The following is a 230,111-nucleotide window of genomic DNA, read 5'->3' as shown; positions in this document are numbered from 1 at the left end:
GGTTGTCATTCATGGGGAATCAGATGCTCTCGACGGTGACGCGGTCATTGGTGAAGACGCAGATGTCCGCGGCAACCTGCATCGCCTTGCGCGCGATCGTCTCGGCGTCGTCCTCGTAGGAATCGAGCGCGCGGGCCGCCGCCAGCGCATAGTTGCCGCCCGAACCGATCGCGGTGATCCCGCCTTCCGGCTCCAGCACATCGCCATTGCCAGTGAGGACCAGCATGGTCTCGGCATCGGCCACGATCATCAGGGCTTCGAGATTGCGCAGATACTTGTCGGTCCGCCAGTCCTTGGCCAGCTCCACCGCCGCGCGCATCAGCTGCCCCCGGTGCTGCTCCAGCTTGCGCTCCAGCCGCTCGAACAGGGTGAAGGCATCGGCCGTGGCCCCGGCGAACCCGCCGATCACCTTGCCCTCACCGATGCGCCGCACCTTGCGGGCATTGGGCTTCATCACCGTGTTGCCCATGGAAACCTGCCCATCACCGGCAATCACGGTGCGGCCGTTCTTCTTGACCCCGATGATGGTGGTCCCGTGCCACTGGATCAGGCCGTGGCTGCCCCTCGTATCGTCCATGCCCCGGGATATGGGGCATCATGGGAAAGGATCAAGCCGTCCCGGAACAACAACGGCACCGGGCCGGGGGAGCGGCCGGCGCCGGAAGCCTTCAGCGGACGCGGGGGACCCACCACGCAAGAGTGGCCGGAATTCGGCTCAGGCCGGAGCGAGAATGGGTGCCTTCGAGAACCGGCGCGCAGCGTACTTCCAGCACGTGAGCACCGGAAGCGCAGAAGGCGCCCGTTCGCAGCCCCGCATGGGCCGAATTGCGGCCGCTCTTATTGCCCGCCGGTGTTGTCGCCGTTGGGCCCTTGCGCGCCAAGACCCGAGCCGACCGTGCCGATATTGCCGAACAGATCCTCGAGGAAGGTGCGGTGCGCGCCGAGCGTCGGCGTCACGTGGCCATCCGGATCGAGAATCACGACCTTCTCCATCCCGGTCTTTTCCAGCCGCGCCACGTTGCCGGCCTGATCGAAATGCACCTTGAGCGCCAGCTCGTTATAGGGGCGCGGACGGGTAAAGGCCGCCTGGTGCGTGTCGATCGCGACATAGTACCACACCGGCTCGCCGAACTGCGAAATGAAGGTCGGGCGGCCCAGCGTGCGTTCCACCGACAGCTTGTTGTCGATCCCCGGCTGGACCGAATCGACCAGCGCCTGGTCCACCAGGTAGCCGCGGTGATCCTTGATCGACGCGCAGCCGGCCAGCGCTGAAACAGCCACAACGCCCACCATAACCTGCCTGAGAACCTGCATTGTCGCTCCGCTTGCCTTAAACGCCCGCGCGGTTGCCAAGGCCCCCGCACAAACTGTATCGCCGGCAAGCCTTAGGGCCCCGCGCGGCATCTCGCAATGCCGCGCTTGGAGCCCGCCCATTTAATCGCCGCTGAATGGCGGCGCCCCGATCATCGCCGCCGCCGGGCGGCCGCCAAGGACAATGCCATGGGTCTCCTCTCCCGCCTCCTCAATCGCCCGGCCGACGACCGCGCGCCCTACCGCCCGCTGTGGCACCGCACGGTCGAACTGGCGCGCGACAAGCGCTGGTATGCTGAAGGCGGGATCGCCGACACCGTCCCCGGCCGGTTCGATGCGATCACCCTCACCCTCGCCGCCGTCCTCCTGCGGATGGAGCGCGAGGAGGCCCTCGTCGCCCCCTCGGTCCGCCTGACCGAACTGTTCGTCGACGACATGGACGGCCAACTGCGCGAATCCGGCGTGGGCGATCTCGTCGTCGGCAAGCACATGGGCAAGCTGATGAGCGTGCTGGGCGGCCGCCTCGGCGCCTTGCGCGAAGCCCTCGCCCTGCCGGATGACACGGCCCTGACCGAAGCCATCACCCGCAACATCACGCTGGGCGAAAACGGCGCCCCCGCCACGATCGCCGCCCTGCTGCGCAGCTTCGCCACCAGCCTCGACGGCAAGACCGCCGAAGACCTCCTCGCCGCCCGGATCGAACTTCCCGAAAGCGTCTGACCATGACGCCCCCCGAATTCTCCCGGCCGATCGACCGCCGCCAACTCTCCCCCGCGCCGCTCTCCCTCAGCGCCACAAGGGAAGAGCGCGCCGCCCTCGCCCACCGCTTCGCGCTCGTCTCGATCGGCCGCCTCGAAGCGATCGTCACCCTCACCGCCGACGGCGACGTGGTGAATGCCGCCGGCAGCCTCGCCGCCGAATGGGTCCAGCCCTGCGCGATCTCCGGCGAGGACCTCCCCCAGAAAGCCAGCGAATCCCTCGCCCTCCGCTTCGTCCCCACCACCGGCGCCCAGGCCCCGGACGAGGAAGTCGAACTGACGGCCGCCGACCTCGACGAGATCGAATATACCGGCCACACCTTCGACCTCGGCGAAGCCATCGCCCAGTCCCTCGCCCTGGCCATAGACCCCTTCGCCGCCGGCCCCGAGGCCGACCGCGCCCGCAAGGAAGCCGGAATTCTGGGCGAAAGCGCGAGCGGGCCGTTCGCGGCGCTGGCCGGATTGAAATTGCCCAAGGAATAAAAGGAAGGTGCGAGGGTTAACACCCTCGCGCTCCCAGACCGTCTTCCGGCGTTAGAGGCGGGGCCATTCCTCGCGTAACATATCGGTTAGGGAGGCGGCGATCGACTAATTTCCGAACGCCAATTGCACCTGCTGCTGGCATGCCGGCACCGATACTTCAAATGGCTTCGCCGTTCGAGATACACAGGAAACCGAAAATAGATTTCCGCCCGATTTCCCGAGGAACTTATACAGGAAAAATATTCCATCAGCCTCAATATGAGTTTCCAATATTTTATTATGATAAAAATCGACTATTTTTGTCGTAACTTTTATGCCAGACGCAGGAACGGGAATATTGTGACTATTGAGCGAGTCCAATGCGCCACGACGAATACCGTTATTGAAATCTCGCAGAAAAATATCGGTTATATCCTCCGGAAAATCAGAGGATTTTCCCGCTAATTCTTTAAGCGCAACCACATCCTCAGTCGATTCTTCGGCACGAACCTCTGCCGAACATATACTGATAAAAATGCTGAAAATCATGAGCAGATGTAAAAGCGTTGCCCGAACGAATCTATGGGTATTCTGAAAAGGCATGAACTGCACGCACCCCTAGTTGTCCGTCGGCAAGCTATCTGGCCCCAGCAATTTGCGCAATGCGCCCCCTACACCAAAAAGCAAAGGCCCCGGCTTTCGCCGAGGCCCTCACCTGATCTCGCGCTAATGCCCAGATCAGAACGGAATATCGTCATCCAGATCGTCGGCGAACCCGCCGCCCGACGAGCCGCCGCCGCCCTGGTTCCAGCCGCCGGCCGCGCCGCCGCCCGAGGCACCGCCTGACCGGCCGCCGCCAAAGCCGCCACCCGCACCGCCGCCCGAGGAACCACCCTCGTTCCAGCCGCCCGAACGGCCACCACCAGCACCGCCGCCGGCACCCGCCGCGCCGTCAAGCATGGTCAGCACGGCGCCCGGGCCTTGCAGCACGACCTCGGTCGAATAGCGATCATTGCCCTGCTGGTCCTGCCACTTGCGCGTGCGCAGCTGGCCCTCGAGATAGACCTTGGAGCCCTTCTTCAGAAACCGCTCGGCCACGCCGGCCAGACCTTCGGAGAAGATCGCCACGGTGTGCCACTCGGTCCGCTCCTGCCGCTCGCCCGAAGTGCGGTCCTTCCAGCTTTCCGACGTGGCAATGCGCAGGTTGCAGACCTTGCCGCCGTTCTGGAACGAACGCACCTCCGGGTCGGCCCCGAGGTTACCGACCAAGATCACCTTGTTGACGCTGCCTGCCATCGAATCGCATCCCTTGAACTGATGGCCGCCGGGTTACCGGATCGCACCCGCCGGGGCCATGCTCCGCTAGCGCCTTTCCCACACCCGCGAAGCGGCCTTCGGAATATAGGGGACTGAGGAAGACAATGCAGGGGCCAACGCCCCTGCACCCCAATCCGTCTCCCGGCGATGGGGCAGTACGGAAGGCCGCCTTACACACGACATCAGCGCCGGAAGACGTTCCGGGGCCTGGGGCCCTCGGCCCCAGAATCATTCCCTGCAAACTTCCTGCCCGAAAAGCCCTAAAGGCCCGCCGCCGTAGCCGCCCAGAAGGTCACCCCAGCCGCCACATAGGCCAGCGCGAAAAGGTAGCCGAGCATGAACAGCGGCCATTTCCAGCCATTGGTCTCGCGCCGGGTCACGGCAATCGTGCTCATGCACTGCGGGGCGAAGACGAACCAAGCAAGGAAGGCCAGCGCCATCGGCAGGGTCCAGCGCCTGGCGAGCTGCGCGCCGAGCGCCCGGTTGCTCTCGTCATCGTCGGCAGCGCCGACCGCATAGGTCGTCGCCAGCGAGGAGACCGCCACCTCGCGCGCGGCCATGGCCGGGATCAGGGCGAGCGACATGTCGCGGTTGAAGCCGATCGGCTCGACCACCACAGCAAGGCCGTTGGCGATATGCCCGGCGATCGAGGCGTCGATCTGGTCGCGGCCATCGGCGGCGCGCGGGAAGTTGAGCAGCAGCCAGAGGACCACGGTGACGGTGAAGATGATCGTGCCCGCGCGGCGCAGGAAGATCCAGGCGCGCTGGAACAGGCCGATGGCAAGGTCCTTGAGGCGCGGCATCTGGTACTTGGGCAGTTCCATGATGAAGCCCGAGGCGGCGCCCTTGGTGATCGAGCGGCGCAGGATCAGCGCCACCACCATCGCGCCCACGATCCCGGCCACGTAGAGCGCGAGCAGGACCAGCCCCTGCAGCCCGATCCCCAGGGCGACCGAGCGATTGGGAATGAAGGCGGCGATGATCACGGCATAGACCGGCAGGCGGGCCGAGCAGGTCATCATCGGCGCGATCAGGATCGTGGTCAGCCGGTCGCGCGGATCGGTGATGCTCCGCGTCGCCATGATCCCGGGAATGGCGCAGGCGAAGCTGGAGAGCAGCGGGATGAAGCTGCGCCCCGAAAGGCCAACCCCGGCCATCATCCGGTCCATCAGGAAGGCGGCGCGGGCCATGTAGCCCGAGGCTTCCATGGCGAGGATGAAGAAGAACAGGATCACGATCTGCGGCAGGAAGACCACGACCGAGCCGACCCCGGCGATGATCCCGTCGGTCAGCAGGTCCCGCGCGAGCGACGGCGCCATGGCGCCCTTCACCCCGTCGTGCAGCCAGCCGACCCCGCCGTCGAGCGCGTCGGCAAAGGGCGTCGCCCCGGCGAAGACCGCCTGGAACACCACGAAGAGCAGGGCGAACAGGATCACCGGGCCGATCCACGGATGGAGCAGCACCCGGTCGAGCTTGGCGTGCATGCGGTGGCGGCGGGTTTCCGAGATGATCGCCGCCTCGGCCACGGCATGGGCGGTCAGGCGGCGTTCGGTCAGATTGGTATGCGGCTGGTGATGATCCGCCGGGTCGATCGCGGCGCGCACCTCGGCCACGGCGATCGCGGCGGCCAGCTCGTCCAGCCCGCGCCGGCGCACGGCCACGGTCGGCACCACCGGCACGCCCAGCGCCTCCTGCAGCGCCTTGGGATCGAGCACCAGCCCGTCGCGCTCGGCCAGGTCGACCATGTTGAGCGCGACCACGGTCGGCCGTCCCAGAGCGATCACTTCCTGGGCAAAGACAAGGTGCTGCTCGAGGTTGCTGGCATCGAGCACGATGACCAGCACTTCCGGCGCCGATTCGCCCGGAAACTGGCCAAGGATGACCTTGGCGGTCACTTCCTCGTCCGGGCTGGTCGGGTGCAGGCCGTATGAACCGGGCAGGTCGGTCAGCTCGACCGGCTCGCCTGAGGGCAGGATCAGCCGCCCGCTCTTGCGCTCCACGGTCACGCCCGGATAGTTCGCGATCTTCTGGCGCGCTCCGGTCAGCGCGTTGAAAAGCGCGCTCTTGCCCGCGTTGGGATTGCCGACCAGCGCGGCACTGCGAAGCCGGGTCATGCCGGCTCGACCGTCATCGCCCGGGCATGGACCCGGCGCAGGGCCACGGTCATCCGGCCCACGGTGATCGCCAGCGGGTCGCTTCCGGCAAAGACGCCGCGGTGCGCGACGGACACTTTCGCCCCGGCATCGAGCCCGAGCGCGCGCAGGCGCTGCGCTTCCTCGTCCACCAGTTGATCCCACGCCACTGCAATGATGCGCGCGTTCTGTCCTAGAGGCAGGAGATCGAGGGTCATGCCACGGCGCTGCCAGATGCCGCAGCTATTTGCAAGCGATTCTCAATAAGCAAGGGCGAGCACATCGCTCCGCCTTGGCCATGCCGGCACGTCCACGCCTTGATCGGCGTCAATCAACGCGCCGGATAGCGCATCCGGCCGAGCAGGCGGGTCATGCTGAAGCCCTCGTCGCGCGGGCGCAGCAACCGGGCCTTGGCCTTCTCGAAGCGCATTACGCCCTCGATCCGGCGGTCGAGAAAGGCGGCAGTCGCCGCCTTGCCCTCGCTCTGGTCGTCAGCAAAGACCAGCAGCGTCGCGGCGTATATCGATCCCAGCGTCGCGCGCTTGGTATAGTGGTTGTAGTCCGCCGAGGTATCCCCCGCGAGCCGCCACATCGCATCGGCACTGTTCCAGCCGGTCCGCGCCGCGCGCCGCGCGTTCTGCGGCATGGCCATGATCGACAGCGCCCGCCGCAGCGCCTCTTCCTTGCCCTTGAGCGCCCCCAGCCGAAACTGGATCAGGCTGCGGATGCGCTCGCGGATCGGGAGATTGCCGATGCGCTGCGCCGGCAGGGCCTTGGCCATGTCCGCGTCGATTGTCTCGATCCACGCCGCGATCATGTCCATCGCCCCGCCGGGAAAGGCGATCCGCGCCACGGCCGGGGCCACGCCCAGCGCCGCGGCGGCATTGTCCACCGCCTCCGTCGACCAGCCGTCGAACACTGCGGCCCCGGCCACGCCGGGAGCCAGGGCGAGGCGCAGTTCGTCGAGCGTCAGGTCAGCCGCGTCCATGGTCAGAACGACGGCCCGTAAGTCGTCGCCTTGCGCGCGGCGGCGGCCTTGGCCGCCGTGTTCAGCTCCTGCGCGATCGCGCTCTCGCTGCCCATCAGCGTGGCATAGTCCTTGGCGCTGCGGCCGGAATTGTCGGCCCGGGTCGCGCTCGCCCCGGCCTTGATCAGGATCCGCACCAGTTCGATGTCGCGCTGGTGGACTGCGGTCATCAGCGGCGTCTCCCCGGTCTCGCCCGGATCGTCGACCCGCGCCCCGCGCTCGATCAGCTGCTGCACGCCTTCCACCCAGCCCAAGCTCACCGCGACCCCGATCGGGCGCACGCCCTTGACGTTGGCCTTGTTCGGATCGGCCCCGCGCAGCAGGAGGAAGCGCAGCCATTCGAGATCGCGCCGCGCGGTGACGATGTGCAGCGCGGTATCGCCGGTGGTCACGTCCTGGGTATTGATGATCGTCGGCGTGCCCGTCGGCCCCAGCGCCTTGTCGACATCGGCGCCCTCGCGCTTGCGGATCGCCTCGAGGAACTGGCGGCCCGGTCCGCCCATGCCTTGCGCAAGCGCCGGGGCGGCACCCCCGATTCCCACGGCCAGCCCGATTCCCGCGACAACCAACGCAGCGGCGATTCCGGCAGACAGCTTGACCTTCCTCACGTGATACTCCCTGATATGCGGCCACCACCGGCCGCATCCGACCCTTGCGGAGCGCGGTTTAGCAGAGCATGAACCGCCGCGCCATGATCAAGCCCGCCACGTTCAAGCCGAAAACATTCCTCGCCGGCCTCGCGCTGGCCGCCGCGCTCCCGCTCGCCGCCTGCAATTCCGCCCCGAAGGAGGAGCCCCCGCTCGCCGGCGCGAAGATCGGCGGGCCCTTCACGCTGGTCGATCACACCGGCAAGACCGTGGAGTGGAAGGATTTCGCCGGCAAGTGGCGGATCGTCTACTTCGGCTACACCTGGTGCCCCGATGCCTGCCCGCTCGACGTGGGCGTGATGATGAACGGCCTCCACAAGTTCGCGCATGACCACCCGCAGCAGGCGGCGCAAATCCGCCCCCTGTTCATCACCATCGATCCCGAGCGCGACACCCCGGCCCGCGTCGGCGAATTCGCCGCCGCCTTCGGCCCTGAACTGACCGGCCTCACCGGCAGCGCGGCGCAGGTCGATCAGGCCGCCAAGGCCTTCGTCGCCTATTACGCGCGCGGCAAGAACATGCCCGGCGGCGGCTACCTGATGGACCACAGCCGCATCGCCTACCTGATGGACCCCGCCGGCCAGCCTGTGGCCATGCTGCCGATCGACAAGGGGCCCGAGGCCGTCGCCGCCGACCTTGCCCGCTGGGTGCGGTGATCCGGCCATGACCCGCCCGTTCTGGGAAGCCCCCCTTCACACGCTGGACCGCCAGGAATGGGAAGCCCTGTGCGATGGCTGCGGCAAATGCTGCCTGCACAAGGTCGAGGATGCCGACAGCGGGCGGATCTGGCCGACCAACGTCGCCTGCAAGCTGCTCGATCTCAAGACCTGCCGCTGCGCGGACTACAAGAACCGCCGCAAGTTCGTGCCCGATTGCCTGCGCCTGACGCCGGAACTCGCCGCCACGCTCGACTGGCTGCCCGAGACCTGCGCCTACCGCCTGCGCGCTCACGGCCAGCCCCTGCCCGACTGGCACTACCTGCTGAGCGGAGACCGCGAGGCGGTCCACGCCGCCGGGGCCTCGGTGCGCGGCAAGGCGATCAGCGAGGTCCTCGCCGGCCCGCTCGAACAGCATATCGACTGGGGCGACGAGGAACCGCTCGAGGTCGAGCGGGTGGAAGACGACGATCTCGACGACGAAGGGGCCGAAAGCGACCATGCTTGACTGGCTGCGCCGCCCGGCCCGCGAGGCCCCCAGCCTCGACCTCGCCGGACGCACCCTGCCGGTCGAGATCCGCCGCCTGCCGCATGCCCGCCGCCTGACCCTGCGCCTCGCGCCCGATGGCAGCGCGGTCCGGGTCACCATGCCGAAATGGGCGCCGACCGCCGAGGCCATGGCCTTCGCCCGCTCGCGCGCCGCCTGGCTCGAAGCCCAGCTCGTCCGCCTTCCCCAGGCCGAGCCGCTCCTGCCCGGCAGCGTGATCCCGTGGCGCGGAGAGCCGCGCGGCCTCGTCCACGATCCCGCCGCCGCCCGCCGGGTCCGCCTCGCGGGCGATGCGCTCCATCTCGGCGGCCCGGCCGAATCGCTCGCCCCCCGCCTCAAGCGCTGGATGCACCACGAGGTGCGCGCCCTGTTCCTCGCCGATCTGGCCGACTATGCCCCCCGCGCCGGGGTCGCCCTGCCCGCGCTCGCCCTCAGCAATGCCCAGCGCCGCTGGGGCTCCTGCTCGGCGGGCGGCGTGGTCCGGCTCAACTGGCGGCTCGGCATGGCGCCCGACGATGTGCGCCGCTCGGTCGTCGCACACGAGGTCGCCCACCTCGTCCACTTCGACCATTCCCCGCGCTTCCACGCCCTGCTCGAAGACATTTTCGAGGGCGAGATCGACGCGGCCAACGCCTGGCTGAAACGCCACGGCCGCTCGCTCTACGCCCCGTTGGGCTGATCCGGGCACCCGATCCGAAACACTCGTCATTGCGAGGGGCGAAGCCCCGCGGCAATCCAGGGTGGCGATCCGCAAGGGCTCTGGCCCAAATGGCCCTGGATTGCCGGGCGCCCCGCGGTCGCTCGCAATGACGACGAGCTTGCTCTAGTCGCAGCGGGGAGGCCAATTTGACCGACCCCACCGAGCCCCTTGGTGAATCGCCCCGCAGCCCCTATCTGATCCCACCATGCTCACCGTCGGCAAATCCGCGTTCTGGCGCAATGTTCACCCCACAGGCGCCATCGGCGATTTCGTCGCCGTCTGGCGCACGGCCGGCAAGCGCCGCTGGCCCTTCGTCGCCCTCGCCCTCGCGATGACCACGGGGGTGTTCTACGTGATCGCCGGCGAATCGTGGCGCGGCCCGCCCAAACGCCCCAGCGTGGTCTACATCAACTCGTGGACGGCGAACCGCTCGGACGCCGAAATCGCCAGGACCAACGCCGAGAACCAGCTCCTGCAGGACGAGCTTCGCGCCGAACAGGCCAAGCGCGACGCGAAGATCAAGGACATCTACCGCACCCTCGGCAAGGTCTCGGGCATGGACGTTGCCAGGATCGAGGCCGATGCCAAGGCCGACGCCGCCCGCGAAAAGGCCGCGCACGACAAGGCGATCGGCCTTACAACGGCACCCGCCGCCAATGCCAGGGAAGCCAATCCGGTTGGCCAACGCTGACGATCACCGCTGGCTCGATGCCGCCGCCCGCCTCGCCGCGCGCGGACTGCCGCTGAGCCGCCCCAATCCCGCCGTCGGCGCCCTGCTGGTCAAGCACGGCAAGGTCGTGGCCCGCGGATTCACCCAACCCGGCGGCCGCCCCCATGCCGAAGCCATGGCCCTCGCCGAGGCCGGAACGGCCGCGCGCGGCGCCGCGCTTTACGTCACCCTCGAACCCTGCGCGCACAAGAGCACGCGCGGCCCGGCCTGCGCCGACCTTGTCGCCGAGGCCGATCTCGCCCGCGTCGTCGTCGGCTGCGCCGATCCTGATCCGCGCACCTCCGGCGCGGGGCTTGCCCATATCCGCGTCTCCGGCACGCCTGCCGAACTCGCTGAAAACGCCGCCTGCGCGACAAGCCTCGCCGGATACCTCGTCCGCACTCAGCTCGGCCGCCCCCACGTCACCCTCAAGCTGGCCCTCACCCTCGACGGCTGCATCGCCATGGCCGATGGCACCTCGCAGTGGATCACCGGCGAGGCCGCCCGCGCCCACACTCACGCCATGCGCGCCCGCGCCGATGCCATCCTCGTCGGCGGCGGCACCCTGCGCGCCGATGCCCCGCGCCTCGACGTGCGCCTGCCCGGCCTCGAACACCGCAGCCCCGAACGCTGGCTGCTCACGCGCGGCGCGGCACCCGAAGGCTGGCGCGCACTGCCCTCGCCCCGGGCGATCTTCGGGCAGGCCGCACAATATCTCTTCATCGAAGGCGGCGCGCAGACCGCCGCGGCCTTCCTCGCCGCCGATCTGGTCGATCGCCTGCTGATCTACCGCGCCCCGATCCTGCTCGGCACGGGGCGCCCGGCGCTGGGCGACATCGGCCTGGTTGCCCTTGCCGATGCCCACGGCCGCTGGCGCCCGGCGGGCCGCCGCGCCCTTGGCAAGGACACGCTCGAAGTCTACGAGCGCACCCGCAGTTCACAGGGGTAAATCGCCATGTTCACCGGCATCGTCACCGCCATTGGCCAGATCCGCGAGGCGACGCAGAAGGGCGACCTCCACGCCGTGATCGGCTGCCCGTGGGACCCGGCCGGGATCGCCATCGGCGCCTCGATCGCCTGTTCGGGCGTCTGCCTCACCGTGGTCGAACGCGGCGGCACGCCGGGCGATGCGTGGTTCGCGGTCGACCTCTCGGGCGAAACTGTCTCGCGCACCGTTCCCGGCCGCTGGGCGCACGGCACGGCGCTCAACCTCGAACCGGCCCTGCGCCTCGGCGACGAGCTTGGCGGCCACATCGTCACCGGCCATGTCGATGCCGTGGGCCGGGTCGCCGCGATCGAACCGATCGGCGATTCGCGCCGCTTCACCATCGCCGCCCCGGCCGACCTCGCGCCCTATATCGCCCCCAAGGGCTCGATCACGGTCGACGGCGTCTCGCTCACCGTCAACGAAGTGGCCGACCAGCCCGACGGCTCCTGCCACTTCACCCTCAACATCATCCCCCACACCGCCGATGTAACCACCATCGGCGCGCTCAAGGCCGGTGACAGCGTCAATCTCGAGATCGACGTGCTGGCGCGCTATCTCAAGCGGATGCAAAGCCTGCGCGGCTGAGGCTGCGCTTTCCTACACCGGCTCACCCTGTCATCCTGCGCGCCGGGCCACGCTCGCACGGCCTTCTTTGACAGCCGGAAAAATGCAGTCAGTTGGACAAGTGTCACCCATGCACTCGTCCATAAGCGCCCAAGGCAAAAGAAAAATCTCTCCGGAGGCAGGGTGACACTGTCACCCTGACAGCGCGGCGCCGCTCCCCTCCCGCAGGCGGGAGGGGCTGGGGGAGGGCATCGCAACGCCGGATCTGCAAGCAAGGTGTTCCAAAATGAAAAGGGGCGCGAAGGTCTCCCCCCGCGCCCCTTTCAAATCGGTCCAGCGAACCGGATCAGGCAGCCGTCACGTCCGCCACGGCGGCCACGAACTTGTCGATATTGCCCATGGTCAGGCCGGCCACGTTGATGCGCCCCGTCCCCGCCATGTAAACGCCGTGCTTCTCGCGCATCGCCAGAACCTGCTCAGGGGTCAGCGGCACGATCGAGAACAGGCCGTTCTGCGAACCGAACGGAATCATGTCGACTGTCCCGGCGGTCCCGGCAGCAGCCAGCCTGCCGCGGACCTGGCGCATGCGGTCACGCATCTCGTCCAGTTCGCCCAGCCACAGCGCCACGAGGGCTTCGTCCTCGAGAACGAGGCGAACGGCGGCGGCGCCGTGATCCGGCGGCATCGACCAGGCGGCGCGGGCCAGGGCATGACCGTTCGACAGCGCGGCCTGCACCTGATCGGCGCTTTCCATCATCACGTAAACCGCGCCGACGCGATCCCGGTAGAGGCCGAAGTTCTTGTCGCACGAATAGGCGATCAGCGCTTCCGGCACTTCGGCAAGGACGCGGCGCAGGCCGTAGGCATCTTCTTCCATGCCGTGGCCGAGGCCCTGATAGGCAAGGTCGATGATCGGCAGCAGGCCCTTGGCCTTGAGCAGGCCGGCAATCTCGTCCCACTGGGCATTGCTGTAGTCGATGCCGAGCGGGTTGTGGCAGCAGCCGTGAAGCAGGATGGCATCGCCCTCGCCCGCCTGTTCGATGGCGAAGCGCAGCGAGTCCATGTCGACCGTGCCGCCCTTGCTCGAATGCTTGAAGCCCTGCAGCTCAAGCCCGAGGTCGGCCACGATCTGGGCGTGGTTGGGCCACGAAGGCGTGCCCATCCACAGCCGCTTGATCCCGGCGCGCTTGGCCAGCGCAAGGGCAAGGCGCACCGCGCCGGTGCCGCCCGGGGTCTGCATCCCGTCGATCCGGCCGCCCAGCGTCGGGTCGTTCTTGCCGAAGACGAAGGGCATCAGCGCGTGGACGAAGCCCATGTCGCCTTCCGGCCCGAGGTAGGCCTTGGAATCCTGCGTCTCGAGCAGCTTCTTCTCGGCCGCCTTGATGCAGGCGAAGACCGGCGTCGCGCCGCTATCGGTGCGATAGACGCCGACGCCGAGGTCGATCTTGTCCGCGCGCGGATCGTTGTTGTGAAGCTTGATCAGCGCCAGGAGCGCGTCAGCGGGCTGCTGCTGGAGGTTCGTAAGCATGGCCGCGCCCTTTAACCCTTGCTGCGCTGCGGGCAAGGGGTTTTGGCGCGGAAATGCTCCTCAGAATGGAAGCCAGGTCTGCTTGTGGGTAAACTTCATGTAGCCGGCATTGACGCCAAGCCGCAGCCCGACGCCCATCCGCACCGGAATCAGCACGATATTGTCGCGCCGCAGGTACGAGACGTTGAAGCCGCCCACGAGATAGGCCTGCCCCTCGCCCGAACCGAAGCGCTTGTAGAGGTCCTCGGAATCGTAAAGGTTGTACACGAGCACGAAGGTGTTGCCGGCATTGGCCCCGGCATCGAATCCGATGGAAGGTCCGGTCCAGTAGACCGGCTTCTGGCCCTCGACCTTGTGGTACAGAGTGCCCGAACCGTACCGCACGCCGACCACCAGCGCCCCGCCGCCCTCGCGGCCGACGATGTAGCCATTGGGCTCGCCCTGCTTGGCCAGGATGCCCTTGATCATGTCGGCCAGGCCCTTGGCACCCTTGCCGAACACGCCCTCGGCCGCGCCGATCAGGTCGTCCTCGTGATAGGTCGCGCCCTGCTTGCCGGCCTGGACCGGATTGGTAGAGGCCTGCCCCGCGGCAACCTCGGCATTGGGCGAGGTCACGGCCGGCTGCGCGGTTGGGTCGCTGGTGGCGACGGGCGCGGCGGTGAGACTCGGCGCGGCGGTGGTGCCGCCCGGCTGGGCCTGCTGCGAAAGCGGCACCAGATCGCCGTCGATCGCCTTGTCCGGATCGACCTGCCGGACCTGCGCGGCGGCGGGAAGCGCACCGGCGCCAAGCGCAAGGCCGGCCAGCGCTGAAAGGAAAATCCGGGCGATCCCGCCCACGTTGCTTTGCATGACCCGTCCCTCGACCATTCCAACACTGTCAGAATCGATCCCTGCCGCGCCTGCAATGAACCGGCGATGAGCCGACTCCGTTTTGCGACCGACGGTTCCCACAAAAAGGAACGAGCCCCCCTTGCCGCCCCGAAAACCCCTCGCTATAGCGCCCCCTCGCCGCTGCGATCCGGAGACGTGGGTGAGTGGCTGAAACCAACGGTTTGCTAAACCGTCGTACTGGTAAATCCGGTACCGAGGGTTCGAATCCCTCCGTCTCCGCCAGCGCTGGGCCGCACCGAGCGAAATCAGCACGGCCCTAGCCCTTTAAGTTCGGAACGTTTCCGGCGCTTCAGTGCGCCGCTGGCGCTGCCGGGGCTTCGCCGCCGCGGCGCCAGACCGGCCAGCCGACCAGCGCAATCACCAGCCCGGCAGCCAGGAACAGCAGGCTGCCATTCTCACCCGCGTGAAGCCCGGCAAAGGCGAGCGGCGGGCCGAACAGGACGCCGACCAGCGTGACCTGGGTGATCAAACCGCTGGTTGCCCCCATTGCGGCGGGCGACGGGGCGACGATAGGCATGAGCGCCCACATGCCGACGAGGACGCCAAGCCCGAACATCAACCCGCAATTCATCCCGATCGCCGCGATCATGTCCGAGGGGGCAAGGATCAGGCCCGCCGCGCACAGCCCGCTCATGGTCAGCGCAGCGCAGCCGAGGATGGCCGGGCGGACCCCGCGATTACACAACGCGCCGAACAGGAAGGCGCCGCCGACATTGCACAGCATGGCAAGGATGTTGAACGAGTGGACCTCGGCCTCCTCCGCCCCGAGCTTGACTGACAGCAGGTGAGGCAGGGTTGCAACAAAGCCGGTCTGCAGGAAGGCGGCCGCCGCGAAGGACAGCCCAAGCACGAAGGGCCAGGGCGTACGGACGACCTGCTTGACCGCTGCCATGCGGTTTGGCTGACGGGCATCGGGCGCAATACCGGGCAAGAGCAACCGGCCGACCGCGACGAGGACGGCCGTGGCCGCGGCATGGCCGATGAAGGCACCGCGCCAGCCGATGTGTGCCCCGGCCGTGGCGCCGTAGATAGACGAAGCGATGAAGCTGGCGGGGATCACCGTCGACCACAGCGCCAGCGCGGCAACCCGCTGCTTGCCTGCGGTCAGGCGCGAGATCATCGTCACCGCGGCCACGGCCATCCCGACATAGCCGAAGCCGCCGACCACGCGCCACGCCAGCAAGGTCTCGATCGAACCGGCCGTTATCACGCCGACATCGCCGAGCAGGACCAGCGCGGCGCCGGCGACCATGATCCGCCGGTCGCCGAACCGGTCGACCAGTCCGCCCATTGGCAGGGAACCAAGGGCCGCGGCCAGCGCGGGCATCGACATGACCCAGCCAACGAGCGACTGAGACTTCGGATGGAACTCTGCGCCGATCCCCCCAAGCGCGGGAACGGCGATGCTGACGACCAGCATTGCGGCGACGCCGATCAGATAGATCAGGAGGATCAGGCCCCAGGGAGCGCGGTCGGTCGTCGGCATCGTGAAATTCTCCCCGCCCCGGAGTTCGCGCCGGGATCCATGTGAAGCGGGTGTGCCTGCGCGCCTGTTAGGCGGCAAGCGGGAGCCGACCTCAATTCAGTGTCGCGAAATCCGAACCAATCGCGCGCTTGCGCGACTGTTGCGGATTTGACACCCTGAAGTCGTACCAAACCTGCGGGCATGCCCCGCGCAGGCACCAGGACGAGAGCGTCCGGTGCGGGGAGAATCATAGTGCTGGAGCGCCTTGCTGCCCGGGTCGGCGGAAGGTCGATGCTGGTCTCGTTGATCGTGGCCATCGCCTTTTTCATGGAAACGCTGGATTCGACGATAATCGTCACCGCCATTCCCAGAATGGCGAACGACTTCGGCATCGACCCGGCACGGATGAGCCTCGGGATCACCGCCTATGTCATGGCGGCGGCGGCCTGCGTCACCGCCTCGGGCTGGCTGGCCGACCGGATTGGCACCCGTACCCTGTTCGCCGGCGCGATCATGCTGTTCGCCCTGGCCTCGCTCGCCTGCGGGCTGGCTCCCAACTTCAACGCATTTGTCGCGGCGCGCGCCGTGCAGGGTGCGGCGGCGGCGATGATGAGCCCGGTGGGCCGCCTCGTGGTCTTGCGCACCTCGGAGAAGAAGGACCTGATGAAGGCGCTCTCGGCGCTGATCTGGCCGGGCCTGGTGGCGCCGGTAATCGGGCCGCCGCTCGGTGGCTGGATCACAGATTTCGCCTCGTGGCACTGGATCTTCTTCGTCAACGTGCCGGTCGCGCTGATCGGCCTGCCGCTGGTGCTGGCCACCGTGCCGAACGAAAGGCAGGAGACCAAGCCGTTCGACCTTGCAGGCTTCCTGCTCACCGCCCTTGCCCTTGTCTGCCTGACCTATGGCTTCGACCTGCTGGCGCTGCGCGACGTGGCCTCACTCCAGCTTGGCCTGGGGCTGATGGTGCTGTCGGTCGGCGTGGGCTGGCTGGCACTGCGCCACATGCGCACGACCGACCGCCCCTTGATCCGGCTCGACGCGCTCAAGGTGAAGTCGTTCTTCGTTGCCAGCGTTACCGGCGGGGTGGTTTCGCGCGCCACGATCAGCGCGACGCCGTTCCTGCTGCCGCTCATGCTGCAGATCGCCCACGGCATGAGCGCGTCGCAAGCAGGCGGCATGCTGATGATCTACATGATGGCCAACCTTGGCATGAAGACCGTCACCAACCGCTTGATCGCGCGGTTCGGCATCCGCACGACGCTGATTGCCAGCAGCTTGCTCGCCGGTGTGACGATCGCCGCCTGCGCTCTGCTTTCGCCATCGTTGCCCCTGGCGATCAATGCCGCAATCCTCGCTGCCGCTGGCGCCATGCGCTCATTGCAGTTCACAGCGGTGACCATGGTCAACTTCGCCGACATCGCCCCGCCGCAGCGCCAACCGGCTTCGGTGGTTTCTTCGCTGACCCAGCAGATCGGATTCGGTGCGGGCGTGGCGATCGGCGCCCTATTGCTGACCCTGAGCCAATGGTCGCGCGAAGCCTCGGCAATCGGCCTGTTCGATTTCCAGATCGCATTGGTCCTGGCCGGCATTGCCAGCGCTGCTGCATCTCTGTCCTATCTAGGCCTCGCCCACGACGTGGGTGACGAAATCAGCGGGCGCAAGCCCCGTGCTGCCTGAAACGAGGCCGCCAAGAGGAGAGCGGGAATGGACCGGCTGACCACCATGGCGACGTTCCTCAGGGTGGTGAAGTGTGCCAACTTCACCACGGCGGCCGAGGAACTGTCGATCTCCCGTACCCTGGTCTCGCGCCATGTCGCCGATCTCGAAGCCCATCTCGGGATCAAGCTGCTCAACCGCACGACCCGGCAGGTCACCGCCACCGACGCGGGCCTGCGCTATGCCGAACTGTGCCAGAAGGTCCTGGGCGAGATCCGCAGCGGCGAGGAGCAGATCGCGGCGATCAAGAACGAAGTTGAGGGCGAGATCTCGATCCTCTGCCCGATCTGGATCGGCTCGTTCGGCATTTCCCCCGCCACGGCCGAGTTCTGCAAACAGAACCCGGGCATCTCGATCCGGCTGCACTTCGAGGAGCCATCGTCCAACCCGCACGAGTTTCTGGCGCACGGCCACGACCTGTGCATTCAGCCCAACGTGCTGCGCGACAGTTCGATCATGGTAAAGAAGATCGGGCGAATCGAGCACCTGCTGGTCGCCTCGCCCGAATATCTCGCCGAACGCGGCATGCCCGAAACGGCCGAGGATCTCGCCCGGCACGATTGCCTGGCCAAGAGCACCGACGCGACCTGGCTGTTCACCAACGGCGAACGGGTCAACCTGCGCCTGCCATCGCGCTTTTCCTCGAACTCGGTCTTTGCCCTGCGCGAAGCTTGTGTCGCGGGCCTCGGCATTGCCATGCTCCCCAAGGGGATCATGCGCCTGCCCCTGGTGGAAGACCGGCTGGTGCCCGTTCTGACCGACAATCCGCCCGCCGCGCGGCCGCTCTATGTCGCTTTCCCGCCCGGCGATGCGCCGCGCCGGATCAAGGCCCTGGTCTCGTTCCTGGCCGACTGGTTCAAGCAGCACAGTCCCGACGAAGCCTGAACTGCGCCATCCGCCAGCGCCGCCGCGCAAGACCAGCCAACTTTCCGACAGCAAAAAGGGCCGGGATTTCCCCCGGCCCTTTTTCCGTGTTTGCCGCTGCGCGTCAGTCGCGGCGATATTCGCTGCGGGCATGCTCGTTGTAGGGCGACGGAGCGACCGTGACCTTCAGCCGCTGGAAACCGAAGTCGCCGGCCGGATCGTGGCCCGGACCGGGGTGTTCGCCCCAGACGAACTCGAGGCTCGTGCCGGGCACGGCATATTCCTTGTCGACCAGTCCGAGCGAAAGGATAGCATTGAGCGGGCCGATCAGGCCGGTCTGGAACGACATGCCGACCAGCTTGCCGTCCTTCTCGATCCGGTAGCGGCCATAGGTGTTCATATATTCGGGCTGGCCGAACACGCGGGCCATGTCGGCCGGATCGAACACGAAGGTAACCTTGCGGCGGCGGTAATCGTCCCTGGCCTTTTCCAGCGCCTCGCGGCCGCAGTAGTCATGATTGAAGGCGATCGACTTGCCGTAGCCCAGCTCGAACGGCGAGACGTAATAGTCCTCGATGTTGTCCGAATAGAAGCTGCCGTGGAGCGGCTTCTGCCCTTCGTAGGAAAAGATCGAGAGCCATTCGCGGTAACCGCGCAGCTCGGGATCGGTGAAAACGCCCGGCGTCGGGGTCGGTATCCAGCCGCTCTCGATCCCGTTGGTGTAATAGGCCTTGCCGCCGACGTGGAGCAGGCCGAATTCCTCACCGGCCTTGAGGATCGCCTCCTTGACGAAGGCCGCGTCCTTCCAGTCACCGATGAACTCGTAGCCGGGCATCCCGGCCATGCCGTGGCGGAAAGCGCGGAAGCTACGGCCGCCCAGCTCGACCGGGGTCGAGTGGAAGAACTTCGTCTTGGGCAGCGGACCGCCGAACAGCTTCTCGGCCAGCGGCATGGCGCTCGGGCCCTGGATCTGGAAGCGGAAGATCAGCGGATCGCCGGCCTTGCGCAACCCGGAGTCCGGATCGACGGTCATCTGGACGTCGTAGCCGCCCTTCTCACCCTGGTAGCGGATCCAAGACTGCGACGCCGGAACGCCCGACAGGTTGTAGCGCTGCTCGGCGTCGCGCATCAGGATGCCGTCGGTGATCAGGTGCCCGCGCTCGGTCACCGGCACGAACTGCTTGGCCTGGCCGATCACGAAGTTCTCGTAATTGTTGGCGCTGTAGTCCTTGAGCAGGCGCAGCGCGTCCGGCCCCTCGATCCACAGGTCCCACATGTGGTGCGACAGGTCGGACAGGGCGACCGCGTCGCGCCAGGCGGCCTGTTCGGCGCGCCATCCGGCATATTCGGGCGCAATGACCGGGACTTCCCAGGCCTTGGCATTGGGCTTCCAGACGACCTTCATCGGCGATCCGGCTTCATCGATGGCCTGCTGCAGGCTGATCGGCTTCATTTCGGCGATCCTCTTCAGTGAAACGGCTTGTCCGGACGGTACGGGCCCGGCGTGGTGAGCCCGGACTAGCAAGACCGGCGGCCCGAGAGATGCCCACGGATCGGCGCAGCATTGTCGCGGATTTCGCGACAACCGAACAAATGACGCAATTGCACCGTTTTGGCCGGCTCCGCCCATCCGCTCACGATAGCCGTAACCAGATTGTTGCGGGATCGGTCGCTACCGAAGGCCCTCCCGCAATGCCAACTGCCGGCAGGTCACCATTGCCGATGAGACTTGCCGATGATCCCCTTAAACCAGCTGTTCGCTGACTACAGCATAGAAGCCACGGCCAAGGATGCCGCCCTGCTCGGTGCGCTGGGCAAGGAGCCCGCGCGCCCGGCCGAGGTCTTCGTGCCGTGGCTGCCCGAGGAAGGCGACGCCGCCCGGATCGCCGCCTGCGTTGCCGTCCGCGCGCAAGGCTTCGAGCCGGTACCCCACATTTCGGCGCGGCGGATCGAAAGCCTTGAAGCCCTCGACCGGCTGCTGGGCGCCCTGCGCGCCGAAGCCGGGGCAACCCGCCTGTTCCTGATCGCGGGCGACCTGTCCCGGCCATCCGGGCCGTTTTCCGACAGCCTTTCGGTCATCGAGACCGGGCTGATCGAGCGCCACGGTTTCACTTCGGTCGGGATCGCGGGCCACCCCGACGACCACCCCGACGTGCCCGACGAGGTGCTGTGGCAGGCCATGGCTGACAAGCTCGCCGCGCTCAAGGCGCGGGGCCTTGCCGCTCAGGTCGTCACCCAATTCTCGTTCGACGCGCAGCGGGTGGTGAGCTGGCTCGCTGAAGTCCGCGCCCGCGGCCACCACGTTCCGGTGCGGATCGGCATCCCCGGCCCGGCCGGCGTACGGGTTCTGCTCCGCTTTGCGACCCGCTGCGGGGTCGCGGCCTCGGCCAGCGCGGTCGCCAAGTATGGCCTCTCGCTCGGCCGCCTGCTCGGCGACGCCGGGCCTGACCGCTTCCTTGTCGATCTGGGCAAGGGGCTTGCCGCAGGCGGGCTCGGCGCAGTCCGGCTCCACGTGTTCCCCTTCGGCGGCTTCGCCAAGTTTGCTGGCTGGCTCGGCGCCGCGCTGCAAGAGCCCGAGCGGGCCTGACAACAATATCCGGGAGAGACCAATGACCAAGACCTACACGCTCGTCGTCAGTTGCCCCGACCGCCCCGGGATCGTGCGCGGCGTCTCCGGCGCGATCTTCGATGCCGGGGGCAACATCCTCGACAGCCGCCAGTTTGACGATCGGGAAACCGGGCGCTTCTTCCAGCGCGTGGTGTTTGAATGCCCAGGCGCGCCCGCCGGGCTGACCGAGGCGATGGAGCGGCTGGCAGGCGAGTTCGCGATGGACTGGAAGCTGATCCCCGGCGAGCGCAAGACCAGGGTGCTGATCCTCGTCAGCAAGTTCGACCACTGCCTCGGCTATCTGCTCTACAAGACCCGGATGGGCGAACTGCCGATGGATATCGTCGGCATCGCATGCAATCACCCGCGCGAGGCGCTGGCCGTGTCGGACATTGGCGGCATCCCGTTCCACCACCTGCCGATCACCAAGGACACCAAGCCTGCGCAGGAAGCGCGGATCAAGGCGCTGGTCGATGAGACCGGGGCGGAACTGGTGATCCTCGCCCGCTACATGCAGATCCTCTCGGACGATCTCGCCTCGTTCCTGTCCGGGCGCTGCATCAACATCCACCACTCCTTCCTGCCCAGCTTCAAGGGCGCCAAGCCCTATCACCAGGCCCACGCGCGCGGGGTGAAGATGATCGGCGCGACGGCCCACTACGTTACGGCCGACCTCGACGAAGGCCCGATCATCCATCAGGCGACCGAGGCCGTCAGCCACGAGGACCGGCCGGACGATCTCGTCCGCAAGGGGCGCGAGATCGAAAGCCGGGTTCTGGGCCGGGCCGTGGGCTGGCACATCACGCACCGCGTCTTCCTCAACGGCGCCAAGACCATCGTCTTTGCGAATTGAGGCAGTCATGGTTCGGATATTGCGGGGCGACACGCTCGCCGGGCAGATGAGCGACGACCTTGCCGCCGAGGTGGCGGCCTTGGTCGCGGCAGGACAGGACGTGCCGGGGCTGGCCGTGGTGCTGGTCGGCGAAGATCCGGCCAGCCGGATCTACGTCGGCCGCAAGCGCAAGGCGGCGGGCATGGCCGGGATTCGCTCGGCCGAATACCGCCTGCCGGCCGAAACCGGGGAAGCGGCCCTGCTCGACCTGATCGCCGCGCTTAACGCCGATCCGGCGATCCACGGCATTCTTGTCCAGCTCCCCCTGCCCCGCCACATCGACGCGGCCCGGGTGCTCGACGCGATCGCGCCGGAGAAGGACGTCGACGGCTTTCACCCGGTCAATGTCGGCCGCCTCTCGACCGGCAGCGGAGCGGGCCTCGTGCCCTGCACGCCGCTTGGGTGCATGATACTGCTCGAACAGGTGATCGACGATTTCCGGGGGCTCAAGGCGGTCGTAATCGGTAAGTCCAACATCGTCGGCAAGCCGGTCGCCCTGCTGCTGCTCGAGCGCGAGTGCACCGTGACGGTCACCCACATACACACCCGCGGCCTGCCCGAAATCGTGCGCAGCGCCGACATCGTGGTGGTCGCCGCCGGTTCACCGGAGCTCGTGAAGGGGGACTGGATCAAGCCCGGCGCCGTGGTGATCGACGTCGGCATCAACCGCGTCGTCGACAAAGACGGCATTTCCCGGATCGTCGGCGACGTCGCCGCGCAGGAATGCGGCCATGCCGGGGTTCTTACCCCGGTGCCCGGCGGGGTCGGGCCGATGACCATCGCCTGCCTGCTGCGCAACACCGTTGATGCGGCCAGGGCGAAGGAAAAGGCGGCGCGAATGCTACTCGTGGGGCAGGCACGCGCCGTGCCCGCCCCCTCCCTGTCCGTCTGATCAGAGCGCGAGCTGCTCGTCGCATTCCTTCGCCTTGATGCGGGCCAGCGCCAGGTTCGACTTCGCCTTGTCGAGCACGAGGTAGAGGAAGATCGACGGGCGCTCGGCCAGCGGGCGGATCACGTGGTACTGCGAGGACAGCGTGATCAGGATGTCGTCGATCGAGTCCTTGAGGCCGAGCGACTTCATGGTCTTGAGCTTGGCGCGGACCACTTCGGTATTGCCGGCGCCGGCAACGTCGAGATCGAGGCCCGTGCCTTCCTTGCCCAGCACCATGCCGGACTCGCTGTCGACGATGGCGGCAGCCTTGGCGCCGTCGATCGACAGCAGGTTGCCGAGGGTGTCCTTGATATTGGCCATCCGGTAGTTCCTTCAACTTGTGCGGTGGGGGGTGTCGCTCGCCGGGCTCCGCCGTCCCGGCAAGGTATTACGCTGCTTCGGAAAGCGGCATTTCGCTCATCGCCGCGGCGGCCAGACGGGCCACCGAGAGGGCCTTGCCGACCGTCTCGGCCGCATCGAAGCTGGCGGCGAGAACCAGCGGCGCGCCGGGCACACGCAGCTGGATCATGTAGCCATTGTCGCCGGCGATGATCAGGTAGCCGCAGGCGCCGATCTGGAGGTCGCGCGCCACGGCATCGCCCAGCGCCTGCATCGAACTCGCATCGCTGCGATGCGGTTGTTGGCGGAAAAGTCGGAGCGCAGCCGCGTCACCTCGAATCCGTCGTCGGTGAGGAACGTGGCATAGGTAAGCGACTTGGAAGTCTCGGCCAGATCGCCGAGCACCTGATCCGCATGGGCAATGATGGCGGGATCCTTGTGCAACTTGACGGTCATGCCACCTGTCCTGTGAGAGCGCCGCTCAGGCTGCGCATTTCAATGTTGGCGATCAGCGAGAGCAGGCAGGTGCGCATGTGCGCCCCGCTGCGCGCATCGACGGTGAAGACCGGGACCAGGCTGCCCGGCAGCGCGGCCTCGATCGTCCGCGCATAGTCGGCCAGGCTCGGCCCGGCGGTCACGTCGGTGCGGGTGATCCCGACCACGACCCCGCCGGTGCGGTGCAGGTCGCCGAATTCCTCGAGGAACTCGGTCAACTGGGCCAGCGGCGCGGCTGCATCGGCGTTGAGCAGGAGCACCAGGCCCATGGCCCGTTCCTTGAGCACGCTCCACATGAAGTCGAAGCGGCGCTGGCCGGGAATGCCGTAGAGCCGGACCTTGTCCTCGTCGCCGATGGTGATCTCGCCATAGTCGAGCGCGACGGTGGTGGTGTCCTTGTCGGCGGTTTCGCGGTCGGTGTTGGCGGCCTCGGTCGAGACGACCTCGATCTCGCTCAGCGAGCGGATCGCGGTCGTCTTGCCCGCGCCCATCGGTCCGGCGAAAAGAATGATGTGTTCGGCCATGGCGATCAGAGTCCGAATTTCTGGCGCAGCCGCGCGAACAGGCCGGCCTTTGCGGCTGGCGGCTCCTGACCGGGCGGCGGGCTGAGGGCGACGGGCGGCGCGGAAACCTGCGGACTGGTCTGAAGCAGGCCCATCAGGCTGTAGGCATTGATCATCCGCTGGGCGCTGTCGAACGGCGCGCCGCAGGCCCCGGCCAGCTCGCGCGGGTTCATGTAGGCGTTGCCGATCATCGCGGTCATCCGCATGTGATCGAGCTGGTAGGCGATCTCGGTGAAATTGGGCCAGCGCTGCAGGCGATAGCGGTCTTCCGGATGCAGCCAGGGCGCGGGCGCGCCGTCGAAGGCATTGTAGCCGACGAACCACAGCAACTTGTCGAGCGGCTGGCCCGGCAGGGCGAAAGACGGCGGCCAGTCCGGCGGCGGGCTGACCGTGCGGATCGTCACCTGGCGCGGAGCGGCGGGCAGTTCCTCGATCGGCGCGGTCGAGCTGAACGCGCGGTAGCGGAAATCGGCCTGGACCAGCGCATTGCTGGCGATCGAGATCTCGGCGATCACCGGAGCCGAGTTCTGCATGATCGAATAGAGCGTCAGCGCCGTTTCCGCCCAGGCCCCGAGGGCCGGATCGCCCCGCGAGACAGGAGCCGCGAACGGCGGGGCAGGATGGCTCAGGAACTGGCTGGTCTGTGATGGGGCCGGTTTGCGCAGGGCGTCGAGCTGAGCGCGCCAAGGCATGCTGCCGTCCTCGGCATAGGGCCCCGGCCCGGCCATCGCGGGGCGCGCCGGCGCTTCAGAAGGCATGGCGGCGAAGCTGGAGCCGGCAAAACTGGTCTCGTGCCGATCGGGCAGGGGCACGGCGCGCTTCACTTGCAGCCCGCTGCGCACCGGCGGGGCCAGTGCGGCCAGCCGGCGCCGCGCCGCCTCCAGCAGGTTCATCAGGCCAATAACGCTGACCGGGCTGCGCAGGCCCAGCTCGCTCGGTCCGGGTAGCTCGTTCTCGCCGATCAGCCGGGCGACCAACTGGTGCTCCTGCCACGAACCCGCCGACGGGCTGCCGACGATCATCAGGTCCGCCCCCTCGGTATCGAGCATCAACCAGCCGGGCGAACATTCCGCGGTCAGGGTTTCAAAGGCCTCGGCGATGGCCGCCCGCTGCCCCGGAGCGAGGTTCACCAGGCTCATCGTGTAGGTTGTGCTACGCATGATCGTCGCCTGCCTGAGCTGGTCCCGCAAGGCACCGCGCAGCCCCGCCTCAACCAAATTTCGTAAACCGGCAGTCCGCAAGATTCCGGCCGGCAGGCTTAACTTGTCGGCTGAATCGTAAGAAATACTTCTACTGAGAAGTTAACCGAATTTAACTTTAGTAATGATTTCAACCACCTTTAACTCAGGCGAAACCATGTTCCGTAATCCGAAATAGAACCTGTTTGGCAAGATGCCGGGCACGGTCCAAGGCCGACCTGCCTCGTGCCGCTTGCCCGCACAAACAGGAACGCCACCCGCACCGAGCGGGTGGCGTGGGGCGACCCGGTGGCAGGCTCGTCAGAACTCCGCGCCGATGGCGAGACCGTAGGTGCGCGGCGCTCCGGAATATCCGTTGTCGCCGCTATTCGAGGCACCGATCTGGCTGCGGTAAAAGGCGTTGGTCAGGTTGCGGCCCCAGGCACGAACATAGAGATGCTCGTCCGGATGATGCCAGGTGAGCGAAGCCGAGACCGTGGTAAACGAAGGCTGGACCACCCGTTCGTCCGGCGTGCCGACATAGCCGCCATTGTAGTAGACGTTGCCGGCCAAAGAAAATTTACCCACAGCCGTCGGTATGTCGAGATTCCCGCCAAGGCTCAGGGTGAACTCCGGCGTATTCTGCAACTTCTTGCCCGAGGCATCGCCGCGCAGCAGGCAGTTGCCGCCGGTTTGGGCCAGCGGTGACCCGAAGGTGCCAAGGCAGGCGGTGTTGGCCACGGTCTGTCCGGTCACGCTGTCGACGTAGGTGTAATTGGCGGGACTGAAGGTCGATGGCACGGGATAGGGGATCGAAATCACCGCATCAGTGAAGCTCTTGTAGCGCGCGTGAATCCAGTTGAAGCCGCCGAAGAACTGGAGATTGTCGGAAACCTTGACCGAAATGTCACCGTCGATGCCATAGATCTTCGCACCCTTGGCATTGTAGATCAGCTGGTTGCCCGAAACGATCTGCATGACCTGCACGGTCGATTGATCATTATAGTAGCCCGAGAGGTTGACCCGCACCTTGCGGTCGAGAAGATCGGACTTGATGCCGACCTCGAAGGCATCGACCAGTTCAGGCCTGAGCGTCGGAAGGGTCCCGTTGACCAGCGACGGGCCAAAGCCGCCGGCGCGGAAGCCGCGGTTGTAGCTGGCATAGGCCAGGAGTTCCGGCGAGAAGCGATGATCGAGCGACACTTTCCACGTGGCGTTCCGATTGCTCAGCCGCGACGGCGTATAAGGAACGATCGTCGACGTGCCGGTGATGCTGCTGTAGTTGACCCCATTGCCCGCAAACGAACGCTTGTCGCTGGTGAAGCGCACGCCTGCGGTCAGGTTGGTGGAAGCCCCGAGCTTGTAGGTTCCCTCGGCAAAGGCTGACCACGAATCGAGATCGACCCGGGTGATGTTGTCGATATAGCCCGACGGGCCGACCACGCTGGCGATGGCGAAGCCTTCGGTGCGCGAATAGGGCAGCTGACCTGCATTGGTGTGCATGTAGAAGCCGCCCAGCAGCCATTTGAACGGACCGGCATCGTCCGAGACGAGGTTCACTTCCTGCGTGAACTGCTTGTCGAGCTGGTTGAAGGTGATGACCAGCTGCCGAACGTTCGTCCCGTCGGGATCGAAGGCGGTCGCCAGTTCGCTGCGGCGATAGGCGGTGATGCTCTTGAGCGACATGGAGACCAGTTCCTGATCGATCGTCAGGCTGGTCCCCCACTGGCGCGCCCGCAGCTTGGGATCGAAATCCGAAATGATGTCGCGCTCGGGATTGCCGCCCGCCGCACGGATCGTGGCGGCGACATCCTGCCCCAGCGTATTGCGGCCGAAGTTGATGAAGGCCGGATCGGCACCGTTGCGACCGTTGAAATCGCCCGAAAGCAGGATCTTGGTGGTCTCGCCCGGCTCGAACAGCAGTTTGCCGCGCATTGCCCAATCGGTGCTGGTCTGAACGTCGCGGCCGGTCGTGATGTTACGGCCAAAGCCCTTATCGCGGTTCTCGTACTGGCCCGACAGGCTGAATGCGACCTTTTCGGACAGGGGTCCGGAAAGGAAAGCGCCGCCGGTCATCGTCTGGTAATTGCCGTAGCCAAGCTCGGCCTTGCCGCGCCAGTCGAAGGTCGGGCCCTTGGTTGAAATCTGCATCAGGCCGCCTGTGGCGTTGCGCCCGAACAGGGTGCCCTGCGGGCCCTTGAGCACAGCCACCTGGTCAACATCGAACAGCGACTGCAGCACGCCGATCGAGGCGCCATAGTAGACCCCGTCGACATAGACCGCGACCGGGTTTTCCACGCCCGGCCCCTGCCCGGTGGCGCCGATGCCGCGGATGCGCGGCAGGCCGAAGCCGCCGACCGCAGTGGTGACGTTGAGTGCGGGAACCGCGGCACGCAGGTCCTCCGTGCCGGTGACCCCGGCCGAAATGACCTTGTCGGCGCTGAGCGCGGTGATCGCGATCGGCACGTTCTGGGAATTTTCTGCGCGCTTCTGGGCCGTGACGATGATCTCGCCGAGGCCGCTGTCCTCAGCCCCCTGCGTCGGCTGGGCCATGGCCGGCGCAGCGATGAACGCGGCGAGCGCAGCCGCCATGGCAAGGCCGCTCGCTCGCGGCAGCAGAATCCCGCTGTTCATTGGTATCTCCCTATCAGATCCCCTCGGCCGGGTGCGTTCCAGCGGCCGGTTCGTTTTATTCTGGAGCCAAGGCTATCGAAGGGAGACCGCAGGAGCGATAGCCCGGGCCGCAAAGGTCTGTCGCGATTTTCGGGACAATGCCGGCGGCCGTTCGGAAACCGCAACAAAGCCTTTCGGCTTCGCAGCTTTGCCTGGCGCCCAGTCGCCCCTAGTCTCGCGGCAACTGCGCCGATGCGCACAAAGGGACCGAGGGCATGTCAATCAAGGCCGATTTCACACAGGGTTTCGTACGCAATCATTGGTATGCCGCCGCCTGGGCGGGTGAAGTCGGCGAACGGCCGCTGGCCCGGCGCATTCTGGACGAGCCCGTCGTCCTGTTCCGCACGCCCGATGGCGGCGCCGCCGCGCTGGAAGACCGCTGCCCGCACCGCCTCGCCCCGCTCTCGCTTGGCGAATGCGCCGACGGGGGACTGCGCTGCGGCTATCATGGCATGGTATTCGGCGCCTCCGGGACCTGCATCGGCATTCCGGGGCAAGACACGATCCCGCCGACCGCCAAGGTCCGCGCCTATCCGGTGACTGAACGCTACGGCCTCGTCTGGGTCTGGACCGGCACAGGCGAACCTGACGCGGCGCGGATGCCGGTCCTGCCGGGCTATGGCGAGCCGGGCTGGGCGGTGATGGATAACGGTTACCAGCGGCATGGCGGCAATTATCGGATCGAGATCGAGAACCTGATGGATCCGGCCCACACCACCTTCCTGCACAAGGAAACCATCGGCAACCGCAACCAGAAGGACGTGCCGGTACAGGTCTCGACCGGGGAACACGGCCTCAGCGCCTTCCGCTGGATCGAGAACGTGCCCGCCAGTCCGCTCGACCGGCTGAGCTTCGACTTCGGCGAGGGCAAGGTCGATCGCCGGGTCGCCTTCAACTTCGAGCTTCCGGCCACCTCGTTCGTCGATATCGCGGTGATCCCCGCCGGCATGGAGCGCAGCGAGGGGAACCTGCTGAACGGCGGCATCCGCACCTTCAGCTACAAGTTCCTCACCCCCGAAACGAGCCGCTCGACCCACTTCTTCTGGCTGCACCTGCGCAACTACCGCCAGGACGACGCCGGCTTCGAGGCAGGCCTGCGCGCCGGGCTCGAAAAGACCTACGGCGAGGACAAGGACATGATCGAGGCGATCCAGCGCGGGCAGGAGGAAACCGGCCTGCGCCAGCGCACCGCGATCGCGATCGACCGCGCGCCAATCATGGCCCTCAGGATGATCGACCGCATGATCGCCGCCGAATCCGGGGCTCCGGCCGTTCCGGCCGAGGCCTGAAACGGCCCCGCCGGGCCGCCCTCAGCGGAAGCGGCGCGGGTCGGACAGCCACTGGTCGAGGTGGTCGTAGACCGTCTTGACCGTGTCGCCGAACTGGCCGGGGGTCTTCTCGCAGGCCTTGCACGGGGTGTACACGTGGGTTGCACCCTCGACGAAAGCGAGCTGCTTGTCCTTCGCGGCAGAGCGTTCGTAGATCGTCTCGGCGGCGAGGTATTCCCAGCTTCCCGTCATGCCCATGACCAGCGTCGGCGCGGCGATGTGCGCGACGTTGCCGGGGGTGAGCGCATAGCTCGATTCCCAGTCGATCCCGTGGACGCCCTCGGCGTCGTAGCCGAAGTCGGGCGAGACGCGCAGGGCGTAGGAATTGAGGAAGCCCTTGACCGTGGTCTTGACCGCGCCGCGCATCGAGGGGGTGAAGGTCTGGGTGTTGGTCGGCACGCGGACCGAGGGGACGACCTCGGTGACGATCGAACCGTCAGGCTTGATCAGCGGCCAGGCCTTCTTCGTGTGGGCCATCAACGAGATGTCCTGTGGGAACAGCTTGTTGTTGAAGCCGAGCAGGGTGGCGCCGGGAACGACGAACAGCTCGTCATCGGCAAAGCGGCCCTTGCCTTGCTGGATGGCCGCGAGGCGGGCCTGGGCGGCGGCGGTGAGGCGGGTGATCCGTTCGGCCACGGCGCCCTGGAAACGCTGGATGAAGGCCGCCGGATAGCGCGAGCCCTTGGGGTCGAAGCCGTTGGCCGGGTTGAACAGGTCGAGCCCGGGATCGACGACCTGCCCGGTGCTTTCGTCGACAACGGCGGGGTCGATGCTGAGCAGGCTCATCGCCGCCACGCCCCAGTTGGAATCGACCGACATGAAGCCGTCCGCCTTGGGCAGGTCGGCCAGTTCCTTGCCGCACTTCCAGACCTTTTCCGCGCCGGAGCAGGCGGCAACTCCGCCCTCGGCGATCATCTGGTAAGCGCTCATCAGCGTGGCGCCGCCGGAATGGCCGAACAGGACCACGGTCTTCACGCCCGGAACCTTGCGCAGATATTCGACGGCCAGCTTCGCCTCGGTCAGCGAGCGGTCTAGAGTGCCTTCCTCGAAGGCGCCGGACTTGGACTGGCTGTTGTTGGCGCAGAGCACCCGGTAGCCGCGCTTCGACAGTTCGGTGCAGGAGGAGTGTTCGAGGTAATCCCCGTTGGAATGCATCGACAGCACAGCGATGGCATTCTTCGGGCTGCGCTTGACCGGCTCGTAAAGCACGGCGGGAACGCCCTGCGCGAGGTGGACGAAGGTGGTCTTGACCGGCGCAGCCGGGGCGGCGGCGGCGGGGGTAGCCAGCGCCGCGAGCGCGGTGCCAAGTGCCAGGGTTACCGTTGCGAACCGCTTCATTTTTCCGCCTTCCCACTGCGACATATCGGGGCCGCAGATAACCCGGCGTGGAGCCGGCGGGCTATCGAATTCGGGCACGGGTCTATCAACTTTTGCGCGCCGCGCACCTTGCCGGTTCCGATGAGACCGTGAACATTATCAATCGCCACCCGCGGCGCGTCGTCGCCTAGACAGCCCGCCACAGTGCGGCGCCGCAGGCGCGAACGGGAGACAGGACGATGGCACGAGCAACCCGAATGAAGGCGATCCTCGGCGTGATGACCGCCGTGGGGCTTGTTCTCCCCGCCTTCAGCCCGGCCCTGGCTGATTCCACTGCGGCTGAAGCCTTCCGCGCCGGCGCCGCCAAGGCCGTGATCACCCCGCCTGCCGCCTCCTTCCCGATCTCGTCGCCGTCCTCCCCGCGCGACAAGCCCTTTGTCGGCATTCACGACGATCTCTTCGCCCGCGCACTGGTGCTGGAGGAAGGCGGGCGCCGGATCGTGCTGGTCAGCCTCGAGGTGACCACGGTGCCGCAGCAGGAGAAGCTGATCGCGGCCGTAGCCTCCGCCGCCGGGGTTCCGGCCAGCCAGGTGCTGGTCTTTGCCACCCACACCCATTCCAACCCGCTGGTCTTCTTCCACGGCAACCAGCCGACCGCGCAGCAGCAGGCCGAAATGGCCCGCACGCTGGACCAGGCCGTGGCCGCGACGCGCGAGGCCGTGGCCGGCCTGCGCCCGGCGAAGATCGCGTTGGCCCGCGGCGCGTCGATCGCCAACGTCAACAACGGCGAGGGCAAGGGCCTGACCACCAAGCACGATGCCGCCGGCGTGGTGGATCACACGCTCGACGTGGTGCGGGTGGACGGAACCGACGGCAAGCCGCTGGCCCTGCTGGTCAACTACCCCACCCATGCCGAAGTCATGTTCCGCAGTGTGACCAAGGATGGCGGGCTGGAAGTGACCGGCGACATTCCGGGCGCGGTTTCGCGCCTGCTCGAAGGATCGGTGGCGCCGGTCGTGCTCTATTCAGCCGGGGCCGAGGGCGACCAGCAGGCGATCTATACCTCGCTGGTCCCGGCCGTGGCGCCGCTCCCCGCCGTCGACGCGGGCGCCTCGGGCTGGGCCCTGCTTGACATGCAGGCCCGCCGCATCGCGCTCGACGCGGTCGACGCCCTTGCCAGGGGGCCGGCGCCGCTGGCCACGGGTTCGCTCTCGCTCGCCAAGGGCGCTGCCACCTGCCCCGGGCAGAAGCTGCGCCGGGACCAGGCCACCGGCAAGGTCACCACGACCGCGACCGATCCGGTCGCGATCCCGGTGGCCCTGCTCAAGGTGGGCGACTTCGCCCTTGCCGGGGTCGGCGCCGACCTTGGCGCGGCGCTCGGCAAGACGATCCGGGCCGCCACTCCCAAGCGCAAGACCGTGCTGGTCTCGATGATCGCGGGCGACGTCGGCTATGTTCTGCCGGATGACAGCTATCCGGCCATGGGTCACGGCGTGATGGGCTCGCCGGTCAAGCCGGGCTGCGCCGGGCCGGCCCTCATCAAGGAACTGGGCCGACTGGCCTTGCAGCGCTGAGCCTTCGCGTCACAGCGCGAAATCGGCCTGGAGCCAGAACTTGGTCCAGCTCGTGCCCGGCACCGTGCCGTCGAAGTCCGAGACCTTGAACAGCAGCGTCGCCCGGCCCAGCGGCAGGGCGAGCGCGGCCTCGATCCCGGTGCCGTAGGACTGGTCGCTCGCCGCCGCGGCGAAGCGGTGCGCGGTGACCGAGGCGATCGCGGTTCCCGCCAGCGGCACGCCGGTCACCCGGTAGGACAGACCGGCCCAGGTGTCGCTCAGCCCGGCCGCGGGGGTGATGATGTACTGGTCGAAGCGCGGCTGGTTGGCGGCGGGGCGCTGGAAGGCGTGAACCCCGTCGCTGCCGAGCCGCTCGCCCCCGGCGGTCACGGACAGCTTGCCGAGCGAGAGGCAGGCCTCGGCAAATAGGTAATCCACTCGGTAATCCGCCGGATTGTCAGCCCAGGACGACTGGCTGGCCCAGATGGCCGCGAGATCGAGTTTCGCATTGCCCGGGAGCTTGAAGGCGGCATTGGCACGCAGGCCCAAGGTCGCCGCATCGGCCAACTGGGCCGCCTGTCCGCCAATCTGCTCCTTCGCGTCATAGTCGAGCAGGTAGGCAAAGGTCTTGAGCCGGACCGGGCCGGCGGTCACCCCGGCGTTGAGGAAAACCAGTCGGCCGTCGTAGGCCATGCGCTCGCCCGCATCGCGGCCGAAGATGGTGCGCTGGCTGGTGGCATAGGCGAGATCGAGGCTGAGCGGACCAAGCTTCGCCTCGGCGCGCAGGGCATCGAAGGTCTGCTCGTTCTGCCGCCAGCCGGCATTGCCGACCAGCCGGGCATCGTCCATCACGATCCGCTGGCGGCCGAGGGTGACAGTCAGCGCGCTGGAGCGGTACTGCAGTTGCAGCCGGTTGAGTTCGAGCGTTTCGGGATCGGCAACCAGGGCATATTGGACACGGCGCTGGCTGCTGAGGACAGCGAAGGGATAGGCGTTGTAGGCACTGCCCAGCGCCAGGGTGCCCTCGCCCTCGACCAGCAACGACAGGCCGAAGGGACTTTCGGCCGTGAGGCCCGGCCGCAGCCGCAGGGTGACGGAATCGGCCGAAAGCCCATCCTGACGGACCAGTTCGGTGCGCAGCCGCCCATCGAGCGAGGGACCAAGGCGCCATTCGCCGGGCGCCGCGGGCACGGGCGCGGCGGGGGCCTGTTCGGCGTGGGCCGGCGCGGCCAGCGCGAGGGCAAGCGCGAGGGCCGCGAGCGCGGGAACCAATCGGGGCGTGATCGTCTTCATGCCTGCCGCTGTCGCACCATGGCTCTGCGCAGAACTTGATGCCGATCAAACGCCGCGGTCGTGATTTGTCACAAAGTGTACGCGAATGCGCGAGGGTTCAGCCGGCGCCAGAAATCGGGGAAGGTCGGGAAACCATCGCGAGCGATCGGAAATGATCCCGCCGCGCCCCTTCAGGCTCGACGCGCGGCCGCAGGGTTGATAGCGGCCGGAAATGAACCCGGTCACGCACCCCCTTCAGATGTCGGATTACCGCCGCTTTGCTTCGGCCAGGCTCCTCGGCGTGCTTGGCAACAACGCACTGGTGATCGTGCTCGGCTGGGCGGTCTATAGCGAGGCGCGCGAAACCATGGGGATCGAAGCCGCCTCGCTGCGGCTCGGTCTGATCGGCGCGGTGCAGTTCCTGCCCTTCTTGTTGCTCAGCCCGATCACCGGGGTAGTGATCGACAGGTTCGACCGGCGCGACGTCGTGCGCCTTTCCCTGATCGCGCAGATCGCCTGCGCCGGGGTGCTGGCCGCAGCTTCGCTCAGCGGGACGATGACCCTCTACCTGCTCTATGCCATGGCAGCCGGAACCGCGGCGGCGCGGGCCTTCTACATGCCGGGAATGGGCGCACTTGGCCCCCTGATCGTGCCGCGCGAACACTTGCCCAAGGCGATCGCGATCAATTCGATCGCGGGGCGGACCGGCGGCATCCTGGGTCCGGTGATCGGCGGTTATGCCTATGCGATCAGCCCGGCCGCGGCCTATCTGGTTACGACCGGCCTGCTCGGCCTGGCCTTGCTGTGCCAGTTGCTGATCCGTGCCCAGGCGCGCGGCCAGAACCGGGCGGTGGGCAATGCCTGGCCGCTGCTCAAGGAAGGGATGGTCTACGTGCGCGGCAACCGGCTGCTGCTCGGCGCGATCAGCCTCGATCTCTTCGCCGTGCTGTTCGGCGGCGCCACGGCCCTGCTTCCGGCTTTTGCCCGCGACGTGCTTCACGTGGGAGCGGAAGGGCTCGGCCACATGCGCTCGGCCACCGCCGTTGGCGCACTGGCGACGGCTGCGTTGATGAGCTGGCGGCCGGTGCGGCGCAATGTCGGGCCCGTGATGCTATGGGCTGTGGCGGCGTTCGGCCTTGCCACGGTAGGTTTCGGCCTGTCGCGTTCGTTCGCGCTGTCGCTGGTCTGCCTCGCGGCCGTGGGCGCGGCCGACATGGTTTCGGTCTACGTCCGCCAGTCGCTCATCCAGCTGGCCACGCCCGACGAGAAGCGCGGCCGGGTCGGCGCGATCTCGACCCTGTTCGTTTCGGCTTCGAACGAATTGGGCGAAGTGGAATCGGGCCTGCTGGGCGCCGTGCTGGGTCCGGTCGGCGCGGTGGTTCTGGGCGGGATCGGCTCGATCATGATTGCGGGAGCCTGGACCCGGCTGTTTCCCCAGCTGGCCGCGGTGAAGACCTATCCCGAGGCCGATGCGGTGGAAGAAAAAGCGCCCGGCCCGGTGACGGCGAACAAGTCCGCCTGACACCGGGCCGGGAGGCTCATCCGAGCCCGAGGTGGAAGTTCGTCAGCCGAGCTTCGCGTGGAAGAATGCCGGCAATTCGGTCCAGTGCCGTTCGGACTGGACCGGGTCATGGACCGGCATGTCGGTCGGCACCCAGCCGTGCTTCGCCGGCCAGGTCTCGACCCGGTGCTCGACCCCGGCATCGCTCAGCGCCTGTTCCAGCCTGGCCTTCTGGGCATCGTCGAAGTTCGCATCCTCGATCGCCCCGGCGACGAAGACGCTGGCGCGGATCATCGGGGCATTGCGGTGCGGGCTCGACGGCGTGTCGTTGGCAAGGCCGCCGCCGTGGAACGAGGCAACCGCGGAAACCACGTCGGGGAAGGAGCCGGCCGCGATCATCGCAAGGCGGCCGCCCATGCAGTAGCCGGTCACGCCAATCGGGCCCTTGCGCACGTCGGCGCGGGCCTGCAGCGCGGCGTAGAAGGCGGGGAAGTCCGACTTGAACGCGGCCGGGGTGACCTTGGCCATGTACTTTTCGCGGTGTGCCTCGCGCAGGTCCTTGTTGGTGAAGACCACCTTGGGATCGATGGGGTCATAGGCCCCCGAGCGATAGAACAGGTCTGGCAACAGGACCACGAAGCCTTCCTTCGCGAGCCGCCCGGCCATGTCGTGAACCGCGGGCCGAATGCCGGGGCCGTCCATCAGCAGGATCACGCCGGGCCACGGGCCCTCGCCGCTTTCGGGCGTGTAGATCCATGCCGGACACCGCCCCTCGGCGGCCGCGATCGTCAGTTGTTCCATTGTCATTCCTTACCAGGCTTCCTGAGTCGCATAGAAGCGGCGCCAGAAATCGACCTTCGCCGGGCTCTCCGCAATGGGGGTCGGTTGCCATTTGTGGCCAAGTTCCATCGTCCGCTGCAACTGCGGATCGAACTTGGGCCAGGCAGGCAGGCCCTTGCCATTGGGGTTCAGGGTCTTGATGAAATTGGCCCAGTAGGAAGAGGCGCGATCGGCAACCTCGCGGTCCTCTGCGGTCCACGGCCGGGTCCTGGGCTGAAGATTGCCGAGGGCATAGGGAATCTCCGCGCCGTGATAGGCGCCGCGGATATGCGCCTCCGGGCCCGGCGGGGCCTTGGTCCAGAAGTAGGTGAAGACCGGCAGGCCGGTGCCCTTGATCCATTCACCCGCCCACAGGAACGTGGTGACGCGGTTGTTGTCACGCGCGGCCTCGCTCGCCATGCGGGCGGCTTCGTCGTCGTTCGTGGCGGGGTAGAGGCGGAGGAACTCGTCCGCCATGGCCCCGAACTTGCCCTTGGCGAAGGCCTGGTATTGCGCGAGGTTCAGCACCACCTGCGGCGCCCCGGCGCGCGGTGTCATATTGGCGGCGCGCAGCGGAGCAATGGCGGTCTCGGGAATGCCGCCGGTCTCATCCGAATTGTTGCCGGTAACGATCACCACCTTGTTCTGCGCGCGGGCGGCAAGGCTCTGCGAATAGTTGCGCGGCAGGACCCAGCCATCGATCACCGGGCGGAACAGCGGCGGTTTGGCCGTGGTCCCGGTCTCGACCGCCATGTCCGGCACGGCGCTGCCCTTGATCAGCTCTTCCCACGGCATGGCGCGCAGGTCGGCCAATGACTTCGCGCCGTGAGCGGCGGCATAGGCCTCGCCCGAGGCCTCGGCATTGGGCAGGGTGCGGTGCGAGACGGAGAGGAAACGCAGGTCCGGGTCGCTCGGCCAGCGCGAGTGGCTTTCCGCGATCCCGGCACGGAACAGGCCCTTGGCCAGCGGCGACATGCTCATGAAGCCGACCGAGCCGGCCCCGGCCGACTGGCCGGCGATGGTCACGCGGGCCGGATCACCCCCGAAGGCGGCGATATTGGCGCGGACCCACTTGAGCACGGCGACATCGTCGAGCAGCCCGTAGTTGCCCGAGGCGTTGTGCCCGGATTCGCGGCTCAACTCCTTCGTGGCGAGGAAGCCGAGGACGCCGGTGCGGTAGTTGAAGGTGACGACGACCACGCCCTTGGCGGCCAGGGTCTCGCCATCGAACTGGGGATCGGCGCCGGTTCCCTCAAGGAACCCGCCGCCATAGATCCAGACCAGCACGGGGCGCTTTTCGCCGCTGCGCGCCGCGGTCCAGACGTTGAGATTGAGGCAGTCCTCGCTCATCGCATAGCCGCGCATCTGCGGGGTCTGCGGCTGGGGACAGACATTGCCCGGCTTGTCCGCCTTGCGCACGCCGCGCCACGGCTGGACCGGGATGGGCGGTTTCCAGCGCAGCGCGCCCACCGGGGCGGCAGCATAGGGGATGCCCTTGAACACGCGAACCGACGGATCGGTGCCGCGATAGCCCTCGACCGCCCCGCTGCCGGTTTTCACCAGCAGCGGAGCGGCGGGGGCCGCCGTCACGGGGCCTGCGATAGAGGAGCAGGCCGCCGCGACAGCGATCAGACCGGCGGCGACATTGAGGTTGAGACGCCGCATGTCAGGTCAGAACTTCACGCGCACGCCAGCGGTGAAATAGCGGCCGATCGGATCGTCGCCCACCGCGAAGCCGCCGAAGCCGCCCGCACCGGTGCCGGTGTTGGTCTGGTTTCCGATCGGCGGATTGACGTTGAACAGGTTCTGGATGTTGATGAAGAACTCGCTCTGCTCGACGAGACGGCCATCTGGGACCTTCCACGACAGGTTGAGCGAGGCCTGGCCATAGGCCGGCATCGTCCCCTGCCCGGCGACGAAATTGTCGGTCGGATTGCCGCTGATCTTCAGCTTGTTGCGCCAGCGGTACATGACGTCGAACTTGAAGCCGTCAGTAACCTGATAGCTCATGATCCCCGTCACGCGCCACGACGGGCTCGCGATCAGACCGGTCGGGCCGAAGGCCACGCCGCCCTGATCCAGAGTCGTCGTGCCGGGCTGGATGTAGCGGATGTGCGGCTGCCAGGCAGCCAGAGCGCGCAGCATCAGCGGACGTCCGCCAAGCTGACCGGCATAGTTCGCCTCGAAGTCGAATCCGTAGGTTTCGACCACCGAGAGGTTGACCGGACGGACCAACCACGACGTGACCGCACCGGACGAATTGCGCACGATCAGGTCGCAATAGAGCTGGATCCCCTGGTCATAGCAGCCCTGCTGGATGGGCTGCTGGAACCCCTGGACCGTGGTGATCGCGTTCTTGATCTTGATCCGGTAGTAGTCGACCGCAAAGCTGAAACCGGGAGCGAAGCTCGGCTTGTAGACCGCGCCGGCCGTCAGCGTATTGCCGATTTCCGCCGTCAGATTGGGGTTCGACTGGTTGACCGAGGGCAGCTGACCGGGTGCCGGCACCGGCGACCCAGCCTTGAGATCGTTGTTGTTGACGATCACCACCGAGGTCGGCGCGAACAGGTCGTTCAGCGTGGGCGCCCGGATGTCGCGCGACAGCGTGCCGCGGAAGCGCAGGTCGTCGGTGACCTTCCAGTCGGCACCGAGCTTCCAGGTCCAATATTCGCCGACCGTGTTGTACTTGGTGTAGCGGACCGCGCCGTTGACGTCGAACGACTGGATCAGCGGCACGTCGCGCAGCAGCGGCACAGTAGCTTCGGCCGCCACTTCCCACACGCTCTGCGAAATCTTCGGGCTCGCCGGGAAGGTCTGGCGATAGAGGATCGTGCCAGCACCGGTCGCGGGATTGAAGGGCGTGCAGTTCAGAACGCCGCCGGTGCTGGTCGGCGGGCAGACCGCATACTGGGTCGGCGTCGCCTCGCTTTGCGAGCGGAAGTCCTGGAAGCGCCATTCGCCCGAGAGCGCGACGTTGACCGGGCCGGCCCAAGTGTCGAACGGCGAGCCGCTGATGTCGGCGGTCACGTCGTGCTGGCGGGTCCAGGCGACATAGTTGGTATCGTCAAGGATGTAGTCGAGCGCGGCGGCGCTCGACGAGGTCGGTCCGAACACGTTGAGCGGCTTGCAGTCGGCATAGGCCGCGGCGGTGGCCGACTGGGTGGCGGCATAGCAGGTCGGGGTCGAGCCGACGAGGACCGAGTCGAGCGAGGCAGCCAGCTTCTGGTTGTTCACGTTGTTACGCAGCAGGGTCTCGAGCTTCGAGGTGCCGCGCGTGTAGGCGACGTTCCAGTCCCATTCCGCGACCTTGCCGGTCAGGCCTCCGGCGAACATGTACTGGGTGGTCACGGGAATACCGTTGAACCGCTCAGCCTGGGCCAGGGTGCGGCTGAAGGTAAAGGTCGATGCCGTCATCTGCGACTGGTAGGCCGGCAGAAGGAAGGCATTGGCCCGATTCATCGTGACAGCCGAAAGCTGGATGTCGTCAGCAAAGAACGAGTTGCGCTTGTAGTTGTAGCTGCCGATTGCCCAGAACTTGACCGCATCGCTCAGTTCGTAGTCGAACCGGGCGAAGGCCTGGTGCGTACGCTGGGCCGACTTCAGCGAGTTGTCGGCGTAGCCGCCCGCGCCGCCGCTCTGGATACCGCTGGTGCCGGTGGCCGTACCATTGGCAAAGGCGCTCAGCGTACCGTCGGTGGCGAAATACTGACCGGCAAGGCCGCAGGCCGTACCGCAGCCGATGATCCGTCCGCCGAAGGGGAAGTTGGCCAGAGTGGTGTTCTCGATCAGCGTCCACGGGTTCGCGGCGGAACCGGCAGCGGCGGTCGAGCCCACCACCGAGGCGACCACGGTCGGACGAGTGAACCAGCTACGATCCGAACGGCGCAGAACGCCGGTATCGTCGCGGAACTCGTAGCTCATTTCGAAGTGGCCGCGATCGCCAATCTTGGTTCCGGCCGCGATGCCGAGATTAACCTGGCGGCCATCGCCGTATTGCGAAATGCCGGCCGATGCCGTGGCCTTCACGCCGTTGAAGTTCTTGTTGGTGATGAAGTTGACGACGCCCGAGACGGCATCGGAACCGTAAACCGCCGAGACGCCGCCGGTGACGGTATCCACGCGCTCGATCAGCATCTGCGGAATGACGTCGGCATCGACGATGTTGGTGAACGACGAAGGCGGAACGCGGCGGCCATCCATCAGCACCAAGGTGCGGGTGGCGCCGACGTTGCGCAGATTGAGCTGGGCCGCGTTGCCGTTGCCGCCGCCGACGCCGCCAGTGGCCGACGGGTTGGTGGTCTGCCCCCGCGAACCGGAGAAGACCGGCAGGACGTTCAGCGATTCGGTGATGCTGGTCGGCCGCACGTCGGTCAGCATGTCCTTGCTCACCACGGTAACCGGGGTGGGGCTGTCATTGCCGTTCTTGGTCGTGCGCGAACCGGTCACGACGATGTCTTCGCTCGGGGCAGCTTCAGCGGCAGCCTGGGCGTGGGCAACCATCGGGCAGGCGAACAGCGACGCACCCGAAAGCAACGAGAAGATATAGTTTTTCTGGGACACTAACGTCCTCCCTGTTTGCGCCGCTCTTTTGGCGGCATTCGTTTGCGACGGGGCGCGTTCTTGATGTCTTGAGACGCCCCTGCGCGCCTAAACCATAGCTCAAGGCGGCACGCTCTATCAAATCGCGATTGCCGGGTATAAATAAGCCGTCTTCGTGGCCGCCGCTGCCGCGGGCCGGATGGACCGACCCTTGCGCCGAACGACCGATTTCCTATCTGCATTGGCCAACTACCAATGAGGCCTGCTAGCAGCCCTTGCGCATAGCGCGCGCGTGTAAATCATGGGCTTGCCGGGCGCGCTGCTTGCGGTCGGCCAACGAAAGGGATTTCAAAATGGAAGGTGCCTATCTGATCGGTGCCCGGCGGGTAACCGGTGGCAAGGCGTTCCGCGGCCTCGACGCCGCGACCGGGGCAGAGCTCGCGGGCGATTTCCCGGTCACCACGGCCGAGGATCTCGAGACGGCATGCCGCCTCGCCGATGCGGCCTTCGATACCTATCGCGAAACCGCGCCGGCCGCGCGCGCCGCCTTCCTTGAGGCCATTGCCGAGGCGCTGGAAGCGCGCCGCGAGGCGATCGTCGAACGCTGCATGGCCGAAAGCGGCCTGCCCGCCGTGCGCCTCAATGGCGAACTGGGCCGCACCACGGGCCAGCTGCGCATGTTCGCGCAGGTCGTGCGCGAGGGCGACTGGGCCGATGTCGTGATCGACAAGGCCCTGCCCCAGCGCGAACCCCTGCCCCGCCCCGACCTGCGCGCCCGCCGCATCGCGGTTGGGCCGGTCGCCGTGTTCGGCGCTTCGAACTTCCCGCTCGCCTTCTCGGTCGCAGGCGGAGACACCGCTTCGGCGCTGGCCGCCGGCTGCCCGGTCGTGGTCAAGGCCCACCAGGCCCACCCCGGCACTTCGCTGCTGGCCGGCGAAGCGATCCAGGAAGCGGTCGCCAAGTGCGGCCTGCCCGAGGGCGTGTTCTCGCTGGTCTATGGCCCGGGCAACGAGATCGGCACCGCGCTGGTCCGCCACCCGGCGATCCGCGCGGTGGGCTTCACCGGCTCGCGCGGCGGCGGCACGGCACTGATGGCCGCGGCCGCGGCTCGGCCCGAGCCGATCCCGGTCTATGCCGAGATGTCGAGCGTCAACCCTGTGATCCTGATGCCGGGCGCGCTGGCCGCCAATGCGGAGGGGCTGGCCAAGGGCTATGTCGCCTCGCTCTCGCTGTTCGCGGGCCAGTTCTGCACCAATCCCGGCATGGTCTTCGCCCTTGCCGGCAGCGACGTCGACGGCTTCGAGGCAGCCGCCGCCGAGGCGATGGGCAATGTTGCCCCGCAGGTAATGCTGACCAGCGGCATCCTGAGCGCTTACGAAGGCGGCAGCGCCAAGCTCGCCGGGGCGGGCAGCGTTACCGAGGTGGCCCAGGGCCAGCCCTCCGGGGAGCGCACCGCCGGGGCACGCCTGTTCGCCACCGACGCGGCCAGCCTGATGGCCGACCCGGCCCTCTCGCACGAAGTGTTCGGGCCGAGCTCGCTGGTCGTGCGCTGTGCCGACATGGCCGAACTGACCGCGGCGATCGCCGACATGGAAGGCCAGCTCACCGCCACTATCCACGCGGTCGAGAGCGACCATGCCAGCCTCGCCCCGCTGATGCCGCTGCTCGAGCGCAAGGCCGGGCGCATCCTGTTCAACGGCTGGCCGACCGGGGTCGAGGTCTGCCGCTCGATGGTCCATGGCGGGCCCTTCCCCGCCACCAGCGATCCGCGCACGACTTCGGTCGGGGCCATGGCGATCGAGCGCTTCCTGCGCCCGGTCTGCTACCAGGCCGTGCCCGATACGCTGCTGCCGGCGCCGCTCAAGGAAGCCAACCCGCTCGGCCTGCCGCGCCGCGCCTTCGATTGATAATAGGCCTCCCGGGGCGCCGGCCAGCGCCGCCGCCCCGGGCAGGTTGAAATGGAAGTGGGCTCAGGCGGCCCGGCGCGACTGCTCCTGCATCGGCAGAAGGCCGGGCATTTCGTTGCACACCGTCTCGCGCAGCAGGTCCAGGAATGCGGCGTGCGCGCGGGTCGGCAGCCAGTCATCACGCATGGTGACGCCGATTTCGGGCGTGGGGCGGATCGGCCCATAGTCCAGCCGGGCAAGCCCCGGCGGTTCCTGCGCGATCTCGTACGAGGTCATCAGCGTCAGCCGGTCGCTGCGTTCGATCAGGTGGCGGATCACCGGCAGGGCCGAGGTCGCGACCGGCGCCCAGGCGGGGCGATGGCCGGCGAAGAGCTGGTCGAAACAGGCGCGGCGGCTCGATCCCGGCCCCCCCACCAGCCACTCGTGATCGGCCAGGTCGTCCAGCGTGATCGCGCTGCGCGAAAGCAGCGGATGACCCTCGCGCGCGACGATCGAATAGGGCGTGGAGGCCAGCGGCGTGCGGGTCAGCCCCGGTTCGACCTTGCCCGGCAACAAGCCGACCACGAGGTCGACATCGCCCACACCCAGTCGCCGGATCAGTTCAAACGCGCCTTCGTTGCGCACCACCACCTGCACTCGCGGCTCCTGCCTCAGGAACCGGTCCAGCACCGATGCCAGCAGGACATTGCCGCCCAGCGGCATGGCCCCCACCGTGATCTGCGCGGCACCATCCCCAAGGGCCTCGTGCAGCTCCTGCACGCCCCATTCGATCTCCTGCAGGCACAGCTTGAGCTGCTGGCCAAGCTGGATCGCCTCGATCGTCGGCAAGGCGCCGGCAGCGGTGCGGTAGAACAGGGACTTGCGCAGATTGCCTTCGAGATCGCGCGCGGCGCGCTGGAGCGTGGCGAGCGACAGGCCCAGCGCATCGGCTGCGGCCTGGAACGAGCCGAGGTCGACGATCGCGATCAGCGCGCGGACCTGCGAGCGGAGCAGGCGATTGGCGACGATCTTGGCACCGGGCATCGCCCCTTCGACGCCGAACTGGAACAGGGCCGACTCGAGCCGCTCGGTGAAACGGGCAACGCGGCGGTAAAGCAGCTCGCCGGCGGGATTGAGATAGGAGCCCGAGGCGCGCCGCTCGACCAGCCGGGCACCGACCAGCGCCTCGAACTTGGCGAGGGCCTGGGTCACTGCCGGCTGTGATAAATTACAGTCCTCCGAGGCCCGCCGGACAGAGTTCAGCCGGCCGATCGATTCGAACAGTTTGAGCTGCTTGAAACTGATCGCCTCAATCTGAATTTGATCGCTTTTCTCGTGCATTGAACCGCTCCCTGAGCGCGGGGCGATAGCACGTTGCTTATACATATTCAAAAGTCGTTTTGTATCAGCTTCGCGACAAGCCGCCGCACGGCAGCGGCTGCCCGACGCGGGAAGGCTTGATTGAAAACCCGTCCGGGGCCTTTGGTTGCGCGTTCGGGCGCGTTGACACATGCATGGGCTTGGCGAAGGCAGGCGCCACGTTTTTCACGGGAGAATTGTCTTGTCGAAGGTACCGCTCAAGATCGCCATCTCGACGGAACATCCGCACACCGCGGCCATCCGTTCGGGCGAAATCGAGATCGAGGGCGTCGAGCCCGAATTCATTGTCACCAAGCCGCAGATCGGCGCGTTCCGCCGCATGGTCCGCGATCTGGAATTCGACGTCTGCGAGATCGCGCCAACCACCTACATCATCGCCCGCGCCTACGGTAAGCCGTTCAAGGCCCTGCCGATCTTCGTCGTGCGCCGCTTCCACCACTCGGGCCTGCTGGTCCGCCCGGATGCCGGGATCACCAGCCCCAAGGACCTCGAAGGCAAGCAGTGCGGCGTGCGCGCCTACTCGGTGACCACCGGGGTGTGGACCCGTCAGGTGCTGATCGACGAATTCGGCGTCGACAACAACAAGATCACCTGGTGGGTGGACGACGAGGAGCACGTGCAGGAACTGCAGCTCCCCGCCAACGTCAAGCACGTGCCGGCCGGTGACAGCCTGGCCGACATGATGGCCCGCGGCGACATCATTGCCGGGTTCGACGGCGCGGCCGGGATCGGCCGTACTGGCGCGCCGACCGGCGGCTGGCAGGAAGTCGAGACCAATTATCCCGACCTCTTCCCCAACGCGGTCGAACTGGAAGCCGAATACTACGCCCGCACCAAGGTCTATCCGATGCACGGCACGATCGTGGTCAAGGACTCGGTGCTGGAGCAGCACCCGTGGATCGCCAAGTCGCTCAACGATGCCTTCACCAAGGCGAAGGACCAGTGGCTCGAGAAGATGCACTCGGGCGAGGACAGCAGCGGCGTGGCCAAGAAGTACAAGGCGCTGACCGAGATCGTCGGGCCGGACCCGCTGCCCTACGGCATCGAGGAAAACCGCGCCACGATCGAAGCCCTCGAAAAGACCGCCTACGACCAGGGCCTCATCCCCAGCCGGATGACCATGGACGAACTGTTCGTCGACCCGCTCAAGGCGCCTTCGTTCGCCTGATCGCCTGACGGCGCCCCAGGGCGCCACCCAGCGGCCCGGAGGGTTGCGGCGCGCCGCGCCCTTCCGGGCTTCTTTCTACGTTTATCAACCGGGGAATTCCCATGATCATCGACTGCCACGGCCATTTCACGACCGTTCCGGCCTCGTTCCGCGACTGGCGCAACCGCCAGGTCGCCGCGGCCAATGACGAAGCCAATGCCCCGTCCGTCAAGGACTGCATCGTAACCGACGACGACATCCGCGAGGGCGTCGGCAACGGCCAGCTCAAGCTGCAGCAGGAGCGCGGCGGCGACCTCACCCTGTTCTCGCCGATCGCAGGCCTGATGAGCCACCACCTCGGCAACGAGCGCACCAGCCTCGAATGGGCGACGATCAGCAACGACCTCGTCCGCCGCGTCTGCGACATCTACCCGGACAACTTCGTGCCGGTCGGCATGCTGCCGCAGAGCCCCTATGCCCCGCCGAAGAACTCGGTCCCCGAACTGAAGCGCATGGTCAACGAACTCGGCTTCGTCGGCGTCAACGTGAACCCGGACCCGACCGGCGGCTACTGGACCGGCAAGCCCTTCACCGACAAGGAATGGTACCCGCTGTTCGAAGCGCTGTGCGAACTGGACGTTCCGGCGATGGTTCACGTGGCGGCCTCGTGCAACCCGAACTTCCATGGCACCGGCGCGCACTACATCAATGCCGACACCTCGGTGTTCATGCAGATCCTGCAGTCCAGCCTGTTCGAGGATTTCCCGACCCTGCGCCTGGTCATCCCGCACGGCGGCGGCGCGGTGCCCTACCACTGGGGCCGTTATCGCGGCATGAGCCTCGAGATGATGAACCGTCCGCTCGAAGGCCTGCTCGACAACGTGTTCTTCGACACCTGCGTGTACCACCACCCGGGCGTCGAACTGCTGACCAAGGTCGTGCCGACCAGCAACGTGCTGTTCGGTTCGGAAATGATCGGCGCCGTGCGCGGCAAGGACCCCTGCACCGGCCACTACTTCGACGACACCAAGCGCTATGTCGACCAGTGCGAAGCGCTGACCGACGAGGACCGCAAGGCGATCTTCGAGGGCAATGCCCGCCGCGTCTATCCGCGCCTCGACGCCCTGCTCAAGTCGCGCGGCCTCTGAGGTAACACGGCATGCTGACCCGGGAGCAGAACGACCTTCTCACCCGGGTCAGCGGCCCTGCCCCGATGGGGCAATTGCTGCGGCGCTACTGGCACCCGGTCGCCGGCGCCGCCGAGCTTGACGACCAGCCGATCAAGCCGGTCCGCCTGTTCGGCGAGGACCTGGTCCTCTACCGCGACCTGTCCGGCAACCACGGGCTGATCGACCGGCATTGCCCGCACCGCCGCGCCGACCTTGCCTATGGCTTCGTCGAGCCGGACGGCCTGCGCTGCTCCTACCACGGCTGGGCGATGAACGCCGCGGGCGCGGTCACCTCGGTGCCCTACGACGACATCGTCCTGCCCGCCCACCGGCTGAAGCAGGCCTGCAGCATTGCGGCCTATCCGGTGCGCGAACTGGCCGGCATGCTCTGGGCCTACATGGGGCCCCTGCCCGCCCCCGAACTGCCGGTGTGGGAGCATTTTGCCCGCGACAACGGCTTCTGCGAAGTCGTCCTCTCCGACATTCCCTGCAACTGGCTGCAGTGCCAGGAAAACTCGATCGACCCGGTGCATTTCGAGTGGCTTCACGAAAACTGGCCGCAGCGCCTGAAGGGTGCGAGCGCGAGCAGCGCGGCCCGGCACACCAAGGTGGAATTCGACGAGTTCGAGTTCGGCCTGACCTATCGCCGCCTGCGCGAAGGGATGAACGAGAGCGATGAGATGTGGACCATCGGCCGGGTCTGCCTCTGGCCCAACGGTTTTTACCTTGGCGACCACATCGAATGGCGGGTGCCGATCGACGACGAGAACACGCTGTCGGTCTCGTGGTTCTACACCCGCGTCCCGCAGGAGAGCGAACCCTACGTGCAGGAGCGGATTCCAGCCTGGCACAGCCCGATCCGCGACGAGGCGGGCCGCTGGATCACCAGCCACGTGATCAACCAGGACATCGTCGGCTGGGTCGGCCAGGGCACGATCGCAGACCGCACGCGCGAGACCCTTTCGGCAAGCGACAAGGGCATCGCGATGCTGCGCCGCCGCCTGCAGCGAGACCTCGCCGCGATCGAACGGGGCGAAGACCCCTCGGGCCTGATCCGCGATCCGGAGCGGGCAGCCCGCGTGCCGCTGCCCAATGCCAATGCCCACTACCTGGCCGCCATCCCGCGAGCGGAATGGCTGGCCCACCCCTTTCTCAGCCGCCGTGCCGCCGGCAATCCATGGGCGGCCGGCCAGCCCGACGCCGTGCGGCTCGCTTATCTCCGGGCCATGGGATTCGCGGGCTGAATGTGTCCGCGCCCAGCGATTCAGTGCCGGGAACTTATACCCCCTGCCACAGTATGAACTACCACCTTGCGGGTCCGGAGGTGCAGATGCACGGGGAATCGACCGGCGCCGGGACAGGCGACCGGCTAGGAGCCTGAGCAATGCCTTCCAACTATGTCGACATCCATCCGCACATCATTTCCGACGACGAGACGCGCTATCCGCCCGCGCCGCTGTTCGGCAAGCGGTCGGACTGGTCGCAGGAACGGCCCAACACGGTCGAGGCGCTGATCGCCGCGATGGACGAAGCCGGCGTGCAGAAGGCCGCCGTGGTCCATTCGTCGACCACTTACGGCTTCGACAACTCCTACGTGGTCGACGGCTGCAACCAGTATGCGGACCGCTTGCTCGCGGTTGGCTCGGTCGACGTTGCAGCACCCGACGCCGTTGCAACGATCCGCGAATGGGTCGGCAAGGGCCTCGGCGGCCTGCGCATCTTCACCGGCGGATCGACCAAGGACTTCGATCCGACTGAACTGGAAAACCCGGCGGCCTACCCGGCTTGGGAACTGCTCGGCGAACTCGGCATTCCGATGTGCATCCAGACCGGCCCGATCGGCCTGCCGCAGGTGACCGCGCTGGCCCGGCGCTTCCCGAACGTGAACATCATCATGGATCACCTCGGCCGCCCGGACGTGCTCGACGGCCCGCCCTATGCCAATGCCGCGAGCCTGTTCGAACTGGCGGCGCTCCCCAACATATACATGAAGCTCACCCCGCGCATCATGGGCGACGTCAAGAAGGGCGCGGCCAGCCCCGAGACCTTCTTCCCCAAGGTGGTCGAGGCCTTCGGCGCGGACCACCTCGCCTGGGGCTCTAACTTTCCGACCTCGCCCGGTACGCTCAGCGAAATTCTCGCCACGGCGAAGGACCGTCTTGCCTGCCTCAGCGAGGAAGACCAAGAGTGGATTTTCGGTGGGACCGCTCTCAAGCTCTATCCGCAGCTTGCGGATTGATCCGCGCCGAGCATTCATGAACTTGGTTTTCTAGGAGAGCACACCTCATGGCATCGTCCCCGCAAACGCCAGCCGGCACCGCCACGGGAGCGGTCGGCGATGCCGAACCGGGCGCCTCCGCCCTTCCCCCGCTCTCGACAACGGCCCTCTGGTTCGTCCTGCTGCTCCTCGCGACTGGTGTGCTGATCAGCTACGTCGATCGCACCAGCATGTCCTCGGCCATCGCCGCGGAAAGCTTCAAGACCCATTTCGGCCTGACCGACCTTGACAAGGGCTGGCTCAACTCGGCCTTCTTCTGGTCCTACGGCCTGGTCCAGATCCCGATGGGTTACGTGGTCGATCGCTACGGCGTGAAGTGGCCCTATGCGATCTGCTTTGCCCTGTGGAGCGTGGCCACAGCGCTGACCGGCATGATGGACGCGTTGGCCGGCCTGATCATGATGCGCTTCATCATCGGCGCGGCCGAGGCGATTGCCATTCCCGCCAGCTTCCGCTGGGTGCGGGACAACTTCGGCGACCGGCACAGCGGAACGGCAGCCGGCATCCTCGCCGCCGGCAACAAGTTCGGCCCGGCAATCGGCGCTCCCGTCGCGATCTGGTTGATCAACATGCATTCCTGGCGGATCATGTTCATCGCCACCGGCATCGTCGGCCTGATCTGGCTGATTCCCTGGCTGGCCCTGACCCGCAACGACTTCCCCAAGATCGAGGCCCGCGCCGCAAAGAAGCGCGCCGCCTCCTCGGTGCCGATGCGCAACATTCTGGTGAGCCCGGTGGTCTGGGGCGCGATGATCTCGAACTTCTGCTACGGCTACTTCACCTTCTTCTGCATGCAGTGGATGCCGGATTACCTGCACAATGAGCGTGGTCTCAGCCTCGAGAGTTCGGGCGTCTACACCTTCTTCAGCTTCGCCGGCATCGCCATCGTCGCAATCATCGCCGGCTGGGCGGCGGACCGCATCATCGCCCGCGGCGGCGACCCGGTGACCACCCGCAAGTGCTTCGTCGTGGCCGGCTTCGTCGGGGCCTGCACCGTCCTGCTCGGCGTCCAGACCGAATCGCTCGAGATGGCGTTGTTCTGGAACGTGTTCTCGCTCTCGTCGCTGGGCCTTGCCACGGCCAATAACCTTGCCCTGTGCCGCATCACCCTGATCCCCAAGCCCGCGGTCGGCCTTGCCACCGGGGTGCAGCAGGTCGCTACCAGCCTCGCCGGCGGCGTCGCCGGCGCGCTGACCGGCTGGCTGCTGCACATCAGCAACAACAACTATGACCTGCCGATGATGATGATCGGTGTCTTCCTTGTCATCGGCGCGCTGAGCACCTGGGTCCTGATGCGGCGCAAGTGGGCGCCCAAGGTTGACGTTATCTGACTTCGCCCCCGCTCCGCGCGCCTGCCTTGCGGCAGCGCGCGGAGGCCGGGATGACTTGTGATCGTGAATGACGGCGAACGGGCAGCCAGCCTGCGCCTTGAGGAGTTTGCTTAAAATGGCAAAGATCGTATTCGGCATGGCCGTGCCGCACAGCGGCATGCTTGGGCAGAAGCCCGAGGACTGGCTGAAGAACGGCGACCGCGACCGCAACAATCCCGAGCTCTGGTACAAGGGCAAGACCTATACCTATCCAGAGCTGGAAGCGCTGCGCGGCGCAGCCTTCGAGCCCTTCCTGACCATCGAGGAGCGGACCGAGCGCGCAGCACGCTGCCGCGCCGCGCTGGACGAAATGGCCGCCGCCTACGAGCGGGCCAAGGTCGATGTCGTGATCGTGCTGGGCAAGGACCAGAAGGAAATCTGGCCTGACCAGTCGCCCTGCATCACCGTCTACACCGGCGAGGAAGTGCACAACGGCCCGCCGCAGCGCCCGGTCTATGCGCCCGACCACCACGTGGTCCACAAGGCCTATCCGGAGCTGGCGACCTACCTGATCAAGAAGTTCCAGGACGAGAGCTTCGACCTCAACGACCTGATGGCCTGGCCGCAGAACGTGTGGATGGAAAAGAACCAGGGCTATGCGCCGGAATATCCGGTCGTCCCCCACGCCTACAGCTTCGTCTATCACCAGATCATGGGCGACGAGGTGCCGCCGCACGTGCCGGTACTGTTCAACCTGTTCTACCCGCCGACCCAGCCCTCGATGAAGCGCTGCATCGAGTTCGGCCGCGTCCTGCGCGAGGCGATCGAGGCCTGGCCGGAAGACGTCCGCGTGGCGGTGATCGCCTCGGGCGGCCTGTCGCACTTCGTCAACGACGAGGAGTTCGACCGTGACGTGATGGGCAAGCTTGCCGCCTATGACTACGAGGGCCTCGCCGCGATCCCCGACACCTATTACCAGTCGGGCACCTCAGAGGTGAAGATCTACTCGATCGTCATGATGGCCCTGCAGCAGACCGGCGCGGAGATGACCTTGGTCGACTACGTGCCCTGCTGGCGCACCGCCGCCGGCACCGGCGAGGGCATGGGCTTCATGTACTGGCAGGCCCCCGAGGCCGCCTGATCCCGAATTTCGCGAACAAGGAATTTCAGAGCAATGAGCACTCGCCTCAACGGCATCATCCGCGCCTTCGAAGAGGGCAAGCCGGCCTTCACCTGCTTTGCCAAGTCGGACAAGCAGACCGCGATCGACCTGTCGGACAGCCCCTATGACGGCCTCGTCGTCGAGATGGAGCACAATCCGTTCGACATGTCGGCGCTGGGCGATTTCCTGCAGTACCTGCTCAACCGCAAGCAGATCCTCAAGCAGGGCAGCCCCGCCCCGGCCGTGACCCCGCTGGTCCGCATCCCGTCCAACGGCGCGGAGATGGATCACTGGCAGGCCAAGCAGGCGCTCGATCGCGGCGTCTACGGGATCATCACCCCGCACGTGAAGACCGTTGAACAGGCCTACAACGCGGTCGCGGCCTGCCGTTATGCCCGCCCGAAGAACGCCCCGCTCTATGAGCCGAAGGGCGTGCGCGGCGACGGCCCGGCCACGGCCGCCCGCTACTGGGGCCTGACCCAGCCGGAATACTACGCCAAGGCCGACGTCTGGCCGCTGGCCCCGGAAGGCGAGCTGCTGGTCGGCCTGATGATCGAGAGCGAGGAAGCGATCGAGAACCTCGACGACATGCTGGCCAACGTGCCGGGCATCGGCTTCTGCCTGATCGGCGAGGGCGACCTCAGCCAGGAACTGGGCTACGCCCGCCAGTACGAGCACCCCGAAGTGCTCGGTGCGATGCGCAAGATCGTCGAGACCTGCAAGAAGCACAACGTGGTCGTCGGCAATCCCCACACCAACGCCAAGAACGTCGAGCGCCTGCTCGGCGAGGGCTATCGTTTCCTGATGAGCGCGCCGCAGCGCTCCTACGGGGTGATCGGCCAGGCGCGCGAGATGGCGGGCTACTGATCATGAACGGCGCGCAAACCCTGGTGAACACCCTGGTGGACCAGGGTGTGGACATCTGCTTCGCCAATCCCGGCACGTCGGAAATGCATTTCCTGGCGGCCCTCGACAATCCCCGGATGCGCTCGGTGCTGTGCCTTTTCGAAGGTGTGGCCACCGGCGCTGCCGACGGGTGGTACCGGATGAAGGACAAGCCGGCTTCGACCTTGCTCCACCTCGGGCCGGGTCTGGCCAATGGCCTCGCCAATATCCACAATGCCAAGCGCGCCTCGTCCGGCATGGTCAACATCGTCGGCGAACACTCGGTTTCGCACCTCAAGTACAACCCGCCGCTGTCGTCGGACATCGAGGGCCTGGCCCGGCCGCTGTGCCACTGGGTCCGCCGCGCCGACAGCGCCGACACCATCGCCTGGGACGCGGCCCAGGCCGTGGAAGTGGCGAGCGAGCATCCCGGCAAGATCGCAACGCTGATCCTGCCCGGCGATGTCTCGTGGCGCGAGGTCAAGTCGCCCGCCACCCCACCGGTCGGCAACCGCCCGCGCAAGGCGGTCGACCCGGCGCGGATCGAGCATGTCGCCAGGATCCTGCGCTCAGGTGAGCCGGCGATGCTTATCCTCGCCAACAAGGCCACCCGGGGCCGGGCGCTGGACCTTGCCGGCAAGATCGCCAAGGCCACCGGCGCGCGGCTCGGTTCGCAGTTCTTCACCGCGCGGATCGAGCGCGGCGCGGGCCGCACCCCGATCGAGCGCATCCCCTATGCCGTGGCCCAGGCGACGGCGTTCCTCGCCCCGATCAGGCACATCATCACGGTCGAAACCGTCGAGCCGGTGGCTTTCTTCTCCTATCCCGACAAGCCGAGCCTGATGAAGCAGGAAGGCACCTCGGTGCACCCGCTGGTCGAGGCGGACGAGGACAGCGAGCTGGCCTTCGAGGCGCTGCTCGATGCCCTCGGCGCCAGCCAGACCACCGGGCTGGTACAGGAGCGGATCGTCACCCCGCCGCCCACCGGCGCGCTCAATCCGATCTCGATCGCCCATGCGCTGGCCGCCGCGATCCCGGAAAACTGCATCGTGGTCGACGAAAGCCTGACCACGGGCCGCGAATCCATGGGCCTGACCATGGGCGCGGCGCCGCACGACCTGATCAACAACATGGGCGGCTCGATCGGTTATTCTACCCCGGTCGCGACCGGCGTGGCCCTGGCCTGCCCCGACCGGCCGGTGCTGTGCATGGTTGGCGATGGCTCGGCCATGTACACGATCCAGTCGCTGTGGACCCAGGCGCGCGAAAATCTCAACGTCACGACGGTGATCTTCGCGAACAACTCCTACGCCATCCTCAAGCTCGAATATGCCAACATGGGCGCCGGTGAGCCCGGCCCCCAGGCCATGAACATGATCGACATCGGCAATCCGAAGATCGACTGGCTGGCCATGGCAAAGTCGATGGGGGTTCGTTCGGTCGCGGTCGAAACCGCCGAAGACTTCACCCGCACCCTTGCCGAATGCCTGGCCGAGCCCGGCCCGAAGCTGATCGAAGTAAGACTCTGAAGGGAGAGTAGAGACCCATGGCGACCGTTGAAAGCGGTGTGCTGACCCTGCGCACCAATCTCGCCGAATACCCCGTGACCAAGGCCATCCGCGATGGCCGCGTCACGTCCGACATCGTCACGCTCGATTGCTGCGGGCCCGATCCGGCGCAGAACGGCTTCAAGGACATGCTCCGCCGGGGCATGTACGATTGCGGCGAGCTGGCGATCGTCACCTATCTTCAGGCCAAGTGCTACAACAAGCCCTACGTGATGCTGCCCGCCCCCGTCTCGGGGCGCTTCCAGCATCACTGCGCCGGCTTCAACCGCGAACTCGGCCACATCGACCCCAAGGACATCGAGGGCAAGAAGGTCGGCGTGCGCACCTATGCGCAGACCACCGGCCTATGGGTGCGCGGCATTCTCCAGCACGAATACGGCGTCGACCTCAACAAGGTGACGTGGATGACCGTGGGCGAAGGCCACCTCGAGGAATATTCCGATCCCGAGAACTGCATTCGCCTGCCCAAGGGCTCGGACATCGGCCAGATGATGCTCGACGGCGAACTGACCGCAACGCTGCAGGGCGTAGACCTACCGAAGGACCCGCGCGTCGAGCGGCTCGTGCCCGATCCGTTCAATGCCGCCAAGGAATGGTTCAAGCGTTCGAGCGTCGTGCCGATCAATCACGTCTTCGTGGTGCACGAGGACATCTCGAAGAACCACCCCGAGGCAGTCCGCGACATCTACCGCATGATCAAGGACAGCCGCGCGCTGACCGAGGGCGGCGTGCCCGACCCGTTCCCGCCGCTGGGCGTCGAGGAAAACCGCAAGGGCCTCGAGCTGGCGATCGAATGGGCCTTCGAACAGAAGATCATTCCCCGCAAGCTGTCGGTCGACGAACTTTTTGATGAGACGACCGGCGCTCTGCAATAGCGCATGGCGCAAACCATGTAGCGCTACCGCATACGTATGAAAAACCAAACGGGCCCGGCAGGAAATTGATCACCTCCCGGGCCCGTTCTGCGTCTAAATCCCTGCAAGCGAAAACAAGCAAACGCGATCATTTTCAATGATCGCGTCAGGGAGAAATACAAATGCGTCACCGCACTGTCCTGCAAACAATTCTGATAAGCACTATCAGCGCCGGCGCCCTCGCGGCCACCCCGGCCCTCGCCCAGGCCGCGACCGAAGGCGAGGCAGAAGCCCCGATCGCGGATATCGTCGTCACCGCGCAGAAGCGCGAGGAGCGGGCCCAGAACGTTCCGATCGCCCTGACCGCGCTCGGTGCAGCCGAACTCAAGGCTGCCGGCGTGACTGACACTGCCGGCCTGCGCGCGGCGGTCCCTGCGCTCAACGTCACCACCGCCACCGGCGGCTACGCCCTGCCCCGTATCCGCGGCATCGGCTCGACCGGCCAGGGCCCGGGGATCGAAAACCCGGTCGCGGTCTATGTCGACGGGGTTTATTACGGCGCCGCCTTCGGCGTTCTCCAGTCGCTCTTCGACGCCCAGCAGGTCACCGTGCTCAAGGGGCCGCAGGGCACCCTGTTCGGCCGCAACGCCACCGGCGGCCTGATCCAGATCGCCACCATGGGCCCCAGCAGCAAGTGGACCGGCAAGGCCGAGGTCGGCTACGGCAACTTCCAGACGATGAACACGGCGGCCTACCTGTCAGGGCCGATCTCCGACACTCTTTCGTTCTCGCTCTCGGGCCAGTTCGAAAACCGTGACAAGGGCTTCGGCAAGAACCTGTTCACCGGCGGAAACATCAACTCCGGCGAAGGCTATGCCCTGCGCGGCAAGCTGAAGTGGCAAGCGGCCGACACCTCGGTCCTGCTCTCGGCCGACGCCAACGGCCGCAACGCTTCCGAGCCGGCCTTCCGCAACTTCACGCTCAACACCCTCGGCCAGAACGTCACCAACCAGATCATCGCCCTCGGCGGCAATCCGGAGCGGGACATCTACGCCGACTTCGACCCCTACCTGCGCACCCGCCAGAAAGGCGGCAGCGTGACGATCGAACAGGGCCTCGGCGGCGTCTCGCTCAAGAGCATCACCGCTTACCGCGACACCAAGATCCGCGCCTACTTCGATCCGGACGGCACGGTCCAGCCGCAGCTGCGGATCGACAACTACCAGTATGACCGCCAGTTCACCCAGGAACTGAACTTGCTGTCGGAAGCCAACGGCCCGCTCAAGTGGGTGGTCGGCGGCTTCTACATGTGGAATTCGGCGGGCACCGAGCCGGGCCGCACCACCGGCACCCGCACCTTCGGCGGCAACGGCTACACCGACAACGTCAACAACGTGCGCCTGAAGTCCTTGTCGGGCTTCGGCGAAGTGACCTGGTCGTTCGATCAGGACACGCACCTGATCGCCGGCATCCGCTACACCAACGACGACCGTTCGCTCACGGCCCAGACCAACAGCTACAACGGCGCCACCAGCACCTTCACCGCCGGCACTCCGGTGAGCGACAGCCACACCTTCAAGAAGACCACCTGGCGCCTCTCGCTCGACCACCGCTTCTCTCCGGAAGTGATGCTCTACGCCAGCTACAACCGCGGCTTCCGCTCGGGCACCTACATCGCCCAGGCCTTCACCGCTGGCTCCGCCCCCCTGCTCAACCCCGAAGAAGTCGATGCCTTCGAGGTCGGCCTCAAGACCGATCTGTTCGGCCGCCGCGTGCGCCTGAACGTGGCCGGCTTCTACTATGACGAGAAGAACATCCAGGTGATGCAGGTCATCTCGGGGGTGCAGAACGTCTACAACGCCCGCGGCGCACACATCTACGGGCTCGATGCCGACCTCAACTGGTCGGTGACGAAGAACCTGCGGCTGTTCGGCGGGCTCAACCTGACCCATGCCCGCTACACCAGCTTCACCGATGCCGTGCTGTCGATCCCCTATCCGGTGGCCTCGACCTTCAACGTCACCAACCTGACCTACGTGAACAGCAAGACCGGGCAGACCGTGGCCAACACCGCCTGCCTCGGCACGTTCGGCTCGCCGCTCACCCAGCTCGGGGGCAACTGCCTCTATTATGGCGATGCGTCGGGCCACAAGCTGCAGAACACGCCGGAACTGACCTTCAGCCTTGGCGGCGCATTCGACGTCCCGACCCAGGCCGGCCTGTTCACCCTGTCGGGCAACGTCTACTACAACGACGGCTTCGTCGGCTCGCCCGACGAGCGCGTGACCCAGTCGAAGTACACGCTGGTCGACGCCTCGCTCACCTGGCATCACCCGAACGAGCACATGTATGCCAAGGTGTGGGGCCGCAACCTGACCGACGCGTTCTACCGCACCCAGATCGGCGCTTCCAACAGCGGCGACAACGGAACCTACGGCGCGCCGCGCACATATGGCGCAACAATCGGTTTCGAGTTCTGAATCTGGACGAGAAGCATCAGCCCGGCCACAAGCCGGGCTGATTGCTTTTTGGGAGAGAAGCTCGATGAGCCTGAACCGCCGCCACTTCCTCGGCAGTGCCGGGGCGGCTTTAGCCTGCCTGCCCGCCCTGACCCGCGCGCAGGATCGGGCGCCGCAGCAGCAACCGCGCATCGTCCTGCTCGGCACGGCCGGCGGCCCGCCGGCTCATCCGGGCCGCTCTCAGCCTGCCACCCTCCTGCAGGTGGCCGGGCGCAACTACCTGATCGACGCAGGCGAGAACTGCGCCCAGCAACTGCTCCGCGCCGGGGTGCCGGCGCACAAGGTCGACCAGTGCTTCCTCTCCCACCTGCACTGGGATCATACCCTCGGGCTGGACTACCTGATGGCCACGGGGTGGATGATGAACCGTACCGCGCCGATGCCGGTCTGGGGCCCGCCCGGCACCCGCGAACTGGTCGCCCGCACGGCGGCCTCCGTGGGGATCGGTGAAGACATCTTTCGCGCCCAGGCCAAGGATCGCCCACCCCTCGCCTCGCTTTATCCGGCCAGGGTCGTCGATACTGTCACTCCTCGCGTCATCTTGCAGGATGGTCCGGTCAAGATCAGCGCGGCCGCCACCTCGCACTTCGCCGCCGTCCACAGCGCGCCCCATTCCTACGGGATCGACAAGGCCCTCGCCTACCGCTTCGACACGCCCGCCGGATCGGTCGTCATCACCGGCGACACCGGTCCATCGGCTACGCTCGAACAGCTCGCGCAAGGATGCGACGTGCTGGTTTCGGAGATCTGCGACCTCGTCTCGATCCGCGCCGGGCTGGTCGAGGCCAGCCGCCCGGGCCAGAACATCGACCTGCTCGTCGAACATATGCGCAGTCAGCACCTCAGCCCCGAGGAGCTGGGCAAGCTCGCCACTCGCGCCGGGGTGAAGAAGCTGGTGCTGACCCATTTCGTCATCGGCCGCGGGTTCGATCCACAGGCCTTCGCGCCCCAGATCGCCCCCTTCTTCAAGGGCGAGGTCATAGTCGGCCGCGACCTGCTGAGCATTCCTCTCGGAGCTGAGAATTCATGACCCGCCTCTCCCGCCGCCACTTCCTCGCCACCACCACGCTTGCCGCTGCGGCTCCCGCCTTCGCCGCCGAAAAACCCCGCTACCGCGATCCCGCCGCGCCCGTGGCCGAGCGGGTGGCCGACCTCCTTTCGCGCATGACGCTGGAGGAAAAGGTCGCCCAGATGCGCGCCATGTGGTTCGGCAAGGCCGCGATCCTCGACGCGGCGGGCAACTTCGCGCCCGATAAGGCGGCGGGCGCCCTCGCCAACGGGATCGGCCAGCTCAGCCGTGGTGGCGACTGGGCAGGCACCTCGCGCTTCACCCAGGACCAGCACCGCCCGGGGACCAATACCCTCGCCTTGCTCAACGCCGTCCAGCGCCACCTCGTCGAACAGACCCGGCTCGGCATCCCCGCCCTCGTCCACGAGGAAGCCGCTCACGGCTTTGCCGGGCCCGAGGCCACCATCTTCCCGATTCCGCCCGGCCTCGGCAGCACGTGGAACCCCGCGCTGGTCGAACAGGCCTTCACCGTCGCCGCGCGCGAGGCTCGTGCGCATGGCGCCGCGGTCGCCCTCGCCCCGGTGCTCGATCTCGCCCGCGATCCGCGCTGGGGCCGGGTCGAGGAATTCTTCGGCGAAGACCCCTTCCTCGTCGGCGCGATGGCGCTGGCGGCAACCCGCGGCCTGCAGGGCCGCGCCCGTCCGATCGGGCCGGAGCGGGTCTTCGCCACGCTCAAGCATTTCGTCCACGGCACACCCGAAGGCGGCCTCAACCTCGCCCCGGCCGACATGTCGCAGCGCACCCTGCGCGGCACTTATCTCGTCCCGTTCCGCCGCGCGATCGCCGAGGGCGACGCGGCCATCGTCATGCCCTCCTACAACGAGGTCGGCGGCGTCCCTGCCCATGCCCACCGGGCCCTGCTGCAACAGGAAGGCCGCCGCGTACTGGGCTTCAAGGGCCCCTATTTCAGCGACTATGCCGCGATTCCGAACCTGGTCGAGCATCACCATGTCGCCGCCGACGATAGCGAGGCGGCGGCCATGGCCCTGCGCGCCGGCGTCGATGCCGACCTGCCCGAGGGCGCGGCCTATGCCCGCCTGCCCGACCTGGTCCGGGCTGGAAAGGTGCCGGAAAGCGCGATCGATCTCGCCGTCGGCCGCATCCTCGCGCTCAAGTTCGAGGCCGGGCTGTTCGAGCGGCCCTATACCGACCCCCGCCGCCTCACAGCGCAGACCAATCGCCCGACCGACGTCGCCCTCGCCCGCGAAGTGGCGCGCCAGGCCGTGATCCTGCTCAAGAACGACGGCGTCCTCCCGCTGGCCCCGCGCGCGGGGCTGAAGATCGCGGTGATCGGGCCCAACGCCGAAGAGGCCCTGCTTGGCGGCTATTCGGGCGAGAACAGCCGCTCGGTCGGCCTCCTCGAAGGCCTGCGCCGCAACGTACCCAAGGACTGGGTGGTAACCCATGCCGAAGGCGTGCGGCTGACCGACCGCGAGGCGAACCGCCCGCCGCGCGTGATCGAACCAGCGAAGCTGACCGACCCGGCCACCAATGGCGCCCGGATCGCCGAGGCCGTGGCCGCCGCCCGCGCGGCCGACGTCGTCATCCTTGCCTTGGGCGACAAGCCGGAGCTGACACGCGAGGCGGTCCGCGCCAATGCGCCGGGCGACCGCATGTCGCTGAAGCTGTTCGGCGATCAGGACCGCCTGGTCGAGGCGATCGCCGCCACCGGCAAGCCGCTGGTCTCGATCCTCCTCAACGGCCGGATTCTTTCCGTCCCGCGCCTGACCGACGTGTCGAACGCGCTGATCGAGGGTTGGTATCTCGGGCAGGAGGCCGGCAATGCGCTGGCTGACGTGCTGCTCGGCGCGACCAACCCCGGCGGCAAGCTGCCGGTTACCGTGCCGCACGCCGCCAGCACGCTGCCGGCCTATGTCGGGCGCGAGCCTTCGGCCCTGATCAACCACTATATCGAGACCGACAACGCCCCGCTGTTCCCGTTCGGATTCGGCCTGTCCTACACCACCTTCACCGTCTCCGCCCCGCGCCTGTCGGCCGCGCGGATCAGGCAGGGCGAGGGCGTCACCGTCTCGGTGGACGTCACCAATACCGGCAGCCAGACCGGCGACGAGGTCGTGCAGATCTACCTCCGCGACGAGGTCAGCTCGGCTCCGCGCCCGCTGCTCGAACTCAAGGGCTTCGAGCGCGTCCGGCTCCAGCCGGGCGAGACCCGCACCGTGGCCATAGGCCTGCCCGCGGAGGCTTTCGCCTTCTGGAACGCCGAGCTGGAATGGGTGGCCGAACCGGGCCGCTTCACCATCCACGCCGGCAATTCCGCGGCCAGCCTCAAGAGCGCGACGCTCGAGCTGGCCTGATCGCCAGCCACTTGCTCACGAAAAAGCCCGGCGCAGACCTCTCTGCGCCGGGCTTTTTCCATCGGCCCTTGCGGGCGCGGCGTTACTTCCGCTTGGCCGCCGTCTGGAACATCTTGTCCGGCACGTAGATCGGCATCGAATCTTCCCACTTGGTGTCGGTGACCATGCGCTTGTTCGAGCCGTCGCGGTCAGCCACATAGATCTGGCCATATTGCTGGAAGGTCATCTCGTAGAGCGCCGCCTCGTCGCGGAAACCATGCTCCGAGCCGCTCCACATGATGCGGTTGTCCCACGACCAGACCGCGTGGCCATCGCTCGAATCGTGGGTGGTGATGCGGCGCAGCGTCTTGCCGTCCGGAGTGATGGTATAGACGTCGAAGTTGTTGTCGGTCCGCTTGCGGGTAAACACGATCTCCTTGCCGTCGGGCGACCAGCCGGGAAGGTTGTCGAGCCCTTCGGTCAGGACGGTTATCTTGCGGGTCTTGGCGTCGAGCAGGCGCAGGCCCTTCTCCTTCTCGCTCCACACCCGGAATACGATCCGGTCCGGATTGTTCGGATCGACACTGGGGAAGCCCGAATGCATCGTGCCGTCGGTCAGCTGCTCGGCGCCGGTGCCATCGCGCTTCACCCGCCAGATCGCAGCGGTTTCATGCGCGCGTTCGATGAACCAGTAGCCAAGCCCGAACACGATCCACTTGCCGTCAGCCGACCAGGCAGGCTGGAAGGCACCGGCCAGGCCCATCTTGACCCGCGCAAGGTCAAGCCCGTGGCCGCCGGACTGGAACACCGTGGTCTTGCCGGTACCGTCCGGCCGCATGATCACGATCGAGGAATCGCCCAGCTGCTTCTCGGTATAGACCAGCCAGCCATCGCGCCCGATCTGCGGGAACACGTCGAGGTGGCGATAGGACCAATCGTTGTCCCACGAATAGAGCGGCTTGTTGAACGGACGGATCGGGAAGAACGAGGTCTTCTCGTAGATCACGCTCTTGCCGTCGGCGGTCCAGTTGGGCGAACGGACCTTGCCCAGCACCGGCTTGCGGCCCGAGGTGTAGTAGAGCCCCTCGTTGGGCCCATACTTCACGAGGTAGCCGATCTCGTCATTGGTGACGAACTGCGGCTGGATCTTCAGCTCGTTACCGGTGGTGTGATAGGTCCACTCCCCGGTCTCCAGTTCGATCGAGACGATCTGCGAAGGGGTCTTGCCGATGTAATTGGGCCGCCGCGCGCCCCAGGTCGCCTCGGTGGTCATCTCGTGGAAGCAGACCCGCTTGCCATCGGGCGAGAACTTGGGCGAGCCGAGGCAATAGCCCGGCTTCTGCGCGATCTTGTGAAAGTCGCGGCCATCCGGCCGGATCATGTAGAGCGCCAGTTCCTGGGTGTGCTCCCAGCCCTGCCCGCCGTCATGGCCGTACCAGCGGGTGTTGCGGTCGGTCGAGAAGACGATCCACTGCCCATCGGGCGACCAGTGCGGGCGGAAGTAGCAATCGGGCAGGCCGATCTCACCGTGCACGCCCGGGGTCCCGGTCAACTGGGTCAGGGCGCGGCTCGCCACGTCCATCACCCAGATGTTGGCGCGATAGCCGTTGCGGGTCGAGACGAAGGCCAGCTTGGTGCCGTCGGGCGAAAGCACGCCGGCATCGTCCATGGCCGAATCCACCACCAGCGGCTCGATCCCCGTCCCGTCGATCCGGGCGCGGAAGATGTCGGACTGCCCGTCGCCATTCCGCTCCGAAGTGAAGACCACCCATTGCCCGTCAGCCGAAGGCGTGCCGTTGTACTCGTAGGCCGCGTCGGCCAGCAGCTTGCGCTCGCCGGTTCCGTCGAGGTTGGCGATGTACAGGTTGGCGATCGAGGGCGCGATGCGGTTCATGAAGAACACGCCCTTCTTGCCGGCGGCCGCCTGGCCCATCGCCGAGCCGGAAACGCCGGCCGCCAGCGTGGCCAGCGACAGGCCCATGAAATTACGACGATCCATTACGCATCCTCCAATCCGAAAAACTCGTCTAGCCCGCACGGGCCATACCGAAACTGAACCGACCCTCTTCGCGGTGCCTTCACCCGGGCCGAATGTCCGCAGACTTTTCGATCCGAAGCAATATCGGGCATCGAAACACTGTCGTTCGTGATAGTTACCCCATCCATTTGCTCACCGGCACGGCCGATTGCTCGAGCGGCTGGGCGATGACATCGATCAGGGCCGGGCCGTCGTGCAGGGCGGCGGCGCGAACCACCGCGTCGAGTTCCGCCGGATCGGCCACGGTCCAGGTCTTGAGGCCATAGGCCGCCGCGATCCGCGCATGGTCCGTGCGGGAGAAGTCCACCCCGAAATACCGCTCGCCATAGCCATCCTTCTGACTGGCCTTGATCCAGCCGAACGAGGCGTTGGAAAAGACCACGAACAGGATCGGCAGGCCGAGGCGGACCACGGTCTCGAACTCGCCCACGGCAAAGCCGAACGAGCCGTCCCCCATGGCCGCCACGACCTTGGCGTTCGGATCGCCGACCTGGGCCCCGATCGAGGCGGGCAGGGCAAAGCCGAGCGCGCCGTGCGCGCGGTTGGTGATGAACCGGCGCCCGGCCACGTCGAAGGGATAGTGGCCGGAGAAATAGGGGCACGGCGTGCCCGGATCGGCCACCACGATGGCGTCGCGCGGCAGGGCCGCGGCCAGCGCCGCCAACACCCGCTCGGGCCGGATCGGCGCCTCGTCCGACCGCGCCAGGACTTCGAACCGCGTCCGCTTGGCCGCCTTGAGCCCGGCCAGCCGCGCCGCCGCGCCGCAGTCGCGCTTCCGGCCCTCCAGCCGCGTCTCGACCGCGCGCAGCAGGGCGCCAAGGCACAGCCGCGCATCGCCCACGATCCCGGCTTCGATCCGGTAATTGGCCGCGACCACCATCGGGTCGATATCGATATGAACGATCGGCACATCGCGCCTCGGCACCGTGCCGTGTTCGGTCGTGGTCGACCCCGCCCGGCAGCCCACGAAGATCACCGTGTCGGCCGCTGCCAGCGCCTCGCGCGTCTCGTCGGTCCCGCCATTGGCGCCGACCACGCCAATCGCCAGCGGGTGATCGTCGGGCAGCACGCCATGCCCGCTGACGGTGGAAGCCACCGGCGCATCGAGCAGTTCGGCCAGCGCACGCAGGTCTGCGCAGGCGCCCGAGATAATCGCCCCGCCGCCGCAGACGAAGGCCGGCTGCCGCGCGGCGAGGATCACCTCGGCCGCCGCTTCGACGAGGTCAGGATCGGGGCCGGGGCGAAACGCGGGAAACGTGCCGTGGCGTGGCTCGGCCCAGATGTCGGCCGCACTCAGCGACTGCTTCTGCAGATCGTAGGGCAGGCCGATATGCGCCGCGCCGGGTCGGCCGGTGGTCATGGCGCGGAAGGCGGTGCGAAACAGGTGCGGTATCTGGCCAACGTGGTCGGCCACGGCGTTCCACTTGGTGAGTGGACGATAGAGCGCGCGCTGGTCCAGTTCGGTCAGGGCATAGCGCCCCCGCGCCGTCACCGGCACGTCCGAGGTGATCGACAGCAGCGCGATCGAGCTCTCGTTGGCCTCGACCACGCCCGGCAGGATATAGGTTGCCCCGCCTCCGCTCGGCCCTTCGCAAACCCCGGGCCGCCCGGTGACGCGGGCATAGGCGTCGGCCATGTAGGCCGCGCTGCGCTCATCGCGCGTCAAGACATGGGTGATGCCATGGTCAAGCCGGGCGAGAGCATCATAGAACGGCAGGCTGGTATCGCCGCACAGGCCGAAGACATGGCGCACCCCATGCGCCTGCAACATGCGGACAGCGGCCTCCGCGCCGGTAATCTCGCTGGTCATCGCCTGTCCTTTCGCCGCCCCGCGATAGCGCGCGGCCGTGCGAACCGACAATTGAAACCGGGCGGCGGTGATCGGATTGCCGTCCCCGCCGCTCCGGCCTCTCAGGCCTCAGCGCACGGTCGAGAAGCGATAGACCAGCGTGTGGACATATTCCTTGCCCGGATCGAGCCGGGCCGAGCCGAACTGCGGCTTGTTCGGCGTGTCGGGGAAGACCTGCGGCTCGAGGCACAGCGCGTCGGACTGGCGATAGACCTTGCCCGACTTGCCGACGATTGTGCCGTCGATGAAATTGCCCGAATAGAACTGCAGCCCCGGCTGGTTGCTCCACACTTCCATCTGGCGGCCCGAGCGCGGATCGGTCAGCCGCGCGTGCAGCACCGGCACGGTCGAGGGCGCCTTCTGGATCACCCAGTTGTGGTCATAGCCGCGCCCCAGCACCATCTGCCGGTCGCTCCCGTCGCGCAGCCGCTCGCCGATCGAGACGGGCTTGCGGAAATCGAACGGCGTGCCGGCCACGGCGCGGATCTCGCCGGTCGGGATCAGGGTATCGTCAACCGGGGTATAGGCCTGTGCCGGGATCGTCAGCAGGTGATTGAGAATCCCGTGGCCCGAACCTTCGCCCGAGAGGTTGAAGTAGGAATGGCCCGTCAAGTTGACCACGGTCGCCTTGTCGGTCGTCGCCCGGTATTCGATCGACAGGGTGCCCTGCTCGTCGAGGCTGTAGGTGACGGTCACCTTGAGCGTGCCGGGATAGCCTTCCTCCCCGTCGGGGCTGACATAGCTCATCGTCACGTGAGCGACCGGCCCCGAACTGACGTCCAGCACCTGCCACAGCTGCTTGTCGAAGCCGCGCATCCCGCCATGCAGCGTGTTGGGCCCATCGTTCTTCGCCAGGGTATAGGCCTGCCCGTCCAGCATGAAGCGTCCCGCGCCGATCCGGTTGGCATAGCGCCCCACGGTCGAGCCGAAATAGTTCGGCTTGGCGAGATACCCGGCTAGGTCGTTGTAGCCCTCGATCACGTCCTCGCTCTTGCCCTTGCGGTCCGGCACCTTGAGCGCCTGCAGGATCGCGCCGTAGCTCAGCACCCGCGCCGAATGGCCGTGACTGTTGCTGAGCGTGATCACTTCCACCTTGCGGCCATCGGGCAGGGTGCCGAAATCGGCGCGCTGGGCGTCAGCGGCCACGGCCGCGCCCCCCGAAGCGGCAAACGCAAAGGCCGTGCAGGCGGCGGCAAAGCGGCTGAACATCAAGTCTCTCCCCTCTGTAATGTGGCATGGCAGCGCGGATCAGCGCACGAAGGTAACGGCCACCGGCTTGGGCGAGGGCAGCGACTTTCCGGTGGGCGACAGCAGCCCGCTGCGCGGATCGACCTTGAACACGACCAGCTTTTCCGGCCCTTGCTGAGCCACGACCAGCCAGCGCCCGGTGGGATCGAAATCGAAGGCCCACGGCGTCGGCCCTTCGGCGGAAAGGCGCTGCAGCAGGGTCAGCTTGCCGGTCCGCGGATCGGCGCGATAGACCAGCATGGCGCCGTCGCTGCGGTTGGCCACGTAAAGGAACCGGCCGCCCGGCCCGAAGCGAATCTCCGCCGCGCTGCGCACCCCGGTAAAGCCGGCCGCGTCGGTCGAAACCTTCTCAATCGGGGTCAGCTTGCCGGTCACCCCGTTCCAGGCGAAGGCGACGATGTCGGCGGTGAGTTCGTTGACCAGATAGACGAACCGCCCGTTGGGGCTGGCCTCGAGATGGCGCGGTCCCGATCCCGCCGCGCCCACGTAATGCGCCGCGGCGCCCGCCGCCGGCTCGGACAGGCGCCCGGTCTTGCGGTCGAAGGGATAGACGAAGACCCGGTCCGCCCCGAGGTCGGAAACCAGCGCGAAGCGCCCGCCCGGAGCAAGGATCACGCCGTGAGCGTGGGGGCTGGCCTGTCGCGGCGTCGGGCCCGAACCGGTGTTCTTGACCAGCGACAGCCGCTCACCCAGCGACCCATCGGCCTTGACGCGGATCGAAGCCACCGAGCCGCCGCCATAATTGGCCGCGAGCAGAGTGCGGGAAACCGGATCGAGCCAGAGATTGGTCGTCCCGCCGCCCCCGGTCTCGGCCTGGCCGATCCGGGTCAGCGCCCCGGTGGCGCGGTCGATGCGATAGGCGATGACCACGCCCGAGCCATTGTCCGCGCCGGTATAGAGGATCGGCAGGGTCGGATGGCGCACCATCCAGAACGGACGGTTGACCTTGTCGACCGTGCCGACCGCGCTGAGCGCGCCGGAGGCCGGATCGAGCCGGACCCCGCGCAGCTCGTCGCCCTGCATGCCGACATAGAACAGCTCGCCCCGCTGCGCCGGCGCCGGAGCGGCGGCGCGGGCCGGCAGGCCCGTAATGGCGGCAAGGCCGATCAGGCTGGCGGCACTGGCAACAAGAGCCCGGCGGGCAAGGCTGGCGGTCAGGCGCATATGTAGTCCACTCCCGTTATCACGTGGCCGCCGGTGCTACCGGTCACAGCCTTCCACCGTCCGACGGTGGGCGCCATCATATTCACCCGCCGCGCGGAGCGTCCATCCTTATGCCGGACGGCGCGCGTACCAGCCGAAGCCGGCGATGATCGCATAACAGATCGCCGGAAGGAACAGGCCGATCGAGAGCGAACCGGTTACGTCGGCGATCATGCCCGTCAGCAGCGGCACCACCGCGCCGCCGAAGATGGCGACGTTGATGATCCCCGAGCCGTCGGCCGCGCGCGGCCCCAGCTTCTCGCAGGCGAGGCTGAAGATGGTCGGGAACATGATCGAGTTCATCAGGCCGATCGCGAGCAGGCTGTAGCCCGAAACCACGCCGGTCGTCTGGGTGGAGATCGCCAGCAGTGCGATCGCCCCGCAGGCGACGGCGGCCAGCACCTTGCCCGGGCTGACCATGCGCAGCACGGCCGAACCGATGAACCGGCCGACCATGGCGCCGCCCCAATAGAGCGGGATCAACTTGCCTGCGGCCTGTTCCTCCAGCCCCATGACGTGGGCCTGCTTGAGGTAGTTGACGATCAGCGAGCCGATCGACACTTCCGCTCCGACATAGAGGAAGATGCAGAGCGCGCCGAAGCCGAAACGGGTCCGCTTGAGCAGGTCGAGCCCGGCAAGGCCGGTGCTTTCCTCGTGCTTCTCGCTCTTCAGCGCGTTGCGGAACATCCAGACCGCGCCCGCCACCACGGCCAGCGCCACGGCGAGGCCAAGATAGCCATTGACGATCGCGCCGGTTTCCTGGGTGCGGTAAGCGTCAAGCTCCGCTCCCGACAGGTCGCTCGCCGAGACCTTGGCCAGGCTGCCGAGGATCAGGATCGAGCCGACATAGGGGAAGATCGTGGTGCCCAGCGAATTGAACGCCTGGGCAAAGGTCAGGCGGCTGTGCGCCGTCTCCGGCTTGCCCAGCATGGAAATCAGCGGGTTGGCCACGACCTGGACGATCACCACGCCGCTCGCCAGCACGAACAGGGCGAGCAGGAAGACGCCGTAGGTCGCGGTGTGGCTGGCCGGGATGAACAGCAGGCAACCGACCAGCATGGTCAGCAGGCCCGCCACGGCGCCGCGCATGTAACCCAGCCGCTTGACCAGCCGCGCGCCCGGAATGCCGATCACCGCATAGGCCGTGAAGAAGCAGAACTGGACCAGCATGGCCTGGGTATAGTTGAGCGTGAACAGCTCCTTGAGCTTGGGAATGATCACGTCGTTCAGCGAGGTGATCCCGCCGAAAATGAAGAACAGCCCCATCACGAACAACTGGAGCTGCGGCGCCTCAACGTTCTCGCCCGCTTGCTGCGCCGCGCCGCCTGACTGGATCGCCATGTAAACCCTCTCTTCCCAAGTACCGTCGCGGCTGAAAGCCGCTGATCCGGGCCGGAACTAGCCCCGGCCGGGCCGGTTCGCCCTATCAAATCAACCGCAGTCCCAAACGGAAACCGCGCGGATGCCGCGCGGACATGGCACAGAACCAGTCCGGCACAAACAGTGCCTACGTATGCAGGCCATGCGATGAAAGCCTAGAAGGCGGTAAAACGGCTCTGAAAAGTCGCCGCAATCTCGGCCAGCACCGAAACGGCCAGCAGGTTGGGATCGCGCAGGCGCGGCACCAGTCCGATCGGCGCGCGGATTCGCCCGATCGCCGCCGCGTCGCAGCCGGCGGCGGCCAGCGCCTCGGCCCGGCGATCATGGGCACGGACCGAACCGAGCGCACCGATATAGAAGGCCGGACCGGCCAGGGCCTCAAGCAGGACCCGCTGCTCCCACTCGTGATCATGGAACATCAGCGCGATCGCCGTGCCCGGATCGGCGCCGAGCGCCACCGGAGACGACAGGCCCGACAGCGCCCGCGCCGGCAGTCCCGCCCGCCGCGCGGCGGCAAGGCTGGGCTCGTCGGGCGAAACCAGTTCGGCCGCCATGTCCGAGGCGGCCCCCAGCCGCGCCAGCAGCAGCGCCTCGTGACCCGAGCCGACCACGACCAGCCGGATCCGGGGATGCAGGGCAAAGGCCCAGCCGCCCACGGGCGCCGCGGCTTCCGGCGCGGCCCAGCCGATCGTGCCGCCGGGCCCGAGCAGGATGGTTCCGGCCGCGCGCTCGTCGCCGGTCAGTGCCTCCAGCACCGCAAGCTGGTCCGGCCCCACCGGCACGACCAGCAATTCTATCCGCCCGCCGCAGGGCAGGACGATGTCGATCCGCCCGCTGCCCCGGCCATAGGCGAGCGATGCGGGCGCCCCCTTGGCAATGGCCCGCCGCGCGGCGGCCACGAGATCGCTTTCGACGCAGCCGTTGGAAACGAAGCCGACCGCCTCCCCATCCGCGGCGACCGCCATGCGCAGGCCCGGCGCACGAACCGATCCGCCCTCGACCGAGGTCACGAAGACCAGTGCCACCCCCCCGCCCACGCGCTGCAGGGCGAAGGCGGCTATGTCGCGCGGGTGGCTGACCATGCTATCGCGGTTATCGCGCGGTTCCATAGACGCGCGCAGTAGCGGGCGAACGACAGGCGGGCAATGCAGGACAAGAGCTTGGAATGGAGCGCGACCGGCCTGGTCCTGCTCGGCGCAGGACGATCCAGCCGCTTCGGCCGCAACAAGCTGGCCGAGCCGCTCGGCGGCCTGCCGCTGCTGCGCCGCGCAGCGCTGGCGGCCGCCGCCTTCCCGCTGGCCCGCCGCGTCGCCGTGCTCGCGCCAGAAGCCCCGTCGCTCGCCGACCTCGGCTTTGACGAGGTGCGCCTGACAGGCCCCGAGGCCCCGCAATCGGCCTCGCTCGCCGCCGGGATCAGGGCCCTCGGCCCGCACGACCTGTCGGCCATCCTCGTCATGCTGGGTGACATGCCGCTGGTTACCCCGGCTCACCTCGAAGCCCTGCGCGCCGCCTTCGACCCTGCGCGCCCGGTGTGCAGCATGGCGAGCGAGGCGCGCTGCCCCCCGGCCCTGTTTCCCGCCGGTTTCGCCGCCGAACTGGCCGGCCAGCAGGGCGATCGCGGCGCCCGCGCCCTGCTCGCCGGAGCGTTGCCGATCGCCGCCGATCCGACCATCCTGCTCGATGTCGACCGGCCGGGAGACCTCGCAGCCGCGCAGGCCCTGCTAAACTCCGGCCCCACCTGAGCTTTTCCACAAGCGCCCCACCAAACCGATGAACCGTTTGCCGCAGGGGGTGAAGCGAGCCCTGCCGGGGTTACAGAATCCGTTCGCGCCTGCAACAAGTCCTGCCCATGACGGGTCGGGTTCTTGGCGCTCTTGGCGCACTGCTGATGATGGTTGCGATGCCTTCCGCCGCACAGGCGCGGCTGCAGTGCGTCGCGTTTGCGCGCAGCAATTCCGAAATCCAGCTGACCGGCAATGCGCGGGACTGGTGGGGCAATGCCGAGGGCGCCTACGCGCGCGGCGAAACCCCGCGCCCTGGCGCCGTGCTCGCCTTCCGCGCCACCCGCGCCATGCCGATGGGCCACGTCGCCGTGGTCTCCAAGGTGGTCGACGAACGCCACGTCCTGCTCAACCACGCCAACTGGTCGCGCCCCGGCATGGTCGAGCGCGGCGTCATGGCGGTCGACGTGTCCGAGGCTGGTGACTGGAGCGAAGTCCGCGTGTGGTATGGCCCGACGAAGTCGCTCGGCATGCGCAACTCGCCGGCCTTCGGCTTCATTTACCCGACCGACCTCGCGGCCGCCGACGCCCCGATCAAGCACAAGGGCTGATCGAGCCCCGACGAGACCGACGAAAGGCCGCCTCCGGGCGGCCTTTTCGTGTCAGACCGCCACGCGCAGATTGCGCACCCGGTCCGTCGCGAGCAGGGCGATGACCTGCTCGTAGTTCAGGGCTCGCCAGTAGAAGTGGCCCTGCACATATTGGCACCCCGCCGCGTCGACCAGTTGCTGCTGGTGCTGGGTCTCGACCCCCTCGGCCACGACCTTCATCCTGAGGGTCCGCCCCAGCGCGACGATCGCCCGCAGGATCGACTGGGCATCGATATCGGTCTCGATCCCCTGCACGAACGAGCGGTCGATCTTGATCCGGTCGAACTGGAAGGTGCGCAGGTAGGCCAGCGAGGAATAGCCCGTGCCGAAATCGTCGAGCGCGATGCGGAAGCCCATGTCCTGCAATTCGTTGAGCAGTTGCATGACCCGCTCCGAACGGTCGAGCAACACGCCCTCGGTGATTTCGAAAGTGAAGCGTGTCGGATCGACCCGTTCCTCGCGGATCAGCGCCTTGAGATTGGGCAGGAAATCGCGCGCCACCAGTTGCAGGGGCGAGAGGTTGACCGAGATCTCGGCCGTGCCGAAGGCCTGGCTGTCGGCAAAGACCTTGCGCAGTACCCAGTCGCCCAGCTGCGGCATCAGGCCGCATTGCTCGGCCACCGGCACGAATATCCCCGGTCCGATCTCGCCGCGATCGCGGTGAGTCCAGCGCACCAGCGCCTCGAAGCTGGAAATCGACCCGTCGCCGACATGGACGATCGGCTGGTAGACCATCGACAGCGCGTTCATCGAGATCGCGCGGCGCAGCTCGATCTCCATGTCCTGGCGCCAGCGGATCGTGGCGTCCATGTCGCGCGTGAAACGGCGATAGCGTGCCCGGCCGCGCTGCTTGGCGCGGAACAGGGCAATGTCGGCATTGCGCAGCAGGGCCTTGGCATCCTGCGCCTGTTCCGGCGCCCACGAAATCCCGCACGAGGCGGTCACCGGAATCGAATGGCCGAACACCTTGAAAGGCTCGGCAAAGATCGCCATCAGCTCGGCCCCGAGCGCATCGGCGCCCTCGCGGCCCGTGTCGGTCCGGCGCATCAGCACGAATTCGTCGCTGGCGAGGCGGCCGAGCAGGTCACCCGGCTGCATCCGCTCGCGCAGCCGCGCCACGGCCTGGACCAGCAGGTCGTCACCCACATGGTGGCCAAGGCTCTCGTTGATCGCCTTGAAGTGATCGAGGTCGAAATAGGCCACCTGCACCTGCTTGCCGAGCAGGTCGTGCGCGCCCGAACCATTGGTGCCGGAACCCTTGCCCCCCGAAACCTCGGTCAGCGTCGCCGCCAGCCGCTGCAACAGGTGCGTCCGGTTGGGCAGGCCGAGCATGGGGTCGTGCAGCGCGTGGTGCTGGGCCTGGGCCTCGCTCGCCGCCAGCTCGCGCGCGACCTTGAAGGCACTGCGCACCAGCAACGAACCCAGCACGAGCACCACCACGAAAAAGCAGAGATAACCCGCCAGGAGCGGCAAGGTCCGCCGCCGGAGCAGGGGGCCGACCTCGTTGGGCTGCCACGACAGGAAGCCCAGCACCTGCCCATCAGGCGCCGACAGGGCGACACTGTTGCGCCTGCCCTGCTGCGGCGCCGACCGGCTGTAGCGCATGTCGCCGAGCATCACCTGTCCGGCGAATTCGCCAAGCATCGCTCCATCGAGGTAACGCAGGGCCACCACGTGATTGGGCGTGCGCCGCAGCAGGCCATAGTCGGTGTCGGGCAGGATCGAGATCACGGTCATCACCGCCGGGCGGCCGCGGTAATCGGTCAGCCCCGCGGTCCAGCGCGGCAGCGGCCGGCCTCTCGCGTCCTGCGGCCAGGCGGTGTCGGCCAGCGTGCGAGCGCCGGCCGCGCCGTGCTGGGGCGCATGGTTCGCGCCCATTTCGGCCAGGGCGCGGCGGGTCTGCGTGGCGAGCGGAGCAAAGGCCGCCGGGCTGGCCGGGCGGCCCTCGTGCCAGGCCCGCATCAGCTCGCCCTGCGGCGTCACGAGGAAAAGCTCATCGGCCGAGACCTTGGTGGTCAGGAACTGGCCGATATACATGTCCGCCCAGGCCGGATTCCAGGCGAAGCCCTGCCCGCCGGCGGCGCGGATGGCGTCATCCCAGGTCAGCTGGATCGATTCGGCGGCCACCAGCGAGCGCATCATCACGTCGAGCTGGTTTTCGACCAGCCGGCGCTCGTTCGCCTGGGTCAGTTCGTCGGCGACATTGGTGGCATGAAGAAAGCCCCCGAACAACGCAGCCGTAAAGGTCAGCAACGCGACGAGCGTCGCGAGCAGGATCCGGCTCATGCCGGCTTCGGCGCGAATCCAGCCGCGGATCAGCGCCGCAAGCCTGCCAGGGTTAGCCATGCCAGCGCCTATGACCGGCAAGAGGCGAAAAACTCGTTAATCCCGGTACTTGGTTTTCGCCGCAAGCGCCGAAGGGGATTCGCGGTCCCGCCGCCGGCTCAAACCTCAGTAATCCTTGCTGACTTTCACGTCGGCACCCTGCCGTCCGATGCTGGAAATCGTCGCGATGATCGAGAGCCAGCGGGTGACTCGGTATTCGAGCTGGGTCGCATTGTAGCCGCGCCCGTCGCTGACCACCTCGGCATAGAGGCGGCGGCCGATATATTTGCCCACGGCCACCGAAGTGCCGCGCCCGGTCGCCGCATCGGCGCCAAGGATGCGCAGTCGGTCGAGCCCGATCGCGGTGCGCAGCTTGTTGATCGGGTCGAGCCCGCCGCCGCCGCGCAGCGCCGCCAGCGCGGCCCCGATCTGGACCGCCTCGGGCGCCGAGATCTGGGTGATCGAAGAACCAAACAGCAGGCGCGACAGCAATTCTTCCTCGGGCAGCGAGGGCACCGAGGTGAAACTGATGGTCGGCTTGGAGGCCGTGCCGGTCACCGTCACCGTCGCGGTCAGGCCGGTCATGTCGGCCGTGGCGGCGATGTCGAGCCGCGGATCGGGCGGGCTGTCGCCGTCGAACGTGATCAGGCCGCGCGTCAGGTCGAAGCGCTTGCCGGCAAAGTCATAGCCGCCGCGCACCAGTTCCGCCCGGCCGACGATGCTCGGGCTGGCGGTGGTGCCCCGGATCTTGAGGTCCGCGCTCCATTCGCTGTCCAGCCCCAGCCCTCGCACGTCGACATGCGAGGGCGCCGAGGCATCGACCAGATAGCGCCAGGGCGCTGCCGGCGCGGTCACCGGGGCAACGTCGGCGCGCGGATTGATCTCGCGTGTTTTCACGTTCGGCAGTTCGGTCGCCGCCGTCGCCCGGCCAAGGTTCCACCGCGCGCTCTCGACCGAGAGCCGTCCGGCGATGGTCCCGCCCATCCCGTCCGAGACGATCCGCAGCGGCCCGGTAACGGTCGCGGCCATGTCGTCGCGCGCGATCAGCGCGGCATTGCGGGCCGCGAGGCGAATGTCGATTCCGGGCCCGCGTCCGTTGCCCATGTTGGAAAGGTCGACCTGCCCGCTGCCGCTCACCTGCCCGCTGCCCGCCCGGCCCGCGAACGAGCTGATCTGCAGCCGCGATCCGGCGAAAGTGCCGCGCGCGGTGATCGCCTGGATGTCGGTCCCGGTCTGGGCGCTCTGCAGGCGCAGCCCGGTCGAGGCGAGCGATCCGCGGATTTCGGGGTCGGCCAGGGTCCCGGTAAAGTCGGCCGCGACGTTGATCGGCCCGGTCAGGTCGAAGGTCTCCAGCGCGGCGAGGCGCCACAGCGCATCGGCCGGACCGGAATAGCGCAGCTGAGCGAAAAGCCGCCCCGCCGCGAGCCGGTCCCACAGCGTGCCCGACGGCGCCAGACCCTCGACCCGTCCCTGCAGGCGGCCGAGCGCGGCGCTGCCGTCGCGCACCGTCGCCCGTGCCTCCAGCACGTTCGGCTCCAGCTTCGCCACCAGCGACAGGTCGACCGGGCGCGAGGTCAGGACCAGCCCCGAGCGCGACAGACCCTTGATCTCGAGCCGCGCGTCAGCGCTCGGGGGGCCGTCCTGCACCGTGCGCCAGGTCACCTCGCCCGAGGCCTTGCCGCCAAGGCCGAGATCGGCGGTCAGCACGTCGACCAGCGCCAGCGGCATGTCGGCCATGCGCAGGTTGAGCGTGGTCATCGGCCCGATCGTGCCCTGGGCCTGAAGCCGCCCCCCGGCATAGTCGAGCTCGGTCGGCGCCAGCTCCCAGCCCTCGCCGGCGCGGGTCAGCACCGCCCGGCGCGGCATGGCGATGGTCTGCCCGGCAAAGTCGCCGCCCGCCAGCACCGCATAGCGGTCCGGCGCGAGGTCGGCGAGCAGGTTGAGGTTGAACCGGCTGCCCCGCCGCCCTGACAGCGAGGCAGTGATCCGCCCGCTCCCGTCGGTCAGCGCGGCATTGGCCGAAAGGCGCCCGATGAACAGGCTGCCTTGCTGCACGCCCTCGGCATAGGCCTTGCCGGTCACGCTGGTATGCCCGTCGACGATCGTGCCCGTGGCATCGATCCGGGCCATGCCGATGGCGATCGGCGTGGTCCCGCCGAAGCTGGCATGATCCGCCACAAGGGCCACCGCGAAGCCTTGCCCGCCGCCGCGCGGGGCCAGGGTGATCGTCCCGTCGAGCCCGCCCCCGGTCAGGGCCAGCTTGCCGTCAGCCCCGCCGCTGCCCAGCACCAGCGTACCGCTCACCGCGGTCTTCCAAACGTCGAGCTTCTCGATCTCGATCCGGGTCGGACCGCCCGGCGGCGAGAACAGGCCTAGCGTCCCCGCGAACGGCCCCAGCGTGGATTGGCCCGAGGTCTCGATCCGGAAGCCCTGCGGGATCGGCGCAAGCGCCACCCGCACATCGCGCAGACCCGCCGCCGGCAGCGGCCGGGCGAAGACCAGCACGGCGTGCGGCCCATCGTCGGCCAGCCGGGCATCGACGGTGAAGGCCCCGAACCGGGTGTGCCGCCCGCTCCCGGCGACGGTGGTCGAACCGTCCGCCGCCAGCCGCCCGTCCAGCATCAGCGACAGCGCGCTGCCATTGACCGTAACCCCGCGCAGCACCATCGGCCGATTGCCTCCGACCGCAACATTGCCGCCGAACTTGATGCCAGTCCCCGCCAGCGTCGTCAGGGTCGGATTGCTCACGCTGGTCATCCGCCCGCGCACCGCAGCCGCCAGATTCCAGGGGCTTTTGCCGAAACCTAAAGTCAACTTCAGGTCGGCATCGGCAAGCCCCAGATTGCTGAGCGCCAGCCCCCGCGCGGCCACCGGCCCGGTCAGCCGGGAGTCGCCCGTCTGCAGCGAACCGTCGAGCGCCAGCGCTGCGCCCACCCCCGGCGCGCCGATCACCAGTTCGTCGGCATGGACGTGGTTGCCCACCACGACGACCGCACCTTTGGCGCTGCCCTTGGTCAGGCGCGGATCGATGATCGAATTGCCGGTAACGATCCGTCCGGTGGTCAGGGCCAGCGGCAGGGTCCAGCGCGTGTCGGCCCGCACGATCCGTCCCTGCTGGACCGGATTGTCGAGCCGCACCTTGCCCGAGACGAACCGCCGCGCGGTGATCCTGTGATCGATGGTCAACCGCCGAAACGGCCCGTCGACCGTCGCCGCCAGCCGCGCATCCTCCAGTCGGAGATCTTTGCCCAGCAGTTCGGGATCGCGCAGCACCGCATCGAGCTTGAGCGCGCGGAAGGCATTGCCGGCCAGATCGATCGCCCCGGCTGCTTTGACCTCGGCGCCCTGGCCCTTTGTGGCCAGCTTGCCGGTGAGCACCGAGCTGGCCAGCCGCCCCTCGCCGTTCACCACCACGGTCGGCCCCGTCGCCCGGGCCGCGACCCCGCTGACGAAACCGGCGGGATGGACCTGCCCCGCAACAGAATAGAGCCCCGCCCGGTTGCCGATCGCAAGGTCGGCGATGGCCCCCTTTGGCTGGGTCACCAGCGCCCGCCCGCGCCAGTCGGCATAGCGGCCCGCACCGTTGACCTTCGCCGCAATACTCTCCTCGGCCCCCATCAGCGTGGCGAGAAACCCGCCCTTGGGCGCGTTGTAGTCGAGCGCGATGTCGAAGCGGTCGGCCTTGGGCTCACTGTCGAGCTTGCCGTAGAGACGGTCCTGCCCGCCCAGCTGGGCGCGGGTCTCGAGCAGGGCCCTGCCCTTGCGGATATCGGCCTTGGCGACGAGGTCGATCCGCCGCTGCTCGCCCATCATGCCCCTGGCTACGGTCAGCCGGTCGAATTCGAACCGGTCCACCCGGATGTCGAAATCAGGCAGGATCGGCGCGTCCGGCTCGCCCGGCTTCAGCCTCGGCCCGCGATAGAGCGTGCCGCGCCGCAGGATCAGCTTGCGCACGTCGAGCCCCGAGGTGAACCAGTGCAGCGGCCGCCAGTCGACCTCGATCACCGGCACCCGCATGAACAGGCCCTGCGGGTCGGAAAAGCGCACGTCGCGCAGCACGGCCTCGCCGAACAGCGAACCCTCGAACCGCCCGACCTGGACCCTCAGGCCCGAGGCCGGCGCATATTTCGCGATCCGGTCGACCACGAAGCGATGCCCGATCGGGCTTTCCAGCGTGAGCAGCCCGATCGCGATGATGCCCGCCACGGCAAGGAAGAACGCGATGATCCAGCGCCGCCAGCCCGACAGCAGCCACGGCCGCCGCCGCACCGTCACGACCCGCTCGCCCACCTCCTCGGGCGGTGCTTCAGGCGGGGAGGGCGGTGCGGCGCTGGCCATCAGAAGGCCTGACCCAGCGCGACGCTGACCGTGATCCGTCCGTCGCCCGAGCGCGGGTTGAGCGGCGTACCAAGATCAAGCCGGAGCGGCCCGAACCCGGTCTTGTAGCGCAGGCCGATCCCGGCCCCGTAGCGCATGTCCTTCAGCGTCGGCGTCACCGCTTCCGACACGGTCCCCGCATCGAGGAACGGTACGACCTGCAGCGCCCCGCCGAACAGGCCGGTGTCGATCCGCGCCTCGGCGCTGAACTCGACCAGGCTGCGCCCGCCCGAGGGATCGCCGGCCGTATCGCGCGGCCCGATCGCCTGATAGCCATAGCCGCGCACCGAGCCGCCGCCGCCGGCATACCAACGCCGCGAGGGCGCGATGTTCTCCAGCGCGGTCCCGGTGATCGTCCCCACCCGGGTCCGCCCCGCCAGCACGACCCCGCCTCCAACCGACTTGTAGGCCGAAAGGTCGAACTGGAGCCGCGCATATTGCACGGTCGGCCCGTCGAGCTGCTTGGAGATCTCGGGCGAGGCCGAGAGCGACGTGCGCCAGCCCTTGGTCGGGTCGAGCAGGTTGTCCGAATGGTCGATCGCCCCGCGCAGCGGCAGGGCGGCGATGAAGTATGTGTTGCGCGGCACGAACTGCCCCTCGACCGAGCTTTCGCGCTCGGCCGAGGCGAGAATCTCCAGCCCGGCGGACCACGACCACGGCTTCTGGAAGAACAGCGTGGTCAGCTTCTCGAAGGTGGTGGTGAAGGCCAGGGTCCGCGCATTGTAGGCATCGCGCGCCACGGTATCGGCATAGACGTCGAAGGTCAGCACCTGATCGCGCCCGTGGAAATTGTTCCACCGCACGGTCGATCCGATCAGCTGTTCCTTGGTCCCGGCAATGCCGCGCAGGCGTAGCATGCCCTCCGGCGGAAACAGGTTGCGATGCTCCCACGAGGCTTCGAGCCGGAACCCGTCGCCGCTCTCATAGCCGACCAGTCCGGCGATCGTGCGCAGCGGCCCCGGGGTCAAGGCAACGTCCAGCGCCACTTCCCCGGCCTGTCCCGGCGCGGGCGGGGCAGCCGTCTCGCGCGGAGTGACGGTCACGGCCGAAACCAGCCCGGTGGCCAGGATCGCGCGCTTGAGGTCTTCCTCCTCGCTGCGCTTGTAAAGGTCCCCGCGTCGGAACCGGGCAATATCCTCGAGATGGTTCGACGAAAGGAACCCCGGGTTCTGGCTGACCACGGCGCCGAAGCGGTATTTCCCGCCCGGCTCGGCCGGGATGGTCAGGTCGCCCTCCTCGCGCTTGTGATCCACCAGCAGGTCCGGCGCGCCAACCTTGGCAAAGGCATAGCCGCCCTCGCCCAGCGCATTGTCGAGCTTGTCGCGGCCGGCCACGATCTTGTCATTGTCGAGCCAGTCGCCGACCTTGATCTCCACCGTATCGCGCAAGGGCTGATAGTCCGGACCGGCAGCGGCAAGGTTGCCGAACTCGACCTTGCCATAGCGGTAGCGAGCTCCCGGCAGCACGTCGAAGCGCACCGAGACTTCGCCCGGCGCCGCCTGCTTGTCCGGCCCGGGATTGCCCAGCGTCTGGGTCACCACGGCATCGTAATAGCCGTAGATCCGCATCAGCCGCTCGAGCAGGTCCTTGTCCGAGCGCGCCCGCGCCGCGACCTTGGCCAGCTCGTCCGGATTGGCCCCTAGCTTTTCCAGCGTCGAAAGCTTGCGGAAACGGTCGAGGAAAGCCTCGCGCTCGGGGAAATTGGCAAGGTTGGCCGGGAAGACCAGCACCAGATTGTCGGAAACCCTGACCTCCTCGCCCCGCTCCGCCCGCTCCGAGGCAAGCGGCGAGGCGGCGGCGGCATCGCCCAGTGCCTGCTGCACGTCGGTCTCGGGCGGAAGGTCCGCCAACGTGTCCGGCGCGGTCACCGCTGCATCATCGGGCCACGGCACGGTGATGCCCGGCTGCTCGGCCAGCGGCGAGGCGGGATCTAGGTCAGGCTCGGGCGTCGCGGCCGCCGAAGCCCCCTGGCCGGCCCAACCCTCGGGATCGGCCACGGCCGCATCGGGGATCAGGTCCTCGAGCTTGGGCTCGGCCTGCTGGGCCCGCGCGGAAACCGGCGCGAGGCACAGTGCCAGCGCGATCAGCGACGCGGCGAAATCAGACGAAAATCGCGTCCCCCTCGGCGCCGTCGATCCGGCCCATGCCGTCCTTCGGGGCGGCGGGCGCAGTGCCTTCGCCCCGGCGGGCGGAGGCAACGGATTGGATGAGGCGGTCCTGATCGGCATCGGAAAGCCGTTCCCAGCCGTTACGGCCCAACTTTTCAAGGGGGCGATAGCGGATTTTGTACTGCATCCGCTCCGATCCCTCGACCCAGTAGCCAAGATAGACGAAAGGCAGGCTGGCCAGGGCAGCACGGCGGATGTGATCGAGGATGATGAAATTGCCAAGCCCGGTCCGCGCCTCATGATCGGGATCGAAGAAGCTGTAGATCATCGACAGTCCATCGCCCTGGCGGTCGGTAAGGCATGCGCCGACCAGGCGACCCGGCGTGATCCCGTCCCCAGGCTCCCTGTATTCAATGACAAAGCTCGTGACGGGCGTATGTTCCACCATGTCGGCAAAATCGCTCTCGTCCATCTGCGCCATGCCGCCGCCGGGGTGACGCGCGCCGAGATACTTGCGCAGCAATTCGAACTGCTCCGAGGTCGCCCAGGGGCGGCATTCGGAAATCTCGAGGTCCTCGTTGCGCTTGAGGTTGCGGCGCTGGGTGCCGTTCGGGCGAAACGCCTCGGCCACCACCCGCACCGAAACGCAGGCCGAACAATCGATGCACGAAGGGCGGTAAGCGACGGTCTGGCTGCGGCGAAAACCGATCCGGCTGAGCGCGTCGTTCAGGGCATCGGCATGGGCGCCCTTGAGCTCGGTGAAGACCTTGCGCTCCATTCGGCCCGCAAGATAGGGACACGGCGCGGGGCTCGTCACGAAGAAACGGGGAAACCGAACCGGAGCCGTCACGCGCGCTTGCTTCCTTGACCCGTCGATTGCTGCAGCGTTCTACCACAGAACGCGCCCTTTCACTGCCGAATATGCATCCTCGGGAACCGCGAAGAAAGGGCCTTAACCATCAATTAGCCTTAATGCCGAGATTTTTGTGCCAGCCCCCCTCCGGGCGGGTTATCTCAGGCTGAAAAGCGCTTCACGCGCGCCCGCCGCAAGACCCTGTCTTCCAGCGAGAAATAGAGTTCAAGACAGTCCTTCCGGCCCCCGCCCCCACCATCAAGGCACGAGGCGGCAAAGGCAATGTCCGTGCCCGAGCGCAGGCGCGGCGGCGGCGGCACGATCAGCGGCTCGATGCAGCGGTCGACCACGCGGGTGTAGTTCTCGTCGAAGGCGATCCAGCCGATCCGCCAGCGCGCATCGTCGGTCGCGCCGTTGTAGAACATCACCGGGCACTCGCCCGGCGGCGCCGAGATCGGCCCGGTCGAGAGGTGCCAGTTGTCCCAACCATCGGCGCGGATGGTGAAGGGATCGTCCACCACCTCCCACGGCCCTTCCGGACTGTCGGACAAGGCGAGGCCGATGCGCGAGGCATTGTCGCGGGCATATTCGTAGAACAGGCGGTAGCGCCCATCCGCCCCGCGCGCCACGGTCGCCTCCTTGATGTTGCCCTCGCCCTCCGGCGCCTTGAGCAGGACCTGCTGCTTGGTCAGGTCGTCCATGTCGCTTCCACGCGCCACCAGCAGCGAACCCTGCTCGCGCCGCGCGTCGACCCCGGTGTAGAACACCAGCAGTTCCCCCGCCTCGGAGACGACGACGGTCGGGTCCTCCACACCCCCGGCGTCGAAATCGGCCGGGCCGGGCACGATCGCCGGCTGCTCCTGCATGGCGAAGGCCAGCCCGTCGGCCGAGCGCCCGGCATAGATCACCCCCGTCGGGTCCTGCGGCCCGAGCGGATTGGGGAGAACCCGCACCAGCAACCTGATCCCGTCCTCGCCGCGCCAGACATAGGGGCTCATCAGGTCGTGCCCGGCGAGCAACCCGTCGGCCCCGGCAATGTCGAGCACCACCACCTCGATTCCCTCGACCGCGAAGTCGACCGTCATCTCACACCCCCTCATGCGCCCAGCGCCACGGTGAGCGACAACGCCCCGTCGATAGTGACGGTACTGCCGGTGATGTAGTCGGCCACCGGAGACAGCAGGAACAGGACGAGGTCCGCCACTTCCTCGGGTCTTCCGGCGCGGCCCCACGGAATCGCCGCCTCCTTGGCCTTCAACTCGGCGGGATCGTCGATGGCCGACTGGTTCATCGGCGTCAGGATCATCCCCGGCGCCACGGCATTGACCGCGATGCGGCGCGGCGCAAGCTCCAGCGCGAGCGTGGCCGTCAGCTGCGCCAGCCCGCCCTTGGCCGCGTCATAGTCGAGCCCACCCGGACGCGGCGCTCGCTCGTGGATCGAGGAGACGTTGACGATCCGCCCGCCGCCCACAGCCCCGATCCCGCGCACGAAACGGCGGCAGGTCAGGAACGGGCCATAAAGGTCGGCGCGCAGCACCCGGTCGAACTGGGCCAGTTCCATCCGCTCGACCGGAGTGCCGGTCATGTTGAGCCCGGCCGAATTGACCAGCAGCCCGGCCGGTCCGAACGCCGCCTCGGCCGCAGCGAACAGGGCCTCGACGTCTGCCTCGCGGCCAACGTCGCATTGCCGCGCCAGCGCCCGCCCGCCAGCCGCCTCGATCTCCGCGACGACTGCTCCGGCAGCGGCCAGATCGGAGAAACAGGTCAGGGTCACCGGGTGCCCGGCCCTGCCGAGGGCAAGGGCACAGGCCCGCCCGATGCCGGATTCCCCGCCGGTGACCACGGCGGCTTGCTGTTGCGTTTCCATCCCCGGTCAAACCCCTGCGGGGCCGGGAGGTTGCATGAAATTTCCGTCACCTCCCGCGCCGGCGCCCTGCACCCGCGCGGGAACGGTGGGTCAGTTCACGTCGACCTGGCTCACATCGTAGCCCTTGGCCCTGAGCGCGGCGACCAGCGCCTCGAGCTGCTCGCGGTCGCGCGCCTCGCACTCGATGTCGGTGATCAGGCCCTTGGCCGGCAGATGGGTAAAGATCCGCTGGTGCCAGATCTCGATGATGTTGATGTTGTGGGCGTTGAACTCTTCCATCACCTTGAACAGGGCGCCGGGGCGGTCCTGCAGGGTGAGCCGCAGCCGTGCGAGGCGGCCCGAGCGGGCAAGATCGCGCAGCAGCACGTTGGCCAGCAGGCGCGTGTCGATGTTGCCGCCCGAAAGCACGATGCCGACCTTGCGCCCGGCAAAGACCTCGCGGTTCGCCAGCACGGCGGCAAGGCCGGCGGCGCCAGCCCCTTCCACCACGGTCTTCTCGATCTGCAGCAGCAGCGCCAGCGCGCTTTCCATCTCGCTTTCGGTGACGAGGAAGAAATCGTCCAGAAGCCCGGCCAGCGAGCGGCTGGTGAAGCGCCCCGGCTCGAACACGGCGATGCCCTCGGCCAGCGTGTCGCCGCCGATCGGATACTGCGTACCCTTGAGCAGGTTGTACATCGAGGGAAACAGTTCCGGCTCGACCCCGTAGAGCTTGATCTCGGGATTGATCCCGCGCGCCGCCGTGCCCATGCCGGTGGCGAGGCCGCCCCCGCCCACCGGGATCACCAGCGCATCGAGCTGCGGCACGTCCTCGAGCATCTCGAGCGCCACGGTGCCCTGCCCGGCGGCCACGGCGGGCTCGTCGAACGGGTGGACGAAGGCCAGCCCCAGCTCCTGCTCCAGTCGCCGGGCATGGGCATAGGCCTCGTCGAAGGTCTCGCCTTCCAGCACCACCTTGCCGCCAACCGACTCGGTCTGCATCACCTTCACCATCGGCGTGGTGCGCGGCATGACGATCGTCACCGGAACGCCCAGCGAGGTGCCGTGATACGACAGGCCCTGCGCATGGTTGCCGGCCGAGGCCGCGATCACCCCGCGCTCGCGCTGCTCCTTGGGCAGCAGCAGCAGGGCATTGAGCGCGCCGCGCTCCTTGTAGGCGGCGGTGAACTGGTGGTTCTCGAACTTGATCCAGATCTCGCACCCGGCGATCGCGCTCAGCGTCTTGCTGAGCAGGGTCTGCGTGCGCACCACCTTGCCCGAAATTCGCTCCGCCGCCGCGCGAACGTCGGCAGGGGTGAGGACCGGTGCGGCCTCGGCGAGGGGGCTAGCGAGCTTTTCCATAACCGCCGCGCCCTAGTGGAAAACGGCGCGCAAGGAAACCGCTATTGCCCCGCGTCGGCAACGGCGGCGGCCACGCGGCGCCGCGCGAGCTTGCCCAGCACCAGCGCCACGACCAGCACGGCCACGGTATCGGCCACCCAGTCACGCGCATCGCTGTCGCGGTGCACGGCCGGAATCGCCTGTACCACCTCGATCAGCGCGCCCAGCACGGACAGGCGGAAAACCACCTTGAGGCGCGACACGGCGGGCCAGCCGAGAAAGGCCAGGACGGCCATCACGGTGAAGGCCAGCATGTGGTTGAACTTGTCGCCCAGCACGTCGGTCGGCAGGACCGGCTGCCGCGGCATCACCGCCAGGGTCGTCGCGCCGGCCATGGCAAGCCAGAACAGGCCGCGGGCCCAGGATTGAAATCGTTCAGCTGTCATGGCGGTCCAATAATCACTCACAGGTTAGAAACAACCGCCCCCCACGCCTTCCCTTGCCGCCATTTGTGGCTAAACAGCAAGGCATGAGTGAACTGCGTAACATAAGTTGCATCGGGCTAGGTATCATGGGCGGCCCGATCGCCCGCCATCTTGGCGCGGCAGGGCACCGGCTCACCGTTTACAACCGCTCGGCCCAGCGGCTGGACAAATGGCTCACCGCCAATCCCGGCCTCGCCGCCCGCGTCGCGCAGACCCCGGCCGAGGCGGCCGAGGGCGCCGACGTGGTGATCACCTGCGTCGGCAACGACGACGATCTTTCCGATGTCGTGCTCGGCCCCTCGGGCGTCTTCACCCGGCTCAAGCGCGGCGGGCTCTACATCGATCACACCACCTCCTCGGCACGGATCGCCCGCCAGATCTCGGTCGAGGCGCGCGACAAGGAAATCCTCTGCGTCGACGCGCCGATGACCGGCAGCCAGATCGGCGCCGAGCAGGGCACCCTCGCCCTGATGTGCGGCGGCCGCCCCGAAGCGATGCGCGTGGCCGAACCGATCTTCGCCGCCTATACCAAGCGCGTCGTCCACATCGGCAAGTCCGGCTACGGCCAGCTTGCCAAGATGGTCAACCAGATCTGCATCGCCGGGGTCGTCTCCGGCCTGTCGGAAGCGGTCCGCTTCGCCCAGGCCAGCCACCTCGACATGGACAAGGTCTATGAGGCGATCTCCGGAGGCGCCGCCCAGTCGTGGCAGATGGACAACCGCTGGCAGTCCATGTCCGAGGGCGAGTTCGATTTCGGCTTCGCGGTGGACTGGATGCGCAAAGACCTTGGCCTCGCCATGGACGAAGGGCGCGGCCTTGGCGTTTCCCTCCCGATCACCGCGCTGGTCAACCAGTTCTTCGCCGAGGTCCAGGCCATCGGCGGCGGCCGGCAGGATACCAGCGCCCTGGTCCGCCGCCTCCCCCTGCCGGGACGCAGACCTGCGGGCAAGAACGCGTGATCCCCGCCCGATCGGCGCGCGCCGCCGCCTTGCTGCTCGCGGCCGCCTGCCCGCCTGTTCTGGTTCTGCCCGCCCCGGTTCTGGCCGATACCCTGATCGACCATGTCGAGGGCCTCTCCTTCACCCGTGACGGCACGGCCGAGCGCTTTACCGGCTTCGTCATCGGCAACGACGGCCACATCGCGCAGGTCCTGCGCGCCGGAGACAAGCGCCCGGCCAGGGTCGATTACCTGCTCGATCTCAAGGGCCGCGTGGTCCTGCCCGGCCTCGTCGATGGCCACGCCAAGGTGTTGGAACTCGGCCTCACCGCGCTCACCCTCGACCTCACCCCGGCAAAGTCGCTGGCCGAGGCCAAGGCCCGCATCGCCGCCTATGCCGCCGCTCACCCCGATCGCGCATGGATCATCGGTCGCGGCTGGGACTCTGCCCGCTGGGGGCAGGAAGCCCTGCCCACCGCCGCCGACCTCGACGCCGTGGTGGCCGACCGCCCCGTCTGGCTGATCAGCGCCGACGGTCACGCCGGCTGGGCCAATTCCGCCGCGCTCAGGGCCGCCGCGATCACCGCGCCGACGAAGGACCCGCAAGGCGGCCGGATCGAACGCGCAGCTCCCGGCGCCAAGCCCACCGGGGCGCTGACGGAAACCGCCCTCGCCCTCGTTGACAAGGCCGTCCCCGCCCCCCGCCCGGAAGACCGCGACCTCGCTTTCGCCACGGCGCAGGACCTCATCCTCGCCAAGGGCATCACCGCAGTCACCGATTTCGGCACGACGATGGAGGACTGGCAGTCCTACCGCCGCGCCGGCGATGCCGGCACCCTGCGCCTGCGTGTGATCGGCTATGCCGAAGGCACCGATGCAATGAGCCTGATCGGCGGCCCCGGCCCGACCCCGTGGCTCTATAACGATCACCTGCGCCTGAGCGGCGTCGCCCTCACGCTCGACGGCGGCCTTTCCACGCGCGGGGCCTGGCTCAAGGCGCCCTATGCCCCCACCGCCACTGCCGCCCCCACCGTCACCGGCCTGCCGCGCCTCAATCCCACCCAGTTGCGCAACCTGATGAGCCGCGCCGGGATCGACCGCTTTCAGGTCGCGGTCGAGGCCAATGGCGATGCGGCGGCTGCCGCCGCGCTCGACGCCGTTTCCGAGCTGTCCGAAACCTACAAGGGCGACCGCCGCTGGCGGATCGAGGGCCTCGAACGGCTCGACCCGGCCGACGCCGCGCGGCTTCCCGCCAAGGGCGTGCTGCCCGGCCTGCGCCCCGGCGATGCCTCGCCCCGCGCCGCCAGCACATGGCCCGCCGCCTCGCTTGTAAAGAACGGCGCCAGCCTCACCTTCGGCACCGGCGCCTCGTCCGGCTCGCCCAGCCCCTTCGCCGCCGTGGCTGCCGCCGCCGCCCACGCCGAGGCCGAACAGGTCACCCGCGAACAGGCCCTCGCCGCCTTCACCGCCGGCAGCGCTTACGCCGCCTTCGCCGAAAGCAAGTTCGGCCGCATCGCCGTGGGCCAACAGGCCGACTTCATCGTGGTGGACCGCGATCCGCTTCTCGCCGGGACTGCCGAACTGGCCGAAACGAAAGTGCTCGAAACCTGGGTCGGCGGCCGCAAGGTCTGGTCAGCGCCGCATCAGTAAGCGCGAAGCTGCCTGACCGGATAGGTGGACATTGCAACCGTTTCGGACCCGAGGGTGACACAAGTGTCACCCTGCGTTCGGATGCCGGCCCTGCCTTTTCAGCTACTTGCGCTTGAATGCATGGGTGACACTTTTCCAATCCAGCGCACTGCCGATCCACCTTGTCAAAGAACGGGCAGAGGATGACAGGCGCGAGTGGAGTAGGAAAATTGTTTCGGCTCAGGGGCGTTTAGCCGAGCGTGCTGGGTTAAAGCCGGCTGTCCGGAAACGCCGACATTGCGCACATTGCGCCGTCAGATAGGATGAGAATATGCAGATGGTCGGCAAATGCGCCTCGCTGGGTAGCCTATTCGCGGCTTGCGTCGGCTGCACATCGCAATCCGCTGACATTTGCCACATGCCAACCAACCGCCATTTTTGGCAGGGCTTAGACGTGTCATGGCGCGGCGAAGTTATTGAAGTTATGACAGAGTATCATGGAGGCGGCATTTACTTCACCGACTACAGATGTGGCGAGATCGTTGAACTCGATCCTGACGTAGTCCAAAATCTCTACTCGCATACCGATGAATTGTCAGCGCACGCAGTAGTGGCGCAGTTCAGGGTGAATGGGCGCTTGACCTACAGGGATGGAGGAGTGGTTCTGCGACCTAGTTCGCTCAATCAAGTGTCTTCATGGGCAACGGACGAGGCATTTCAGGCTTACATGAAGAAACGGCAGGCAACCTTGATCGAAAATGGCTTGGTGACTCTCCCAGCACGGTGATCGTCATACCCGATATTCCGGCCATTTATCCGCCATACCGCGCATTTCCGAAAACGAACGAACACCCCCACCGAAATTCGCCCACGCCAGCCAATCAGCCGCGCCCCGCGCTCAGCCCTGCTGCTCGCTCACCACCGGCAGGTTCGCGGCCTCCTTGGCCGCCTTGCGCTCGGTAAACAGCATGACCAGCAGCGCGCCCTCGAACAGGAACAGCAGCGGGATCGCCAGCATCAGCTGCGAGACGACGTCCGGCGGGGTGATCACGGCCGAAAGCGCGGTGATCGCCACGATCACGTAGCGGCGCCCGCCGGAAAGCTGGGCGCGGGTCACCATGCCCGCGCGGTTGAGCAGGAGCAGCAGGATCGGCAGCAGGAAGCTCACTCCGAAGGCGAGGATGAACTGCATGACAAGGCCGAGGTAGTCCTCGGAATTGGGCAGGGCCTCGATCTGCACCCCGCCGTGGCTGCCCTGGAAACCCAGCATCCAGCGAAAGGCCGTGGGCATGACCACGAAATAGGCGAGCGCGCCCCCTGCCGTGAACAGGATCGGCGTGGCCCAGAGAAAGGGCAGGAAGGCCTTCTTTTCCTTGGCGTAGAGCCCCGGCGCGACGAAAGCCCAGATCTGGTTGGCGATGAACGGGAACGAGAGGAAGAAGGCCGCGAACAGCGCCACCTTCAGTTCGACGAAGAACTGCCCGTAGAGCTTGGTATAGACCAGCTTCTGCTGCCCCGCCATCGCGAGCGGGTGAAGCAGGAACGAGAGGATGTCGCCCGCGAAATAGAGGCAGATGCCGAAGGCCACGGCCAGCGCCATGATCGAGCGCATCAGCCGGGTGCGCAGCTCGATCAGGTGGTCAAGCAGCGGAGCCTGGCTATCGTCGATGTCCTGGATGCGAAAGGCCATGGTCAGGGCGCCGGATCGATCGCGGCCGGGCGCGGGGCCGGCACGGCAGGGCTGTGATCCTGCGCGGTGTCGCCTTCGGCTAGCGGATGGGTGGAAACCGGATCGGGCACGGGCAAAGGATCGGCAGGCGGCAGGGCCGGGGGCTCGCCATAGGAAGCCGCCGTCGCCGCGGCGGCCTCGTCATCCGGGGTGGCGGTGGGATGCTGGGCCATGATCGCGGCGTTCTGCTCGCGCCATTGCTTTTCCATCTCTTCCAGCTCGGCCTCGCGGATCACGTTCTCGATCCCCGCGCGAAACGAATTGGACATGCGCCGCATCTTCGCAACCCAGCGCCCCACGACGCGCAGCGCCTTGGGCAGGTCCTTCGGACCGATCACGACGACCGCGACGACTGCCGTCAGCAGCAGCTCGTCGGCACCGATATCGAACATGACGCTCTATCCGCCTCGCCGGGCGATCAGTGCTGAACGGTGTCGGTGGTCTGCTGCGGCTGGGCGGCCGGTTCGGCCGGAGCAGCGGGCGCGACAGGCGCAGCGGGCGGAATTTGAGCAGCAGGCGGCGGCGGCGCGGCGGGCTTCGTCTCGTCGCCCATGCCTTCCTTGAAGCTCTTGATGCCCTTGCCGAAATCACCCATGATTTCCGAAACGCGGCCACGTCCGAACAGGACCAGCACCACGATCAGCACGATCACCCAGTGCCAGATTGACCCGAAACCCATTGTTCTAACTCCGTCGATTGCCTTCGTGGCGCCTCTCTCGTGGCACCGGCCATAAGCCCCGTTGCCCTGTTAATCTAGGGCGTTTTGCTGCGTATTGCGAGTCTCGCCCGGCTCGTCCACCGGCGCGTCCGGCGGATCCTGCGCGCCCGCCCCTTCCATCGCCGCGGCCAGCGCATCATCGACCGGGTCGAGCAGGCCCGCGGCCCGCAATTCGTCGATCCCCGGCAGGTCCCGGCGCGAGGCAAGGCCGAAATGGGCGAGGAATTCCGGCGTGGTCGCATAGATCACCGGGCGCCCCGGCACCTCGCGCCGCCCGGCTACCCGCACCCAGCCCGCTTCCAGCAGCACGTCGAGCGTGCCCTTGGCGGTCTGCACGCCCCGGATCGATTCGATCTCGGCCCGGCTGACCGGCTCGTGATAGGCGACGATCGCCAAAACTTCGGTCGCCGCGCGCGACAGGCGGCGCACGTCCTCGCGCTCGCGCCGCAACAGGTGGGCAAGGTCGGGCGCGGTCTGGAAATGCCAGCGCTTGCCCCGCTCGACCAGTTCGATCCCGCGCCCGGCATAGTCCGCCGCCAGCCTGCGCAAGGCCTCGCCCACCGCGGCCCCGCCGAGATGGGCCGAAATCTGCTCCGCGCTCATTGGCGCGGTCGCGGCGAACAGCGTCGCCTCGACCGCGCGGACCAGATCGTCTGGAGGGGTCACGCCTTCACCCCGCGCAGCCTGAGCGGCCCGAAGACCTCGTCCTGCGCCAGTTCGGCCTTGCCCAGCCGCGCCAGTTCGAGCGCGGCGACAAAGCTGGAAGCCAGCGCCGAACGCTTGAGCCGGGGATCGGCATGCGGCGGCAGAAAATCGCGCAGTTCCATCCAGTCGAGATTGATGCCCAGCATCGACGAGACCCGCGCCAGCGCAGAATCCAGCGTCATCACCATCCGGTCGCGCACCATGTGTACCACCGGCGCCGTGCGCGCCTTCACCTGGCCATAGGCCTGGATCAGGTCGAACCAGTCGCAGGTCCAGGCATTCCTGCGGTCGACCCGCAGCCCCTCCGGCGCCCCGCGCGGGAACACGTCGCGCCCCAGCCGGTCGCGCCCCATCAGCCGCGCCGCCGCCTCGCGCATCGCGCCCAGTCGCTGCAGCCTGAGTTGCAGGCGCAATGCCAGTTCCTCGGGGCTCGGGTCCTCCTGCTCCTCGCGCGGCAGCAGCAGGGCCGATTTGAGATAGGCCAGCCAGGCCGCCATCACGAGATAGTCCGCCGCCAGTTCCAGCCGCAGCGCCTCGGCCCGCTCGATATAATTGAGGTACTGGTCGACCAGCCCGAGGATCGAGATCTTGCGCAGGTCCACCTTCTGCCGCCGGGCAAGGTCGAGCAGCAGGTCGAGCGGCCCCTCCCACCCGTCAAGCTCGAGGTAAAGCGCATCGTCTCCCGTGGAGCCGCCGCCCGGTCCCTGCCAGTCCTCGTCCCCGCTCAGGGCCTCGCCGGGCGGGAACAGGTCCATCAGGCCGAAGCTCCCGCAAGGCCCAGCAAAGCATCGCGCTTTTCCGCCAGTGCCAGCCGCCGCGGTGGGTCGGCCACCAGCGCGCCGGTCCCGGCCAGCGCCGCCTCCAGCCGCGCCGAAGCCGCCTCGCCCATCACCGGGCAGGCCTTGGCGATCCCAACCATGTCGTCCATCCGCGCCCAGCAGTTGAGCGCGATATCGCACCCCGCCGCAAGGCTGCGCGCCGCCCGCTCCGGCACCGGCCCGGCCAAGGCCTCCATGTCGAGGTCGTCGGTCAGCAGCAGGCCGGAAAAGCCGATCCGCTTACGAATGATCTCGCCGATCACGAAGTCCGATTGCGTCGCCGGATGGTCCGCGTCCCACGCCGTATAGAGAATGTGGCTGGTCATCGCGATCGGCGCCGATGCCAGCGCGCGGAACGGGGCGATGTCGCTCTCCAGTTCCTCGGCGCTCGCCGTCACCGTCGGCAATTCCTTGTGGCTGTCGGCCATGGCCCGGCCGTGCCCCGGCATGTGCTTGACCACGCCCGCGACGCCAGCCTGCGCCAGCCCGTCGAGGATCGCCCGGCCCAGCGCCGCCACCCGCATCGGCTCGGTGCCCAGCGCCCGGTCGCCGATCACGTCGTGCGCGCCCACCTGCCGCACGTCGAGCAGCGGCCAGCAATCGACGCTCACCCCCGCCTCGGCCAGGTCCAGCCCCAGCGCCTCGGCATTGCACCGCGCCGCCTCAATCGCCGAGGCCGGGGCAATGTCGTAGAGCCGGTCGAACACCTCGCCATTGGGATAGGCCGCCCAGACCGGCGGCTTCATCCGCGCCACCCGACCGCCTTCCTGGTCGATCGAGACCAGCAGGTGCTCGCGGCCATGAATGGCGCGCAGATCGTCGGTCAGGGCCCGCACCTGCTCGCGCGAGACCACGTTGCGCCCGAACAGGATATAGCCCGCCGGGTCCGCGTCCCTGAAGAAGGCGCGCTCGTCGTCAGTAAGGACCGGCCCGGAAAGGCCGAAAATCGCCGGAACCATGGGCAAGGGCTTCGCGGAATTGCCCGGCAAAGGCAAGGCGGGGCGCGGGCGGATGTGGGGAAAAGGCGGCGAACGAACCTCAGGCCGGGGCATTCACATTGCACACCGGGCCATTGCCTTCGCGCACCCCGCGTTCCCACCGTACCCCGGCCCGGCTATCACCGCGCGTCAGACGATAGGGGAGAATATCCGGATGAACCGTCCCGCCCGCTGGAAGAGCGCCGCCCTGGTGCCGCTGCTCGCCCTCGCCGCCCCGGCCGCCGCGCAGCCGGCTCCGCCGCCCACCGCCCCCGCCGCGCCGGTCTACGAACTTACCCAGGTCGCCGGCCCGGTCTGGCGCTTCCGCTCCAACGCGCACTACGGCCTCGTCATGGTCACGGCCAAGGGCGCCGTGGTGATCGACCCGCTGAACCCGGCCGCCGCCGCCTGGCTCAAGGCCGAGCTTGCCCGCCGCTTCAAAGGCCTCAAGGTCACCAGCGTGGTCTATTCGCATCATGACTGGGACCACACCGCCGGCGCCGCCGTGTTCGGCCCGGTCCCGGTCTATGCCCGGGCCGAAAGCCTTGCCGCGCTCCAGCCCCCGGCCGAGCCCGAGGCCCGCGCCCGCTTCACGAAGTTCTACGCCAATGTCGCCTGGCCAACCGTGACCTGGACCCAGAAGGTCGAGCGAATCACCCTCGGCGGCCACACGGTCGAACTTCACGCCAATCCCGCGCTCCATGCGAAAGACCTCGTCTATGCCTGGTTCCCGGCCGAGCGGGTCCTCTTCACGGTCGACGTGATCTCCCCCCACACCCTGCCCTATCGCACGCTGGACGACTACGCGCCCGACGACGTCGCCGCCAACCTCGCCCATGCCCTGTCGTTCAAGCCGCGCTATGTCGTCGGCGGCCACGGTGACGTCGCCGGGCCGGACAGCATCAACGCGCTCGGCCAATACTATGCCGACCTGCGCGCCGCCGTCGCCGCCGGCATCGCCAGGGGCGAACCGCTCGATGCGATCAAGCGCGAAGTCACCCTCGACCAGTACAAGGGCTGGCGCGACTACGGCACCTTCCGCGAAATGAACGTCGAAGGCATGTACCGCTACCTGACCAAGCCCGCCCCGGCGAAATAGCGCCGCCCCGAACGCCAAAAACCCGGCGCCCCCTTTCGGGAACGCCGGGCGCACACCCCGGGAAGGGCGTTGGCGGCTCTTGGGCCTTAGCGCAGCAGCGAAAGGACGTTCTGCTGGCTCTGGTTGGCCTGGGCGATCATCGCCGAAGAGGCCTGCGACAGGATCTGCGCCTTGGCCATCTGGGTCGTTTCGGCCGAATAGTCGGTGTCCTCGATCCGCGAACGGGCGTCCGACAGGTTGGCCACGTTGTTGGTCAGGTTGTTCACCGCTGATTCGAGGCGGTTCTGGCCTGCGCCGAGCGAGGCGCGGTTGGCGTTGACGTCGGCGAGCGCCAGGTCGACGTTGTCGATCGTGGTCGAGGCCAGTGCGGAGGTCGTCACGTCCAGCGCGGTGGCCGAGATGTTGGTCCCGTCGATCGCGGTCGAGGTCAGGGTCACGGTATCGCCGTTGTTGGCGCCGGTCTGGATGTCGAAGGTCGCGTCGGTGCCGGCCGTGGTGCTGAACAGGTTGTTGCCGTTGAACTTGGTGTTGGCCAGCACGTCGCCGATCTGCTGGGTCAGGTTGGTCACTTCCGACTGCATCGCGGTGCGGTCGGAGGCCTGGTAAGTGCCCGAGCTGGCCTGGACCGCCAGTTCGCGGACCCGCTGCAGCATGTTGGTCACTTCCGAGCCGGCGCCTTCAGCCGTCTGGGCCAGCGAGATGCCGTCGTTGGCATTGCGGATGCCCTGGCTCATGCCCTTGATCTGCGAGGTCATCGAGGTGGAAATGGCGAGGCCCGCCGCGTCATCCTTGGCGCTGTTGATGCGCTTGCCGGTCGACAGGCGCTCCATCGCGGTGCCGAGGGCCTTGTTGGCGGAGTTGGAGGCATTGGCGGCCTTGATGGCGCTGATGTTCGTGTTGATTACCGACATGGTTTACTCCCGTGGACGATCCGTCAGTCAGGCTGCCTGCCGGCCCATCCGGCGCAGCTGCCAAGCCAAAGACCGGCAAACCGGCGGCAAGTTTAAGCCGGGGCGGCAAACCGACCGGCAAGAAACTGCCGAAACCCCCGGCAAACTACTTAGGGGTAAAAACAAGGACTTAAATTTCCGAAGCGTTTGACGTTCACGCGGCAAAAAGGCCCCATTGGATGGTTAATTCCACTGGGGGTTCAGTCGAAATGTCCGCTCTCGATTTCAGCCAGGAAACGGCAACGGCCCATGCGCCGCTGGTGCAGCGTGCTGCCGGAATCTTCGCCGCGCTGGGCGTGACCGGCGCCGATGGCGCCCCGGTGCGCATCGCCGATTCGGTCGAGGCCAACGCCCGCACCGCGCTCACCCTGCTGCGCGGAGCGCGTCCGCAGCTGATGCGCCGCGGCTCGGCCCTCGCCCTCGCCTATGCCGATGGCGCCAGCGAGGCGAGCCTTGCCGCCCTGCTCGCCGCCGCCACCCCGGCTGGCCTGCCGATCGCGGCCGACACGGAAAGCCTCTCGGTCCTCGCCCTCGCCGAACGGCTCGCCGCCAGCGACATCCCGGTCCTGATCAACGGGCCCACCGGCACCGGCAAGGAAGTTCTCAGCCGCTTCATCCACACCAAGAGCAGCCGGGCGAACAAGCCATTCGTCGCGGTCAACTGCGCGGCCATGCCCGAAACCATGCTCGAAGCCATGCTGTTCGGCCACCGCAAGGGCGCCTTCACCGGTGCGACCGAAGCCAGCGAGGGCTTCTTCCGCGCGGCCGACGGCGGCACGCTGTTGCTCGACGAGATCGCCGAAATGCCGCTCGCCCTCCAGGCCAAGCTGCTGCGCGCCCTGCAGGAAGGCGAAGTCGTGCCGATCGGCGCCACCCAGCCGGTCAAGGTCGATGTCCGCATCATCGCCTGCGCCAACCGTGATCTCCCGCTCGAAGTGCAGGAAGGCCGCTTCCGCGCCGACCTGTTCTACCGCCTCAACGTCTTCCCGCTCTCGCTGCGCCCCTTGCGCGAACGCGCTGACGACATTGCCCCGCTCGCTTTCGCGCTGGTCCTGCGCCACACCGCCCCGGGCGCCGTCCTGCCGTGGATTTCCGACGCGGCGCTGGCCATGCTGAAGAGCCACGGCTGGCCGGGCAACGTGCGCGAACTCGAAAACGTCGTCCGCCGCGCGCTGCTGCTGGCCGGCAACGCCGAAGAGATCCAGCCGCACCACATCCATTTCGACATGCCGGCCCGGCTGGTTCGCAGCGAAAGCGGGCAGGCAGCGATCGGCGGCGCCATGCCAGACCAGTCCTTTGCCGCTCCGGCGGCAGGCGGGCGCACGCTCTCCAACATCGTCCAGATCCACGAGGCCCGCGCGATCATGCAGGTCCTCTCCGAATGCGGCGGCAATCGCCTCGCCGCCGCGCGCAAGCTCGGCATCTCCGAACGCACCCTGCGCTACCGCCTCGCCTCGCTGCGCGACGCCGGGCTTGAAGTGCTCGCGGCAGGCGCCCGGCGATGAGCGGCGTCGGGGGAATCGGCGGAGGCGCGGGGGGGATCCAGCAGATCCTCGCCATGCGCCAGCAGATCATCGATCGCACCAACCTGCTTCAGCAGGTCAAGGACGCCAAGGCGACCGGCGCTGCCGGAGCCGCGACCGAAACGGCCGGCACCCAGCAGGGCGAAGGCTTCGCCGGCGCGCTCAAGTCGGCGCTCGATGGCGTCTCGGCCACCCAGCAGAAGGCCGAGGATCTCTCGGCCGGCTACGAACGCGGCGAGGTGACCGACATCGCCAAGGTCATGCTGGCCCGCCAGGAAGCGGGCGTCGCCTTCGAGGCGACCCTGCAAGTGCGCAACCGGCTGCTGTCCGCCTACCAGGACATCATGCGGATGGGAGTGTGATAGATGGCTGAGCTTGTTCCGGCCGGTAATGCGGCCCCCGCCCCCTCGCTCCTCGCGCCCCTGACCGACCCGGCAGGCGGCCCGGCCCTCACCCGGATCGGCGCTTTCGCCCGCCAGCCGGCCGTGCGCCGGACCCTTCCGGTGTTTGCCGGCGTGGCCGGGCTCGGCATGGCGGCGCTGGCTTGGGCCACCCTCGCCCCCCAGCCGCAGCGCACCCTCTATTCCGAGCTTGACGATGGTGAGCGCGCCAAGGTCGCCGCCAGCCTCGACAAGGCGGGCATCGCCTACCGGATCGACAATGCCACCGGGGCCCTCTCCGTGGGCGAGGACGATCTCTACAAGGCCAAGATGCTGGTCGCCTCGGACGGCGCACTGGCCGCGCCCGACGACAATGCTTCATCCATCCAGAACCTCCCGCTCGGCGCCAGCCGCGCCGTGGAGGGAGACCGCCTGCGCGCCGCGCGCGAACACGATCTCACCCTGTCGATCATGGAGATCGACGGGGTCGAGGCCGTCCGCGTCCATCTCGCCGAGGCGGAAAAGTCGGTCTTCGTGCGCGACAACGTGGCCCCTTCTGCCTCGGTCATGGTCCGCCTCGCGCGCGGGCGGCAATTGTCCGACGGGCAGGTGGCGGCCATCGTCAACCTCGTTGCCGGTTCGATCCCCGGCCTCAGCCCCGATGCGGTCCGCGTGGTCGACCAGCACGGCCGCCTCCTAACCGAGCGCGCCTCGGGTTCCTCCGAACGGCTCGAACTGCAAGGCCGCATGGAGGAAAAGCTGCGCACCCAGCTCGACCAGCTGCTGACCCCGATGGTCGGCGCGGGCAACTTCTCCAGCGAGGTCCAGGTCGATCTCGACATGGATCAGGTCACCTCCGCGCGCGAATCCTATGACAAGCAGGGCGTCCTGCGCACCGAGACCCAGCAGCAGTCGCAGTCCGCCGGCACCTCCTCGATGCCCGCGCAAGGCGTGCCCGGCGTCACCTCCAACACCCCCACCCCGCAGGCCACGGCCAGCCCCGGCCCGCCGCAAGGCGCCCAGGTCGCCGCCGCGCCCTCGAGCCAGAGCAACGGCGAATCAAGCGCCAGCCGCACTTACGAACTCGGCCGCGAGGTTGCCGTCTCCAACGGCGCGCCCGGCAAGATCCGGCGCCTCTCGGTCGCCGTCGCCCTCTCGTCCGAGGCGCTCAAGAAGGCCAAGGCGGCCGACGTCGAGCAGCTCAAGCAGCTCGTCAGCGCCGCCGTCGGCGCCGATCCGGCGCGCGGCGATCAGGTCGCCGTGGTCCTGCGCCAGTTCGAGGCCCCGCCGGTCGAGGCCCTGCCGATCTGGCAGCAGGCCTGGTTCCTCAGCCTTGCCCGCATCGGCGCGGCCCTGCTCGGCGTCCTGCTCGTCCTGCTCCTCGGCGTGCGCCCGCTGATCAAGGCGCTGAAGCGCGAACCGGCCCCCCTCGCCCTCGACGAAGGCGAGGATGAGCCCGCCTACGAGGACCACGGCGAACACCACGCCGCCCTCCCGCATCGCCCCCGCGCCGCGCCGATCGACGCCGCCCTGCTCGGCCAGCAGATCAGCCTCGCCCAGCGCATCGCCGCCCAGCAGCCCGACGATGCCGTCCTCGCCCTGCGCGAGATGCTCGGCCAGTCCAGCCCGGAGCCCGCCGCGTGACCGATCTTGCCAATGCCCCCAACCTCTCCGATTCCGAACGCGCCGCCGTCATGGTCATGCTGCTGGATGAAGAGCAGGCCGCCGGCATCCTCTCGCGTCTCGAACCGGCCGAACTGCGCCTGCTCGGCGAAAAGATGTGCGCGCTCGGCGAAATCGGCCCCGAGGTCATCGCCCAGGCCATCGCCGCCTTCGTCGAAAAGACCGAGCGCCTCGGTCTCAAGGCGCATGACCGCCTCGGCCAGGTCCGCAGCCTGATGACCCGCGCCGTCGGCGGGGTGAAGGCCGACAACCTGATGGCCCGCATCCTCCCCGCCGATCACAAGCCGCCCAGCCCGCTCGAACTCGCCCGCTGGCTCAATCCCGAGGTCCTCGCCCCGATGATCCGCGAGGAGCATCCCCAGGCGATCGCGGTCCTCCTCGTCCAGCTCGATCCCGAAACCGCCGCCGAAGTGCTCCATGCCCTGCCTGCCGACAAGCAGCCCCAGGTCGTCCACCGCATCGCCACCCTCGGCCCCGTCGCGCCCGAGGCGCTGTCCATGCTCGACGAGCTGCTCGGCCGCCGCATCCGCGAATTCCACGGCGCCGCCCCGCTCCAGATGGGCGGCCCCAAGGAAGCCGCCGAGATCATCAACGGCGCGGGCAAGGCGGTCGAAAAGCGGGTCATGCCCGAGATCACCAAGCTCGACAGACAGCTCGCGCGGGAGATCGAGGCCGAGATGTTCAAGTTCGAGCACCTCTTCGCGCTCGATGCCCAGGCCATGGGCGCCCTGCTGCGCGAGGTCGAAAGCGAAACCCTGATCGACGCGCTCAAGGGCACGCCGGAAGAAAACCGCGAATGCTTCTTCCGCGCCATGTCGAGCCGCGCGGCCGACGGGATCAAGGACGAGATCGCCGGGCGCGGCCGCCTCAAGATGGCCGACGTGCTCAGCGCCCAGAAGGCGATCGTCGCCGCCGCCCGCCGCCTCGCCGCCGAAGGCACTATCCAGTTCGGGCAGAGCGAGGACGACTATGTCTAGCCTCCTCGCCCTCACCTCCGGGCGCGGCGGCAATGGCCCCGGCTTCCGCCACGACGCCCGCTTCGCCCTCGTCCCCGCACCGGCCGATCCCGCCCCCGCCCCCACCCAGATCGAAGACCCGGTCGCCATCGCCTGGGCCGAGGGCTATGCTCACGGCAGCACCCAGGGCCGCGCCGAGGCCGAGGCCGCTCACGCCGCCGAAAGCGGCGCCCGCGCCGCACTCGAACTCGCGCTGAGCAAGATGGACGCCGAAATGGCCGAGAGCCTGCGCCAGCGCCTGCTCGACACGGTCATGGCCCTGTGCGAGGCCGCCCTCGTTCCCTATGCCCACGACGCGGACGTGCTCGCGGCCCGCATCGAACGCGCCGTCGCCATGTTCTCCCGCGCCGAGGACGAACGCGTGATCCGCCTCCACCCGGACGATCTCGCCCTGATCTCGGAAAAGCTCGCCGCCGACTGGAAGGTCGTGCCCGATCCCGCGCTCGAACGCGGCGCCCTGCGCGTCGAAACGCAAACCGGCGGCGTGGAAGACGGCCCCGCCGAATGGCGCCGCGCGCTCTCCGAGGCCTTTCACTCATGTTGAGCTGGCATTCATGCTGACCCGCATCGCCCCCCTGCTCGGCGAACTCGCCCTCGCCCAGCCCGATTTCACCCCCCACCGCTACGGCCTCGTCGCCGCCTGCGATGGCGGGCTGATCGAGGTTTCGGGCCTCTCGGTCCCGGTCGGCGCGCTGTGCCGCGTCGCCCACGGCCGGGGCGAACCGCTCGCCGAAGTCATCGGTTTCCGCAATGGCCGCACCCTGATGATGCTGCTTGGCGACACGGTCATGCTCCGCCCCGGCTCGCGCGTCCGCCCCGAAGGGCATCCCGGCATGCTCCCGGTGGGCGAGGCCTTCCTCGGCCGCGCGGTCGATGGCGAGGGCCACCCGATCGACGGCCTCGGCCCCGTCCACTTCCGCGACGAATGGCCCGCCGGCGGCATCCGCACCGGCGCGCTCGATCGCTCGCCCGTGCGCCAGCCATTCGACACCGGCATCCGCGCCCTCAACGGGCTGACCACGTTCGGCGTCGGCCAGCGCATCGGCATCATGGCCGGCTCCGGCGTCGGCAAGTCGGTCCTGCTCGACATGATCGCTCACGGGGCCGAGGCCGAGATCGTCGTGGTCGGCCTGATCGGCGAACGCGCCCGCGAAGTGTCGGACTTTGTCGAGCGCCACATGCAGGGGGCCAAGCGCGCCCGCACCGCCGTCGTCGCCGTCCCCGCCGACCATGCCCCCAACCTGCGCATTCGCGGCGCCATGCTGGCCACTTCGCTGGCCGAGCATTTCCGCGCCCATGGCCGCAAGGTCCTGCTGATCATGGACAGCCTCACCCGCGTCGCTCACGCGGGCCGAGAGATCGCGCTCTTGCTGGGCGAACCCGGCGCCGCGCGCGGCTACCCCCCTTCCGCCCTTGCCACGATCACCAAGCTGATCGAGCGCGCGGGCAATTCGGCGGCCAGCGGCGGCTCGATCACCGGGCTCTACACCGTGCTCGCCGACGGCGACAACCAGGACGACCCGGTGGTCGACACCGCCCGCTCGATCCTCGACGGGCACATCGTCCTCTCGCGCGATCTCGCCCAGCGCGGGCAATATCCGGCGATCGACATTCCCGCCTCGCTCAGCCGGGTGATGAGCGACGTCTCCTCCCCCGCCCACCAGCGCGCCGCCCGCACCTTCCGCGCCCTCGTCGCCTCCTACGAGGCCAACCGCGACCTTGTCCTGATGGGCGCCTACCGCGCCGGGGCCGATCCCCTGCTCGACCGCGCCATCGCCATGCAGGAACCCTTGCGCCAGTTCCTGATGCAGGCCCACGGCGAAGTGATCCCCCTGCCGCAGGCCGTCGATACCCTCGCCGGCCTGATTGGCCCGGCCTGATCGTTCCGCCATGCAGCCGCCCGATCGCAAACGCCTCCTCCGCCTGCAACGGCTGGAAAAGGTCCGCGCCATCGCCCGCCAGCAGGCCGCCGCCGAAGCCGCCGCGGCCGAAGGCACGCTCGCCCAGCTCCTCGCGCTCGCCCAGCGCACCGGCCAGATGGCGAGCGACTATGCCGCCCGGGTCGACGCGGCCGACGGCGCCTCGCTGCGCCTGCTCACCACCTTCCGCGAAGGGCTCGGCGAAGTCTCGCGCGGCACCCATGCCGATGCCGAGCGCGCACGCGGCCTTGCCGATACCAAGCTGCGCGAACTGTCAGAGGCCGAACGCCGCCGCCAGGCCGCCGAAGACCGCGCCTCGGCCGAAGCGAAAGCCCTCGCCGCCGCCGCCCTGCAACCCCCGCTCGGCGCGCGCCGCGCGGGCGGCGGGCGCAAAACTGGCACGGAGCTTGAATAACAGTCTGTGAACGCTCTTTCGGGGACCAGACGATGCTGCAACTTTCCGCCCTCCCGGCCCAGTCCGCCGCCCCTGCCTTTCCCGGCATCGGCGCGGCGCACAAGGCCGACAAGGGCGCGGAAAGCCCCGAAAACGGCGGTTTCGCCCAGCACCTCGAACAGACCGCGCCAACCGCCGGCCAGCCCAAAACCGACCCCGCCGCCGACCCCGTCCTGCCCGCCGCCGCCCAGACCCCGGCAATGTCGGCAATCGGGACAGCAACCGGGGCGGCAACCCCGGCGGCAGAGACCGGCAAGACCTTGCCGCCCCTTGCCGCCGCCATCGCTTTCGCCGCCACCGGCCGCATCCCCGCCCCGGCCGTCGTCACGGGCGCCGCGCCCGCCGAGGCCGCGCCCACCACGGCCAACTCCGCACCTGCCGCACCGCTCCTCGCCTTTGCCGCAGACCTCTCCGCCGAGCCCGAAACCCCCGCTCCGGCCGAGCCGGCCACCGAGGGGGAAGCCGAGGCCGCGCGCCTGAACAACGTCCTGCACCCGCTCCCCGCCCTGCTCGCCAGCCTCAAGCCCGCCAAGACCGCAAAGTCCGAGGACGCATCGCGGCCTGCCGATACGGCCGAAACCAACGCGCCCAGCGATGAGGCCGGCACGGACGAGGCCCAGCCCGCGCTCACCGCAGAGGCCATCGCCCTCGCGCTGATCGCCCCCGCTACCCCCGCCGCGCCGCAGGCTCTTGTCGCCCCGACCGAGCAAGCCGCCCCCGGCCAGCACCAGCGCGCCGTCGCAGTCGCCGCCAAGGCCCCCGGCGAGGTACCGGCCCAGCCGCCCCGCGCCCCGGCGCCGCAGGGCGAGGCGGTCGGCCGCCCGCCGCTGGCTGCCGCCGCCGACCCGGCTCAGGCCGAGCCCGTCCGCGAGCTGGCCGTCAGCAAGCAGTCCAGCCCCGCGCAGGCCCTCGGCCGCAGCGCCCCCTTCACGATCGACACCGCCGCGCCCGCCCCGGCCGCCGCCACGGTCCATGTCCGCCCGGCCCACACCGATGCGCCGGAAAGCCTCCCCGGCAAGTCCGCCGCCGCGGCTGCCCCGACCTCGGACCCACTGGCCCCTGCCGCCGCCGCGCCGCCCGTCGATCCCGCCGCCACCCTTGCCGCCCCCACCGGGGCCGCGCCGGCGGTCAGCCCCTCGCCCAGCGGACATGACTTTGCCGCGCTGGTCGACCGGCTGATCGCCGCGCGCGATGCGGCCCGCCCGGAAGGGGTCTCAATCGCGCTCCAGCACGCCGAATTCGGCCGCGTCTCGCTCCAGTTCCGGCAGGACGAACAGGGCCTCTCGGTCGCCATGTCGGCCGCCGATCCGGCCTTTGCCCAGGCCGTCCAGCAGGCGATCCCGGCGGCCAGCGCCAGCGCCGAAAACAATTCCGCCCGGCAGGACAACCAGTCCGGCCAGCCGGGTCAGCCGGGCACCTTCGTCCGCGCCGACGCGGCCGGGGCCCAGGGCCAGAACCACAACCAGCGCGGCCAGTCGCAGGACCAGGCCGAAACCCGCGCCTTCGCGCGCACCGCCGCCGCCCGTGACCAGACGGGCGGGAGCGAAACCACCAGCGAAGCCCCGGCCCGTGGCCGCGGCCGCTTCGTCTGACAGAAACAGGACTGACGGGGACCAGCGATGAGCGACAAGGAAGCGAAAGCGAAGAAAAAGGGCGGCGGCATGGCGATGAAGATCGCCCTGCCGGTGGTCCTGCTCGGCGCGGGCGGCGGGGGCACCTACGGCCTCGTCGCCGCCGGGGTGATCGGCGGCGGCCACGACAAGGTCAAGGAAGACAACAACCCCAAGCTCGTCCGCAAGGGCGAGGAAGACCCCTATGCCACGAAGAAGGAAGGCGAGGGCGAAGGCGCCGCCGCTCCGGAAGTCGAGGGCGAAGGCGGCAGCGAGTACAAGACCTCCTACTTCACCTTCACCGAGGATTTCACCTCCAACCTCAAGAACTCCGACGCCCTCGTCCAGATGAGCCTCGCCTGCTCGACCCGGCGCGACGGGCGCGTGCTGATCTGGCTCAAGAAGCACGAACTGGCCGTCCGCTCGGCCATGCTTAACACCATTGCCGATACCCCGGCCGAGGACATCGGTTCGGTCACGGGCAAGGAGCGCCTGCAGAAGCGGCTCGTCGCCGCGATCAACCAGGTCCTGACCAGGGAAGAAGGCTTCGGCGGGATCGACGAAGTCTACTTCAAGTCCTTCATCGTCCAGTGAGCGAGCGCCCGTGAAGCCCGAACTCCGCCTCAAGGCCGCCCGCCCTCTCGCCCGGCACTGCCCCGAGCTGCTGCGCGAAGCGCCGGGCCCCGATGCCCTCGTCCCCCTGCTCGACCGCGCGGCCGAGCGCTTCGCCCGCGGCTTCTGCGCCGCCCTCGCCCCGCTGGTCGGCGGCAAGGGCACGGCGATCAAGGCGCCGCCCGCGCGCCGCACCGATCTTGACGACCTCACCATGTTCAGCCCGGCGCTCGCTGCCCATTCGCTGCTCGCCGCCGGTCCCGATGGCCTGCCGCTGATGGTCGCCTTCGATGCCGCCGCCGTGCTGCGCATGGTCGATCGCACCTTCGGCGGCCGGGGCGAGGCGCCCTCGCCGCTCCCGGCCGAATTCCCGGTCTCGGCCGACCTGTTCATTCACCGGCTCGAAGCCCTGCTGATCGAGCACCTTGGCGCCGTGCTGCGTCCGGGCGAACCCGGCTGGCTCGCCCCGGTGCGCCGCAGCCCCAGCCTCGCCGATCTCGATCCGTTTCCCCGGAGCGAACCGATCGCCGCGATCGAGTTCGAGGTCACCGAGCCCTCGGGCGAGACCTGGCTGATCACTTTCGCCATGCCCCTGCCCACGCTGGCCGCCGCGCTCGGCTCGGCCCCGCGCGGCAAGCCCGCGCCGCGCAAAGCCGATCCCCTCGCCGCGCCCTTTGCCGAGATCGACCTCCCGCTGCGCGCCGTGCTGGTGGAAATGCGGATGTCGATGTCGGCCCTCGCCGCGCTCGAACCCGGCATGGTCGTGCCCGTCGCCGTCGCCCGCCAGGTCCCGCTCTGCCACGGCAACAGGACCATCGCCACCGGCACGGTCGGCGCGGCGGATGACCGCGTCGCCCTCCAGATCACCCGCGCTTTCTAAGGAACCTCCGCCCATGACCCTTCCCGCCCGCGGCTTCGATCTCCTCAAGGATGTCGACGTGCGCCTTTCGGTCGAACTCGGCCGCACCGAAATGAAGCTCAAGGACGTCCTCGCGCTGGGCGAGGAAAGCGTGGTGATGCTCGACCGCCTGACCGACGAACTGCTCGATGTCATGGTCAACGGCACCCTGATCGCGCGCGGCGAAATCGTTGCCGAGAATGGCCGCTTCGGCCTGCGCATCGTCGAACTCGCCACCGGCGGCGAGGAGAGCAAGTAATGCTCTGGTACGTGGTCAAGCTGCTCATCGTCCTGCCGCTGATCGGCGCGATGATCTGGGGCAGCCTCAAGCTGCTGCAAAAGATGCAGGCCCGTTATGGCGCCGCCAACCCGCAGGCGAAGTCGGTCCGCATCGTCGAGACCACTATGCTCTCGCCCACACTCAAGCTTGCCGTGATCGAATTTCATGGCCGCGAGATCCTCGTCTCGGCCTCTCGCAACGGCCTGACCCGGCTCGCCGAAGCTCCTGCGCGGGAGCAGCACTCGTGAAGAAGCTTTGCAGCGGCGTTGCAGTGGCGTTGTATTTGAGCCCGGCGGCCGCCTTCGCCCAGAGCGCGATCCCCGGCGCGCTCGACCGCGCCTTCAGCCAAGCCAACGGCGGCCCCGGCGGCGGGCTGACCATGTCGCTCCAGCTCCTCGTCATCATGGGGCTGCTGACGATCCTGCCCAGCCTCGTCCTGATGATGACCAGCTTCACCCGCATTTTGGTCGTCCTTTCGATCCTGCGCCAGGCCCTCGGCCTGCAACAAAGTCCGCCGAATCAGGTGCTTATCGGCCTCTCCCTGTTCCTCTCGCTGTTCGTCATGGCCCCCACGCTGGACAAGGTGAGCGAGACCGCGATTGCCCCCTATTCCGCCGGAACCATCAATGCCGAACAGGCGATCGGCAATGCCGGCGCCCAGTTCCACGCCTTCATGATCCGCCAGACCCGCCAGCACGACCTGTCGCTTTTCGCCGACATGGCCAAGGCCCCGAAATTCGCCCGCGCCGAAGATGTCCCCTTCTCCATCCTCCTCCCCGCCTTCGTCACCAGCGAACTCAAGACCGCCTTCCAGATCGGCTTCATGCTGTTCCTGCCCTTCCTGGTGATCGACCTCGTCGTCTCCTCGGTGCTGATGAGCCTCGGCATGATGATGATGAGCCCCACGATAGTTTCCTTGCCGTTCAAGCTCTTGCTCTTCGTCCTGGTCGATGGCTGGGCCCTGCTGATGGGCAGCCTCGCGGCGAGCTTCGGCTGATGGAAGACACTGCCTCCCTCCTCTCGCTGGCCGACCGGATGCTCTACGTAACCGCGCTGATCGCCGCCCCGGTGCTCCTCGCCAGCCTCGCGGTCGGCCTCGTCGTCGGCATCGTCCAGGCGGCAACCTCGGTCAACGAGCAGACCCTGACCTTCGTCCCCAAGCTCGCCGCGATCGCGCTGGTGCTGGTCGTGCTCGGCGGCTCGATGCTCGGCCTCGTCGGCGATTTCACGCAGGAAATCTTCGCCGAGATCGCGGCGCTCGGGCACCAGTGATGAACCTCACCTTCGGTTTCGGGCCCGTCGAGGCCGAATTCTGGCGCTGGCTCTTCGTCATGACCCGGATCGGCGCGGCGATCATGGCCGCGCCGTTCTTCGGCGCCGCCGCCGTGCCCGCACAGGCCCGCGTGATCGTGACCGGCGCGGTCGCGATCCTCGTCTGCAACTGGACCAGCGTGGCGGCCCCCGCCGCCCTGTTCACCTTGCCCGGCATGCTGGCCGTCGCCGCCGAAGTGGTGATCGGCCTCGCCCTCGGCTTCGTTCTGCAGGTCGCCTTCGCCGCGCCGACGATCGCCGCCGAAGTGATCGGCGCGGGCATGGGCATGTCGATCGCAACCGCCGCCGATCCCAATACGGGCGCCCATTCCCCGGCGCTCGGCCAGTATTTCGGGATCGTCCTGACCCTCGTGTTCCTCGGCCTCGGCGGACACCTCGTCTTCCTCGATCTGGTGATCAGGTCCTACACCACGTTCCCGCCCGGCCATGCCTGGCTGGGGCCCGAGCGGATCGCCCTCATCCTCCAGTTCGCCGGGCAGATGTTCGTGACGGCGCTGGCGATCGCCCTGCCCGTGACGCTCGTCCTGCTGCTGGTCCAGGTCGCGGCCGGCGTGCTGAGCCGCTCGGCCCCGGCGCTCAACCTGTTCTCGCTCGGGCTTCCTGCCGGCGTTGTGGCGGGCATTGCCGCGCTGATCATTTCCGCCCCGCTGACCGGCGACATGATGGCCGATATTTCCGCGATGGCCTTGCGCCAGGCCGAGCAGGTGATCGCGCGGTGAGCGAGAGCGCCGGCGAAAAGACCCTTGCGCCAACCGAGAAGCGCAAACGCGACGCCGCGAAAAACGGCGACGTCCTGCGCTCGCGCGAGCTGGCGACCGCGGCGACCATGCTGGCCGGCGCCGCCTGGCTCAAGTTCGCCGGGCCGTGGCTGCTGGGAATCCTTGCCGGCGAGCTGTCAGCGGGCTTGCAGTTCGACCGCGCCGCGCTCACCGATTTCTCGCCCGGCCGGCTGATGCTCGCCGCGCTCGTCGCCGTCCTGCCGCCGGTCATCGTGCTGGGCGCGGTCGTCGGGCTGGCGGCGCTGGTCTCGCAGCTTGGCTTTGGCGAGGGCCGCTGGCTGGCCAGCAACCTTGCCCCCAAGGCGAGCCGGATCAATCCGCTCTCCGGGCTCAAGCGGATGTTCGGCCTCAATGGCCTGATCGAGCTGGGCAAGAGCCTCGCCAAGGCGGCCCTGCTCGGCGTGATCGCGTGGTCGTGGGCCCGTTCGCACCTGCCCGGCGCGCTGAACCTTGGCCGTGCGCCGCTCCCCGGCCAGCTCGCCGCCGCGTGGGACCTGCTCACTTCGCTGCTCTTCGCCCTCACCTTCGGGCTCGTCATCATCGCCCTGATCGACTTTCCGGTGCAATGGGTCCGCCGTTTCCTGCGCCTGCGGATGAGCCATCAGGAAATGCGCGACGAGCACAAGGAGACCGAGGGCAGCCCGGAAAAGAAGGCGGCAATCCGCCAGCGTCAGCGCCAGCTGGCCATGGGCGGCCTGCAGAAGGCGATGCGCGAGGCGCAGTTCGTGATCACCAACCCCACGCACTTCTCGGTCGCGCTGATCTATGATCCGGAACGCGCATCGGCACCGATCGTGTTGGCCAAGGGACGCGGCGAGAAGGCGCTGGCCATGCGCGAACTGGCGCGCGAACTGGACGTACCACTGCTCGAAATCCCGGCGCTGGCCCGCTCGGTCTATTTCACCACCCGCGAGAATCAGGTGATCCGCGAGGAGCTCTATGCCGCCGTGGCCGGCGTGCTCGGCTTCGTCATGGCGCTGAAGCGCGGCGAGGAGCGCCCCTTCCCGCAGGTTCATGTTCCGCTCGAACTTCGCTTCGACCCCGAGGGGCGCCCCGACCAGAAGGTTGCTGCCTGATGCGCGGAAAAACGCTTAATCGCCGGCCCCGGCTGCCGTCCTGAACGACATGGCCACCACCACCTCCTCCACGACCTCCGCCGGCAGCACGATCCTGTCTTCGCTGAACAGCGGAGGGATCGACTGGTCGACGCTGGCCACCAACCTCTCGGTCGCCCAGTTCGCGACCCAGAACGACCGGCTGACCACCAGGTCCGATACGCTGGACGCCCAGATCAGCACGGCCTCGTCGCTCAAGTCGACCCTGCTGACGCTGACCACCTCGATCGCCACGGCGGTGCGCAGCGGGGATCTCTCACCGCAGCCGAGCATGAGCAACAGCGCGGTGGCGACCCCCACCCTCTCCGGCTCGGCCACGCCGAAAGGGTCCTATTCGATCGAGGTCACCCAGCTTGCCAAGGCCCAGACCCTGGCGAGCCCGACAGTGGCGTCGACCACGACGACGGTCGGCTCGGGCACCCTGACGCTGCGCTTTGGCTCGATGGCCCAGACGAGCACGACCGACGCCAACGGCGTGACCACCACCACGACCGGCTTCACCGAGGATACCGCGCACACCGCCGCCGCGATCACCATCCCGGCCGGAGCGACGCTGTCCGACGTGGCCAGCGCGATCAACGCGGCCAAGGCCGGGGTCACCGCCTATGTGGCCAACACGACGGACGGCCCCCGGCTGGTGATGAAGGGGGCGGAGGGCGCGGCCAACGGCTTCATTCTCGAGGCAAGCGAGAACAGCGCCGATCCCGGCCTCTCCCAGCTCGCCTGGAACCCGTCGACCGGCGCATCGAACCAGCTTCTCCAGACCTCGCAGGACGCGGCGTGGAAGCTCGACGGGCTGCCTATGAGCTCGGCCACCAACACCATCACCGAAGCCATACCCGGCGTGAACCTGAAGCTGACCGCAACCAATGCGGGCAGCCCGGCCACGCTCAGCTTCGCCGACAACACCGCCTCGATCAGCTCGACCATGACCGACCTCGTCGACGCGCTCAACGAGATGGTAAGCCAGGTCAAGACGGCCACCGACCCGATGACCGGCGACCTTGCCCGCGATGGCGGCGCGCTTGCGCTCAAGCGGGCGCTGTCGGCCCTCTCCGGCACGGTGATCATGCCCAATGCCGCGGCGGGCGAGCCGCGAACCCTGTCGGACCTTGGCGTCTCGATCCAGCGTGACGGAACTTTCGCGCTCGACGGGGCAATGCTGGCCAAGGCCCTGGCCGACAATCCGACCGCCGTCGCCGCCATGTTCACCAACGGGCTTTACGGCGTCTACGGCACGGTCGACGGGCTCAACCGACAGATGGCGGCATCGGGCAACGCCTATTCGCTGGCCAATTCGATCACCCGGTTGACCGCCCAGAAAACCCAGGTGACCACCGACCTGTCCGACCTCTCGACCAAGCAGGAAGCCTTGCGCGTCCAGCTCGTCTCGCGCTTCGCCGCGACCCAGACCAACATTTCCGCCTCCACCTCGACCCTGACGTTCCTCAAGAACCAGATCGACGCGTGGAATTCGAGCGACAACTGAGCCCGCCGGAACCAGCGCCATGACCCTGCTCGCCCGCCACACCCCCCAAGATGCTTACCGCAAGGTCGATTTCGACGCGCGGGTCAGCGGCTGCGATCCGATGGAACTGGTCGCCGTGTGCTACGAACAGCTGATCGCCGCGCTCGGTTCGGCCCTGTTCGCATATGAGCGGGGCGACAATCACAACAAGAGCAAGGCCCTGACCCGGGCCCTGTCCGCGCTTACCGCGCTGCAGCTCGGCGTGGCCGGCAGCGAGGGGGTCGCGCTCGCCCTGCGGCAGTTTTACCAGTCTGCGCGGGGCGCCGTGCTCGACGGCGTGCTGACTTTCGATCCGCAGCGGATCAATCAGGTGCGGCAGGACTTTGTCGATATCGCTGCCGCGCTGACCGCCGCCCGCCCCGGCTCGTGATCGCATTTGTGCGCCGTAATCCCGGAAATTGTCGGCCTCGTGATTCTCACTAGGGATTCGCACCGGGCAAGCTTTTCAGCAAAGTTTCGCGCCCGAAACGGATAAAACGATTGCAGTGCAACGTCCGAAGCGGAGGCGTCTCCGTTTCTCCCCTTATGGCACCTGCGCTTAAAGTTTTTGCCATGAGCCGACGCACCAACATCCTCCTCGTCGATGGCGACTTCCGCCGTCGTGCCGCCATCTCCCACTGCCTCGCCGGCAGCGACCTGCATGTCGAGCCTTTCGAGGATACGGCGGAACTGGTCTCGCGCTGGCCGCGCGACGGGATGCTGCTGGTTCATGACAGCGACGATGCGATCAACGGGCTGCTCGAACACATGGGCCGCAGCGGGGACTGGCTGCCGATCATCGCCTTTGCGGAACAGCCCTCGATCCGCCGGATCGTCGAGGCCGTGATGCAGGGCGCGGTGGATTATCTGGTCTGGCCGTTCGAGGAAGCGGACCTGGCCGAGAGCGTGCGGCTGGCGGAAGGACGCGCCCAGTCGGTGGCCGGCTCGAAGCTGCGCGAGGCGGTGGCGCGCAGCCGGGTCGAACGGCTGACCAAGCGCGAACGCGAGGTGCTGACCGGCGTGGCCGGCGGCCTGTCCAACCGCCTGATCGGCGAGAAGCTCAACATCAGCCCGCGTACCGTGGAAATTCACCGCGCCAACATGCTGAACAAGATGGGCGCCAATCACACGTCCGAGGCGATCCGCATCGCGATCGAGGCTTCGCTGGTCAACTGAGGTGCCGGCCGCCGGCCAAACCTGCGGGCAGGTCAGTTAAGGCGCGCGCCGTCCGGAGCCCGCAAGTCGGGCGAAATCGGCACGCCTGCGGTCAATTCCGCCAGGGCGAGGCAGAGCGCACCGAGCATGGCAAGGGACGCCGACTCACCGCCAGCGTTGGTTTCCTCACCCGCGCCGGGCAGGAACACCGAGGCGATGTGCTGCCCCGCGCCGCCGCGCGAGAGGATGTAGCCGGCCTCGGAGCCGTCGAATAGCGACAGGGCAACGGCAATGGCCCCGCCCGCGGCGAGCAGCGGCTCGACCCGCGCCGCGTCGGGGAGGCAAAGGCCCGGATCGAGCCCGAGCGGCGCCCGGCGCAGCAGGTGGAGCAGCTCGCGCAGGCGCTCGACTTCGTCAGCCGCAAACGAACCCCCGCAGGCAAGAGCCAGCTCGCCCGCGCGGTATCGCCACAAGCTCATTTCGTCGTTCGGCATAGGCGGCTTCTTGGGCATGAGCCTCGTTTACGCTCTTTTGCAGCCGGACGTTAATCCGCGGCTGCTGGACACGAGTCAATCGCGGACAAACCCGCGATTCCGACAGGCGTATCAATCCGCTACATCTGCTGAAGCCTGACTGAACGGTGTCCTACGCAGGAAGACGCATGACGCACATGCGTTAAATGGCAGATTTTCAGGTTCTTTTACAACGCAAGGCGCGCTCTGCCCGCACAGTTCAGCGCCGCGGCTGGGCGGCGAACCATGGCACCATCCGGGCGATTGCTTCCTCCACCTCGGCGGTCGAGACGGCAAAGCTGAATCGCATGAAGGACCGGCCGTCCACCGGGTCGAAGTCGATGCCAGGAGCCGTGGCCACGGCGGTCTCGCGCAGCAGTTTCTCGCAGAATGCCAGGCTGTCGTCGGTCAGGTGCCCGATGTCGGCATAGATGTAGAAGGCGCCGTCCGGCGGGGCGATGCGGTCCAGCCCCAGCGCGGGCAAGGCCGCGAGCATCAGCTCCCGGTTGCGGGCATAGGTCGCGAGGTAGGACTGGAGTTGCTCCTCGCAATCGAAGGCAACCAGGCCCGCGCGCTGGGCGATCACCGGCGGGGTCAGGAACAGGTTGCCCATCCGCGCCCGCGCCGCGCCGATCAGCGCCGCGGGCACGACCAGCCAGCCGAGCCGCCAACCCGGCATCGAGAAATACTTGGAGAAGCTGTTGACCACCAGCGCATCCTCCAGATGCTCGAGCATCGAGGCGGCCGGGGCACCGTAGCTGAGGCCGTGGTAAATCTCGTCGGAAATGACCCTGATCCCGCGTTCGCGGCAGACTTCGGCTATCGCCGCCAGCTCGTCCTCCGCGATGATCGTGCCGGTGGGATTGGCCGGACTGGCCAGGATCAGCCCGTCCGGCGCCGGATCAAGCGCGGCAAGGGCGGCGGCGGTCACCTGAAAGCGCTCGTCCGGCCCGCAGGCGAGTTCAACCGGCTCGAGATAATGAGCCCGCAGCGTGTTGCGGTAGGCAACGTAGCCGGGCCGGGCCAGCGCGACCCGCGCGCCCGGGCGGAACAGGCAGGACAGGGCCATCACGAAGGCGGGCGAGGCGCCGCAGGTCAGGATCACCTGCTCCGGGTCGATTGCCAGACCGTGCCGGTCCGCATAGTGCCGGGCGATGCGCTGCTTGAGCGGTACGCTTTCCCAATAGCCCATCGCCTCGCTGTCCAGCACGCGGTGCGCCTCAGCGATGGCGGCATCGGGCGCGCCGGTCGATGGCTGGCCGAACTCCATGTGGATGATCCGGGCGCCCTGCTGCTTGAGGTCATGGGCGATGCGGCTAATGGCGATGGCGTGAAACGGTTCGACCGCGGCGACGGGCAGGTTCGATTTCATGGCGTTGCTGCTAGGATCGTCTCCGCCGCTGCACAAGAGCGGGATACAACAATCGATTGCAATCTCTTGCCTGTAAGGGCATTCAAGCGGCAACGATAAACGGGAGACTGGAAGCATGGCCAAACCCCTGATCGGCGCGATCGAGGCTGGCGGGACCAAGTTCGTCCTCGCCCTGATGGACGAAGCCGGGCGGATTGTAGCGGAGCAACGCATTGCGACCCTGACGGCGGCGGAAACCATGCCCGAGGTCATCCGCTTCTTCAGCGAAGCCCCGTCCGGGCACGGCGAGCTTGCCGCGATCGGCGTCGCCAGCTTCGGCCCGCTCGACATCGACCCCGCCTCGCCCACTTACGGCACGATTACCACCACTCCAAAGCCCGGCTGGTCAGGCGCCAGCTTCATCGACTGGCTCCGCCCGCTCGGCGTGCCGCTCAAGGTCGACACCGACGTCAACGGCGCCGCGCTGGGCGAGGCGCTGAGCGGCGCGGGCAAGGGTTGCCGGACTTTAGCCTATACCACCGTCGGCACCGGGATCGGTACCGGCGTGGTGCGGGACCTGCGCCCGATGGCCGGCTTCAGCCACTACGAATCCGGGCACATCCCGGTGGCGCACGACCGCGCGCGCGATCCGTTCGATGGCCTCTGCCCCTACCACGGCGATTGCCTCGAGGGGCTGGCCGCCGGCCCGGCGATCCGCGCACGCTTCGGAGACAGCCTTGATGCCATGGCTGATCCGGCGCCGGCCGTGGCGCTCATCTCGGGCTATCTGGCTGATCTTGCAACCAATCTCGTCTTGCTTCACGCTCCGGACCGGTTGGTGTTCGGCGGCGGCGTGATGAAGGCGCCGGGCCTGATCCCCGCGCTGCGCCGCGAAACCGCACGGCGGCTGGCAGGCTATGTCGCCCATCTCCATGACGATCCGGAGCTGGAACACTACATCGTCTCGCCCGGCCTGGGCGACGAAGCCGGAATTACGGGAGCGGCAGAACTTGCTCGACAGGCCATTGCGCAGCGTGACGCCGCCGCGTAAGCCCCTGATTCGGAACAGGGGCGCAATGGGGCAGCACCGATAACAACCTGTCCAATGGGGACACTGGGCGAGCGAATGGCAACGGAATCTCGGGACAAGCCGCGCCGGATCCGAAACATCTCGGAGTTGGCAAAGCTCGCGGGGGTGTCGGCGGGCACGGTTTCGCGTGCACTGGCGGGCAAGGACCTGGTCAACCGCGAGACGCGTGAACGAATTCAGGCCCTGGCCCGCGAACACGGCTTCCGCCCCAACCAGATGGCGAGCCGCTTGCGCACCGGGCAGACCGGCGTGATCGGCGTGGTCATTCCGCTTGGCCATGACAAGCGCCAGCATATTTCAGACCCCTTCTTCATGACCTTGCTGGGCTATCTGGCCGACGCGTTGACCGAGCGCGGGTATGACCTGATGCTGAGCCGCGTCATTCCCGAGCACAACGACGAGTGGCTGGAACGACTGGTCGATTCCGGGATGCTGGAAGGAGTGCTGATGATCGGCCAGTCCGACCAGTTCGCAGTGATCGAACAGGTCGCCGCTCACTATCGCCCGCTGGTCGCCTGGGGCGTCCACCAGCCGGGGCAGGTGCACTGCGCGGTAGGGACCGACAATTTCACCGGCGGCAAGCTCGCGGCGCAGCACCTGCTCGCGCAGGGCCGCAAGCGCCTTGCCTTTTTCGGCGACATTCGCGGCATCGAGATCGAGGAGCGCCTCAAGGGCGCCCGTGCCGCCGTGGCCGAGGCAGGAACCGGGGCCAACATCGAGCTGTTTGCCACCCCCCTCGCAACCGACAATATGGCCGAGCGGATCGCCGCCGATCTCGAGGCGATGGACCCGGCCATCACCGGCATCTTCACCGCCTCCGACGTGATCGCCATGGCCACCCTGCGCCAATTGCACGAGCGCGGACAGCAAGTGCCGCGCGACATCGCACTGGTTGGCTTCGACGACTTGCCGCTGGCGACGCAGACCGTTCCGCAGCTCAGCTCCATCCACCAACAGATCGGACGCGGCGCCGAGGAAATGGTTTCGCGTCTGCTGCGCCGGATCGCGGGGGAAGAGACCGACTCGCTGGTGATGGAGCCCCGGCTGATCGTCCGCGAAAGCGCCTGAGCCGGGTACCGGGCCGGACCAATTGCCTCGCCCCCGCCCGGGGCTGTATGACGCGGGCATGAAGACATTTTCCTGCCACTGCGGCGCGGTCCGCATCACGCTTGGCAAGCGGCCCGACTATATCAACGCCTGCAATTGCTCCATCTGCGGCAAGTCGGGCGCGCGGTGGGGTTATTTCCATCCTTCCGAAGTGCACATCACGGGTGCCACGACCGCCTATCACCGCAGCGACAAGGCGGAGCCGGGGACGAACTTTCATTTCTGCCCGGTCTGCGGCTCGACCACTCATTTCAGCCTGACCGAGAGCGCCGTGGCGAAATATGGCAATACCCTGATGGGTGTGAACATGTGGCTGGCCGACGAGAGCGAACTTGCCGGGATCGAACTGCGTTTTCCCGACGGGCGAGCCTGGCCCGGCGAAGGTGAGTTCGGCTATTGGCGGGAAGCGCGGATCATCGGCGACGCTCCCGCCGCCCGGTGATCAGATGACGTCCACCCGGTCGCCGGCGAAGGCCAGCTTGAACACCGGCGCGGCTGTGCCGCCAAAGTGGCTGCGCAGCAGTTCGGGATGGTCGGCAATCCCGCGTCCCGCCAGCCCCCAGTAGTCGACGAACGACCAGACCTCGTCCTCCCCGGTCACCACCCAGGAATAGGACTGGGCCGGCTCGTTCGCCGGATTGGCTGCCACCAGCCCCGAGCCGTTGACCGGCCGCCACGGCCCGCGCAGGCTTTCGCCGACCATGCCGTAGAGCCCGTTGGGCCCCTTCGGCGCGCCGGGGGCGAAGGTGTGGGACTGGGTCGACCAGAACAGGTAATAGCGCCCGTCGCGGAAATGGGCCTGGGCCCGCTCCAGTTCGTTGTTGACGCCGATCGCCTCGACCAATGGGTCGCCTAGTATCCAGCCCTGCTTGGTCAGCGTGGCGAGGCCGATCATGCCGTTGTGCGGATCGTCGCTCCACCCTGCGCTGGCGGTGAACACGATGTGCGCCTTGCCGGTGGCAGGATCGCGGAAGTAGAACGGATCACGAAAGGCCTTGAGGGTGCCGGGGCCGCGTTCGACCGCATCGTTGGCCAGGGCATAGAGCGAACCATCGGCCGCGACGATCTCGGCCGGCTCGCCCCAATCGCCGGTCCCGCCGGGTCCGAGGCGGCCATCCACGGCAAAGAGCCGCTGCTCGAAAGTGAGGGCCTGCTCCCCGCGCCTTCCGGCTGCGGTGAAGTACAGGGTCAGCGACACCCCGTCCTCGTGCAGAACCGCTGAGCCGGCCCATTCGCGCGAACCGGGGTTAAGCCCGTCGGGCAAGGCATTGCCATGGTCGCGCCAGCCGTCGGCGCCGTGCGAAAGCAGGCGGATGCGGGCCTGGCCATGGCGCTGGACCGGGTCGGGAAACTGCGGGGCGCTGAGGAAGAACCAGTAATGCCGCCCGCCGATCGCGGCTGTGCTGCCATCATCGCGGGTGAGCGGCCAGCAGTCCCACAGGTCGAGCCCGGGCACGAGGGGGCGAACATCCTCCGCCCCGATCAGGGGAATATGCCCGCCATCAGCACCGAACCGTTCAGGCCGCCAGGCGCCGGTCGCCAGCGGGCGCACCTGCAAAGGATTGCCGGAATGGGCGTGCGAAAGGGTATCGTCAGGCATCATCTTCCCATCAATCACGAATGGAGCATTCCGGGGCTTGCGAGCGCAGCCGGGGCGCGACCTTCACGCACCCACAGGACCGCAAAGCCTGCGGCAATCAGGCAGGCCCCGCACAGCGAGAGCAGGTTGCGCGGATCGCCGGCCAGGAGTTTCTCGTACATGCCGAAGCCGAAGGTCACGAAGCCGAGGTCGAGCGAGCTCATCAACACCGAGAACCCGAGCATGGGCAGGACGATCATCATGTTGAAGATCCCCATGTAGACCCCGGTCCGCTCGGGCGGGATCGAATTCGAGAGGATCGCATAGGGGTTGCCCATGGTGCTGCCCCAGGCCAGGCCGATGCCCAGCATCGGCACGAACAGGGCGGCCTTGGCAGTGACCAGCGGCAGGGCGAGCATGCCCGCCCCGCCCGCCATCAGGCACAGCGCATGAACCGGCCCCGGCCCGATCCGGCGGACCAGCGGAACCATGGCGAAAGCGGCCACGAAAGCGACGAGATTGTAGAAGGCCGCCATCTGGCCATTGGTCAAAACGGCCTCGTGAAAACCGCCACTCGCCGGATCGGCCGTGCCGTAGACATTGCGCGCGACGACGTAAGTTACATAGGTCCAGTAACCCCAGAAGGCGAACCACTGGAACAGGCTCATCAGGCCGAGTTTGCGCATGGCGATGGGCATCTCGCGGATCGCGGCGCCGATCTCGGTCAGGGCCGCACCGAAGCCCTTGGGCGCGGCAGCGATCCGCGCGCGGTCCGCATCGCCCAGTGGCAGTTCGGGCACCCGCAGCACGGACCAGACGATCGTGCCGAGCGAGAGCGCCGCCCCGGCCCAGAACACCACCCGCACCGTATAGGGAATGCCGTGGGGATCGACCCAGTCGCGGTCCATCCCGGCCATTACCAGCAGCGACGGCGTGAGATAGGCCAGCATCTGGGCAAGGCCGGTGAAGGCGCTCTGCGTCAGGAAACCGAACTGACGCTGGCCCGGATCGAGCCGGTCGGCGACGTAGGCCCGGTATGGCTCCATCGTGATGTTGTTGCCGGCATCGAGCAGCCACAGCAGCGAGGCCGCCATCAGCAGCGACGATGCGAGCGGCATGAACAGCAGGCCCAGCGCACAGAGCAGAGCTCCGGCAAGGAAATAGGGCGTACGCCGCCCCCACTTGCTGCCCGTCCGGTCGGACAGGGCGCCGATCAGCGGCTGGACCAGCAACCCGGTCATCGGCCCGGCCAGTTGCAGCAGCGGGAGGGCACCCTCGCTTGCGCCGAGGTAGGAATAGATCGGCCCCATGTTCCCCTGCTGCAGGCCGAAACTGAACTGGAGACCCAGGAACCCCAGGTTCATCTCGAGAATGCGGGAGAGCGACAGGTGCGGTCGCGGCACGGATACTGGCACTTCCATCGCAATCGCTCTCCCACAGAGCAGGCTTGGGGGCGGATGCTCTACCGGCATTCCGAAAGTGGCAATGGCATATTTGCAAAACGATTGCAACAATCGATTGCATGCTCAGATCTGCGCGGATGTAACCAAACTGTCGCCAAGCCGTCACCACCTCGAAACCTGCGCATGGCACCCCTTTGCCATCATCCCCGCGAAGGGTTTCCCTGCGATGTTCGATACCGCCACCCTGCTCGATCCGCCCGCAGCCACCGGGCGCCCCTCGATCCCCGATTGGCTCGACCTGCCAGATCCGCGCGGCTTCCGCCCCAAGCGCAAGGTCCGCACCGTGTGGATTTCCGACATCCACCTCGGCACGCGCGGCTGCAATGCGGCGCTGCTGGTCGATTTCCTCCGCGCGATCGAGTGCGAGACGCTCTACCTCGTCGGCGACATCGTCGACGGCTGGCGGCTGCGCAAGGGCTGGTACTGGCCCGATGCCCACAACGAGGTGATCCGCCGGATCCTCAAGATGGCGCACCGCGGCACCCGCGTGGTCTTCGTCGCCGGCAATCACGACGAGGTGCTGCGCGACTATGCCGGGCTCACCTTCGGCGGGGTGGAACTGGTGCTGGAAGCGATCCACGAAACGGCCGACGGGCGCCGCCTGCTGGTCCAGCACGGCGATGCCTATGATGGGGTCGTGCTCTATGCCCGCTGGCTCGCCTTCCTGGGCGACAAGGCCTACGGCCTGCTGCTGCGCCTGAACGTCGTGGTCAACCGGGTGCGCCGGATGTTCCGCCTGCCCTACTGGTCGCTGTCGAGCTATCTCAAGAAGCGCGTCAAGAACGCGGTCCAGTACGTTTCCAACTTCGAGGAAGCCGTCGCGCAGGAAGCGCTTTCGCGCGGGGCCGACGGCATCGTCTGCGGCCACATCCACTGCGCCGAGATCCGCCGGATCGGCGCGGTGACCTATTACAACGATGGCGACTGGGTGGAGAGCTGCACCGCGCTGGTCGAGGAAGCCGACGGCCGGATGCACATCCTCGACTGGGCCGAGGAAAACCGGCGCGCTGCCGCAAATCCCGTGCGCGAAGGGGAGTTGGTCGCATGAGCGCCCCGCTGCGCATCGCCATCGCCACCGACGCCTGGTTCCCGCAAGTCAACGGCGTGGTCCGCAGCCTGGCCGCGACCGTGGCCGAACTCGACCGGCGCGGCTACGAAGTGGAACTGATCACCCCGCAGCGCTTCACTACCCTGCCGCTGCCCGGATACAGCCAGATCCGCCTGGCGCTGGCCCCGCGTTTCGCCGCGCGCCGCCTGCTGGACAGCTTCGCGCCCGACATCGTCCACATTGCCACCGAAGGCCCCATCGGCTGGGCGGCGCGAGGCTGGTGCAAGGCGCGCGGGATTGGCTTCACCAGCGCATTTCATACCCGCTTTCCCGATTATCTCGCCCTGCGCACCGGGATAGACGCCGAACGCTTCTGGCCGCTCATGCGCCGCTTCCACCAGCCGAGCCGCGCCGTGCTCGTCTCCACGCCGAGCCTTGCCGCCGAGCTTGAACAGCGCGGCATCGGTCCGGTCGCGCCCTGGGGACGCGGAATTGACGGGTGGACCTTCCGCCCTGTCGGCGATCGCCACCCGGCCCTGGCCGACCTGCCCCGCCCGATCATGCTCAACGTTGGCCGGGTCGCGCCGGAAAAGAACCTCGAGGCGTTTCTCTCGGCCGACCTGCCCGGCACCAAGGTGGTGGTCGGCGACGGCCCGGATCTTGAGCGCCTTCGCGCCCTCTACCCGCAAGCGGTGTTCACCGGGGCGCTTGCCGGCGATGACCTTGCCAATGCCTACCGCGCGGCAGACGTCTTCGTCTTTCCGAGCCGGACCGATACCTTCGGGCTGGTGGTGATCGAGGCGCTCGCCTGCGGGCTGCCGGTGGCGGCCCTGCCGGTCGCCGGTCCGCTCGACGTGCTGGGCGCCGATGGGCGCGGCCAGTTCGACCCGCTCCCGGCGACCTTTTCCGCGCTCGACCGGGACATCGCGGTCGCGGTACGCAAGGCCCTGCGGCTCGACCGCAAGGCGGCGGCGGTCTACGGCGCCCGCTTCACCTGGGAGAAGGCGACCGACCAGTTCATCGCCGCACTGACCGGGGCGCTCGCCGGGCGTCAGGCCAAGGCCTTCGAGCCGGCCTGACGCGAAAAGGGGAGGATGCCGCGGCACCCTCCCCTCGTCCGGCCTTGCAGCCAGCTTCGCTCAGAAGTCGTAGCGCAGCGAGGCAAGCAACGTGCGGCCGTTGATCGAACGGGCCCGGACAATACCGTTCGCCGGGATCGAGCCTTCTTCCGCCTCGGTATAGCCAGCCACGTCGAACAGGTTGTTGGCGCTTAGCGAGAGCGAGACCCGCTCGACCGGGCGCACCGTGACGAATGCGTTGACCACAGTGTAGCCGGGCATCTTGAGCTGGTTGTCGTCCTGGGTGTAGCTCGAAGTCGTACCAACCAGGCTGGCGCCGAGACTGAACATCCCGGCGCTGTAGGACGGGCTGACCCGGTACGTGAACTCGGCCTGCCGGCGCGGGCGGTGCCCCACCTCGGCCGCCGTGTTGGAGGCGAGGATCCTGGCCGAAGTCAGCGTGCCGCTCGCCGCGAGGGTGAAGCCGCCCGAGCGGTAATTGCCCTCGAGTTCGAGGCCATAGGCACGGTAGGTCTTGGCCGTGCTCTTCTGGGTCGTCGCCTCGTAGTTCTGCTCCTCGGTCCTGGCCCAGAAGCCGGTGGCGTAGAGCTGGAGCGAGGGGGTCTGGTACTTCACCCCGGCCTCGGCCTGGCGCACGAAGTCCACCGGCCGCGCGCCGGGCAGCAGGGCCCCGGTCACCGCGCTGGTATTGCCGCCGAACACGTAGCGATCCGCATTGGCGCGGCCGCCCCGGCTGTAGCGCGCGAAGACCGAGAGATCGGCCCCGATGCGGTAGTTGGCACCGACCGAGTAGGACCAGTAGTGATAGTCGTAATTCACCGGCCGCCGCGCGGTCAGCGGCATCAGGGTAGTCTTCGTCTCGGGCACCGAGATCGTGCCGTTGCCGTCGACGTCGTAGCTGGAAACCCCGCCGTCACCGGCGACATAGCCCCCGGCATGGCCGAAGTCGTAGCGCAGCGAGCTGTCGAGGGTCAGCGCGCCGCTGTTCCACGACAGCTGGGCATAAGGCGCATTGGTGTCGAACGTCAGCTTGTAGGTGCGCCGGCAGCAATCACCGAAGAACGAAGCGCCGTAGGCGATCAGGCCATTGTCGGTCTGCAAGGCCCCGGCCGCATTCTTCACGTTGATCAGCGCCGCATTATCGCCCTTCGCCTCCAGCAGGTAGGACGACCAGGTCCAGTCCATGTCGATCTTCTGGCGCGACTTGTAGAAGCCGACCGACAGGTCAAGCTTGCCGCCGCCAAGGTCGGCCGCATGGCTGAGCCGCAGGTCGTTGGTGATGTTGTCCAGCGCATTGAGCTTGGTGTTGAACAGCACGATGCCGAAGGCATTGGCGCTGGGCGAAACGGCCTGCCCGGCGCTCGGCCCATTGGCATAGACAGCCGTGGCCCCGGTGCCGCCGATCGCGGCCGAAAGGTTCTGGACCGTGTCGACCGTAGCGGTGAAGGGCGCGATGAAGCGGCCGGAGATATCGGCGTAACGGAACTTGTTGTTGACCGTCCAGCCCTTGGCAAACTCGTCCTCGAACTCAAAGCCGAGCGCCTTGACCACCGGGTGCATGCCGTCGCGTATATCGTCGGTCACGCGGTTGTTCGCGCCGTCGAGGCCAACCGCGCGAGTGAAATAGACCGACTGGATCGCATCATTCTGCGGGCTGAGGCCCGGCAGCGCGGTCCAGGTCGGGCTGGCATTGCTGCCGGTCACCCGTACCGCGCTCGGCATATAGGCGATGGCGCGATCGTTGAGGTACTTGAAGTTGACCCGGAAGAACCCGCCCGAGAACGTACGGGTGATGTTGCCACGGATCTGGCCGCCCTTGTTGCCGTCATAGCCGGCGCGGCGCGGCCCCTCACCCTGCCGGTAGAACCCGCCGACATGGAACGTCAGGTTTTCGCCCAGCGCGCCGCCATAGTCGCCATCGACCCGGTATTCGCCGTAGTCCACGCCGACCGAGGCCTGAACGGCGCCGCCGGCGCGGTCGCCGGTCTTGCTGATCAGGTTGATGATCCCTCCCGGCGAATTTGAGGCGAAGGTCGAGGCCGAACCGCCGCGCACGGCCTCGACCCGGGCAATATTGCCATCGATACGCATGAAGATGTCGGCATTGCCGAAGGCGATGTCGCCGAATTCCAGCACGGGCAGGCCATCTTCCTGGATCTGCAGGAACTTGGCCCCGCCGGTCGAGATCGGAATGCCGCGCATCTGGATGTTGGCGTTGCCCTCGCCGCCCGAGCTTTCCGAGCGAATTCCCGGCAGCGAGCGGAACAGTTCGGCGGCGGAACGCGGCGCAGCCTCGGCAATCGCCTGGGCGCCGATCGCGCTCACCGAAATCGAACTGTCGAGCCGGTTGGCGGCGCGCGCCACGCCGGTGACGACGATTTCCTCGGCTGGCGCCTCTTCGGTGGCCGGGACCTGATCGACAGTTTGCGCCGAAGCTGGCGCCGCCAAGGCCATCCAGCCAAGCGCGAAGGCAGAACCACACGTGTTCAGAGCAGTTTTGTTCATGGCATCCTCCCGATGCTGTTCCCAAGTGCAGGCCTGTTTCGGCCTTGGCTAGGGTCATAACCCTTATTAAATCGATTGCAACACATTTCTGCAATCGATTGTTATTGTGCAAAAGCTTCCCCCCTCTCACCGCCCGTCGCGGCCGCCTGCTTTCTGCCGCCCACTGGACAAGCACCGGGCATCCGGCCAGTGAAACGTCAGGACGGGACATATGGCGAAACAGGGCAACCGCGTAATCAGGCAGGCCGCCGATGCAGCTTTCGGCAATCCGCTGCAGAACCTGCTGCGGACGCTGGTCTATATGGCGTTCGTCTATCTCGCGGCGGTGGCCGGTTTCATGGCTGCGGGATGGTCGCTGGGCGATGCGGCCTATATGGTTACGCTCACCATCTTTTCGGTCGGCTATGGCGAAGTTCATCCGATCGACACGCCTTACCTGCGCGCGCTTGCCATTGCCACGATCGTACTGGGCTGTACCGGGATGATCGTGCTGACCGGTGCGCTGGTGCAGGTCTTTGCCCATTACCAGCTGCGCAGCCTGCTAGGGATCGACCGCATGCAGACCCAGATCGAACGCCTGAGCGACCATGCCATCATCTGCGGGTTCGGCCGCATCGGCGTCCAGCTTGCCAAGGAGCTGGCGGCGGCGCGCGCCCAGTTCATCGTGGTGGAGCGCAGCGCGGCGCGCATTGCCGAGGCCGAGGCGCTCGGCTTCCTCACCCTTGCCGCCGATGCGACGGACGAGGCCTCTCTCAAGCAGGCCGGGATCGAACGGGCGCGGGTGCTGGCGACCGTTCTGCCGGACGATGCGACCAACGTGTTCATCACCCTCTCGGCCCGCAACCTCAATCCGCGGCTGGAGATCATCGCGCGCGGCGAATTGCCGACGACCGAGAGCAAGCTGATCCACGCCGGGGCCGACAAGGTGGTCCTGCCGACCCACATCGGGGCAGAGCGGATCGCCGAGATGATCATCTATCCGACCACGGCGCGCTTCCTCGGGGAAAGCGCCCAGCTCAGGGACCTCAAGCGCGGCCTGCACGAATTCGGGCTGGAAGTCGAAGCGGTGGACGTTCCGGCGAGTTCGGCCCTGGCGGGAGAGACCGTGGCCGACGCCGAACGGCGCGGCGGGGGTGCGTTCTTCATCGTCCAGATCGACCGCGCGGGCGGCCAGAGTGCCGGGGGCCAGAGCTTCATCCATCCCGGCGAGGACGTCCGGATCGAGGGCGGCGACACGGTCGTCCTGGTGATCCGGGGCAGCCGGGTCGCGGCCGGCGCGGTGTTCAATGCGCCGCGCCAGCCGGGTCCGGTGGGCCGGGGACTATCGCCCCGGTTCTAGAGGCTACTGGCAGCGGGTCGAGCCGGAATCCGCCGCGGCACCGACGGCGGCGCCGCCGATCGCGCCGATCACCGTGCCGAGGGTCTTGGAATCGCCCGGCGCGATGATGTTGCCGATGATGCCGCCCGCGATGCCGCCGACAATCAGGCCGGTGGTGCCGTCGGAACGGCGGCAGTAGTAGCGGCCGTCACGCCCGCGATAGATGCGGTCGTCGCTCGACAGGGTCCGTTCACGATAACGGCGGTCGCGGGTGTAGTAATTGTCGGCATAGTAGCCGTTGTAGCGCGGATCGGGGTTGTTGTAGTCGTAACGACCGTAGCGGTCGTAATAACCACGGTTGTAATAGCCGTAGCTGTTGTCGGAGCCGTACTGGTCTGTGGTGGCGCAGCCTCCCACGAATGCTGCAGCTGCGAGGGGGAGTAGCATCAGCCGGGACATCGTTTTTCCTCTCTTTTCGCGTGTGCGGCCCTCCCTCCGCTGGACAGGGAAAGAATGATCCTTGGGCCCCGCGGTTCCGGCCCCGAGGCCGCACCGCGCGAAGGCGGCCGCGAATGAAGGCGATTCGGCTCTGGAATAGAGCGATCTTCGCCTGCGCCACCCCTGCCGGGGCAAAGCGCGCCCGGTCCAATCGTTAACATTGCGACAGATAGAGACGGCCGGCACCCATCCTCGCGCAGCTTTATTACGCCAATCCGCCATTTCGTGAAACATGGCAGAGACAGTACGCATTTTGGCGCAGGCAGTTGCGAAGGATGCAATTGCTGCACTGCACAAGGCAATTGCTCGCCAGCGCAACAATCGTAAAGTGGGGGCACAACATACGAGATGCCCGAGGCAAGATCCTCTCAAACCGAAGGAAATTGCCATGATCAACAACCTCTTCCGCAAGGCCCTCCTGCTCGTTCCGGCTGCTGCCCTTGCTCTCCCCGCTGTCGCCCAGGCTGATGAGGCCAAGACCTTTGTCCGCGACGGCGTGAAGTACACCTACACCAAGACCGAGGAAAAGGGCGCCACCGTCCTCTCGGGCACCGCCGACAACCGCGCGTTCCGCCTCGTCGTCAAGGACGGCGTGGTGACCGGGAACTTCGGCTACCAGCCGGTGACCTTCACCACGGCCGAAGCCAAGGGCTCCTCGCTGGCCATGCGCTGAGCGGCGTGAGGACCGGGGCTGAACAAGGCCCCGGACCGATCGGGATAAAGGGCGGGAAGGTGACACCACTGTCACCTTCCCGCCCTTCCCGTTTGTGGCCAAGTGCCTGAAATCATTTGGCGTGCCCAGAGAGTGCATGGGTGACACTTTTCCAACGGAATCGCCTTTCCCGCCCGTCCGCGGGGGCGCGGGCGGACCAGCCGATCAGTCATCCCGCAGCGGACCGCAGGTGCGGATGACGATATCGTCGACATGGCGCGCCTCGAGGGCAGCGGCATCGCGCTCGTCCGCTTCGCGCCGGCTTTCGGCATCATGGGGCGTGCCATCCTCCTGCAGCCAATGCACCGGGCCATGCTCGACCATGGCCAACATCCGCTCCCACCGTTCGGACCAGTATTCGGCCGCCGCCGTATAGCGGCCCAGCTTCTGCGCGCCGAACATGTTGCGGCGGGCAAGCAGGAAGGCGGTCAGCCGCTCGTCATATTTCCGGTATGCGCCGACCTGTTCGCCCTTGTGGAACACCGGCACCTCGACCCCATGCAGCGCGCGTTCGAGCGCGGCCTGGGCCAAGGCATCGTAAGTGTGCTGGAAGGCGGCTTCCCAGGCGATGTCGAACGGTTCGCCCTTGAGCCGCGCGCGGAGGCGATAGGCCGACTGGCGCGACATGCCGACGGACCTTGCCGCGCTATGGACGCAGTGCGTGCCGGCAAGCGCGCGGAGGAAATCGGCCATGCGGGACGCGCACCATTTGTTGGTGTCGGCGTGGCGCGGGGTTGAGGGGATGGGTTTGGGGAGGGTGTATTTTGGTTTGATCATTTCCGCAAAATAACCAAAATGGCGCCCTGTAGGAAAGCGCGGACGGGACCGCATGACCGCGCGCCAGCACCGAAACCGTGTCAATTATATATTGCGTTTCCAAAGCATAGATTCCAGTTACTGCGTAAATTATTGACCACCGCGGATTTTGCCATGAGAAACTCCACCTGCGCCAAATACCTGTGGTCAATCCTGCTTGCTTCGGGCGCAGCGGCCGGGCTGGCGGCAGAGCCTGCTTCGGCCGCCGAGTGCCGCGTCGACAATTTCGGCACGCTGGCCGTGGACATGCAAGGCCTCCGACCGACGACGGTGATCAAGGTCAACGGGCAGGACGCGCGCTTCATCCTCGACACCGGGGCGTTCTTCAACACCATGTCGCGCGCCAATGCCGATGCCCTTGGGCTCAAGCTGGACGCGGCCCCGCCGGGAATGCGCGGCGTGGGGATCGGCGGCAGTTTCGCGCTGGAAGTCGCAAGGATCAAGGAATTCGGCATCCTTGGCGGGACGCTGCACAATGTTGAGTTCATCGTCGGTGGATCGGATGCCGGGACCGGCCTGATCGGCTCCAACCTGCTCAATGCCGTCGATCTCGATGCGGACCTCGCCCACGGCAAGATGCGGCTGCTCAGGCCGCAGGGGTGCGGGAAGGTGGCCATGGCCTATTGGACCAAGGACGGCAATTTCCAGGTTGCCGACATCAGGCCGAGCGATGGGCGCCTCAGCCGCAGCACGGTGGTCGACGTGACGATCAACGGCAAGTCGGTCAGGGCCGTGCTCGATACCGGTGCACCGACGACCGTCCTCACCCGTCCGGCCGCCGAACGCGCGGGGATCAAGCTGGATGGGCCCCAGGCCAAGCCGGGCGGGATGACCAGTGGCTTCGGAACGAAGGCCTATCAGAGCTGGATCGTGCCGGTCGACACCTTCACGATCGGCACGGAAACGATCCAGCACACCCAGATGCAGGTGATGGACGGGACGATCGGTGGCAGTGACGGCCCGGACATGCTCCTCGGGGCGGACTTCTTCCTCGCCCATCACATCTTCATCGCCAACAGCCAGCACAAGATCTACTTCACCTACAATGGCGGGCGGATCTTTGCGCTGGGCAAGCCGCCGAAGCAATCGGCGCTGGACCAGATCGCGACTGCTGGCGAAGATGGCCCGAAGACGGCAGAGGACTTTGCCCTGCGCGGCCAGGCCCTGCTGGCGCGGGGGGAGCCGGCGGCGGCGCTGGCCGACCTTGACAGGGCCATCACCATGGGCCCGGACAGGGCCGGCTGGCACCTCGCCCGGGCCCGGGTGCATCGGGAACTCAAGCAGGACGATGCGGCCCTTGGCGACCTCGACAAGGCGATCGCCTCAGACCCCGCTGACATCGACGCCCGCCTGATGCGCGCGGGGTTGCGGCTGGCCCACACGGACCGCAAGGGAAGCGACGAAGACATTGCCGCGGCGCGGGACCGGGTACCCGCCGGGTCCGACAAGAGCCGGGCGGTCGCCTCTTTCCTGATCGAGCTGGAGCAGCCGGCCGCGGCCCTGCCGCTGCTCGACCGCTGGGTCGACTTACACCGCAACGATGCCGATCTGGGATCGGGCCTCAACGCCCGGTGCTGGGCGCGGACCCTGGCGAACCAGCTTCTCGACGAAGCGCTGGCCGACTGCCGCACGGCGATCAAGCGCGACGGCGCGAAGGCGTCCTATCTCGACAGCATGGGGCTGACCCTGCTCAGGCTGAAGCAATATCCTGCGGCGATTTCAGCCTATGAAAAGGTGTTGGCTGAAGTGCCAGGCCTGGCATGGTCGCGCTATGGGTTGGGCCTCGCCCGAGAGCGCAGCGGTCAAGCCGAGGCGGGACGAAGCGACTTGAAGGCTGCCATGGACAGCAATCCCGAGATCGCCGGGCTGTTCCAGCGCTACGGGATCTGAAGCGGGCGGCTTGGTGCCTCGCGCAGGATAGCGGGACCCCGGCTCAAGGCCGGGGTGACGGGGGTTGCCACTTTGGGAGGTGGGGTTTTGGCCCCTGGACCATCCGGCGGGGCCGGATGGTCCCCCTCCCCGTTTGTACTGCGCAAAAACGGGGAGGATCAGTCGTGCTCTCGCCCGCCCGCACCGATGTAGAGCTCACGCCCGCCTTCGTTATAAACCCGGCTCATTTCGGCCATGCCAGCCTCGGCTTCCTCGGCGGCGAGGAAGGTTTCAGGGGCCTGGTTCTGCTTGGCGGCGAATTCGCGCACTTCCTGCGTGATCTTCATCGAGCAGAACTTGGGGCCGCACATGGAACAGAAGTGTGCGGTCTTGGCGCCTTCGGCGGGCAGGGTCTGGTCGTGGTACTGTTCGGCCGTTTCGGGATCGAGCGACAGGTTGAACTGGTCGCGCCAGCGGAAATCGAAGCGGGCGCGAGACAGGGCATCGTCGCGCACCTTCGCTGCGGGGTGGCCCTTGGCGAGATCGGCGGCGTGAGCGGCGAGCTTGTAGGTGACCACGCCGACCTTGACGTCGTCGCGGTCAGGCAGGCCGAGGTGTTCCTTGGGCGTGACGTAGCAGAGCATGGCCGTGCCGAACCAGCCGATCATGGCGGCGCCGATGCCGCTGGTGATGTGATCGTAGCCGGGGGCGATGTCGGTCACGAGGGGCCCGAGGGTGTAGAACGGGGCTTCGCCGCAGGCGGCGAGCTGCTTGTCCATGTTCTCCTTGATCTTGTGCATCGGCACGTGGCCGGGGCCTTCGATCATCACCTGGACGTCCTGCGCCCAGGCGCGCTTGGTGAGCTCGCCCAGGGTGTAGAGTTCGGCGAACTGGGCTTCGTCGTTGGCGTCGGCAATGGAGCCGGGGCGCAGGCCGTCACCCAGCGAGTAGGCGACGTCGTAGGCCTTCATGATCTCGGTGATCTCGTCGAAGCGTTCGTAGAGGAACGATTCCTTGTGATGGGCGAGGCACCACTTGGCCATGATCGAGCCGCCGCGGCTGACGATGCCGGTGACGCGCTTGGCGGTGAGCGGGATGTAGGGCAGGCGGACGCCGGCGTGGATGGTGAAATAGTCCACCCCCTGCTCGGCCTGTTCGATCAGGGTATCGCGGAACACTTCCCAGGTGAGGTCTTCGGCGATGCCGCCGACCTTTTCGAGGGCCTGGTAGATCGGCACGGTGCCAATCGGCACGGGCGAGTTGCGCAGGATCCATTCGCGGGTGTCGTGAATGTTGCGGCCCGTGGAAAGGTCCATCACCGTGTCGGCGCCCCAGCGGATCGACCAGACCATCTTGTCGACTTCGCTGGCGACGTCGGAGGCGACGGCGGAGTTGCCGATGTTGGCGTTGATCTTGACCAGGAAGTTGCGGCCGATCGCCATCGGCTCGGATTCGGGGTGGTTGATGTTGGAGGGGATGATGGCGCGGCCGCGCGCCACTTCATCGCGCACGAATTCGGCGGTGACGTGATCGGGGATTTCCGCCCCCCAGTCCTGCCCATCGCGGATCAGCTGTTCCTTGAGCGCGGCGCGGCCCAGGTTCTCGCGGATGGCGACATATTCCATCTCGGGCGTGATGATGCCCTGCCGGGCGTAGTGCATCTGCGAGACGTTCTGGCCCGTCTTGGCGCGCAGGGGGCGGGTGACGACCTTGGGGAACGGGGGGACGCCGCCGGAGCGATCGGGGCCGAGCTGGCCGTTGTCTTCCGGCTTGATGGCGCGGCCGTCATAGTCCTCCACGTCGCCGCGGGCGAGGATCCAGTCGCGGCGCAGGGTGGGCAGGCCGGCCTTGATGTCGATGCTCGCCTGGGGGTCGGAATAGGGGCCCGAGGTGTCATAGACGCGGACGGGGGGCTCGCCCGAGCCGGGCTCGAGGTGAATCTCGCGCATGGCGACGGCGACGCCGGGGAGACGCGGGCTGGGGACGTGGATCTTGGCAGAGCCACGGATCGGGCCGGTGGTGACGCCGATCTCGAGCTTGGAATTGATGTCGGCCATGGGCGCTCCTCTATCGGCGAAAGGGGGCGATGGCGGCGACCAGTGCCCTTCCCTCCGCCCGTGCTAACGGGTTCAGGTTCGACGGGTCGGGCGGTGCCATCCGCCCCTCTCAGCGCAGGCGCGCTCCCCGGGGATGGCGCGGGTTTAGGCGTGTCATCCCCGGCTGGCAAGCGGGCTTGCGGCGGGGCGAGATGACCAAAGCTTAATCGTGCGGAATAGGCGGGATAATGCGGAGGGGCGCAGGGTCGGGACCGGATGGGAGCAGGCGGAGTGAAATGCCATGACCATGAACCTTTCCCGCTCGCTGCTGGCGCTGATGGGCGCAGGCGCGGTGGCCGTCCTTGCGACGCCGGCCCTGGCCGACGAGGCCGTGCCGTTCTGCTCGGCCAAGGTGACCGACAACTGCATGCAGCGCCCGGCCGGGCACACGGCGGCGCACAAGAAGGCGATGCGGCACCACAAGGTGGCCAAGGCCGCGGCCAAGCACAAGGTGACCAAGCGCAAGGCCTGATGGCAAGGCGCTTGCCTTGGCCGCGCGCGGGCTTCAGGACGGCGGATCATGTGGTCCGCCGTCCCGCCCTGTTACCGCGCGCCCGAGATTGCCGCGCAGATTGCGCTGATCGCGGAGAGTCATGCGCGATTGCTGGGACGGCCGCTGGTCGGTCCCGGCGGCGATGTCGTGCGGGCGCTGTGGGAGGCCCCGATAGTGATCGTGGCGCACGGGACCGAGGCGGACCCGTTGTTCTTCTTCGGCAATGCGGCGGCGCTGGCGCGGTTTGCCTGTCCGGTGGAGCGGTTCGTGGGCTTGCCAAGCCGGTTTTCGGCCGAGGCGCCGCTGCGCGAGGAGCGGCAGGCGCTGCTGGAGCGGGTGAGCCGGGACGGGTTCATCGCTGATTATGCCGGGGTGCGGATCGCGGCGACGGGCGCGCGGTTCCGGATCGAGCAGGCCACGGTGTGGAACCTTGTCGACGCGGAGGGCACGGTGCGCGGGCAGGCGGCGGCCTTTGACCGCTGGACGGAGCTTTAGGCCCCGGCCTGCCAGTGGCGGATCGCCTCGACCGGCGAGACCAGCATCAGCACGTTGAGCGTCAGGTTGTCGCGGATCATGACGAGGGTGAACAGCTCGAAGCCAATCGCCAGCGCGATCGAGGCGCGGACCGGCAGGCGCGCGGCGAGGATGAAGCCGAGCGCCATGAAGCCGATGTCGGCCAGCGAATTGACCACGCTGTCGCCCGCGTAGCCCCACGAGATCGTGACCGCGCGGTAGCGGTTGATGATCACCGGCGAGTTTTCCAGCAATTCCCAGAAGCCCTCGAAGGCGACGGCAATCGGCAGCGCCCGGGCGGAAGGATTGCCGCCGAGCAGCTTCCAGCGCCGCCACAAAAGGTGCGCCGCGGCGTAGAACAGCAGGCCGTGGATGACGTGGCTGAACGAATACCAGTCGGCAATGTGCTGGCTGTTCTGGCTGGAGTGGACCACGCCCCACCACGGCTTGACCGTGCCGCAGCGGCAGATCGGCGCGCGGCCCATCAACAGTTCGGCCGCGCCGACCGCGAGTGCGATCAGGACGGCGAGCAGCCAGCCATTGCTGCCCGGAAGCAGGCTGCGGCGCGATCGATTCCGTGTGGCCCCCATGCTCCGCCCGGTACGCCATTGCCGGGCGACAAGTCCAGCGCATGCCTTGCGCTCGGCCCAAGGCGGTTTAAGGTGGCGGGCAATGCAACAGCGGGACGCAGACATTGCCGTGCTGGGGGGCGGTCTCAGCGGGGGCCTCATCGCGCTCGCGTTGGCGAAGCTGCGCCCGCAGGTCCGCGTCGTCCTGATCGAACAGGGTGCGGCGCTGGGCGGCAACCATGTCTGGTCGTTCTTCGCCTCGGACCTTTCGCCGGAAGGGGCGGCGCTGGTCGAGCCGATGGTGGCAGCGCGCTGGCCGGGCTATTCGGTGCGCTTTGCCGGGCATGAGCGGGAACTGGCCAGTGCATACCGCTCGATTACCAGCGCGCGGCTCGGCGCCGTGCTGCGCGAGGCCCTGCCCCCCGGCGCGATCCTGACCGGGGCTGCGGTGGCCGAAGCGGGCCCGGATTTCGTGCGGTTGGCCGATGGGCGCAAGCTGGCCGTGGGCGGGGTGATTGACGCGCGCGGCGCGGCGAGCCTGCCGCATCTCGTGGGCGGATGGCAGAAGTTCCTCGGGCAGATGGTGCGCACCGCGAGCCCGCACGGGCTGGCGCGGCCGATGGTGATGGATGCCAGCGTGGCCCAGATCGACGGGTTCCGCTTCGTCTATTCGCTGCCCTTCGCCGCCGACCGCGTGTTCATCGAGGATACCTATTACGCCGATGGACCGGCGCTCGACCTGCCCGCCCTGCGCGGGCGGATCGCGGCCTATGCCGAGGCGCAGGGCTGGGCGATCGCCGAAATCGAGAGCGAGGAGACCGGGGTCCTGCCGGTGGTCGCGGGCGGCGACTGGCGGGCTTTTCGCGCCGCGAGCGACCACGGCGTGGCTCTTGCGGGCGTGCGCGCCGCCCTGTTCCACCCCCTCACCTCCTATTCACTGCCGTTTGCCGTGCGCTTTGCCCTCGAAGTGGCGGCGACGGCGGACCTCGGCGGCGCGGGGCTGCTGGCCCTGTCGCGCGCCTCGGCCGAGCGGCACTGGCGCGAGGGACGCTTTTACCGGATGCTCTCGGCCATGTTGTTCGGCGCGGCCGCGCCCGATGAGCGCCACAGGGTGCTGGAGCGATTCTACCGGCTGGCCCCCGGCCTGATCGAACGGTTCTATGCGGGCAGGAGCACAATGACGGACAAGGCCCGCATCCTCACCGGCAGGCCGCCCGTGCCCCTCGGCGCGGCCCTGAGCGCGCTGACCGGGCAGGCCCCGCTGGCACGGCTGGAGCTGGCGGCATGAGCGGGGCACGGCGCGCCTGCGTGATCGGATCGGGCTTTGGCGGACTGGCGCTGGCGATCCGCCTGCAATCGGCGGGGATCGCGACCACCGTGATCGAGGCGCGCGACAAGCCGGGCGGGCGCGCCTATTTCTGGGAGCGGGACGGCTTTACCTTCGATGCCGGGCCGACTGTGATCACCGATCCGGCCTGTCTCGAGGAACTGTGGGCCCTGTCGGGGCGGCACATTTCCGAAGACGTCGAACTGATGCCGGTCATGCCGTTCTACCGGCTCAACTGGCCCGACGGGACCAATTTCGACTATTCCAACGACGACGGTGCCCTGCGCGCCGAGATCGGCCGCGTGGCCCCAGGAGACTGGGAGGGCTACCTTGCCTTCCTGCGCTATGCCGCCGGGGTCTACCAGGAAGGCTACGTCAAGCTGGGCTCGGTGCCGTTCCTCGACTTCGCGCAGATGGTCAAGGCGGCGCCCGCGCTGATCAAGCACCAAGCCTGGCGTTCGGTCTATTCGATCGTTTCCAGCTATGTGAAGAGCGAGAAGCTGCGCGAGGCGCTCTCGTTTCACACCCTGCTGGTGGGCGGCAACCCGATGACCACCAGCTCGATCTATGCCCTGATCCACAAGCTGGAGAAGGACGGCGGGGTCTGGTGGGCCAAGGGCGGGACCAACCGGCTGATCGCGGGCATGGTGCGCCTGTTCGAGCGGCTGGGCGGGACCATCCGCCTGCACGATCCGGTCACCGCGATCCACACCTTCGGCGACAGGGTGAGCGAGGTGGAATGCCAGAGCGGCTGGCGCGAGCGGTTCGAGGCCGTGGCCAGCAATGCCGACATCGTCCACACCTACCGCGACCTGCTGAAGGACACCCCGGCGGCGGCGGCGCACGGGCGCAAGCTGGCGGGCAAGCGCTTTTCGCCGAGCCTGTTCGTGGTCCATTTCGGGATCGAGGGGACATGGCCGGGAATTCCGCACCACATGATCCTGTTCGGCCCGCGCTACAAAGGGCTGCTCGACGACATCTACGGCCACGGCGTTCTGCCCCACGACTTCTCGATCTATCTCCACCACCCGAGCGTGACCGACCCGAGCGTGGCGCCGCCGGGCAAGAGCACGTTCTATGCGCTGATCCCGGTGGCGCACACCGGCAAGCTGACGATCGACTGGGAACAGGTCGGGCCGCTGCTGGAGAAGCGCATCCTCGACGAGGTGGGCCGGCGGCTGATCCCCGACATCCACGACCGGATCGTGACCAAGTTCCACTATGCCCCGCGCGATTTCACGCTCGACCTCAACGCCTATATGGGCAGCGCCTTCAGCCTTGAGCCGATCCTGACCCAGAGCGCGTGGTTTCGCGGGCACAACCGCGATGACCGGCTGCGCAACTTGTACCTCGTCGGCGCGGGCACGCATCCGGGCGCGGGCATCCCCGGCGTGGTGGGCAGCGCCAAGGCCACGGCCGGACTTATGCTGGAGGACCTGTCATGAAGCGGATTGCGGTCTATTGCGGATCGGCCACGCCCGAAGACCCGCGCTACATGGAACTGGCCGAGACCGTGGGGCGCACGCTCGCCGAGCGCGGGATCGGCGTGGTCTATGGCGGCGGGCGCAGGGGGCTGATGGGCGCGGTCGCCGCCGCCGCGCTGGAAGCGGGCGGCGAGGTGATCGGAGTGATCCCCGAGGCGCTGGCCGGGGCGGAGATCGCCAACCCGGACTGCTCGGTGCTGCAGGTGGTGCCCAACATGCACGCCCGCAAGCAGGCCTTCACCGACCTTTCCGACGGGTTCCTGACCCTGCCCGGCGGGGTGGGAACGATGGACGAGCTGTGGGAGGCGGTGAGCTGGTCTCAGCTGGGCTATCATGACAAGCCGGTGGGCCTGCTCAACGCCTATGGCTTCTTCGACCACCTGCTGGCCTTCAACCGCCACATGGTCGAGACCGGGTTCATCCGGCAATTGCACACCGGGATCATCATCGCCGAGCGCGAGCTGGACCTGCTGCTGACGCGGATGACGGCCTATGAGCCGCACGTGCCGATCTTTCGCATGAAGGCGACGGACCTCTAGTCCTTTTCAGCCATGCCATTCGACCGCCCTGCCCTTGTTGCCCAGGCCCGGGAGACGATCGCGCGCGGATCGAAGAGCTTCGCCGCGGCCTCGACCCTGTTCGGGCGGGAAACGCGCGAGCGGGTCTGGCTGCTCTATGCCTGGTGCCGGGCCTGCGATGACCTCGCCGATGCGCAGGACATGGGCGGCGCGCTGGGCGATCAGGCCGGGGCAGCGGAGCGGCTGGCCCGCATCCGCTCGCTGACCGCCATGGCGCTGGCCGGGGAGCCGAGCGGGGAGCCCAGTTTCGATGCCTTTGCCGTGGTGGCGGCCGAGTGCGGGATCACCGCGGAAATGGCCGAGGACGTGATCGCGGGCTTTGCGCTCGACGCGGCGGAGTGGACGCCGCGTAGTGAGGCCGACCTGCTCCAGTACTGCTTTCACGTGGCGGGCGCCGTGGGGGTGATGATGGCCGTGGTCATGGGCGTGGCAGCGAATGACGAGGACACGCTCGACCGGGCCTGCGACCTCGGCCTCGCGTTCCAGCTCGGCAATATCGCGCGCGACGTGGCCGAGGACGACCGGGCCGGGCGCTGCTACCTGCCGGCCGAGTGGCTGGCCGAGGCCGACATTCCCCCCGGCGAGCAGATGAAGCCGCCCTATCGCGAGGCACTGATGGGCGCGGCCGGGCGGCTGTGCCGGCTCGCGGAAGACTATGAGGCTTCGGCCCGGGTCGGCGCGGCGCGGCTGGGCTTTCGCGAGCGCTGGGCAGTGCTCGCCGCCGCCGGGATCTATGGCGCGATCGCGCGCAAGGTGGCGGCGCGTGGGGGCCATGCCTGGGACCGGCGGGTTTCGACCGGGAAATGGGAAAAGCTCGGCCACCTTGCGCGGGGGTGGTGGCAAGCCCTGCCCTGGCCGGAGCCGAAGGGCCCGAGGCCGCAGTGGCACCGGCGCGCGCTGGCGGCGCGGGCCCGTCAGGCTTCCGGGCGCGGGGTGCCGGCGGGATAGAGGCGGCGGAACAGGCGGCCCCGCTCGCTCCACAGGACCAGCGACAGGGCAATGACGCCGGCGAGGACCATGGCGGTGGACAGCGGCCGGGCCGTGCCGTCATAGGCCTGCCCGATCATCGCGGCGATGCCGCCCGCCAACACGTTGCGGATGAACATCTGGACCGAGCTGGCCGCTCCCGCCATCCGGGCGAAAGGCTGGAGCGCGATCGAGCTGAAATTGGCACCCGTAAAGCCGCCGCAGATCATCGTCAGCGTCATCAGCGGTACGAACTGCCACAGGGTCTCGTGCGGGCCGTGAGCGAGGATCCACTGTCCCACGGCAAAAACGATGTAGGCCAGCAGCGCCGTGTGGCCGACCCGGCGCGCACCGAACCGTTCCACGATCCGGGAATTGGTGAAGTTGGCCCCAGCGATGCACATCGCCATGCCGCCGAAGAAGATCGGGAAAGCCCGGCCCACCCCAAAATGCTCGCCCAGCAATTGCTGGCACGACTGCACGTAGCCCCACATCACTGCCATGGTCGCCGCGCCGGCAAGGACATAGCCGATCGAGGCGCGGGTGGTGGTGGCGGCGCGCAGGTTGTGCGTGATCGAGGAAACCGAGATCGGCTGGCGGTATTCGGGATGAAGCGTTTCAGGCAAGCGCAGGGCAAGCCAGGCGAACATCCCCGCGCCCAGCAGCGCCATCAGCCCAAAGATCCAGCGCCAGCCCGCGAAGAGCAGGATGAGCTGGCCGAGCGAGGGCGCCAGCATCGGCACGACGAGGAAGATCACCGCGATCAGCGATTGCAGGCTGGCCATGCGGTCCCCGTCGAACCGGTCGCGGATCACGGCGGGCGGGACCACCGCGAGGCCGGCGCAGAGAACGCCCTGGAGGAAGCGCAAGCCGGCCAAGACAGTGAAATCGTTGACCAGCGCGCAGGCCGCACAGATCACGACATAGGCAGCGATGCAGACGAGCAAGACCTTCTTGCGGCCATAGCGATCGGCAAGCATGCCGGGAATCAGCGAACCGAAGCCAACCCCGAACAGGTAGAGACCGACGATCAGCTGGCGCCGGTTGGGATCGGTGACGGCAAGATCGCGGGCAATGTCGGCCAGTCCCGGCAGCATGGAATCGACCGCAAGCGCCTGAAGCGCCTGGGTCAGCGCGAGCATGAAGACCAGCTCGCGCTGCCCGATCGGGAGCGGAAGGCGGTCTTTCCGGACGGATGCGACGGGAGTGGAGGCCATGGCCCCCAATGCCTTGTTGCGCCTGCGAAGACCAGCCCCGATGCTGCAACCTTTGCTTGGGGCCGAGCCAATCAGACTTTGCTATGGGCTACCTAGGATGGACGACAACGAGCCAGATGACGAGGCCCAGGGCCTGCGCAAGGTGATCCACGTCGACATGGATGCCTTCTTCGCCAGCGTCGAGCAGCGCGACGAGCCGGAGCTGCGCGGGCTGCCGGTGGCTGTGGGCGGATCGTCCGCGCGCGGGGTCGTGGCGGCGGCGAGCTACGAGGCGCGGCGGTTCGGGGTGCGTTCGGCCATGGCCTCGGCGCGGGCGATCCGGCTCTGCCCCGACCTGGTGTTCCGCAAGCCGCGCTTCGAGGTCTACCGCGAGGTTTCGCGCCAGATCCGGACGATCTTTCTCGACTATACCCCGCACGTCGAACCGCTCAGCCTCGACGAGGCCTATCTCGACGTGACCGACGATCTCAAGGGCATCGGGTCGGCCACCCGCATCGCCGAGCTGATCCGGGCGCGGATCAAGGCGGAGACCGGACTGACCGCGAGCGCGGGGGTGTCCTACAACAAGTTTCTCGCCAAGCTCGCCAGCGACCAGAACAAGCCCGACGGGCTCTGCGTGATCCGGCCCGGCGATGGAGCCCGGTTCGTGGCCGGCCTGCCGGTGGGGCGGTTCCACGGGGTCGGCCCGCGCGGGGCGGAGAAGATGGCGCGGCTCGGGATCGCAACCGGGGCGGACCTGAGGGAAAAGGACCTCGCCTTCCTGCGCGCCGCGTTCGGATCTTTTGGAGACTATCTCTACCGCGCGGCGCGGGGAATCGACCTCAGGCCGGTACGGGCCAACCGGCCGCGGAAATCGATCGGCGGTGAGCGGACGTTCCACCACGACATTTCCTCCGGCCCGGCCCTGCGCGAGACGCTGGACGGGATCGTGGAGATCGTGTGGGAACGGATCGCCGGAGCCGAGGCCAAAGGCCGGACGGTGACGCTCAAGCTGCGCCTGTCGGACTTCACCACCCTCACCCGCGCTCGCTCGCTGCCGCGCGCGGTGGCGGGCAAGGCCGAATTCGCCGCGCTCGGCCACGGCCTGCTGGACGAGGCCCTGCCCCTGCCCCAGCCGGTGCGGCTGATGGGGCTGACCCTGTCTTCGCTGGAAGGGCGCGAGAGAGCGGAGGTCAGGCCGCCGGACGGGCAGCTTTCGCTGCTGTGATCCAGCCGGGCAGTTCCCGCTTCACCCGGGGCGCGGTCTCTTCGGGCAGGTCCTCCGCCGCGAAGAAGCGCGCTTCGAGGACCTCGCGCCGGTCGGGGTGGGGTTCATCCGAACTGGTGCCCGCGACCAGCCAGGATTCGTGGGACGACAGGGCATCGCCGACCTGACCGACGAGGCAGGCCTCATCGAGCCGCAGGCCGACTTCCTCGAACATTTCGCGCACCGCGCCGATCACCGGATCTTCCCCCCGGCCAAGGCCGCCGCCCGGCAGCATCCATTGCCCCGAGCCATAGGAATGGCGGATCAGCAGGACCCGGCTATGCGGATCGAGCACCAGGACGCGGCAGCCCCGCACCCGGCTGCCGGCGAGCTTCCACCAACGCAGGCGGACCCAGTGCGCCAGACGCAGCGCCGCGATGTGCAGCGGCGCCGGAATCAGGCCAATGGTTATCCGGTTCAGGCGAAGCACGTGACCGGCTGGCTGCGCGCCGCCAGCAGACGCGCCACCGGCAGGTCGTGCGCGCCGAGCGAGGCCGCCTCGAACAGCGCGCGCTTGGAACCGCCCCGGATGACGAACAGCAGACCATCGGCATCGGTCAGGGCCGGGATGGTCAGCGAGAGCCGGTCGAACGGCGCCTCGGGCGGGAGCGGATCAGGGGTCAGCCGGATCACCGCGCGGCCCGCGTCAGCGCGCGGATCGGTGTTCGGGAAAAGCGAGGCAATGTGCCCGTCCTCACCCATGCCGAGCCAGACGAGGGCGAAACGGGGCGGCAGGGCCCCTTCCTCGAGCGCCACGATCCGCGCGCCGAGCGGTTCGAGCAGGGCGCGAATCCGGCCGACATTGCTGAAGGGGCTCGCTTCCTCGACGATCCGGTCATCCCCCGGCCAGACCGCCACGCGCGACCAGTCGATCGGGTGGCCCTGGAGCGCGGCGAGGATCGGGAACGGGGTCGAGCCGCCGGGCAGCGAGATCGCGATCCCCTCCGGCCCGGCCTTGTCGAGCGCGACGAGCAGGCGGTCTGCCAGCCAGTCGGCAATGGCGGCGTCGTTCGCGCCGTCGATGATTTCAATGGACATGGCAGCGGCATAGCACCGCCCCGGCCCGGCCGGAACGGTGCTGCATTGCTATGCGCGCCAAGGAGATCAGGCCACGGTCTGCTTGAGGAACCAGATGCGGCGTTCGCACTGGTCGGTCCAGTCGTCGCTCTGGCCTTCGGTGGCATTGTCGCCCGCTTCGCCGGCGGCGGCCTTGGCGGCACGCAGGGCGGCGAGGTAGGTTTCGTTGTCTCCGATCAGTTCCTTGACCATGGCCGCGGCATCGAGCCCGGTGCTGTCCTGATCGGCGACCTGCGACTTGCGGACAATCGCGCCGAGCGAGGTCAGGGTATCGGCCCCGTTCTTGCGGACACGCTCGGCGATCAGGTCGGTCAGGGCGAAGATCTCGGCGGCCTGCTCGTCGAACAGCAGGTGCAGGTCGCGGAAATTCGGGCCCTTGACGTGCCAGTGGAAATTCTTGGTCTTGATGTAGAGCGCGAAGGTGTCGGCCAGCAGAGTGTTGAGGCTTTCGACCAGTGCCTTCTTCGAATTGTCGCCCATTGCCTGAACCCTTTTCCTGTTCGGTTGCCCTTGAACCCGGCCCTTATACGCCCGGAAGAGAAATCGGGTTCCCCGGCAATTCCGCGCTTGCTGATCGCTTCACCCGATAAGTTGAGCAAGGCCGAGCCAGAGCCCGATCAGGACCAGCACGGTGCCGGCGAGGCGGCGCACGAGCCGGACCGGGCGGGCGGCGACGAGGTCGGGGCGCAGCCAGCCGGCACTGACCATGGCCATCGAGGCCATGCCGCCGCCGAGCGCGGCGGTGAGCGGCATGGCGGTGGCTACGGCGATGGCGAGGATCAGGAAACGGGCGCCGTCGGTGATCTGCTGGGCGGCGAGGACGACGAAGGCGGCGAAGAGCGAGCCGGTCGGCTCCTCCGGCTGGCGCGGCGCGCGCAGGACGAGGATCTCGAGCCCGGCGAGGACGAGGGCCATGGCGGCGAACAGGATGCGGGCGGCGGGGACCATGTCGGCGACCAGCCGCGTGGCGGCCCAGCCGGCGAAGGCCGTGGTGGCAGCGGCGGCGGCCAGCGCGGTGAGGAGCAGCAGCGGGCGCTGGCCCTGAACGCGGGTGACGCCGGCGACGAGCGACTGGTCGCGCGCACCGATTCCGCAGACGAGGACGGCGAGGAAGGCGAAGAGGAAGGCGCTCACGCGGCGGGTGTTAGCAGGGCCGGCGGGCGGGTGGAATCCGTTGTCGCCGCGCCTGACACATGGCCTTGCCTCGCCGACAGCGATGCCAGCCTGCGCTGGCATGACGAGATTGCGGGGTGGCTCAGAGCCTCGGCAGGGTGACCCCGCGCTGGCCCATGTATTTGCCGGCGCGGTCGGCATAGCTGGTCTCGCAAGGTTCGTTGCCAGCCAGGAACAGGAACTGGCAGGCGCCTTCGTTGGCGTAGATCTTGGCCGGGAGCGGGGTGGTGTTGGAGAATTCCAGCGTGACGTGGCCTTCCCAGCCCGGTTCGAGCGGGGTGACGTTCACGATGATGCCGCAGCGGGCATAGGTGCTCTTGCCGAGGCAGATCACCAGCACGTCGCGGGGCACGCGGAAATATTCGACCGTGCGGGCCAGCGCGAAGGAATTGGGCGGGATGACGCAGACGTCGGTCGTGCGGTCGACGAAGGAGTTGGCGGCGAAGTCCTTGGGATCGACCACGGCGCTGTCGACATTGGTGAAGATCTTGAACTCGGGCGCAACGCGGGCGTCGTAGCCATAGGACGAAAGGCCGTAGGAAATGCAGCCTTCGCGCCGCTGGCTCTCCACGAACGGTTCGATCATCCCTTCATTGAGGGCCTTTTCGCGGATCCACTTGTCTGAAAGAATCGCCATGGCGGGTTCATTCCCGATGGCTGTGGCCGGGGCAAGAGCACGCGGCAAGTTATACCCCCGGTATCGGCCCGTTCCCCCGGCCCGGTGCCGCAAGCCTTGGCCGGATGGCCAAGGCGTACCCATCAAACAGAGTGATATCCCCGGTACCATTCGACGAAGGCGGGGACGCCCTGCTCGATGGTGGTTGTGGGGGCATAGCCGAGGTCCGAGGCGATGGCTTCGATGTCGGCCTCGGTGCGGTGGACGTCTCCGGCCTGCATGGGCAGGAGGTCGAGGTCGGCCTTGCGCCCGGTGGCCTGCTCGATCAGGCCGATCACCTTCATCAGGTGTTCGCTGCGGTGATTGCCGATGTTGTAGAGGCGGTGCGGCTTGGTGCTGCCGCCCGCTTTCGCCGCGCCGTCGTCGGCCGGGGGATTGTCGAGGCTGCGGATCACGCCGTCGACGATGTCGTCGATGTAAGTGAAGTCGCGGTACATGTCGCCGTGGTTGAACACGGGCAGGCGCTCGCCGGCGAGGATCTTTCGGGTGAAGATCCACAGCATCATGTCGGGGCGGCCCCAGGGGCCATAGACGGTGAAGAACCTGAGGCCCGTGAGCGGGAGCCGGTAGAGGTGGGCGTAGGTCTCGCTCATCAGTTCGTCGGCGCGCTTGGTGGCGGCGTAGAGCGAGACGGGGTGATCGGTGCGGTCCTCCACCGCGAAAGGCAGCTTGGTGTTGCCGCCATAGACCGAGGAGGAGCTGGCATAGACCATATGGCCGACCTTCCGGTGGCGGGCGATCTCCAGCAGGTTGACGTGGCCGGCAAGGTTCGACTGGACGTAGGCGTGGGGGTTTTCGAGGGAGTAGCGCACACCCGCCTGGGCGCCGAGGTGGGCGATGGCGTCGAACTCGTGCCCGGCGAGCGCGGCGGTGAGCGCGGGATAGTCGGCAAAGTCCTGCTCGATGAAAGTGAAGCGCTCGCCCGCCTCCGCCGTCAGCAGGGCAAGGCGGTCGCGCTTCAGCGAGACCTGATAGTAGTCGTTGCAGTTGTCGATGCCGACCACGCTGTCACCGCGGGCGGCCAAGGCGCGGATCAGGCTGAAACCGATGAAGCCGGCGGCGCCGGTGACGAGGACTTTCATGCCGCTCCCTTAGCTTGCGGGGTTTGCGAGGGGGTTAAATTCCGGCGTACCACGCATAGTCCGACCGGTCCTCCCAGAAGCCGCCCTTGCCGCCGTAGAGCCCGGCGAGGCTGGCGCGGGCCTCGATCCGCATGACGTATTTGGCCTGCTTGTAGCCCAGCTGACGCTCGACCCGGAGGCGCAGGGGGGCGCCGTGGCCTGTCGGCAGGGGGCCGCCGTTCATGGTGTGGGCGAGGATCGTCTGCGGATGGAAGGCGTCGATCAGGTCGATCGATTCGTAATAGGGGGTGGGGCCGAAGCGGTCGGCGCAGTGGAACACGAGATAGCGCGCGGCGGGGAGCAGGCTGGCCATGCGCAGGACCGTGCCAAGCTGCGGCCCGGTCCAGCCGCCAATCGCGCTCCAGCCCTCGACGCAGTCGTGCCGGGTGATCTGGCTGCGCTGCGGCAGGGCTTTCAGCGCCTCCAGCGTGAGATCGAGCGGGCGCATGACGAGGCCGTCGACCCGCAGGGACCAGCGGGCGAAGTTTTCGGCGGCGTGGCGGTCCCACTCGGCGTTGCCGGCAGCGGTGGCATTGCCGTTGGAGCGGAAGTTGGGCGAGCGCTGGTTCTCAGCGAATTCGGGGGCGAGCGCGCCGCCGGTAAGCAGGCGCTGGCTGGCGCGGTGGGCATCTTCGGCGCTGATCAGCAGGCCACGCAAGGCGGGGTTGCCATTCAGCTTGTCGCAGCCGGCGAGAAGCAGCGAGCCGCCCGCGGCGATCAGACCCCGGCGGGAGATCGGCTCAGCCATGATCGCGATCCTTGGGCAGGCGATACCAGCCGGTGATCATCCCGCGCACCTCGTTCAGCGGCCCGGCAAGCAGGACCATGGCGATATGGACCACGAAGAAGAGGACGAGGCCGAGCGCGGCGAGGAAATGGAGCGAGCGCGCCGTCTGCCGGCCGCCGAACAGGTCGAGCAGGGCCGGGATCGCCGCGTTCATTCCCGGCGACATGGTGAGGCCGGTGAGGATGATCAGCGGGAGCAGGACGAACAGGACCGAGCCATAGGCCAGCTTCTGGAGGACGTTGTAGCGCAGGGCCGCCGCACCGGTGGGGAAGCGCAGGCGGGCATGTTGCTTGATGTCGCCCCAGATATGGGCCGGGGACCATTCGCCGCGGGTGATGTGGAGATCGCGGCGGATGTGGCCGTTAAGCAAGGACCAGAGGAGATAGGCCGCGAAGCCGAGCGCGAGGACCCAGGCGAAAGCGAGGTGCCAGAGCCGGGCATCGGCGAGGCTGTAGTTGGACGGCAAGGTCAGCCAGTAGGGAAAGGCGTGGAACTGCACGGCGCCGCCCGCGTCCCGGTAGCTGCCGAGCAGGCCGGTGGTGACGAAGACGGCATCGCCGATGCGCAGGATGCCTTCGTCGCCGCGATGAGTGACCTGCAGCCAGGAGTGATCGAAATTGGCGCCGTAGATCCCCCAGTAGAGCCGGGGATGGGCGTTGAAGATCATCAGCCCGCTTTTCAGCATGACGAAGAGGGTAATGACGTTGAGCCAGTGCCACAGCCGGGTGGACAGGCGGTGGCGGCGAACGAGGGCGCCGGGAGCCGGCTGCTGCGACGCGGGCTGTTGATCGGCCACGATATTCTCCCCGTTCGCGCAGGAGACTAGGCCGGTGTGCAAGTGCACGCAAGCGCGGCGCGGGGGTTACGCCACCCCCGCGCCGAATGGGGCATCAGCCCGGGAACGGGCCCGACCAGGCAAATTCGGCCACCGGCTTGCGCCCCGTGGGCACTTCGCGTTCGCGCAGGCCTTCGGGCAGGACCTCGGCCGGAGCCTGGCGGCCGATGGCGATCGCCGCCTCGATCCGGAAGCCTTCGGGCAGGTTGAGCACTTCGGCGGCGCGCTCGAAATCGACCCCGGTCATGCCGTGGGTGTGATAGCCCAGCGCGGTGGCCTGCAGGGCAAGGTTGGCCCAGGCGGCCCCGGTGTCGAACGAGTGGCTGTGGTTCGGATTGGCGCCCTTGTCGCTGCGCATCGCCTGGTCGGAGACCGCGAAGACCAGCACCGAGGCATCCTTGGCCCACGACTGGTTGAACGGCACCAGTGCCGACAGAAACGCTTCGAACTGCGCGCCGTCGGCGCGGTGGGCATAGGGGAACCGCCAAGGCTGGTAGTTGAAGGCCGAGGCGGCGAGCCCGGCGGCCTCGAAGATGACGTCGAGATCGGCCTGGGGCACGGCGCTGCCGTCAAAGGCGCGGGGCGACCAGCGATCGAAGATCACCGGCAGGACGCGGGTGTTGGCGATACGTTCGGACATGGGGGTACTCCTTGGGGGCTTTGGAGAGGGTTGGGGGGAGAGGGTTAGGGAAACAGGGGTTCAGGCGGCGTCGACCAGGACCAGTTCGGCGTCCTCGAGCGCGGTGACCTCGATCACCGGAAGGCCGGTGATGGCGACGCCGTCGCGGGCATTGGCCTCAACCTCCCCGACCTTGATCCGGCCGCTGGCGGGGACGAGATAGGCATGGCGTTCGGGCGTGGTTTCATAACGCACGGTGTCTCCGGCCTTGACCAGCGCCCCGAGGACGCGGGCATCAGCGTTGATCTGCAGCGCGTCATCCCCGGCAATGCCGGAAGCAAGGACGGTGAAAGCACCAGAACGATCATCCTTCGGAAACGGCCGGGTGCCCCAGCTGGGCGCATGGCCGCGCCGGTCGGGCATGATCCAGATCTGGAACAGGCGGGTTTCCTCGTCCTCCATGTTGTATTCGGCGTGCTGGATCCCGGTGCCGGCCGACATGACCTGGACATCGCCCGCCTCGGTCCGCCCGGAATTGCCGAGATTGTCGCGGTGCGAGATCGCGCCCTGGCGGATGTAGGTGATGATCTCCATGTCGCGGTGCGGATGCGGCGGGAAGCCGGACTTCGGCGCGATCACGTCATCATTCCAGACGCGCAGGGCGCCCCAGTGAGTCCGCTCCTGCTCGTAGTAGTCGGCGAAGGAGAAGTGGTGGTGCGCATCGAGCCAGCCGTGGTTGGCGGCACCGAGGGTGGAAAAGGGGCGCAGTTCGATCATCGTCTTTCTCCCCAGGCAGTCCGGCCCGGAACTCTCGTTCGTGGCCGCTGCGTGGCTAGTGGTTGAACGGGGAGATAGGGCTTGGCAGGCAATCGAAAAAGACGGATAAATTCGTCTCAAATGTTCAGGATATTAGAATGGCTGACGTTGCCCGCCCTACCCTCGACCAACTCGCGATCCTCCTTGCCGTGGCCGAACAAGGCTCGTTCAACGGCGCGGCGCGGCAGATGGGGCGCGCGGTCTCGGCTATCAGCTACGGCATTGCCGGGCTCGAGGCGCAGCTCGGCGTGCGCCTGTTCGACCGCGAAGGATCGCGCCGCCCGGTGCTGACCGAGGCGGGCAAGGCCGTGCTGACACACGCCCGCGCGATCGGCGACGGGGTGGACGACCTGATCGCCGGGGTGCGCGCCTACAACGAGGGGCTGGAGACCTGCCTTGGCCTGGCCATCGACGTGATGGTGCCGCAGCGGCAACTTTCGGGCCTGCTGCGCGATTTCGAACTGGCCTTTCCGACCGTGGACCTGACCCTGCATGTCGAAGGCCTCGGCGCGGTTGCCGGGCTGGTGCTGGACGGGCGGGCGCAACTGGCCGTGGCGGGGCCGGCGACTGCGGGTCAGCCGCTGCTCGAACTGCAGGCGCTGGGCGATCTGGAACTGGTCCCGGTGGCCGCGCCGGCCCATCCGCTGGCGCGGATGGAGCGGATCGAGCCCGGCATTGCCCGGCGCTACCGCCAGCTGGTGCTGACCGACCGCTCGAGCCTGACCGAGGGGCAGGACTTCGGCGTGTTCGCGGCGCGCACCTGGCGGCTGGGCGATCTCGGCGCGAAACATGCGCTGCTGCTGGAGGGGATCGGCTGGGGCAACATGCCGCGCCACATGGTGGAGGCCGACCTTGCCGCCGGGCGGCTGGTGATCTTGCCGGTTCCGGAAGGGCGCAGCACGGCCTATCCGATCTGGGCCGCCTGGCAGCGCGGCAGCCACCTTGGCCCGGCCGCACGCTGGATCCGCGATGAGCTTGGCGCCCGCTTTCACGCCCAATGCGGGCCAGGGGCGTAGATAAAGACCCGCCACTCCTCCCCGCGCGGGCGTTCAAATCGCGCGGGGAGGAGGGCTGGCGCGGCGGAGCGGCACGCGCCACCCCGCCGCCCTGCGCTCAGAGCTTGAGGCGGAAACCGACGGTGAAGTAACGGCCGAGCGTGTCATCCCCTTCGGGCAGGAACGGCTGGCTGGACGGCTGCGTCACCTGGCCCGAGTAATAGCTCGTCGGGAAGGCATTGAAGACGTTGCGCACGTTGAGGAACAGCTCGCCGTTGCCGAGGCGGTTGTCCTCGAACTTGTACGACAGGTTGAGCGTGGTGGTGCCGAGCGCGGGCAGCTTCGACTGCACCAGCTGGATCGCCGGATCGTAGTAGGCATTCAGCCCCGAGCGCCAGCGTTGCAGCCAGGTGAAGCTGATGTTGTCGGTCACGTCGAGCGAGGCGATGCCGGTGAGGCGCCACTTCGGCGAGGCCGAGAAGCGGTTGGTGCCGACGTTGAAGGCCCCGGCCATGGTCAGGACGCCGACCGGGCCCTGATCATAATCAAGCTGCGGCTGATAGGCCGCGAGCAGGCGCAGGTTGAGCGGGCGCTCGCCCAGCTTCGTATTGTAGTTCGCCTCGAAATCGATGCCCCAGGTTCGCTGGTTGGCGATGTTGAAGAACTGGCTCTCGGTGTTGAGGATCGGGTTGGTCGCCGGGTTGGTGTCGATCCAGTCCTTGCGGTTGACCACGATCGAGCAGATCGCCGGGGCGCCCTTGAGATCGGCGCAGTTGGCCAGCACGTTCTGGTTGAAGCCCTGGACGAGGAAGACCACGTCCTTGACCTTGATCCGGTAGTAATCGACCGACAGCGTCAGGCCCGGAATGAAGCCGGGGGTGAGCACGACGCCCGCAGTCAGTGTGTCGGCCAGTTCGGGCGTGAGGTTGGGGTTGGGCCGCTCGATGTTGCAGTTGTTGTTGTTGGTCGCCCCGGTCAGCTTGTCGACCGTGGTGGTCGCGCAGTTCTGCTTCACCGAGGAGAACATCTCGAACAGGTTGGGCGCGCGGATATCGCGCGAGCGGGTGGCGCGGATGCGGATGTCGTCGTTGATGTGCCAGTCGGCGCCCAGCTTCCAGGTCGTGACCTTGCCGCTGGTGCTGTAGTCGGTCAGGCGGACCGCGCCGGTGACCGAGAGGTCCTGGAACATCGGCTGGTCCCTGAGCAGCGGGACCTGCACTTCGAAAGCTCCTTCCTTGACCGTCTGCTTCGCGCCGGAGATCGCGCCGAACGAGTTGTTGAACCACTTGACCGTGGTCCCGGCGGTGCAGTTGTAGAGGATGCCGGCGCAATCGGGCGCCAGGTCGAGCGGATCGGCGTTGCTGGTCACGTCCCAGCGGATCTGGCGCCATTCGCCCGAGAGCGCCATCTTGACCGGGCCGGCCCAGGTCTCGAACGGCTGGCCGGTAACCGAGCCGCTGATCGTCTCCAGCCGGGTGACATGGCGGTTGAAGGTCGTTTCATAAAGCCAGGCCAAGGCCTGCGGGCTGGAATTCTGGATCCCGCCGAAGACATTGAGCGGGACGCAGCCGGCAAGGTTGGGATTGGCGGCATGGCCGGTATAGGCAACCGTGGCGCGGCAGGCGATCTGGCCGCTGGGCGTGCCGGTGGTAACCTGGCCGACATCGACCGCGTCGAGCGCGGCGGCGAACTTGTCGCGCCGGAAGTTGAAGAAGTCTTCCGAGTTGATGACCGACCTCGACTTGCCGCCGGTCAGGGTCCAGTTCAGCTTCTCGCCGATCTTCCCCTCGAACCCGGTGTGCGCCATCCAGGTCTCGGTCGTGTTCTGCGAGGTGGGCGCGTTGAGCAGCAGGATGCCCATGTTGAAGAAGCGGCCCGGGTTGCTGCGGAACAGGGTTCCGGCCGTGCCCTGCACGTTCCACAGGTAGGGATTGGCATAGGAGAAGCGCAGGGACGCGTTGCCGTTGAAGGCCGGGCTGCGGAACTGGTTGGAATTGACGAGGCGGCTGTAGGCCAGCTGGGCGAAGAAATGGATGTCCTCGGTCAGGTCGAAGTCGAAGCGGCCGAACGCCTGGTCGGCGCTGGAGGCATGCTTGATCGACGAGCTGGCGTAGTAGGCGCCGTCGCCCCCGCTCTGGACGTTGCCGGTGGCAATCGTGCCGGTCGGGTTGGACGTGGCATTATAGACGGTCAGGGCCGAGCTGAACGGGGCGAGCGAGCCGCCGACGATCGGCAGCAGGCCGTTGTTGAACGCAGCCAGCGTGGTCGGCGAGGTGAACTGCAGCCCGTTGAGCGCGGCAGAATCGGCCGAGGTGCCGACGCTGACGATACGGCCACCGAACGTCATGTTCGACTGGCGCATGTCGGGGATGTTGAAATAGGGATTGGCCGACGTGCCGGTCCCCGCGCCGCCGGTGTTGGCGGCATAGATCGCCCGGTCCAGCGAATCCCGGCGATCGACCACGCCGTGGTCCTTGAGGTGCTGGTACGAGAATTCGATATGGCCGCGATCGTCGGCAAAGCGGGTGCCGGCGGCAATGCCCACGTCCCAGGTCCGCGCGTCGCCATAGGTCGAGATGCCGTTGTTGGCCTGGAGCTTGACCCCGTTGAAATCGCGGTCGGTGACGAAGTTGATCACCCCGCTGACGCCGTCGGAGCCATAGACCGCCGAGACGCCGCCGGTCACCATGTCGACCCGCTTGAGCAGCAGCTGCGGCACGACCGCGGCATCGACCTGGGCCTGGTTGGAGTTGATCGTGGGCACCACGCGCTGGCCGTCCATCAGGATCAGGGTGCGCAGGTCGCCCATGTTGCGCAGCGAGAGATAGGCCGCCGCGCCGTTGCGCTGCCCCCCGCCCGGGCGGCTGCTGGTGCCCTGCGAGCCCATCATCGCCGGCATCAGCGCCAGCGCGTCGACCGCCGTGGTCGGCTGCAGCTTGAGGAACTGGTCGGCCGGCAGGACGGTCAGCGGGGTCGGACTGTTGGCATTGGTGCTGACGCGCGATCCAGTGACGACGATGTCCGCCGCGTCGACCGCCTCGGTCACTTCCTCGGCCGCCTGTGCGGCGGTCTGGGCCATGGCCGCGCCGGGCACGACAAGGCCAGTGGTCGCCAGCAAGGCGACCAGTGCAATCTGCTTCATGGAAAAAGCCCCTCTCCCTGAATTATGGGGCCGATTGTGCAGAAAGGGTCACAAGATTGTCAACAATGAAATTGTTACAATTTACGACAGCGTGAGCGTTTGTTTCAACGCGATAACACATATCGATTCAAAATTACCGATTGCGGCTTGAAACCAATCGCAAGATTACGTCGCAGCGAAATCGTCCGCGGCCAGACTACTGAAGGTCCACCCGAAGCTCGGCGAGGAAGCGGCGGCTGTGGGTATAGACGAAGGCGCCGTTGGCGGTGACATACCAGTTGTAGTCATTGAACAGGTTGGTGACCTGCGCCCGCAGCAGGGCCTTGGCCGGCCCCAGCGCGAAGCGGTAGCGCAGGCCGATGTCGAACACCTCCCGCGCCGGCACCATCAGCCGGTTGCTGGCATTGCCGATCCGCTTGGACAGGCTCTCTACCGCGATGTCGAATGACAGCGGGCTCTTGCCGCCATCCAGCCGCCAGTCGGCGCTGGCCACGCTGCGCCGTTTCCCGGAGGCGACCGGGCGCGGGCCGATCACGCCGCTGGCGACCAGCTCCCCGGTGATCTTCGCGTCGATCAGCACCGTGCCGAGCACCACGCTCAATCCGGGCAGGACCGAACCGGCGAGCGACATTTCCACGCCGCGGTTGGCCGACTGGCCCAGCTCACGGTAGATCGCCGCGCCGTCGAGATTGTAATAGGGCTTAGTGATCGAGAAGATCCCGGCGACGAGGCTGAGATCCCTGGTCACCGCGTAGCGCAGGCCAAGGTCGGTCTGGGCCGTGCGGATCGCCGGGGGCGCCGTGCCGCGGTTGGCGGCATTGGCCGGGGCGGCGGGCACTTCCTCGAAGCCGCGGACATGGCCGCCATAGACGGCGAGCTTGTCGGTCAGGTTGAGCGCGGCGGTGACACTGCCGGTCACCGGCCGGTCGCGCACGGTTACCGGCAGCGGGCTGGCAGCGAAGTGGATGGTCTTGCCGTAGCTCGAGCGGGACAGCGCGAGGTCGGCGGCAAAGCGCTGTCCCCGCGCGACCGACCAGCCGAGGCCGACCGTGGTCTGGTCGGACCTGTCGCTGTCATCCGGGCCGAAGGTGAAGGCGGGCGCCGGGCGCGGGTCGGGCGCGAACAGCGTGCTTGCGCCGAGCGAGACGCGCTGGGCGGCGCCGAAGCGGCGATCGGTCCGCTTGCCGCGCAGGCTGACGGTGAGGCGGTGGGCAAGACCGGCGGCGGCGAAAGTCCGCGCGAGGCGCAGTTCGCCCGACCAGGCCCGGTCGCGATTGGCGACGTCGGCGACGATCACCCGGTCCGCCGTGGTTCCGTCGGGCCGGGCGGCGAAGATGTCGATATAGGTCGCCGGGGTCTGCCGGTCGGTGCGGAACAGGCCAGCATCGACCCGCCAGTCGCCCAGCGGCAGGCGGGCGAGCGCACCGTAGGTCTGCAGCTTGACGTCGCGCCGGGTCCACGGCTGGCTGATGGTCAGGCGGCGGGGATAGCGGGGCGGCAGGAAATCGCCGGCAGGAAAGACCGAGGGCGCGGTCTCGTCGTTGAACATCCGGCTGTAGCCGTAGAAGGCGGCGACGCGGGCCCCGCTCCATGGCCGCCACGCCAGGCCCGCGGCGAAGATATCGGTCTTGTAGTCCCCGCCCTCGTGCCGGTTCTGGCGCTTGATCGTGGTCCCGGCATAGGCGCCGAGGCGTTCATCCAGCCTCAGCTGCCCGTCGAAATTGACCGCGAAGGAGCCGAACTGGCCGCGCTCGGCACTGACCATGGCCTGGGTGCGGCGCCCGTCGACGGTCAGGTCATAGTCGACGATCCCGGTCGGCGCGGGGAAGGCATAGCCCTGTGCCGTGATCCCGACCCGGACCTTGCTGCCCGAGGCCAGCCGGATCGGCAGTTCGGCTACCGGGGCGAAATAGATCCCCTCGATCCGGGCATTGCCGGCATCGACCGGGGAGAAGCCGCGCACATCCGCATTGGTGTAGAGCCCGACCCGCTCGTTGCCGACCGCGAGCCCGAAGGCATCGCGGGCGCTGGCCACGGCATTGTCGTTCACCCCCTGCGCCATGGCGGCGCCGGGCACGGCAAGGACAGCCCACGATAGAAGTCTGCGCATAGCCCCAACGCCCCTTCCGGTTGCGCAAGGTCTATCAGCGGCGTGTGCATCGCGGCAATCGCCGGATTTGTCGCCAATCGTATCGGCTTACTCGTCAGCGAGGCTGTAGGCCGCCCCGGGGCGGTGAGTCTCGTCGGACAGGATGGCGCGGCCAACCGGCGGCAGGGCGCGGGCCGGACAGAGCGGACGGTGGCACAACCGGCAGGTCACCCCGATCGGCGTGCCCCCGCCCGGCCCCGGATCGGGATGGGCGCGGGCATAGACGAGGCGGGGCGCATCGGCCGCCGCGCAGACCAGCGCAATGGCCCGGACCAACTGCGGCGCGCCGAACGAGCCGCCCCCGGCCCCGACCGTGCGGGCGATGGAAAAGTAGCGCGCGCCGTCGGGCAGTTCGATCCATTGGGGCACGACCTGCCCCGGCACGGTGAAGACCGAGTGGAGCGACCACAGCGGACAACCGCCGCCGTGGCGGGCGAAGGGGAAGCCGCCGCCGTCGAGCCGCTTGGAGACGTTGCCCGCCTGGTCAACCCGGATGAAGAAGAACGGCACGCGCTCGTGCCCCGGCTTGTGCAGGGTGGTGAGGCGGTGGGCGGTCTGCTCGAAACTGGTGCCGAAGTGGCGGGCCAGCGCCTCGACATCGTAGGCGCGCGCTTCCACCGCCCTTGCAAAGGCGGTGTAGGGCATGAGCACGGCCGCTGCGGCATAGTTGGCGAGGGTCCGGCGGATCAGCTTGCGGCCGCTTTCGCTGGCTTCGCCCACTTCCTTGACCATGGCGTCGAGATCGCGGCGCATGGCGAGGTAAACGAGTTGCAGGGCGAGCTGGAACCGGCGCGAGGGCTGGTCGAGCGTGTCGTTGATCAGCACTTCCTCGCGGTGCCGGTCGTAGCGCCGCAGCGAGCCCATCAGAACGTCTGGCGGAAGATAGCGCACCCGCAACTGATGGCGGGCGCGAAACCACTGCTCCAGCCCGCCATCCGATGCCACGGCCTCGGCCAGCCGCTCGGCCGCGTCATCGAGCGCGGGGAAGGAATTGCGCCGCGCGCCGATGAAACGGCGGGCCTCGGCCACCGGATCGTCGCCCTCGGCGGCGGCCCCGGCCCCTTCGGCGGCGCGGTCGGCCAGGGCGGTCTGGTCGCGTTGGTAGGCGGCGTGGAGGCGCAGCATGGCCTCGGCCACGGCGGGGAAATTGCTGGCCACGTCGCCCGCCTCGAGCGGGGGCAGCTCGATATCGGCGAACATCGGATCGCGCAGCATGGCCTGGAGGCGGGCGGCGAGCTGGGGCCCCTCGTCGGCGGCAAGCTGGGCCATGTCGAGCTTGTAGGTGCGGGCGAGGCGCAGCAGCAGGTCGGCCGTAAGGGGGCGCTGGTTGCGTTCGAGCAGGGCGATATAGCTCGGCGAAATCTCGAGGTCGGTCGCCATCTGGGCCTGGGTCAAGCCAAGATCGCGGCGCAGGCGGCGCAGGCGGGGGCCGAGATAGGACGAGGCGCCGGGAGGGGCCATGGTACGCTCCTGCACAACTTTACATATAACTATTGTAAAGTTTTACAGCTGCACTGCAAGAGGCCTCTTAAAGCCCCGATTCGCGCGGTAATCCGGTGCCAGCTCCCAAGCACACGGAACCTCTACCATGACTTACCGGAACGAACTTGAAACCCTTGCCACCCTGATCGATGCCCGCGGCGCGCCGTGGGACGGGATCGATGCCGAAGGTGCGGCGCGGATGCGGCTGCAGAACCGCTTCCGCACCGGGCTCGACATCGCGCGCTACACCGCGAAGATCATGCGCGCCGACATGGCCGCCTATGACGCGGACCCGGCGCAATACACCCAGTCGCTCGGCTGCTGGCACGGGTTCATCGGCCAGCAGAAGATGATCGCGATCCGCAAGCACTTCGGCACGGTGAAGCGCAAGTACCTCTACCTCTCGGGGTGGATGATCGCGGCGCTGCGCAGCGACTTCGGGCCCCTGCCCGACCAGTCGATGCACGAGAAGACCTCCGTCCCCGCGCTGATCGACGAACTCTACACCTTCCTCAAGCAGGCCGACGCGCGCGAGCTGGGCATGATCTTCCGCGAGCTCGATGCGGCCCGCGAGGCCGGTGACGCCACCCGCGCCGCCGACCTGCAGCACCGGATCGACACTTACGAGAGCCATGTCGTGCCGATCATCGCCGATATCGATGCCGGTTTCGGCAATGCCGAGGCGACTTACCTGCTGGCCAAGAAGATGATCGAGGCCGGGGCCTGTGCGATCCAGATCGAGAACCAGGTCTCGGACGAGAAGCAGTGCGGCCACCAGGACGGCAAGGTCACCGTCCCGCACGAGGACTTCCTCGCGAAGATCCGCGCGGTCCGTTACGCCTTCCTCGAACTGGGGGTCGACGACGGGGTGATCGTGGCGCGGACCGACTCGCTCGGCGCTGGGCTGACCAAGCAGATCGCCTTCAGCCGCGAGCCGGGGGACCTTGGCGACCAGTACAACGCCTTCCTCGATTGCGAGGAGATCAGCGATATCGCCACGGTCAATGGCGATGTCCTGATCAACCGGGCGGGCAAGCTGATGCGGCCCAAGCGCCTGCCGTCGAACCTGTTCCAGTTCCGCGCCGGAACCGGGGAAGACCGCTGCGTGCTCGACTGCATCACCGCGCTGCAGAACGGTGCCGACATGCTGTGGATCGAGACCGAGAAGCCGCATATCGAGCAGATCGCCGGGATGGTTGACCGGATCCGCGAGGTCGTTCCGAACGCCAAGCTGGTCTACAACAACTCGCCCTCGTTCAACTGGACGCTGAACTTCCGCCAGCAGGTCCACGATGCCTGGAAGGCCGAAGGCCGCGATGTTTCCGCCTATGATCGGGGCGCGCTGATGAGCGTGATCTACGACACGACGGAGCTGGCCGCCGAAGCCGACGAGCGCATCCGCACCTTCCAGCGGGACGCGGCCAGGCGGGCGGGGATCTTCCACCACCTGATCACCTTGCCGACCTATCATACGGCCGCGCTCTCGACCGACAACCTTGCCCGCGAATACTTCGGCGAGGCCGGGATGCTCGGTTACGTCGCCGGGGTCCAGCGCAAGGAGATCCGCGAAGGGATCGCCTGTGTGAGGCACCAGAACATGTCGGGCTCCGACATCGGCGACGATCACAAGGAACTGTTCGCCGGCGAGGCCGCGCTCAAGGCCGGCGGCGTCCACAACACGATGAACCAGTTCGCCTGAATTGAAACCAACCAGGATCAAGGAGAAAGACCATGCCTGAACCCGCACTCGCCCGCCCGATCTTCTCCAGCGAGGATTTCAAGCTGCTGAAGCGCGCCGTCCATGCCTACCTGGTCGAACACGGCGACGAGCCGGACTCGTCCAAGTATTCGCACCTCTACCACCGCCTCGGCCGGGCCGGCCGTTGAACTGAACTTCCTGGGAGAGGAAGGGTACCCGCCGGGAGCGCCTCCCCGGCGGGTACTTCAGATACGAAGGACCACGCCATGACCAAGATGCTCGAGCGCGCCGGACTGTCGATCGACGAGGCGCTGTGCCATTTCGTGGAAGAGCGGGCCCTGCCCAGCACCGGGATCGAGGCGCAGGCCTTCTGGGCCGGGGCGGCGGGCGTGTTCGCCCGTTTCTCCCCGGAAAACCGCCAACTCCTCGCCCGGCGCAACGACCTCCAGGCCCGGATCGACCTGTGGCACATGGCCCGCACCGGCCATGCCCACGATCCTGCCGCCTACAGCGCCTTCCTCAGCCAGATCGGCTACCTCGTTCCCGAGCCGGCGCCCTTCACGGTCGACACCCAGAACGTCGATCCCGAGATCGCGACCATGGCCGGGCCGCAGCTCGTCGTTCCCGTGCTCAACGCGCGCTTCGCGCTCAACGCGGCCAATGCGCGCTGGGGCAGCCTCTACGACGCGCTCTACGGAACCGACGCCCTGCCCGGCCAGCCGAAGCCTGGCGCCTTCGATCCCGAGCGCGGCGCCCAGGTCATCTGCCGGGCGCGCCGGTTCCTCAACGAGACGATTCCCGGCTGGCAGAACGCGGTCGACGGCGCGCCGCACCCGGCGCTGGTCGGGCGCAGGGAGGGCGGCCTGCTGTTTCGCCACAACGGCCTGCACGTCGAACTGGTGATCGACGGCGAGCATCCGATCGGTTGCCACGATCCGCTCAGGCTGGCCGACGTCATCGTCGAGGCGGCGCTGACCACGATCGTCGACTTCGAGGATTCGATCGCCGCGGTCGACGGGGCGGACAAGGTGGAGGCCTATGCCAACTGGCTCGGCCTGATGCAGGGCACGCTGACCGCGCGGTTTGACAAGAACGGCCACGAGACGACCCGCGAAATGGCGCCCGACCGGGCCTGGACCGCGCCCGACGGCACGGTCTTCACCCTGCCCGGCCGCAGCCTGATGTTCGTCCGCAACGTGGGCCACCTGATGACCACGCCGGCCCTGCGCCTGGCCGATGGCAGCGAGGCGCCGGAGGGCATTCTCGACGCGATCGTCACCAGCGTGATCGGGATGCACGACCTCACCGGCAAGGGCATGCTGTCCAACAGCCGCACAGGCTCGATCTACATCGTCAAGCCGAAGATGCACGGGCCCGAGGAAGCGGCCTTCGCCGACCGGCTGTTCGACGCGGTCGAGGACATGCTGGGCCTTGCCCGCCACACGATCAAGATCGGGGTGATGGACGAGGAGCGGAGGACTTCGGTCAACCTTGCCGCCTGCATCCACGCCGTGCGCCACCGCATCGTCTTCATCAACACCGGTTTCCTCGACCGGACCGGCGACGAGATCCACACCGCGATGCGGGCCGGGCCGATGGTCCGCAAGGGCACGATGAAGGAAGCGACCTGGATCAAGGCCTATGAAGCGCGCAACGTGGCGATCGGCCTCGCCTGCGGGCTTTCGGGAAGGGCGCAGATCGGCAAGGGGATGTGGGCCATGCCCGACCGCATGGCCGACATGCTGGCCCAGAAGAGCGCCCATCCGCTCGCCGGGGCCTCGACCGCATGGGTGCCGAGCCCGACCGCGGCGACGCTCCACGCACTGCATTACCATGCGATCGACGTCTTTGCCCGCCAGCGCGAACTGGCCGAGACCCCGGTGCCCGCGCTCGACGCGCTGCTGACCCTGCCGCTGGCGGCCAACGCCGACTGGACGGCCGAGGAAATCCGCGCCGAGCTGGACAACAATGCGCAAGGGGTCCTTGGCTATGTCGTGCGCTGGATCGACCAGGGCGTCGGCTGCTCCAAGGTGCCCGACATCCACGACGTTGGCCTGATGGAAGACCGCGCCACCCTGCGCATCTCGAGCCAGCACATGACCAACTGGCTGCTTCACGGGGTCTGCTCGGCGGCTGACGTGGAAGCGGCGCTGCTGCGCATGGCGGCGCGGGTCGATGCCCAGAACGCGGGCGATCCGCTCTACCGGCCGATGGCCCGTGCCCCGCAGGCGAGCGCCGCGTTCCAGGCGGCCCATGCCCTCGTGTTCGAGGGGCTAACCCAGCCGAGCGGCTATACCGAGCCGCTGCTCCATGCCTGGCGGGCCCGGGTCAAGCAGCAGGTGAACGAGCTGGAACTGGTTCCCGCCTAGGACGAAATCCGTCGGCGGCCCTGGACCAGCCGCACGGCATCCCGCTTGCATCCTGCGCCGAAGCTGGCACAGAGCAGGCCGCTCACTGGCAAGACGCCGGGATGCGAGTGGGATGCTTCCGGGGGATTTTGCGCATGGCGCCAGCCGATTTCCAGCTTGTTGCCGTGGCCTGCCTCGGGATTGCCCTTGCCATATTCCTGATCGCCAAGGTCGGCCTTCACCCCTTTGTCGGCCTGCTCTGCGGCGCGGCGGTGACGGGGCTGACCGCCGGGATGGACCCGGCCGCGGTGATCGCCGACATCGAGAAGGGCTTTTCCGACATCCTGCGCGGGACCGGAATGGTCGTGGCGCTCGGGCTCGGGCTTGGCGCGGTGCTGCAGGTTTCGGGCGGGGCCCAGGCGCTGGCGGCCCGGGCGCTGGGGCTCACCGGCGAGCGCAATGCCGCCTGGGGGGCGCTGGTCGCCGCCTTCGTGATCGGCCTGCCGCTGTTTTTCGAGACCGGGACCGTGCTGCTCCTGCCGATCATCGCCGCCGGGCTCGCGGCGCAGGGCGGCAGTGCCGAACTGCGGCTCAAGGTCATGCTCTCGGCGCTGGCCGGGCTCTCGGTGCTTCACGCGCTGCTGCCGCCGCACCCAGGGCCGCTGATCGCCGTGCGCGAACTGAAGGCCGACCTGTTGCCGGCCATGACCATGGGCCTGATCGCCGCCATTCCGACCGCGCTGGCGGCCGGCCCCTTGCTGGCGCGCTGGACCACGCGCGGGGTGGCGGTCGATCCGGGCGCCCTGCCGGTGGCCCCGGCCCTGCTCGCCCGCCCGGCCAGCCCGCTGGCGGCGCTGGCCGTCCTGCTGCTGCCGGTATTGCTGATCGGCGCCGGATCGGTGCTCAAGCTCGACAACGAGCATCTCTCACCCGCCGCGCTGTCATGGGTCGGGCTGCTGTCCGACCCGCCGATGGCGCTGCTGCTGGGCGTGCTGGTGGCCCTGCCGGTGCTGCTGGGCCGGCAGATCATGGCGCCGGGGGTGCAGGAATCGATCTGGCGCGAGGCGATGGTGCCGGTCGGCGGGATCATCCTCGCCATCGGCGCGGGCGGCGCGCTCAAGCAGATCCTCGTCACCATCGGCCTGCCCGCGCTGTTCGGACGGCTGGCGAGCCTCGACATCGTCTCGCCGCTGGTGGTGGCCTGGCTGGTCTCGGCCGCGATCCGGCTGGCGACGGGGTCGGCCACAGTCGCCACGATCACCGCCTCGGGGATCATGGCCGAGGTTGCCGCGCGCTCGGGCGCGGACCCGGCGCTGATGGTGCTGGCGATCGGCGCGGGCTCGGTGATCTTTTCCCACGTCAACGATCCGGGCTTCTGGCTCGTGCGCGGCTACCTCGGCACCTCGACCCGTGACACCTTCCGCACCTGGTCGATGCTGGAAACGGCGATCGCGGTGATGGGCCTGATCATGGTCCTGCTGATCTCGCTGTTCCGCTGAGACCGGGCCCCCTTACGCCGTAGTGCGTATATCGCGGGGCCCCCGCAACCCATAGCCCATGCCGGCAGGTTGCCGTTTGAAACTCGACACATAGGGGCGGGCAGCCGGCATTGGGGGTAATGCCGCGCGCTTTGGCGCGCGTCCGAAAGGCCAGGAAAACTCCGTCGCCACAACCGGCGGAACATGAGGAAAGGTCTTTCGATGAAGCGTCTCGCGCTGCTCCGGCTCGGTATCTCCGCCCCCGCATTGCTGGCGGTTTCCGCCGTGGCTCCGTCCCTCGCCCACGCGCAGGCCGCGCCGATCCCGGCCGCCGAGGATGCGGAAGGGGATAGCCCGCCCGAGATCACCGTGACCGGCCGCCGCGTCTCGGCAGCCTCGGAAACGATCGGCGAGGACAAGGTGACCACCGTGGTGGCCGTGACCCGCGAGGCCCTGCTGTCGGCGCCATCGGGCGTCTCCGGCCTCAAGATGCTGGAACAGCTGCCCGGCTTCAACGTGCAGACCGATGGCGCGCTCGGGCTCTACGAATTCGGCAACTCGGTCCAGACCCGCGCCTTCAACCTCGACCAGATCGGCTTCCTGATCGACGGCATCCCGACCGGCCGCTCCGACGCCTTCGGCGGCAGCCCGGTGTTCCGCTATGTCGACAACGAGAACCTTGCCGGGGTCGAGGCCTCGGTCGGCGCGGGCGACGTCTCGCTGCCGTCCTATTCCTCGCTCGGCCCGGTGATCTCCTACAATTCGATCGCGCCGCAGGACGAATTCGGCGTCTTCGCCTCGCAGACCTTCGGCGACGACAGCCTGAAGCGCACCTTCATCCGCGTTTCGACCGGCAAGATCGGGCCGTTCGCGGGCTATGTCAGCCGCACCAAGCTCAACAGCAACCTGTGGCGCGGGACCGGCACGATCGACCGCGAGCACTGGGAAGCGCAGGTCAAGGCCGACCTCGGCGGGGATTCGTGGCTACGGTTGAAGTTCGTTTCCAACGACTTCTTCGACTATGACAGCCCGACGCTGACCCGCGCGCAGTACTATTCCACCACACCCGATCTCGGCGGCAATACCGGGCGCTATCGCGGCTATATCGACACCCCGTCGCCGACCACGGCGGGCTTCACCCCGACCACGACCGGGGTGCCTTATTCCAACGTCAATTACACCTACACCTCGCCGCTGGCGATCAACGTGCGCAACGACAAGCTCTACGGCGGCACAGTCCACCTCGCCATGGCGCCGGGGGTCTATTTCGAATCCACGCTCTACTGGGAAAACAAGCAGGGCTACGGCGTCAGCCCCGACAGCTATGATAACAGCCTCAGCCGCTATACCCCGGAAGCGGCGGTCGGTCTGGCCGTGGTCGCCCCCAAGGGCACGCAATATGGCCGCTCCGGCGTGGGCGGCGATCGCTACGGCATCACCAACAAGCTGCACTGGGACATGGGCGCCCACACGATCGAGGCGGGCATCTGGTACGAGCTGGACGAATACAACCGTACCCAGCTGCGCGTGAACACGGTCGATGGTTCGCCCGCCAGCGCCCCGGTGCTGGGCCAGGTGGTCTATTACCGCCGCAACTACCAGTCGGAGCGCAATATCGTCCAGCTCTTCGCCAAGGACACGATCAAGCTGATGGACGATCGGCTGCAGGTCCAGCTCGGGGTCAAGGGCCTCGACATGGATTACCAGCAGCGCGGCTACCGCGATTTCGCCGACTACTACCGGATCGTGAACGGCGTCGCCGTGGCCGGCTATGGCCCGCAATACAACCGCGCCCATTACAAGGACTTCTTCCTCCCGCAGGTCGGCGCGCTCTACAAGCTGGACAGCCGGACGCAGATGTTCGCCTCCTATTCGGAAAACGTGGCCCTGCCCAAGGGAATGGACGACATCTACTCGGTCACCCTCGCCAGCGGGCCGGGCGTGGTTCCGGCACCGGCGCCGGAGCGTTCGCAGAACTTCGAGGTGGGCATCCGCACCAACCAGCCGCAATTCTATGCCTCACTCTCGGGCTTTTACACCAAGTTCCAGAACCGCATCCAGTCGATCACGACCTTCCTGGCGGGTTCCTCGGGGGCAACCGAGACCTTCTACACCAATGTCGGGCGGGTGAAGGCCTACGGCGCGGAACTGACCGCGACGTACAAGCCGGCCTTCCTGCATGGGCTGGCCTATTTCAACCTCAACGCGACCTACAATCACGCCACGTTCCAGGACAACATCGTCGGCTCGGCCACGGTGCTGACCGCAGGCAAGTATCTGCCTGACAGTGCCAAATGGGTCGTCAATGGCGGGGTGACGGTCGAGCCGGCCTCGTGGCTGGTGGCCAACTTCTCGGGCAAGCACACCGGCACGCGCTGGTCGACCATGGCCAATACGCCGGGCTCGGCGGTCGCGCCGTTCACCGTGTTCAGCGCCTATGTCGACATCGGTGACGGTTGGACGGTCGGGCCGCTCAAGACGGTCAAGGCGCGGTTCAACCTCGACAACGTGTTCGATACGAATACGCTCGCCTTCATTTCTCCGGCGGTTTCGGGCGACGGCTCGTTCCGGCCGCAGAGCCCGCGCACGTTCCAGTTCACCCTCTCGGCGGAATATTGATGAAGCTCACGATCAACCGGGCGCTGGCGGCCGTGCTGGCGCTCTCGCTTACCGGACCGGCTCTCGCGGCCGGTCCGGGGGCGACGCCCATGGGAATCAAGGTCAGCGCCAGGGCCATGGCGATCCACCAGCGGGCGCTGACGCTTGACACCCACCTCGACACGCCCGCCTCGCTCGCCATCCCCGGCTGGTCGATCGAGGAGGGGCACGACGTCCACACCGACTATACGCAGGTCGACCTGCCGCGCATGATCAAGGGCGGGCTCGATGGCGGATACTGGGCGATCTACACCGCGCAGGGGCCGCTCGACACGGCCGGGCTGCACAAGGCACGCGACTTTGCCTTGATGCGGGGCATGGCGATCCGCGAAATGGTGCTGAAGGACCCGGCCCATTTCGCCTTCGCCTATAATGCCGCCGATGCCGCGCCGATCGCCAGGAGCGGCAAGCGGGTGGTCTTCATGTCGATGGAGAACGCCTATCCGCTGGGCGAGGATACCAGCCTGCTCTCCACCTTCTACGGGATGGGCGTGCGGCTGGTGGGCTTCGCCCATTTCCAGAACAACCAGTTTGCCGACAGTTCGACCGATCCCAAGGGCGAGAAGTGGGGCGGGCTCAGCCCGCTCGGCATTCAGCTGCTGGCGGAAATGAACCGGTTGGGGATCATCCCCGATGGCTCGCACTCGTCCGACAAGGTGCTGGACGACCTGCTGCGCCTGTCGAAAGCGCCGGCCATCCTCTCGCACTCCGGCTGCAAGGCGGTGTTCGACCATCCGCGCAACATCGATGACGATCACCTGCGCGCGCTGGCGGCGAAGGGCGGGGTCATCCAGATCAATTCCTACGGTGCATACCTGAAGAACAGCAAGGTCAGCCCCGAGCGGGCCGCTGCGCTCAAGGCGCTGTTCGCCAACCGCGGCGAGGCGCGGATGAGCAAGGAGGCGCGCGCCGAATTCCTTGCCAAGCGGGCCGAGATCGACCGGCTCTACCCGGATAGCGACCGCGCCACCTTCGAGGACTTCCGCGCGCAGTTGCTGCACGCGCTCAAGGTGGTTGGCCCCGATCATGTGGGCATCGGCATGGACTGGGACGGCGGCGGCGGCGTGGCCGGTCTGGAAGACGCCTCGCAGCTGCCCGAGATCACCGAGATCCTGGTCGAAGCCGGCTACAGCGAGGCCGACATCGACAAGATCTGGTCGGGCAACGTGCTGCGCGTGATGGCCGCGGTCGAGGCCGAGGCGAAGCGCGAGCAGGCTGGCGGTTAACCCGCGAAGGCGAAGAAGCTTTCCCGCATGCGCTGGTGATCGGGAGTGAGCCCGGTGAAGATCGCGAAGGCATCGACCGCCTGGTGGACGGCCATGCCGCCGCCGTCGAGGGTACGGCAGCCCTTGCGGCGGGCCTCGGCGAGGAAGGCGGTTTCCAGCGGGAAATAGACGATGTCTGCCACCCAGTGGCGCGGCTCGATCGCTTCGGCGGCGATGGGCAGGCCGGGCAGCTTGGACATGCCGACCGGGCTGGCGTTGAGCAGGCCATCGACCTCGCGCGCGGCGGTGACGGGGTCGGTCGTGGCGCTCACGCGGGCCTCACCATAGCGGGCAGCCAAGGGTGCGCGCAGGGCCTCGACCCGCTCGGGATCGGGATCGAACAGCACCAGTTCGTCGGCCCCTAGCACGCCGAGCAGGGCATGCGAGGTGGCCGAGCCCGCCCCGCCGCAGCCGAGCTGGAGCACGCGGCCGGGCGCCGCGCCGCCGAAGCCAAGGCGGAAGCCGGCGGCGAAGCCGGTGACGTCGGTGTTGTGGCCGATCCGGCGGCCATCGACAAAAGCCACGGTGTTGACCGCGCCGATGGCGGCAGCGCCCTCGGACAGCTCATCGAGCAGGGGAAGCACCGCCTGCTTGAAGGGATAGGTGACGTTGAGCCCGGCGAAGCCAAGCCGCTGGGTGGCGGCAACGACTTCGGCAAGGTCTTCGTCCGGCCAGCCGCGATCGGTGAAGTCGAACAGCGAATAGACCATGCGCAAGCCGTGCGCCTCGGCCTCCTGCTCCTGCAGCCAGGGGGTGCGGGATTCGAGGATGCCGCGGCCGAGCAGACCGGCGAGGATTCGTCCGGCGCGGATGGCGGAGGTTTGAGGCTGGCTGGTCACTGGGCAGGTTCCATCAGGTCGGGTTGGATCAGGGCGGGGCGCCGCGATGGTGGGACGATATTCACTCGATCGTGACCCGCTCGACCGGGCCGAGCAGGAACAAGTAAGCAAGAGCGCCGACGATCCCGAGCGCACCCACATAGGCGAGCGCGCCGTAGAACGAACCGGTCGCGCCGACCACGAAGCCGACCACCAGCGGGGTGATGATCCCGGCCAGGTTGGCGAAGAAATTGAACAGGCCGCCGGTGAGGCCCATCATCTCCTTCGGGGCCACGTCAGAGACCAGCGCCCAGCCGAGCCCGGCAAGGCCCTGCCCGAAGAAAGCGACCGACATGATGGCGATGACCGCGGCATTGCTGTCGAGGAAATTGGCCAGCCCCATGGTCGAGCAGAGCAGGAGCCCGGCGATGATCGGCGCCTTGCGGCCAATGCTGGGCGAGCCGGTGGCGCGGATCAGCCAGTCTGAAGCGACGCCGCCGAGCATGACCCCGACCGAGGCCCCGAGATAGGGCAGCGAGACCATGTAGCCGGATTTGATGAAGCTCATCCCCCGCTCCTCGGCGAGGTAGGAGGGGAACCAGGTGAGGAAGAAAACCAGGGTCGAATTGCTGCAGAACTGGCCGATCGAGGCGCCGGCGATCTGCCGGGTGGTGACCAGCCGCCAGACCCGCCCCCACGAAAAACCAAGAGCCTGTGTAGCCGAGGCGACGCCGCCGCCGGCCGCGATCAGGTCGCGCTCGGCCTGGTTGGCGCGGCCGCTCTCGTGCGGCTCGCGGTACATCGTGTGGAAGATGAGGGCGAAGACCACGCCGATCGCCCCGACGATCCAGAACAGCGAGCGCCAGCCGTAATGCCCCATGATCCAGGCCAGCACCGGGATCAGCAGGCCGAGCCCGATATATTCGCCGACGGTATAGACGCCGGTGGCCCGCGCCCGCTCCTGCTGCGGAAACCAGGTGCTCATCACCCGGCTGTTGGCGGGGAAGCACGGCGCCTCGGCAATGCCGAGCGCGAGGCGGGCCGAAACCAGCCCGGCGATATTGGTCATGAAGCCGTGGATCGCGGTCGCGGTCGACCACAGGCCGAGCGAGAGCGCATAGGTCAGCCGGGTGCCGAGCTTGTCGATCACGAAGCCGCCGGGGATCTGCGCCAGGGCATAGGTCCAGGAAAAGGCCGAGAAGATGAGGCCCATCACTTCGGGCGAGATGTGCAGTTCGGCCACCAGTTCGGGCTTGGCCACGCCCATCACCGAACGGTCGAGATAGTTGATCAGGGTTGCCGTGCTGATCAGGGCGAGGACGCCAAGGCGGGCCCGGGTCGGTTTCATGCGCTGCGCTCCTTCAGCCAGATCAGGTGACGCACCGCCAGTGGATAGCCATGGACGCCGAGGCCCGAGACGATCCCGATCACGACCTGGGTCATGATCGACTTGGAGCGCCATTCGGCCTCGCGGCGGTGAATGTTGGAAATGTGAACCTCGATTACCGGGCAATCGACCAGCTTGAGCGCGTCGAGCACGGGATAGGCGGCATAGGAAAAGGCGGCCGGATTGATCACGATCCCGGCGCAGCCCTTGCGGTGCTGCTGGATCCACTCGACCATCTCATGCTCGTTGTTGGTCTGGCGCAGGTCGAGCGCATAGCCCTTCGCGCCGGCTTCCGCGCGGCACATCGCCTCCACTTCGGCGAGCGTCTCATGGCCGTAGATCTGCGGCTCGCGCTCGCCCAGCAGGTTCAGGTTGGGCCCGTTGAGGACCAGGATCGTCTCAGTCATCGCTCCCCCGCAGAGCCCGTGTTTTTTCGGCTTGTAACCGAAGTCAGGGCACAAGGGAACAGTTATGTACTAACTGGTTCATGAAATTTTTGAGGAGGGCGGCACGTGCCGCTGGTTCAGTCGCGCGTCACCCAGGCCAGGATGCAGGCGATGATCTGTTCGCGCCGCTTGGCCCGCACCGCCGGCTCGGCGAAGTCGACCCCGAAATTGTGGAGGAAGGTGTGGCGGTTGGAGACGTTGTAAAAGCTGAGCGCGCTGATCATCGAATGGAGGTCGACCGGATCGATCCCGGCGCGGAACACGCCCGCTTCCGCCCCCTTCTTCAGGATCGCGCCGAGCGATTCAATCACCGACCGGTTGCGCGGCTTCATGCTGGCGATATGCGCGATGTGTTCGCCGTGATGGACGTTCTCGTTCATGACGAGACGCACGAAATCGGGGTGCTCGAAGTGATAATCGAAATTGTGCCCGATGATCGCACGCAGCGCCTCGACCGGGGGCAGGTTCTCGAAATGGGCGTCCTGCTCCTGCGCGCGGATGCGATGGTAGGCCCGCTCCAGCACGGCGCGGTAGAGTTCGTCCTTGCCGCCGAAGTAGTAGTAGATCATCCGCTTCGACGAGGCGGTCTTCTCCGCGATCTCATCGATCCGCGCGCCGGCCAGGCCCTTGTCGGCATATTCGTGGGTTGCGACCTCGAGAATGTTCTCGCGGGTCTCGGCCGCCTCGCGGCTGCGCTTGCTGGGCTTCGTCTCGGTATCGGCCAAGGCCTTCATTCCTTTCGCGCAGCCTGAAGCGCTGCCATTCGTGGACCATCTAGTGGGGACAGACGCATTTCCGCAATCCCCGGCCCGTTGCCCCCCGACCCGTTGTCAAGCCGCCCGCCCTCGCCTAGCCAGAGCGGCGCAACATTCGGCGGGAAATCATGAGCAAACCGGTCTTCGTCCTCAACGGCCCCAACCTCAACCTGCTCGGCAAGCGCGAGCCGCACATCTACGGTCACGAGACGCTGGCCGACGTCGAACAGACCTGCCGGGCGCTGGCCGCGCCGCTTGGGCTGGAGCTGGCCTTCTTCCAGTCCAACGCCGAGCATCAGCTGATCGACTGGGTCCATCAGGCGCGCGATGACGCGGCGGCCATCGTGATCAATCCCGGTGCCTTCACGCATACCTCGATCGCCTTGCTCGACGCGCTCAACGCTTTCGAGGGGCCGGTGGTCGAGGTGCACATTTCCAACGTCCACAAGCGCGAGGCCTTCCGCCATCACTCCTACGTCTCGGGCCGGGCCGACGCGGTGATCGTCGGCGCGGGGGTGCAGGGCTACGAGCTGGCCCTGACCCATCTGGCGCGCAAGCTTAAGGCGGCCTGAGCCGGCCATCTCAGGGCAAAAAAACGTCAAGGCACGGGCTCGGTGCGGTAGCGCGACTGTGCGGCGAGGCGGATCGGCGCATTCGGCGCGCCGTAGCCCTCGTAGCTATCGCGCTGGACGAATTCGAAGAAGAAGCTCTTGTTGAAGGCGCGGCTGTAGAACTGCAGGTAGCGCCCGGTGGCATCCTCGTCGATCAGCAGGTCGAGCGCGCGCATCTGCTCGCCCTCCTCGGCAGACAGGGCGAAGCGGGCCGCGGCATCATCGTGGTAATTCGCCGGGATCGGCAGGCATTCCAGCCCGCTCGCCCGCACCTGCTTGCCGAGCGAGACAAGATCGGCCGTGCGGAAGGCGATGTGCTGGAAGCCCGCGCCGAAGGTCTGGTTTAGGAAGCGCGAACTGAGCGCATTGCGCGCGTCGGTGGAATTCATGGTCAGGCGGAAGGTGCCCGAGGGGTTCTGGATCGCCTGGCTGACGACGAGCCCGTTGGGATCGACTACGTCCTGCGCAGTTTGCAGGCGCACGTCGAACAGGGCGCGCCAGTAAAGCTGCCACGACAGGAACTCGTCGGTGTGGACCACGACCGCGAGGTGATCGATCGCCTCGATCGGGCCGGGCCTGGCCAGCGCGGCGGCATCCAGTTCAAACTCGCTCTCCCAGACCCCGGCGGCCACGCCCTCGTCGAGCACGTAGACAAGGCTGCCGCCGACCCCGCGGATCGCGGGCATCGAGGGAATGTCGCTGACGTGGGTCTTGCCGCCGAGCGCCTTGGCCCGGGTGATGGCCGCCGCGCTGTCCTTGACCGTGAGCCCGATCGCGCAGAGCGCGCTGCCGTGGGTCAGGCGGTAGGAACGGGCGAAGCCCTCCTCCTCGAAATTGAGTACGAGGTTGGCCGCGCCGCTGCGCCACAGTTCGACGTCCTTGGCGCGGTGGCGGCCGGCGAGAGCGAAGCCCATCTCCGCCGCCATCGTCTCCATCGCCGCGCGGTCTTCCGGGGCGACGGCGAATTCGACGAATTCTAGCCCGACGATCTCGGCCTTGCCGGGCATCGCGGTCTGGCGGGCAAGGTTGCGGCAGGCGGCATCGCGCACGGCATTGAGCGAACGAACCCCATCCTTCGCCACCAGCGCGGCCGAGGTCGAGCGGAAGCGGTCGTTGAAAATCTCGAGGCTGAGCGGGCCGTCATAGCCGATCCGCAACAGTTCGGTGACATAGCCCTCGACGTCGAACCCGCCCTGCCCCGGCAGGTTGCGGAAGTGGCGGCTCCAGTAAAGCCGGTCCATGTCGAGCACGGGGGCATCGGCGAGCTGGACGTAGACGATCTTGGCCGGGTCGATCTCACGGATCGATTCGACCGGCACCTGCCGCGAGAGCGAGTGGAACGAATCGAGCAGGATGCCGAAATTGGGATGATCGACCGCCTTCACGATCTCCCATGCCTCGCGGTGATCCCAGACATGGGTGGCCCAGGCCAGCGCCTCGTAGCCGATCAGCAGGCCGCGCCGACCGGCCCGCTCGCCCGCTTCGCGCAGGTCCGCGATCATCCGCCCCCGGTCTCCCGAAGACAGCGACGAACAGTTCGAGCAGAGCAGCAACCGGTCGCAGCCCAGCTCGGCCATGACATCGAACTTCTGCTCGAGCCGGGCAAAGGCCCGCTCGCGCAAGGGCGCGGGCATGCCTTCGAGATCGCGGAACGGCTGGTAAAGCGACACGGTCAGGCCAAGATCGCCGATCAGCTTTCGCGTCTCGCGCGCCGAGAGCGGCGAGGCGACGAAGTCGAGGTCGAAGATCTCGATCTCGTCGAACCCGGCGGCGGCGGCGGCGCGGATCTTGTCTTCCAGCGTGCCGCTCAGCGAAACCGATGCAATCGCGTTCTTCACGTCAGGCCTCCTGACCCAGATGGGCGGGTATCGTCATGCGAGGTTTAGCCCAAGCAGGGCCATGGTCACCAGCAGGGTGAAGAAGGAGATGACCGTGGTGACCAGCAGCGCCGCGCTGCAGGTTGCCTCGTCGCCGGTGCGCTGGGCAAGCACCGGGAACGAGGAGAGCATAGGCACGGCCGCCAGCAGGACGGCCGCCGACCGGAACACCGGATCGCCGATCGGCACGACCATCAGGGCGAGGACGACCAGCAAGGGATGGAGCGCCAGCTTGCCCAGCGCGATCGCCCCGATCGCTGCGCGCCGTCCGTGCAGGCTGACCCCGGCAAGGCTCGCCCCGATGGTGAACAGGGCCAGCGGCGCCGAGGCGCCGGCCACGACCCCGAGCGTGCGCGAGGCGAATTCGGGCAGGTGAACGCCCGAGAGCGAGATGCCCGCCCCGATCACGATCCCGACCAGCATCGGCGAGCGCACGAGGTTTTTGGCGACCGACAACACGACCCGGCCCGGATGATGTTCCCCGCTTTGCCCCACCTCGATCAGGATCAGCACGACCGGCCACATCAGGAGGTTTTCGATGATCGTGTTGAGCGCGAAAGGCCCGGCCCCGGCGGCCCCGAAGACCATGGTCGCCACCGGCAGGCCGATGAAGGCGGAATTCGAGCAGCTCATCCCCATCGCCCGCACCGCCGCGGTCGGCAGGTCGGTTCTGGCGGCGGTGCGAAACCACGCCAGGCCCAGCCCGAAGCTCACGAGCGAAGCCAGCGTATAGACCAGCAGGTAATCCGGCCGCAGGACCCGTGACATGTCCGCCCGCGCCAGAACGCTGACCAGCAGGGCAGGCAAGGCGACCAGCAGCACGAAGCGGCCGAAGCCGCGCACCTGCTCGGGGCTGAACACCCGCGCCCTGCCGAGTGCGAAGCCGAGGGCGATGAGCAGGAAGATCGGGGCGACGACACCCGCCATGGCCAGCAGCGCGTGCAGGTTTGCCAGCCCAGAAGATCCGTTCATTGTCCGCCCCGCTCCCTTGCTCCCTGGCGCCGAGCCTAGCGACCGATGAAGGTGCCGTCAGCAAGCGTTTGATGCGGGCCGGCCGCTCCATCAGTCACGCGGACCCGCCGGCCGGGGCTGGGCTGCGGCGGCCCCGGAATGGGCGGCGAGCCAGGCCTGTCCGGCCAGGTTGAAGGGCTTCGTCGCAATGGTATCGCCCAGGGCCAGCATCGTATCGTTGCGCGGGCTCCAGGCCTGCCACGGCATGGCGGCCGTAGCGGGCGATCCCGTCTCTGCCATGGCGATCAGCGCACCCATCATCCGCGCCGAAAGCGCCCGGTCCCACGCCGTCCAGGCGCGGGTCGGGCGCAGCATGTTGTAGGCATCGAAAGTGCCGAGCCAGTAGGGCATGTCGGCCGTGTGATAAGCGCCGACCGTGGCCGGGTCCTGATCGGCGAGGGTCAGCCCGGCGACATAGGGATGGCGGCGCGCGAACCGGTCGATCCACAGCGCCGCGCCCTGCCCCGCCAGAGCCGCAGCGCAGCCCCGCGCCGAGGCGGCGAAGCCGCCGTCCTGCGCCGCCGCGCGGGCCATGGGGCGCACGTCCGCATCGGTCCTGGCCGGGTAGAGCCGAAGGAAAGCAGCAGCATCGGCGCCGAACAGCTTTTCCGCAGCGGCGCGATATTGGGCGAGATCGGCCGCGCCGGTCAGCGCGCCATAGCCGAAAGCAAGATCATCGTCGTTGAAGCTGGCGATCATCGGCACGTGCGCGAACTGGCCGCTGGCGATCGCATCCGCCGACTGGAGCGGCAGGACCCGCCCGTCGACGATCGGGCCGGCGATGCGCACGCCCGAGACGGCAAGCCCGAGCTGGCTTTCCGACTGGGCGGCGAGAATCCGGTCAGCCGGGACATTGCGCATGGCGGCGAGGCTGGCCGCGCCCAGCCGCTGCTGCAGGGCAAGCCCGGTCCGCTCCGCCTCGGCGAGGCCGGGCTTGGGCGCCGCGAAATTGCACCCGCTCGACATCACTGCCGCGCGGAACAAGCCGCGCGCCGCCGGGCTCTGCACCTGCGCCGCGACCGAGCTGGCCCCGGCCGACTGGCCGATAATCAGCACCTTGCCCGGATCGCCGCCGAAGGCCGCAACATTGTCGTGCACCCATTGCAGCGCGAGGGTCTGGTCCATCAGCCCGTAATTGCCCGAGGCGCCGCCTTGCTCGCGGGTCAGTTCGGGATGGGCGAGGAAGCCGAAGGCGCCGACCCGGTAATTGAAATTGACGTAGATCGCCCCGGCCTTGGCCACGTCCTCGCCACCATAATTGGCCATGCCGGAGGAGCCGATGGTGAAGCCGCCGCCATAGAGGAAGACGATCACCGGACGCTTCTCGCCCGCCTTGGCCGCAGCTGGCGCCCAGAGGTTGAGCGTCAGGCAGTCCTCGCCACTGGCTTCCTCGCCGAAGTAGTGGTTGATGTCGTGCGGGCGCAGGACCTGGATGCATTCCGGGCCCTTGCGATCGGCGTTGAACAGGCCGGACCATTTTGCCGGTCGCGGCGGAGCCCAGCGCAGCGGGCCGACCGGCGGCTCGGCATAGGGCACGCCGAGATAGGCCTTGATCCCGCTGTCGAGCCGAGTCCCCGCGATCCTTCCGCTCGCCGTAGCCACCGGATCGCCCGAAATCGGCTGCATCGACTTGTCGGCAGCACCGACCGGCAGGGCAAAGGCAGGCATGAGCGCGAATGCCAGAATGACGGCACGGGTGCGGGGCATGACCTCTCTCCTCTGGCGGTTCGCGCAAGGCCCGCTCGCGGGCCGCCGAACGCTCGTTGCCCCGCCAGTCTATCCAACGCGCGCCCAAAGGCAAGGGCATGTACCATTCAGTTCATCACAAATGCCTTACAGATTGGACCATTGCCATAAATGGCAAGCTCGGCTGAACCAGATAGTCCAGTCAGTCGCGGGTTACGCGGCCAGGTGGCGATGCGACGTGGGCAGGGCGACCCCCCGGTGCCCTGCCCACGCCTCGCCCGTACCCCCTACGGACTAAGGTTCAGGCGTCGAGCTTCTCGGCGCCTGCCACCGAATAGGTGATCGGCGCCTTGCGCGTGGCCAGGAATTGTTCGAGTGTTTCGCCGCGAAAAGCGGCATAGACTTCCGGATTGGACACGCCGATCACCGCTGCCATCTTCTCCAGCACGAAGAACGAAACCCCGCGCTGGATCATCTCGATCCACTTGCGCCCGGCGATCAGATCGCGCTCCTCGGCAGTGAGGGCGAATTCATCGGCGAGACCGTTGAAATCGGCAACGAAGCGCCTGCGGTGCGCCGGTTCGATCAGGCGGTGCAGGAAATCGTTGATGCGGAAGTTGGCCTGGCTGCGCGTCGGGGTGAAGGGATAGGTCCCTTGCACCGCCTCAGCCCCGGCCAGTTCGTGCCCGACATGCTCGAGATGGGCCGCGATCGCAGCCTCGCCTGCAGAGTTGCCCAGATCGTCGAAGACCAGCGTGGCGATATTGGTGACCGAGGGGGCATAGGTGGTGCGGTGGACGAGGCCCACCTTGTCCGACAGGGCGCCGCGCATGATCAGCCACATGATCACCTCGGCCCCTTCCATCCCGCCGAGCGCGACATATTCGGCAAGGCGGGTCTCCACCAGTTTCTGCGGATTGCTCTCGAGCAGGTCTAGGAATTCCTCGTCCCAGGCCTCGTTGAGAAAGCCCGCGCGCTCGCCGTGAACCTGGTGAGAAAGGCCGCCGGTGGCCATGACCGCGACGTTCAGATCCTCGGGAAAGCTCTCGATCGCCTTGCGCAGGCTCTGGCCCAGCTTCCAGCAGCGCCGGGCATTGGGGATCGGCAGTTGCAGCACGCCGACCTGCAACGGCACGATCGCGCCGTCCCAGGCATTGCCCACCTCGTCCTCCAGCATCGACAGCGGCGAGAGGCAGCCATGGTCGAGCGGCTTGCCCTGGAACAGCGAGAGGTCGAACTCGTCGGCCACGAGTGACATGGCAATGTGCTGCGCGAGGGCAACGTGGCCCTTCACCGGCGCGAACCGGCGCGGGCCGCCGCCTTCGTCTGCCGCGACATAGTTGTCGGCGATGCCCAGCACGAACGGCGAATAGTGATCGAAGAAGAACGAGGTGATGTGATCATTGTAGATCGCGAAGATCACGTCGACCTTTTTGGCGCGCACCCAGTCACGCACCTGAGCGAAGCCTTCGAAGATCGGGGCCCACAGCGGATCATTGTGCTTGCCGGTGTCCTTGGCAAAGCCGATGGTGGGCGAATGCGAGGCACCGATGCCTCCAACGATGCGTGCCATGTGCTGTCTCTCCGCTACGCGATGGGTGGATTGTCCGGAGCAGGCATGGCAGCAGAGGAGCCGGACGAAATTGATCGCGGTCAAGCGCGGGCTTAGAGCCACCAAAAATTGCCAACAGGATTGCGAACAATCGGCGACGCTGTATAGTGCGCGCAAACCGGAGCGGGCCACACCGCCCATGTGAGGGGAGAGAGACCTCGATGCGCAAGTATCACCGCTATGCCGCCGTCTTCGCGATCGTCATCGGCCTGTTCATCGCGATCACCGGGCTGATGGTGCAGTCAATGGACCTGTGGTCCGAAGTCACTCACGCCCCTGCCACTGATCCCACCATGCAGGGCCGCCGCGCCGGGCTCTACGGACCGCCGAACTTCGTGGTGCTCGACCTGCCCGACTACACTGCCAAGCCCCTGCCCCAAGGCTTCGACTGGTCAGGCGCTCTGGCCACGGCTTTCCGTGCCGGGCGCCCAGCCGCGGCCGGAAAGCCGCTCGGCTTCGTCGAATTCCGCATGGCGGGGGACCGCCCGCTCGCCCGGGTCGCAGCGGCTGGCACGTTGTATTCCTTCGACGCGGTCAGCGGGGCAGAGGCCGCCCCCGCCGCCGAGATCAAGCTCAAGCCGATCAGTTCCCCCTCGGTGCGCAACACGATCAAGGACATCCACCGGATGCGCTGGTTCGGCTCGTGGGTGATCCTGCTCGACATTGCCTCGGGCCTGCTGATGTGCGGAATGATCTTCACCGGGATCGCGTTCTACATCCAGCTGTGGAAGGCCCGTGCGCGGCTCAAGCGCCGCGCCGCCTTCTGGTTTGCCGGCGATTGGTGGCGCACGCTCCATCGCGGCACCGCGATTGTCTCGGCCCTGTTCCTTTCGGTCATCGCGGTGACCGGCACGATCCTCGCCACCAGTTCGATCGGCGTGGTGATCAATACCGCGCTTGCCGGCGGTCGCACCGCAATCACCCGGGACCTGTCCAGCCCGCTGACCGAGGGCGACAGCGCGAAGATGCTGGAGACCACCCTGCACGCCTACCGTGCCGAATACGGTGCAGTTCCGGCCAAGGTGGTGCGCCTGCGCTATTTCGCGGGCATGCCGCAGGGCGTGGTCGTGACCGGCGAGAACACGCCCGACCAGCTGGTCTATAATGCGGCCACCGGCAGGCGCGTCAGCCTGACCGAGCCGAACTATCCTGCGCCGGGCCAGACCTTCGGCTGGCAGGTGGACGAGACCGCCAAGAAGATTCACCGCGGCGATGCTTTCGGCATTTCGGGTATGTGGATCAGCCTGCTGTGCGGGTTTGCGCTGCTCTACCTCACCGTCTCGGGCGCGATCATGTACTTCGATCTGTGGAACCGCCGGCGCCAGCGCGGCAAGCGCGAGCTGTTCTGGTCCTGAACCATTCATCCAATCGTTCTGTCTCAACTGGATTCCCGTCATGCCCATTTCGTCGCTTACCGTAACCGATGGCGTTGCCGTTCTTTTGCTCGATAATCCGCCGGTCAATGCGCTGTCGCAGGCGGTGCGGGCGGCCATTCTGGGCGCGGTGCGCGAGGTGGCGGGGATGGATGAGGCGCGCGCGCTGGTGATCGCCTGCGCGGGCAAGACCTTCATCGCCGGGGCCGACATCAAGGAATTCGGCGCGGCGCCGACCGAGCCGTTCCTGCCGGAAGTGATCGAGGCGCTGCAGGACAGCGTGAAGCCGGTCGTGGCCGCGCTGCATGGCACGGCGCTGGGCGGCGGGCTGGAAGTGGCGCTGGCCTGCCATTACCGGGTGGCACTGCCCTCGGCGAAGCTGGGGCTGCCCGAGGTCAAGCTCGGCCTTATGCCGGGCTCGCGCGGGACGCAGCTGCTGCCGCGCATCGTTGGCGTGGACAAGGCGCTGGAGATGATCGCTTTCGGCAATCCGGTCGGGGCGAAGGACGCCCTCGCGCTCGGGCTGGTCGATGCGCTGGCCGGGGATGACCTGCTGGCGGACACGGTGGCCTTTGCCGCGTCGGCGGCAGGCAAGCCGGTGACGGCAACGCGCGAGCGGGCAATTCCAGCGTTCGCGCCCGAGGCCTTCGACCAGTTCATGGCCAAGAACGCGCGCAAGCTGCGCGGGCTGGATGCGCCGCCGGCAATCGTCGCGGCGGTCAAGGCGGCGACCGAACTGCCTTACCCGCAAGCGGCGGCGAAGGAGCGCGAGTTGTTCCTGGCCTTGCGCGAAGGGCCGCAGAGCGCGGCGCTGCGCCATGTCTTCGCGGCAGAGCGCGGCACCGCCAAGCTGCCCGAACTGGACGGGATCTCGCCGCGCCCGGTGAACGCGGTCGGCGTTGTCGGCGCGGGGACGATGGGCACCGGGATCGCGATCAACTTCCTGCTGCGCGGGATCGGGGTGACGCTGGTCGAGCAGGCGGCGGAGAACCTCGAGCGCGGGGTGCAGACGATCCGCAAGAACATCGCCGGCAATGTGGCCTCGGGGCGGACCACGCAGGAAGCGGGCGACCGGGCGCTGGCCCTGCTGACCCCGACGCTGGACTATGCCGACCTTGGCGCGGCGGACCTGCTGATCGAGGCGGCCTTCGAGACGATGGAAGTGAAGACCGCAGTGTTCAAGCGGTTCGGCGAAGTGGCCAAGGCGGGGGCGATACTCGCCACCAACACCTCCTACCTCGATGTCGACGCGATTGCCGCGGCCGGGGGCCGTCCGGCCGATACGGTCGGGCTGCACTTCTTCTCGCCGGCTAACATCATGAAATTGCTGGAGATCGTGAGGGGCAGCGAGACCGCGCCCGACGTTCTGGCGACCGCGCTCGATCTCGCCAAGCGGATCGGCAAGGTGCCGGTGGTCTCGGGCAATGCCTATGGCTTCATCGGCAACCGCATGCTCGCCGTGCGCCGCCGCGAGGCCGAGGCAATGATTGCCGAGGGCGCCTCGCCCTACGATATCGACCGGGTAATCGAGGGTTTCGGCCTGCCGATGGGGCCGTTCAAGATCGGCGATCTGGCCGGGCTCGACCTTGGCTGGTCGGCCGAGACCTCGACCGGATCGACCATCCGCGAGCGGCTGAACGAGGCCGGGCGGCGCGGGCAGAAGACCGGCAAGGGCTTCTACGACTACGACGAGAACCGCCGCCCCAGCCCCTCGGACGAGGCGCTGGCGATCATCGCGGGCTATGCCAAGGACAAGGGCCTGCCGCAGAAGTCCTTCACCGATCAGGAGATTTTCGCCCGCGCGGTGTGGTCGATGGTCGACGAAGGCGCGCAGATCCTGGCCGAGGGAATTGCCCGTTCGGCCGCCGACATCGACGTGGTCTGGCTCAATGGCTACGGCTGGCCGGCCTATACCGGCGGGCCGATGTTCCATGCCGCACAGGCCGGCTACAACCGGGTTGCAAGCGAACTGCAAGGCGTGGGCATCGAACCCTCCAAGGCGCTGCTCGAACTGGCAGCACAGCAGGCCGGGTAAACCGGGCTCGCGGTAGTGATCGGGCCGGGTGAGACCGGCCCGGGCTTGCCGGTCAGGGCAGCTTGACCGGCAGGACGTGAACCGCCTTGATCACCAGTTCGACCTGGTCACCTTCCTTGAGATCGAGGTCCTCGACCGACTCAGTGGTGATCACCGAGGCCATGGTGCTGACCTGGGTGATGTCGACCTTGACCAGCGACATGACGTCGCCCTTCTTGACCGACTTGACCGTGCCGATGATCTGGTTACGCGCGCCGGCTTTCATGGCCTCATCCTCCTGACAGTCGCGATACGAAAAGAGGGCCGCATCGCGGCCCTCTCTTGTTGCGCTTCAGGGGGAAGGACGCAAGGGCCGCTGGCGGCCCCTGCGACCGGTCAGACGCGCTCGATCGCCATGGCGATGCCCTGGCCGACGCCGATGCACATGGTGCACAGCGCCTTCTTTCCGCCCGAGCGGATCAGTTCCTCGGTGGCAGTGAGGACGAGGCGGGCGCCGGACATGCCGAGCGGGTGGCCGAGCGCGATGGCGCCGCCGTTGGGGTTCACGTGGGCGGCATCGTCGGGCAGGCCGAGCTGGCGCAGAACGGCAAGGCCCTGGCTGGCGAAGGCCTCGTTGAGTTCGACCACGTCGAAGTCCCCGATCGTGAGGCCGAGGCGCTCCATCAGCTTTTCGCTGGCAGGGGCCGGACCGATGCCCATGATCCGCGGCGGGACACCGGCCGTGGCGGCGCCGAGGATGCGCGCGCGCGGGATGAGCCCGTAGCGTTCGACCATGGCTGCGCTCGCGACGATCAGGGCGGCGGCGCCGTCGTTGACGCCCGAGGCATTGCCGGCGGTGACCGAGCCGTCAGGACGGACCACAGGCTTGAGCTTGGCCAGGGCCTCGACCGAGGTTTCGCGCGGGTGCTCGTCGCGGCTGACGATCAGCGGATCGCCCTTCTTCTGCGGAACCGAGACCGGGACGATCTCGGCTTCGAAGCGGCCGGCTGCCTGCGCTGCGGCGGCGCGGCGCTGGCTTTCGGCGGCAAACTTGTCCTGGTCCTCGCGGCTGACATTGAAGTCCACCGCAACGTTCTCGGCCGTCTCGGGCATCGAATCGACGCCGAACTGGGCCTTCATCAGCTTGTTGACGAAGCGCCAGCCGATCGTGGTGTCCTGCACCGAATTGGCGCGGGAGAAGGCGCTCTCGGCCTTGGGCATGACGAAGGGGGCGCGGCTCATGCTTTCCACGCCGCCGGCGACGATCAGCGAGGCTTCGCCCGACTTGATCGCGCGGCCGGCAATGCCCAGCGCATCCATGCCCGAGCCGCACAGGCGGTTGACCGTGGTGCCGGGCACGCTCTCGCCCAGCCCGCCAAGCAGGGCGGCCATGCGCGCGACATTGCGGTTGTCCTCGCCCGCCTGGTTGGCGCAGCCCATGATCACTTCGTCGAGCGTGGGCCAGTCCAGCTGCGGATTGCGCGCCTTGAGCGCGGCCAGCACGTGAGCGGCGAGATCGTCGGGGCGGACCGAGGAGAGCGAACCGGCATAGCGCCCGATGGGGGTGCGCACCGCGTCGCAGATGAAGGCTTCGCTGACAGTCATGGCACAGGTCTCCGGCCGGTCAGACGCCGGCTTGGCTCAGTGTGAAGCGTGTCGGCTGGCGGAAGAGGCAGGAGTCGAACCTGCCGGAGACGCCTGGCGCCTCCCTCCGGGTTTGAAGTCCGGGCACCCCACCGGGGGTATTTCTCTTCCGCGCGCCGGGTTAGCGGCTTTCCCGAAATTCGCGAAACGCAAATTTCGGGAAGACGACATCAGGCTTCGATGCCCGCCGTGTCGACCAGTTCGGCATCGCCGAGACCGTCGAGGTAACGCTCGGCATCAAGCGCGGCCTGGCAGCCGCTGCCCGCCGAGGTGACGGCCTGGCGGTAGATCTGGTCCTGCACGTCACCGGCCGCGAAGACGCCGGTGATCGAAGTCTGGGTGGCCTGGCCGTGGCGGCCGCCCTTGGTGACGAGATAGCCGTTGTCCATCTCGAGCTGGCCGGTGAACAGGTCGGTGTTGGGCTTGTGGCCGATGGCGATGAACACGCCCTGGACCACGACCGTGCTCTCGCTGCCGTCCTTGATGTTCTTGACCCGGACCGAGTCCAGCTTGCGCCCGTCGCCGAGCACTTCCTCGAGCGTGGAATCGCGCAGGATCGTGATCTTGCCCTCGGCCTCGCGGGCGAAGAGCTTGTCCTGCAGGATCTTCTCGGCGCGGAAGGTGCCGCGGCGGTGGATCAGGGTGACGTGGTTGCAGATGTTGGCGAGGTAGAGCGCCTCTTCCACGGCGGTGTTGCCGCCGCCGACGACCACGACGTCCTTTTCGCGGTAGAAGAACCCGTCACAGGTGGCGCAGGCCGAGACGCCGCCACCCATGTACTTCTCTTCCGAAGGCAGGCCGAGATACATCGCCGAGGCGCCGGTGCAGATGATCAGCGCGTCGCAGGTGTAGGCGCCCATGTCGCCTTCGAGCACGAAGGGGCGCTGCTGCAGCTTGGCGGTGTGGATGTGATCCATGATGATCTCGGTGCCGAAACGCTCGGCATGGCGCTGGAAGCGCTCCATCAGCTCCGGACCCTGCACCCCGTCGGCGTCCGCCGGCCAGTTGTCGACCTCGGTCGTCGTGGTCAGCTGCCCGCCCATGGCGAGGCCGGTGATCAGGGTCGGCTTGAGGTTGGCGCGCGCGGCATAGACCGCCGCCGTATAGCCGGCCGGACCGGAACCGAGGATCAACAGGGGAAAGTGACGGGTGTCCATGCGAGATCTCCACTGGGCCGGGGCGAGATGGGTCTCAGGCCCGGCCCGAACAAGTAAGCAAATGCTGTGCGGTCAGTAGATGACCTTGGCTTCTTCCAGCCGGGCGATCTCAGCGTCGTCCAGCTTGAGGATGTCCTTGAGCACATAAGCGGTGTCCGCGCCGATGAAGGGCGCCGTGCCGCGGATCGCGACTTCGGTTTCCGACATGCGGTAAGGCGAGGTGATGGTCTTGCGCGTGCCGAGCACGGCGTGATCGACTTCCTGCACCTGGCCGCGCGCGAGGACGTGCGGATCGTTGAACAGCTCCGAGGCCTTGAACGAGGGCGTTGCCGCCACCCCTTCGCCCTGCAGCAGGTGCATGGTCGCGACATGGTCCTTGTCGGCGGTCCATTCCCCGATCAGCTGGTCGAGCCGGGCCTCGTTGGCCTTGCGCGCCGACATGGTGGCGAAATCCGCTTCGGACGCCCAGGCGGGGTTGCCCATGGCGCGGACGAGGCCGGCCCATTCGTCCTCGCTACCGACCGCGATCGACAGCCAGGCATCCTGCCCGGCGCAGCGATAGACGTTGTGCGGGGCCATGACCTTGTCGGTATTGCCGTGGCGCCGGGGCGAGCGCTGGTTCATCGCATAGTCCATCATCTGGTCGCCGATCATCGAGTTGATGACCTCGCTCGACGAGGAGTCGATGTACTGGCCCTTGCCGGTTTCCTGGCGGAACTTGAGCGCGACCAGGGCCGCGAAGACCGCGGCCGTTCCGGCCCGGGCGTCGCCGCCCGAATTGGTCATCGTGTTCGGCTTCTTCTCGGCATAGCCGGTGAGATTGGACGTGCCGCCGACGCTGGTGAAGCAGGGATTGTAGGCGGCATAGCGGCGCAGCGGGCCGGTGCCGCCGAAGCCCGAGAGCGACAGCATGATGATGTCGGGCTTGACCTTGCGCAGCTCGTCATAATCGAGCCCGAGCTTGGCCATGACGCCGGGGCGCATGTTTTCCAGCACGAGATCCGCCGTGGCAACGAGCTGCTTGGCCAGCGCCTTGCCTTCCTCGGTGGTCAGGTTGAGCGTGACGCTCTTCTTGCCGAGGTTGATCTCGAAGAAGTTGGAATTGGCCTCGAGGTTGGCGACGGCGCCCTTGCCGTGCTGGGCGCGCTGTTCATCGGGGCGCGAGCGGGTCTCGACCTTGATCACTTCGGCGCCGAGCGAGGCGAGCTGCATGGTGCACCACGGACCGGCCAGAACGTGGCCGAAATCGATGACGCGGATTCCCTGGAGTGCGGATTGCATGTGTCGGTCCCCCCTCAGTTCGCGCTGGCGTGCAGTTCGCCGAGGACTTCGGCGGTGTGCTGGCCAAGCAGCGGAGCCGGGCGCTTGGGCGCCAGTTCCACGCCCGAGGGGCGGGTCGGCTGGGCGATATATTCGAGCGCGCCGGCAACCGGGTGCTCGATCGTGACGAAGTGGCCGCGCTGGCGGAACTGTTCGAGCTTGAACACGCCCTCGGCGGTGAGGATCGGCGCGGCGGCCGAGCCTTCGCGCTGGATCGAGTGGAACAGGTCGTCCTGGCTGACGGTGCGCGACCAGTCGTTCAGGCGCTTGCGCAGCTCGGCATAATTGTCCGAACGGCCCTTCTGGGTGTCGAACGGCGGCTGGGCGCCCCATTCGGGCTGGCCCATGGCGCGCCACAGGCCTTCCCACTGCTGCTGCGAGGAGAGGATGACCACGGCGAATTCACCGTCCTTGCACTCGACCAGGCTTTCCAGCAGGCGGCCCTTGCCGGTGCGGTTGGGATCGACGCCATCGTCGATGAAGCGGCGCAGCTGCGAACGCTCCAGCGTCATCATCGCGTGATGGATCGACACGTCGACGTGCTGGCCGGTGCCGCCAGCATCACGCCAGAACAGCGCGGCGAGGGTGGCCGTGGCGCCGGCCATGCCGCCGTCGAACAGGCCGAGGTAGCCCGGGCCCTGGCAGGGCGGGACATCGAGGTTGATCGCCCACATCGGCAGCAGGTAGCCCTGCCCGCTCGCGTGGTAGAGGTTGAGGTGATAGGCCTTGAAGTCCTTGTAGGGCCCGACCTGGCCGAACGGGGTGATCGAGGTGACCACCAGGTTCGGATTGACCGCGTGCAGGTCTTCGTAGCCGAGGCCGAGCTTGGCCAGCTCGCCCGGCATCCGGTCCTCGATCAGGACGTCGGCGGTCTTGATCAGTTCGAGGAAGGTGGCGCGGCCCTCGGCGGTCTCGATGTCGAGCTCCACCGAGCGCTTGTTGGTGTTGAGATAGAGGAAGGTGCCCGAAGCCTCAGGATTGGGCTCATCGTCCTTGAACGGGCCGATGTAGCGCGCATCGTCGCCCCGGCCCGGCTTCTCGATCTTGATCACGTCCGCGCCGAAATCGGCGAGGAGCTTGCCGCAATAGGGCCCGGCGACAAAGTCGGCGAGCTCGATCACCCTGGCTTTCAGTGCGTCCATCAGCCCCGTTACCTTCTTTCTTGTCTTACTTCTGCGCGCGCGCCGCCCGGGCCCGCTCACGCTCTTCAAAGAATTCCCGCACCGATTCCTGGTGGTCGGCCGACGAGTAGCAATAGGCCTGGGCCTGGCTCGCCAGCGCGTTGAGCTGGTCGAAGGTCAGCTCGAAGGTGCGGTTGAGGATCGCCTTGCCCATCGCCTGGGCACCCGCCGGATGCGGCGCGAAAGTGGCAAGCAGGGCCACGGCCTCGGCAATAAGCCGGTCCTTCGGCAGGACCCGGTCGACCAGGCCGATGGCGAGAGCCTCGTCCGCCTCGACCACGCGGCCGGAGAACAGCAGTTCCTTGGCCTTGGTCACGCCGATGCGGCGCGGCAAGTGGAACATGCCGCCGCCGTCGGACACCAGCCCGCGGCGCACGAAGTTCGCGGCGACCTGCGTACCCTCGGCGAGGAACACGAAGTCGCAGGTCAGCGCGAAGTCGAGCCCGAGACCCATGGCCGGACCGTTGATCGCGGCCACGGTCGGCTTGTCGAGGTTGAACAGCTTGTGCAGCGTCTCGTGGAATTCGCGCTGGCGGCGCCATCCCAGTTCGCCCGCGCGGGCGCCCTGTTCGAGCCGCTGCTGCATGCCCTTGATGTCGCCGCCCGAGCAGAACACCTCGCCCGCGCCGGTGAGGACGACGCCGCGGATCGTGCTGGTCTCGGCGGCGATGAAGTTCACCGCCTCGGCCAGTTCGAGCCGCATCACGTCGTCGATCGCGTTGCGCACCTTGGGCCGGTTGAGCTTGAGGATCGCGGCCGATCCCTCAAGCGTCAGTTCCAGCGTTTCGTAAGTCGGAAGCTCCAGTGCCATCGCGCTCAGTCCGCCTTGGAGACCAGCTTGACGAGGACGTCGGCCTGGGTGTGGATGTGGCCTTCCTGGTTCTCGGCATAGACGAACAGCTCCACGAGGCGCTGGCCGTTGTCGTCGATGAACTTGCGCTTCACGTGGCCCTTCACCCAGGTGCTGTCCCCGAAGAAGTTGAAGCGGCGATCCTGGCTGTCCATCGAGACGACCATGCCGTCATCGCCCATCCAGTCGGTGACCGGGTGAACCAACATCATCTCGTTGTGGATGCCGCCGGCATTGGCGAGCGGCGAGCCGAACATCTGCGCGGCGCGGTCGGAATAGTGCCAGTCGCGGCGGAAGCGGTGTTCGCCGGTCAGCTCGTCGATCGGGTGCGTCTGCAGGTGGCCGCGCATGGCCGCCCACTTGATCGCGAAAGCATAGACGTAGCACGAGACCACGGTGCGGGCCGAAGCGTCGCACACGTCGTAGATGCCCTTGGCGATGGTCGGCAGGGGCTCGCCCTCGACCACGTCTTCCCAGTAGCGGATCTGCTTGCCGCGGCGCTTCACGCCGGCGAGCTGTGCGTCGAAATCGTCGTGGATTTCCTTGAGCTCGGCCTCGGAATACTTGGTGTAGTCCTTGCCCGCGTACTTCGAGCCGACCTTCGACTCCTTGCCGCCGCCGCTCTTGTCCTTCTGCTTGCGCTTGGACGGCGGGGTGGCGAGGTAGATGTTGCGGCCGGTGGCGATCGCCTTGATCTCGTCGCGCTGGTTCACGAAATAGCGCGGCACGCTTTCGATGAACATGCGGTAGGGCTTGCCCTCCACCTTCTTCTCAACGAACCCGCCGTACTTGTCGTAGCAGTGGAATTCCTCGCCGGGGCGGATCGCGCCGAAATACTCGTGCTTGTTGCCGGCCGCGAGACGGGCAACGCCGGGGACGCGCAGGCGCCCTCCGAACGAGGAACCGAACGAGATGCAGCTTTCGTAAAGCGGCGGGGCGATGATCCCGCCCCAGCGCGTGTTCTGCGCATAGGTGCGGTTGCGCCAAATCGGGTTCGGGTCGCCGATCGCGTCGGCGAAGTGGCGGATCAGGTCTTCGGTCACCAGCGCGTTGAAGATGCCGCGCTCGTACTCGTTGTCCATGATGTCATGGATCGGGACGGGGAGCTTGAGCTCACCCTTGCCCTCGTTGAACTCGGCGATCTTGCGATCGAGCTTCTCGTTCCATTCCTGGTCCGAGAGGTGATCCCAGTCGTTATCTGCGGTTTCCAACGGCGCGCCGGACATGGCGATGCAATCCCCTCTGGCTTGTGTGATTTCGTGCTGCGGTCTATTTTGACCCTACAAACTTGTCAACAATTTTGCACATCAGTATCGAACAATCCGTCACGCCGCAATCATGCGGCCGCGGGCCATCAGGGAGCGGCAACAGATGAGCGCAACCGCGCGATTTTCCACAGCGGAGATGCTTTATGTCGGCACGCACCGCAAGGCGCACCATGCCGACCCGGAGACGATCGCGCACGGAATCTATCGCTTCGCCCGGACCGGCCAGGGGCTTGAACCACGCGGCTGCACCCCCACGGCCCAGCCCGGATGGATTTGCGAGTCGCGGGATGGACGCACGCTCTATGCGGTGAACGAGGTGCGCGAACTGGACGGTCATCCCGGCGGCGCGGTCAGCGCCTTTGCCCGCGGCGAGGACGGCGACCTGACCTTGCTGAACAGCGCGGCATTGCCGCCGATGCCGTGCCACTGCGAGGTGGACGAAAGCGGCGCCCTCCTGCTGGTCGCCACGTTCGGGGGAGGCTCGGTCCACCTGTTCGAACTGGCGCCGGACGGGTCGATCGGGGCCGAACGCGATTGCCACGTCCACGCCGGGTCGAGCGCCCATCCCAAGCGCCAGACCTCGCCTCACGCCCATGCCGTGGCCATTGCGCCGGGAGGGCGCTTCGTGCTGGTGCCCGATCTCGGCACCGATCGGCTGGAGGTCTATCGGCTCGACACGGCGGCCGCGCGGCTGGTGCCCGAACCGGCACTGAGCCTGCAATTGCCGCCGCTGTCGGGCCCGCGCCACGTCGCCTTCGGAAAGGGCACGGCTTACCTGATCAACGAGATGGCGGCCCGGATCGACGCCTTCGCATGGGACGGCGAGACCGGCCTGCTCACGCCGCTGGGCAGCACCGCCCTGCTGCCGGACGACTTTGCCGGGCTGCGCTCGGGCGGGGCGATCGCGCTGCATCCCACCCTGCCCTTCCTCTATGCCACGACCCGCAGCCACGGTTCGAGCGGGCTGCCGAGCGAGCCCGGCCTCGACCAGCTGTGCTGGTGCCGGATCGATCCGGTGAGCGGCGCGCTCACCCTCGCAGGCTGCGTGCCGTCGGGCGGCGGCATCCCGCGCGCCTTCGCTTTCGATCCGGAAAACGGCGATCTTGTCGTTGGCCACCAGTGCAGCGGAACCCTCGTGCGGTTTCGCATCGACCCGGCGACCGGGACCCCCGGTCAGCTCGGCGACGGGCTGGCCACGCCGGTTCCGGTCTGCCTCCATTTCAGCGCCGCGAAGATTGTCTAACAATTTAATTGGCAAGACCCCTGACATTATTGTAGCGATTGCAGTCGCGGCGGCGCATCGGCCTCGCCGCGAAGGGATTGTGGATGAACGTTGCGCAGAGTGCTGCCCTGTCCGGCAGTGAAACAGCGGAACCGGGGGTGAGTGGAACCGAGGTGAACAAGAAGCAGAAACCTCTTTCGCGCACGGCCGTGGTCGATGCGATCCGCCAGCGCATCCTGCGCGGCGATCTCGTGCCCGGACAGCGGCTGGTCGAGGCCGAACTGTGCGAACTGCTCAATGCCAGCCGGGGCACGGTTCGCACCGCGCTGATGGACCTTGATCACGAGGGCCTAGTCGAACGTATCGCCAATCGCGGCGCCCGGGTGCGGGTGGTCGGGTTGGAAGAAGCGCTCCAGATCGTCGAGGTGCGCATGGCGGTGGAGGTACTGTGCGTGAGCCGCGCGGCGCAGAAGATCACCGACAAGCAGATCACCGAACTGCGCAAGCTCGGCGCCCAGCTCGAGGAAAAGGCCTCGCAGTCTGACGTCGACCGCTTTGCCGAACTGACTCACAAGGTGTTCGAGACCTACGTCAAGATCGCCGACCAGCCGGTTGCCGAGGAAGTGCTGGCCCGCCTGCGCGCGCGCAACACCCGCCACCGTTTCCGCCTGACCTACCGCGCCGGGCGCGCCCAGGTCTCGCTGCCCTACTGGCTCGACCTGATCGAGGCGATCTGCAACCGCGATCCGGTGGCCGCGCGCGCCGCGCTGCGCCGCCAGGCCCAGAACATCGAAGCTTCGATGAAGGCGCTGGCGCACGAGGATTCGCCCTTCGCGATCATCTATCCCAATACCTGAGGCCCCCCCGGCAGCGGGCCCACGAAAAAGGGCGCCGACCGCAAGGTCGGCGCCCTTTTCTTATCACCCCGGCGCAGTGCCGGAGGAACGGTCAGGCCTCGTTGACCTTCGGCGACCATTCCGGGCGCATCATCAGCCAGGTGGTGGCCGCGCCCAGCACCAGGAAGACGAAGATCATTGCCATCGGCAGGGTATAGCCGCCGCTGATCTGGAGCAGCCAGCCCGACAGCGCCGCGGCGGTACCGCCCGACAGGCTGGTCGCCACCTGCTGGAACCCGGTGACACGGCCGACGGCCGGCTTGGGGATCAGCGCGAGGCGGCACAGGGCCTGGAGGTTGGCCGTGGCGAAGCCGAGGATCGACAGCGAGATGATGTTCCAGAACACCGCGACCGAGGCCTTGTCGGTCAGCGCGCTGAACAGGACGGTACAGGCGCCGAGGAAGCCGCCGATGATGAAGGCCTTGCGCACCTTGATCGGATCGCGGCCCTTGGCGATCATCTGGTCGGCCAGCCAGCCGGCGAAGACCGCGACGAGAGCGACGCCGGCGAAGCTGAGGCCGGTGAACACGCCCGATTCCTCGAGGCTGAGCCCGCGCGTCTCGACCAGGTAGGACGGCATCCAGGTGGCGCAGTAGAAGCCGAAATAGCCGTAGCTGAAGTTGATCACCAGGCTGCCCCAGACCACCGGGCTGCGCAGGATGTTGCTCCAGGTGACCGTGTTGGCGACGCGCTTGGTCTCTTCCATCGCCTCGCGGTTGGGCAGGTCGTTGGGTACGACGGTGAGCCAGGGAATGAGCCAGACCACGCCGATCAGGCCGGTCACCACGAACATCGCCTGCCAGCCGTAATGCATGACCAGCCAGGCCGCGATCGGCGCGCCGATGGCATTGCCCAGCTTGTTGCCGCCGGTGAAGATGCCGATCGCCGTGCCGGCGCGGCTATCGTCGAAATTATCGCGGATCCAGCGGTAGGAGGCCGGGATCACCACGGCCTCGGCCGCGCCGATCAGCACACGCAGGCCGAGCAGCATGGCAAAGCTGGAGGCCATGCCGGTGAGCGCAGTGGTGGCGCACCAGACGGTGAAGAACACCGCGTAGAGCCACTTGACCCCGTAGCGATCGACCATCCAGCCCATGAACAGCTGGACCACGCCATAGGACCAGAAGAAGGCCGAACCGAGCGTGCCACGATCGATCGGGCTCATCTTGAAGAAGTCGGTGAACGGCTTGTCGGCGATGGCCGCCGAGATGTTGGTGCGGTCGATGAAGGAAATCAGCACCGCGAGGGTGAGGAGGCCCAGCACCGCCCAGCGCCGTCCGTTGGACAGGGCCGGTCTTGCGGGCGCCTTGGGCGCGATTGCGGCGGTCAAAGTCGAATCTTGCGTCATTGGCTCCCTCCCGGGGCTGGACGGGAACCTATCCCGCCGCCCTGGCATTGCGGCGTGGCGACATGCCCCCGCGACGTCACTTCAAACTCAAGGGACGGAGACGCGCCCCGGAACCGGCTGAAAGGTTCCGGGGCGCGCACCATCACTTTTTCGGCAGTTCCGCCCAGGCTTCGGGCAGTTCCACCTTCTTCGACACCGGGAAACCGATGTAGCCGTTCTGCGAGCAGACCATGACATGGTCACGGTCCGGGTCGCCGCTGACGACGATCATGTAGTCTTCCGGGCCACCGGTCAGCTGGATGCGACGATCGACGTCGAACGACGTACCAATCTGCTCGGGCCAGTTGCCGTCGTTCACACCCTTGTAGAACCGGTTCAGGATCATACCCGACAGGTTGCCGACACGAAGCTTCGCGTTCTCGTAGAAGAACTTCTTCACCGCAGCCTTGTCGTAACCCGCATCCGCCATGAGCCTGGCCGTTGCCGGCGTGAGCACGATGGTCGGCCGCGTACGCATCCCGCGGAAGAAGAACTGCACGAAGATCTGGTTATCCTCGATCCGCGCGCAGATATTCCGCAGGATTTCGTCCGCAGTGGGCCCGCCGACCTCGATGGCTTGGGTCATCTCGGTACACGACGAAATCGTGACCGTGTTGGTACCCGGAGCAAAGCCGAAGTCTGTGTTCATCGGCTGCCAGCCAAGCTCGGCGCAGGCGTCCTCGTTCTCGGCCAGGACGATCCGGAAGTTGCCGCCGAAGCAGCCCTTGTCCGTACGGTGCGGGATGAAGCCCGCAACGTTCCTCAGCATCATGCGCCAGAAGCGCCCGATCGAGGTATTCGCCTGGAAACCGGGCCGGAGGGCGGCCTGGGTATAATTGAACTTCAACTCCTTCACGATCGGGCCGTTCACGACGATCAGCGTTTCCGTGCCCGGCGTGTGCCCAAGGTGTTCGACGCCGAATTCCGGATCGACCATGCCTTCGACGATTGCGATCAGCACCGGCATGTATTCGGGACGACAGCCCGACATGACGCCGTTGACGGCAATGCTCCAGATGGTCGCCTCGCGATTGTCGGGCAACAGGTTGCCGACGACCTCTTCGGGCTTGCGATCGGTATATTGCAGGAACTTCTCGACGCGCTCGAGCGTGGGCGGCACGATGGGCAGGCCATCGGTCCACTCCTCGTTCAGGAAATGCTCCTGAACTTCGTCGAAGTCGCCTTCGAACACCACGTCGCGCAGGTTCGGTTCCTTGCTGACAACCGGTTCCTCCGGCTGAATGGTCAGCCCTTGGATGACTTGCTCGAGCATCGGCCCCGCGCAGGTCTGCCGCAGCTTCTCGTCTTCGACGAGATTCACGTGCCCAGGGTGGATCGTCCACGGAAGGTTCGGCATTTCCAGCCCCTTCGCGGTGAACTTGCCCTGGGTGACGAATCCGCTGCAAAGCATCGTCACGGTGGGGATACCCAACTTTTCAACAACTACACTGGCACGCGTCACGGCGGCCGTGCAGGATCCTCAGCAACCGACGCCGCAGATTACCGCGTCGACGCCGAACTTCTTGAATTTCTCCGGAAGCTCGGACAGCGCCTGGTGCTCGTTCGCACCGTGGATTTCGCCGAATTCGCGCCAGGAGATCATCTTCATCGTGGGGTAGCGCTTCTTCAGCTCCTCTTCCCACACGTCGAACATGATGTCGCCCTTGAAGACCCAGTCCCAGAGCTGCGCGACGGTCTTGCCCTCGAGCGTGTCGAGACGCTTGGCGAGCTTCGCCCCCGTCCTCGCCCAGCGCCCGCGAGGCCATACGACCTGCATCTTCTCGTGTTCAGCCATAATGCTTTCCTCTGTCAGTCCGGCAGCCGCGCCGAGGCCCGGCGGCCGGGTGTGTCCGCGCCGGCGGAAACCGGCAGGAAGGCCCGGAGGCCCTCCCCGGCAACGCACACACGCTACCGTCCGCAGTCATACCGCATTGCTCGGGGCTTGGCGCCCCGGCTTAACACAATTGCAACGCCCCATGACAGTTACGGGAATGCGATCGGGCAGCCCCGCAGCGGCTCGCGAGGAACCGTTCCGAGACTGCCCGACCTTCATCACGCGATCAGAACTTCACGCGGGCGCCGACCGTGAAGTAACGACCCATCACGTCGTCGCCTTCCGGCAGGCCCTGGCTGATGCCGGTCTGCGTTCCCGAGTAGTAGACGGTCGGGAAGGTGTTGAAGAGGTTCGACACGTTCGCGTAGAACTCGAACTCGCCGCCCGAGTCCAGCTTCGGCCGCCAGGACAGGTTGAGGTTGGTATAGCCAACCGGCGGCAGGTTCTGGTTGACGAAGACGAAGCTGGTCTGGGCGTTGGCCTTCATCCCGCTGCGCCACCGCTCCAGCACCGAGACGGTGAAGTTGTCGGTGACATCATAGGAAGCCAGGCCCGTGACCTTCCACTTCGGCGAGGCGCCGACCCGGTTGGAACCGGTGTTGAAGTAGCCAGCCGCCTCGATCACGCCCGCCGGGCCCTGGTCGAAGGTCAGCTTGGGCTGATAGGCGACCATCGCCCGCAGGTTGAGGGCATGCCCACCGACCTGGGTGTTGTAGCCGATTTCACCGTCGATACCCCAGGTCTCGAAGCTCGCGATGTTGAGGTAGGTCGAGTAGGTGCCGGTGACCGCGTGGGTCGTGGCATCACGCGTCACGAAGGTCGAGCAGAGCGACGGCGCATTGGCGCCGGCACAGAGCGAGAGCACCTGGGTCGAGAAGCCCTGGAGCAGGTTGATCGCATCCTTCACCTTGATCCGGTAATAGTCGACCGAAACGGTCAGGCCGGGGATGAAGTGCGGCTTGTACACCGTACCGATGGTCAGCGTGTCGGCCTTTTCCGGGGTCAGGTTGGGGTTGGCCGCCTGAGTGTTGACCACGAAAGTGTTGTTGGCAGTGCACGGGGTTCCGCCGGTGGTGACGATCGCGCCGCCCGAGCAGAGCAGCGGATCGTTGTTGATCGCGATGCCCGGGTTCTTCTGGAGCGGCGAATAGAGCTCGAACACGTTGGGCGCGCGAATGTCGCGCGACCGGGTGGCACGCAGGCGCAGGTCGTCGGTGACCTGCCAGTCGAGGCCGGCCTTCCAGGTGGTCGCATCACCGCTGGTGTCATAGTGGGTGAAGCGGAGCGCGCCGGTGAGGCTCAGGCGCTGGAAGAACGGCTTGTCGGCCAGCAGCGGAACCTCGACTTCGGCAGCGCCTTCGGTGACCTTCTGGGCAACCTGACCGAGGCTGCCCATCGTGTTGAAGAACCACTGCAGGGTGCGGCCCTGCGTACAGTTCAGGCCGCCGGTGATACCGGTGCCGATACCCGAGCAGTCCGCCAGGTCGTTCGGCGTGGCGTCGCTGTCCACCTTCCAGGTGAGGCGGCGGAATTCGCCCGACAGGGCGACGTTGACCGGGCCAGCCCAGGTTTCGAACGGCGAACCGGAAATGCCGCCGGTCACCTGGAGCTGGCGCGTGGTGTTCCAGCTGTTGGTCTGGCGGAAGATGTAGTTCATCGCCTGGTCGCTGGCCTGACCTTCACCGAACAGGTTCAGCGGGACGCAGCCCGCGTAGTTGGAGTTGGTCAGCGCGGCGCGGCAGATGATCTGGCTGGGATTGCTGGGGTTGCGCACGGCGTCGAGCGCGGCGAACAGACGGCCGTTGTCGATGTTGATCTGGTTGACCGCGCGGATCTTCGACTGCGAGTAGCTGAGGCCGAGGTCCCACTTGTATTCGCCCAGCTTGCCCTCGAGCCCGGTGTTGCCGATGTAGGACTCGGTGAACTGGTCGGCGCGCGGCTCCTTGAGCAGGAAGCGCCCGAAGGTCGCAATGTTGCTCGGGTTCGCGCGCAGGGCCTGGACGGCCGTGATCTGCGCACCGCTCAGCCCGGCGCCGGTGAGCCCCGCGGTCGACAGGGCGTTATCGAGGAACGGATTGGCCAGGCTGACCCGAAGGCTCGTGAGGTTCGGGCTCTGGAAATCGACGTAGGTGTGCAGGTTCGTATAGGCGAACTGCGCATAGGCGTGGATGTCGTCGGTCAGGTCATAGTCGAGCCGGCCGAAGGCCTGGTTCAGCTTGCTCGCCGCCTTGAGCGAGGTGAACTGATTGTAGACACCGCTGCCGCCGCTTTCGATGTTGCTCGGTACGGCCGGGCTGCTGGTCCCGGTCCCGGTCTTGGTATTGGCCGTGGTGCCCTGGATCAGGGAGCCGCCGGCGACCGGGATGAGCCCGTGAACGAACGGCGTCAGCGTACCCGACGAGGTGAACATCAGGTCGGCCAGGTTGCCGTTGTTGACGATGTTCGTGAACAGACCACCGTAGGTCATGTTCGATTGGCGCTGAGTGTTGAAATTGAAATAGGGCGACGCGGCCGAGCCGTTGCCGCCGGCGCCGGTCAGCGCGTCGTAGAACGGACGACCCGAATTGGCGCGGGAAATGATCCCGTCATCCTCGCGGTGCTGGTAGCTGAACTCGAAATGGCCGCGGCCATCGGCGAACTTGCTGCCCGCCACGATGCCCACGTCCCAGATCGGGTCGTCGCCATACTGCGAGATGCCGCGCGAGCCCTGAAGCTTGATGCCGTTGAAATCGCGGTCGGTGACGTAGTTGATCACGCCGCTGATCGCGTCCGAACCATAGACGGCCGAGACGCCGCCGGTCACCACGTCGACGCGCTTGAGCAGGAGCTGCGGGACGATCGAGGAATCGGTGTCAGCCTCGTTCTGGTTGATGGTCGGCACGAGGCGCAGGCCGTCGTAGAGCACCAGGGTACGCAGGTTGCCCATGTTGCGCAGCGTAAGATAGGCGCCGGCGCCATTGCGCTGGGCGCCGCCCGGGCGCGCGCTGGTGCCGCCGAACACGCCCTGCACCGCAGGAAGCAGGTTCACCGCGTCGGTAATGGTGCCGGGCTGCAGCTTCAGGAACTGGTCGGCCGGAAGCACTGTGACCGGCGTCGGGGCATTGGCCCCGGTGGTCACGCGCGAGCCGGTGACGACGATGTCGTCAGTCTTGGGGGCCGCTTCTTCGGCTGCTTCCTGGGGCTGGGCTGCACCGGACTGGGCCAGGGCCACGCTGGAAGAAAACGCGCTCGCGCCAGCGAGCAGGATCATGAATGAACGCCGCATCAGTATACCTCCATCCCATTACTTTTGGACCCTCGAGGTCCTTCGACTCATGGGGTGAACAAAGTTGTAAACAATATTATTGCTCTCACAACCCGATTCGGCCCGATCGGGCCAAGGGTTGGAATAAGTTCGATTTGCTATGGCAAATGCGCAACACGGCGCTCGGCCATACGATACCGGGCCCCACCGCTAGGGCACGCGGATCACTCCGACGCCGTTCTCGATCACGATGCGCGTGCCGAACGGCTGCGACCATTGCTGCAGCGAGGAGAGGATACGCTGCGCAACAGCAGGCGATGCCGCCTGCGGAATCCCGAGCTGCGAGATCGGCCGGTCACGCCCGCCGAGATCGACCGGGTAAAGCCGGACTTCGGCCAGCTTGCCGTTTTCGTAGCGCACCGAGGCGAGCACCGATTCCAGACTGGCGGGATTTTCCAGCTCGGCGCGCTTGCGGTAATTGGCCATGGCATCGTAGCCATCGCCGAATTGCAGGCCGAACTGGAAGATGAAGTTCGACAGGCCGTAGAAGATCGGGCGGCCCTTGTAGATCTCGATCCCGGCCAGCGCGTGGACGCCGTGGCTGACGAACATGTCCGCCCCGTTGTCGATTGCTTCGCGGGCCAGCTTGACGAGGTAGTCCGGCGGCTCGTGCGAGAGCTCTTCCTTCATCCCCGGGACCGTGCCGAAGGCGCAGGCGCCGCAGAAGGCCGGGCTCTGGTGCGAATGGATCGTGGCGATCAGGAAGTCCGACTGGACCTTGCCGCTGCGGATCGCCTCGAGATTGCCGCGCTCGTCGGCCGGGTTCATCGCGTAGCGCAGGGTGCCGGGCCTGTCGCCCGCCTCGTACCATTCGTCGAAGTAACGGAAGCGGGCACCGGCGGTTTCGGTCGGCGCGACATGGGCCGGCGCACGCTGGCCATAGGTCCGCGCGGCAATGGCCTTCATCGCCTCGAGATCGGCCGGGCTGACGACGTGGTAAGTGGTGAGGTAGAGCGGGTTGACCCCTGGGGCGCCGCCGATGTCGCCATTGCGCAAGGTCGCCGCGGTGCGGACATAGGCCGGGCCGAAATTGCCGACATCCTCGACCGCGAACATCGAGACGAGGCCGACCCGGCCCTTGGGGGTTTCGAGGAACCGCGCGCCGCGGGCTTCCTGCAGGTCGCGGCCCGAACCGGCGTGAGCAATGCCGAGCCGGTCGAGCGCGAGATCGGTCGAGACCATGCCCTCGACCCCGCCGTCGAGCGCGTGGTTGTTGGCGCGGCTGACGAGCGTGATGCCGAGCGACTTGAGACTGTCGCCCATTTCCAGCGGGGCCAGAGTGCCGCCGACGCCGCCCTCGTGCTTGCGGAAATCGACCAGGCTCGATTCCATGTTGGCGAAGCCGACATCGGCATGGCGGATGACGTCGGCCGTGCGCGCGAATTCGGGCGCGGCGCGGTTGATCGGCTGCGGGGCGATCAGGTCACCCACTGCGGCGACAGTGAAGCTGCCGCGCACCTTGGTGGCAAGCTCGCCCTCGACCGTGCGGGCCGGCGGCTCCGCGCTCTGCCCGCCCGCTGCCTGCCCGCCCACAGCCTGCGCAGACAGGACCGCCGGACTGGCGGCGCCGAACAGGAGCAGGATTGCGAGCAACGAGCGGCGCACGACTGGACTTAGCGGATCGTGATCAGGTCGCTGCGCGTCACCACGACGTTGCGGGTGACCGAAGCGGTGGAGTTCTTGAGATGCCAGGCGGTATAGAGCTCGGCGAAGCGGTCCTTCGAGCTCATCCCGTCGACCGGGACCACGGCCTTGATCCCGCGGATCGCGGCACTGCTCGCGGTGTAGAGCACGGTTCCATCAGCCGAAGTGCCGGTAACGACGACGGTGGTGATCCCGCCGTCCTTGAGCAGCTTTTCGAGATCGGACGAGTAGAACTTGTCAGCCGGGCCGCGCACGAGCCCGTCTTCGGGGCGGCGCGCCAGTTCGGGCACCGGGTCGGTCGGCCCGTTCAGCGAGGTGTAGCCGGCGCTGTAGATGACCTTCATCCCCTTGGCGCGGGCCTGGTCGAGCAGCGATCTGACGCGCGGGATGGTCGGCACGCAGCTGGGCCGGGCAGTGGCGTTGCAGCTGGTCGGGTACATGTCGAGAATCAGCAGGGCCGAGGTCTTGGCATCGACCGTGGCCGGGACCAGTTCGGGCGCGGCCGGGATCTTGATGTCCGACCAGACGTCGGTGACCGCGGCGGGAATGGACGGTGCGGGGCCCGCCCCTTGCGCGCAGGCCGACGTGCTCGCGGCGGCGGCCACAAGACCCAGAGCGAAAAGAGGATTATGCACCTTCATGGCTCTCTCCTGATTGCCCGGCGCACTGCGCCAGCCGCGCTCTCTGGCGCGGTGTCGGGCATTTCCTAGTCGATGGGGCAGGCTATGTGCAAGGAAATTGTTCTCATGATTGTCGACAATAAATCGACCATCTTCCGCTGCCCGCCGCCCTGCGCTAGACCGCGTTCATGCTGATCGCCACCGCAGGCCATATCGACCATGGCAAGACCTCGCTCGTCCGCGCCCTGTCCGGGCTCGAGACCGACCGGCTGCCCGAGGAAAAGGCCCGCGGCATCTCGATCGACCTCGGCTTCGCGCACTGGCGGCCGGCCGGCAGCCCGCCGATCGCCTTCGTCGACGTGCCCGGCCACGAGAAATTTGTGCGCAACATGCTGGCCGGGGTCGGCGGGGTGGACTTCGCGCTGGTGGTCGTGGCGGCCGACGACGGCATCATGCCGCAGACGATCGAGCACCTGCGCATCCTCGACCTGCTCGGGATAGCCCGGGCGATCGTGGCCCTGACCAAGATCGACCGGGTTGAGCCGGACCGCGTTGCCGAGGTTGCAGCCGAGGTCGAGGCCCTGCTCGCGGGCACCACCATGGCAGGGGCACCGGTCTTCCCGGTTGCCTCGCCCAGCGGCGCGGGGATTCCCGAACTGGCCGCCGCATTGATTGCCGCGGCGGCCGAGCAAGCGCCGCTCCGCGCGGGGCTGTTCCGGCTCGGCATCGACAAGTTCTTCACCGTGACCGGGGCGGGCACGGTTGCCACGGGCACGGTCCTGTCCGGCACCGTCACGACCGGCGACCAGCTGATGCTCTCGCCGCGCGGGCGGCAGGTGAGGGTGCGCGGCCTGCAGAGCGCGGGCGAGGCAGCCACGAGCGTCGGCGCCGGACAGCGCTGCGCGCTCAATCTTTCCGGCGTCGAGGTTGACGACCTGCACCGCGGCGACTGGCTGGTCGCCCCGGCCCTGCACGCCCCGACGACCCGGATTGAGGCGCTGGTCCGCCTCGCGCCCGAGCGCGAGGCGCCGCTACGGCACGCGACGCCGGTTCACCTTCACATCGGCACGGCCGCCATTCCCGGCCGCGTGCTGCTGCGGCGCCAGTCACCGATCCAGCCGGGAGGCGAGGCGGCCGCGCGGATCGTGCTCGACCACCCGACCCTGTGCGTGACCGGCGAACGGTTCGTGCTGCGCGACCAGTCCGGCCGCGAACTGATCGGCGGCGGGCGCGTGCTCGACCCCTATGCCCCGGCCCGGCGCCCGCGCGGGCAGGACCGCGAGGGCGTGCTCGCGGCGCTTGCCACCTTCGATCCGGTCACCGCGCTCGAAAGGCTGCTCGCCCTGCCCGGCCTCGAGATCGACCGGACATGGTTCGAGCGTTGCTTCGCGCTGGAGCCGGATCAGGCCGAGACGCTTTATGCCCTGTGCGAGGCGGAGGCGGTGGGGCGCGATCACGCAACCCTGATCGGCACTGCCCGGCTCGCCGCGCTGGGCGAGGCGGTGACGGCCCTGCTCGGCGCCTGGCACGGCGAACACCCTGAATCGGGCGGGATGACCCTGCGCGAAATCCGCCTCCGCCTGACCCCGCCGGTCTCGGCCGACCTTGCCGCCGCGCTGATCCGCCGCCTGACCGCTGCCGGCCAGGTCGCCCAGTCCGGCCCGCTGATCCGCCTGCCCCATCATGTGCCGCGCTTCAGCGCCGCCGAGACCGCCTTGTGGCAGGAACTGGTGGACGTGTTCGGCGAGCGCCGCCCGCAGCAGATCTCGATCCCCGACCTTGCCCGCGAACTGCGCAGCACCGAAGGGGCCGTGCGCACGCTGCTCTATCGCCGCCGCCTCAACGGCGACGTCTGGTCGATCGCCGACGGGCGCTTCATGCTGCGCGAACATGTCGCCGCGCTGGCCGCATCGGCGGCGCGGCTCGCGGCCGACCATCCCGAGGGGTTCAGCGCCGCGCAGTTCCGCGACGCCACGGGGATCGGGCGCAACCTCGTGATCCGGGTGCTGGAATTCTTCGACCGGATCGGGATCACCGGCCGCCGCGGCGACGTGCGGGTGATGCGGCCGGACTACGAAACGATCGTCGGCGAGGCCCAGCCGGTGGTGCCCGAAAAGTAGCAGCCTGCGGGGGTCCGGCCCGAAGGCCGGACCCCCGCCGCTTTTCGGATCAGGCGTCGAGGCCGCTGACCAGGGTCGAGTGCTCGCCCTTGGCGCCGCGCATCCAGTAGCCGGCGATGCGGGTGGACTGGAGCGGGTGCTCCTTCTCGCGCAGCACGACTTCGCGCAGCTGCGCCATCAGGTGGGATTCGCCCGCACACCAGACGAAGCCTTCGCCGGCGGGGAAAGGCAGGGCGCGCAGGTCGGCGATCAGTTCGTCCTCGCTCGCGGCCCAGTGCTGCTCGACCTTGGCATCAGAGGTCAGTTCGCGGCGATCTTCCTCCAGCGGGGCAAGGACGAAGACATAGGCCCGGCAGCCCGCCGGGAGTTGCTCGAGGCGGCGGGCGATCGCCGGGACGGCGGTGAGATCGCCGACGAGGACGTGCCAGTCATAGTCCACCGGGATGACGATCGAGCTTTTCGGTCCGCCGACCACGCACTTTGCGCCGGGCTCCGCGGTCTTGACCCATTCGCAGGCCGCGCCGCCTTCATGGAAGGCCAGTTCGAGGGTGAGCTGGTTAAGCTCCGGGTTCCAGCGGCGCGGGGTGAGATCGCGCTTTTCCGGTTCCTCGCCGCCATTGTCGAAGATGAACTTCACGTGGTCGTCGAAACCGAGCGAGGTGAAGCCGGCAAGATCCTCACCGCCGAGGGTAATGCTGAGCAGCGAGGCACCGACCGGTTCGACGCCGACCACGTGAACCTCACGGCGCTTCACTTCGTGGCGCACCCGTTCGGCGCGGCGCTTGGGGGAATCGGTCATAAGCAGTCGTCCTTGCAGCCAGTTGTCCTCGGCGCCGACGGCGCCAGCATCAATCCTCCTCGCCCGCCGGGCGGCGGGAGCGGGTAATTTCGGTCGTATCGTCAAGTTGCGCAAAGGGCCAGAGCGAGAGCGCCGCGAAGAGCCCGACCGCGAGAAAAGTCAGGCCGAAATCGCCGGCCTCGAACCCGGTTCCATCTCCGCCGCGCCAATGGTCGACGAAAGTGAGCATGGCCGCACTCAGGACCACGCCGAGCGCGGCGGAGAGCTGCTGGACCATGACCAGCATGGCCGCGGCGTGGCTTGAGCGTTCGCGCGGGATGCCGACAAAGCCGACCGCGTTGAGCGAGACCATGCAGATCGAGCTGACCAGCCCCGCGGCCACGACCAAGGCATAGATCGCCCACAGGCTCATCGAGGCTGACATCAGGCCGAAGCTGGCGAAGAAGATTGCCGCGGCGGTGCCCGATCCCACCAGCAGGGTGCGGAAGCGCATCGCCTTGAGAGCCTGACGCATGAACGGGCGGGTGACCAGCGAGCCGACCGCCTGGCCGGTGGCGATGAAACCGGAGAGCACGGCCGAGAGGCCGAAGCCGATCTGGAACAGCAGCGGCAACAGGAACGGCACGCCCGAGGCCGAGCAGCGCATCGGCAGGGCGCCGACCACGTTGGCGCGGAAGGTACGGTAGCGCAGGATGCGAAGGTCGATCGCCGGGTGTTCCTGGCGCAGGCTGTAGAACGCGTAGGCGACCAGCACCGCCGTGCCGCCGAGGGTGAGCGCCAACGAGGTGGCGAGGCTCGCCATGCCCTTGCCCATGGTCTCCAGCCCGCCAAGCATCGCGCCGAGGCCGAGCGCGAGCATGAGCAGCCCGGCAAGGTCGAACGGCGGAACCTTGTCCTCGCGCGGGACCTTGGGCACGTAGATGAGGGCCAGGGCCAGGATCAGCGCGCCGAGCGGGATGTTGACGAGGAAGATCCACCGCCACGAGGCGACCGTGACGATCGAGCCGCCGACCATCGGCCCCAGCACCCGCCCCAGCGTGGGCGGAATGGTGAACCAGGCCATGGCCGCGACGAATTCGGACGGCGGGACCGAGCGCAGCAGGATGATCCGCCCGACCGGGACCATCATCGCCGCGCCGAAACCCTGCAACACCCGGCACAGCACGAGGAAACCTGCCGACTGGGCGAGGCCGCACAGGATCGAGGCGAGCGAGAACACCGCGATCGCCATGCAGAACACCCGGCGCGGACCGAACCGGTCGGCCAGCCAGGCGCTGAGCGGGAGGAAGGCGGCGAGCGCAATGGCATAGGCCGCGATCACCGCGTTGAGCTGCAGCGGCGGAACCTTGAGCGAGGCGGCGATGCCCGGCAGGGCCACGTTGAGCGCGGAGAGATCGATGTTCTGGAGGAACAGGGGGCAGGCGACGATCAGCGGGACCAGCCTGTCCCGCAAGGTCATCCGACGCGCGGCGTTCACGCCCTCTTCCATCTCGCGCGCTCTCCCCGGCGATTCGCTGGTCGCCATACAAAATTGTGAACAGTTTGCACCGGAAAAACGTCAAGCAAGAAAAGTGGATAGCGCTCGCCCCGCGCCCTCCGCTATCGCGGGGCCAGACCAGTCATAACCGGATGTTCGCGATGACCGACTTCAAGCCCGTGCTCTATCTCAAGGCCGCCTGCCCGCACTGCTTCCGCACCCGCCTGTTCCTGCTCGACAGCGGGCAGCTCGACCGCTTCGAGACCCGCGAGTTCGTGCCGGGCGAGGCTTCGGAAGCGGCGGTCCGCGCGGAACTGGCGCCGCACTTCGCCAAGCCGACCTATCCCACGGTGCAATATGCCCCGGGCCAGTTCCAGAACGAATCGGCCGACATCATCGCCCGTTATTCGGAAGGGCTCGATCCCGACCGCCCGCTCCCGGTGTTCCGGGCCTGGCTGGACGGCATCCAGCCCAAGCTGGCCAAGGCCCGCTCCGAGAACAAGCTGCTGCGCGCCGCGCTGGACAAGGCCGGGGCGAACCTTCCCGAAGGCGTCGACGCCTGAACGGCAAGAACGGGTGATCCGGGGCGAGGAGCCCCGGCCCCATCTCAGCGTCCTTCGGCGGCGAAGGTCATCAGCGCCCCGTAGTCATAGCGCTCGCCGAAGCTGCCCGCGACCTTGACCGGGCCGGTGACCGGCGCGGCGGGGACCACGGTGAGACCCTTCGCGGCCGGGGTGACGCTGGCGGCGGGCTGGCCGTTCACCATGACCGAGCCCGGCTTGACGTCGGCCAGGTAGCGCGCGTCGAACCCGGCCGGGAAAATGAGCGCGAGGGTGCCGCCCGGGCCGCGCTTGACGCTGGCCTGGACCGCGCCGACCAGCGGCAGGGTGATGCGCGAAGGATGGGCCGCATCGCGCAGCACCTCGACCACCGGCGCCGGATCGAGCACCGGGGTCGGCGGGGTTTCGCCGCGCCGCGCCGGGGCGACGTTGGCGAAGACCACGCGCACGCGGTGCCCGGCCTTGAACACCCACGAGATCGGCGCGAGATCGAAGATCAGCTCGGCCGGCTGCCCCTTGACCAGCGGCTTGACGTCGGCGGCATTGCTGCGGTGCCACGGCAGGCCGCCCATGTCCCACGGCGCCTTGTTCAGTGCGCGGTGCGAAGCCCGCAAACGGCCATCGTCGGTTCCGGGGAAGCGGGTAACCTTGCCATCGGGCGCGACGTCTTCCAGCCAGGCGAGCACGTCGAGATCGGGCGCCGCGGTGCGGACCCACAGGTTGATGAGCGGGTGGCCGGTGAGCGTGGTGTCGGCCGTCATCGGCGCCGAGGTATAGGTCAGGCCGCGCTGGTCGCGGGTCTGCTCGGTCACGCCGTAGTCCACGGTGTAGCGGTCCAGTGCCCCGCGCTCACCGGGGGTCCCGGCCAGCGAACCCTTGTTGACCCCGGCGCCGGTTTCGCCCGGCGCGCCGAAGTAGAACGGGGTCGGCCTCGCGCCCGGCACCGGCCACTGCCACGCGAAGGCCCATGCGCGCTTCGGATCGGTGTTGTAGGTGTAGTAATAGACCGGCGGCTCGGTCGTCACGCCGTTGTCGACGCCCTTGAGCCAGTGATCGAACCAGCGCAGTTCCTCCACCGTGATGTTCATGGCATTGCCCGGAACCGGGCGGTATTCGCTGGTCCACTGGCAATGGCTGGCCGGCCCGTAGATCGACTTGAGCGGCGCGGTGACGTTGCGCATCTTTACCGCGATGCCCTGCTTGACCCGCAGGTCCTCACCGTAGTTGCCGGCCTGATAGGCCGGGATCGCGGCCGCGTTGATCTGGGCGAAGTGGTGGAAGGTGCTGACTTCCTCGTGGACCTTGTAGTCCTTCCAGCCATAGCGGGCAGCAAGTTCCGGCGAGGCGCTGTCGCGGAACGGAATGTAGCCGTAGTCGATGTTGCGGCGGTGGCCTTCCTTGGCGGCGGCGAGGAGCTTGCCGCCGGGATCGTCGTCCACCGGGCTGGCCGTCGCGTCATTCGCCGGGATCTCGCCCGGCCATGCGGCAAGCGCCGGCGGCGGGGACTTGATCGCGGTGATGCCGCCCCAGTCATAATATTCGCTCGGCGCGCTCATCGGGAAGATCGCCTTGAGGTGCGGCGGATTGGTCGCGGCCGCCTGCCACTGCGAGTGGCCGGTGGCCGAGCAGCCCCACATCCCGATCTTGCCGTCCGACCAGGGCTGCGCGGCGAGCCACTCGGTCAGGTCGTAAGCGTCCCAGAAAGCGTCCTTGGTCCATTCGGTGCGGTTGTGATGGACCGCCGTGCCGAACGAGGCATAGTTGCCGCGCATGTCGGCAATGGCCACGACATAGCCGTATTTGACGAGGCCGAGCGCCGCGCCCGGATAGTCGCGCGGGGTGAAGCGGCCTTCGAACCCGCGCCGGTCGTAAGGCGTGTTCATCCAGACCACGGGGAGCTTCGTGTCGACCACCCTGCCCTGGTTCATCGGGCGGATGACGTCGATCGCGAGCTTCGTGCCGTCGCGGACGGCGACATATTCCGAGGTCAGCGCATAGCCGTCGTACAGGACCGGGGAATAGCCTTCGTAGCGGCCGGGCCGGGAAACGCGCACGCCGGCCTTGGCGGCAGCCGGGGCGGCGGCCGGATCACTGCCGCGGCCCTGCTCCTGCGCCAGGGCCGCGGGCCCCGCCACCGCCGCCACGCTTCCGAACAGTGCCAGCGCCCGACCGATCCGCATTCGCCTTACTCCTTGGTTTGGGCTCGTCGCCCGGATTGCAGCCCCGAACAGAATTCCGGAATGAAAGCGGGCGGCGGCTCACTACAGCCGCCGCCCGCCCTCTCGATCAGACCCGGTCAGAACTTCGCGCGCACACCCGCGGTGAAGTAGCGGCCGACCACGTCGTCGCCGTTCGCCGGGAAAAAGCCGAACAGGCCAAGCCCCGGGTTGGCGTTGCCGCCGGCGTAAGTCACCTTGGGCTGCTGGTTGAACAGGTTCTGGACGTTGGCGTAGAACTGGAAATCACCGCCGCCGTGCTTGACGTCGAAGGTCAACGTGACGTTGCTGTAAGTCACCGGCGCCACGCGGTTGCCGCCGACGAACTCCTTCTCGGTCGTCCCGGCCGGCACCGCGAAAGCCTTCATCGCCCCGCGGCCGCGCTGCATCCAGGTCAGGTTGATCTGGTCCGTGATGTCGAAGCTCGCGATCGCGGTGTACTTGAAGCCGGGCGAAGCCGGGGTCAGCGTGCCGGCGGTCGCAACATTGCCGAAATCGACCACCCCGAACTGGCCCTGATCGTAGGTCAGCTTCGGTTGCCACGACAGCAGCGCCCGCAGGTTCAGCCCATGATCCGCGATCTCGGTCTTGTAATTGGCCTCCACGTCGACGCCGCGCGTGCTGAAAGAGGCGATGTTGAGGAACTTCTGGTAGACCGCCGTCGGATTGTTGGCGGTGGTCTTGTCGGTCCAGGCGTTCGGACGCACGATCACGTCCTGGCAGGCCCCCGCGCCGAGGCTCGCGGCGCAGGCGGTCTGGATCGCGGCCGTATTGCCCTGGATCAGCACGATCGCGTTGCTGATCTTGATCGAATAGAAGTCGACCGAAACGCTCAGGCCCGGAACATAGGACGGGGTATAGACGATCCCCGCCGTCCAGCTGTTGCTGCGCTCGGGCGTGAGGTTCGGGTTGGACACCGTGCCCACGCCGAAGTTCTGCAGCGAGGCGCCGGTCAGGCCATCGGTGAAGTTCGACGGCGCGACGCTGGTCGGCGAATAGAGTTCGAACACGTTGGGCGCGCGGATGTCGCGGCTGTGCGTGCCGCGCAGCAGCAGGTCCGCCACCGGACGCCAGGTCGCCCCCACCTTCCAGGTCGTGACGTCGCCCGTGGTCGAATAGTGGGTCTGGCGGATCGCGCCGTTAACGTTCAGCTCTTTCGCAAAGGCCATGTCCTTGGCCAGCGGCACGTCGACTTCGAGCGCGCCCTCGGTCACCTTCTGCGAAACCCCGGCCAGCGACGGGGTCGTGGTCTGCAGCCACTTCACCGTGTTGACCGTGCAGTTGTTGAACTGGATGCCGTTGCAGTCCGCCCGGTCGGAGGGCACGGCATCGGCCGCGACCGACCAGCCGATCCGGCGGTATTCACCCGACAGCGCGACCTTCACCGGACCGGCCCAGGTGTCGAACGGCGAACCGGTGAGGCTGCCTTCGATCTCGGTCAGATCGGTGGTGTTGATATTGGTCGTGGTGGTCATGAAATAGGCCAGCGCCTGCGGCGTGATCGAAGTCGGGCCGAACAGGTTGACCGGGACGCAGTTCGCATAGTTCGCGTTGGTGAGCGCGGCGTTGCAGACGATCTGGCTGGGGTTGCTGGGATTGCGCACGGCGTTGGCCGCGGCGAAGAACTTGCCCTGGTCGACGTTGGCAAGGTTCTGCGCCCGCAGCTTCGAGCGGGACTGCGAGAACTGCACGTTCCACTTCCAGTCCTTGCCGAAGCCGCCGTCGAGCCCGGTCATGGCCATCCACGTGTCGGTCTTCTGGGCGGCAGTGCCCGGAATGTCGATCAGGCGGCGGAACTGGAAGGAACCCGTGGGGCTGGAGATGCGCTGGGCCTGGATCGTGGCCTGATAGGGCTGCTGGACGCTGTCGAGATAGGGGTTGTTCCAGCCGATGTTGACCGTTTCCAGCGGCGAGCGGAACGAGTTCTTGGTCTTGTTCCAGGTGCCCGCGCCCTGCGCGTAGAAGTGAATGCTGTCGGTCAACTCATAGTCGAACCGGCCGAAGGCCTGGATGAATTCGAGCGCAGACTTGATCGAGGCGAGGCGATACCACGAACCGTCACCGCCATAGGCGACGTTCGACGTGCCGCTGGCCGTGCCGGAATTGAACGCGCTCAACTGGCCGTCCTGCGCGAACTGGAGATTGGCCAGCAAACCGTTGGTGATCAGGCCGCCGAAGGTGGAGTTGCTGAAGCGCTGGTTCGCCACGTTGAAATAGGGCGAAGCGGCCGTCCCCGCCCCGGCACCGCCGAGCGACTGGGCGAAGAACGGGCGATCGAGCTGGGTCAGGAGGCCCGGATCCTGCCGATACTGGAGGCTGGCCTCGAAATGCCCGCGATCGTTGCCAAAGCGCGTGCCGAAAGCGGCGCCGACATCGACGATATGATCGTCGCCATAGGTCGAGACGCCGCTCGAGGCCTGGAACTTGACCCCGGTGAACTGGGTGTCGGTCACGAAATTGACCACGCCCGAGACGGCGTCGGAACCATAGACCGCCGACACGCCGCCCGTCACCACGTCGACGCGCTTGATCAGCAGCTGCGGGACGACCCAGGAATCGACGTTGGCATTCTGGGCATTGATCGTGGGAACCACGCGGTGGCCGTCGAACAGGACCAGCGTGCGCAGGTCGCCCAGGTTGCGCAGGTTGAGATAGGCCGCCGCGCCGTTGCGCTGACCGCCGCCGGGATTGCTGGCGGTGGTTTGCGATCCCTGCAGCGCCGGGGCGAGGTTGATCGCATCGACAACGGTGCTGGGCGCGACCTTGAGCAGTTGCTCGGTCGAGACGACCGTCATCGGGGTCGGGCTGTTGTTGCCGTTGGTGATGACGCGCGAACCGGTGACGACGATGTCTTCCGAAGTGACCGCGGGCTTGTCTGCGGCATCATCGGCTGCCTGCGGCGCCGTCTGGGCCTGGGCCTGAACCGAAGCCAGCGCGCTCGCGCCGAGCATCAACGCGCAAAAGATTACCTTTCGCATCTCCATATCCCCCATGATTAGCCGTTATTCGGCGGTTTTTTATCGCGGCATCACGGCCGCATTCATTTTGTAAACAATATGTTGCCCAATTTTTCAGGCAATTCAAGCTGGCTGCGAAAATTTAGTAGTTATTGAAAATGCAAAATAATTTTGGCGCGATACGGAAGGCCGCTTCCGCATCGCGCCCGTGCTTTCGACTCAGAGCCCGAGGTTTTCGCCAACCAGGATGACGTGGATCTTGCCCTCTTCGACCGGCTGGTTGCCGTCGATGATCGCGGTGTAGCGCAGCACTCCCCAGCCCAGGCCTTCGTCCTTGGCGTGCTTGAGGCGGTGGCGCAGCGCGTTGATCGGGCCGGCCCAGTCACGGATGCGGCGCAGGGCGTCTTCCACGTCGTGGCAGATCTTGTTGCAGCCGGTGACGATGATCACCTTCTTCGGGCCGAAGCACATGGCCGCGACGCGGTTGCCCGAACCGTCGGTCGAGACGATCGTGCCTTCCATCGTGATGGCATTGGTGCTGGTCAGGTAGACGTCCGAAAGGAGGACCTGGCGCTGCATCGCGCGGCGTTCCTCGCGCGGCGGATTGTAGCCGGTCTTGGCGTCGGTGCGGACGGGATTGGTGAACTCGTTGAGGCCGCGCTCGGTCAGGGCCTCGAACACGCCGAGCTGGTTGAGCGTGACCGAATCGCCGCGGCCGACCTTAACCCCCGCCGGGATCAGGTCGAAGATCTGCTGGAGCGCCTCTTCCTTGGTGTCGGCATAGGAGCCGTGCATGTACTTCTTCTTGAGATTCTCGATGATGATCTCGGCGCGCTCGCGGTAGTAATGCTTGATCTCGGTGCTGAGATCGATGTCGCCCATGGCCATAATGGAGGCTCCTGTCCTGCAGGCCGCCGCGACTGAAGCGCGGTCGGCAGTTGAATCGCCGGGCCCGGCAAGCGGCCCTTGAAGACCGAGCTAGCATCATTGCGAATTGTGCAAAAACGGAGTTTACTGAGACTGAGCATAATATAGACTTATGCTCATGTTTGCCGAACTGCGCACCCTCATCGCCGTCTCCCGCTGGGGCACCTTCTCCCGCGCGGGCGAGCGGGTCGGGCTGACTCAGGCTGCGGTCAGCGGCCAGATGAAGCGGCTGGAGGAACAGCTCGGCTTCTCCCTGTTCGAGCGGACTGGCCGCTCCGCTCGGCTCAACGTGGCCGGATTGCGCACGGTCGAGCGGGCGCGCGCGATCCTTGCCTCGCTCGAGGCGCTGGGCGACCCGGAAGAATGCAGCGCGGCCGGGCTCGGCACCTTGCGGATCGGCGCGATCTCTTCGCTGCAGGCGCCGCTGCTGGCGCGGGCGCTGGGGCCGCTCAGCCGCGCCTATCCGGGCCTTGCCCTGCAGGTCGTGCCGGGCCTCGGGCTCAACCTGCTCGATCAGGTGGACAGCGGCGAACTGGACCTTGCGGTGATGATCCGCCCGCCATTCGACCTGCCCGCCGAACTGGCCTGGGACCTGCTCGCGCGGGATCGCTACAGCCTGATCGCCCCCGCCGCGCTGGCGAGCGAGGACTGGCGCGGTGTGCTCACGGCGCAACCGTTCCTGCGTTACGATCGCCTCTCGTTCGGCGGGCGGCAGGTCGACCGGTTCATCCGCTCGCTGCCCTTCCCCGTCACCCTCTCGATCGAGGTGCCGGTGCAATCGATGGTGACCATGGTGGAAAGCGGGCTGGGCGTGGCGCTGGTGCCGCTGGCCGAGGAGCGCCAGCCATTGCCGCCCGGGGTCGTGGCCCTGCCCCTGCCCGGCGTGGACCTTGCCCGCGAGACCGGCGTGGTGCGCCCGCGCGGGCACCGCTTGTCAGCGGTGATCGACAATCTCGTCGAAATCCTGCGCGAAGTGAGCGCAGCCCCGTGATGCCGGCGGCGCGAGCGATGGCGCCCGCGCCGCACAGCAGGCATCAGGCAATGGCGGCGAGCACCTTCTCGGCGTCGACATCGGCGTCGCTCAGCTTGCCGCCGAAGCCCGAGCGCACGGCGCCCACGGCATAGAGGCCGGGCAGGCTGGTCTGGCCGTTGTCGGCGGTGACGATCGCGCCGCCGGCGTCGCGTTCCAGTTCGGCCGGGGCCAGTTCGGTGGCGGGCTCGATTCCGACGAAGGCGAATACCGCCGCGCAGGGCAGTTCCTTCTCGCTGCCGTCAGCGCCCTTGAGCTTGACCGCCGAGACCACCTTGTCGCCGACGATTTCGGTGACTTCGTAGCCCGAGAGGACGGTGATCGCCGGGTTGGCGTTCACCCGCTCGACGAATTCGGCGCGCGCCTTGGGCGCATCGCCGCGCATGACCACGGTGACCGCGGCGACATAGTGCGTGAGCGCGTTGGCTTCCTGGAAGGCGGCATCGCCGCTGCCGATCACGACCGCGTCCTTGCCGCCGTAGATCGGGCCGTCGCAGTCGGCACAGGAAGAGACGCCGCGCCCCTCGAACTCGGCCTCGCCCGGCACGCCGAGCTTGCGCAGGCTGCCACCGGTGGCGAGGATCACGTTCTTGGCCTTCATCGGCCCGCTGCCGGTCTCGATCACCCAGCCGTCGGCCGTCTGCTCGAGCGAGGTGGCCGCGTCGCAGACCATCTCGATGCCGCTGTCCATGTTGGTCATGGCCATGTCGCCGGTCAGTTCCGGGCCGCAGGCCGGATTGCCGTCCGGGCCGGGTTCGAGATCGTTGATGCTCATGACCAGACCGCCCGGCATCATCTGCTCGATCGTGTTGACCTTGAGGCCGCGCGCACCGGCGAGGGCGGCTGCCTTGAGCCCGGCATAGCCCTGGCCCACAATCACGACGTCGAAGCTGTCCATCTCTGCTGCCTTTCCCATTTTCCCGGGCCGCGCCGTCCACCGGACCGCGACCGTTCATTCACGCACACTGCCCAAAACCGGGCGGATCGTCCACCAAAACTGTCCGACAATCCGAAACCGCGAGTTAGGCCTCTGAACCGGACCGCGCCGCGGCGCAACCAGAATGGCGTGAACGGATGTTCCAATCGCGTTATGCCGGGCGCAGTTCCCGCGCCCACACAACGGGTCAGGGAAAAGTGACGAGGTCGCTGCGCGTGACGGTGGCCATGCGGCTGATCGCCGCCGGCGCGTTGACGAGGTGCCAGGCGGTGTAAACCTCGGCAAATGGCTCGACCGAGGAATAGCAGTCGACCGGGACGACCGCGTTGAACCCGCGCAGCGCGCCGCTTACGGCGGTGTGCAACACGGCCCCCTCGGCCGAGGTGCCGCAAACCAGCAGGGTCTTCACCTTGCGTTCGGCAAGGATGCGTTCGAGTTCGCCGCCGATGAACTTGTCCACCGGCGCGCGCACCAGCGGCTCACCCTTCTGCCAGGCGATCTCTGCCGGCGGCTCGGGCGGGGTGGTCGATCCGGCGGCGCCGGCGCTATAGATCACCGGCATCCCGTGCGCGCGCGCTTGGCCCAACAAGCGCTTCACCGAGGGGACGGAGGTGACGCAGGTCGGCCGCTTGGCGCAGTTGACCGCGTTCATGTCGAGGATCAGCAGTGCCGTCTCGCCCGGCACGATCCGGACCGGCTTGAGCGGCGGCGGCGCGGGCATCGCGACCTGCTGCCAGCGATCATAGATCGAGGGCGGCGGCGCGGCATGGGCACCGGCGCCCGCCGCGAAGGCGGCGAGGCCGGCGGCAGCGGCGAGCAGGATCTGCTTACCCGGGATCGTCATCAATGGTCCTCCGCAAGAAAAAGGGGCCGGGCGCGTGAACGCACCGGCCCCGGATGTGTCATAGGCGGCTTGCCGAACGCCGCGAAGTCAGAACTTGCCGCGAACGCCGAAGCGGAAGTAACGGCCGGTCGGATCGTCGCCAAGGACGAAGCCGCCGCCCAGACCCGGACTGGTCTGGTTGACGAACGAGGCCGATGGATCGGCGCCATGGTCGAACAGGTCGGTCACGTTGAGATAGACCGAAACCCGGCCGTCCAGCACCTGCTTCGGCGTCCATGTCAGCGTCATGCTGTGGTAGGTCGCCGACAGGGCGTCGGCCGAGGGCAGGCCGCTCAGCGTCGGGTCAGGGCTCTGGTGCATCACGCCGCGCACGCGGGTTTCCCAATCGACCGTCAGGCCGGCCAGCGGCTCGGCATGGGCCGAGAAGGTGGCGCGGAACTTGGGGCCGACGACGAAGTCGGCGGGAACGCCGATCGCCCCGGCATAGTCCTGGGTCACCAGGCCCGGCTGGATCAGGTAGACGTGCGGCTGGTAGCTGGCGAGAGCGCGCAGCGCGAAGGGGCGGCCGAACAGGGTCGAGGTGAAGTTGGCCTCCACGTCGATCCCTTGCGTTTTCATCAGGGCGATGTTGCGCGTGGTCGCCTTCCACTTGGTCACGGTATTGGCGCCCGAAGTGTCGGTGAACGAACCCGGACGTTCCTGCAGCAGGCAGTATTCCGGCGCGGTGCCGTTGTAGCAGGCCTGCTGGAGCGCGGCATCCGAACCGGTCAGGGTCTTGATGAAATCGCGGATCTTGATGTCGAAATAGTCGATCGCGACGCTGAACTTGCTGCTCGGACGGATCACCGCGCCGAGGGTGAGGGTATTGGCGACTTCCGGCTTGAGGTTCGGGTTGCCCTGCGATTCCACCGCGATCAGCGCGCCGTTGACGAGGGTCGAGCGGCCGGTCAGGCGATCCTGGTTGCCGTTCGAGAAGGTCGTGCTCAGCGTCTGGTACATTTCATAGAGGTTCGGCGCGCGGAAATCGCGCGAGCGGGTGGCGCGGAAGCTGAGCGCGCGGCTGACGTTCCAGTCGAGCCCGACCTTCCAGGTGTTGGCCTCGAAGCGGTTGGTCAGCTTGCCCTTGGTGATGTCCGGATTGCCGTGGGCGACATATTTGGCATAGCGATCAGCCAGCGACAGGTTGACCGATTCCGCCAGCGACCAGTCCTTGATCAGCGGGACGTTGAATTCCACCGCGCCTTCGATGACGCTCATGTCCACCGGCGGGCGCGGCGCCACGCCGCCGTTGTAGCTGGGCGTGCGGTCGCCGGGGTTCAGGACCGTACCGGGCTTGCAGTTGCCACCGTAAGTGTCGGTGGTCAGGGTCAGGCCGGTGCAATCGAGCGGCAGATAATCGACCGTCGGGTTGGTCGAGGTCAGTTCCAGCCCCTGGCGGTGCCATTCGGCGTTCAGCGCCATGCCGACCGGGCCGGCCCAGGTCTCGAACGGCTCGCCCGAGATGGTGAAGTCGGCATCGTGCGAGGGCAGCTTGGTCACGAACTTGCCCTGGCGGCGGACATAGTCGACCATCTGCTGCGTTTCGGAAGACGGACCGAACAGGTTGATCGGCACGCAGCCCGGGTAAAGCCCGGGGTTGGTGATGCTGACCTTGCAGACGATGTTGTTGTTGGCGACGCCGGTCTTGTAGACCCCCTCGTCGACCGCATCGAGCGCGGCGAAGAACTTGCCGTTGTCGAACGTGTAGTTCGAATAGGTGTCGAGCCGGACATTGTGGAAGGTGTAGGAGGTCGACCAGTCAAAGGCCCCGATCTTCCCGTCGAGCCCGGCATTCACGTAGATGTCGTGCGTGTGGAAATCGACGTTGCTGGACGGGACGAGGCCCTGCGCGTACTTCTTCGACATGGTGAAGGTCTTGACGCCGGCCGCCGCGAACTGGTCGCGGATGGTCTGCGACAGGAACGGATTGGTCGCGCTGATGACCAGGCCGTTGCTGTTGACGTTGCCGAAATTGTTGAAGGCGTGGTCGTAGGTATAGGCGCCCGTCAGGTGGAACCTGAGGCTGTCGCTCAGCTCATAGTCGAACCTGCCATAGGCCTGGATCTGTGAAGTGCGCGGACGCAGCGAGGGAACGGTGTCCCAGATCCCGTCGCCGCCGAGGCGCACCGACGAGCTGGACGCGATCGCCGCGCCGTTGACGAAGGGCGTGAGGACGCCGTTGGTGTTGAAGGTGGTATTGAGGTTGGGCGTACTGGTCCCGCCGGTTACGGCAGTGATCTTGCCGCCCCAGCTCAGGCCCGAGCTGACCACGTCGGGGGTCAGGTAGTAGGGCACGGTGGTGCCGTTGCCCTGCACGGTCCAGTGGCGGGCGAGTGAGGCGCGCTGCGGATAGATCAGGCCGTCGTTGTGGAAAGTCTCGACGCTGCCCATGATGTGGCCGCGGCCGTCGAACAGGTCGGCGCCCGCGCCGATGCCGAGCCGGTAGGTACCGGCGTCGTCGCGCTGCGAGATGCCGCGCTGGGCCTCGAACTTCACGCCCTTGAACTTGCGGTTGGTGATGAAGTTGACCACACCGCCGATCGCGTCGGAGCCATAGACCGCCGAGGCGCCGCCGGTGACCACGTCGACCCGCTCGAGCAGCATCTGCGGGATGATGTTGGCATCGACCAGGCCGTCGATCTGGGTCGGCGGAACGCGGTGGCCGTCATAAAGAATGAGGGTGCGGACCGGGCCGAGGCCGCGCAGGTTGAGCGCATTGATCGAGCTGCTGGTGGCGCGGTTGCCGCTGGGCGCGGACTGGGTGCCGCCGCGCGAGCCGGCGAAGGCCGGGGCCGAGAGCAGGGCTTCGAACACGCTGGTCGGGTGAGCGGCCTGCAGCGATTCCATGGTCAGCACGGTCACGGGCGTCGGGCTGTCGTCGCCGTTCTTGATCACGCGCGAGCCGGTGACGACGATCGTTTCGGCATCGCCATCGGTCACCGCGTCGGCAGCGGGCCCGGTCTGCGCCTGCGCGGAAACGGCAGTCGCCACAAGGCTCACGCCTGCGAACAGGCGCGCGAATGCAACTTTAGTCAATGAAACCCCCTTTTCAGTGCATCCCTGGTGTTGCGCGGCCGAGTCGGCGGATCGCAACTTTTGTTGACGATATTGTAGAGCGGCCATCAGGCCGGGTCGTTAGTCAAAGTGCTATCGCTCACATTTTCACGATGCACCACGCAAGCGCAGCATAGCTATGATTTATCGATATATTTTTAAAACAAACGGCAATATTTCGATAAGAAATGTTACACGGTAAAATTGTTCGCAATCCCGTCACCAAACTTGCTTCGACGGCGGCTCCGTGCCATTTCCGCGCGTCGGGGCGGGTTCGAAGAGAGGTGAGCAAGCAAATGTTGGAGCGGATCGAATTCGGCCGCAACGGCCTTGAGGCCAGCGTGGCGGGCCTGGGCTGCGGCGGATACAGCCGGCTCGGCGCGGGCAATGGCCTGCCGCCCGAGAACGCGGTGATGATCGTGCGCAAGGCGATCGAGCTTGGCGTCAACTTCATCGACACCTCGCCCTCCTACGAGAACGAGGCCCAGGTGGGCGAGGCGATCGCCCCGGTCCGCGAACAGATCATCCTCTCGACCAAGTTCTCGACCCTCAACAAGCCCGGCGCGGCGATCGACGGGGCCGGCCTGCGCCGCTCGCTCGAAGCCTCGCTGCAGCGGCTCGGCACCGACTATGTCGACGTGCTCAGCATCCAGTCGGTCACGCTCGCCACTTACGATCACGTCTGCAACGAGATGCTGCCCGTGCTGCAGGACATGAAGCGCGACGGGCTGGTCCGCAATTTCGGCCTGACCGAGTGGTTCTACGACGACACCACGCACCAGATGTCGGAGCGGGCACTGGCCGACGGCCACTGGGACTACCTGCTGCTCGGCTTCAACCTGCTCAACCAGAGCGCGCGCCGCAAGGTGCTGCCGCTGGCCGCCGAAACGAAGGTCGGCGTCGCCGTGATGTTCGCCGTGCGCCGCGCACTGTCGGACAAGGAAGCCCTGCGCAAGCTGGTTGCCGCCCTCGTCGCGCGCGGCGACCTCTCGGGCGAGGGGATCGACCTCGATGATCCCCTCGGCTTCCTGATGGCGGACGGGGACTGCGCCTCGGTGGTCGAGGCGGCCTATCGCTATGCCCGCCACGAATCGATGGGCGGGGTGATCCTCACCGGCACCGGTAATGCCCATCACCTCGCGGAAAACGTCAAGGCGATCGGCAAGGGACCGCTGCCGCGGGCCCACGTCGAGCGGCTCGAGACGATCTTCGGCGCGCTCGACAACCTGACCGGGCAGGAAATCGTCGACGATGCGGGCGTGATCCACAAGAAGCACGTTCCGGGCAAGCCCAAGGGCCACTGATCTGGGCGGACGGAAGCCCGTTCAGGCCGGGTTTGGACTGGATCGCTAGGATCGGCGCCAGATTCCCGGCAGGCATGGGAAGGAAAAGCAAGCTTAAGCCCCCGCGACAGGGGCCCTGGCGAGAGGATAAGACCGTTGCGCAAGTCCCTGCCCCTGACTGCCCTGGCCGCCTGTGCGGCCGTCGTCTGCGCCGCAGCCCCGCCCTCGCCGCGGGGGAGCGCCCCGCGCGAGACCATGGTCTATATCGGCACCCAGGGCGCGGGCATCCTCTCCGCCCGGCTTGACGACGACAGCGGCAAGCTCTCGCCCCCTGCCGCCGCCGCACAGGTCACCCGCCCGACCTGGCTGGCGCTCGACCCTGCCCGCAAGCTGCTGTTCACGGTCAGCGAAGTCGGCAACTACGATGGCCAAAACGGCGAGGTCCTGAGCTATGCGGTCGACCCGCAAAGCGGCGCCCTGCGCCCGCTCTCGCGCGCCGCGTCGGGCGGCGGCGGCCCGACGCACCTGAGCTGGGCGTCCCGGGCCGGAGCGGTGTTCGTCGCCAATTTCGGCAGCGGCGACGTAGCCGCCCTGCCCGTCTCGGCCGATGGCCGGCTCGCCCAGCCCAGTTCGGTCCAACGCGAGACCGGCTCGGGCCCCAACCCCAAGCAGAAGAGCGCCCACGCCCACGCCGCCACGCTCGACCCGAGCGGGCGCTACGTGCTGGTCTGCGACATGGGGGCGGACAAGATCTTCGTCTATCGCTACGACCGCAAGTCCGGCGCGCTTTCGCCGGCCCCGACGCCGTTCCTGTTCACCGGGCCGGGCACCGGCCCGCGCAATGCGCTGTTCTCTAACGACGGACGGTTCTATTACGCGATCACCGAACATGCCGCGGACGTCCGCGTGCTGCGCTGGGATGCGCGTGCCGGACGGCTCACCCCGGTGCAGACGGCCCCGCTCGACCCGCCGGGTTTCACCGATCACAGCGCCTCGGTGATCGCGTTGTCCGAGGATGGACGCTTCCTCTATGCCGGCAACCGCACCCGTTCGGTGCTCACCGTCTTCGCGATCGACCGCGCGACGGGCAAGCTCGCCCCGGTCCAGGAAGTCTCGACCGGCGGCCTGCGTCCGCGCGGCTTCGCCCTCGCCCCCGGCGGGCGCTGGCTGCTCGCTGGCAACCAGGATTCCCAGACCGTCGCCGTCTTTGCGGTCGACCGGGCCACTGGCCGCCTGACCCAGCGCGGGGCGCCGGTGCCGGTCGGGACCGAGAAGCCGGTGTCCTTCGCCTTCCTGCCGCTCACCCCGCCGAAGCAGCCGCTACGGTGACTCGGCTGGTGTGCACGTTCTCATGGACCGTCCGGAGCGCAATGCCCGGGCAAAGTTTCCGCGCGAACGGATTGACGCATCCGATTTTCCCGGCCCGCCGTATCGCACTCCGGAACTCAGCGCATAACCATTCTAAAAACAGTACTTTACTGCACATTCGCACCCCATTGAAACCAGCCGCCGGGCGACTGATTTCGCGCCTTGGGCGATATTATTCGTGTCGCACTGACGATACGCCGTTGACCGGTCACATTGTTAACAATAGGCCGGTGTCGACGAGGGAGAGTCTATGATCCGCTGGCAGATGGTTTTCTGGATGTTCATCGTTGCGGCGGTGTCATACCTCGACCGCAACAACATCTCGATCGCGGCAAGCGCCATCCAGAAGGATTTCGGCCTGTCGGACCAGCAGCTCGGCGGGGTCTTCAGCGCCTTCGTCATGGGCTATGCCTTCACCCAGCCTTTCGCCGGCCGCATTGCCGACCGCTTCGGTCCGTGGCGGGTGGTCGCCATCGGCATCGTCTGGTGGAGCGTGTTCACCTCGGCCACCGCCCTGGTGCCGACCGGGCTGACCTGGTCGCTCGGCCTCCTGCTGGCGATGCGTTTCGTGCTCGGCGTGGGCGAGGCGGTGATCTTCCCGGCCAGCAACCGGCTCGTCGCCAACTGGCTGCCGGGGCGCGAGCGGGGCCTGGCCAACGGGATCATCTTCTCCGGCGTCGGCATCGGCGCGGGCATCGCTCCGCCGCTGATCACCTGGATCATGGTCACGCGCGGCTGGCACGCCGCCTTCTATGCCAGCGCGGTGATCGGGCTGTTCGTGCTGGTGGGCTGGATCCTCAAGGTCCGCGACCTGCCTTCGCAGCACAAGGCCGTCTCGGCCGAGGAACTGGCCCTGATCGAGAGCGGGGCCACGGCCGCCGCCTCGGCGATCCCGGCGCGCTGGCGCGACATCGTGCGCAATCGCGCGGTCGCCCTGCTCGCGCTCAGCTATTTCACCTATGGCTACACCGCCTACATCTTCTTCACCTGGTTCTTCAAATACCTCTCCTCGGTGCGCGGGCTCGACCTCAAGTCGAGCGCGGTCTACGGGATGCTGCCGTTCATCGCCATGGCGCTGGCCTCGCCGCTCGGCGGCTGGATCGCCGACCGACTGGAGCCGGGCCACGGCGCCCGCAAGGCGCGCTGCTACACCGCCGCCGCCGCGCTGTTCCTCGCCGCCCTGTTCGTGGCCCTTGCCACCCAAGTCGAGGATGCCCGCCTCGCCTCGCTGTTCCTCGCCGGGGGCGCGGGCGCGCTCTACCTTTCGCAGAGCGCCTACTGGACGCTCTCGGCCAATCTCGGCGGCGCCTCGGCCGGCTCGGTCTCGGGCTTCATGAACATGGCCAACCAGATCGGCGGCATTGCCACGGCCTCGCTCACCCCGTTCATCGCCAAGGACTTCGGGTGGAGCGCCTCGTTCCTGTTCGCCGCCGCGATCTGCCTCGTCGGCGCCGTGCTGTGGCTGCTGATCGATCCCGACGACCGTGTCGCCACGGCCTGACCCCCATTCGCACAGACAAGGACGCCCGATGACCAACCGCCCCCTCCTCACCTCGCTCACCGCCGGTGCCGCACTGGCCCTTGCCGCAGCCACGCCCGCCCAGGCGCAAAGCGCGGCCAAGCCCGCCGCCGAGCCGACCGTGGCCGCGCCGGTGGCTGCCGCCGATCCGCTGGTCACCGCCTTCGCCCTGCTCGAGACCGGCTCGATCGCCGATGCGATCGAGCAGCTCTACGGCATCAAGACCTACATGAGCCACCAGATGCGCCCCGTGCAGCAGGAGAAGATGGCCGGGCGCGCGGTGACCGTGTTCTTCAAGAAGGAAGAGAACAAGGACGGCTCGGCCGCGATCGGCGGGATGATCAACGTGCTCGACACGGCGCCGGCAGGTTCGGTCTTCGTGCTCGGAATGGAAGACGGGCTGGACTACGGCGCGATCGGCGGGATGATGACCACGACGATGAAGTCGCGCGGCCTTGCCGGCGCGATCTCGGGCGGCGGCCTGCGCGACCTCGGCCAGATCCGCAAGCTCGGCTTCCCGGTCTGGGGCGCCTCGATCGTGCCCTCGACCACGGTCGGCCACTATCGCTTCGCGGGCTCGAACATCCCGGTTTCGGTCGGCGGCGTGACGGTAAACGCGGGTGACATCATCGTGGCCGATGCCGACGGGATCGTGGTGGTCCCGGCCGACAAGGCGGCGGCGATCCTGCCCAAGGCGCAGGAGAACGACTTTGTCGAACACGCCACCCTGCCCTATATCGAGAAGTACAAGTCGCTGAAGAAGGCGGTCGACACCTTCGGACGGATCTGAGCGCGGGGCGGGTAGCCCCGCCCGGCCAGTCGCCGCAGGAAGTCTCCGAAAAAAAAAGCAATCCAGCTATCCGGCCAGGAGAGAGCCAGATGAAGTTCGATCTCACCGTCAATGGACGCAAGCGCACCGTCGAGGCTCCGGCCGAGATGCCCTTGCTGTGGGTACTGCGCGACGAGCTGGGCCTGGTCGGGACCAAATTCGGCTGCGGCATCGGCATGTGCGGGGCCTGTACGGTCCACCTGGGCGGCAAGGCGGTGCGCTCGTGCCAGACCCCGGTGAGCGAGGTCGGCAAGGGCGCGGTGGTGACGATCGAGCAGGTCGGCGCCAGCGCGGTCGGCGCGAAACTGCAGAAGGCCTGGACCGAGCTGGACGTGCCGCAGTGCGGCTATTGCCAGGCCGGCCAACTGATGAGCGCAAGTGCCCTGCTGGCCCAAAAGCCCAAGCCCGCGCGCGAGGAAATCGCCGAGGCGATGAACGGCAACATCTGCCGCTGCGGCACTTACGACCGGATCTTCCGGGCGATCGAACTGGCCGCCGGAACGGGAGGCAAGGCCAATGGCTGACGCAATTCTCGCCCCCAGCCGCCGGGGCTTCCTCACCGCCGCCCTGCTTGCCGGCGGCGGCCTCGCCGTCGAATTCAGCCTGCCGCTCGGCCGGGCCCAGGCCGCCACGGTGGGCACCAGCGCGGTTGGCGCCTTCGTCTCGATCGCGCCCAATGGCGCGGTGACGATCGTCAACAAGAACCCCGAGATCGGCCAGGGCATCAAGACCGCCTTCGCGATGATGATCGCCGAGGAGTTGGACTGCGACTGGGCGCAGGTCACGGCGGTCCAGCAGGCCGACGCCAACCCCGCCATCTATGGGCCGCAGGGCACCGGCGCGAGCCAGTCCACGCCCAACAACTGGCTGCCGCTGCGCCGCGCGGGCGCCGCCGCCCGCGACATGCTGGTGCGCGCCGCCGCCGCCCGCTGGGGGGTCGATCCCTCTTCCGTGACCACCGCGAAAGGCCGCCTCAGCCATGCCGCCAGCGGCCGTTCGCTGGGCTATGGCGAGGTCGCGAGCGCAGCGGCCGCGCTCACCCCGCCCGACCTCAAGACGGTCAAGCTCAAGACCCCGGCCCAGTTCAGCATCATCGGCAAGCCGACCAAGGGGGTCGACACCCCGCGCGTGGTCAAGGGCGAGCCGATGTACGGCATCGACACCCGCCTGCCGGGGATGCTTTACGCGGTCTATGAGGTTGCCCCGGCCAATGGCGGCAAGCTCGTCTCGGCCGACCTCGCCGACGCCAAGGCCGCGCCCGGGGTCAAGCACGTGGTCCAGCTCAAGGGGGTCGGCCCGATCGACGCGCTGGTCGACGGCGTGGCGATCCTCGCCACCAACTGGTGGCTGGCCAATCAGGCGCGCAGCAAGCTCAAGCTCGAATGGGACCTGTCGGCCCAGAAGGGCCATAGCTGGGATGCCTACGTCGCCAAGGCCAAGACCCTCCTTGCCGAAAAGCCGCAGCTAGACCTGATCCGCAGCGGTGATGTCGAGGGCAAGCTGGCGAGCGCAGCCAAGCGCGTCGCGGCGGTCTACGAGATCCCGTTCCTCGCCCATGCCACGCTCGAGCCGCAGAACTGCACCGCGCTTTACAAGGACGGCGCGCTCGAGGTCTGGGCGCCGAGCCAGATCCCGGCCGGCGGCAAGGCGCAGATTTCGAAATTTCTCGAGATCCCGGAAGACAAGATCACCTTCCACGTCACCAAGATCGGCGGCGGGTTCGGGCGGCGGCTGCGCAACGACTATACGGTCCAGGCTGCGGCCATCGCCAAGGCCGTGCCGGGGGTTCCGGTCAAGCTGCTGTGGAGCCGCGAGGACGATATCCGGCGCGACTTCTATCGCCCCTCGGGCTGGCACGGCTTTGAAGCCGGGATCGACGCCAACGGCAAGATGATCGCCTTCAAGGATCACTTCGTGACCTTCGGCAAGGACGGCAAGTCGGCCATGTTCGCCAACATGCATGCCGACCATTTCCCTTACGGGATCATGCCCGATGCCGCCGTGGTCCAGTCCACGCTGGAGATCGGGGTTCCGATCGGCGCCCTGCGCGCGCCGGTTTCCAACGGACTGTGCTACGCGTTCCAGGGCTTCCTCGACGAAGTGGCGATCGCCGCGGGCACCGATCTGCCCCGGCTGCTCCTCGACGTCTTTGCCGAAGACAAGCTGGTCGGCGAACCCGACCAGCCGGAAAAGGCTCAGACCGCGTTCAGCACCAAGCGCGCCCGCGCGGTCATCGCCAAGGCCGCCGCCATGTCGAACTTCACCAGCAAGCCGATCGCGCCGGGCCGGGCCATGGGCTTCGGGTTTTACTTCTGCCACAACGGCCACTTCGCCGAAGTGGTCGATGCCAGCGTCAAGGATGGCCAGGTCTCCGTCCACAAGGTCTGGGTCGCGGGCGACGTCGGCCGGCAGATCGTCAACCCGATGGGAGCCGAGGCGCAGGTGCGCGGCTCGGTGCTCGACGGGCTGTCGCAGGCGCTCGAAGGACAGAAGATCACCTTCGTCGACGGGCAGATCGAGCAGAGCAACTTCCACGACTTCCGGCTCGGCCGCAATGACCGCAACCCGGCGGTCGAGGTGGCCTTCGTCGCGTCGGATTCGCACCCGACCGGGCTGGGCGAACCGGCCCTGCCCCCGGTCATCCCCGCGCTCGCCAACGCCATCGCGGCAGCGACCGGCAAGCGCGTGCGGACCATGCCGATCGACCTTTCCGCGCTGGCCTGACGACAGGCGGCGCGGCTTCTGGCGGCGGGTGCCTGCGCCCGCCGGCGCGGCGTCCTGCGCGCCGCCGCCGCACACAACGAAACCACAGGAGGGAATGCCATGAAATTTGCAGGTTCCGCCATCCTCGCCGCGACAGCAGCGACCATGGCCCTGTCCGCCCCGGCCCATGCCGAGGCCTACAAGACCACGTTCGTCTGGCTCGCACCGGGCCAGCCCGGCGTGTTCTATGAGCCGGTGAGCCCGGGCGAGAAGGCCCGGATCGCCGTCTTCGCGATGCATCCGGACGGCGATTACCTGCGCCCTGGCCCGACCAATACCTGCGAACGCCTGGCCGAGCGCGGCTACCGCGCATTGTGCTCCAACGCGACCAGTTCCAAGGCCGGTTCGGTGGGCGACATGAACCAGGACAAGGTCAGCCTCAACGTCAAGGCCGGCGTCACCTGGCTGCGCGCTCAGGCGCAAGTGCAAAAGATCGTGCTGTTCGGCCATTCCGGTGGCGGAGCGATGATGTCGTCCTACCAGAACATCGCCGAGAACGGGCTCAAGGCCTGCCAGGGGCCGGAAAAGCAGATCAAGTGCTCCAGCGCCCTGGCGGACATGCCGCCCGCCGACGGCGTCATGCTGATCGACGCGTCGATGGGCATGCCGGGCTCGAACCTGATCTCGATCGACCCCGCCGTGATCGATGACGAGGACGGCCGCAAGATCGACCCCGCTCTCGACATGTACAACCCGGCGAACGGCTTCAACCCGAAGGGCTCGAAGTACAGCCCGGAATTCACCGCCAAGTTCTTCGCAGGCCAGCGCGACCGCATGCTCCGCCTCGTCGCCAAGGCCAAGGCCCAGATCGCCGACATCGAAGCCGGCAAGGGCCACTTCACCGACGACCAGCCGTTCGTGGTTGCCGGCGCCATCCCGCGCGAAAACAAACTGAACGCACAGGACGTGCGCCTGCTCTCGCACACCAAGGAAGCCTGGCCCCTGCTCCATTCGGGCGGCCGGATCACCACCGAGGTTGTCCACACCGTGCGGGTGCCGCGCAGCACCGCATCGCCCACGCCGCTCGCCGCCAACGCCCTGGTGACCACGGCGCGCAATTTCCTGCGGACTTTCTCGATCACCCCGCTGCAGAACTACGGCTATGACGAGACCGGATTCTACGGGATCGATTTCGCTTCCAGCTACGGCACGACCTACAATGCGGTCACCGGCATCACCAAGCCGCTGCTGCAGATGGGCTTCACCGGCTCCTACGAATATTCCTTCGCCGAAGGGGCCCGCGCCCGGGCGATCAGCAAGGACAAGACGCTGGTCTACCTCGAAGGCGCTGTCCACGGCTTCGTGCCGTGCAAGGAATGCGCCGTGGCCCAGGGGCTGCCCGAGAACGCCTACGGCGATACGGTCAAGACCCTCTACGACTACATCGACACCTGGCTGGCCAAGCCGGGCCGCTTCTGACCGGGCGGCGGGCAGGCCGCCCGCCTCTTGCCAATTCGCGCCGCCGCCGGACCATCGGCGGCGGCGCTCTTCATTTCAGGTCAGGCGTCGACCTCGACCATGTTGACCCACAATTGCTGCGCGCCTTCGGGCAGGGTCACGTCGTACTTGCGCACGAAGTCCAGCTTGCCGTCGGGGGCGATGCGGAACAGGCTGAGCCCGGCCGAAACCTTGCGCAGGCCATCGGGGTCGCGCACCACCATGTCGACCATGGTCGCGGCCACGAGCAGCCGGCCCGAAGGGTCGATCGCGAAGGTGCGAACGTGAAAGCCCTTGGGATCGGCCTGCTGGACGAGCGTCGGCTCGCCTGTCGTCTGGTCGATCGCGAAGACCGAGATGGTGTTGTCGCCGCCAACCCAGACGTCCTGCCCGTTCACCTTGCGGGTGCCGCTGGCGCGGTTCGATACGTAAACCACGTGGCCCTTCGGGTGGACATGGATCGCCCCGGCCACCTGGGCCACGCCGCGCTCGGCCTGCTCGGTGGTCTTGCGAATGAAATCGGGCACCGGGGCGAAGCTGCCGTCCACGATGCGGTGCATGTGCAGTTCGTTCTGCCGTTCGATCGACAGATAGACCCACGGCTTGACCGGATGGAAATCGAGATGGCGCGGGCCATAGCCATAGCCGCCCTTCCCGCCGACCGCGATCGAGGTGAGGTTGCTCAGGCGGCCACTGTCATAGTGGAACAGCTTGAGCGCGCCGGGATCTTCCGGCCGCCCGCCCCCGGCATTGTTGCCCCGCGTCACCAGCACGACCGAACGGTTGCCGGGCACGGCGCGCACCTGGTGCGGGAAAATCCCGTAGTCGAGGCCCTGCGGCTGGGGCAAGCGGGCCGCGATCGCGCCATTGGGGCGCAGCGGGTGGACGGTGATCTCCGGCTCGACGTTGTAGGCCACCAGCACATGGCTGCCGGTCCGGTCGATCGTCATGTGGATCGGGCGCTGGCGCAGCACTTCGCCCTGGCCGAGCGGCACCAGCTTGCCCCGCGGCCCGAAGCGCAGCGCGCAGAGCCGGTGGACCTGTCCGGTGATGGTACGGCTGCCGCCGACCGCGTCGCTGGTGACCGCATAGAGCGCGCGCTTGGCCGGCAGCGGCCAGGCATACTGGATCGAGGAGGGCAGGGTGATGGTCTCGCCGAAGGTCAGCGTGGCGGCCTCGACGTCGACCTCGTAGCGGGTCATCACGCTGTCTATGCTGCTGTAGAGCGCCAGGACCTTGCGCCCCGCCCGGCGCGGTGCCGCGCCCAGCGTCGGCGCGATCAGACCGCCCGCGCCAATGGTCATGGCGATGTTGAATGTCCTGCGATCCACGGGCAATTTCTCCTTGCAGGCCGATCGCCTCAGGGCGATGGCCGATAACAATTGATTGGACAAGATTGCGATCAATCCGGTTAGTCTGTAAACCCGGTTGACCGATGAAATTTTCGCCATGGCAAGTGCCCTGGCATCGCAACAAGGACCGCAGCATGACCGAACCGAAATATCAGGTCGTCTGGCCGCTCGCGCGATCCGCCGTCACGCAGGTGGAGGCCAAGCCGCGCATCGCCGACCTTTCGGGGATCACGGTCGGGCACCTGTCCCACGGCGGCTTTCGCGATCACGAGATTCGCCCGATCGTCGAGGAAGTTCTGGCCGAGCGCTATCCCGGCATCAGGTTCGTCGGCCCGGCCGAATTCGGCAACATCCACGGTCCGCGCGGCGGGCATGAGGAACTGGCCGCCCTGCCCGGCAATATGAAGAAGTACGGCATAGACGCGGTCATAACCGGCATAGGCAGCTGAGGCAGCTGCAGCCCCGCGGTCGCGAGGGCCAGCATTATCGCCGAAAAGGAAGGAATCCCCACCGCGACCATCGTCGCGACGGCATTCCTGGGGCAAGCGCGGGCCACGGCCCGGGCGCAAGGCATGGCCGATCTTGGCATTGCCGAATTCCCCGGCATCATCATGAACCAGTCCGACGAGGAACTGCGCCGCAACACCATCGAGGTGCTGGTGCCGAACATCGTCCACCAGCTCACCCGCACGGTCGAGACGACCGCGGCCGTGGTCGAGCCCGAACCGCGCAGCATCGTGTTCGAAGGCACGATCGACGAGGTGAACGAGCATTTCCTCGACAAGCTGTGGACTGACGGCCTGCCGATCATCCCGCCCACGGTTGATCGGGTCGAACGCATGCTGCGCTTCACGGACCGCGATCCGGGCGAGGTGCTGGGCGTGATGCAGCCGGAGAACCGCGAGGCGACCGTGTGGAGCGTCGCGGTCAACGGGGTCATGTCGGGCTGCCGGCCGGAATACCTGCCGATCCTGATCGCCATCGTCGAAGCCATGGCCGAGCCGAACTTCTACGTGCGCGATGCCGGGGCAACGCCGGGCTGGGAGCCGCTGGTCATCGTCAACGGCCCGATGGTCAAGGAACTGAACTTCAATTCCGAGACCGCCGTGCTGCGCGTCGGCCGGCAGGCCAATACCAGCATCGGCCGTTTCGTGCGGATGTACCTGCGCAACGTGGTCGGCCTCAGGATCACGCCGGGCGAGACCGACAAGGGCTCGATCGCGCTCGGCACCAATGTGGTGCTCGCCGAGAACGAGGCGGCGGTGACCGACATCGGCTGGACCTCCTTTGCCGAGGACCTGGGCTTTTCGCGTGAGGACAACGTCGTCACCGTGCAGAGCGCGCTGAGCCCGACCATCCCGATCTACACGGCGGGTGACACGGCGAAGGAGCACCTCGACACCCTGGTCGAGATCTTCGGCGGCACCTGTGCGTGGTGGGCCCATACCGGGATGCGCAAGGGCAAGAATTTCCCGGTGCTGATCGTCAGCCCCGGGGTGGCCCGGATCATGGCGCGCGACGGGCTGTCGAAGCAGGACGTGCAGCAATACATCTTCGATCACAGCAAGGTCGCGGTCCACTCGCTCTACCGCCACGGCTGGGAGCTCGGCTATACCGAGTACGACCTGAAGAAGCTGCACGAAGAGGGCATGATCTCCGCCGCCTACGTCGAATCCGACGATCCGCAGCGGCTGGTCCCGACCTTCATCACGCCCGAGGGGATCGGCATCGTGCTGGCGGGTGATCCGGGGCGCAACCAGTCCAAGGGCTTCGTCCAGAACCACAGCCACGCCCCGCCGACGGCGAAAAAGGTTCACCTGCTTCCCGGCTGGAAGGATCTGGCGGCCGGCAACTGACCGGACCGCCAGACCTTTCGGGTCGCAGCGCGCGGCTCGCCCGGCCAAGACCGGGCGGGCCGCGCCACCCCGCACGCAAACGGCCCGAACGCAAAGGGCCCGAACGCAAAGGGCCCGAACTCAGAGGCCCCTGAGGATTTCCTGCAGCCGCGCCAGGGAGGCATGTCGCGCCTCGATATTGGCCGGATTGTCGTCTCGCGGCTCCTCGCCGAGGCGGACGAACATGTGATCCGAACCCGGATAGATCACTTCCTGATAGGGCTTGCCCAGCTGCTTCATCGCAGTGCGGGTCCGCTCCAGCGAGCGGGTCACGCGGTCGTCATGCTCGGCATAGAAACCGTATAGCGGGGCCGAAAGCCCGGCCAGCTTCTCGGGCATCGGCGCGGCGTCGTAGAAGATGGCGACGGCGGCGAGATCCTTGCGCTGGACGGCGAAATGCATGATTCGACCCGCGCCCCAGGCGAAGCCGACCCCGGCCAGCTTGCCATTGAAGCGCGGCAGGGCCTTGGCATAGTCGGCCCAGAAATTGAGCTGGGCGGTCATACCCGGTTCGTCGGTGCGCGGCAGCTGCGAATGGATGCGAAAGACGCTGCGCAGATCGGGGAAGGATTCGCGCCCGCCCCCGTTCGGTCCGCGCCCGGCGAGCAGGTCGGGCACCACCACAATATAGCCCATGGCCGCGATCTCGTCGGCCATCGAGCGGGCCCAGGAGTTTAGGCCCTGATCTTCCGGCATCATCAGGATCACCGGCGCCTTCTCCGCCTTCTGCGGATAGACGATGAAGGCGCGCTGGGTGACGCCCAGCCCCGGCAGGGCCAGTTCGGCGTGTTCGCGCTGGCTGTAGCGCAGCTTGGGCTGGCGCCAGTCGTCAGTCCCCAGCTTGACCTCGAAAGCAACGATCCCGTCGAGCACCTTGTCCATCGGATCGGCGGCGGGCGCGGGGGGCGCGGGCTGGGTCTGGGCCAATGCCGGCTGGGTCAGCATGCCGGCCATGGCCGAGAGGAAACCGAGACGAAATCCGGCCGTCCGGATAACCTGTTGAATGCGCATGAACCATCCCATCCCGTTGCCGGGGCAGACACTGCGGCCACCCCCGAATGATACCGGGCACTCTGTATCGCGCGCGGCACCATGTTCGCAATATTGTTCTCCAGCAATGCCATCAAAGCCCGCGCGACTGGAAATGTATCACCTCTGCGACACGGCGGCGCTTGCCTGCAAAACCGAAGGGGAATAGCAGCTTTGCCAACAGTAACGCAGGATCAGGCAGGGAGTGGATCTGATGGCGAAGGCCCGCGGCATGGCATTTCGGACGGCACTGTGGGTGGGGGCGGCGGCCCTTGTCCCGGCGGCCATCATGGCCGATCCCATGGTACCGATCTCAGGCGATCCGGTCGTCACCTCCGGCGGCAGCGTCGCCGGCAGCCTGCTGCCCTCCGGCGTGCGGGCCTATCTCGGAATCCCCTATGCCCAGCCCCCGGTGAACGACCTGCGGTGGCAGCCGCCCAAGCCGATCAAGTGGAACGGCGTCTGGAACGCCGATCGCCACACGCCCGAATGCATCCAGGTCCTGCGCCGGCACGACATCAACCACTACTTCGGCGAGGAAGCGAGCGGCGAGGATTGCCTCTACCTCAACCTCTGGGCCCCGCCCTCGGCGAAGCCCGGTGCCAAGCTGCCGGTGGTGGTGTTCATCTTCGGCGGCGGCGGCACGATCGGCTCGGCCGGGATGGCGCATTACGACGGCGAGGCCATGGCCAAGGCCGGGGCCGTCTTCGTCAACATGAATTACCGCGTCGGTCTGCTCGGTCAGATGCCGCACCCCGAACTCACCCGCGAACAGGGCGGGCACTCGGGCTCTTATTCCTACCTTGACCAGAACGCCGCCCTGCGCTGGGTGCATGACAATATCGCCGCCTTCGGGGGCGATCCCGACAAGGTGGTGATCGCCGGCCAGTCGTTCGGCGCCAGTGCGGTGGCCGAACAGGTGATGAGCCCGCTGTCGAAGGGCCTGTTCCGCGGCGCCTTCATGTCGAGCGGCTGCAACTACACCCGCGAATACACCCCGCTGGCCGCGGCCGAGAAGACCGGGCTCGAGCTGCAGAAGCGGCTTGGCGCGGCAAATCTCGCAGAGATGCGCAATGCCCCGGCCGACCGCATCCTCGCCCTGCAGGCCGAAACCCAGAATATGACCGTGAACGCCGGCCTGCAGACCCCTCGCGTGATCGACGGGCTGATGATCACCTCGACCAAGGCCGCCACCCTTGCCAATCGCACCGGCAGCGCCGTGCCGATCGTGATCGGCTTCAACGATGACGACAACGATGCGCTGCCCGAGCGCTATCCGCTGACCGCGGCGCGCACCGTCGCCGAATACCAGGACATCGCCCGCAAGATGTACGGCGCCGACGCCGATGCCTTCCTCAAGCTCTATCCGGTCAAGACCGACGCCGATGTCTGGGCGATGGCGCGCCGCGCCGCGACCGAAAGCCCGGGCGGCTTCATGGCCAATGCGCGCGACTGCGGCCAGTTGCAGGCGAAGTTCCTCGGCCAGCCGACCTATGTGAACTATTTCGCACAGCGCCACGCCTACATCCCCGGCGCCGTGATCGCCGACCAGAATACCCAGACGGTCGGCGCCTATCACAATGCCGACATTCCCTACTGGTTCGGCACCATCGAATCCTTCAACCGGGTTCGCCCCACCCGCGCCTGGACCGACCAGGACCGCGCGCTTTCCGCGACCATGATGCAGTCGCTGATCGCCTTTGCCGAGACCGGCAATCCCAACACCGCCGCGGTCAAGTGGCCTGCCTGGACCGCCGCCAGCCCGCAATATGTGGTCTTGGCCAACAAGGGCATCACCACCGCGAAGATGGATCTCAAGCGGATGGACTGGCTGGCGGCACACCCAGCCGCGCCCGTCACCCTGCCCAAGACCGGCGACCTGCGCGCTCACGACTGAACCAGACACCATCCGATACAAGGAGCCTGACCGGATGAATTCCCGCAAAACCCTGCGCCCCCGCCTCGCGGCGGCGGCCGCGTCGCTGGCTCTGCTCGGCGCGCCGGTTCTGGCCCAGTCGGCCGGCCCGGCCGAGCGGCCCGCCCCGGTCCCCGGGCAGAGCAATTTCCAGCGCCAGCAAGCCGCCCAGGCCTATGCCACGGCCAAGCTGGCCAAGACCCCGCGCCGCCACGAATGGGTCGCGATCCGCATGGGTGACCGCACCCTGCGCGCCTATGTCACCTGGCCGCAGACCAAGGCGAAAGTGCCGGTGGTGATCGTCGGTCACGAGGTGTTCGGGCTGACCGATTCCACCCGCAACACGGCCGACGAGATCGCCGCAATGGGCTACATCACCATCGCGCCCGACATGCTTTCGGGCCTCGCCCCGAACGGCGGCGGCACCAGCGCCCTGCCGGCCGGGATCGATCCGGGCACGATGGATACCCTGCTGCCCAGCGAATATGCCAATGCCCAGTTCGATGCCTGGGCGGACTATGCGCAGAAGCTGCCGCAGTCGAACGGCAAGCTGGCCATCGTCGGACTGTCGTGGAGCGGGGGCGCCGCCTTCCGCTATGCCGCGATGAAGCACCACCCGAGCCTCAAGGTGGTCAACGTGTTCTACGATATCGGCCCGCCGACCTCGGGCCAGTTCCTCGCCAAGTTCGATCCGAAGTTCCCGGTCCTGCCGGTCACCGGGGTTGACGTCCCCGTCTATCACTTCATCCCCACGCTCGACACGCGGGTGCTGAACAGCGCCCCGGCGACCAAGGCCGCGATGGACGCGGCCGGCAAGAAGTACGAGCAGATCTTCCTCGAGGGGGCCGAGCACGCCTTCTTCCGGGTGGGCGAAGACCCGAAGAACACCAACCAGGCCAACCGCGCGGCGATCGCCGAAGCGATGAAGCGGCTCAAGGTGATCCTCGGCGCGATGTAGGATCGAGCGCCCCGGGACGATCGCTCCCCGGGGCGCACACACGAGGCAAAAAAGGCCGCGCCCCGATCGGGACGCGGCCGTTTTGCTGCGCACAATAAGAATGGGCCTCCCGCAAGGGAGGCCCATTCCGGCAAGGATCGTAACGAGCGCGGTCCGGGCTGCCCCGGACCGCGCCGCCCCCATCAGAACTTCAGGCGGACGCCCGCGGTGAAGTAGCGACCGATCGGATCGTCGCCCGGCGCAACGTTGTTGTTGCCCGGCAGGCCCGAGTTGATGCTGGCCCACGGCGCCGGCTGGACGTTGAACACGTTCTGGACGTTCCCGAAGAACTCCATCGGGCCAGTCCGGAACGACACGTTGAAGCCCGTGTAGAGGCGCGCCGGCACGTTGGCAGGCGCATTCTGGATCACGTAGGCGGTCGCCGGGGTCTTCGGCCCGGCGGTGATCGCCGGAACCCAGGTCATCGGGCCACGGTAGCGTTCCGAAATGCCGATCCGCACCCCATCGGCAACTTCCATGTTGGCGATGAGAGTTGCACGGAACTTGGCGCCGGCGCCGACGTTGCCGGCAGTGCCGAAGGCCAGGCCCGAACCCGCGTTGTTGTACTGCACCCCGGTGATGCCGTCGACGTAGACGTTCTTCGGCTGGTAGGTGGAGAGCAGGCGCAGGTTGAAGGGACGGCTCGCGATCGTGGTGGCGTAGTTCAGTTCGATGTCGACACCGCGAGTATACTGGCGGGCGACGTTCACCGGGCTGACGTAGAACGTGGTCGCCTGGTTGGTCACGCCGTTCACGATTGGCGTACAGCAGTCGTACTTGCGCACGATCAGTGCGCAACTCGGCGAAGTGCCGCCGCTGGCGATACAGTCGTTCTGCGTGTTCGTGTCAGTGCCATTGAGCGTCACGATGGCATCGCGGATCGAGATGTCGAAGTAGTCGACGGCAAGGCTCAGGCCCGGCGCCCACGACGGCTTGTAGACAAGGCCCGCGGTGAAGGTGTTCGCCTTCTCCGGACGCAGGTTGGCATTGCCCTGGGTGAGCTGCCCGGCCGGGGTATTCGGCGCCTGCAGGGTCGCGCCGATCAGGGCGTCGGTCCCGTTGTACGAACCGATCACCTGAGGCTGATACAGTTCATGCAGCGTGGGCGCGCGGATGTCGCGGCTGCGGGTGACGCGCAGGGTCAGGTCCGCGGTTACGTCCCAGTCCAGCCCGACCTTCCAGCTCCAGACGGTGCCCGAAGTGGAATAGTTGGTGATGCGCGCCGCACCGTTGACCTGCAGCGAGCGGAAGAACGGCACGTCCTTGAGCAGCGGAACCTGGGCCTCGACCGCGCCTTCCTTGACCGAGACCGAAATCGGTGCCCGCGAAAGGGACTCCGCCTGGAAGTAATCGAGGCTCGTCGCATTGCAGGCATACGCACCGGTCAGCAGACGCAGGCCCGTGCAATCCAGCGGGTTCGCCAGGGTCGCCGGGCTGGAACTGCTGATCACCTGGTAGGTCTGCTTGCGGGCCTGGCCGGAAATGGCCACCTGGACCGGGCCAGCCCAGGTGGAGAACGGCGAGCCCGCGATAAAGGCTTCGACGTCATCCATCTTGATCTTGGTGGTCACTTCCAGCGGGTCGAACATCCAGTCGGCCTCGGCCGCGTTCAGGGTCGGCCCGAACAGCGTCGATCCCGGGACGCAGCCGGAATAGAAGCTCTTGAGCGCGGCCGAAAGCAGGGCCTGGCCCGCCGCCGTGTTGACGTAGCACTTGATCACGCCATTCTCGACCACGGCATCGGCCGAGGCCGCAACCTTGCGACCGTTGATCGCGCTGTAGGCCACCGTGCGCTGGGTGTTTTCGCTATGGAGGTAGGAGGCTTCCCACCGCCATCCGCCGATGTCGCCGTTGAATCCGGCGTCGACCGACCAGTTGGTGCCGAAGGTCTTCGTGAACTGGCGATAATCGTTCATGCTCGGACCGCCAAAGAGCTTGCCGAACTGGAACGTCGTGTCGCCGGCCGCGGTCATCGCTGCCGCCTGGGTCGGGAACTGGGCCTGGAAATAGGGATTCGAGACGAAGACGGGAACAAAGTTGCCCGAATTGGGGATGTAGGTCGGGTTGGGAATGCCGTAACCCGCGTTGGTCGTCTTGGTATAGGCGCCGCGGACATAGAACTTGATGTTGTCCGAGAGCTCATAGTCGAACCGGCCGAAGGCCTGGTGCATCCTGAGAGCCGCACGCAGCGACGTGTCGAACCACCCGCCCGAGCCATTGGGAACCACGTTCGCATTGATTGGGGTACCGCCGGTCATCGGCGTGAGCGTGCCGACCGTGGGGATGTAGTAGTTGTTGTAAGGATTGGCCGGCTGACCGGCGACGCTCTGGATCGTGCCGCCGAACGAGTTCTGCGAACGGGCCGCGAGGGTGGTGAAGGCATAGGTCGCGGTCGGCACGCCGTTGATCGTGGTCGTGCCGCCAACCTGGCCGAACTGGTAGCGCGCGGCGCCCCACGGACGGGACGAGCGGTTGGAGATGCCGTCGTCGTTGCTGTATTCATAGCTGAGTTCGACGTGGCCGCGATCACCCACGTTGGCGCCCCATGCCGCGCCAAGGCGCTGCTGCCCGCCATCGCCGTAGGTCGAGATGCCGGCCTGGGCGTTGAGCTTGAGGCCCACGAACTTGGTGTCGGTGATGAAGTTGACCACGCCGGTCACGGCGTCGGCGCCGTAGACTGCGGAAGCGCCGCCCGTCACCACGTCGGTGCGCTTGAGCAGCAGCTGCGGGATCATGTCGATATCGACCGTACCGTTGGCCGAGTTCGGCGCGACGCGGTGACCATCGAACAGGATCAGGTTGCGGGTCTGGCCGAAGTTACGCAGGTTGAGGACGTTGCCGGTCGGGTTCGGGTTGCCGCCGTTGGCGCTGCCGCCGCCCTGGCCGTTGTTCTGGTTCTGCGAGTTCGAAAACTGGGGAAGGTCATTGAGCTGGTCGGCCACGTTGGCCGGACGGACGTCGTTCATCTGGTCCATGGTGACGACGGTGACCGGGGTCGGACTGTCGTTACCGTTCACAACCACGCGCGAACCGGTAACGATGATCTCTTCCGTCTTGTCGGTTTCAGCGGCGGACTGCGCAAATGCTGAAGTGGAAACCGCAATTAGGCTGGCACATGCCAGCAAAGATGCCTGACGCAAATGGAGCATATTCTCCCTCCCTGTTTTTGTTAACGGTCTCATCCTGTCGCAAGCTGTAATCAGGCACAATCGGGCGGGTGCAAAACTTATGCGCAAGTGGCAAAGATGCATCACCCGATATCGCGGTGCAGCACGAAAAACGCGCCAACTTCCGCCAGAGAAGTCAGCGCGTAAGTACTTAGGTTAGTACTGCCGCATTGCGGCGCAGCGGGATTTTTCAGTTTCTTTTGCGAACTATTCTGCCGGCAGATGCATCACCTTGCGCTCGTAGAACCGCCAACGACCGTTTTCACGGCGCAATTCATCGACTTTGCCGGAAACCTTGACGATGTGATTCGTATCGCCATTGGTCTCGACCACCATCTGGTACGAGGTCGCCTCGGCACCCTCGGCGGTGGGGCGGATGACGATGTTGTTGGCCCAGTGCGTCCACTTGCGCACCTTGGGCTTGTCGTTCCAGCGACTGCGGGCGAATTCCTCAAGCTGGTCGCGGCCGACGATCAGCTTGTTGCCCGAGCCGACGAAGCGGCCATCCGCAGTGTAAAGCGCTGCCCAGGCGGCGGCATCGCCGTTATCCTCGTAATGGGTATATTCCGCGATCAGTTCCTGGATCTCGACCCGGTCGGAAGTGGTAAGTTCGGTGAGCCTAGCTTCGGGCATGTGCTATTGCCTTGAAATGGTGTGAAAAGGAAAATGCTCAATCGTGGTGGCTTGCGGCCTTTTGCTTGCGCAGGACCTGCCAGATTTCGTCTTCGAGCTGTCGGTGTTCGGGGCTGTGCTTGATGTCGAGCGAGCGGGGGCGGCCGAAGGGGATCTGCCATTCCTGGACGATCCGCGCGGGCCGGGCGCTGAAGGCGATGACCCGGTCGGCGAGGAACACGGCCTCGTCGATCT

195 protein-coding genes, 2 tRNA genes and 2 pseudogenes (1 of these 199 running past the window's edge) are annotated in these 230,111 nt (G+C 67.4%); 96 read left to right on the top strand and 103 right to left on the bottom strand.

All coding sequences use genetic code 11. The features are described from left to right. The 3 genes from hslU to H7F51_RS10900 form a co-directional block, all read right to left on the bottom strand. A protein-coding gene (gene hslU, locus H7F51_RS10910; RefSeq protein WP_185664339.1) for an ATP-dependent protease ATPase subunit HslU crosses the window boundary here: on the bottom strand, positions 1-13 show its 5' portion. 1,289 nt of this gene lie to the left of the window's left edge; only the first 13 of its 1,302 coding nucleotides appear in the window; its start codon is at positions 11-13; the stop codon falls past the left edge of the window. A gap of 6 nt (positions 14-19) precedes the next feature. Then, positions 20-577 carry an ATP-dependent protease subunit HslV gene (gene hslV, locus H7F51_RS10905; RefSeq protein WP_281384446.1) on the bottom strand — a complete coding sequence of 186 codons (558 nt, stop codon included), beginning with the start codon at positions 575-577 and terminating at the stop codon, positions 20-22. 260 nt (positions 578-837) lie between these two features. Further along, positions 838-1,314 (bottom strand): outer membrane protein assembly factor BamE, encoded by a 477-nt coding sequence (locus H7F51_RS10900; RefSeq protein WP_185664338.1) that lies wholly within the window; start codon positions 1,312-1,314, stop codon positions 838-840. 186 nt (positions 1,315-1,500) lie between these two features. Here H7F51_RS10900 and H7F51_RS10895 point away from each other — a divergent pair, with 186 nt between their 5' ends. After that, positions 1,501-2,031 carry a ubiquinol-cytochrome C chaperone family protein gene (locus H7F51_RS10895; protein ID WP_185664337.1) on the top strand — a complete coding sequence of 177 codons (531 nt, stop codon included), beginning with the start codon at positions 1,501-1,503 and terminating at the stop codon, positions 2,029-2,031. 2 nt (positions 2,032-2,033) lie between these two features. Then, complete coding sequence (locus tag H7F51_RS10890; RefSeq protein ID WP_185664336.1) at positions 2,034-2,552, top strand: YceD family protein; 519 nt, start codon at positions 2,034-2,036, stop codon at positions 2,550-2,552. A 105-nt stretch (positions 2,553-2,657) separates the two neighbouring features. Here H7F51_RS10890 and H7F51_RS10885 read toward each other — a convergent pair whose 3' ends face one another. The 6 genes from H7F51_RS10885 to H7F51_RS10860 form a co-directional block, all read right to left on the bottom strand. After that, positions 2,658-3,080, bottom strand: a complete 423-nt coding sequence (locus H7F51_RS10885; RefSeq protein WP_185664335.1) for a hypothetical protein — start codon at positions 3,078-3,080, stop codon at positions 2,658-2,660. Between the two features lie 189 nt (positions 3,081-3,269). Continuing rightward, entirely contained in the window at positions 3,270-3,827 is a 558-nt protein-coding gene (gene ssb / locus H7F51_RS10880; RefSeq protein ID WP_185664334.1) for a single-stranded DNA-binding protein, read from the bottom strand. A 281-nt stretch (positions 3,828-4,108) separates the two neighbouring features. Then, positions 4,109-5,962 (bottom strand): ferrous iron transporter B, encoded by a 1,854-nt coding sequence (gene feoB, locus H7F51_RS10875; RefSeq protein WP_185664333.1) that lies wholly within the window; start codon positions 5,960-5,962, stop codon positions 4,109-4,111. Then, positions 5,959-6,198, bottom strand: coding sequence for a FeoA family protein (locus H7F51_RS10870; protein WP_185664332.1), 240 nt, complete (start codon positions 6,196-6,198; stop codon positions 5,959-5,961). The genes feoB and H7F51_RS10870 overlap by 4 nt, the downstream gene beginning before the upstream one ends. A gap of 113 nt (positions 6,199-6,311) precedes the next feature. Then, complete coding sequence (locus tag H7F51_RS10865) at positions 6,312-6,968, bottom strand: COQ9 family protein (protein ID WP_185664331.1); 657 nt, start codon at positions 6,966-6,968, stop codon at positions 6,312-6,314. A gap of 2 nt (positions 6,969-6,970) precedes the next feature. Beyond that, on the bottom strand, positions 6,971-7,615 hold the full coding sequence (locus H7F51_RS10860) for an ankyrin repeat domain-containing protein (protein ID WP_185664330.1): 645 nt from the start codon (positions 7,613-7,615) through the stop codon (positions 6,971-6,973). An 83-nt stretch (positions 7,616-7,698) separates the two neighbouring features. Here H7F51_RS10860 and H7F51_RS10855 point away from each other — a divergent pair, with 83 nt between their 5' ends. The 6 genes from H7F51_RS10855 to H7F51_RS10830 all read left to right on the top strand — a co-directional run bounded on the left by H7F51_RS10855 (position 7,699) and on the right by H7F51_RS10830 (position 11,839). After that, positions 7,699-8,310, top strand: a complete 612-nt coding sequence (locus tag H7F51_RS10855; RefSeq protein WP_246448185.1) for an SCO family protein — start codon at positions 7,699-7,701, stop codon at positions 8,308-8,310. 7 nt (positions 8,311-8,317) lie between these two features. Beyond that, positions 8,318-8,818, top strand: a complete 501-nt coding sequence (locus H7F51_RS10850) for a YcgN family cysteine cluster protein (protein WP_185664328.1) — start codon at positions 8,318-8,320, stop codon at positions 8,816-8,818. Continuing rightward, entirely contained in the window at positions 8,811-9,536 is a 726-nt protein-coding gene (locus tag H7F51_RS10845; protein ID WP_185664327.1) for a M48 family metallopeptidase, read from the top strand. Before H7F51_RS10850 ends, H7F51_RS10845 begins: the two co-directional genes overlap by 8 nt. A 226-nt stretch (positions 9,537-9,762) precedes the next feature. Further along, the gene (locus H7F51_RS10840; protein ID WP_185664326.1) at positions 9,763-10,248 is read left to right on the top strand and encodes a hypothetical protein; all 486 of its coding nucleotides are present in this window, start codon (positions 9,763-9,765) and stop codon (positions 10,246-10,248) included. Beyond that, on the top strand, positions 10,214-11,215 hold the full coding sequence (ribD, locus tag H7F51_RS10835; protein ID WP_185664325.1) for a bifunctional diaminohydroxyphosphoribosylaminopyrimidine deaminase/5-amino-6-(5-phosphoribosylamino)uracil reductase RibD: 1,002 nt from the start codon (positions 10,214-10,216) through the stop codon (positions 11,213-11,215). The genes H7F51_RS10840 and ribD overlap by 35 nt, the downstream gene beginning before the upstream one ends. Positions 11,216-11,221: 6 nt before the next feature. Then, positions 11,222-11,839 carry a riboflavin synthase gene (locus H7F51_RS10830; protein WP_185664324.1) on the top strand — a complete coding sequence of 206 codons (618 nt, stop codon included), beginning with the start codon at positions 11,222-11,224 and terminating at the stop codon, positions 11,837-11,839. A 325-nt stretch (positions 11,840-12,164) separates the two neighbouring features. Here the strand turns inward: H7F51_RS10830 and H7F51_RS10825 are convergent, their stop codons facing one another. Together H7F51_RS10825 and H7F51_RS10820 are read right to left on the bottom strand one after the other, a co-directional pair. After that, positions 12,165-13,346, bottom strand: a complete 1,182-nt coding sequence (locus H7F51_RS10825) for an amino acid aminotransferase (RefSeq protein ID WP_185664323.1) — start codon at positions 13,344-13,346, stop codon at positions 12,165-12,167. A 60-nt stretch (positions 13,347-13,406) separates the two neighbouring features. Next, on the bottom strand, positions 13,407-14,195 hold the full coding sequence (locus H7F51_RS10820) for a DUF1134 domain-containing protein (protein WP_246448183.1): 789 nt from the start codon (positions 14,193-14,195) through the stop codon (positions 13,407-13,409). Between the two features lie 171 nt (positions 14,196-14,366). Here H7F51_RS10820 and H7F51_RS10815 point away from each other — a divergent pair. Continuing rightward, a tRNA-Ser gene (locus H7F51_RS10815) sits at positions 14,367-14,459 on the top strand. A 67-nt stretch (positions 14,460-14,526) separates the two neighbouring features. On the opposite strand, the gene H7F51_RS10810 is transcribed toward H7F51_RS10815, so the two are convergent. Further along, positions 14,527-15,723 (bottom strand): MFS transporter, encoded by a 1,197-nt coding sequence (locus H7F51_RS10810; RefSeq protein WP_185664321.1) that lies wholly within the window; start codon positions 15,721-15,723, stop codon positions 14,527-14,529. A 231-nt stretch (positions 15,724-15,954) separates the two neighbouring features. Here H7F51_RS10810 and H7F51_RS10805 point away from each other — a divergent pair, with 231 nt between their 5' ends. Next, positions 15,955-17,379, top strand: a complete 1,425-nt coding sequence (locus tag H7F51_RS10805) for an MFS transporter (protein ID WP_185664320.1) — start codon at positions 15,955-15,957, stop codon at positions 17,377-17,379. Positions 17,380-17,406: 27 nt separating this feature from the next. Beyond that, the gene (locus H7F51_RS10800; protein ID WP_185664319.1) at positions 17,407-18,303 is read left to right on the top strand and encodes a LysR family transcriptional regulator; all 897 of its coding nucleotides are present in this window, start codon (positions 17,407-17,409) and stop codon (positions 18,301-18,303) included. 103 nt (positions 18,304-18,406) lie between these two features. Here H7F51_RS10800 and H7F51_RS10795 read toward each other — a convergent pair whose 3' ends face one another. After that, a complete protein-coding gene (locus H7F51_RS10795) occupies positions 18,407-19,735 on the bottom strand; it encodes an aminomethyl transferase family protein (RefSeq protein WP_185664318.1) in 1,329 nt (442 codons plus the stop codon). A 282-nt stretch (positions 19,736-20,017) separates the two neighbouring features. Here H7F51_RS10795 and H7F51_RS10790 point away from each other — a divergent pair, with 282 nt between their 5' ends. The 3 genes from H7F51_RS10790 to H7F51_RS10780 are packed head-to-tail and all read left to right on the top strand — an operon-like array spanning position 20,018 to position 22,674. After that, complete coding sequence (locus tag H7F51_RS10790; RefSeq protein WP_185664317.1) at positions 20,018-20,869, top strand: methylenetetrahydrofolate reductase; 852 nt, start codon at positions 20,018-20,020, stop codon at positions 20,867-20,869. A gap of 22 nt (positions 20,870-20,891) precedes the next feature. Continuing rightward, positions 20,892-21,743: a formyltetrahydrofolate deformylase gene (gene purU, locus H7F51_RS10785; RefSeq protein ID WP_185664316.1), complete on the top strand. Its 852-nt coding sequence runs from the start codon at positions 20,892-20,894 to the stop codon at positions 21,741-21,743. 7 nt (positions 21,744-21,750) lie between these two features. Further along, positions 21,751-22,674, top strand: coding sequence for a bifunctional 5,10-methylenetetrahydrofolate dehydrogenase/5,10-methenyltetrahydrofolate cyclohydrolase (locus H7F51_RS10780; RefSeq protein WP_185664315.1), 924 nt, complete (start codon positions 21,751-21,753; stop codon positions 22,672-22,674). Here H7F51_RS10780 and H7F51_RS10775 read toward each other — a convergent pair whose 3' ends face one another. The 6 genes from H7F51_RS10775 to H7F51_RS10750 form a co-directional block, all read right to left on the bottom strand. After that, positions 22,675-23,034: a hypothetical protein gene (locus H7F51_RS10775; protein WP_185664314.1), complete on the bottom strand. Its 360-nt coding sequence runs from the start codon at positions 23,032-23,034 to the stop codon at positions 22,675-22,677. Between the two features lie 67 nt (positions 23,035-23,101). Then, positions 23,102-23,305, bottom strand: coding sequence for a hypothetical protein (locus H7F51_RS10770; protein ID WP_185664313.1), 204 nt, complete (start codon positions 23,303-23,305; stop codon positions 23,102-23,104). Further along, entirely contained in the window at positions 23,266-23,508 is a 243-nt protein-coding gene (locus H7F51_RS10765; protein ID WP_185664312.1) for a hypothetical protein, read from the bottom strand. Before H7F51_RS10765 ends, H7F51_RS10770 begins: the two co-directional genes overlap by 40 nt. Then, positions 23,505-24,071 (bottom strand): GTP-binding protein, encoded by a 567-nt coding sequence (locus H7F51_RS10760; RefSeq protein ID WP_185664311.1) that lies wholly within the window; start codon positions 24,069-24,071, stop codon positions 23,505-23,507. Before H7F51_RS10760 ends, H7F51_RS10765 begins: the two co-directional genes overlap by 4 nt. Positions 24,072-24,076: 5 nt before the next feature. Further along, on the bottom strand, positions 24,077-25,270 hold the full coding sequence (locus H7F51_RS10755; protein ID WP_185664310.1) for a hypothetical protein: 1,194 nt from the start codon (positions 25,268-25,270) through the stop codon (positions 24,077-24,079). 339 nt (positions 25,271-25,609) lie between these two features. Then, complete coding sequence (locus H7F51_RS10750; RefSeq protein WP_185664309.1) at positions 25,610-27,922, bottom strand: TonB-dependent receptor; 2,313 nt, start codon at positions 27,920-27,922, stop codon at positions 25,610-25,612. Between the two features lie 254 nt (positions 27,923-28,176). Between H7F51_RS10750 and H7F51_RS10745 the strand changes: the two genes are divergently transcribed. Then, positions 28,177-29,250, top strand: a complete 1,074-nt coding sequence (locus H7F51_RS10745) for an aromatic ring-hydroxylating dioxygenase subunit alpha (RefSeq protein ID WP_185664308.1) — start codon at positions 28,177-28,179, stop codon at positions 29,248-29,250. Positions 29,251-29,271: 21 nt separating this feature from the next. Here the strand turns inward: H7F51_RS10745 and H7F51_RS10740 are convergent, their stop codons facing one another. Further along, complete coding sequence (locus tag H7F51_RS10740; RefSeq protein ID WP_221774098.1) at positions 29,272-30,627, bottom strand: alpha/beta hydrolase family protein; 1,356 nt, start codon at positions 30,625-30,627, stop codon at positions 29,272-29,274. A 218-nt stretch (positions 30,628-30,845) separates the two neighbouring features. Between H7F51_RS10740 and H7F51_RS10735 the strand changes: the two genes are divergently transcribed. Continuing rightward, complete coding sequence (locus H7F51_RS10735) at positions 30,846-32,180, top strand: neutral/alkaline non-lysosomal ceramidase N-terminal domain-containing protein (protein WP_185664307.1); 1,335 nt, start codon at positions 30,846-30,848, stop codon at positions 32,178-32,180. A gap of 9 nt (positions 32,181-32,189) precedes the next feature. Here the strand turns inward: H7F51_RS10735 and H7F51_RS10730 are convergent, their stop codons facing one another. Beyond that, positions 32,190-33,452, bottom strand: coding sequence for an alginate export family protein (locus H7F51_RS10730; RefSeq protein WP_185664306.1), 1,263 nt, complete (start codon positions 33,450-33,452; stop codon positions 32,190-32,192). Between the two features lie 211 nt (positions 33,453-33,663). Between H7F51_RS10730 and H7F51_RS10725 the strand changes: the two genes are divergently transcribed. Continuing rightward, complete coding sequence (locus tag H7F51_RS10725; RefSeq protein WP_185664305.1) at positions 33,664-34,953, top strand: MFS transporter; 1,290 nt, start codon at positions 33,664-33,666, stop codon at positions 34,951-34,953. A 42-nt stretch (positions 34,954-34,995) separates the two neighbouring features. Here the strand turns inward: H7F51_RS10725 and H7F51_RS10720 are convergent, their stop codons facing one another. The 3 genes from H7F51_RS10720 to H7F51_RS10710 are packed head-to-tail and all read right to left on the bottom strand — an operon-like array spanning position 34,996 to position 40,311. Then, positions 34,996-35,733, bottom strand: coding sequence for a dienelactone hydrolase family protein (locus tag H7F51_RS10720; protein WP_246448173.1), 738 nt, complete (start codon positions 35,731-35,733; stop codon positions 34,996-34,998). Between the two features lie 9 nt (positions 35,734-35,742). Then, complete coding sequence (locus H7F51_RS10715; protein ID WP_185664303.1) at positions 35,743-37,416, bottom strand: carboxylesterase/lipase family protein; 1,674 nt, start codon at positions 37,414-37,416, stop codon at positions 35,743-35,745. A 6-nt stretch (positions 37,417-37,422) separates the two neighbouring features. Further along, positions 37,423-40,311, bottom strand: coding sequence for a TonB-dependent receptor domain-containing protein (locus tag H7F51_RS10710; protein WP_185664302.1), 2,889 nt, complete (start codon positions 40,309-40,311; stop codon positions 37,423-37,425). Positions 40,312-40,643: 332 nt separating this feature from the next. On the opposite strand from H7F51_RS10710, the gene H7F51_RS10705 reads away from it, so the two are divergent. Further along, positions 40,644-42,197 carry an aldehyde dehydrogenase (NADP(+)) gene (locus H7F51_RS10705; RefSeq protein ID WP_185664301.1) on the top strand — a complete coding sequence of 518 codons (1,554 nt, stop codon included), beginning with the start codon at positions 40,644-40,646 and terminating at the stop codon, positions 42,195-42,197. A 63-nt stretch (positions 42,198-42,260) separates the two neighbouring features. Here H7F51_RS10705 and H7F51_RS10700 read toward each other — a convergent pair whose 3' ends face one another. Beyond that, a complete protein-coding gene (locus H7F51_RS10700) occupies positions 42,261-43,517 on the bottom strand; it encodes a LysR family transcriptional regulator (protein WP_185664300.1) in 1,257 nt (418 codons plus the stop codon). Between the two features lie 220 nt (positions 43,518-43,737). Between H7F51_RS10700 and H7F51_RS10695 the strand changes: the two genes are divergently transcribed. From H7F51_RS10695 to H7F51_RS10640, 12 genes are all read left to right on the top strand, one after another. After that, the gene (locus H7F51_RS10695) at positions 43,738-44,724 is read left to right on the top strand and encodes an ABC transporter substrate-binding protein (protein WP_246448170.1); all 987 of its coding nucleotides are present in this window, start codon (positions 43,738-43,740) and stop codon (positions 44,722-44,724) included. A 101-nt stretch (positions 44,725-44,825) separates the two neighbouring features. Continuing rightward, positions 44,826-45,851: an amidohydrolase family protein gene (locus H7F51_RS10690; protein WP_185664298.1), complete on the top strand. Its 1,026-nt coding sequence runs from the start codon at positions 44,826-44,828 to the stop codon at positions 45,849-45,851. 11 nt (positions 45,852-45,862) lie between these two features. Beyond that, a complete protein-coding gene (locus H7F51_RS10685) occupies positions 45,863-47,116 on the top strand; it encodes an aromatic ring-hydroxylating oxygenase subunit alpha (RefSeq protein ID WP_185664297.1) in 1,254 nt (417 codons plus the stop codon). A gap of 140 nt (positions 47,117-47,256) precedes the next feature. Beyond that, a complete protein-coding gene (locus H7F51_RS10680; protein ID WP_185664296.1) occupies positions 47,257-48,111 on the top strand; it encodes an amidohydrolase family protein in 855 nt (284 codons plus the stop codon). Positions 48,112-48,158: 47 nt separating this feature from the next. Beyond that, positions 48,159-49,481: an MFS transporter gene (locus H7F51_RS10675; protein WP_185664295.1), complete on the top strand. Its 1,323-nt coding sequence runs from the start codon at positions 48,159-48,161 to the stop codon at positions 49,479-49,481. A 115-nt stretch (positions 49,482-49,596) separates the two neighbouring features. Beyond that, positions 49,597-50,601 carry a DODA-type extradiol aromatic ring-opening family dioxygenase gene (locus H7F51_RS10670; RefSeq protein WP_185664294.1) on the top strand — a complete coding sequence of 335 codons (1,005 nt, stop codon included), beginning with the start codon at positions 49,597-49,599 and terminating at the stop codon, positions 50,599-50,601. A gap of 33 nt (positions 50,602-50,634) precedes the next feature. Next, positions 50,635-51,489: an HpcH/HpaI aldolase family protein gene (locus tag H7F51_RS10665; RefSeq protein WP_185664293.1), complete on the top strand. Its 855-nt coding sequence runs from the start codon at positions 50,635-50,637 to the stop codon at positions 51,487-51,489. Between the two features lie 2 nt (positions 51,490-51,491). After that, the gene (locus tag H7F51_RS10660) at positions 51,492-53,036 is read left to right on the top strand and encodes an acetolactate synthase large subunit (RefSeq protein ID WP_185664292.1); all 1,545 of its coding nucleotides are present in this window, start codon (positions 51,492-51,494) and stop codon (positions 53,034-53,036) included. A 17-nt stretch (positions 53,037-53,053) separates the two neighbouring features. After that, positions 53,054-53,950 (top strand): phosphate ABC transporter substrate-binding protein, encoded by an 897-nt coding sequence (locus H7F51_RS10655; protein ID WP_185664291.1) that lies wholly within the window; start codon positions 53,054-53,056, stop codon positions 53,948-53,950. 161 nt (positions 53,951-54,111) lie between these two features. After that, positions 54,112-56,409, top strand: coding sequence for a TonB-dependent receptor (locus tag H7F51_RS10650; protein ID WP_185664290.1), 2,298 nt, complete (start codon positions 54,112-54,114; stop codon positions 56,407-56,409). 64 nt (positions 56,410-56,473) lie between these two features. Further along, on the top strand, positions 56,474-57,478 hold the full coding sequence (locus tag H7F51_RS10645) for an MBL fold metallo-hydrolase (protein WP_185664289.1): 1,005 nt from the start codon (positions 56,474-56,476) through the stop codon (positions 57,476-57,478). Further along, positions 57,475-59,832 (top strand): glycoside hydrolase family 3 N-terminal domain-containing protein, encoded by a 2,358-nt coding sequence (locus H7F51_RS10640; protein ID WP_185664288.1) that lies wholly within the window; start codon positions 57,475-57,477, stop codon positions 59,830-59,832. The genes H7F51_RS10645 and H7F51_RS10640 overlap by 4 nt, the downstream gene beginning before the upstream one ends. 82 nt (positions 59,833-59,914) lie before the next feature. On the opposite strand, the gene H7F51_RS10635 is transcribed toward H7F51_RS10640, so the two are convergent. From H7F51_RS10635 to H7F51_RS10610, 6 genes are all read right to left on the bottom strand, one after another. Then, the gene (locus H7F51_RS10635; protein WP_185664287.1) at positions 59,915-61,810 is read right to left on the bottom strand and encodes a TolB-like translocation protein; all 1,896 of its coding nucleotides are present in this window, start codon (positions 61,808-61,810) and stop codon (positions 59,915-59,917) included. A 154-nt stretch (positions 61,811-61,964) separates the two neighbouring features. Next, the gene (locus H7F51_RS10630) at positions 61,965-63,659 is read right to left on the bottom strand and encodes a thiamine pyrophosphate-binding protein (RefSeq protein ID WP_185664286.1); all 1,695 of its coding nucleotides are present in this window, start codon (positions 63,657-63,659) and stop codon (positions 61,965-61,967) included. A 108-nt stretch (positions 63,660-63,767) separates the two neighbouring features. Then, positions 63,768-64,907 carry an aldose epimerase family protein gene (locus H7F51_RS10625; protein ID WP_185664285.1) on the bottom strand — a complete coding sequence of 380 codons (1,140 nt, stop codon included), beginning with the start codon at positions 64,905-64,907 and terminating at the stop codon, positions 63,768-63,770. A gap of 39 nt (positions 64,908-64,946) precedes the next feature. After that, complete coding sequence (locus H7F51_RS10620) at positions 64,947-66,110, bottom strand: lactonase family protein (protein WP_185664284.1); 1,164 nt, start codon at positions 66,108-66,110, stop codon at positions 64,947-64,949. Positions 66,111-66,218: 108 nt separating this feature from the next. After that, complete coding sequence (locus tag H7F51_RS10615) at positions 66,219-67,490, bottom strand: sugar MFS transporter (protein ID WP_185664283.1); 1,272 nt, start codon at positions 67,488-67,490, stop codon at positions 66,219-66,221. Between the two features lie 194 nt (positions 67,491-67,684). Beyond that, the gene (locus tag H7F51_RS10610; RefSeq protein WP_185664282.1) at positions 67,685-68,638 is read right to left on the bottom strand and encodes an XdhC family protein; all 954 of its coding nucleotides are present in this window, start codon (positions 68,636-68,638) and stop codon (positions 67,685-67,687) included. Between the two features lie 36 nt (positions 68,639-68,674). Here H7F51_RS10610 and H7F51_RS10605 point away from each other — a divergent pair, with 36 nt between their 5' ends. Together H7F51_RS10605 and H7F51_RS10600 are read left to right on the top strand one after the other, a co-directional pair. Next, on the top strand, positions 68,675-69,271 hold the full coding sequence (locus H7F51_RS10605; protein ID WP_185664281.1) for a nucleotidyltransferase family protein: 597 nt from the start codon (positions 68,675-68,677) through the stop codon (positions 69,269-69,271). Between the two features lie 107 nt (positions 69,272-69,378). Further along, positions 69,379-69,861, top strand: a complete 483-nt coding sequence (locus H7F51_RS10600; protein ID WP_185664280.1) for a CHAP domain-containing protein — start codon at positions 69,379-69,381, stop codon at positions 69,859-69,861. A gap of 51 nt (positions 69,862-69,912) precedes the next feature. On the opposite strand, the gene H7F51_RS10595 is transcribed toward H7F51_RS10600, so the two are convergent. The 8 genes from H7F51_RS10595 to H7F51_RS10565 form a co-directional block, all read right to left on the bottom strand. Continuing rightward, the gene (locus tag H7F51_RS10595; protein ID WP_185664279.1) at positions 69,913-72,246 is read right to left on the bottom strand and encodes a putative bifunctional diguanylate cyclase/phosphodiesterase; all 2,334 of its coding nucleotides are present in this window, start codon (positions 72,244-72,246) and stop codon (positions 69,913-69,915) included. Positions 72,247-72,351: 105 nt separating this feature from the next. Then, positions 72,352-76,563, bottom strand: a complete 4,212-nt coding sequence (locus H7F51_RS10590) for a translocation/assembly module TamB domain-containing protein (RefSeq protein WP_185664278.1) — start codon at positions 76,561-76,563, stop codon at positions 72,352-72,354. After that, positions 76,563-78,599 (bottom strand): autotransporter assembly complex protein TamA, encoded by a 2,037-nt coding sequence (locus H7F51_RS10585; RefSeq protein WP_343061272.1) that lies wholly within the window; start codon positions 78,597-78,599, stop codon positions 76,563-76,565. Before H7F51_RS10585 ends, H7F51_RS10590 begins: the two co-directional genes overlap by 1 nt. Before the next feature lie 103 nt (positions 78,600-78,702). Continuing rightward, positions 78,703-79,560 (bottom strand): arginyltransferase, encoded by an 858-nt coding sequence (locus tag H7F51_RS18675; RefSeq protein ID WP_343061268.1) that lies wholly within the window; start codon positions 79,558-79,560, stop codon positions 78,703-78,705. A gap of 164 nt (positions 79,561-79,724) precedes the next feature. Next, positions 79,725-80,648 (bottom strand): glycoside hydrolase family protein, encoded by a 924-nt coding sequence (locus tag H7F51_RS10580; protein ID WP_185664276.1) that lies wholly within the window; start codon positions 80,646-80,648, stop codon positions 79,725-79,727. Between the two features lie 11 nt (positions 80,649-80,659). Continuing rightward, entirely contained in the window at positions 80,660-81,430 is a 771-nt protein-coding gene (locus H7F51_RS10575) for an SDR family NAD(P)-dependent oxidoreductase (RefSeq protein WP_185664275.1), read from the bottom strand. 90 nt (positions 81,431-81,520) lie between these two features. Beyond that, positions 81,521-82,768 carry a threonine ammonia-lyase gene (locus tag H7F51_RS10570; RefSeq protein WP_185664274.1) on the bottom strand — a complete coding sequence of 416 codons (1,248 nt, stop codon included), beginning with the start codon at positions 82,766-82,768 and terminating at the stop codon, positions 81,521-81,523. A 41-nt stretch (positions 82,769-82,809) separates the two neighbouring features. Further along, a complete protein-coding gene (locus H7F51_RS10565; protein ID WP_185664273.1) occupies positions 82,810-83,193 on the bottom strand; it encodes a VanZ family protein in 384 nt (127 codons plus the stop codon). 83 nt (positions 83,194-83,276) lie between these two features. On the opposite strand from H7F51_RS10565, the gene H7F51_RS10560 reads away from it, so the two are divergent. From H7F51_RS10560 to H7F51_RS10550, 3 genes are all read left to right on the top strand, one after another. Next, positions 83,277-84,191, top strand: a complete 915-nt coding sequence (locus H7F51_RS10560; protein WP_185664272.1) for an NAD(P)-dependent oxidoreductase — start codon at positions 83,277-83,279, stop codon at positions 84,189-84,191. After that, the gene (locus H7F51_RS10555; protein WP_185664271.1) at positions 84,188-85,819 is read left to right on the top strand and encodes an amidohydrolase family protein; all 1,632 of its coding nucleotides are present in this window, start codon (positions 84,188-84,190) and stop codon (positions 85,817-85,819) included. The genes H7F51_RS10560 and H7F51_RS10555 overlap by 4 nt, the downstream gene beginning before the upstream one ends. A gap of 310 nt (positions 85,820-86,129) precedes the next feature. Continuing rightward, a complete protein-coding gene (locus H7F51_RS10550) occupies positions 86,130-86,585 on the top strand; it encodes a hypothetical protein (RefSeq protein WP_185664270.1) in 456 nt (151 codons plus the stop codon). 111 nt (positions 86,586-86,696) lie between these two features. On the opposite strand, the gene tatC is transcribed toward H7F51_RS10550, so the two are convergent. From tatC to nagZ, 6 genes are all read right to left on the bottom strand, one after another. Then, entirely contained in the window at positions 86,697-87,488 is a 792-nt protein-coding gene (gene tatC, locus H7F51_RS10545; RefSeq protein WP_185664269.1) for a twin-arginine translocase subunit TatC, read from the bottom strand. A gap of 2 nt (positions 87,489-87,490) precedes the next feature. Then, a complete protein-coding gene (tatB, locus tag H7F51_RS10540; RefSeq protein ID WP_185664268.1) occupies positions 87,491-87,919 on the bottom strand; it encodes a Sec-independent protein translocase protein TatB in 429 nt (142 codons plus the stop codon). A 26-nt stretch (positions 87,920-87,945) separates the two neighbouring features. Beyond that, entirely contained in the window at positions 87,946-88,206 is a 261-nt protein-coding gene (locus H7F51_RS10535) for a twin-arginine translocase TatA/TatE family subunit (protein ID WP_185664267.1), read from the bottom strand. 69 nt (positions 88,207-88,275) lie between these two features. Beyond that, a complete protein-coding gene (gene scpB / locus H7F51_RS10530) occupies positions 88,276-88,911 on the bottom strand; it encodes an SMC-Scp complex subunit ScpB (protein WP_185664266.1) in 636 nt (211 codons plus the stop codon). Then, the gene (locus H7F51_RS10525; RefSeq protein ID WP_185664265.1) at positions 88,908-89,705 is read right to left on the bottom strand and encodes a segregation and condensation protein A; all 798 of its coding nucleotides are present in this window, start codon (positions 89,703-89,705) and stop codon (positions 88,908-88,910) included. Before H7F51_RS10525 ends, scpB begins: the two co-directional genes overlap by 4 nt. Continuing rightward, entirely contained in the window at positions 89,705-90,727 is a 1,023-nt protein-coding gene (gene nagZ / locus H7F51_RS10520; protein WP_185664264.1) for a beta-N-acetylhexosaminidase, read from the bottom strand. The genes H7F51_RS10525 and nagZ overlap by 1 nt, the downstream gene beginning before the upstream one ends. Positions 90,728-90,920: 193 nt before the next feature. Between nagZ and H7F51_RS10515 the strand changes: the two genes are divergently transcribed. Then, positions 90,921-91,844, top strand: coding sequence for an MBL fold metallo-hydrolase (locus H7F51_RS10515; protein WP_185664263.1), 924 nt, complete (start codon positions 90,921-90,923; stop codon positions 91,842-91,844). Positions 91,845-91,930: 86 nt separating this feature from the next. On the opposite strand, the gene H7F51_RS10510 is transcribed toward H7F51_RS10515, so the two are convergent. Next, positions 91,931-92,755: a flagellin N-terminal helical domain-containing protein gene (locus H7F51_RS10510; protein ID WP_185664262.1), complete on the bottom strand. Its 825-nt coding sequence runs from the start codon at positions 92,753-92,755 to the stop codon at positions 91,931-91,933. A gap of 248 nt (positions 92,756-93,003) precedes the next feature. On the opposite strand from H7F51_RS10510, the gene H7F51_RS10505 reads away from it, so the two are divergent. The 19 genes from H7F51_RS10505 (at position 93,004) to H7F51_RS10415 (ending at position 109,078) form a co-directional block, all read left to right on the top strand. Next, positions 93,004-94,299: a sigma-54 interaction domain-containing protein gene (locus H7F51_RS10505; RefSeq protein ID WP_185664261.1), complete on the top strand. Its 1,296-nt coding sequence runs from the start codon at positions 93,004-93,006 to the stop codon at positions 94,297-94,299. Further along, the gene (gene fliE, locus H7F51_RS10500; RefSeq protein WP_185664260.1) at positions 94,296-94,679 is read left to right on the top strand and encodes a flagellar hook-basal body complex protein FliE; all 384 of its coding nucleotides are present in this window, start codon (positions 94,296-94,298) and stop codon (positions 94,677-94,679) included. Before H7F51_RS10505 ends, fliE begins: the two co-directional genes overlap by 4 nt. 3 nt (positions 94,680-94,682) lie before the next feature. Further along, a complete protein-coding gene (gene fliF, locus H7F51_RS10495) occupies positions 94,683-96,341 on the top strand; it encodes a flagellar basal-body MS-ring/collar protein FliF (RefSeq protein ID WP_185664259.1) in 1,659 nt (552 codons plus the stop codon). Further along, positions 96,338-97,357, top strand: coding sequence for a FliG C-terminal domain-containing protein (locus tag H7F51_RS10490; protein ID WP_185664258.1), 1,020 nt, complete (start codon positions 96,338-96,340; stop codon positions 97,355-97,357). The genes fliF and H7F51_RS10490 overlap by 4 nt, the downstream gene beginning before the upstream one ends. Further along, positions 97,350-97,940, top strand: a complete 591-nt coding sequence (locus tag H7F51_RS10485) for a FliH/SctL family protein (RefSeq protein WP_185664257.1) — start codon at positions 97,350-97,352, stop codon at positions 97,938-97,940. The genes H7F51_RS10490 and H7F51_RS10485 overlap by 8 nt, the downstream gene beginning before the upstream one ends. A gap of 10 nt (positions 97,941-97,950) precedes the next feature. Beyond that, positions 97,951-99,276, top strand: a complete 1,326-nt coding sequence (locus H7F51_RS10480) for a FliI/YscN family ATPase (protein WP_185664256.1) — start codon at positions 97,951-97,953, stop codon at positions 99,274-99,276. A 10-nt stretch (positions 99,277-99,286) separates the two neighbouring features. After that, complete coding sequence (locus H7F51_RS10475; RefSeq protein WP_185664255.1) at positions 99,287-99,730, top strand: hypothetical protein; 444 nt, start codon at positions 99,287-99,289, stop codon at positions 99,728-99,730. A 32-nt stretch (positions 99,731-99,762) separates the two neighbouring features. Continuing rightward, positions 99,763-101,361, top strand: coding sequence for a flagellar hook-length control protein FliK (locus H7F51_RS10470; protein ID WP_185664254.1), 1,599 nt, complete (start codon positions 99,763-99,765; stop codon positions 101,359-101,361). A gap of 27 nt (positions 101,362-101,388) precedes the next feature. Then, positions 101,389-101,973, top strand: coding sequence for a flagellar basal body-associated FliL family protein (locus H7F51_RS10465; protein WP_185664253.1), 585 nt, complete (start codon positions 101,389-101,391; stop codon positions 101,971-101,973). A gap of 10 nt (positions 101,974-101,983) precedes the next feature. After that, entirely contained in the window at positions 101,984-102,871 is an 888-nt protein-coding gene (locus H7F51_RS18905) for a FliM/FliN family flagellar motor switch protein (protein WP_185664252.1), read from the top strand. A gap of 13 nt (positions 102,872-102,884) precedes the next feature. Beyond that, positions 102,885-103,148, top strand: coding sequence for a flagellar motor switch protein FliN (gene fliN / locus H7F51_RS10455; RefSeq protein WP_185664251.1), 264 nt, complete (start codon positions 102,885-102,887; stop codon positions 103,146-103,148). Further along, complete coding sequence (locus tag H7F51_RS10450) at positions 103,148-103,417, top strand: flagellar biosynthetic protein FliO (protein WP_185664250.1); 270 nt, start codon at positions 103,148-103,150, stop codon at positions 103,415-103,417. Before fliN ends, H7F51_RS10450 begins: the two co-directional genes overlap by 1 nt. A gap of 23 nt (positions 103,418-103,440) precedes the next feature. Next, a complete protein-coding gene (fliP, locus tag H7F51_RS10445; RefSeq protein ID WP_343061271.1) occupies positions 103,441-104,166 on the top strand; it encodes a flagellar type III secretion system pore protein FliP in 726 nt (241 codons plus the stop codon). Next, on the top strand, positions 104,166-104,441 hold the full coding sequence (locus tag H7F51_RS10440) for a flagellar biosynthetic protein FliQ (protein ID WP_185664248.1): 276 nt from the start codon (positions 104,166-104,168) through the stop codon (positions 104,439-104,441). The genes fliP and H7F51_RS10440 overlap by 1 nt, the downstream gene beginning before the upstream one ends. Then, the gene (gene fliR, locus H7F51_RS10435) at positions 104,441-105,220 is read left to right on the top strand and encodes a flagellar biosynthetic protein FliR (protein WP_185664247.1); all 780 of its coding nucleotides are present in this window, start codon (positions 104,441-104,443) and stop codon (positions 105,218-105,220) included. Before H7F51_RS10440 ends, fliR begins: the two co-directional genes overlap by 1 nt. Beyond that, positions 105,217-106,356 (top strand): EscU/YscU/HrcU family type III secretion system export apparatus switch protein, encoded by a 1,140-nt coding sequence (locus tag H7F51_RS10430; RefSeq protein WP_185664246.1) that lies wholly within the window; start codon positions 105,217-105,219, stop codon positions 106,354-106,356. Before fliR ends, H7F51_RS10430 begins: the two co-directional genes overlap by 4 nt. 49 nt (positions 106,357-106,405) lie before the next feature. Next, complete coding sequence (gene fliD, locus H7F51_RS10425) at positions 106,406-107,884, top strand: flagellar filament capping protein FliD (RefSeq protein ID WP_185664245.1); 1,479 nt, start codon at positions 106,406-106,408, stop codon at positions 107,882-107,884. A 19-nt stretch (positions 107,885-107,903) separates the two neighbouring features. Beyond that, positions 107,904-108,293 carry a flagellar export chaperone FliS gene (locus H7F51_RS10420; RefSeq protein WP_185664244.1) on the top strand — a complete coding sequence of 130 codons (390 nt, stop codon included), beginning with the start codon at positions 107,904-107,906 and terminating at the stop codon, positions 108,291-108,293. Between the two features lie 182 nt (positions 108,294-108,475). Beyond that, entirely contained in the window at positions 108,476-109,078 is a 603-nt protein-coding gene (locus tag H7F51_RS10415) for a response regulator transcription factor (protein ID WP_185664243.1), read from the top strand. 32 nt (positions 109,079-109,110) lie between these two features. Here H7F51_RS10415 and H7F51_RS10410 read toward each other — a convergent pair whose 3' ends face one another. Next, positions 109,111-109,551, bottom strand: a complete 441-nt coding sequence (locus H7F51_RS10410) for a hypothetical protein (RefSeq protein ID WP_185664242.1) — start codon at positions 109,549-109,551, stop codon at positions 109,111-109,113. A gap of 238 nt (positions 109,552-109,789) precedes the next feature. Then, on the bottom strand, positions 109,790-110,941 hold the full coding sequence (locus H7F51_RS10405; RefSeq protein WP_185664241.1) for an aminotransferase class I/II-fold pyridoxal phosphate-dependent enzyme: 1,152 nt from the start codon (positions 110,939-110,941) through the stop codon (positions 109,790-109,792). Positions 110,942-111,056: 115 nt separating this feature from the next. Here H7F51_RS10405 and H7F51_RS10400 point away from each other — a divergent pair, with 115 nt between their 5' ends. From H7F51_RS10400 to H7F51_RS10390, 3 genes are all read left to right on the top strand, one after another. Next, positions 111,057-111,971 carry an ROK family protein gene (locus H7F51_RS10400; protein WP_185664240.1) on the top strand — a complete coding sequence of 305 codons (915 nt, stop codon included), beginning with the start codon at positions 111,057-111,059 and terminating at the stop codon, positions 111,969-111,971. A gap of 75 nt (positions 111,972-112,046) precedes the next feature. After that, on the top strand, positions 112,047-113,078 hold the full coding sequence (locus tag H7F51_RS10395) for a LacI family DNA-binding transcriptional regulator (RefSeq protein ID WP_185664239.1): 1,032 nt from the start codon (positions 112,047-112,049) through the stop codon (positions 113,076-113,078). Between the two features lie 58 nt (positions 113,079-113,136). Further along, entirely contained in the window at positions 113,137-113,559 is a 423-nt protein-coding gene (locus H7F51_RS10390; RefSeq protein ID WP_185664238.1) for a GFA family protein, read from the top strand. On the opposite strand, the gene H7F51_RS10385 is transcribed toward H7F51_RS10390, so the two are convergent. After that, positions 113,560-114,717 carry a glycoside hydrolase family 68 protein gene (locus tag H7F51_RS10385; RefSeq protein ID WP_185664237.1) on the bottom strand — a complete coding sequence of 386 codons (1,158 nt, stop codon included), beginning with the start codon at positions 114,715-114,717 and terminating at the stop codon, positions 113,560-113,562. 14 nt (positions 114,718-114,731) lie between these two features. Next, positions 114,732-116,117 (bottom strand): MFS transporter, encoded by a 1,386-nt coding sequence (locus H7F51_RS10380; RefSeq protein ID WP_425491020.1) that lies wholly within the window; start codon positions 116,115-116,117, stop codon positions 114,732-114,734. 208 nt (positions 116,118-116,325) lie between these two features. Here H7F51_RS10380 and H7F51_RS10375 point away from each other — a divergent pair, with 208 nt between their 5' ends. Then, the gene (locus H7F51_RS10375; protein ID WP_185664236.1) at positions 116,326-117,207 is read left to right on the top strand and encodes a UDP-2,3-diacylglucosamine diphosphatase; all 882 of its coding nucleotides are present in this window, start codon (positions 116,326-116,328) and stop codon (positions 117,205-117,207) included. An 8-nt stretch (positions 117,208-117,215) separates the two neighbouring features. Next, positions 117,216-118,286: a glycosyltransferase family 4 protein gene (locus H7F51_RS10370; protein WP_185664382.1), complete on the top strand. Its 1,071-nt coding sequence runs from the start codon at positions 117,216-117,218 to the stop codon at positions 118,284-118,286. Positions 118,287-118,346: 60 nt separating this feature from the next. Here the strand turns inward: H7F51_RS10370 and H7F51_RS10365 are convergent, their stop codons facing one another. After that, positions 118,347-120,791 carry a TonB-dependent receptor gene (locus H7F51_RS10365; RefSeq protein ID WP_185664235.1) on the bottom strand — a complete coding sequence of 815 codons (2,445 nt, stop codon included), beginning with the start codon at positions 120,789-120,791 and terminating at the stop codon, positions 118,347-118,349. A gap of 211 nt (positions 120,792-121,002) precedes the next feature. Here H7F51_RS10365 and H7F51_RS10360 point away from each other — a divergent pair, with 211 nt between their 5' ends. Then, a complete protein-coding gene (locus tag H7F51_RS10360) occupies positions 121,003-122,130 on the top strand; it encodes a potassium channel family protein (protein ID WP_185664234.1) in 1,128 nt (375 codons plus the stop codon). Between the two features lie 3 nt (positions 122,131-122,133). On the opposite strand, the gene H7F51_RS10355 is transcribed toward H7F51_RS10360, so the two are convergent. Further along, positions 122,134-122,568: a glycine zipper 2TM domain-containing protein gene (locus tag H7F51_RS10355; RefSeq protein ID WP_185664233.1), complete on the bottom strand. Its 435-nt coding sequence runs from the start codon at positions 122,566-122,568 to the stop codon at positions 122,134-122,136. 427 nt (positions 122,569-122,995) lie between these two features. Between H7F51_RS10355 and H7F51_RS10350 the strand changes: the two genes are divergently transcribed. Further along, the gene (locus tag H7F51_RS10350; RefSeq protein ID WP_185664232.1) at positions 122,996-123,280 is read left to right on the top strand and encodes a hypothetical protein; all 285 of its coding nucleotides are present in this window, start codon (positions 122,996-122,998) and stop codon (positions 123,278-123,280) included. Between the two features lie 204 nt (positions 123,281-123,484). On the opposite strand, the gene H7F51_RS10345 is transcribed toward H7F51_RS10350, so the two are convergent. Then, a complete protein-coding gene (locus tag H7F51_RS10345) occupies positions 123,485-124,012 on the bottom strand; it encodes a hypothetical protein (RefSeq protein ID WP_185664231.1) in 528 nt (175 codons plus the stop codon). Positions 124,013-124,249: 237 nt separating this feature from the next. Between H7F51_RS10345 and H7F51_RS10340 the strand changes: the two genes are divergently transcribed. Next, positions 124,250-126,025 carry an aspartyl protease family protein gene (locus H7F51_RS10340; protein WP_185664230.1) on the top strand — a complete coding sequence of 592 codons (1,776 nt, stop codon included), beginning with the start codon at positions 124,250-124,252 and terminating at the stop codon, positions 126,023-126,025. 158 nt (positions 126,026-126,183) lie between these two features. Here H7F51_RS10340 and thiC read toward each other — a convergent pair whose 3' ends face one another. Next, positions 126,184-128,061 (bottom strand): phosphomethylpyrimidine synthase ThiC, encoded by a 1,878-nt coding sequence (gene thiC, locus H7F51_RS10335; protein ID WP_185664229.1) that lies wholly within the window; start codon positions 128,059-128,061, stop codon positions 126,184-126,186. Between the two features lie 280 nt (positions 128,062-128,341). Between thiC and H7F51_RS10330 the strand changes: the two genes are divergently transcribed. Continuing rightward, complete coding sequence (locus H7F51_RS10330) at positions 128,342-128,572, top strand: hypothetical protein (protein ID WP_185664228.1); 231 nt, start codon at positions 128,342-128,344, stop codon at positions 128,570-128,572. Positions 128,573-128,620: 48 nt separating this feature from the next. Beyond that, complete coding sequence (locus tag H7F51_RS10325) at positions 128,621-129,088, top strand: MEKHLA domain-containing protein (RefSeq protein WP_185664227.1); 468 nt, start codon at positions 128,621-128,623, stop codon at positions 129,086-129,088. On the opposite strand, the gene H7F51_RS10320 is transcribed toward H7F51_RS10325, so the two are convergent. Next, the gene (locus H7F51_RS10320; protein ID WP_185664226.1) at positions 129,085-129,696 is read right to left on the bottom strand and encodes a DUF2585 domain-containing protein; all 612 of its coding nucleotides are present in this window, start codon (positions 129,694-129,696) and stop codon (positions 129,085-129,087) included. The genes H7F51_RS10325 and H7F51_RS10320 overlap by 4 nt on opposite strands. Before the next feature lie 82 nt (positions 129,697-129,778). Between H7F51_RS10320 and crtY the strand changes: the two genes are divergently transcribed. From crtY to H7F51_RS10300, 4 genes are read left to right on the top strand one after another with little or no spacing between them, the layout of a single operon-like run. Next, positions 129,779-130,963: a lycopene beta-cyclase CrtY gene (crtY, locus tag H7F51_RS10315; protein WP_185664225.1), complete on the top strand. Its 1,185-nt coding sequence runs from the start codon at positions 129,779-129,781 to the stop codon at positions 130,961-130,963. Further along, positions 130,960-132,447 (top strand): phytoene desaturase, encoded by a 1,488-nt coding sequence (locus H7F51_RS10310; RefSeq protein ID WP_185664224.1) that lies wholly within the window; start codon positions 130,960-130,962, stop codon positions 132,445-132,447. Before crtY ends, H7F51_RS10310 begins: the two co-directional genes overlap by 4 nt. After that, positions 132,444-133,025 (top strand): LOG family protein, encoded by a 582-nt coding sequence (locus H7F51_RS10305; protein ID WP_185664223.1) that lies wholly within the window; start codon positions 132,444-132,446, stop codon positions 133,023-133,025. Before H7F51_RS10310 ends, H7F51_RS10305 begins: the two co-directional genes overlap by 4 nt. Before the next feature lie 12 nt (positions 133,026-133,037). Beyond that, the gene (locus H7F51_RS10300; RefSeq protein WP_185664222.1) at positions 133,038-134,012 is read left to right on the top strand and encodes a phytoene/squalene synthase family protein; all 975 of its coding nucleotides are present in this window, start codon (positions 133,038-133,040) and stop codon (positions 134,010-134,012) included. Here the strand turns inward: H7F51_RS10300 and H7F51_RS10295 are convergent. Continuing rightward, a complete protein-coding gene (locus H7F51_RS10295) occupies positions 133,979-135,247 on the bottom strand; it encodes a multidrug effflux MFS transporter (protein ID WP_185664221.1) in 1,269 nt (422 codons plus the stop codon). The genes H7F51_RS10300 and H7F51_RS10295 overlap by 34 nt on opposite strands. Before the next feature lie 97 nt (positions 135,248-135,344). Between H7F51_RS10295 and dinB the strand changes: the two genes are divergently transcribed. Then, the gene (gene dinB, locus H7F51_RS10290; protein WP_185664220.1) at positions 135,345-136,454 is read left to right on the top strand and encodes a DNA polymerase IV; all 1,110 of its coding nucleotides are present in this window, start codon (positions 135,345-135,347) and stop codon (positions 136,452-136,454) included. On the opposite strand, the gene H7F51_RS10285 is transcribed toward dinB, so the two are convergent. From H7F51_RS10285 to H7F51_RS10240, 10 genes are all read right to left on the bottom strand, one after another. Then, positions 136,420-136,923, bottom strand: a complete 504-nt coding sequence (locus H7F51_RS10285) for an NUDIX domain-containing protein (protein WP_343061265.1) — start codon at positions 136,921-136,923, stop codon at positions 136,420-136,422. The two genes, dinB and H7F51_RS10285, sit on opposite strands and share 35 nt — an antisense overlap. After that, positions 136,911-137,531, bottom strand: a complete 621-nt coding sequence (locus H7F51_RS10280) for a 6-phosphogluconolactonase (protein WP_185664219.1) — start codon at positions 137,529-137,531, stop codon at positions 136,911-136,913. Before H7F51_RS10280 ends, H7F51_RS10285 begins: the two co-directional genes overlap by 13 nt. Positions 137,532-137,597: 66 nt before the next feature. Continuing rightward, positions 137,598-138,050 carry a Dps family protein gene (locus tag H7F51_RS10275; RefSeq protein WP_185664218.1) on the bottom strand — a complete coding sequence of 151 codons (453 nt, stop codon included), beginning with the start codon at positions 138,048-138,050 and terminating at the stop codon, positions 137,598-137,600. 99 nt (positions 138,051-138,149) lie between these two features. After that, positions 138,150-138,704, bottom strand: coding sequence for a hypothetical protein (locus tag H7F51_RS18825; protein ID WP_185664217.1), 555 nt, complete (start codon positions 138,702-138,704; stop codon positions 138,150-138,152). Between the two features lie 121 nt (positions 138,705-138,825). Continuing rightward, the gene (gene dcd / locus H7F51_RS10265; RefSeq protein WP_185664215.1) at positions 138,826-139,380 is read right to left on the bottom strand and encodes a dCTP deaminase; all 555 of its coding nucleotides are present in this window, start codon (positions 139,378-139,380) and stop codon (positions 138,826-138,828) included. Positions 139,381-139,502: 122 nt separating this feature from the next. Next, the gene (locus H7F51_RS10260) at positions 139,503-140,501 is read right to left on the bottom strand and encodes an NAD-dependent epimerase/dehydratase family protein (RefSeq protein ID WP_185664213.1); all 999 of its coding nucleotides are present in this window, start codon (positions 140,499-140,501) and stop codon (positions 139,503-139,505) included. Positions 140,502-140,535: 34 nt separating this feature from the next. After that, positions 140,536-141,288 carry a molybdopterin-dependent oxidoreductase gene (locus H7F51_RS10255; RefSeq protein ID WP_185664210.1) on the bottom strand — a complete coding sequence of 251 codons (753 nt, stop codon included), beginning with the start codon at positions 141,286-141,288 and terminating at the stop codon, positions 140,536-140,538. Next, positions 141,281-142,126: a cytochrome b/b6 domain-containing protein gene (locus H7F51_RS10250; protein WP_185664380.1), complete on the bottom strand. Its 846-nt coding sequence runs from the start codon at positions 142,124-142,126 to the stop codon at positions 141,281-141,283. The genes H7F51_RS10255 and H7F51_RS10250 overlap by 8 nt, the downstream gene beginning before the upstream one ends. Before the next feature lie 91 nt (positions 142,127-142,217). Continuing rightward, complete coding sequence (locus tag H7F51_RS10245; RefSeq protein ID WP_185664208.1) at positions 142,218-142,802, bottom strand: nitroreductase family protein; 585 nt, start codon at positions 142,800-142,802, stop codon at positions 142,218-142,220. Between the two features lie 60 nt (positions 142,803-142,862). Next, positions 142,863-143,558: a pirin family protein gene (locus tag H7F51_RS10240; RefSeq protein WP_185664206.1), complete on the bottom strand. Its 696-nt coding sequence runs from the start codon at positions 143,556-143,558 to the stop codon at positions 142,863-142,865. 137 nt (positions 143,559-143,695) lie between these two features. Between H7F51_RS10240 and H7F51_RS10235 the strand changes: the two genes are divergently transcribed. Beyond that, the gene (locus H7F51_RS10235; protein WP_185664204.1) at positions 143,696-144,613 is read left to right on the top strand and encodes a LysR family transcriptional regulator; all 918 of its coding nucleotides are present in this window, start codon (positions 143,696-143,698) and stop codon (positions 144,611-144,613) included. Positions 144,614-144,710: 97 nt separating this feature from the next. Here the strand turns inward: H7F51_RS10235 and H7F51_RS10230 are convergent, their stop codons facing one another. The 3 genes from H7F51_RS10230 to H7F51_RS10220 all read right to left on the bottom strand — a co-directional run bounded on the left by H7F51_RS10230 (position 144,711) and on the right by H7F51_RS10220 (position 151,344). Further along, positions 144,711-147,734 (bottom strand): TonB-dependent receptor domain-containing protein, encoded by a 3,024-nt coding sequence (locus tag H7F51_RS10230; RefSeq protein ID WP_185664202.1) that lies wholly within the window; start codon positions 147,732-147,734, stop codon positions 144,711-144,713. A 196-nt stretch (positions 147,735-147,930) separates the two neighbouring features. After that, positions 147,931-149,844: a porin family protein gene (locus H7F51_RS10225; RefSeq protein ID WP_185664200.1), complete on the bottom strand. Its 1,914-nt coding sequence runs from the start codon at positions 149,842-149,844 to the stop codon at positions 147,931-147,933. An 87-nt stretch (positions 149,845-149,931) separates the two neighbouring features. After that, the gene (locus H7F51_RS10220) at positions 149,932-151,344 is read right to left on the bottom strand and encodes a helix-turn-helix domain-containing protein (protein WP_185664198.1); all 1,413 of its coding nucleotides are present in this window, start codon (positions 151,342-151,344) and stop codon (positions 149,932-149,934) included. A 127-nt stretch (positions 151,345-151,471) separates the two neighbouring features. On the opposite strand from H7F51_RS10220, the gene H7F51_RS10215 reads away from it, so the two are divergent. The 6 genes from H7F51_RS10215 to H7F51_RS10190 all read left to right on the top strand — a co-directional run bounded on the left by H7F51_RS10215 (position 151,472) and on the right by H7F51_RS10190 (position 160,774). Beyond that, a complete protein-coding gene (locus tag H7F51_RS10215) occupies positions 151,472-153,064 on the top strand; it encodes an isocitrate lyase (protein ID WP_185664195.1) in 1,593 nt (530 codons plus the stop codon). A gap of 32 nt (positions 153,065-153,096) precedes the next feature. Further along, a complete protein-coding gene (locus H7F51_RS10210; protein ID WP_185664193.1) occupies positions 153,097-153,252 on the top strand; it encodes a hypothetical protein in 156 nt (51 codons plus the stop codon). Positions 153,253-153,330: 78 nt separating this feature from the next. After that, a complete protein-coding gene (locus H7F51_RS10205) occupies positions 153,331-155,433 on the top strand; it encodes a malate synthase G (protein WP_185664191.1) in 2,103 nt (700 codons plus the stop codon). A 134-nt stretch (positions 155,434-155,567) separates the two neighbouring features. Next, positions 155,568-156,911: a GntP family permease gene (locus tag H7F51_RS10200; protein ID WP_185664188.1), complete on the top strand. Its 1,344-nt coding sequence runs from the start codon at positions 155,568-155,570 to the stop codon at positions 156,909-156,911. 183 nt (positions 156,912-157,094) lie between these two features. Then, a complete protein-coding gene (locus H7F51_RS10195) occupies positions 157,095-159,509 on the top strand; it encodes a TonB-dependent receptor (protein ID WP_185664186.1) in 2,415 nt (804 codons plus the stop codon). Between the two features lie 89 nt (positions 159,510-159,598). Continuing rightward, entirely contained in the window at positions 159,599-160,774 is a 1,176-nt protein-coding gene (locus H7F51_RS10190; RefSeq protein ID WP_185664379.1) for a dipeptidase, read from the top strand. On the opposite strand, the gene H7F51_RS10185 is transcribed toward H7F51_RS10190, so the two are convergent. The 4 genes from H7F51_RS10185 to H7F51_RS10170 form a co-directional block, all read right to left on the bottom strand. Continuing rightward, positions 160,771-161,652, bottom strand: a complete 882-nt coding sequence (locus H7F51_RS10185) for a shikimate dehydrogenase (protein ID WP_343061264.1) — start codon at positions 161,650-161,652, stop codon at positions 160,771-160,773. The two genes, H7F51_RS10190 and H7F51_RS10185, sit on opposite strands and share 4 nt — an antisense overlap. Positions 161,653-161,713: 61 nt before the next feature. Further along, on the bottom strand, positions 161,714-162,979 hold the full coding sequence (locus tag H7F51_RS10180; RefSeq protein WP_221774097.1) for an MFS transporter: 1,266 nt from the start codon (positions 162,977-162,979) through the stop codon (positions 161,714-161,716). After that, positions 162,976-163,425, bottom strand: coding sequence for a type II 3-dehydroquinate dehydratase (locus H7F51_RS10175; protein ID WP_185664181.1), 450 nt, complete (start codon positions 163,423-163,425; stop codon positions 162,976-162,978). The genes H7F51_RS10180 and H7F51_RS10175 overlap by 4 nt, the downstream gene beginning before the upstream one ends. Positions 163,426-163,541: 116 nt before the next feature. Next, entirely contained in the window at positions 163,542-164,189 is a 648-nt protein-coding gene (locus H7F51_RS10170) for a TetR/AcrR family transcriptional regulator (protein ID WP_246448167.1), read from the bottom strand. Positions 164,190-164,347: 158 nt separating this feature from the next. Here H7F51_RS10170 and aroQ point away from each other — a divergent pair, with 158 nt between their 5' ends. Further along, positions 164,348-164,791 carry a type II 3-dehydroquinate dehydratase gene (gene aroQ / locus H7F51_RS10165; RefSeq protein ID WP_185664177.1) on the top strand — a complete coding sequence of 148 codons (444 nt, stop codon included), beginning with the start codon at positions 164,348-164,350 and terminating at the stop codon, positions 164,789-164,791. A 26-nt stretch (positions 164,792-164,817) separates the two neighbouring features. Here aroQ and H7F51_RS10160 read toward each other — a convergent pair whose 3' ends face one another. From H7F51_RS10160 to H7F51_RS10145, 4 genes are all read right to left on the bottom strand, one after another. Next, the gene (locus tag H7F51_RS10160) at positions 164,818-166,668 is read right to left on the bottom strand and encodes a TIM barrel protein (RefSeq protein ID WP_185664175.1); all 1,851 of its coding nucleotides are present in this window, start codon (positions 166,666-166,668) and stop codon (positions 164,818-164,820) included. A gap of 33 nt (positions 166,669-166,701) precedes the next feature. Continuing rightward, a complete protein-coding gene (locus H7F51_RS10155; RefSeq protein ID WP_185664174.1) occupies positions 166,702-167,679 on the bottom strand; it encodes an AEC family transporter in 978 nt (325 codons plus the stop codon). A 90-nt stretch (positions 167,680-167,769) separates the two neighbouring features. Beyond that, positions 167,770-169,425: a carboxylesterase/lipase family protein gene (locus H7F51_RS10150; protein ID WP_185664172.1), complete on the bottom strand. Its 1,656-nt coding sequence runs from the start codon at positions 169,423-169,425 to the stop codon at positions 167,770-167,772. Between the two features lie 280 nt (positions 169,426-169,705). Continuing rightward, positions 169,706-170,977 (bottom strand): gallate dioxygenase, encoded by a 1,272-nt coding sequence (locus tag H7F51_RS10145; RefSeq protein ID WP_185664170.1) that lies wholly within the window; start codon positions 170,975-170,977, stop codon positions 169,706-169,708. Positions 170,978-171,123: 146 nt separating this feature from the next. Here H7F51_RS10145 and H7F51_RS18900 point away from each other — a divergent pair, with 146 nt between their 5' ends. Both H7F51_RS18900 and H7F51_RS10135 read left to right on the top strand, forming a co-directional pair. After that, on the top strand, positions 171,124-172,371 hold the full coding sequence (locus H7F51_RS18900) for a PepSY domain-containing protein (RefSeq protein WP_343061263.1): 1,248 nt from the start codon (positions 171,124-171,126) through the stop codon (positions 172,369-172,371). 40 nt (positions 172,372-172,411) lie between these two features. Next, positions 172,412-174,424, top strand: a complete 2,013-nt coding sequence (locus H7F51_RS10135; protein ID WP_185664166.1) for a 3-hydroxyacyl-CoA dehydrogenase NAD-binding domain-containing protein — start codon at positions 172,412-172,414, stop codon at positions 174,422-174,424. A gap of 52 nt (positions 174,425-174,476) precedes the next feature. Here the strand turns inward: H7F51_RS10135 and H7F51_RS10130 are convergent, their stop codons facing one another. From H7F51_RS10130 to H7F51_RS10095, 8 genes are all read right to left on the bottom strand, one after another. After that, the gene (locus H7F51_RS10130) at positions 174,477-174,689 is read right to left on the bottom strand and encodes a TOBE domain-containing protein (protein ID WP_185664164.1); all 213 of its coding nucleotides are present in this window, start codon (positions 174,687-174,689) and stop codon (positions 174,477-174,479) included. 110 nt (positions 174,690-174,799) lie between these two features. After that, on the bottom strand, positions 174,800-176,008 hold the full coding sequence (pcaF, locus tag H7F51_RS10125) for a 3-oxoadipyl-CoA thiolase (protein WP_185664163.1): 1,209 nt from the start codon (positions 176,006-176,008) through the stop codon (positions 174,800-174,802). 56 nt (positions 176,009-176,064) lie between these two features. Further along, a tRNA-Sec gene (locus tag H7F51_RS10120) sits at positions 176,065-176,158 on the bottom strand. A gap of 59 nt (positions 176,159-176,217) precedes the next feature. Further along, positions 176,218-177,204 carry a thioredoxin-disulfide reductase gene (gene trxB, locus H7F51_RS10115; RefSeq protein WP_185664162.1) on the bottom strand — a complete coding sequence of 329 codons (987 nt, stop codon included), beginning with the start codon at positions 177,202-177,204 and terminating at the stop codon, positions 176,218-176,220. Between the two features lie 72 nt (positions 177,205-177,276). Next, positions 177,277-178,485, bottom strand: a complete 1,209-nt coding sequence (locus H7F51_RS10110; RefSeq protein ID WP_185664161.1) for a CaiB/BaiF CoA transferase family protein — start codon at positions 178,483-178,485, stop codon at positions 177,277-177,279. A gap of 14 nt (positions 178,486-178,499) precedes the next feature. Next, positions 178,500-179,666: a CaiB/BaiF CoA transferase family protein gene (locus H7F51_RS10105; RefSeq protein WP_185664159.1), complete on the bottom strand. Its 1,167-nt coding sequence runs from the start codon at positions 179,664-179,666 to the stop codon at positions 178,500-178,502. A gap of 25 nt (positions 179,667-179,691) precedes the next feature. Next, positions 179,692-180,516, bottom strand: coding sequence for an enoyl-CoA hydratase/isomerase family protein (locus tag H7F51_RS10100; RefSeq protein ID WP_185664158.1), 825 nt, complete (start codon positions 180,514-180,516; stop codon positions 179,692-179,694). Between the two features lie 5 nt (positions 180,517-180,521). Beyond that, positions 180,522-181,781, bottom strand: a complete 1,260-nt coding sequence (locus H7F51_RS10095) for an FAS1-like dehydratase domain-containing protein (RefSeq protein WP_185664156.1) — start codon at positions 181,779-181,781, stop codon at positions 180,522-180,524. A 145-nt stretch (positions 181,782-181,926) separates the two neighbouring features. Here H7F51_RS10095 and H7F51_RS10090 point away from each other — a divergent pair, with 145 nt between their 5' ends. Further along, on the top strand, positions 181,927-183,066 hold the full coding sequence (locus tag H7F51_RS10090) for a lactonase family protein (RefSeq protein ID WP_185664155.1): 1,140 nt from the start codon (positions 181,927-181,929) through the stop codon (positions 183,064-183,066). Between the two features lie 83 nt (positions 183,067-183,149). Further along, complete coding sequence (locus tag H7F51_RS10085; RefSeq protein ID WP_185664153.1) at positions 183,150-183,902, top strand: GntR family transcriptional regulator; 753 nt, start codon at positions 183,150-183,152, stop codon at positions 183,900-183,902. A gap of 91 nt (positions 183,903-183,993) precedes the next feature. Here H7F51_RS10085 and H7F51_RS10080 read toward each other — a convergent pair whose 3' ends face one another. From H7F51_RS10080 to H7F51_RS10055, 5 genes are all read right to left on the bottom strand, one after another. After that, positions 183,994-185,289, bottom strand: coding sequence for an MFS transporter (locus tag H7F51_RS10080; RefSeq protein ID WP_185664151.1), 1,296 nt, complete (start codon positions 185,287-185,289; stop codon positions 183,994-183,996). A 142-nt stretch (positions 185,290-185,431) separates the two neighbouring features. After that, positions 185,432-187,105, bottom strand: coding sequence for a UGSC family (seleno)protein (locus H7F51_RS10075; RefSeq protein WP_425491022.1), 1,674 nt, complete (start codon positions 187,103-187,105; stop codon positions 185,432-185,434). A gap of 283 nt (positions 187,106-187,388) precedes the next feature. Further along, entirely contained in the window at positions 187,389-190,427 is a 3,039-nt protein-coding gene (locus tag H7F51_RS10065) for a TonB-dependent receptor plug domain-containing protein (RefSeq protein WP_185664146.1), read from the bottom strand. Between the two features lie 189 nt (positions 190,428-190,616). Continuing rightward, positions 190,617-192,071, bottom strand: coding sequence for a CapA family protein (locus H7F51_RS10060; RefSeq protein WP_185664144.1), 1,455 nt, complete (start codon positions 192,069-192,071; stop codon positions 190,617-190,619). Positions 192,072-192,079: 8 nt separating this feature from the next. Continuing rightward, complete coding sequence (locus H7F51_RS10055; RefSeq protein WP_185664143.1) at positions 192,080-192,751, bottom strand: cysteine hydrolase family protein; 672 nt, start codon at positions 192,749-192,751, stop codon at positions 192,080-192,082. 167 nt (positions 192,752-192,918) lie between these two features. Between H7F51_RS10055 and selB the strand changes: the two genes are divergently transcribed. Then, positions 192,919-194,850 (top strand): selenocysteine-specific translation elongation factor, encoded by a 1,932-nt coding sequence (gene selB / locus H7F51_RS10050; RefSeq protein ID WP_185664141.1) that lies wholly within the window; start codon positions 192,919-192,921, stop codon positions 194,848-194,850. Between the two features lie 49 nt (positions 194,851-194,899). On the opposite strand, the gene H7F51_RS10045 is transcribed toward selB, so the two are convergent. Then, positions 194,900-195,649, bottom strand: coding sequence for a siderophore-interacting protein (locus H7F51_RS10045; protein WP_185664140.1), 750 nt, complete (start codon positions 195,647-195,649; stop codon positions 194,900-194,902). Positions 195,650-195,698: 49 nt separating this feature from the next. Next, positions 195,699-197,126 (bottom strand): MFS transporter, encoded by a 1,428-nt coding sequence (locus H7F51_RS10040; RefSeq protein ID WP_185664138.1) that lies wholly within the window; start codon positions 197,124-197,126, stop codon positions 195,699-195,701. Between the two features lie 161 nt (positions 197,127-197,287). Between H7F51_RS10040 and H7F51_RS10035 the strand changes: the two genes are divergently transcribed. After that, positions 197,288-197,689 carry a glutathione S-transferase domain-containing protein gene (locus H7F51_RS10035; protein WP_185664137.1) on the top strand — a complete coding sequence of 134 codons (402 nt, stop codon included), beginning with the start codon at positions 197,288-197,290 and terminating at the stop codon, positions 197,687-197,689. A gap of 44 nt (positions 197,690-197,733) precedes the next feature. On the opposite strand, the gene H7F51_RS10030 is transcribed toward H7F51_RS10035, so the two are convergent. The 3 genes from H7F51_RS10030 to H7F51_RS10020 form a co-directional block, all read right to left on the bottom strand. After that, complete coding sequence (locus H7F51_RS10030) at positions 197,734-199,866, bottom strand: CocE/NonD family hydrolase (protein WP_185664135.1); 2,133 nt, start codon at positions 199,864-199,866, stop codon at positions 197,734-197,736. 116 nt (positions 199,867-199,982) lie between these two features. Then, positions 199,983-202,880, bottom strand: coding sequence for a TonB-dependent receptor plug domain-containing protein (locus tag H7F51_RS10025; RefSeq protein ID WP_185664133.1), 2,898 nt, complete (start codon positions 202,878-202,880; stop codon positions 199,983-199,985). 198 nt (positions 202,881-203,078) lie between these two features. Further along, entirely contained in the window at positions 203,079-203,747 is a 669-nt protein-coding gene (locus H7F51_RS10020) for a lactate utilization protein (protein ID WP_185664132.1), read from the bottom strand. Positions 203,748-203,904: 157 nt separating this feature from the next. Here H7F51_RS10020 and H7F51_RS10015 point away from each other — a divergent pair, with 157 nt between their 5' ends. Then, entirely contained in the window at positions 203,905-204,777 is an 873-nt protein-coding gene (locus H7F51_RS10015; protein ID WP_185664131.1) for a LysR family transcriptional regulator, read from the top strand. A gap of 43 nt (positions 204,778-204,820) precedes the next feature. Here the strand turns inward: H7F51_RS10015 and H7F51_RS10010 are convergent, their stop codons facing one another. The 3 genes from H7F51_RS10010 to H7F51_RS10000 form a co-directional block, all read right to left on the bottom strand. Continuing rightward, entirely contained in the window at positions 204,821-205,714 is an 894-nt protein-coding gene (locus tag H7F51_RS10010) for an NAD(P)/FAD-dependent oxidoreductase (RefSeq protein WP_185664130.1), read from the bottom strand. Between the two features lie 226 nt (positions 205,715-205,940). Beyond that, the gene (locus H7F51_RS10005) at positions 205,941-206,597 is read right to left on the bottom strand and encodes a cysteine hydrolase family protein (RefSeq protein WP_185664129.1); all 657 of its coding nucleotides are present in this window, start codon (positions 206,595-206,597) and stop codon (positions 205,941-205,943) included. 87 nt (positions 206,598-206,684) lie between these two features. After that, positions 206,685-209,672 carry a TonB-dependent receptor plug domain-containing protein gene (locus H7F51_RS10000; RefSeq protein ID WP_185664128.1) on the bottom strand — a complete coding sequence of 996 codons (2,988 nt, stop codon included), beginning with the start codon at positions 209,670-209,672 and terminating at the stop codon, positions 206,685-206,687. Positions 209,673-209,974: 302 nt separating this feature from the next. Here H7F51_RS10000 and H7F51_RS09995 point away from each other — a divergent pair, with 302 nt between their 5' ends. The 7 genes from H7F51_RS09995 to H7F51_RS09965 all read left to right on the top strand — a co-directional run bounded on the left by H7F51_RS09995 (position 209,975) and on the right by H7F51_RS09965 (position 218,871). Beyond that, positions 209,975-210,994 carry an aldo/keto reductase gene (locus tag H7F51_RS09995; RefSeq protein WP_221774096.1) on the top strand — a complete coding sequence of 340 codons (1,020 nt, stop codon included), beginning with the start codon at positions 209,975-209,977 and terminating at the stop codon, positions 210,992-210,994. 135 nt (positions 210,995-211,129) lie between these two features. Next, a complete protein-coding gene (locus H7F51_RS09990; protein WP_185664126.1) occupies positions 211,130-212,302 on the top strand; it encodes a lactonase family protein in 1,173 nt (390 codons plus the stop codon). A 289-nt stretch (positions 212,303-212,591) separates the two neighbouring features. Next, positions 212,592-213,842 carry an MFS transporter gene (locus H7F51_RS09985; RefSeq protein WP_185664125.1) on the top strand — a complete coding sequence of 417 codons (1,251 nt, stop codon included), beginning with the start codon at positions 212,592-212,594 and terminating at the stop codon, positions 213,840-213,842. A gap of 28 nt (positions 213,843-213,870) precedes the next feature. Continuing rightward, complete coding sequence (locus tag H7F51_RS09980; RefSeq protein WP_185664124.1) at positions 213,871-214,650, top strand: RraA family protein; 780 nt, start codon at positions 213,871-213,873, stop codon at positions 214,648-214,650. 89 nt (positions 214,651-214,739) lie between these two features. Then, positions 214,740-215,213, top strand: a complete 474-nt coding sequence (locus H7F51_RS09975; protein ID WP_185664123.1) for a (2Fe-2S)-binding protein — start codon at positions 214,740-214,742, stop codon at positions 215,211-215,213. Next, on the top strand, positions 215,206-217,413 hold the full coding sequence (locus H7F51_RS09970) for a xanthine dehydrogenase family protein molybdopterin-binding subunit (protein ID WP_185664122.1): 2,208 nt from the start codon (positions 215,206-215,208) through the stop codon (positions 217,411-217,413). Before H7F51_RS09975 ends, H7F51_RS09970 begins: the two co-directional genes overlap by 8 nt. A 99-nt stretch (positions 217,414-217,512) precedes the next feature. Next, positions 217,513-218,871 (top strand): alpha/beta hydrolase family protein, encoded by a 1,359-nt coding sequence (locus tag H7F51_RS09965; RefSeq protein ID WP_185664121.1) that lies wholly within the window; start codon positions 217,513-217,515, stop codon positions 218,869-218,871. An 80-nt stretch (positions 218,872-218,951) separates the two neighbouring features. Here H7F51_RS09965 and H7F51_RS09960 read toward each other — a convergent pair whose 3' ends face one another. Beyond that, positions 218,952-220,220 carry a beta-propeller fold lactonase family protein gene (locus H7F51_RS09960; RefSeq protein WP_185664120.1) on the bottom strand — a complete coding sequence of 423 codons (1,269 nt, stop codon included), beginning with the start codon at positions 220,218-220,220 and terminating at the stop codon, positions 218,952-218,954. Between the two features lie 155 nt (positions 220,221-220,375). Here H7F51_RS09960 and H7F51_RS09955 point away from each other — a divergent pair, with 155 nt between their 5' ends. Continuing rightward, positions 220,376-220,690 (top strand): hypothetical protein, encoded by a 315-nt coding sequence (locus tag H7F51_RS09955; RefSeq protein ID WP_185664119.1) that lies wholly within the window; start codon positions 220,376-220,378, stop codon positions 220,688-220,690. Positions 220,691-220,702: 12 nt separating this feature from the next. Then, a pseudogene (locus tag H7F51_RS09950) lies at positions 220,703-222,097 on the top strand (UGSC family (seleno)protein); the annotation flags it as partial. 120 nt (positions 222,098-222,217) lie between these two features. Here the strand turns inward: H7F51_RS09950 and H7F51_RS09945 are convergent. After that, the gene (locus H7F51_RS09945) at positions 222,218-223,147 is read right to left on the bottom strand and encodes a dienelactone hydrolase family protein (protein ID WP_185664117.1); all 930 of its coding nucleotides are present in this window, start codon (positions 223,145-223,147) and stop codon (positions 222,218-222,220) included. 232 nt (positions 223,148-223,379) lie between these two features. Between H7F51_RS09945 and H7F51_RS09940 the strand changes: the two genes are divergently transcribed. Further along, the gene (locus tag H7F51_RS09940; RefSeq protein WP_185664116.1) at positions 223,380-225,062 is read left to right on the top strand and encodes a carboxylesterase/lipase family protein; all 1,683 of its coding nucleotides are present in this window, start codon (positions 223,380-223,382) and stop codon (positions 225,060-225,062) included. 34 nt (positions 225,063-225,096) lie between these two features. Further along, on the top strand, positions 225,097-226,038 hold the full coding sequence (locus H7F51_RS09935) for a dienelactone hydrolase family protein (protein ID WP_185664115.1): 942 nt from the start codon (positions 225,097-225,099) through the stop codon (positions 226,036-226,038). Between the two features lie 182 nt (positions 226,039-226,220). On the opposite strand, the gene H7F51_RS09930 is transcribed toward H7F51_RS09935, so the two are convergent. The 3 genes and pseudogenes from H7F51_RS09930 to H7F51_RS09920 form a co-directional block, all read right to left on the bottom strand. Further along, a complete protein-coding gene (locus tag H7F51_RS09930; protein WP_185664114.1) occupies positions 226,221-229,226 on the bottom strand; it encodes a TonB-dependent receptor plug domain-containing protein in 3,006 nt (1,001 codons plus the stop codon). Positions 229,227-229,451: 225 nt separating this feature from the next. Further along, positions 229,452-229,877, bottom strand: a complete 426-nt coding sequence (locus tag H7F51_RS09925; protein WP_185664113.1) for a nuclear transport factor 2 family protein — start codon at positions 229,875-229,877, stop codon at positions 229,452-229,454. 37 nt (positions 229,878-229,914) lie between these two features. Continuing rightward, positions 229,915-230,111 (bottom strand): annotated as a pseudogene (locus tag H7F51_RS09920) (hypothetical protein); the annotation flags it as partial.

The organism is Novosphingobium flavum, from assembly GCF_014230315.1.
Taxonomy (GTDB): domain Bacteria; phylum Pseudomonadota; class Alphaproteobacteria; order Sphingomonadales; family Sphingomonadaceae; genus Novosphingobium; species Novosphingobium flavum.
This window is presented reverse-complemented; position numbering and strand designations above follow the sequence as displayed.

Excerpts from the sequence above, each read along its gene's own strand:
- hslV (WP_281384446.1), bottom strand. The coding sequence starts at position 577 with ATGGACGATACGAGGGGCAGCCACGGCCTGATCCAGTGGCACGGGACC.
- H7F51_RS10900 (WP_185664338.1), bottom strand. The coding sequence starts at position 1,314 with ATGCAGGTTCTCAGGCAGGTTATGGTGGGCGTTGTGGCTGTTTCAGCG.
- H7F51_RS10895 (WP_185664337.1), top strand. The coding sequence starts at position 1,501 with ATGGGTCTCCTCTCCCGCCTCCTCAATCGCCCGGCCGACGACCGCGCG.
- H7F51_RS10890 (WP_185664336.1), top strand. The coding sequence starts at position 2,034 with ATGACGCCCCCCGAATTCTCCCGGCCGATCGACCGCCGCCAACTCTCC.
- H7F51_RS10885 (WP_185664335.1), bottom strand. The coding sequence starts at position 3,080 with ATGATTTTCAGCATTTTTATCAGTATATGTTCGGCAGAGGTTCGTGCC.
- ssb (WP_185664334.1), bottom strand. The coding sequence starts at position 3,827 with ATGGCAGGCAGCGTCAACAAGGTGATCTTGGTCGGTAACCTCGGGGCC.
- feoB (WP_185664333.1), bottom strand. The coding sequence starts at position 5,962 with ATGACCCGGCTTCGCAGTGCCGCGCTGGTCGGCAATCCCAACGCGGGC.
- H7F51_RS10870 (WP_185664332.1), bottom strand. The coding sequence starts at position 6,198 with ATGACCCTCGATCTCCTGCCTCTAGGACAGAACGCGCGCATCATTGCA.
- H7F51_RS10865 (WP_185664331.1), bottom strand. The coding sequence starts at position 6,968 with ATGGACGCGGCTGACCTGACGCTCGACGAACTGCGCCTCGCCCTGGCT.
- H7F51_RS10855 (WP_246448185.1), top strand. The coding sequence starts at position 7,699 with ATGATCAAGCCCGCCACGTTCAAGCCGAAAACATTCCTCGCCGGCCTC.
- H7F51_RS10850 (WP_185664328.1), top strand. The coding sequence starts at position 8,318 with ATGACCCGCCCGTTCTGGGAAGCCCCCCTTCACACGCTGGACCGCCAG.
- H7F51_RS10845 (WP_185664327.1), top strand. The coding sequence starts at position 8,811 with ATGCTTGACTGGCTGCGCCGCCCGGCCCGCGAGGCCCCCAGCCTCGAC.
- H7F51_RS10840 (WP_185664326.1), top strand. The coding sequence starts at position 9,763 with ATGCTCACCGTCGGCAAATCCGCGTTCTGGCGCAATGTTCACCCCACA.
- ribD (WP_185664325.1), top strand. The coding sequence starts at position 10,214 with ATGCCAGGGAAGCCAATCCGGTTGGCCAACGCTGACGATCACCGCTGG.
- H7F51_RS10830 (WP_185664324.1), top strand. The coding sequence starts at position 11,222 with ATGTTCACCGGCATCGTCACCGCCATTGGCCAGATCCGCGAGGCGACG.
- H7F51_RS10825 (WP_185664323.1), bottom strand. The coding sequence starts at position 13,346 with ATGCTTACGAACCTCCAGCAGCAGCCCGCTGACGCGCTCCTGGCGCTG.
- H7F51_RS10820 (WP_246448183.1), bottom strand. The coding sequence starts at position 14,195 with ATGCAAAGCAACGTGGGCGGGATCGCCCGGATTTTCCTTTCAGCGCTG.
- H7F51_RS10810 (WP_185664321.1), bottom strand. The coding sequence starts at position 15,723 with ATGCCGACGACCGACCGCGCTCCCTGGGGCCTGATCCTCCTGATCTAT.
- H7F51_RS10800 (WP_185664319.1), top strand. The coding sequence starts at position 17,407 with ATGGACCGGCTGACCACCATGGCGACGTTCCTCAGGGTGGTGAAGTGT.
- H7F51_RS10795 (WP_185664318.1), bottom strand. The coding sequence starts at position 19,735 with ATGAAGCCGATCAGCCTGCAGCAGGCCATCGATGAAGCCGGATCGCCG.
- H7F51_RS10790 (WP_185664317.1), top strand. The coding sequence starts at position 20,018 with ATGATCCCCTTAAACCAGCTGTTCGCTGACTACAGCATAGAAGCCACG.
- purU (WP_185664316.1), top strand. The coding sequence starts at position 20,892 with ATGACCAAGACCTACACGCTCGTCGTCAGTTGCCCCGACCGCCCCGGG.
- H7F51_RS10780 (WP_185664315.1), top strand. The coding sequence starts at position 21,751 with ATGGTTCGGATATTGCGGGGCGACACGCTCGCCGGGCAGATGAGCGAC.
- H7F51_RS10775 (WP_185664314.1), bottom strand. The coding sequence starts at position 23,034 with ATGGCCAATATCAAGGACACCCTCGGCAACCTGCTGTCGATCGACGGC.
- H7F51_RS10765 (WP_185664312.1), bottom strand. The coding sequence starts at position 23,508 with ATGACCGTCAAGTTGCACAAGGATCCCGCCATCATTGCCCATGCGGAT.
- H7F51_RS10760 (WP_185664311.1), bottom strand. The coding sequence starts at position 24,071 with ATGGCCGAACACATCATTCTTTTCGCCGGACCGATGGGCGCGGGCAAG.
- H7F51_RS10755 (WP_185664310.1), bottom strand. The coding sequence starts at position 25,270 with ATGCGTAGCACAACCTACACGATGAGCCTGGTGAACCTCGCTCCGGGG.
- H7F51_RS10750 (WP_185664309.1), bottom strand. The coding sequence starts at position 27,922 with ATGAACAGCGGGATTCTGCTGCCGCGAGCGAGCGGCCTTGCCATGGCG.
- H7F51_RS10745 (WP_185664308.1), top strand. The coding sequence starts at position 28,177 with ATGTCAATCAAGGCCGATTTCACACAGGGTTTCGTACGCAATCATTGG.
- H7F51_RS10740 (WP_221774098.1), bottom strand. The coding sequence starts at position 30,627 with ATGAAGCGGTTCGCAACGGTAACCCTGGCACTTGGCACCGCGCTCGCG.
- H7F51_RS10735 (WP_185664307.1), top strand. The coding sequence starts at position 30,846 with ATGGCACGAGCAACCCGAATGAAGGCGATCCTCGGCGTGATGACCGCC.
- H7F51_RS10730 (WP_185664306.1), bottom strand. The coding sequence starts at position 33,452 with ATGAAGACGATCACGCCCCGATTGGTTCCCGCGCTCGCGGCCCTCGCG.
- H7F51_RS10725 (WP_185664305.1), top strand. The coding sequence starts at position 33,664 with ATGAACCCGGTCACGCACCCCCTTCAGATGTCGGATTACCGCCGCTTT.
- H7F51_RS10720 (WP_246448173.1), bottom strand. The coding sequence starts at position 35,733 with ATGGAACAACTGACGATCGCGGCCGCCGAGGGGCGGTGTCCGGCATGG.
- H7F51_RS10715 (WP_185664303.1), bottom strand. The coding sequence starts at position 37,416 with ATGCGGCGTCTCAACCTCAATGTCGCCGCCGGTCTGATCGCTGTCGCG.
- H7F51_RS10705 (WP_185664301.1), top strand. The coding sequence starts at position 40,644 with ATGGAAGGTGCCTATCTGATCGGTGCCCGGCGGGTAACCGGTGGCAAG.
- H7F51_RS10700 (WP_185664300.1), bottom strand. The coding sequence starts at position 43,517 with ATGCACGAGAAAAGCGATCAAATTCAGATTGAGGCGATCAGTTTCAAG.
- H7F51_RS10690 (WP_185664298.1), top strand. The coding sequence starts at position 44,826 with ATGATCATCGACTGCCACGGCCATTTCACGACCGTTCCGGCCTCGTTC.
- H7F51_RS10685 (WP_185664297.1), top strand. The coding sequence starts at position 45,863 with ATGCTGACCCGGGAGCAGAACGACCTTCTCACCCGGGTCAGCGGCCCT.
- H7F51_RS10680 (WP_185664296.1), top strand. The coding sequence starts at position 47,257 with ATGCCTTCCAACTATGTCGACATCCATCCGCACATCATTTCCGACGAC.
- H7F51_RS10675 (WP_185664295.1), top strand. The coding sequence starts at position 48,159 with ATGGCATCGTCCCCGCAAACGCCAGCCGGCACCGCCACGGGAGCGGTC.
- H7F51_RS10670 (WP_185664294.1), top strand. The coding sequence starts at position 49,597 with ATGGCAAAGATCGTATTCGGCATGGCCGTGCCGCACAGCGGCATGCTT.
- H7F51_RS10665 (WP_185664293.1), top strand. The coding sequence starts at position 50,635 with ATGAGCACTCGCCTCAACGGCATCATCCGCGCCTTCGAAGAGGGCAAG.
- H7F51_RS10660 (WP_185664292.1), top strand. The coding sequence starts at position 51,492 with ATGAACGGCGCGCAAACCCTGGTGAACACCCTGGTGGACCAGGGTGTG.
- H7F51_RS10655 (WP_185664291.1), top strand. The coding sequence starts at position 53,054 with ATGGCGACCGTTGAAAGCGGTGTGCTGACCCTGCGCACCAATCTCGCC.
- H7F51_RS10650 (WP_185664290.1), top strand. The coding sequence starts at position 54,112 with ATGCGTCACCGCACTGTCCTGCAAACAATTCTGATAAGCACTATCAGC.
- H7F51_RS10645 (WP_185664289.1), top strand. The coding sequence starts at position 56,474 with ATGAGCCTGAACCGCCGCCACTTCCTCGGCAGTGCCGGGGCGGCTTTA.
- H7F51_RS10640 (WP_185664288.1), top strand. The coding sequence starts at position 57,475 with ATGACCCGCCTCTCCCGCCGCCACTTCCTCGCCACCACCACGCTTGCC.
- H7F51_RS10635 (WP_185664287.1), bottom strand. The coding sequence starts at position 61,810 with ATGGATCGTCGTAATTTCATGGGCCTGTCGCTGGCCACGCTGGCGGCC.
- H7F51_RS10630 (WP_185664286.1), bottom strand. The coding sequence starts at position 63,659 with ATGACCAGCGAGATTACCGGCGCGGAGGCCGCTGTCCGCATGTTGCAG.
- H7F51_RS10625 (WP_185664285.1), bottom strand. The coding sequence starts at position 64,907 with ATGTTCAGCCGCTTTGCCGCCGCCTGCACGGCCTTTGCGTTTGCCGCT.
- H7F51_RS10620 (WP_185664284.1), bottom strand. The coding sequence starts at position 66,110 with ATGCGCCTGACCGCCAGCCTTGCCCGCCGGGCTCTTGTTGCCAGTGCC.
- H7F51_RS10615 (WP_185664283.1), bottom strand. The coding sequence starts at position 67,490 with ATGGCGATCCAGTCAGGCGGCGCGGCGCAGCAAGCGGGCGAGAACGTT.
- H7F51_RS10610 (WP_185664282.1), bottom strand. The coding sequence starts at position 68,638 with ATGGAACCGCGCGATAACCGCGATAGCATGGTCAGCCACCCGCGCGAC.
- H7F51_RS10605 (WP_185664281.1), top strand. The coding sequence starts at position 68,675 with ATGCAGGACAAGAGCTTGGAATGGAGCGCGACCGGCCTGGTCCTGCTC.
- H7F51_RS10600 (WP_185664280.1), top strand. The coding sequence starts at position 69,379 with ATGACGGGTCGGGTTCTTGGCGCTCTTGGCGCACTGCTGATGATGGTT.
- H7F51_RS10595 (WP_185664279.1), bottom strand. The coding sequence starts at position 72,246 with ATGGCTAACCCTGGCAGGCTTGCGGCGCTGATCCGCGGCTGGATTCGC.
- H7F51_RS10590 (WP_185664278.1), bottom strand. The coding sequence starts at position 76,563 with ATGGCCAGCGCCGCACCGCCCTCCCCGCCTGAAGCACCGCCCGAGGAG.
- H7F51_RS10580 (WP_185664276.1), bottom strand. The coding sequence starts at position 80,648 with ATGACGGTCGACTTCGCGGTCGAGGGAATCGAGGTGGTGGTGCTCGAC.
- H7F51_RS10575 (WP_185664275.1), bottom strand. The coding sequence starts at position 81,430 with ATGGAAACGCAACAGCAAGCCGCCGTGGTCACCGGCGGGGAATCCGGC.
- H7F51_RS10570 (WP_185664274.1), bottom strand. The coding sequence starts at position 82,768 with ATGGAAAAGCTCGCTAGCCCCCTCGCCGAGGCCGCACCGGTCCTCACC.
- H7F51_RS10565 (WP_185664273.1), bottom strand. The coding sequence starts at position 83,193 with ATGACAGCTGAACGATTTCAATCCTGGGCCCGCGGCCTGTTCTGGCTT.
- H7F51_RS10560 (WP_185664272.1), top strand. The coding sequence starts at position 83,277 with ATGAGTGAACTGCGTAACATAAGTTGCATCGGGCTAGGTATCATGGGC.
- H7F51_RS10550 (WP_185664270.1), top strand. The coding sequence starts at position 86,130 with ATGCAGATGGTCGGCAAATGCGCCTCGCTGGGTAGCCTATTCGCGGCT.
- tatC (WP_185664269.1), bottom strand. The coding sequence starts at position 87,488 with ATGGCCTTTCGCATCCAGGACATCGACGATAGCCAGGCTCCGCTGCTT.
- tatB (WP_185664268.1), bottom strand. The coding sequence starts at position 87,919 with ATGTTCGATATCGGTGCCGACGAGCTGCTGCTGACGGCAGTCGTCGCG.
- H7F51_RS10535 (WP_185664267.1), bottom strand. The coding sequence starts at position 88,206 with ATGGGTTTCGGGTCAATCTGGCACTGGGTGATCGTGCTGATCGTGGTG.
- H7F51_RS10525 (WP_185664265.1), bottom strand. The coding sequence starts at position 89,705 with ATGGACCTGTTCCCGCCCGGCGAGGCCCTGAGCGGGGACGAGGACTGG.
- nagZ (WP_185664264.1), bottom strand. The coding sequence starts at position 90,727 with ATGGTTCCGGCGATTTTCGGCCTTTCCGGGCCGGTCCTTACTGACGAC.
- H7F51_RS10515 (WP_185664263.1), top strand. The coding sequence starts at position 90,921 with ATGAACCGTCCCGCCCGCTGGAAGAGCGCCGCCCTGGTGCCGCTGCTC.
- H7F51_RS10510 (WP_185664262.1), bottom strand. The coding sequence starts at position 92,755 with ATGTCGGTAATCAACACGAACATCAGCGCCATCAAGGCCGCCAATGCC.
- H7F51_RS10505 (WP_185664261.1), top strand. The coding sequence starts at position 93,004 with ATGTCCGCTCTCGATTTCAGCCAGGAAACGGCAACGGCCCATGCGCCG.
- fliE (WP_185664260.1), top strand. The coding sequence starts at position 94,296 with ATGAGCGGCGTCGGGGGAATCGGCGGAGGCGCGGGGGGGATCCAGCAG.
- fliF (WP_185664259.1), top strand. The coding sequence starts at position 94,683 with ATGGCTGAGCTTGTTCCGGCCGGTAATGCGGCCCCCGCCCCCTCGCTC.
- H7F51_RS10485 (WP_185664257.1), top strand. The coding sequence starts at position 97,350 with ATGTCTAGCCTCCTCGCCCTCACCTCCGGGCGCGGCGGCAATGGCCCC.
- H7F51_RS10480 (WP_185664256.1), top strand. The coding sequence starts at position 97,951 with ATGCTGACCCGCATCGCCCCCCTGCTCGGCGAACTCGCCCTCGCCCAG.
- H7F51_RS10475 (WP_185664255.1), top strand. The coding sequence starts at position 99,287 with ATGCAGCCGCCCGATCGCAAACGCCTCCTCCGCCTGCAACGGCTGGAA.
- H7F51_RS10470 (WP_185664254.1), top strand. The coding sequence starts at position 99,763 with ATGCTGCAACTTTCCGCCCTCCCGGCCCAGTCCGCCGCCCCTGCCTTT.
- H7F51_RS10465 (WP_185664253.1), top strand. The coding sequence starts at position 101,389 with ATGAGCGACAAGGAAGCGAAAGCGAAGAAAAAGGGCGGCGGCATGGCG.
- fliN (WP_185664251.1), top strand. The coding sequence starts at position 102,885 with ATGACCCTTCCCGCCCGCGGCTTCGATCTCCTCAAGGATGTCGACGTG.
- H7F51_RS10450 (WP_185664250.1), top strand. The coding sequence starts at position 103,148 with ATGCTCTGGTACGTGGTCAAGCTGCTCATCGTCCTGCCGCTGATCGGC.
- H7F51_RS10440 (WP_185664248.1), top strand. The coding sequence starts at position 104,166 with ATGGAAGACACTGCCTCCCTCCTCTCGCTGGCCGACCGGATGCTCTAC.
- fliR (WP_185664247.1), top strand. The coding sequence starts at position 104,441 with ATGAACCTCACCTTCGGTTTCGGGCCCGTCGAGGCCGAATTCTGGCGC.
- fliD (WP_185664245.1), top strand. The coding sequence starts at position 106,406 with ATGGCCACCACCACCTCCTCCACGACCTCCGCCGGCAGCACGATCCTG.
- H7F51_RS10420 (WP_185664244.1), top strand. The coding sequence starts at position 107,904 with ATGACCCTGCTCGCCCGCCACACCCCCCAAGATGCTTACCGCAAGGTC.
- H7F51_RS10415 (WP_185664243.1), top strand. The coding sequence starts at position 108,476 with ATGAGCCGACGCACCAACATCCTCCTCGTCGATGGCGACTTCCGCCGT.
- H7F51_RS10410 (WP_185664242.1), bottom strand. The coding sequence starts at position 109,551 with ATGCCGAACGACGAAATGAGCTTGTGGCGATACCGCGCGGGCGAGCTG.
- H7F51_RS10405 (WP_185664241.1), bottom strand. The coding sequence starts at position 110,941 with ATGAAATCGAACCTGCCCGTCGCCGCGGTCGAACCGTTTCACGCCATC.
- H7F51_RS10400 (WP_185664240.1), top strand. The coding sequence starts at position 111,057 with ATGGCCAAACCCCTGATCGGCGCGATCGAGGCTGGCGGGACCAAGTTC.
- H7F51_RS10395 (WP_185664239.1), top strand. The coding sequence starts at position 112,047 with ATGGCAACGGAATCTCGGGACAAGCCGCGCCGGATCCGAAACATCTCG.
- H7F51_RS10390 (WP_185664238.1), top strand. The coding sequence starts at position 113,137 with ATGAAGACATTTTCCTGCCACTGCGGCGCGGTCCGCATCACGCTTGGC.
- H7F51_RS10385 (WP_185664237.1), bottom strand. The coding sequence starts at position 114,717 with ATGCCTGACGATACCCTTTCGCACGCCCATTCCGGCAATCCTTTGCAG.
- H7F51_RS10380 (WP_425491020.1), bottom strand. The coding sequence starts at position 116,117 with ATGGAAGTGCCAGTATCCGTGCCGCGACCGCACCTGTCGCTCTCCCGC.
- H7F51_RS10375 (WP_185664236.1), top strand. The coding sequence starts at position 116,326 with ATGTTCGATACCGCCACCCTGCTCGATCCGCCCGCAGCCACCGGGCGC.
- H7F51_RS10365 (WP_185664235.1), bottom strand. The coding sequence starts at position 120,791 with ATGAACAAAACTGCTCTGAACACGTGTGGTTCTGCCTTCGCGCTTGGC.
- H7F51_RS10360 (WP_185664234.1), top strand. The coding sequence starts at position 121,003 with ATGGCGAAACAGGGCAACCGCGTAATCAGGCAGGCCGCCGATGCAGCT.
- H7F51_RS10355 (WP_185664233.1), bottom strand. The coding sequence starts at position 122,568 with ATGTCCCGGCTGATGCTACTCCCCCTCGCAGCTGCAGCATTCGTGGGA.
- H7F51_RS10350 (WP_185664232.1), top strand. The coding sequence starts at position 122,996 with ATGATCAACAACCTCTTCCGCAAGGCCCTCCTGCTCGTTCCGGCTGCT.
- H7F51_RS10345 (WP_185664231.1), bottom strand. The coding sequence starts at position 124,012 with ATGGCCGATTTCCTCCGCGCGCTTGCCGGCACGCACTGCGTCCATAGC.
- H7F51_RS10340 (WP_185664230.1), top strand. The coding sequence starts at position 124,250 with ATGAGAAACTCCACCTGCGCCAAATACCTGTGGTCAATCCTGCTTGCT.
- thiC (WP_185664229.1), bottom strand. The coding sequence starts at position 128,061 with ATGGCCGACATCAATTCCAAGCTCGAGATCGGCGTCACCACCGGCCCG.
- H7F51_RS10330 (WP_185664228.1), top strand. The coding sequence starts at position 128,342 with ATGACCATGAACCTTTCCCGCTCGCTGCTGGCGCTGATGGGCGCAGGC.
- H7F51_RS10325 (WP_185664227.1), top strand. The coding sequence starts at position 128,621 with ATGTGGTCCGCCGTCCCGCCCTGTTACCGCGCGCCCGAGATTGCCGCG.
- H7F51_RS10320 (WP_185664226.1), bottom strand. The coding sequence starts at position 129,696 with ATGGGGGCCACACGGAATCGATCGCGCCGCAGCCTGCTTCCGGGCAGC.
- crtY (WP_185664225.1), top strand. The coding sequence starts at position 129,779 with ATGCAACAGCGGGACGCAGACATTGCCGTGCTGGGGGGCGGTCTCAGC.
- H7F51_RS10310 (WP_185664224.1), top strand. The coding sequence starts at position 130,960 with ATGAGCGGGGCACGGCGCGCCTGCGTGATCGGATCGGGCTTTGGCGGA.
- H7F51_RS10305 (WP_185664223.1), top strand. The coding sequence starts at position 132,444 with ATGAAGCGGATTGCGGTCTATTGCGGATCGGCCACGCCCGAAGACCCG.
- H7F51_RS10300 (WP_185664222.1), top strand. The coding sequence starts at position 133,038 with ATGCCATTCGACCGCCCTGCCCTTGTTGCCCAGGCCCGGGAGACGATC.
- H7F51_RS10295 (WP_185664221.1), bottom strand. The coding sequence starts at position 135,247 with ATGGCCTCCACTCCCGTCGCATCCGTCCGGAAAGACCGCCTTCCGCTC.
- dinB (WP_185664220.1), top strand. The coding sequence starts at position 135,345 with ATGGACGACAACGAGCCAGATGACGAGGCCCAGGGCCTGCGCAAGGTG.
- H7F51_RS10280 (WP_185664219.1), bottom strand. The coding sequence starts at position 137,531 with ATGTCCATTGAAATCATCGACGGCGCGAACGACGCCGCCATTGCCGAC.
- H7F51_RS10275 (WP_185664218.1), bottom strand. The coding sequence starts at position 138,050 with ATGGGCGACAATTCGAAGAAGGCACTGGTCGAAAGCCTCAACACTCTG.
- dcd (WP_185664215.1), bottom strand. The coding sequence starts at position 139,380 with ATGGCGATTCTTTCAGACAAGTGGATCCGCGAAAAGGCCCTCAATGAA.
- H7F51_RS10260 (WP_185664213.1), bottom strand. The coding sequence starts at position 140,501 with ATGAAAGTCCTCGTCACCGGCGCCGCCGGCTTCATCGGTTTCAGCCTG.
- H7F51_RS10255 (WP_185664210.1), bottom strand. The coding sequence starts at position 141,288 with ATGGCTGAGCCGATCTCCCGCCGGGGTCTGATCGCCGCGGGCGGCTCG.
- H7F51_RS10245 (WP_185664208.1), bottom strand. The coding sequence starts at position 142,802 with ATGTCCGAACGTATCGCCAACACCCGCGTCCTGCCGGTGATCTTCGAT.
- H7F51_RS10240 (WP_185664206.1), bottom strand. The coding sequence starts at position 143,558 with ATGATCGAACTGCGCCCCTTTTCCACCCTCGGTGCCGCCAACCACGGC.
- H7F51_RS10235 (WP_185664204.1), top strand. The coding sequence starts at position 143,696 with ATGGCTGACGTTGCCCGCCCTACCCTCGACCAACTCGCGATCCTCCTT.
- H7F51_RS10230 (WP_185664202.1), bottom strand. The coding sequence starts at position 147,734 with ATGAAGCAGATTGCACTGGTCGCCTTGCTGGCGACCACTGGCCTTGTC.
- H7F51_RS10225 (WP_185664200.1), bottom strand. The coding sequence starts at position 149,844 with ATGCGCAGACTTCTATCGTGGGCTGTCCTTGCCGTGCCCGGCGCCGCC.
- H7F51_RS10220 (WP_185664198.1), bottom strand. The coding sequence starts at position 151,344 with ATGGCCCCTCCCGGCGCCTCGTCCTATCTCGGCCCCCGCCTGCGCCGC.
- H7F51_RS10215 (WP_185664195.1), top strand. The coding sequence starts at position 151,472 with ATGACTTACCGGAACGAACTTGAAACCCTTGCCACCCTGATCGATGCC.
- H7F51_RS10210 (WP_185664193.1), top strand. The coding sequence starts at position 153,097 with ATGCCTGAACCCGCACTCGCCCGCCCGATCTTCTCCAGCGAGGATTTC.
- H7F51_RS10205 (WP_185664191.1), top strand. The coding sequence starts at position 153,331 with ATGACCAAGATGCTCGAGCGCGCCGGACTGTCGATCGACGAGGCGCTG.
- H7F51_RS10200 (WP_185664188.1), top strand. The coding sequence starts at position 155,568 with ATGGCGCCAGCCGATTTCCAGCTTGTTGCCGTGGCCTGCCTCGGGATT.
- H7F51_RS10195 (WP_185664186.1), top strand. The coding sequence starts at position 157,095 with ATGAGGAAAGGTCTTTCGATGAAGCGTCTCGCGCTGCTCCGGCTCGGT.
- H7F51_RS10190 (WP_185664379.1), top strand. The coding sequence starts at position 159,599 with ATGGGAATCAAGGTCAGCGCCAGGGCCATGGCGATCCACCAGCGGGCG.
- H7F51_RS10180 (WP_221774097.1), bottom strand. The coding sequence starts at position 162,979 with ATGAAACCGACCCGGGCCCGCCTTGGCGTCCTCGCCCTGATCAGCACG.
- H7F51_RS10175 (WP_185664181.1), bottom strand. The coding sequence starts at position 163,425 with ATGACTGAGACGATCCTGGTCCTCAACGGGCCCAACCTGAACCTGCTG.
- aroQ (WP_185664177.1), top strand. The coding sequence starts at position 164,348 with ATGAGCAAACCGGTCTTCGTCCTCAACGGCCCCAACCTCAACCTGCTC.
- H7F51_RS10155 (WP_185664174.1), bottom strand. The coding sequence starts at position 167,679 with ATGAACGGATCTTCTGGGCTGGCAAACCTGCACGCGCTGCTGGCCATG.
- H7F51_RS10150 (WP_185664172.1), bottom strand. The coding sequence starts at position 169,425 with ATGCCCCGCACCCGTGCCGTCATTCTGGCATTCGCGCTCATGCCTGCC.
- H7F51_RS10145 (WP_185664170.1), bottom strand. The coding sequence starts at position 170,977 with ATGGCACGCATCGTTGGAGGCATCGGTGCCTCGCATTCGCCCACCATC.
- H7F51_RS10135 (WP_185664166.1), top strand. The coding sequence starts at position 172,412 with ATGCCCATTTCGTCGCTTACCGTAACCGATGGCGTTGCCGTTCTTTTG.
- H7F51_RS10130 (WP_185664164.1), bottom strand. The coding sequence starts at position 174,689 with ATGAAAGCCGGCGCGCGTAACCAGATCATCGGCACGGTCAAGTCGGTC.
- pcaF (WP_185664163.1), bottom strand. The coding sequence starts at position 176,008 with ATGACTGTCAGCGAAGCCTTCATCTGCGACGCGGTGCGCACCCCCATC.
- trxB (WP_185664162.1), bottom strand. The coding sequence starts at position 177,204 with ATGGACACCCGTCACTTTCCCCTGTTGATCCTCGGTTCCGGTCCGGCC.
- H7F51_RS10110 (WP_185664161.1), bottom strand. The coding sequence starts at position 178,485 with ATGCAATCCGCACTCCAGGGAATCCGCGTCATCGATTTCGGCCACGTT.
- H7F51_RS10105 (WP_185664159.1), bottom strand. The coding sequence starts at position 179,666 with ATGGACGCACTGAAAGCCAGGGTGATCGAGCTCGCCGACTTTGTCGCC.
- H7F51_RS10100 (WP_185664158.1), bottom strand. The coding sequence starts at position 180,516 with ATGGCACTGGAGCTTCCGACTTACGAAACGCTGGAACTGACGCTTGAG.
- H7F51_RS10095 (WP_185664156.1), bottom strand. The coding sequence starts at position 181,781 with ATGTCCGGCGCGCCGTTGGAAACCGCAGATAACGACTGGGATCACCTC.
- H7F51_RS10090 (WP_185664155.1), top strand. The coding sequence starts at position 181,927 with ATGAGCGCAACCGCGCGATTTTCCACAGCGGAGATGCTTTATGTCGGC.
- H7F51_RS10085 (WP_185664153.1), top strand. The coding sequence starts at position 183,150 with ATGAACGTTGCGCAGAGTGCTGCCCTGTCCGGCAGTGAAACAGCGGAA.
- H7F51_RS10080 (WP_185664151.1), bottom strand. The coding sequence starts at position 185,289 with ATGACGCAAGATTCGACTTTGACCGCCGCAATCGCGCCCAAGGCGCCC.
- H7F51_RS10065 (WP_185664146.1), bottom strand. The coding sequence starts at position 190,427 with ATGCGGCGTTCATTCATGATCCTGCTCGCTGGCGCGAGCGCGTTTTCT.
- H7F51_RS10055 (WP_185664143.1), bottom strand. The coding sequence starts at position 192,751 with ATGAAGGTGCATAATCCTCTTTTCGCTCTGGGTCTTGTGGCCGCCGCC.
- selB (WP_185664141.1), top strand. The coding sequence starts at position 192,919 with ATGCTGATCGCCACCGCAGGCCATATCGACCATGGCAAGACCTCGCTC.
- H7F51_RS10045 (WP_185664140.1), bottom strand. The coding sequence starts at position 195,649 with ATGACCGATTCCCCCAAGCGCCGCGCCGAACGGGTGCGCCACGAAGTG.
- H7F51_RS10035 (WP_185664137.1), top strand. The coding sequence starts at position 197,288 with ATGACCGACTTCAAGCCCGTGCTCTATCTCAAGGCCGCCTGCCCGCAC.
- H7F51_RS10030 (WP_185664135.1), bottom strand. The coding sequence starts at position 199,866 with ATGCGGATCGGTCGGGCGCTGGCACTGTTCGGAAGCGTGGCGGCGGTG.
- H7F51_RS10025 (WP_185664133.1), bottom strand. The coding sequence starts at position 202,880 with ATGCGAAAGGTAATCTTTTGCGCGTTGATGCTCGGCGCGAGCGCGCTG.
- H7F51_RS10020 (WP_185664132.1), bottom strand. The coding sequence starts at position 203,747 with ATGGCCATGGGCGACATCGATCTCAGCACCGAGATCAAGCATTACTAC.
- H7F51_RS10015 (WP_185664131.1), top strand. The coding sequence starts at position 203,905 with ATGTTTGCCGAACTGCGCACCCTCATCGCCGTCTCCCGCTGGGGCACC.
- H7F51_RS10010 (WP_185664130.1), bottom strand. The coding sequence starts at position 205,714 with ATGGACAGCTTCGACGTCGTGATTGTGGGCCAGGGCTATGCCGGGCTC.
- H7F51_RS10005 (WP_185664129.1), bottom strand. The coding sequence starts at position 206,597 with ATGACGATCCCGGGTAAGCAGATCCTGCTCGCCGCTGCCGCCGGCCTC.
- H7F51_RS09985 (WP_185664125.1), top strand. The coding sequence starts at position 212,592 with ATGATCCGCTGGCAGATGGTTTTCTGGATGTTCATCGTTGCGGCGGTG.
- H7F51_RS09980 (WP_185664124.1), top strand. The coding sequence starts at position 213,871 with ATGACCAACCGCCCCCTCCTCACCTCGCTCACCGCCGGTGCCGCACTG.
- H7F51_RS09975 (WP_185664123.1), top strand. The coding sequence starts at position 214,740 with ATGAAGTTCGATCTCACCGTCAATGGACGCAAGCGCACCGTCGAGGCT.
- H7F51_RS09970 (WP_185664122.1), top strand. The coding sequence starts at position 215,206 with ATGGCTGACGCAATTCTCGCCCCCAGCCGCCGGGGCTTCCTCACCGCC.
- H7F51_RS09965 (WP_185664121.1), top strand. The coding sequence starts at position 217,513 with ATGAAATTTGCAGGTTCCGCCATCCTCGCCGCGACAGCAGCGACCATG.
- H7F51_RS09955 (WP_185664119.1), top strand. The coding sequence starts at position 220,376 with ATGACCGAACCGAAATATCAGGTCGTCTGGCCGCTCGCGCGATCCGCC.
- H7F51_RS09945 (WP_185664117.1), bottom strand. The coding sequence starts at position 223,147 with ATGCGCATTCAACAGGTTATCCGGACGGCCGGATTTCGTCTCGGTTTC.
- H7F51_RS09940 (WP_185664116.1), top strand. The coding sequence starts at position 223,380 with ATGGCGAAGGCCCGCGGCATGGCATTTCGGACGGCACTGTGGGTGGGG.
- H7F51_RS09935 (WP_185664115.1), top strand. The coding sequence starts at position 225,097 with ATGAATTCCCGCAAAACCCTGCGCCCCCGCCTCGCGGCGGCGGCCGCG.
- H7F51_RS09930 (WP_185664114.1), bottom strand. The coding sequence starts at position 229,226 with ATGCTCCATTTGCGTCAGGCATCTTTGCTGGCATGTGCCAGCCTAATT.
- H7F51_RS09925 (WP_185664113.1), bottom strand. The coding sequence starts at position 229,877 with ATGCCCGAAGCTAGGCTCACCGAACTTACCACTTCCGACCGGGTCGAG.